Genomic DNA, 228,205 nt, shown 5'->3' with positions numbered 1-228,205 from the left:
CGCGTGCCGTGGACGTCGCTCCCCGCTGACGTCCGCGGTCGGCATGGCGGACGCGCAGGGAACGTCCAGGAGCCTCGACTATCCTCGACCCGTGGCACTCCTTCGCAACAAGCAGTCAGAGACCCCTGAGCCGACGCCGGGGCTCCTCCCCGGGACCGGCGACGGCAAGGGTCGCCCGACGCCCAAGCGCAAGGAGGCCGAGGCCGCCAACAAGCGCCCGCTCGTCCCGACGGACCGCAAGTCCGCGGGCCGCGACGCGAAGTCGCAGCAGCGCGAGGCGCGCGCCCGCCAGTACCAGGCCATGAAGGCCGGCGACGAGCGCTACCTGCCCGCCAAGGACAAGGGCCCGTCCCGCCGCTACGTGCGCGACTACGTGGACGCACGCTGGAACATCGCCGAGTTCTTCCTGCCGATCGCGCTCGTGTTCTTCGTCGTGATGATCGCGACGACCGGTCGAGCGGGAGCCGCGTCCTTCGTGATCCTCGCCGCGCTCTATCTGCTCGTGCTGATCGCCGTCGTGGACGCCGTGATCATGTGGTTCGGCCTCAAGAAGCGCCTGCGAGCCAAGTTCGGCGAGGTCCCCAAGGGCACGGCGTTCTACGCCGTCATGCGCGCCTTCCAGCTCCGCCGGTCGCGCATGCCGAAGCCCGCGCACGCCAAGCACGGCGTCTACCCGAAGTGATCCCGGGCCTCCCCGCGGCGTAGGACAGGCGCTCAGCCCACCCGCAGCGCCACCGCGGGCGCGGCGGCCTCGCCCTCGTGTAGGACCGTCGCGGTCGCCACGCCCTGAGCGGCGAGCGTCCGCCAGGTCTCCCCGAGCCACAGCTCGGCGTCGTACTGGTTGGTGAAGAGCGGCGTCGCGGGCTCCGCGAGCTCACGCCCCTCGCCGTCGGCGAAGCGCCACGTCCACTGCGGCCTGATCATCCCCGTGCTCCCCTCACTGTCCGGGCTCGGACGGCGCCGCCGTCGTGAGCGCACGGTTGATGCGCGAGGCCCAGAACGGGCCCTCGTAGATGAACGCCGTGTACCCCTGCAGCAGGTCCGCGCCCGCCTCGAGGTAGGCGCGGGCGTCGTCGACGGTCGTGATGCCGCCCACGCCGATGATGACGGGTCCGGTGCCGAGACGCTCGCGCAGGCGCCGCACGACGTCCAGCCCGCGCGGCAGCAGCGGCGGACCCGAGAGCCCTCCCGGGCCGAGGTCGTGGGCGATCGTCGTGTTGACCGCGACCACGCCGTCGAGGCCGAGCTCGAGCACCAGGTCCGCGACGGCGTCCACGTCGGCGTCCACGAGGTCGGGCGCGATCTTCACCAGGAGGGGGACGCGCGGCCCGCCCGAGCCGGCGGTGGCGGCGTCCGCGGCCTCCCGGACCGCGACGAGGATCGGCCGCAGGGACTCCACCGACTGCAGGTCCCGCAGACCGGGGGTGTTCGGCGACGACACGTTGACGACGAGGTAGTCGGCGTACGGGGCGAGCAGCCCGGCGCTGGTCGCGTAGTCCGCGGCCGCGTCCGCCGCAGGGGTCACCTTGGTCTTGCCGATGTTCGCCCCGACGACGACGGCCCGGCCCCCGACGTCCTCCGGAGCCGCTTCAGGCGCTCGGCCGCCGCCGCGGCACCCCGGTTGTTGAAGCCCATCCGGTTGCGGAGCGCCCGCTGGTCGAGCACGCGGAAGCTCCGGGGCTTGTCGTTGCCGGGCTGCGCGTGCGCCGTCACCGTGCCGACCTCGACGAACGCGAACCCGATCGTCGCGAGGCCGCGGACCGCGAGCGCGTCCTTGTCGAACCCTCCGGCGAGCCCGAGGGGCGCGGGGAACGACCGGCCGAGCGCCTGGACCGAGCCGGGGCCGCGCGTCGTGCTCTCGGCGAAGGGCGCGAGCGTGCGCCGCATGACCGTGCGCACGCCGGGCACCACCCCGACCGCCCGGATGACGGGGAACGCGAGGTGGTGCGCCCGCTCGGGGTCAAGGTGCCGGAAGAAGCCCCGGAACAGGGCGCCGTAGACCTTCACGCGGAGGTTCCTTCCTCGGCGGCGTGCGGCCGCGTGTGCCACAGCCACCACAGGCCGACGAACGGCAGGACGAGCGGGATGTAGCCGTACCCGGACCCGAAGCCCGACCACACGGTCGAGGCGGGGAACGCGTCGGCGTCGGCGAGCGAGGCGATCCCGACGGCGAGCACACCCACGAGCTCGACCGAGCACGACACCCAGGCGACCCCGCGCCAGGCCCCGCCGCGCCACAGCGCGACCGTCGCGAGGATGTACACCACGGCGGCCAGCAGGGACAGCAGGTACGCGAGCGGCGCGTCGGAGAACTTGGTCGCGAGCTCGTAGCTCGCACGACCCGTCGCCGCGAGCGCCAGGATCCCGTAGACGGCCACGAGCACGCGCCCGAACCCGGCTCGGGTGGGTGGCGTGTCGTCGTGCGGCGCCTCGGGCTGCTCGGCGGTCACGGCTGTCTCCTTGCTCTCGGTCGTCTCGGGGCGGGGCACGCTCAACCGGTCCAGACCTGGGTCATGCGCAGCTGCAGGAACGCGACCGTCACGGCCGCGAGCAGCAGCACCACGGAGCTCCAGCGGGTCCGCTCCGCGAACGCGACCGCGGCCGCGAACGGGAGCACGAGCAGCGAGGCCGCGACGTACCCCCAGAACAAGCCCGGGCTGCTGACGCTCTCCGAGCCGGCGAGCAGCACACCCGCGACCACGGCCTCGACGACGAGCAGCGCCTCCACGACGGACGCGCCCCAGAGCTGGCGCAGGATCACCGGCCGGTCCCGGTACACGAACCATCCCGCCCACGCGGCGAGCGCCAGGCTCGCGGCGACCACGAGCACGGTGAGAGGGACGGTCACGCCCCGAAGCCTACCGGGAGCGCCCGATCCGCCCGGTCCGGCCCGTGCACCGGCGTTAGCATCGCCGGGTGACAGACCTCACCGTGACCACCTCCTCCCCCGCCTCCCTCGACGTCGACGCACTGGTCGTCGGCGCCGTCCGCACCGAGCTCGGGCCGCGCGTCCTCGCGGACGCCCTGCCCGCGGCGGCCGCGACCCGGCTCGCCTCGCTCGCCCCTGCCCTCGGCATCACCGGCTCGCCCGACGACGTCCACCGCTTCCCCGCGCCCGACGGCGTCGCCGCCCGGGTCGTCGTCGTGACCGGCCTGGGATCCGACCCCGACGACGCCGAGGCCCTGCGCCGCGGTGCCGGCGCGGCGGTCCGCACGCTCGCGGGGACGTCGACGGTCGCCGTCGCGCTGCCGGTCGCGACGGACGACGCGGTCGCCGCCGTCCTCGAGGGCGCGGCGCTGGGCGCGTACGCGTTCGACCGCTACACGACCGACCCGGAGAAGCCCGCCGCCGTCGGCGCCGTCCAGGTCGTCGTGCCGGACGCGAAGGCGGCGCGGGACGCGGCCGAGCGCGCACGGGTCCTCGCGGCGTCGGTCCACCTGGTCCGCGACCTCGTGAACGCCGCCCCCAACGACCTGTACCCCGAGGCGTTCGCGAGCGCCGCCAAGGACGCCGCGAAGGGCACGGGCGTCAAGGTGACGGTGCTCGACGACAAGGCGCTCGCGTCGGGCGGGTACGGCGGCCTGGTGGCCGTCGGTCAGGGCTCGGTGCGCGGCCCGCGGCTGGTCAAGGTCGCCTGGGCCCCCTCCAAGCCGGCCGCGAAGGTCGCGCTCGTCGGGAAGGGCATCACGTTCGACTCGGGCGGCATCTCGCTGAAGCCGCCGACGTCGATGGTCGCGATGAAGTCCGACATGGCCGGCGCGGCCGCGGTGCTCGGGACCGTCCTCGCGGCGGCCCGGCTCAAGCTGCCCGTCGCGGTCACGGGCTGGCTGTGCCTCGCCGAGAACATGCCGTCGGGCACCGCGCAGCGCCCGAGCGACGTCATCACGATCCGCGGCGGCAAGACCGTCGAGGTCCTCAACACGGACGCCGAGGGACGTCTGGTCCTCGCCGACGGCCTCGTCGCGGCGATCGAGGAGGGCCCGGACGTGGTGCTCGACGTCGCGACCCTCACGGGTGCGCAGCTGGTCGCGCTCGGCGCGCGGGTGTCCGCCGTCATGGGGACCGACGCCGTGCGCGACGAGGTCGTGGCCGCCGCCGGCCGCGCGGGCGAGCAGTTCTGGCCCATGCCGCTGCCGGCCGAGCTGCGCGAGTCGCTGTCCTCGAAGGTCGCGGACATCGCCAACATCGGCGAGCGGCACGGCGGGATGCTCGTGGCGGGTCTGTTCCTCAAGGACTTCGTCGGGAGCACACCGTGGGCGCACCTCGACATCGCGGGCCCCGCGTTCAACGAGGCGTCGGCGTTCGGCTACACGCCGGTCGGCGGGACGGGCGTCGCCGTACGCACGCTCCTCGAGCTGGTCGAGTCGCGCGCGAACCGCTGACGGCCGCGGCGCAGGGCCGCCTCCTGCGCGGGGCGGCCCTGCGTCAGGCCTCGCCCCGCCGACGGCGCGTGTTCCACTCCCGCATCCGCTGCGGGTAGCCCGTGCGGCGCACGTCGTACAGGGGGATGCCGAGGTCGTCGGCGAGCCCGCGCGCGGCCTTCTCGTCGGGCACGCGACGGCGGGTCCACTCCCCGGTGGTCGCGATGAGGAGCAGCGTCGTCGGCATGTCGCCGGTCGCGGGCTCGAGGTACGCCTCCACGCCGACGCGCGTGGTCACGAACGTCCGGAAGTGCTCGGTGGTCGCGCGGCGCGCGTCGGCCTGCGAGAGCGGCGCGTCGGGCGCGGGGCCTGACGACGAGCCGGACGAGCGGGAGAACAGGCGGCGCAGCCGGGACATGCGCGTAGCGTAGCCGGGCCGCCGCGGTGGTCCGGGGCGCGGCTGCGGTGCGAGCACCGTCACACCCGCGCCGGGCCGCGCCGATTGGGGCCCGCGCGGCGATGGTGCCAAGATGAGGAGGTTGGTCTGGCGCCGTCGTGCCCGGACCGGACCCGTCGGAGCAGATCGCAGGAGGAGCACGTGGCCGAGACCCGCACGTTCGACGTCGTCGTGCTGGGCGGCGGGAGCGGCGGGTACGCGACGGCTCTGCGCGCGGCGCAGCTCGGGCTGACGGTCGCGCTCGTCGAGGAGGGCAAGCTCGGCGGCACCTGCCTGCACCGCGGCTGTATCCCCACCAAGGCGCTCCTGCACGCCGCCGAGGTCGCCGACGCCGCCCGCGAGTCGGAGACGTTCGGGGTGCGCGCCACGTTCGACGGCATCGACATGGCGGCGCTCGCCACGTACAAGGACGGCGTGGTCGCGGGCCTGTACAAGGGCCTCCAGGGCCTCATCTCGTCGCGCGGCATCACGCTCGTCGCGGGGCACGGGAAGCTCGTCTCCCCCGACACGGTCGACGTGGGCGGCGAGCGGTACACGGGGCGCAACGTCGTCCTCGCGACGGGCTCGTACTCGCGCACGCTGCCGGGCATCGAGATCGGCGGCCGCGTCATCACGTCCGAGCAGGCGCTCGAGCTCGACTACGTCCCCGCTCCGCGCTCGTGCTCGGCGGTGGTGTGATCGGTGTCGAGTTCGCGTCCGTGTGGCGGTCGTTCGGCGCGGACGTGCACGTCGTCGAGGCGCTCGACCACCTCGTGCCCGCCGAGGACCTCGCCGTCTCCAAGGCCCTCGAGCGCGCGTTCCGCAAGCGCGGCATCGGCTTCACGCTCGGCGACCGCTTCGCGTCCCTCTCCGAGACCGACTCCGGCGTCCGCATGACCCTCGAGTCCGGGAAGGCCCTCGACGCCGAGGTCCTCCTCGTCGCCGTCGGGCGCGGCCCCCGGACCGCCGGCCTCGGCTTCGAGGAGCAGGGCGTGCGGCTCGACCGCGGGTTCGTCGTCGTCGACGAACGCCTCCACACCGGCGTCGGGAACGTCTACGCGACCGGTGACATCGTGCCCGGCCTCCAGCTCGCGCACCGCGGGTTCGCGCAGGGCATCTACGTCGCCGAGCAGATCGCCGGGCTCGAGCCCGCGCCGATCGACGAGACCGGCATCCCCCGCGTCACCTACTCGGACCCGGAGGTCGCGTCCGTCGGCCTCACCGAGCAGGCCGCGCGCGAGCGCTTCGGCGCCGACGCGGTCGAGACGCTCGACTACAGCCTCGCCGGCAACGGCCGCAGCAAGATCCTCGCGACGCAGGGCTTCGTCAAGCTCGTGCGCCGCACGGACGGCCCGGTCGTCGGGGTCCACCTCGTCGGTGCCCGCGTCGGCGAGCTCGTCGGCGAGGCCCAGCTCATCGTGAACTGGGAGGCGCATCCCGAGGACGTCGCCGCCCTCGTCCACGCCCACCCCACGCAGAACGAAGCCCTGGGCGAGGCACACCTCGCCCTGGCCGGCAAGCCTCTGCACGCCCACAACTGACGACACAATCGAAGGAGACCCCCAGGTCATGTCCGAAAACGTGCAGATGCCGGCTCTCGGCGAGTCCGTCACCGAGGGCACCGTCACCCGCTGGCTCAAGCAGGTCGGCGACGACGTCGCCGTCGACGAGCCCCTGCTCGAGGTCTCGACCGACAAGGTCGACACCGAGATCCCGTCGCCCGTCGCGGGCAAGCTCGAGCAGATCCTCGTGCAGGAGGACGAGACCGTCGAGGTCGGCGCGGTCCTCGCTGTGATCGGCGACGGCTCCGGCGCCGGTGCTGCGGCCCCGGCCGCCGAGGAGGCGCCCGCCGCGGCCGCCGAGCCCGAGCCCGAGCCGGCCCCCGCCCAGCCCGAGGCCGCGCCGGCGCCGGCCGAGCCCGAGCCCGCTCCCGCAGCGGCCGAGGCCCCCGCCGCGCCGTCCCAGGGCGGCGGCGAGGAGATCACGCTCCCCGCGCTCGGCGAGTCGGTCACCGAGGGCACCGTGACCCGCTGGCTCAAGCAGGTCGGCGACGCGGTCGAGGTCGACGAGCCTCTCCTCGAGGTCTCGACCGACAAGGTCGACACCGAGATCCCGTCGCCCGTCGCGGGCACGCTCCAGCAGATCCTCGTCCAGGAGGACGAGACCGTCGAGGTCGGCGCCGTGCTCGCCGTCGTCGGCTCGGGTGCGGCCGCCCCGGCGGCTCCCGCTCCTGCCGCGGCTCCCGAGCCCGCCGCAGCGCCGGAGCCCGCCCCGGCTCCTGCCGCCGAGCCGGCGCCTGCTCCGGCACCCGCGCCCGAGCCCGCATCCGTCCAGGAGCCCGCCGCTCCCGCGGCGCCGGCACCCGCCGCCGCTCCGGCCCCGGCTCCCGCCGCGGCCCCCGCGACCGGCGGCAAGTCGTACCTGACGCCGCTGGTGCGCAAGCTCGCCGCGGACAAGGGCGTCGACCTGTCCACCGTGACCGGCACCGGCGTGGGTGGCCGCATCCGCAAGGAGGACGTCCTCGAGGCGGCCCGCAAGGCCGAGCAGGCCGCGGCCGCTCCGGCACCTGCGGCGGCCTCGTCCGCCCCGGCCGCCGCGCCGAAGGCCGCGCTCGAGACCTCGCCGCTGCGCGGGACCACCGAGAAGGCCACCCGGCTGCGCAAGATCATCGCCGAGCGCATGGTCGACGCCCTGCACTCGCAGGCGCAGCTCACGACGGTCGTCGAGGTCGACGTGACGAAGGTCGCGGCGCTGCGTGCCCGCGCGAAGGAGAGCTTCAAGGCGCGCGAGGGTGCGAACCTCACGTTCCTGCCGTTCTTCACGCTGGCCGCGATCGAGGCGCTCAAGGCGTTCCCGAAGGTCAACGCCTCGTTCGACGGCGAGACCATCACGTACCCGGCGCAGGAGAACGTGGGCATCGCGGTCGACACGCCGCGCGGTCTCGTCGTCCCCGTCATCAAGGATGCCGGGGACCTCAACCTCGGCGGCATCGCGCGCAAGATCGTCGACCTCGCCGGCCGCACGCGCGACAACAAGATCGGCCCCGACGAGCTCTCCGGCGGCACGTTCACCATCACGAACACCGGCTCGGGCGGCGCGCTCATCGACACGCCGATCGTCCCGGGCGGCACGTCCGCGATCCTCGGCACGGGCACGATCGTCAAGCGCCCCGCGGTGATCAAGGACGCGGACGGGAACGACGTGATCGGCATCCGGTCGCTCTGCTACATCTTCCTGTCGTACGACCACCGGCTCGTCGACGGTGCGGACGCTGCGCGGTTCCTCACCGCGATCAAGGCCCGCATCGAGGAGGGCGCGTTCGAGGCCGAGGTCGGCCTCTGACGGTCGCCCCTCTCGTCGTGACGCCCTGACCGGCGCGCGACAGCGGCACGCCTGACGGCGCTCTCGTCCACGGACGGGGGCGCCGTCGTCGTCCCCGGCTCCGACCTGTCAGAACCTCCTACCCGTCGACGGTGGCGAGGTTCTGACGACCCGCGGCGGGCGGGATGGTCTAGCGTCGGCGGGTATGGAGGAGGCGCGTGGCAGCACGGTCGTGGTCGCGGGGTCGGGCGGACTGATCGGCTCGGCGCTCGTGGCGTCGATGCGCGCCGACGGGGTACGGGTCCGGCGGCTCGTGCGGCCGGGGAGCGTTCGCCCCTCGGGCGCCGACGACGGCGTCACGTCGGTCCCGTGGGACCCCGACCGCGGCGTGCTGACGGCCGAGGCGCTCGACGGCGCGGACGTCGTCGTGAACCTGGGCGGCGTGGGCATCGGGGACCGTCGGTGGACGCGGCGCTACCGCGCCCTGCTGCGCAGCTCGCGCCTGGCCGGCACAGGTCTGCTCGCCCGCGAGCTGGCCCGCCACGGGGTGGACGCACCGGCCCTGGTCCAGGCGTCCGCGATGGGCGTGTACGGGGACCGTGGCGACGAGCCGCTACCGGAGACGGCGCGGCGCGGCGACGGCTTCCTGGCCGATCTCGTGACGGACTGGGAGGCCGCGACCGACCCGGCCCGGGACGCCGGCGTGCGGGTCGTCCTGCTGCGCACGTCCCTCGTCCTCACGCCCGACGGCGGCGCTCTCGGCCGCCTGCTCCCGCTCCTCCGGGCGGGCCTCGGCGGCCCGCTGGGCGACGGTCGCGAGATCTGGAGCTGGATCACGCTCGAGGACCACGTCCGCGCGATCCGGCACCTCGCGGCGTCGGGCGTGCACGGTCCGGTGAACCTCGCGTCGCCCGACCCGGTGCCGAACGCCGAGCTGACCCGCGCGCTCGGGCGCGCCCTGCACCGGCCCGCGGTGCTGCGGGTGCCCGCGCCGGCGCTCCGTCTCGCGCTCGGCGGTTTTGCGGGCGACATCCTCGCCTCGGCGCGGCTCGTGCCGCGCGTCCTCGATGCCGACGGGTTCCGGTGGTCCCAGCCGCGGCTGGCCGACGCCGTCGGCTGGCTCGTCCGCGAGCTCCGCACCGCGGCCGAGGAGCGCCCGAGCTAGCTGTGATGTCCAGGCAGGTTGTTGTCGATCCTGCTGATGGGTGGGGCTCCGATGGCGGAGTGGTGCCTGTGGTGATTGTAGAAGTGGAGCCAGCCGGGTAGCGCGGATCGGCGCTCGGATTCGGATCCGTAGAAGCGGGCGTAGGCCCAGCCGTCGGCGAGGGTGCGGTGGAAGCGCTCGATCTTCCCGTTGGTCTGCGGCCGGTAGGGGCGGGTCTTCTTCGCGGTGATCCCGAGCTGCGTGCAGGCGTCGCGCCAGGCGTGGGACTTGTAGGCAGACCCGTTGTCCGAGAGAACCCGCTCGACGGTGACGCCGCGGGCAGCGAACCAGGACACCGCGCGGCGCAGGACACCGATCGCGGTGTCTGCCTTCTCGTCGGCATGGATCTCTGCGTAGGCGACGCGGGAGTGGTCGTCGATCACGGTATGCACGAACGCAGTGCCGAGCTTGGGCTCGTGACGGTGGTTCCTGTTCTTCGTGCGGTTGGCGGTGGCTTCCCGGTTGCGCTCGCCTTGGACGCGTCCGACGAATCGCCAGCCGCCACCATCGGGGATGTTGCCGAACTTCGTGACGTCGACATGGATCAGCGAGCCGGGGTGGTCGTGCTCGTAACGGCGGATCGACTCACCGCTAACTCGGTCGATATGGCTGAGCCTGTTGATCCGGCAGCGCACCAGGACCGCGTGAACGGTCGATGCGGGCAGGCCGAGCTCGCCGGCGATCTGTATCGGTCCCAGTCGGCGTCGCCACCGCCTCTTCACGATCTGCTTAACCACGGGCAGTGGTGTCTTCGTCGGCATCGACCATGGTCGGCTCGAACGATCGGCCATCCCGGCGGGTCCCTCCGAACGCAGCCGGGCCGCCCACTTGCGGGCAGTGACGGGCGAGACCATGAACATCTTCGCTGCGACCTGCGGCGACCAGTGATCCTCGACGATCAAGCGCGCCAGCCGCAGCCGGGCACGCGGGGTCAGAGCAGCGTTAGCGTGGGACACGAGGGCCTCCCGGTTCGTGAAGCGGTTGAACTCAACAACTCCACTTCACAACCGGAGGCCCTCACCCTCAGCTCTTCACGGCCGTGTCGCCGAAACAACGTCCCTGGACATCACAGCTAGCCGGCCGCCACGGACCGCACGCGCCAGCCGTGGTCCGTCCAGGCGAGCTCGAGCCGGTCGGTGCGCTCGGCCGCCGCCGGGACCGACGACGTGGCACCATCCTTCGCGCGCAGGGTGTAAGCACCGATCGTGTACCGGACGTCGACGGTCGCCGCGTCGGCGCCCGACCTCACCACGCGCGTGGCCGCCACGTCGACCGGTGGTGCCGTGACGAGCGCGCCCCGCTGGGCGACCTGAGCGGCCAGTGAGTCGTCCGCGGCGCGCGCCGGCGAGCCCGCGACGGTCACGGCGTCCTCGGCGGTGGCGCCCGCGAGCATCGCACCGCGGCGCTGCGTGAGCTCGTGGGCCGCGCGGTCCGGGTGGTCGCGCTCGAGCGTCGCGTCGGTCGGGGCGGGTGCGGACGCCGCTGCCGACGCGCTGGGCGCCGCCTCGGCGGGCTGACCGCTCCCCACGGGCGCAGCACGACCAGCACCACGGCGCCGACGACGAGCGCGGCGACGGCGCCGGCCAGCGTGACGCTCCGGGCACGGCGGCGCCGCAGGCGCGCGGCCGACCGGGCCCGACGGCCCTCGGGCTCGTACGGCCCCTCCGGAGCCGCGAGCGCACGTGCCCGGACCAGCGTGTCCTCCAGGGGGTCCGCCGTCCGCGGCGGGACCACGCGCCGGCGCGGGACCTGCGAGACGGGGCGTCGGACGACCCCGGTGACGGGTCGCCCGGCCGACGCCGGTGGGACCGATCCGTCCGCCGGTGCGGCGGACCGTCCCATCGCCACGGCGGCGAGCGCCGCGAGGTCGGGGACGGAGACGGGCTCGGCGGCGACGGTCCGTGCGGCGCGGGTCGCGAGCTCGTCGGCGGTTCCCGCCTCGTGGGGGCCGGCGCCTCGCGCGGTGGAGTCGAGGATCGCAAGGAGCGCCGCGACCGCCGCGGCGTCGTCGGGGTCGGGGACGTGCGCCGGATCGGTCGCCGGGCCGTCGGCCGCGTCGGCGCCGTCCGCGACCGCATCGCGCGCGAGGGCCGCGAGCGCACGCACGTCCTCCGACGGCGACGCACCCGCGCCGGGCGGCACCACGTCGGGCTGCAGGTGGCAGCGCCCGTCGTCGTCGACGACGATCCGGTCGGCCGTGACCCCGCCCTGCGCGAGGCCCGCCGCGTGCAGGGCGGCGAGGGCGTGCCCGGCTCCTGTGACGATCGTCACGACCTCGCCCGCGCGTAGGGCGCCACGCCGCGCGAGGACGTCCCGCAGGGTCGTCCCGGTCCCGCCGCGGAGCACGACGGCGAGCTCTCCCCGGCCTCGACGACGGTCGCGACACGTGCCACGTGGGCGTGCTCGACGGTGCGCAGCCGTGCCACGCGCTCGTCGACGCCCGGTCCGAGCTCCGCCCGCCGCAGGACCTGCAGGGCGCAGGCTGCGCCATCGGGCGCGCGCACCGCCCAGGTGCCGCCCACGCGCGCGGCGCCGGTGTAGCCGGCGGCCTGGAGGGCTTCGCGGACCGGGCCGCCGGGGACGTCCAGGGCGGCGTTCTCGCCGGACGCCGCCGGCGGACGGGGCTCGCTCGGACCTGTCATGGGGACATCGAACAGGAAACCGGCCGACCGCACGTCGGTTGTCCACAGGCGCGGCGGACGGCTGCCCGAGCACCCGCCGAGCGGGTCTAGCCTGGGGTCCATGCGCTTCGCTCCGCTCGGGCTCGGCACGGTCCACTCGCCCTACCAGCCGACGTGGGAGCTGCAGCGCAGCATCCACGCCGAGGTCGCGGCGGGCGAACGCCAGGACACGGTGCTCCTCGTGGAGCACGAGCCCGTCTACACCGCCGGACGACGTACCCACCGCGACGAGCGGCCCGACGACGGCACGCCCGTCGTCGACGTCGACCGCGGCGGCAAGGTCACCTGGCACGGCCCGGGCCAGCTCGTCGCGTACCCGATCGTGCGGCTGCGCGCGCCGATCGACGTCGTCGCCTACGTGCGTTGCCTCGAGCAGGCCGTCATCGACGTGTGCGCGGCGCTCGGCCTCGAGACCATCCGCGTGGAGGGCCGATCGGGGGTGTGGTTCGCCGCCGACGGCGCGCGCCGCGAGCGCAAGGTCTGCGCGATCGGCGTCCGCGTCGCCAGGGGCGTGACGATGCACGGCCTCGCCCTCAACTGCAACCCGGACCTCGGGGAGTTCGGCCGGATCGTGCCGTGCGGCATCAGCGACGCGGACGTGACGTCGCTGACGGCCGAGCTCGGCCGGGCCGTGACGATCCAGGAGGTCCGTCCCCTGCTCGAGCGCGCGCTCACCGACGCGCTCGCCACCGTCGTCGCGGACCCGCCGACGACGTCCCCGACCAGCCCTGCGACGCCCGCGCTCCGCGGGTCCGGCGCTCCCGCGCTGCCGTAGGCTGGACGACGCCCGCACGCCGCCCCCGACCGGGGCCGGCGACCACCACCTGGGAGACAGCGTGACCATCGCACCCGAGGGCCGTCGCATGCTGCGCATCGAGGCCCGCAACGCGGCCACCCCCATCGAGAAGAAGCCGTCGTGGATCAAGACGCGCGCGACGATGGGCCCGGAGTACACCGAGCTGAAGAGCCTGGTGCGTTCCGAGGGACTGCACACGGTGTGCGAGGAAGCGGGCTGTCCCAACATCTTCGAGTGCTGGGAGGACCGCGAGGCGACGTTCCTCATCGGCGGCGACCAGTGCACGCGGCGCTGCGACTTCTGCCAGATCGACACGGGCAAGCCCGCCGACTTCGACGCGGACGAGCCGCGTCGCGTCGCCGAGTCGGTGCAGGCGATGGGCCTGCGCTACTCGACGGTCACGGGCGTCGCGCGCGACGACCTGGCCGACGGCGGCGCCTGGCTGTACGCGGAGACGGTCCGCCAGATCCACGCCATGAACCCGGGCACGGGCGTCGAGCTCCTCATCCCCGACTTCAACGCGATCCCCGAGCTGCTGGCCGAGGTCTTCGGCTCGCGCCCCGAGGTCCTCGCGCACAACCTCGAGACCGTCCCGCGCATCTTCAAGCAGATCCGCCCCGGGTTCCGGTACGAGCGGTCGCTGTCGGTGCTCACGCAGGCGCGCGAGGCCGGCCTGGTCACCAAGTCGAACCTCATCCTCGGCATGGGCGAGACCATCGACGAGGCCAAGTCGGCGCTGCAGGACCTGCACGACGCGGGCTGCGACCTCGTCACCATCACCCAGTACCTGCGCCCGTCGCTGCGGCACCACCCGATCGACCGGTGGGTCAAGCCCGAGGAGTTTGTCGAGCTGTCGGACGAGGCCGAGCGGATCGGGTTCCTCGGTGTCATGTCGGGGCCGCTGGTGCGGTCGTCGTACCGGGCCGGCCGCCTGTGGGGGCAGGCCATGACGCGCCGAGGCGAGACCATCCCCGACGCTCTCGCGCACCTCGCCCAGCCGACGACGTCGCGCCAGGAGGCCGCGTCCCTGCTCGCCCGCTGAGGGTGGGTCCGGACGGGCCGCGGGCGGCGCCCGGCCCGTCCGGCGCCCCGGTAGACTGCCGGATTATGGCCCGTAGCAAGGACACGTCGAAGGGCGCCGGCGCAGAGTCGTCGAGCGAGCCCAAGCAGAAGAAGCAGCGCTGGTACCACCAGGTGTGGTCCGCGTACACGATGACGCGCCGCAGCGATCCCGCGGTCACGTGGTGGGTCCTCGGCGTGTTCGTCGGGGTCGTCGTCGTGGCGACGCTCGTGGGCTTCCTGCTCGGCGGCCACTGGATCTCCGGCCTGATCGTCGGAGTGCCGTTCGGTCTGCTGGGCGGCATGTTCGTCCTGACGCGCCGCGCCGAGGCGGCGGCGTACCAGCAGATCGAGGGCAAGCCCGGCGCGACGCGCGCCGCGCTCGGCTCGGTCCGCCGCGGCGGCTGGACGTTCGAGGAGGAGCCGGTCGCGTTCGAGGCCCGCAGCCAGGACCTCGTGTTCCGCGGCGTCGGGCGCGCGGGCGTGCTCCTCGTCGGCGAGGCCCCCGCGGGACGCGCGACGCGTCTGCTCGAGGCCGAGAAGAAGCGCACGGCGCGCGTCGTCGCGGGCGTGCCGATCACGACGCTCGAGTGCGGCAACGGCGAGGGCCAGGTCCCGCTCCGCAAGCTCGTGAAGACCGTCCAGAAGATGAAGCCGACGCTGACCAAGGCGGAGGTCGCCGAGGTCTCCAAGCGCCTGCGCGCGCTGGGCGGCGCGAGGCTCCCGATCCCCAAGGGGATCGACCCCACGCGCGTGCGCCCGGACCGCAAGAGCCTGCGCGGCCGCTGACCGCGACACGATGAAGCCCCGTGCCCGACGTCGTCGGGCACGGGGCTTCGTGCTGTCCGGGCAGGTCTCGGTCGCTCGGGGCCCCGGTCGTCCGTCTCCCGGCACCTGACGGCTGCGCGCGGCGGGCACACGATCCCGGACCCGAACCGACCCGGGGAGCAGCTCAGCGGCGGACGATCGCCGTCCCCGCGGCGCGGTCGTGCAGGCCCCGACCGTCGCCGTCCCAGACGACGGCGGGGACGACGAGGCAGACCAGCACCGACCGCACGAGCGCGCGCAGCGGGCCGGGTGGCCCGTCGGGGGCGTCGGCGACGAGCCGGCGCACCCGGAGGCCGAGCACGCGGTGGCCGACGGTGAACCCGGCGGTCCCGACGAGGAGGACGTTCTCCCCGAGGAAGATCAGCAGCGTCGCCCAGGAGTTGCCGCCGAAGAACCCCAGGCTGACGGCCCAGCACAGCGCCCAGTCGATCAGCAGCGCGACGACGCGCCGTCCGACGGGCGCGAGCGACCCCGGCCCGTGCGGGGAGGCCGAGCCGCGCGCCGCGGGTGGACGGGCCACCGGGCGTGCCCTCGAGCCAGGAGCCGATCTCGTCGCGTGACACCACGGGTCCAGGGTACGGGGGCGACCTGGGCGACCGGACGCCGTCGGGCGGGGACCCGTCCCGTCCGTGAGACGAACTCGTCACACGGTGGCACCACGCGTAACGTGCCTGAAACACGACCTACACGGAGGCGAAACCGCCTCGCCCTAGGTTCGAGACGCCCCGAGAAGGGGCTCCACCGATCAAGGAGTTCATCGCATGTTCAAGAGCGCGGAAGAGGCGATCGCCTTCACGCGGGAGCAGGATGTCGAGTTCGTCGACGTGCGTTTCTGCGACCTGCCGGGCGTCCAGCAGCACTTCAACATCCCGATCTCGGAGTTCGAGGACGCCGCGTTCACGGACGGCATGATGTTCGACGGTTCGTCGATCCGTGGCTTCCAGGCGATCCACGAGTCGGACATGAAGCTCATCCCCGACGTCCAGACGGCGTTCGTCGACCCGTTCCGCAAGCACAAGACGCTCGTGGTGAACTTCTCGATCGTCGACCCGTTCACGGACGAGGCGTACTCGCGCGACCCGCGCAACATCGCGGCGAAGGCCGAGGCGTACCTCCGCTCGACCGGCATCGCGGACACGGCGTTCTTCGCGCCCGAGGCCGAGTTCTACATCTTCGACGACGTGAGGTTCTCGACGAACCAGCACGAGTCGTTCTACTCGCTCGACTCGAAGGAGGCCGCCTGGAACACCGGCCGCGACGAGGAGGGTGGCAACCTCGGCTACAAGACCCGCTACAAGGGCGGCTACTTCCCCGTCTCTCCCAACGACCAGATGGCCGACCTTCGTGACGACATGGTCGCGATGCTCACCCAGGTGGGCCTGCAGGTGGAGCGCGCGCACCACGAGGTGGGCACGGCCGGACAGCAGGAGATCAACTACCGCTTCAACACCCTGCAGCACGCAGCCGACGACCTGATGAAGTTCAAGTACGTCATCAAGAACGTTGCGTGGGGCGCCGGCAAGACGGTCACCTTCATGCCGAAGCCGCTGTTCGGCGACAACGGGTCGGGCATGCACTCGCACCAGTCGCTCTGGAAGGACGGCGAGCCCCTGTTCTTCGACGAGAAGGGCTACGGCGGCCTGTCGGACCTCGCGCGCTGGTACATCGGCGGCCTGCTCAAGCACGCCCCGTCGCTGCTCGCGTTCACGAACCCGTCGGTGAACTCCTACCGCCGCCTGGTCCCGGGCTACGAGGCCCCGGTCAACCTCGTGTACTCGGCGCGCAACCGCTCCGCGTGCATCCGCATCCCCGTGACGGGCTCCTCGCCCAAGGCGAAGCGCATCGAGTTCCGCGTCCCCGACCCGTCGAGCAACCCGTACCTGGCGTTCTCGGCGATGCTCATGGCCGGCATCGACGGCATCCAGAACCGGATCGAGCCGCCGGAGCCCGTCGACAAGGACCTGTACGAGCTGCCCCCGAGGAGCACGCGCAGATCCAGCAGGTCCCGGGCTCGCTCGACGCGGTGCTGGACCGGCTCGAGGCCGACCACGACTTCCTCACGCAGGGCGATGTGTTCACGCCGGACCTGATCGAGACCTGGATCGCCTACAAGCGTGAGAAGGAGATCGACCCCGTCCGCCTGCGTCCGACCCCGCACGAGTTCGAGCTGTACTACGACGTCTGATCGGTACGTCGCAGTACGAGTGCCGGCGGCGCTCTCCCCTCGGGGAGGGCGCCGCCGGTGCGTCCGGCCCCGGACGGCGACGTCGAGTACGAGGCTTTCCGCCGAGATCGAGGCCTATGACCTCGATCTCGGCGGAAAACCTCGATCTCGGCGTGCCGGGGTCTAGCCCTCGCCGTAGAACACGCGGTCGACGACGGCGCGTGCCCGGCGGGCGGTCCGCAGGAAGTGGTCCTCGAGGTCGCCGCCGGACCCGTCGAAGCGCAGCGCGGCGGCGAGGCCGGCGAGGTTGCGGCTCTCGTGCGGGAGCACGTCGACGGCCTGCCCGGTCGGCCGGCCGGACCAGAGCACGTTCGCGGCGCGCAGGCGCGACGCGAACAGCCAGGCGTCGAACAGCTCGTCGGCGTCGTCCGCGGCGAGGAGGCCTGCGGAGGCGGCGGCGCGAAGCGCAACCCCGGTCTCGGTCGTGCGCAGCTCCGGCACGTCGTGGGAGTGCTGGAGCTGCAGGAGCTGCGCGGTCCACTCGACGTCGGAGATGCCGCCGCGACCGAGCTTGAGGTGCCGGGTGGGCTCGACGCCGCGGGGCAGGCGCTCGGCCTCCACGCGTGCCTTGATCCGCCGGATCTCGCGCACCGTCGCGAGGTCGATGCCGCCGTCCGGGTAGCGCAGCGGGTCGATGAGCGCCACGAACCGGGCCGCGAGACCCTCGTCGCCGGCGACCGAGCGGGCCCGCAGGAGCGCCTGCGCCTCCCACGGCGAGGACCAGCGCTCGTAGTACTCGGCGTACGAATCGAGGGTCCGCACGAGCGGACCGTTGCGGCCCTCGGGGCGCAGGTCGGCGTCGATGGCGAGCGCGGGCTCGGCGCCGAGCGCGCCGCAGATCGTCCGGATGCGGGTGGCGACGGACAGCGCGAACGCCTGCGCGGCGCCGGGGTCGACGCCGGGCCGCGGGTCGTGGACGAACAGCACGTCGGCGTCCGAGCCGTAGCCCATCTCCCGGCCGCCGAGCCGCCCCATCCCGACGACCAGGAGGTTCGTCGGCGACTCGTCGGGGCTCGTGCCGTACCCGAGCTCGGCCCGCGCGTCGTAGGCCGCGATGCGCAGCGCCCCGACGAGCACCACGTCGGCCGCGGCGGAGATCGCCTCCATCGCGGGGACGGTGTCGGTCAGCCCGAGCAGCTCCGCTGCGGCGGTCCGGGCGAGCTCTCGACGACGCACGGCGCGCAGCGTCGTCGTGGCGGGCTGCGTCTGGTCGGCCCGGGTCAGGACGGCGTCGACCTCGGCGTCGAGGCGGGCGAGGTCACGCGGCGCGAGGTCGGCGTCGTCGTCGAGCCAGGCGACCGACTCGGGCGACCGCGCGAGCGCGTCGGCGACGTACTGCGAGTTCGCGAGCAGGGTCGCGAGGCGGCGGGCCGCGAACCCGGAGTCGCGCAGCAGCTTGAGGTACCAGGGCGTGGTGCCGAGCTCGTCGGACAGCTTGCGAAAGGCGAGCAGCCCGCGGTCGGGGTCGGCGCCGTCGGCGAACCAGCCGAGCATCACGGGCAGGAGCTGGCGCTGGATCGCGGCGCGGCGGCTCACCCCGTCGGTGAGCGCCTGGATGTGGCGCATCGCGCCGGCGGGGTCCCGGTAGCCGATGGCGGCCAGACGGGCGCGGGCTGCCTCGGGCGCGAGGCTCGCCTCCTCCTCGGAGAGCTGGGCCGTCGCGGGCAGCAGCGGGCGGTAGAACAGCTCCTCGTGCAGGGTGCGGACCTCGCGCCGGGTCGCCCGCCAGCGCTCGACCATCCCGTCGTCGCCCTCGGCGTGCATGCCGAGGGAGCGGGCGAGACGGCGCAGGTCGGCGTCGGCGGTGGGCATGAGGTGCGTGCGGCGCAGCCGGTAGAGCTGGATGCGGTGCTCGAGCGCGCGCAGGAACCGGTAGCAGACCGCGAGGCGCGCCGCGTGCGCCCGCCCGACGTACCCGGCGTCGGACAGGGCGGCGAGCGCGGTGAGCGTGTTGGGGCTGCGGATCGACTCGTCCGCACGCCCGTGCACGAGCTGGAGGAGCTGGACGGTGAACTCGACGTCGCGCAGGCCGCCCTTGCCGAGCTTGATCTGTCGGTGGGCCTCGGCAGCCGGGACGTGGTCCTCGACGCGCCGCCGCATCGCCTGCGAGTCCTCGACGAAGTTGTCGCGCTCGACGGCCCGCCAGACGAGCGGGTCCACGGCGTCGCGGTAGGCGCGGCCGAGCTCGGGGTCCCCCGCGACGGGGCGTGCCTTGAGCAGCGCCTGGAACTCCCAGGTCTTGGCCCAGCGCTCGTAGTAGGCGAGGTGGCTCGCGAGGGTCCGCACGAGCGGACCCTGCTTGCCCTCGGGGCGCAGGGCCGCGTCGACGGCCCACAACGGGGGCTCTCCCGACGGCGCGGCGCAGGCCCGCATGAGGCCGGTCGCGAGGCGGGTCCCGACTGCGGTGGCGTACTCCTCGTCGTACCCGGGCTCGGGCTCGACGACGTAGACGACGTCGACGTCGGACACGTAGTTGAGCTCGCGCCCCCGGTCTTGCCCATGCCGATGACGGCGAGGCGCACGCCCGCGCCGTGGTCGTCGAGCTCGGCGCGGGAGACGGCGAGCGCGGCCTCGAGCGCGGCGGCCGCGAGGTCGGCGAGCGCCGCGGCGACGCCGGGCAGCCGGGTCAGGGGTTCGCCGCAGCACAGGTCGGCGGCGGCGATCCGCAGGAGCCGCGCACGGTAGGTATGGCGGAGCGCGTCGACGCCCTCGCTCCCGGCGAGACGGGCCACGGGGACGTCCGCCCCCGGGTCGGCGCCGACGGCGGTCAGCAGCTCCGCCCGGACGGCCGCCACGGGCCGGCCGAGCGCGGGGTCGGGGTCGGTCAGCACCGCGAGCAGCTCGGGGTGCCGGACCAGCTCGTCGCCGAGCGCGGCCGACGCGCCGAGGACGGCCAGCAGCCGCTGCCGGACGACCTCCGGCGGTACCGGCGCGGGCGAACCCTCGACCTCCGCTCGAAGGTCAGCCCGGTGCTCGCCCGACGCCGACCCCTCACCCTCAGGTGCAGGTCGAGCCTCGGTGCGCCGGGGCGCGAGGGCGGGGGTGCCGCCGTCGCCGGTGCCGGGCGCGAGCACGTCGCGCAGGAGCGCGAGCGTCTCGCCGTCCCCGGCGGCGTCGCGACGCTGCGCCGACTCCGCCAGCCGCACGAGCGCGAGCAGCGCCAGGTCCGGGTCCGCGACCGCGCCCAGCGCGTCGAGCAGCGGTGACGTCGCGTCGACCGCCCCGACGACCGCCGCGAACGCGGGGTCCGCGACGAACGTCTCGGCACGGGCGACGGCCGTGAAGCCCAGGCGCGTCAGGCGCCCGGCGAGCGTCTGCGGGCGGCGGGTCACGGGCGGGGTCACAGGATCGAGAAGAAGCGCTCCAGCTCGAACGGCGTGACCTGCGTGCGGTACGCCGTCCACTCCTCGCGCTTGTTGCGGAGCACGTAGTCGAAGACGTGCTCGCCGAGGGTCTCGGCGACGAGCTCGGACCGCTCCATGATGCCGATGGCCTCGTCGAGGTCCTGCGGCAGGGGGCGGATGTCGAGCGCGCGGCGCTCGGTCGGGGTGAGCTCCCAGACGTCGTCGGACGTCTCCTCGGGCAGCTCGTAGCCCTCCTCGATCCCCTTGAGCCCGGCGGCGAGCAGGAGCGCGAACGAGAGGTACGGGTTGGCGGCGGAGTCGAGGGCGCGGTACTCGATGCGGCTCGAGTTGCCCTTGCCCGGCTTGTACATGGGCACGCGGACGAGCGCGGACCGGTTGTTGTGGCCCCAGCTCACGAAGCTCGGCGCCTCGGAGCCGCCCCACAGCCGCTTGTACGAGTTGACGTACTGGTTGGTGACGGCGGTGATCTCGGCGGCGTGGTGCAGCAGCCCTGCGATGAACTGCCGCGCGACCTTGCTCAGCTCGTATTGGGACCCGGGCTCGTGGAACGCGTTGCGGTCCCCCTCGAACAGGGACATGTGCGTGTGCATCCCGGAGCCGGGGTGCTCCGCGAGCGGCTTGGGCATGAAGGACGCGTAGACGCCCTGCTCGAGCGCGACCTCCTTGACGACCGTGCGGAACGTCATGAGGTTGTCGGCGGTCGTGAGCGCGTCCGCGTAGCGCAGGTCGATCTCGTTCTGGCCCGGCCCCGCCTCGTGGTGGGAGAACTCGACCGAGATGCCCATCGACTCGAGCATCGTGATCGCGGCACGCCGGAAGTCGTGCGCCGACCCGCGCGGGACGTGGTCGAAGTAGCCGCCCCGGTCGACGGGGACCAGACGCGGGACGGGCGCGTCGAGGTCGAGCGCCTGGAACAGGTAGAACTCGACCTCGGGGTGCGTGTAGAACGTGAACCCCTTGTCGCTGGCCTTCGCGAGCGCGCGCTTGAGCACGTACCGCGAGTCCGCGAGCGACGGCTCGCCGTCGGGCGTGAGGATGTCGCAGAACATGCGGGCGGTGCCCTGCTGCTCACCGCGCCACGGCAGGACCTGGAAGGTCGTCGGGTCGGGCTTCGCGATCATGTCGGCTTCGTACACGCGCGTGAAGCCCTCGATCGAGCTCCCGTCGAAGCCGATGCCCTCCGAGAACGCCGACTCGAGCTCGGCGGGCGCGACGGCGACCGACTTGAGCATGCCGAGCACGTCCGTGAACCAGAGCCGGATGAACCGGATGTCGCGCTCCTCGACGGTGCGCAGCACGAACTCCTGTTGCCTGTCCATGCCCCCATCCTGCCCGACGCGGCGCCCCGTTGTGGACACCCGCCGCGCGTCCGCCCGCGGGTCGCGTCGTCGGCGTGTCGCGGACCGCCCCACGGGACCTCTTAGGCTGACCCCATGGAGCCCACGACCCCGCCGTTGCGGATCGCGCTCGCCCAGGTGGACACGTGCGTCGGCGACGTCGCGGGCAACGCCGCGACCGTGCTGGAGTGGACGCGCAAGGCCGCCGACGCCGGTGCCCGTCTCGTCGCGTTCCCCGAGATGACCCTCACGGGCTACCCGATCGAGGACCTGGCGCTGCGGGCGTCGTTCCGCCGGGCCGCGTACCGGGCCGGCGACGACCTGGCCCGCACGCTCGCCGACGAGGGCCTCGGGGACGTGACCGTCGTCGTCGGGACAGTGGGGGCGCGGCCGATCAAGGAGCGGCCGATGGCCGCGCTGGGGTCGCCGTCGCGGCCCACGAACCGGGCGATCGCGCTGCGGGGCGGCCGCGTCGTCGCCTCGTACGACAAGCACCACCTGCCCAACTACGGCGTGTTCGACGAGTTCCGCGTCTTCACCCCCGGCGACTCGACGTGCGTGCTCGACGTCGACGGGCGCCGGCTCGGCCTGGTGATCTGCGAGGACATCTGGCAGGACGGCGGCCCCGTCGCCGCGCTCGCGGGCGAGGACGTCGACGCGCTGCTCGTGGTCAACGCCTCGCCGTTCGAGGAGGGCAAGGGGCACCAGCGCACCGAGCTCGCGGCGCGGCGCGCGTCCGAGGTCGGCGCCCCGCTGCTCTACGTCAACCAGGTCGGCGGCCAGGACGACCTCGTGTTCGACGGCGGCTCGTTCGTGGTCGCGCCGGGCTCGGACGCCCCGCTCGCGCGGGCGCCGCAGTTCGTGCCCGACCTGCTGGTCTGGGATCTGCCGGCGCGCGGCGAGACGTTCGCGCGCGGCACGGTCGCTCCCCCGCTCGAGGCGGACGAGGAGGTCTACCGCGCCTGCGTCGCCGGCCTCGCCGGGTACGTGCGCAAGAATGGGTTCCGGTCGGTCGTCCTCGGCCTGTCCGGGGGCATCGACTCGGCCCTGACCGCCGCGATCGCCGCGGACGCGATCGGTGGCGAGAACGTCGTCGGGGTCTCGATGCCGTCCGCGTACTCCTCGGAGCACAGCAAGGACGACGCCGCGGACCTCGCCGAGCGGCTGGGCGCGGACTACCGGGTCCAGCCCATCGCGCCGATGGTCGACGCGTTCCAGGGCGAGCTGCACCTCGACGGCGTCGCGGAGGAGAACCTGCAGGCCCGTGTCCGCGGCGTGCTCCTCATGGCCATCTCCAACCGCGAGGGCCACCTCGTCATCGCGCCCGGCAACAAGTCGGAGCTCGCGACGGGCTACGCGACCATCTACGACGCCGGCTCCATCGGCGGCTACGCCCCCATCAAGGACGTCGACAAGTCGCAGGTCTGGCGCCTCGCGCGCTGGCGCAACAACCACGCGCTCGACGCCGGCGAGATCCCCCGATCCCCGAGTCGTCCATCACCAAGCCACCGTCCGCGGAGCTGCGCCCCGGCCAGCTCGACCAGGACTCTTTGCCCCCTACGACGTGCTCGACGAGGTCCTCGACGCATACATCGAGCACGCGGAGGGGCGGGCCGAGCTGCTGGCCCGGGGCTTCGACCCCGAGGTCGTGGACAAGGTCGTCACCCTCGTCGACCGCGCCGAGTGGAAGCGGCGCCAGTACCCGCTCGGCACCAAGGTCACCGCCCTCGCGTTCGGCCGCGACCGGCGTCTGCCGATCACGTCCCGCTGGCGCGAGCCCCAGGAAGGAAACCCGTCATGACCCAGCCCGCAGCGCCCACCCCTCAGGCCGGCAACGCGCCCACCCGCAAGCGCGTGCGGGTGCAGCACCTCGCCGAGGCCAAGGCCCAGGGCCGCAAGCTCACGATGCTCACCGCGTACGACTCGGTCGTGGCGCGCATCTTCGACACCGCGGGCGTCGACATGCTGCTCGTCGGGGACTCGATCGGCGACAACATGCTCGCGCACCCGAACACCATCCCCGTGACGGTCGACGAGATGATCCCGCCGGCCCGCGCGGTCGCCCGCACCGCGAAGCACGCCATGGTCGTCGTGGACCTGCCGTTCGGGTCGTACGAGGACTCGCCGCAGCACGCGTTCGCGACCGCCGTGCGGATCATGAAGGAGACCGGCGCCCACGCCGTGAAGCTCGAGGGCGGGCGCCGCGTCGCCGCGCACGTCAAGCTCCTGACCGACTCTGGCATCCCGGTGATCGGGCACCTCGGCTTCACGCCGCAGTCCGAGAACATCCTGGGCGGTCACCGTGTCCAGGGCCGGGGCGACGAGGCCGCCGACGTCCTGTGCGACGACGCGCTCGCGCTCGCCGAGTCCGGGGCGAGCGCCGTCGTCCTCGAGATGGTGCCGGCACCCGTCGCCGCCCGCGTCACGGAGATCCTCGCGATCCCGACCATCGGCATCGGCGCCGGGCCCGACGTCGACGGCCAGGTGCTCGTGTGGACCGACATGGCGGGCATGGGCGACTGGTCGCCGCGCTTCGCGAAGCGGTTCGCGGAGATCGGGGCCGCGCTCACCGCCGCCGCGGAGTCGTACGTCGACGAGGTGACGTCGGGGGCCTTCCCCGGGCCGAGCACTCGTTCGAGAGCTGACCTCAGTCGTCCTCGTCGTCGAACGCGCCGGGCTGCTTGGCGTCCTGGCCGTCCCACGTCTCGTTGCGCTGCTCGGCGCGCTCGAGCGCGTGCGCGGCCTCCTCGCGCGTGGCGTACGGGCCCATCCGGTGCGTCCAGGACGACGGCTTGCCCTCCTCCACCTCGCCCGTCTTGGTGTTGAAGTAGTACTCCGCGTCCGTGCTCATGGGTGGATTCTGCCCTGCGTCGCCGCGGTCGGCACGCGAGCGCGGCCCAGGCGTCCGTAGACTCGGGGCCATGCCCGTCCCACCTGCCGCGACGTCCTCCGTCCCGCGCCCGACGACGGCGCGGGCCACCACCACCGCTCCCCTGACCCCGGGGACCGTCTCGCCGGTGCGGAGCGTGCCCGCCTCGATCGCCCGGCCCGAGTACGTGGGCAAGCCCGCCCCCGCTCCCTTCACCGGGAGCGAGGTCAAGACGCCCGAGACGATCGACCGGATCCGCACAGCGAGCCGGATCGCGGCCCGCGCTCTCGAGGAGGTCGGCCGCCACGTCGCGCCCGGCGTGACGACCGACGAGCTCGACCGCGTCGGCCACGAGTTCCTCCTAGACCACGGCGCCTACCCGTCGACCCTGGGCTACCGCGGCTTCCCGAAGTCGCTGTGCACGTCGGTCAACGAGGTCATCTGCCACGGCATCCCCGACACGACCGAGCTGCTCGACGGCGACATCGTCAACGTCGACATCACCGCGTTCGTCGGCGGGGTGCACGGGGACACCAACGCGACCTTCCTCGTCGGCGACGTCGACGAGGACTCCCGGCTGCTCGTCGAGCGCACGAGAGAGGCGCTCGCTCGCGGGATCAAGGCCGTCGCGCCGGGCCGCGAGGTCAACGTCATCGGGCGCGTGATCGAGAAGTACGCGGCCCGCTTCGGGTACGGCGTGGTCCGCGACTACACGGGCCATGGCGTCGGCGAGTCCTTCCACTCGGGCCTCGTCATCCCCCACTACGACGCCGCGCCCGCCTACTCGACCGTGATCGAGCCGGGCATGGTCTTCACCATCGAGCCGATGCTGACCCTCGGCACCTACGCCTGGGAGGCCTGGGACGACGGATGGACCGTCGTCACGGCCGACCGGTCGCGCACCGCGCAGTTCGAGCACACCCTCGTCGTCACCGAGACCGGAGCGGAGATCCTGACCCTGCCATGAGCTCACCGAAGAAGACTCCCGAGATCGCCATCGGCATCGACGTCGGCGGCACCGGCATCAAGGGTGCGCCCGTCGACCTCAAGACCGGCGAGTTCGCCGCGGAACGCGTGCGCATCCCGACCCCCGAGAACTCGACCCCTGGCGCCGTCGCCGAGATCGTCGCGAAGATCGTCGACTCCTTCGACCTGCCCGACGCGCCCGTCGGGGTCGCCTTCCCCGGGCCCATCAAGCACGGCGTCGTGACGTTCATCGCGAACCTCGACGAGTCGTGGACCGGGACCAACCTCGTGTCCGTCATGCACGAGGCGACCGGCCGCACCGTGGCCGCCGTCAACGACGCCGACGCCGCCGGGTACGGGGAGCTGCACTACGGCGCCGCCCGGAACACCGAGGGTGTCGTGCTGGTCGCGCCGCTCGGCACGGGTATCGGCTCCGCGCTGTTCGTCGACGGGATCCTCCTGCCGAACACCGAGCTCGGGCACCTCGAGATCGACGGGCACGACGCCGAGTCCAAGGCGTCGACGCTGGCCCGCGAGCGGGAGAACCTCAGCTACGAGGAGTGGGCGGTCCGGCTGCAGCGCTACTTCTCGGTCGTGGAGAACCTGCTGTCCCCCGACCTCATCGTCGTCGGGGGCGGGGTGTCGAAGAGCTGGGAGAAGTTCCTGCCCCTGCTGCACCTGCGCGCCCCGATCGTGCCGGCGGCCCTCCGCAACCGTGCCGGGATCGTGGGGGCCTCGTGGCTCGCCGCGCAGGAGGAGATCGCGACCAGCTGAAGGTGCGGGGTCGCGGGTCGGTACCGCGTCAGGCGGCGCCGCTCGCAGCCACCGCCGGCTCCGCAGCGGCGGGACGCACCAGCAGCTCACGCACGCCCAGCATGTCGAGCACCTCGACGATGATCTGGGGCGGGTCCAGCAGCATGACGTCGAGACCCTCGTCGTGACCGATGGTCACGAACTGCACGAGGAACGCGATCCCGGTCGAGTCCGCGAACGTCACCTCGGATGCGTCGATCACGACGGGAAGGTCGCGCTCGAGGGCGTTGGCGAGGGCCGCGCTCGCCTCGGCACGGAGCGCCACGTCGATCTCGCCCGTGAGGACGACGACCGTGCGGTCCTGCTCCTCGACGAGGGCGATCGTGCCCGTCGCCACCACACCATCCGTTCCGACCACGCTGACCCGACCTCGCTCCCTGTGCCTGACGCCTCGTTGCGTCCACCGGTGGTGGGTCCCCTGATCCCACACCCTGACCGGCGTGTGCGACGAGGCTAACCCAGACCCGCTCGGATGTGTAATCCCCGTGGCGGAGTCTTTACCGTCCCGACACACACGAGCGTCCTCGCGTCACATGAGGGCAACCTGACGCGAGCCTGGGAACACGCTGGCAACATTCGCGACCGGTGTGTGGCGCGCGCCCGACACCGGTGGGGCAGGATGTCCGCCGTGAGCATCTCGGTGCGACGGCAAGACGGCGCACGGTGGGCAGCAGTGGCCGACGGCGCGGCGCCCGGGACGCTCGAGGTTGCCGCGCGTGCCGCGCTCCGGGCGCAGCGAAGCCGACTGACGCATGTCGACGTCGACGTCCTCTCCGACGCCGAATGGCCGCCGGAAGTCCGACCGATCGTCCGCGAGGCGGAGCTCCGGCTCGCCGCGGGACGCCACCACCGGATCTCGCTCCCCTCGATCCGGCCGACGACGAGGACTTCGAGATCGCCCTCGGCCTCGCGCCGTTCAGCATCGGCTCCACCGGTCTCGGTGCCTCCGGGCGGATCATCTGGTCCGTGAACGACACGGGCACCAGCGCGTGCTTCCACCTCACGCCCCGCGAGGAGGCCGCCGTCCGGTCGGCCGTCACGATGGCCGGCGGCGCAGCCACGGACCTGGTGACCCTGGAAGCGGCCCAGCTCGCCCGACGCGATCGGAGCTACGACGTCGTGGGTGCGACGACGCCCGGAACGACGACGTGGCAGCCGCCAGACGGCTGGCGCGCGTACGAGCGGTCGGTGTGCCTGGGCTCCGGTCCGGAGCTCTGGCACCGAGCGTCGTCGGAAGTCCTTCGGTGGGGCGTCAAGACACGGAGCGGCTTCCTCGTCGCACCGGAGCTGGAACCCGGCACCGTCGCGCGCCGAGGTGACCGTCTCTGGCTCACGGCGCACATCGGTCCGCTCCGAGTCCGTGAGCCCGTCGAGGTCGTCGAGGTCGTCGAGACCAGCCACCGGACCGCCCTGGCCTACGGCACGCTCGTCGGGCATCCCGTGACGGATAAGGAGGCGTTCATCGTCGGCCGCGACAAGGACGGGAACGTGACGCTGACGCTCCGCTCGATCACGCACGCCGGCCGCGGCCGGTGGTGGGTGCTCTTCCCCGCAGCGCTCGTGGCGCAGCAGCTGTACCGCCGGCGGTATCTGCGCGCGCTCGCGGCACATTGACAGGGCGGACGAGTCGGTCTGTACGCCGGGTTCTGTCCCCGCGCGCGGTTGCCCCCGCGCGGGTGACGGCCATCCATCTAGGACGCGCGTTGCCACGCGTCTCGAGCGGTCTACCCGACTGTGCTTCTCGACAGAGAATCGGGCGGGCCGCCCTCAAACACAGTCTGTCTGACCTTGCTCCAGGTGGGGTTTACCGAGCCGTGCCGGTCACCCGGCACGCTGGTGGTCTCTTACACCACCGTTTCACCCTTACCACGCCCGGCCGAGGCCGTGCGTGGCGGTCTGTTCTCTGTGGCACTGTCCCGCGGGTCACCCCGGGTGGGCGTTACCCACCACCTTGCCCTTCGGAGCCCGGACGTTCCTCGGCACCGCCAGACGCCAGCCCGGCGATGACGCGGCCGTCCGACCGACTCGTCCGCGTGCCCAGCCTACCGGCCGGAATCGTTCCCGCAGGCCAGTCGTGTCAGACGTCGACGCGGTAGCTGAGCGCGAGCTCGTCGCCCGACCGGCCACGGATCCCCCAGTTCACCTGCGGCGCCTCGAGGATCACCACCTCGAGGTCGTCGGCGGGCAGGCCGAACCGCGGGGCGACGTCGTCGAACAGCGCCCGGACGAGCGCGCGCTTCGCGTCGTCGCTGCGACCGGTGAAGCACACGACCTCGACGACGAGGTACGCGGCACCGCGCGGGGCGACCAGGTCGGCGTCGTCGAGCCAGCAGAGCCGGTGGAACCGCCTCTCGGCCGGGAGCTGCCACGTGCGCACGAGCGCGTCGTGCAGCGCGTCCGACAGCTCGTCACGGCGGTCAGCCCACTGCGAGCGCCGCCCGTACACCTTCACCTGGGCCATCGCCCGACCGTAGCGTGCGCCACGTCACAGGACCTGCCGCCGTCCGGACCGCGGGACGGGCGGTTCGCACCGTGCACGGCCCGTAGGGTGGCGGCGTGCTCGTCCTGCTGCCGCCGTCCGAGGGGAAGACCGCGCCCGAGTCGGGCGACGCCGTCGACCTGACCGCCCTGACCTCCCCGGAGCTGACCGAGCACCGCGAGCGCGTGCTCGACGCGCTCGCCGCGGTGAGCGCGCGGCCCGATGCGCTCGAGGTCCTGCACGTCGGGGCGTCCCTGGGCGACGAGGTGCGCCGCAACGTGACGCTCCGCGAGCAGCCAGCAGCGGCCGCGGCGCACGTCTACACGGGCGTCCTCTACGCCGCCGCGGGGCTGGCTCCCGCGCACGACGACGGCGCAGCCCGCCTCCGTGCCCGGCTTGCCGACGTGCGGGTGGTGAGCGCGCTCTGGGGTGTCGTGACGCCGTCGGACCGGATCCCTGCGTACCGGCTGTCGATGGGCGTGGACCTGCCCGGCGTCGGGCCGCTCGCCCGGTCCTGGCGCGAGCCCTCGCGAAGGCCCTCGACGCGCGGGCCGAGGGTGACGTCGTCGTCGACTGCCGGTCCGCGACGTACGCCGCAGCGTGGAAGCCGCCCGCATCCGCGACGCACGTGCCCGTGACGGTGCTGCGCGAGCACGCCGGCCGGCGCTCGGTCGTGTCGCACCACGCGAAGCACACGCGCGGCGTCCTGGTGGGCCACCTGCTGCGCCGGGAGGGCGAGCCCCCGACGACGGCCGACGGCCTTCTCGCTGCCGCGCGCGAGCTCGTGGGCACCACCGTGGACCGGCGGCGGGTCGTCGCGGCCGAGCTGGTCGCCGGAGCCCGACGTGGGCAGACGCTCGAGCTCGTCGTCGTCGACGCCCCTGATCGCGAACCTGTCAGAACCAGGAGCACGTCGACGGGCACCATGTTCTGACAACGCGCTGAGCAAGGCTCATCACAGGTCCGGGGGCACCCCACGACGGTCGCCTCGGTCTCGTCGTCAGGCCACAGCCGCAGGATCGTGACGGACGCGGGCGTGATCCGGGTCTTGGTCCAGTGCGACGGCGGCGAGCCGAACGCCCGCCCGACGGCGGCGCGCACGGCCATGGCGTGCGTGACCACCACGACGGTCCGTCCGGTGCCCTCGTCACGCAACGCGCGGAGACCCTCCCACACGCGCTCGCCGACGTCGACGAGCGACTCGCCGCCCGGCGCCGCGACGTCGCCGCCCCGGTAGAACCGCTCGAGCCAGCCCGGGTCGCGCTCCTCGACGTCCGGGAACCGCAGGCCCTCGAACTCGCCGAAGTGGATCTCGGCGAACCGCGGGTCGGTCCGGACAGGGACGCCGAGCCGACGCCCGACGGCAGCGGCCGTCTCCTGCGTGCGCACGATCGGCGACGCGACGACGGCCGACGCGCGCGGCAGGTCCGCCCACGCCGTCCGACCGATCCGGTGCACCAGGTCCGCGGCCTGCGCGGCCTGGACCCGGCCCGCCGCCGTGAGCGACGGCCCCGGCTCGCCCGAGCCCGAGAAGGCGCCCGCGACCGTCATCTCGGTCACGCCGTGGCGCACGAGCGCGACGGTGAGCGGCTCGGCGTCGTCGAAGCGGACGGTCACCCCCGACGGGCGGCTCCCGCCGGTCACGCGGCCGGTCCGGCGGGCTCGACGCGCACCAGGATCCGGCCGCACTCCTCGCAGCGGACGATGTCGTCGGGGCCCTTCGCGGCGATGGCGCGCAGGTCCCCGGGGTTGAGCTCGAGGCGGCAGCCCTCGCAGCGACGCCCACGGAGGGCTGCCGCGCCGAGCCCGCCGGCCTGGGCCCGGACCTTGTCGTAGAGGGCGAGGAGACCGGCGTCGATCCCGTCGGCGGCCTTGAGCCGCTCCGCGGCGACCTCCGCGACGGTGCCGTCGATGTCCCCGAGCTCGGCGTCGCGCTCCGACTCCGCCGCCTCCTTCTCGGCGACGAGCTGCGCGTGCGCGGACTCCAGCTCGGCGAGCGCCGCCTCGTGCGCCTCGAGCCGCTCCATGACGTCGAGCTCGACCTCCTCGAGCGCCTCCTGGCGGCGGGCGAGGCTCGCGAGCTCGGCGACGAGCGCCTGCGCGTCCTTCGCGCCCACCGCCCCCGAGTCGAGGCGCTGCTGGTCGCGCGCGGCCCGGGTGCGGACCTGCTCGACGTCCTGCTCGGCCTTCGCGACCTCGCGCCGCAGGTCCTCCGCGGCCGTCCGGGACTGGACGAGCGACGTGTGGACGTCGGCGAGCCGGCCCTCGACCTCGGTGACCTTGGCGACGGAGGGCGACGCGGACCGACGGTGCGCGAGCTGCTGCAGCCGCGTGTCGAGGGCCTGGACGTCGAGGAGGCGGAGCTGGTCGGACGCAGGAGCAGTGGCCACAACGGTCCTTTCGGGACAGATCAGGGCGACGGGAACCGGGCGGTCCACGGGTCCGTCGGGCGCGTGCTGACGCGCACGTCCAACTTACCCGCGCGCGGGGCGTCCACGGTCTCGCCGAGCACGCGCACGAGGTCGCGCGACGCGTGCTCGAGCCACGGCCACTCGGAGGCGAAGTGCGCGACGTCGACGAGGAAGGGACGCGCGGTGCTCGCACCCGCGGCCCGCGCCTCATGCTCGGCGCGCTCGCGCAGCTCCGACGCGGGGTGGTGGCGCAGGTCCGCGGTCACGTAGACGTCCGCGCCCGACGAGCGGACGGCGTCGAACAGCGAGTCCCCCGCTCCCCCGACGACGGCGACCCGCTCGACGAGCGCGTCCAGGTCCCCCGCGACGCGCACGCCCTGCGCGGTGGCGGGCAGCACCGCCGCGACGCGCTCGGCGAACGCGCGCAGCGGGACGGGCTCGGCGAGCCTCCCGACGCGCCCGATCCCGATCGCGGGCAGCGTGTGGTCGCGGGTGTCCGCGGGGACGAGCGGCTCCGCGTCGACGACGCCGACCAGCTCCGCGAGCGCCTCCGCGACCCCGCCTCGCGCGGCGTCGGCGTTGGTGTGCGCCGTGTACACGGCGACGCCCGCGCGGATCGCCCGGTGCAGGAACGCGCCCTTGAACGTCGTCGCCGCGACCGAGTGCACGCCGCGCAGCAGGAGCGGGTGGTGGGTGACCAGCAGGTCGGCGCCCACCTCGCCGGCCTCGTCGAGGACCGTGTCCACCGGGTCGACCGCGAACAGCACGCGGCGGACGGGCTGGGACGGGTCACCCGCGACGAGCCCGACGGCGTCCCACGACTCCGCCGTGGACGGCGGGTAGAGCGCGTCGAGCACGCGGACGACGTCGGCGAGCCGGACGGGATCCGGTGCGGTGGGCGCGACGGTCATGTCGGCAGGCTACCGGCAGCCCGCCGCGCCCACCGGTCGTCAGCGGTACACGCGCACGTAGTCGACGACCATCTGTGCCGGGAACGGCGTCGTCGCGTCGACGTTGCCCGGCCAGTCACCCCCGACCGCGAGGTTGAGGATCACGTAGAACGGGTGGTCGTAGATCCACGGGCCGCGCGTCGCCTCGACGGTCGCCTTGTCGGCCGTGAAGACGAGCCGGTCGTCGAGGTAGTAGCGGATGCCGGTCTTGTCCCACTCGGCCGCCCACGTGTGGAAGCCGCCCGACAGCTTGCTGCCGTCCGGCAGACCGTACGACCCGCCGTACCCGCCCCCGCCGTTGTACGCGGGGGCGTGCAGGGTCGAGTACGACGTCGTGGTGTCCTTGCCGAGGACCTCCATGATGTCGACCTCACCGTTCTGCGGCCACGGCGTGCCCGTGAGGAAGTTCGAGCCCATCATCCAGAACGCCGGCCAGAAGCCCTGGCCCTCGGGGACCTTGATCCTGGCCTCGACGCGCCCGTACTGGAACATGAACGTGTTCGAGGTGTTGAGCCGCGCGGACGTGTAGTCGCGGCCGCCGGCGGACTCCTTGCGTGCCTCGATCACCAGGTGGCCCTGGCCGTCGAGCTTCGCGTTGCCGGACGGCGTGTAGTACTCCTGCTCACCGTTCTGGCCGGTGCCGGAGTCGATCGTCCACTTCGACGTGTCGGGCCCGCTCCCGTTCGCGCCGTCGAACTCGTCGCTCCATGCGAGGTGCGTGAAGTTCGGGTCGGGCACGTTCGACGTCGGCGGGGCGACCGGGTCGCCGCCCGTGCCGTACACGTCGAAGGTGTAGAGCGAGTAGCCGTAGGGGCCCGAGCGCTTGGTCAGGTTGAGCCGCACGTAGCGGCCGTCACCGGACACGTCGAGCTTCTCGGTCAGGCCCTTGCCCGTCGTCGTGGTGTAGATCGTCCGCCAGTTCTGGGCGTCGTCGGACACCTGCACCTGGTAGCCCGTCGCGTAGGCGGGGTCCCACTGCAGGACGACCTGGGAGACGTGCGCCGTCTTCGCGAGGTCGACCTGGATCCAGCCCGCGTCCGTCCAGCCGGTCGTGGCGTTCGTCGCCCACCGCGAGGCCGGGTCGGCGTCGAACGCCTTCGCGGGCGTGCAGCCCGGGCACTGGCCGTCGTCCTGGTACGTGGACGCCGTCGCCGGCTTGCCGTAGGACAGCAGCTTCGTGTCGCCCGACGGCGGGTCGGTCGGCGGCGTCGTGGAGCCGTCGCCCCCGTACACCTGGAACTCCCACAGCGACACCCCGTACTGGGTGGCGCGCGCGGTCGAGTACAGCCGCACGTAGCGCGCCGTCACGGACAGCGCCACGTCCTGCGGCGCGGACGACGAGGCCGTCCCCGTCGCCCGGGTGGTCCACGTCGAGCCGTTGTCGGACGTCTGGATCTGGTACTGCGTCGCGTACGCGGTCTCCCACACGAGGTGCACGCGCGACAGCGGCTGCGCCGAGCCGAGGTCGACGGCGAGCCACTGCGGGTCGGCGTAGGCGCTCGACCACCGCGTCCCCGTGTTCCCGTCGGTCGCGGCGCTCGCCGGCGTGCCGGCGTTCTCCACCGACGACGCGGTGGTCGCCTTGCCCTGCGAGAGCAGCGTGTCGCCGGCGGGCGGCGCCGCGTCCGCGCCCAGCACCTGGAACTCCCACAGGGACACGCCCCACTGGGTGGCCCGCGCCGTCGCGTACAGCCGGACGTACCGGGCCGTCGCGGTGACGGCGACGTCCTGCGCGGTCGACGACGACGCCGTCCCGGTCGCCTTCGTGGTCCAGGTCGAGCCGTCGTCCGAGGTCTGGATCTGGTACGCCGACGCGTACGCGGTCTCCCAGGCGAGGTGCACGCCCGTCACGGCCTTGGCCGCGCCGAGGTCCACGGCGATCCACTGCGGGTCCGCGGCCTGGCTCGACCAGCGCGTGCCGAGGTCGCCGTCGGTCGCGGAGCTCGCCGGGGTCGCGACGTTCTCGACCGACGACGCGGTCGTCGTCTTGCCCTGCGAGAGCACGACGGACGCCGCCTGCGCCGCGTGCCCGGGCAGAGCGAGCAGCGCGAGCGCGAGCACGAGCGCCGCGGCGAGCACGGCGGCGACGCGCCGTACGCCGGGGCCGGTGGGGTGGCCCGTGTCCGGGCCGACGGGATGGGACGTGGTGCTGCGAGATGGCGCGCCGAGGGCGCGCGAGGACGTCAGAGCCACTGCTGTCTCCTGGGTCGTCGTTGACGGGTGGGACTTGCGTGGGTGCGTCGTCCCCGACCTTGCCGGTGGCGCACCGCTCACGTCAAGCCCCGTCTCAGGATGTGTCCAGGACGGCGCTCAGCCCTTGGCGTCGCCGTACGCGCGATCGGTCCCGACGGAGACCGGGAAGTCGACCGGGAAGTCGCCGAACAGCAGCCGGCCCGACGCCGCAGCGGCCTCCCGGACCTCGGCGGCCACGGCGTCGGCGAGCGGCGCGGGCGTGTGCACGACGAGCTCGTCGTGCAAGAAGTACACGAGGTGCGGGCGTCCGGTGAACGGCGCGGGCACCCGGTCGCCCGGGACGTCGACCACGCCGAGGTCCCACAGCCGCCGACGCACCTCGGCGATCCAGCACAGCGCCCACTCCGCTGCCGTGCCCTGGACCACGAAGTTGCGCGTGAAGCGACCCCACGCGCGCGTCTGGGCGCGCGCCTTCGACTCGGCGCCGGCGTCCGCGTCGTCGCTCTGCGCGAGCACCTGGGTCTCGTGCCAGGACGCGCCCGGCCGCGGCGAGGTCCGCCCGAGCAGGGTCGTGACGACGTCGCCGCGCTCGCCCGTGCGGGCCGCGTCCTCGACGAGCGCGAGGGACGCCGGGAAGGCCCGCGCGAGCCGGGGCAGGACGGCGGCGCTCGATCCCGTCGTGCCGCCGTACATCGCGCCGAGCATCCCGACCTTGCCGTGCGCGCGCGAGTCGACGACCCCGGTGTCGACCATGCCCTGGTAGAGGTCCTTGCCACGGCCCGCGTCGGCCATGCGCTCGTCGTGCGCGAGGCCCGCGAGCACGCGCGGCTCGAGCTGCGCCGCGTCGGCGACGACGAACACCCAGCCCGGGTCGGCGCGGACCGCGGTCCGGACCTGCTGGGGGATCTGCAGCGCTCCCCCGCCGCTCGACGCCCACCGTCCGGTCACGACGCCCCCGACGACGTACTCGGGCCGGAACCGCCCGTCCTGGACCCACGCGTCGAGCCACGCCCAGCCGTTCGCGGAGAACAGGCGCGACAGCTTCTTGTACGTGAGCAGCGGCTCGATGGCCGGGTGGTCGACCTGCTGCAGCTCCCACGACCGCGTCGAGGTGACCGCGAGGCCGGTCCGGCGCAGGGCCCTTAGGACGTCGGGCAGCGAGTCGGGGTTGAGCGTCGGGGCGTCGAGCGCGTCCCGGACCTCGGCGGCGAGCCGTTCCATCCGGTCCGGACGAGCTCCGAGGACGGGCCGTGGGCCGAGCTGGTCGCGGAGCACCTCGTCGTGCCGCCCGGCGTCCCAGGGCAGGCCGGCCCGGTGCATCTCGGCCGCGGCGAGCGCGCCGGCGGACTCCGCCGCCAGGAGCAGCCGGAGGCGCCCCGGGACGCGGCTCGCGGCGACGGCGTCGAGCTGGGCGTCGAGCTCGGCGCGGCAGGCGCGCCCGTCGAGGGTCGTCCCCCGCCCGCCGTCGACGTGCGCGAGGTGGGCTCGAGGTCGAAGAGCGTCCCGCCGTCGTCGGGCGGAGGCTGAGTCCCGCCCGCGGGCACGGGCTGGAGGTCGTCCCACGCGGTCGCCGGGCCCTGGGCGAGGCGCGAGCCGGTCGTCCATGCCGACGTCCGGAGCACGCGGTGCGCGAGCCGCAGGTCGTGGCAGCGGTCGACGCGCACGCCCCCGCGCAGGAGCCCGGGGTACCAGAGGTTGGTGTCGGCCCACGTCCACCGCGGGCGGGTCGCCCGCGTGGCCTCCGCCGCCGTCACGCCGCCGACGTCGACGGCGGTGGCTGGGCCCGACGGCGGGGCCGCGACGACGACATGCACGCCTCAGTCTCCAACCGGCCGCCCACACGGACGCCGTCACGTGCACGGACCGCGGCTCGTCACCCTCGTGAAACGCCACCGCCACCGCGCGAGGGAGACGACCATGACCGAGCCGACGACCACCGCACCGACCACCACCGCGACCCTGGACGCGCTCCGGGACGGCGCCGCCATCGACGCGCTGCGCGCGGAGTTCACCGACGCGGTCATGGTCCACGACTTCGACCGGCTCGCGTCCCTCTTCACCGACGACGGCGCGGTCCGCATGCCCGACGTGCACGCGGTCGCGGAGGGCCGCGCCGCGATCCGGGCGTCCGTCGAGCGGATGCAGGGCAGCTGGGAGTTCTTCGTCCAGGTCTCGACCCCTGGCGCCGTCGTGCCCGACCCGGACGACCCCGACGCGGCAACCGGACGGACGTTCCTCGAGGAGCTCGGCCGGCTGCGCGACGGGACGTCGCACCGCAACCACGGCATCTATCACGACCGCTACCGCCGCACCGCGGACGGCTGGCGGTTCGCCGAGCGCGTCTACGAGCTGCGGTACGTCGACGACACGCCCCTTGCCGGGACGCCCGGTCTTCCGCCGTCGGCGCGCCCGCTCACGCCCGCCGGGTGACCGCGTGCCAGGCGTCGAGCGCGCGGATGCGCAGGATCCCGAGCTGCAGGCGCGTGGCCTGGACGCCGAGCAGCACCAGCAGCACCGCGAGCTCGGGGTCGACCAGGTAGGTCCAGGCCGCCGGGTCCATGAGCAACTCCGGCACGGACAGCAGGACGAGCGCGGTGGCGGCCCACAGGAGCCAGACACCCCGCGCATGGCCGCGCACGGGGACCGCGACCCAGCGCGAGAGCGCGGCGAACCGGGGTCGGGTCACGGGCCCTCCAGGAGACGACGGACGTCGCTCAGTATCCCGCGCGCCCCGGGTCGGGCGCGCCGACGAACCGGGCGGCGAGCGCCTCCGAGCCCCGCGCGAGGAGCGCGACGTCGGCCCCGACGAGGACGAACGACGCGCCGGCCTCGAGGTAGAAGTTCGCGACCGCCGGGTCGAACGCGTTGACCCCGACGGGCACGCCCTGGCCTCGGACGGCGTCGAACGCGCGCCGGACGGCCGCGACGACGTCGGGGTGCGTCTGCTGCCCGAGCAGCCCCATCGACGCGGCGAGGTCGGACGGTCCGACGAACACGCCGTCGACGCCGTCGACCGCGGCGATCTCCCCGGCCGCGTCGACCGCGGCCGCGGTCTCGACCTGGACGAACAGGGACACGTGCTCGTCGGCGTCCGCGAGGCACCCGTCGACCCGGTTCCAGCGGGCAGACCGGGCGAGCGCCGAGCCCACGCCGCGCCGGCCGCGCGGCGGATAGCGGACGGCCTCGACGACGGCCTCCGCCTCGGCCGCGGACGAGACCATGGGCACGAGGAGGTTCTGCGCCCCGAGGTCGAGCACCTGCTTGATCGTGACGGCGTCCCCCGCGGGGACCCGGACCACGGGGGTGACGGGGTACGCGGCGACGGCCTGGAGCTGGGCGAGGACCGACTCGAGCCCGTTGGGCCCGTGCTCCATGTCGACGAGCAGCCAGTCGAGCCCGCCGCCCGCGCAGATCTCCGCGACGACGGGGCTGCCGGTGCAGACCCACATCCCGGCGAGCGGGCGGTCGGCCGCCGCGAGCGCGGCGCGGAACGTCGGCGGCAGCGGGGTCACAGGAAGCGACATGTCAGGGTTCCCATCGGTCCGTAGTCGCACAGCACGCTGTCGCCCCGCTCGACCCAGACGGGCCGCGTGAACGAGCCCGCGAGGACGTCCTCCCCGGCCTCGAGGCGCGCGCCGTGCTGGTGGAGCTTGTTCGCGAGCCACGCGACACCCGTCGCGGGGTGTCCCAGGACGCCGGCCGCGACGCCGGTCTCCTCGATCGTCTCGTTGCGGTAGAGCAGCGCGGACACCCAGCGCAGGTCCACCCGGTCCGGCGCGGTCGGCACGCCGCCGAGGACCATGCCCCCGTACGCGGCGTTGTCGGCGATCGTGTCGACGATCGTCCGGCCCTCGAGCTCGATGTGGGAGTTGAGGATCTCGAGCGCGGGGGTCACGTACTCGGTCGCCCGCAGGACGTCGAACACCGTGCAGCGCGGGCCCTCGAGCGGCACCGACAGCACGAACGCGAGCTCCACCTCGATCCGGACGTTCGAGTAGGCGTCGAACGGGATCGTCGCGCCGCTCTCCCACACGGTGTCGTCGAACATCACGCCGTAGTCGGGCTCGGTGATGCCCGTGGCGGCCTGCATGGCCCGCGATGTCAGGCCGATCTTGCGGCCCACGAGGCGCCGTCCGGCGTCGAGCGCGCGGTCCCGCCACACGCCCTGGATCGCGTACGAGTCCTCGACCGTGGCCTGCGGGTAGCGCGCCGTGATGCGGGGCACGACGGCACGGTCCTGCTCGGCGGCCGCCAGCTCGTCGGCGATCGCGGCGATGGTCTCGGTGGGCAGCATCCGTCCTCCGGGTCGTGGGTCTGGGGTCTGGTCGGCGCAGGGGCTAGCCGTGCGCGGCCGCCGGGGCGACCTCGAGCCGGGCGGCCTCGCCCGGGTGCTCGTGGTGGAGGTACGCCTCGAGGGTGCCGCGGCGGTGGCTGCGGACGGCCTGCTCGATCTCGTCGAGCGGCGCGCCGCCCTCGACGAGCGCGAGGATCTGCTCGTGCTCGTGCACGGACTCGCGGGCGCGCTCGGGCACGAACGCGAAGATCGTGTCGCGCATGTGCCCGAGGCGGGCCCACTCGGTCTCGACCATCTCGAGCAGCCGCGGGTTGGCGCAGCGCGAGTACAGGATGTGATGGAACTCCTGGTTGAGCGCCGAGAACGCGCGCGGGTCGAACCGGGCGAGCGACGCCGTCATGACCTCGTTGAGGGCACGCGCGCGCCCGACGTCGGCGAGGGTCAGGTGCCGCGCCGAGAGGGCGGTCGCGGCGCTCTCGACGATCCCGATCGCCTGCATCGCGTACCGGTACTGGGTGTCGTCGACCATGGAGACGCGAGCCCCGACGTTGCGCTCGTACGTGACGAGCCCCTCGGCCTCGAGCTGCCGCACGGCCTCGCGGACCGGCACGACGCTCATGTCGAGCTCCTTGGCGATGGTCCCGAGCACGAGCCGGAAGCCGGGCGTGAACTCCTGGCTGGCGACCCGCTCCCGGACCCACTGGTAGGCGAGCTGGGACTTGCTCACGCCCTCGACGGCGGTCACCGTGCTGCCCGCCACGCCTCGTACCGCGCCCTCCACTCGGCGTTCATCGGGAACAGGCCCCGCACGGGGTGCCCCTCCGCGACGCGCGCGGCGATCCAGCCGTCCTCGTCCTCCTGCGCGAGCGCCGCGTCGACGACCTCCTCGACGAGCGCCGGCGGGACGACCACCACGCCGTCCGAGTCGCCGACGACGACGTCGCCCGGCTGGACCGTCGTCCCGCCGCACGCGACGGTCACGTCGGCCTCCCACGGCACGTGCTTGCGGCCGAGGACCGCGGGGTGCGCGCCGTTGCTGAAGACCGGGATCCCGACGGCGGCCACGGCGTCGGCGTCCCGGACCGCGCCGTCGGTGACGACCCCGGCCGCGCCGCGGGCGTGGGCGCGCAAGGCGAGGACGTCGCCGAGCGTCCCGGCGTCGGGGTCGCGGCCCGCCTCGACGACGAGCACCTCGCCCTCCCCGACGGCGTCGAACGCGCGCTTCTGGGCGTTGTAGCCGCCGCCGTGGCTCGTGAACAGGTCCTCGCGGCCGGGGACGAGGCGGAGCGTGCGGGCCGTCCCGACGAGCTTCGTGCCCGGCCGGAGGGGGCGCACGCCGTCGACGGTCACGGTGTTGAGCCCGCGCTTGCGGAGCCGGGACGACAGCCCGGCGACGGGCACGCGCTCGAGCTTCTCGCGGAGCGCCGGGGTGAGGGTCGGGGCGACGGCCGGCAGGCCCGCGGCCTCCCGCGACCCCCACGCCTCGGCCCGCTGGACGTCGTCGGCGGCGGGCAGGGAGCCGAGCGCGGAGTCGAAGGGGACCTCGCCCTGGGTGACGGTGGTGACGAGGCGCCCGGTGCTCGGCGCGCCGGGCGCGGTCGGGGCGTCGACCTCGATCTCCACGACGTCCCCGGGCCGCGCGACGCTCGACCCGGCGGGGGTGCCCGTGAGGATCACGTCGCCGGTCTCGAGCGTGAGGTGCTGGGAGAGGTCCGCGACGATCTGCGCGAGGGGGAACAGGAGGCCCGCGGTCGTGTCGTCCTGGACGAGCCGCCCGCAGAGCCAGGTGCGCACGCGCAGCGCGGCCGGGTCGACGGCGCGGGCGTCGAGGAGCGCGGGGCCGAGCGGCGTGAACCCGTCCCCGCCCTTGGAGCGCACGTTGGAGCCCTTGTCGACGGCGCGCAGGTCGTACAGGCCGAGGTCGTTCGCGGCGGTGACCCAGCCGACGTGGTCCCAGGCGGACGCGGCGTCGACCCGTCGCGCGTCCCGACCGGTCACCAGGGCGATCTCGCCCTCGAAGGCCAGGAGCTCGGTGCCTGCGGGCCGCTCGACCGTGCCGCCGGTCCCGGCCACCGAGCTCGAGGGCTTGAGGAAGTAGGAGGGCTGAGCGGGACGCCGTCCTCGCTGGTCAGCGCGGGAGGCGTAGCTCAGGTGGACCGCGATGATCTTGCCGGGTCGGCCGGGGAGCGCTGCGAAGCGCGGGTCGGAAGGTGCCGTCTCTGCCACGTCGAGAATCATATACGATCGCTGATGCCGGGGCAACGACCCCGCGACTCGGCCGAGAGGTCAGCGCCAGAACGCGCTCAGCCGGTCGGCCAGCGCCAGTTCCTGGTCGTGACCGGCGCGGGCCGCGGCCGGGCGCAGCGACAGGTCCATCGCGTTCGCGCCGAAGAGCTCGTCAGCGGCGCTCGCCCTCGCGGGCGAGGCGGCGGACGGGCGCCGGGCCGTCGAGCTCGCGCGGGCGCTGCACCCCGACGTCGCCCTCATGGACATCCGGATGCCCGGCACGGACGGCATCGCCGCCACGAGCGCCATCTGCGCCGACCCGGCGCTCGCGGCCGTGCGGGTCCTCGTGCTCACGACGTTCGAGGAGGACCACTACGTCGTCGGGGCCCTGCGCGCCGGGGCGAGCGGCTTCATCGGCAAGGGTGCCGAGCCGGACCAGATCCTCGCCGCGATCCGGGCCGTCCACGCCGGGGACGCGCTGCTCTCGCCGACGGCGACCCGCAGCCTGATCGACCGGTACGTCCGGACGGGGGCGTCCGGCACGGCCGTGGCTCCCCGGACCTCGGCGAGCTCACCGAGCGGGAGGTCGAGGTCCTCACGCTCGTCGGGTCCGGGCGGTCCAACACGGAGATCGCCGACGCGCTGGTGATCTCGCCGCACACGGCGAAGACGCACGTCGGACGGATCATGACGAAGCTCGGGGCCCACGACCGCGCCCAGCTCGTGATCGCGGCCTACGAGAACGGGCTCGTAACCCCCGGCTCACGCTGACCGGGCGGCGCCGGGCATCCCGGCGAGCAGCCCCGCGAACACCGCGGCGGCGTCGTCCTGGCGCGAGAGCCCGGCGGCCTGGCCCATCCAGAGCGACTGCAGGTCGCCGATCCCGCGCCGGCCGGCCTCGGCGCGGAACTGGCCGGTGAGCCAGTTCTGGGCGGGGAACAGGGCGATCGCGCCCGCGTCCTCGATGGTGCGCACCGCGCGGTTCGGCAGCCCGCGCGCGAGCCGGCCGCTCATGGCCCGGGTGAGCACGGTGTCGTCCGCGCCGGCCGACCTGATGGCCGCGCGGTACGCGTCGGTCGCCGCCGACTGGCGCGTCGCCAGGAACGCCGTCCCGACCTGGACGCCCGAGGCTCCGAGGGCGAACGCGGCCGCCACGCCACGCCGGTCCGCGATCCCGCCCGCCGCGACCACCGGCACGTCCACGGCGTCGACGACCTGCGGCACGAGCGCGAACGTCCCGACGAGCGACTCCGCCGCCGGGCGCAGGAACGAGCCCCGGTGCCCGGCGCCGTCGGCCCCGGTGGCGACGACGACGTCGACGCCACCGTCCGCGAGCGCCACCGCCTCGGCGACCGTCGTGGCCGTCCCGACGACGGCGATCCCGCGGGAGTGCGCCCGCTCGACGACGTCCGGGGCGGGCACCCCGAAGACGAGGCTCAGAGCGGCGGGGCGCGCGTCGAGGACCGCGTCGAGCTGGTCGTCGAAAGGCGGCAGGAACCGCTCGGGCGGCTGGGGCCGCTCGAGGCCGAGCTCGGCGAACAGCGGCGCGACGGCCGTCGTCGAGGAGGAGCACGCGAGGTCCACGTCGGCGGGCGTGACCTCGTTCCCCGTCGGCAGCCACAGGTTCAGGGCGAAGGGGCCCGGCGTCGCGGCACGCAGGGCCTCGACGGTCTCGCGGATGCGGTCGGGCCCGTAGCCGTACAGCCCGTACGAGCCGAGCCCGCCGAGGTCGGTGACCGCCGCGGTCAGCTCGACCGACGACATCCCGCCGAATGGTGCCAGCACGACCGGGTGCTCGATCCCCCACAGCTCTTGCAGCGCTCGTGCGCCCATCCCGTCCTCCGTCCGCGTGGTCGCCCGACCGTCCGGCCGAGCAGCCCCATCATGCGCGTCCGCGCGGCGTCGTCGTGACACGACCCTCTCGACATATCGATATTCGTTGTGCCAGGGTTCACCCTGAGGTGACGGCGACCGAGAGGAGACCGATGGCGACGACGTGGTCCGTCCGAGTCCTGTACACCGTCCTGGCGCTGGCGGCCGGCTGGGTGCTGGCGTTCAACGTGGTCCCGCCGCTCGCCGGACCGGACACGAACCTGGCCTACCTCCAGAACCGGCCGGTGCCCGACCTGGTCGTCGTGCGCGACACCGGATTCCGGGAGCGCATGGTGGCAAACGGGTACGACCTCGACGACGCCGATGCGACCATGCCCGTGATGTTCCCCTGGAAGGACACGTCGGACGGCACCCGTGACGCCGCAACGGGCCTCCCACCCGTGGAGCTCTCGTTCGGCAACACGATGCGACTGACCTTCTGGGGCACCGAGGGCAGCAGCCGGCTCATGTTCGCGCTCCCGCCGCTCGCGTGGGCGGCGCTGGCCCTCGCGGTCCTCGGACTGCTGTACAAGATCGCGCGCGGCGTCGCGCGCGGCGACGCGTTCAGCCCGGCCAACGCCAGGCCTGTCGCTGCGATCGCGGGGCTCATCGCCGTCGGAGGCACCACCGTCCAGCTGGGCACGTTCGCCCTCGACAAGCTCGGCATCGCGCACTCAGCCGCGGCCGGCATCGTGGACGTGCCGTTCCGACTCACCGTCGCCCCGCTGTGGATCGGTGCACTCGTCCTCCTCCTCGCCGAGGTGTTCCGCCAAGGTGCACGGCTGCGCACCGAGGTCGACGGGCTGGTCTGATGACGGACGATCCACAGCACCGGGTCGTCGTCCGTCTCGACCGGCTCCTCGCCCGGCGCGACATGACCCTCGTCGAGCTCTCGGAACGTGTCGGGGTGAGCGTGGTCAACCTGTCGGTCCTCAAGAACGGGCGCGCTCGCGCGATCCGGTTCTCGACGCTCACCGCCGTGTGCGACGCGCTCGGCTGCGAGGTCGGCGACCTCCTCGCGGTCGAGCCGCCATGACGTCGCAGCTCGGACCCAGTAGCGTGCCGATGACCGCACCGCGACGCCACGACAGGAGCCCAGCCCGATGCCCACGGACACCCCTGCAGCGCCCCAGGCCCGATTCGTCGTCATGTACGACGCGCCCACCGATGTCGAGGCGTTCGAGCGCCACTACCAGGAGGTCCACGTCCCGCTGGCGCGCCAGTACCCGGGCCTGCGGCGGATCACGCTGAGCCACGAGCCGAAGGCCCTGATCGGGCCCGCCCCTACCTCGTGGTGTCGATGGAGTGGGACGACATGGCCGCGCTCGAGGCCGCGTTGGACTCCGAGATCGGCCGCCGCATCGCCGACGACGCCACCACGAACCTGGGGTCGTTGGCGACCTTCCGCGGCCTGGCGCTGCAGCTCGACGACGCCTGAGCCACGCGGTTCCTCCCCGGAGAGCACAGACGCGGGACATCTATCAACGATGTCCCGCGTCATCACAGTGTGGACCTTCCCGGACGATTCTCAAACAGCAGTCCGGCCCTCCGGACCCTGATTCGCCGCGTTCTCAGGGGGTCTGAGGGGCGCGGCGCACGGTCGCGGGGGCCTGAGAGGCAGGATACGCGCGGCCCGGTGACGAAAAAACCCGGTGCAGTCTCAAACACGGTTGAGCCCTGCGAGGCGCGCCGAACTGCTGGCCGACTACGAGGCGGGGATGCCGGTTCGGGTGATCGCCACGAGATTCCGAGTGCATCGCGCCACGGTGTCTGAACTCGCTCGTCGTGCCGGCCTGCCCGTGCGCGAGCCGGGTTTGCCTGCGAAGGATCAGGGCCGTGCCGCCGCGCTCTACGAGGACGGTCTGACGCTGGCGCAGGTCGCGGAGCGGATGGCGGTGAGCATTGAGACGGTACGCGCCGCGGTGCTGGCCGAGGGCGGTCGGATTCGTCCGAGGGGCCGGGTGCCTCGTCAGCTCAGACGGGCCCCGGTCGGCTCGTGAGGATGTCGGCCAGGGTCGAGTGCTCCTGGATGTAGTCGTGGAGCTGAGGGTCGAGCAGAGCAGCGATGTGGAGCAGGTCGCCGTGCAGGTCGGCCGCGTCGATCCTGAGGAGGGGTTCGTGGTGGGCGACGCGGTTCCGCAGTTCGTGGAGTCGTCCGATGCGGGTATCGACGTCGGGCCGGCTGGTGCCTGGTGGGAAGGCGTGGTGCAGGGCAGGGCGCCACAGCGTCAGCTCGTGGGCGGAGGAGGTGAGGTAGCGCCAGAAGCCGAAGGTGAGCTGTGCGATGACCTTGCCGGGCGATGCTTTCCGGCCGCCGGCTTCGCGGATCGCCCGGTCGAGGGAGGCTCGGGGCTTGGCGTTGATGTCCACGGCGACCTTGCCGTGGCTGCCGCGCTTGCGGGTTCGCACGACCGGGGCGAACACGAGGTCGCCGGCGGCCGTCCAGTGCCGTGGCAGGTGCAGGTGCTCGGTCAGGGCGCGGTCATAGGCGTTGCGGAGCCCGATTTCCAGATGGGCGAGGTCGTGCCCGAACGCGGCTCCAAGCTTGGCGTTCCACTCGTAGAGTGCGAGGGCGTCGTCGGCGTCGCCGTCGGTGGCGTTCAGATAGACGCCGAGCCGGGGCGGGCTCAGCCAGCGGTCGACCCACTCCTGCGGTGCAGAGTCGGAGGGTTCGGGTGCTGGCATGGTCCCTCAGTATCGCGTATCATGGAAGGCAGAAAGCCCCGGTGGACCTCTGACCTTGGTCACGTCGCCGGGGCTCAGTCTTTCCCGGCGCCGTCTCTCGATCTTGGCTTACGGGCGTACCGGTCTAGCCTTGACATGACCACTTCGAGGTCCCCCCGCCATGTTGCCGAGCGGGTCCACGGTAACGGGAGTCTCTGATGCTCGACTACACCGCCATCGACTTCGAAACAGCAAACTCCTACCGAGGCTCGCCCTGCTCAGTCGGACTGGTCAAGGTCCGCGACGGACAGGTGGTGGACACCCGCCAGTGGCTGATCCGTCCGCCGGAGGCGGTGGACTTCTTCGACGGTTGGAACATTGCCATTCACGGCATCACGCCCGAGATGGTCTCCACCGCTCCAAGGTGGCGCGAAATCTTGCCCCACATCGTGGACTTCATCGGCAGTGACGTGCTGGTGACACACAACGCCGGGTTCGACATCGGGGTGATCCGCTACGCCTGTGCCGTGGACAATATCGAGTGGCCTGCCCTGCGCTTCCTTTGCACACTCGTGCTCTCGCGCCGGGCGCTGCGTCTGCCGACCTACCGACTGCCCTATGTCGCCGAGTCGCTCGGTTTCGTCGTGGACGACCACCACGACGCGCTGGCCGACGCCGAGGCTGTAGTGGAGATCGTGAGCCGTCTGGCGGCCCAGCTGGGGGCCTCGACTCTGGACGATCTTGCGGGCTCTGTCCATGTAGGCATCGGCCACATGAGCGCGGGAATATATAGGGGCTCCGTGGCCATCTCCTCGGGTGGCGGGTCCGACCTCGTGCAACCCGACCTCAACCCGGACGCCGACCGGAACGGCTATCTCTACGGCCGCGTGGTGGTGTTCACGGGCACCCTGATGTCCATGACCCGCCAGATTGCTTGGGAGGAGTGCGCCGGAGTTGGCGCCAGGGCCGAGAATAACGTGACCAAGAGGACCAACGTCCTCGTGGTCGGCGACATCAACCCGGCCGTGCTGCGCCCCGGCTCTGAGGTGACGGGCAAGGCCCGTAAGGCGTTTGAGGGCTCATGGGACATCGGGTGGGGGCGGCTCGCCGGTGAGCGTGGTGCTGGAGTGATGGGGTCGAGGTCCCCGAGGATCAGAGGCGACCAAGCTCTCTGCTCTTCTCGAGGACCTCGACGTTGTCCAACGCTACGGGGTGTGTCGGCGCACCCACCATCGAGCCGTGCCCGCGCTGTGATGCCCTGTTGGGTGTCGAGGGTGTTCATGTCGAGCGTGTCGAGCGTGGCCCGACGCGGTTGACGGTCACGGTCTCCACACCGTCACAGGTGATGGGCTGTCCGGCTTGCGGGGTCGTGGCCGAGGCGCGCGGTCGGCGGGTGCGGGTGCTGCACGACGTGCCCGGTGAACAGCCCGTGGTCGTGCGGTGGCGTCAGCGCACCTGGAGGTGCCCGGACCCGGGATGCGGCGTAGGGGCCTTCGTCGAGCAGCATCGCGCGCTGGTGCGCCCGCGCGGGTCGCTCACGCGCCGGGCGGTGATCTGGGCGATCGGGCAGCTGCGTCATGATCACGCGACGATCGCTGGTCTGGCCCGCCGCCTCGCAGTCGCGTGGAAGACGCTGTGGCGCGCGGTCAGGCCGGTCCTGGAGGACTTGGCGGGCGATGAGTCCCGGTTCGCCAGCGTGACGTCGCTGGGTGTGGACGAGCACGTGTGGCACCACGGTGACCGCCGCACCAAGGGCCCCAAGGAGCTGACTGGGATGGTCGACCTGACCCGCGACGGCGGGGGTCGGGTGCACGCCCGCCTGTTGGACCTGGTCCCGGGCAGATCGAAGAAGGCCTACGTCGACTGGCTCACCGAGCGCGGCGAAGGCTTCCGGGCCGGGATCGGCGTCGCCGCGCTCGACCCGTTCGGGGGCTACAAGTCCGCGATCGACGAGCAGCTCGAGGACGCGACCGCGGTCCTGGACGCGTTCCACGTCGTCAAGCTCGGCACCGCCGTGGTCGACGAGGTCCGACGCCGCGTCCAGCAGACCACGACCGGGCACCGCGGACGCAAGGGCGACCCGCTGCTGGGGATCCAGACCATCCTGCGTGCCGGGGCCGAGAACCTCACCGACAAGCAGTGGGCGCGCCTGACCCGTGCGATCGAAGCGAACGAGGCCCACGAAGAAGTGTTCGTCGCGTGGCAGTGTGCCCAGGACCTACGCGCCGCCTACCGCGCCGCGGACCTCGCCGAGGGCCGCAAGCGCGCCGAGAAGGTCCTGAACTCGTTCCACACCTGCCCGATCCCCGAAGTCGCACGCCTCGGCCGGACCCTGCGGCGCTGGTCCGGGGCATTCCTGGCCTACTTCACCACCGGCCGCCAGAACAACGGACCCACCGAAGCCATCAACGGGCTCATCGAACTCCACCGCCGCCTCGCCCGCGGCTACCGCAACCGCGACAACTACCGCCTCCGCATGCTCCTCGCCGCCGGCGGACTCGACCTCAAGCCCCCACCGGATGTCCCATGAGCCATCAAAGGCGTGCGCGAGTACCGGCCGATCATGCCGGATGGCTCCCGTTCCAAGACCTCACTGATGCAGGTTGAGGCGGTGTGGCCCGCGATCTTGGATGAGGACACCTGGCAGCAGGTCTCCGATGTCCTCGACGCACGGAAGAAGGCCCGGAACTTCCACACCCCCGGCAGTGGGGTCGCGAAGCGCTTGTATCCGTTCTCCGGTCTGATCCGTTGCTCGGATTGTGGGCGGGCGATGATCCATCGGGGCGGGGTGTATCAGTGCGTGCAGACGGTGCGGGGCGGTTGTACTCGTTCGATCCGCGCCACCGAGATACAGAACCTCGTGGAGGAAGCGGGGGACTGCTGCACGGATAGGTGACACCTCACTTGTGGTGCCGTGAGGCGTCACTGGAAGGATGTGCCTTGTGCCCGCACCCCATCCCAAGGAGTTCCGCGACGATGTCGTGGCTGTCGCCCGTCGCGGCGAGGCCCCGGTCAAGCAGATCGCGAAGGACTTCGGCATCTCCGAGTCGTGCCTGCGCAACTGGATGCACGCCGCTGACGTCGAGGACGGCGCCAAGCCCGGCGTGACCGCGTCCGAGTCGGCCGAGCTGCGCGAAGCACGTCGCCGGGTGCGTCTGCTCGAGCAGGAGAACGAGGTGCTCCGCCGGGCTGCGGCGTACTTCGCCCAGGCGCACCTGCCGGGAAAATGAGCTACCCGCTCGTCCGTGAGCTCGCCGGTGACGGGATCCCCGTCGCGGTGACGTGCCGGGTGCTCGAACTCGCTCGCCAGCCCTACTACCGGTGGCTCGCGCAGCCGGTGACCGACCGTGAGCTGGAGCAGGCCTACCTCGCCAACGCCCTGTTCGACGCCCACCGTGACGACCCGGAGTACGGGTACCGGCTGCTCGCGGACGAGGCCCGCGAGGCCGGGCACGAGGCGTGCGACCGAACCATGTGGCGTCGCTGCACGGAGAACTCGTGGTGGTGCGTGTTCGGGAAGAAGAAGGGCAAGGGCGGCAAGCGACCCGGGCCGCCCGCGCATGACGACCTCGTGAACCGGGACTTCACCGCCGAGGCACCGAACGAGCTGTGGCTGACGGATATCACCGAGCATCCCACCGGCGAGGGAAAGGTCTACCTGTGCGCTATCAAGGACGTGTACTCGAACCGGATCGTCGGGTACTCCATCAGCGACCGGATGAAGTCCTCCCTGGCCGTCCGGGCGCTCGAGAACGCCGTCGCCCGGCGGGCCGTGGACGGTGCCGACGTGGCCGGATGCATCGTCCACTCCGACAGGGGCAGCCAGTTTCGAAGCCGGAAATTCCTGGCCGCGATGCGACGTCATGACCTGGTCGGATCCATGGGCCAGGTCGCCTCCGCCGGTGACAACGCCGCGATGGAGTCGTTCTTCGCGCTCCTGCAGAAGAACGTCCTCGACCGGCGCAGGTGGGCCACCCGCCACGACCTGCGGATCGCGATCATCACCTGGATCGAACGCACCTACCACCGGCGCCGTCGCCAGCAGCGTCTGGGACGTTTGACCCCGATCGAGTTCGAGACCATCATCACCACTCAGGTCGCACTCGCCGCCTGAGATCACCTGTCACCCGTTCGTGCAGCAGTCCCCTATCTCATGCCGCCCACGACCTTGTCGGCGGGGTGCGACTCGTTCAAGAGCCGCCACGCGGTGTGTCGAACGGGATTGGCCCGCGGTTTACCCCGGCATCTTTTCTGGATGGGCCGAGAGGAACTTCAATCAGCGTGTACATTGCTCGCGGCCCCATACTTTTGAGCGAGGCGTTCGAGTGTTGCCGCTGACCGAGTAGTGACGGAGACCTTGAGCAGAGACTCGAGAAAACCCGTGACGTTGCCTGCGGTGTGCTTCGGCTTCCAACAGACGCTCCATGCGTGGGAGTCGTGCAAACCTCGAACTTCCACAAGACTGTCAGGGCTACGAAGAGGCACGGACACTTGCGGCTTGTCGGTGGCGTCGAAGAAGGATGCCATGAGCCGGTACACGTTCTCAGCAGGATCGATCTCCGGCGCGTCGTCCAGGAGATTTGCAATGTCCTCGACGGACCGTACGACGAAGCTCTGGCGGAATCCCGCCGCAGCCAGCCCCTGTCTGGCTTGGCTGATCGCCGCTGCGAGGTCGTCGGCATCGAAGACGACTGTTCCGTTGGTCTGGAAGCTGCTTGCGACGGACGGGCCTCCGAAAGCGTCGACGAGTGCCGCCCCGGTGGGGCTGCCGGGGTGCCCGAGGTTGAGATTCCGGAACAGCGCGACGTAGCTCATGGGTTCTCAACCACCTTGATGATCGCTCGTGCCACGTCCTCGGGTGCGGTGACCATCGGCCAATGAGAGCTATCGATCGTGCTCATGATCCACCCATCCGTGCTGTCCGTATCCGGTGCTACGGGTGGATTCGTGCGCAGGCACCTCACATAGTGGAGGCGCACGTTTGCTGCGAGAGTCTGGATGGGCTGCTCGATCGCGTGTTCGGCGTAGGTGCCGATCGGCTGTGAGGTCACATGCTCATGCAGCCAAGCGAGATCCTGATCGGTGATCCCGTTGTTCGGATACATCTGGTCAAGCTGGTCGCGCGTGAACCAGGGAGTTGCGCCGTCGCGAGCGACGCTTCGCATGAAGTCCTCTGTGCGGGAACCCATGACCTCGAACCAGGACGCGCTGGGCTGCGGGAGTACCGCGTCGAGAAAGATCACTGAGCGTAGATGCCCGGCAATTCGGTGCAATGCTCCGGCTGCAACGTATCCGGCGAAGGAGTGCGCCACGAGCGTGACGCCCTCCAGACGGCCCACCTCGGTGGCGAGGTCATCAATCCAGTCGGATAGCGCGATAGAAGAAGGGAGCGTTTCGTCATTGCCTGTCGCGCGCAGTTGTGGCGTAACAACGGTCAATCCATGCTGTTGCAGCAGCGGAGTGACCCGGTTCCAGGCCCAGGGGCCGAGTCCGCCGCCACCGACAAGAACGATGGGGCCAGGGGTAGTCATGAGTGTGCTCCTATCTGCTGCATGAAGTCGCTGAGGTCGTTCACTAGTTCTGTCGGCGCGTCGAGCGCGGCCATGTGCCCGCCTGTGTCGTGCTCGTACCATGCAACGAGGTTGTTGTGCCGTTCGGAGACGGTGCGGGAAGCAAAGTCGGCCAATCCGAATTTGCTCACGGCCGTAGCTGTGGGCGAGAAGGTGGGAGGCATGGCCGATCTGGTCGTCGCGTACAGCCGCATGCTGGTGGCAACACTGTTGGTGAGCGAATACAGGGTGGCGTTGGCGAAGATGAAGTCGTCTCCGATGCCGAAATCGCCTCCGAGGGTGCCCTGCCACAGGCTGTACTTGTCGAGTTGCCACGCGAGAAGTCCCACCGGCGAGTCGGCCAGGGCGAACGCGAGAGAGTCCGGCCGTTCTGCTTGGAGACGCAGGTAGGCGCTCCCATCCGTCGCATACTGCTTTAGGTCGCGCCATGCTTTGTCCTCGACCGTGCCATCTGCGATAAACCCGTGGAGTCCGGCGCTGACGTGCACGCCGGCGATCCGATCAGGATCAAGAGCACCCATGTCGCGGGCGACCGTGGAACCCCAATCCTCGCCGTGCACCGCGAAACGGCTGAATCCGAGCGCTTCCATCATCTTCAACAGCAGTTTGGAGGAGTCCAACGCAGACCAGGACGCTCGCGGTAGCGGGACGCGCCGAAGCCTGGCATCGAGACCAGCACCAGCTCAGAGCACGCTTTTCGCAGCTCACCGATGACGCGATGGAACAAGAGGAACGATGTCGGCCACCCATGAAGCAGCAGCAGAGGAAGAACGCCCTCACCCGGAAACCGCAAGACATGCAGGTCGATACCGTCAACTCGCACCATTGCGTGCGACTCGGCATCCGCATCGTTGTCGGCTGGTTCGAGCCAGTCGATCCACCGCGTCACTGCTTCGCTAACAACGAGGTGGCTCAGCCCGTAGTTGCCGTCGATCATGGCTGCGGTGGCCGGAAATCGTGCTGCGGGCAGGCGGTTTTGTAACTGGCCTGCTGCCGCATCCAAGTCGGGCAGCACGCCAAGCAAGAGTTGGTAGCATGCTGTCATATATCGAGGATACCGCAGAATGACAGGATGCTGTCAATCGGAGGAGCATGGAGCAGGTCATCGACGCAACGCTGCACGCCATATGGGAGGCCAATCGCTTACTCCGCGACGAAGGCGAACGCATGGCCGCATCTGTCGGGCAGACTCATGCGCGCCGCATGGTGCTTCAGGCGGCCGGGGACGGTGAACCGCACTGGCTCTGTTGGAGGCTCCAGCCCTTTGAAACGAGGATGGAGTTATGCCGAAGGAGCACAAGCCTGGGAAGCCGACGACGCGTCGGTACAGCCAGGAGGAGAAGGATGCTGCGGTCCGGATGGTCCGTACGCTGCGGGCTGAGCTTGGGGTCGAGCACGGCACGGTCCAGCGGGTCGCACAGCAGCTCGGCTACGGGGTGGAGTCGGTGCGCTCGTGGGTCAAGCAGGCCGACATCGACGCCGGTGTGAAGCCTGGCGTGAGCAGCGAAGCAGGCGATCGGATCGCGGCCTTGGAGCAGGAGAACCGCGAGCTGCGCCGGGCCAACGAGATCTTGAAGCGGGCCGCGTCTTTCTTCGGGGCGGAGCTCGACCGCCAGCACAAGAGGTAGTCGCGTTCATCGACGCGAACCGTCACGACGTTGTCGAAGGCACGGTGCTCGGAGTCGAGCCCATCTGCACGGTCCTACGCGCTGCGGGGATCCAGGTGGCTGCGAGCACCTACTACGCCACGAAGAGCAGGCCGCCTTCGGCCCGGGCGGTGCGTGACGCGAAGCTACGCCCGCTGCTGCGCCAGCTGTGGCACGACAACTTTCGGGTCTACGGGGCCAGGAAGCTGTGGAAGGCCGCCCGGCGTGCCGGCCACGATATCGGCCGTGACCAGGTCGCCCGGCTGATGCGGGCCGAGGGCATCGAAGGCGCTCGACGGACCAGGCGGGTCAAGACCACCCGGCCGGACCCGACCGCTGCCCGGCACCCGGATCTGGTCAAACGGGACTTCACCGCCACCGGCCCGAACCAGCTGTGGGTGACCGACCTGACCTATGTCCCGACGTTCGCCGGCATCGCCTATGTGTGCTTCATCATCGACGCCTACTCGCGGATGATCGTGGGCTGGCGGTGCGCCTCGACGATGCGGACCGAGACCGTGCTGGACGCGATCGAGATGGCCCGCTGGTCCCGCGGCACGAACCTGCCCGGGCTGCGGTGTCACAGCGACGCCGGGTCGCAGTTCACCTCGCTGCGCTACGGCGAGCGGCTGGCCGAGATCGGCGCGACGCCCTCGATCGGAACCGTGGGCGACAGCTACGACAATGCCCTGGCCGAGACCGTCAACGGCTACTACAAGGCTGAGCTGATCCGCGGCCCTGCTCGCACGGGGCCCTGGCGCACCGTCGAGGACGTCGAACTGGCGACCTTGTCCTGGGTCTACTGGCACAACAGCCAGCGGCTGCACGGCTACCTTGGCGACGTCCCGCCTACCGAGTTCGAGGAGGCGTTCTACGCTACCCAGCAGGGCCCCAACGCCCTGGCCGAAATCAAATAGATCGAGCCTCTACAGAAGCCAGTGCGGTTCACAGCGCAGAGCGCGACAAGCTCCGCGACGAACGCCGCAGTCTCCTCCACGCGCACCACGCCGGAGCCGTGCCCCTGGACCTGCTCAAAGAAGAACAGGACCGCATCGCCCGACGGCTCGCGTTCCTCGACTCTCGCATCGACGCCGGGCAGGTCGAGTACGACCAGGCCAAAGCCCACCTGGAGGACTGCCTGGCACTGGCGGGCAATGCCCACGCGATCTACATGAGCCTCGATGACTCGCTGCGCCGCATCTGCAACCAAGCCTTCTTCGAGCGCATCAACGTCTACGAGGTAGACGGCGCCGACATCGTGGCCGCGGAGCCCGGCGAGCCCTTCGACGTGCTGTTCGACGCTGAGCTCCACGCCGAAGCGTTGGCCTACGACGCCGCGCTACAAGCGGGATTGGATGCTCAACCCGCTCATGTCGCGGGTTTGAACATCCAACATTGGGTGGGCCCGGAGGGACTCGAACCCCCGACATCCACGGTGTAAGCGTGGCGCTCTAACCAGCTGAGCTACAGGCCCCGGAACGGCGTGGGACAGCGTACCGTCCGACGTCCGTCCCGACCGAACACGTCCGCGCTCACGCATGGGGCGACGGCGGCGCGGGCGGCTCGGTGCCCCGCATCTTGTGCTCCGCGGCGTCGTACAGCTCGCCCGCCTTGCGCTCGAGGGCGTCGTCGAGCTGGTCGTAGACGATCCACCCGACGAGCACGATGAGCGGCGGCACGAGCCAGCCCCACAGGAACCCCGACACGTGCATCCCGGAGAACACGACGGTCAGGATCCAGATGATCAGGGCCACGACGTAGCTCACCGCGTAGGTGAGCAGCTTGCCCTTGAGCCACGTGGCCCGCGTGTCCCGCAGCCGCTCGCCCTCGCTGAGCAGAACCCGGTGGAAGAAGGGCTTGAGGAACAGGGTCGCGACGGTGAACACGAGCGACGCCCACAGCACGGACCACACGCCGTGCACGGCCGGCACGAGCCACAGGATCACGAGCAGCACCAGCACGTTGAAGACGAACGCCGTGCCGACCCGCACGACCCAGCGCCTCATGGCTGACCGAGCCGCGCCAGCGCCTCCACGTAGCCCTCGAGGTCACGCCGCTCCCCGGCTGGTTCACGACGGTCCAGCGCACGACGCCGTCCGCGTCGAGCAGGAAGCTGCCGCGCACCGCGAGGCCCTTGGCGTCGTCGAACACGCCGTAGCGCGAGGCGACCTCGCCGTGCGGCCAGAAGTCGGACAGGAGCTCGAACCCGTAGCCCTCCTGCTCGCGGAAGGCACGGAGCGTGAACATCGGGTCGCAGGAGATGCCGAGCAGCGTGACCCCCGCGCGGTCGAACTGCGCGATGTTGTCGCGCAGCTCGCACAGCTCGCCCGTGCAGGTGCCCGAGAACGCGAACGGGTAGAAGACGAGGAGCACAGGCTTGCCGCGCAGGTCTGCGAGGTGGACCGGCGTGCCCTGCGTGTCGGACAGCGTGAAGTCGGGTGCCGGGTCGCCGACCCGGACGATCTCGTCGTACGTCATGGCACCATCCTGCCGTCCGGAGGACGCAGGTGGGGTCAGCGTCCGCGGCCGCGGTGCGAGAGCTGGGTCGCGGACCAGTCGGGCGCGACGGCCAACGTCGACATCGCGTGCAGCCCGGCCGTGGTCGCTGCCTCCTGGATCTCGGAGTGGCTGGCGTGCCCGTCCCGTCCGGGCTTGGGCGTCAGCAGCCAGATCAGTCCGCCGTCGTCGAGCACCGTCTGGACGTCGACGAGAAGGTCGGTAAGATCCCCGTCCCCGTCACGCCACCAGGCCACGACGCCGTCGGTGACGTCGTCGTAGTCCTCGTCGACGAGGTCGGTGCCGGTGATCTCCTCGATGGCGAGGCGCAGGTCCTCGTCCGAGTCGTCCCCCAGCCGAACTCCTGCACGACGTGCCCGGGCTGGAAACCCAGACGCTCCGCGGACACCGGGTCCGAAGACGCAACCACTCGCGACGATCCTTCCTGTCCGTGCTCTGGCCGACGTGACGCTGCACACGTTGTCAGGCGTGCGCCGCGCTCGTCGGTCCGGTCGTAGCGCGGGGTCGCGACGACCTCCGCTGGGCACAACGTAGCCCAGGACGTGCGACTCCACCACGCATCCGCGCTCCGAACGACGTCCCTTCACCCCTCCCGACGACGGCGCCCGCGCCCGCGCCGACCGCATCCGGCGGTCCGCCCGCCTGCCGGACGGTTCGACGCGGCACGTCCCGGAGCGACAGAATGAGTGGAAACTGCACCCGCTGCTCACACGACCGTCACGACCTGGCGGACGTGCGCGCGGCGTCGTGCCCGTGACAGCCCATCCACACGAGCACCCGGGGTCACCCCGATCCCCGCCGCGCTCACGAACCGATGTGAGGTTTTCAGTGGCTTCCGACGAGACACGCCCGCTGATCAACGGCCTGCTCAGCCAGGTGCCCGACATCGACCCCGCCGAGACGGACGAGTGGGTCGAGGCGCTGGACGGCCTGATCGACGACCGCGGCGGTCCGCGTGCGCGCTACATCATGCTCAACCTCCTCAAGCGGGCCCGGGAGCGCAACGTCGCCATCCCGTCCACGCTGACCACGCCGTACGTGAACACGATCGGCGTGCACGAGGAGCCGTACTTCCCCGGTGACGAGGCCGTCGAGCGCCGCTACCGTGGCTGGGTCCGCTGGAACGCCGCCGTCATGGTGACGCGCGCGCAGCGTGCCGGCCTGGGCGTCGGCGGGCACATCTCGTCCTACGCGTCGGTCGCGACCCTGTACGAGGTGGGCCTCAACCACTTCTTCCGCGGCAAGGACCACCCCGGCGGTGGCGACCAGGTGTACTTCCAGGGCCACGCCTCCCCGGCGTGTACGCGCGCGCCTTCCTCGAGGGTCGCCTGTCCGCCGAGCAGCTCGACGGCTTCCGCCAGGAGCACTCGCACCCGGGCGGCGGCCTGCCGTCGTACCCGCACCCGCGCCTCATGCCGGACTTCTGGGAGTTCCCCACCGTCTCCATGGGCCTCGGGCCGTCGTCGGCGATCTACCAGGCGTGGGTCAACAAGTACCTCGACCTGCGCGGCATCAAGGACACCAAGCAGCAGCACGTGTGGGCGTTCCTGGGCGACGGCGAGATGGACGAGCCCGAGTCGCGCGGCATGCTCCAGCTCGCGGCCCAGCAGCAGCTCGACAACCTGACGTTCGTCGTCAACGCGAACCTGCAGCGCCTCGACGGTCCGGTGCGCGGCAACGGCAAGATCATCCAGGAGCTCGAGGCGTTCTTCCGCGGCGCCGGGTGGAACGTCATCAAGGTCATCTGGGGCCGCGAGTGGGACGCCCTGCTCAACGCCGACAAGGACCGCGCGCTCGTGCACCTCATGAACGAGACGCCCGACGGCGACTACCAGACGTACCGCGCGGAGTCCGGCGCGTTCATCCGTGAGCACTTCTTCGGCCGCGACCCGCGCACCAAGGCGCTCGTCCAGAACATGACGGACGACGAGATCTGGGCCATGAAGCGCGGCGGCCACGACTACCGCAAGCTGTACGCGGCCTACGCGGCCGCCGCCGAGCACACGGGCCAGCCGACCGTGATCATCGCGCACACGGTCAAGGGCTACCAGCTCGGCCCGAAGTTCGCGGGCCGCAACGCCACGCACCAGATGAAGAAGGTCGGGCTCGAGGACCTCAAGGCCCTGCGCGACTCGCTGCACATCCCGATCACGGACGCCGAGCTCGAGGCCAACCCCTACGAGCCGCCGTACTACCACCCCGGGATGGACTCGCCCGAGATCAAGTACATGCTCGACCGTCGCAGCAAGCTCGGCGGGTTCGTGCCGGAGCGCCGCGGCAAGACGCAGCAGATCGAGCTTCCGGACGAGAAGACGTACGAGGGTCTCAAGCGTGGCTCCGGCCACCAGGAGGTCGCCTCGACCATGGCGTTCGTCCGCCTGCTGAAGGACCTCATCAAGGACAAGCAGATCGGCAAGCGCATCGTGCCGATCATCCCCGACGAAGCTCGCACGTTCGGCCTGGACGCGATCTTCCCGACGGCGAAGATCTTCAACACGCAGGGCCAGCACTACCTCGCGGTCGACCGCGACCTCATGCTGAGCTACAAGGAGTCCGAGCAGGGCCAGGTACTCCACACGGGCATCAACGAGGCCGGGTCGGCGTCGACGTTCCAGGCCGTGGGCACGTCGTACGCGACGCACGGCGAGACGCTCGTGCCGGTCTACATCTTCTACTCGATGTTCGGCTTCCAGCGCACCGGCGACCAGTTCTGGGCGGCCGGCGACCAGCTCGCGCGCGGCTTCATCGTCGGCGCGACCGCAGGGCGCACCACGCTGACCGGCGAGGGCCTGCAGCACGCCGACGGCCACTCGCCGATCCTTGCCGCGACCAACCGCGCGATGGTCAGCTACGACCCGGCGTACGGCTACGAGATCCGCCACATCGTGCGCGACGGCATCGAGCGCATGTACGGCGACGGCACCGACGGCCGCGACCAGAACGTCATGTACTACCTGACGGTATACAACGAGCCGATGGTCCAGCCCGCCGAGCCGGAGGACGTCGACGTCGAGGGCATCCTGCGCGGCATCCATCGCGTCGCCCCCGCAGCCGACGTGCCCGACGGCGCCCCGCGGGCCCAGCTCCTGGCGTCCGGCGTCGGCGTGCCGTGGGCGCTCGAGGCGCAGGAGCTCCTGCGCGAGGACTGGGGCGTGGCCGCGGACGTGTGGTCCGTGACGAGCTGGACGGAGCTGCGCCGTGACGCGCTCGACGCCGACCAGCAGGCCTTCCTCGACCCGTCGAGCGAGCGCCGCGTGCCCTACGTGACGCAGAAGCTCCAGGGCGCGCCCGGGCCGTTCGTCGCGACGAGCGACTACGACCACATGGTCCCCGACCAGATCCGCGCGTGGGTCCCCGGCGACTACGCGGTGCTCGGTGCCGACGGCTTCGGCTTCTCCGACACCCGCGCCGCCGCCCGCCGGTACTTCAAGATCGACGGCCCGTCCGTCGTCGTCCGGACGCTGTCCGAGCTCGCCCGTCGCGGCGAGGTCGACGGCGGCCTGGTCGCCAAGGCGATCGAGAAGTACCAGCTGCACGACGTCACGGCCGGCACGTCCGGCAACGCGGGCGGCGAGAGCTGACCGCTCCCCTCCCCGGCGCTCTCCCGCGCCGAACACGGGCTCGCCGCCCGTCCGCTCACGCGGACGGGCAGCGAGCCCGCTCTCGTGGGGCGGCGAACCCTGGGAAGGTGGTGCGATGGACCGGTCGTCGATCGTCGAGCTCGCGGAACGTCTGGCCGTGTCGTACGGCGACGTCGTCGGGGACGTCCACGCCACCCCTCACACCCGCTGGGCTCTGGTGCGGGCACGCTCGCAGCCCGACCCGGTGAAGGTGAGCGTCGACCTCGAGGGCCTCGAGCAGTACCTGACGACGGCGGTCGCGGGCGGTGGTGTCCGCGGCCTCTGGCCCGACGTCGACGACAGGACCGCCGCGTGGCGCCTCGCCTCGGTCCACCTGTGCGAGGAGATCGACTCCGCGAACGCCGTCGTCTACGAGGTCGGGCTCGATCGGCAGGGCCACACCTGGCGGCGCACCGGCGAGCCCATCGACCCGTTCGCCGACCTCCCGCCCGGCGACTACCGCTGGTCGGCCGGGGACTGCGCCCGCCACAGGACGCTGCACCGAGACGGGCGCAGCTGTTCTTCAGAGCCGGTCGGAAGAACAGGTGCGCCCGTCTCGGCGTGAGCAGAGCTCTACTGGTGGGAGAACGCCGCGTCGAAGGACACGGTCGGCTGCGGCCACAGGAGCGACCGGACGAACCCGACGGCCTGGGCGGCGCCGTGCAGGCGGTCCATCCCGGCGTCCTCCCACTCCACGGAGATCGGTCCGGTGTAGCCGATGGACTCGAGCGCGCGGAATGCGTCCTCCCACGGCACGTCGCCGTGGCCCGTGGACACGAAGTCCCAGCCGCGGCGCGGGTCGCCCCACGGCAGGTGCGAGCCGAGGACGCCGGCACGCCCGTTCGCGGGGCGCAGCCGGGTGTCCTTGCAGTCCACGTGGTAGATCCGGTCCGCGAACTCGACGATGAAGCCGACGGGGTCGATCTGCTGCCACATCATGTGCGACGGGTCCCAGTTGAACCCGAACGCCTCGCGGTGGTCGATCGCCTCGAGGGTCCGCACGCTCGACCAGTAGTCGTAGGCGATCTCGGACGGGTGCACCTCGTGCGCGAACCGCACGCCCTCGCCGTCGAACACGTCGAGGATCGGGTTCCACCGGGTCGCGAAGTCCTCGTACCCGGCGTCGATGACCGACGCGGGCACGGGCGGGAACTGGGCGACGTACGGCCAGATCTTCGACCCGGTGAACCCGACGACGACGTCCACGCCGAGCTTGCGGGCCACCCGCGCCGACCGCTTCATGTCCTCGGCGGCGCGCTGGCGCACGCCCTCGGGGTCCCCGTCGCCCCAGGTGGACGGCCGGACGATCGCCTGGTGACGGAAGTCGATCGGGTCGTCGCACACGGCCTGGCCGGTGAGGTGGTTGGAGATCGCGAAGACCTGCAGGCCGTACCGGTCGAGGATCTCGCGGCGGGAGGCCACGTACGCGTCGTCGGCGTCGGCGCGCTCGAGGTCGAGGTGGTCGCCCGACGCCGCGATCTCGAGGCCGTCGTAGCCCCACTCCGAGGCGAGCCGCGCGACCTCCTCGAACGGCAGGTCGGCCCACTGGCCGGTGAACAGGGTGACCGGGTGGGTGGGGGAAGGGGCTCAGGGTGGCTCATCGTTTTTCTCCAGACACGTCGATCCAGGTGCCGGTCTCGGCGGCGTCCATGACCGCCTCGGTGACGCGCGCGGCGCGCAGGCCGTCGGCAAAGCGTGGCAGCCCTTCGGGGTCGGCGCCCCGGACGGCCGCGTAGGTGTCGGCGACGAAGCCGTCGAACGCGTCCTGGTAGCCCTGCGGGTGTCCCGCGGGCGTGGTGACGAGCCGTGCGGCGTCGGGCGCGAGCTGGTCGGCGTCGCGCGGGACCAGCAGGGTCCCGGCCCGGCGTCCGACCCAGAGCGTCTCGGGCTGCTCCTGGTCGAACGCGAGCGACTCCCCGGTGCCCGCGATCTCGAGGTGCAGCCGGTTCTTGCGACCCGGCGCGACCTGGGACACGAGCAGCGTCCCGACGGCCCCGCCCTCGGTCTCGAGCGTCACCGCGACGGCGTCCTCCGTGCTCACCGCGGCGTGCCGCGCGCGCTCGGAGAAGAAGGTGCGCTTGGTCGCGGCGACCCGCCGCACCCGGTCGCCCGTGACGAACTCGAGGAGGTCCACGAGGTGCGAGCCGATGTCGGCGAAGGCCCGCGAGCGCCCGCCCGTCGCCGGGTCGACGCGCCAGTCGTCGTCGGCGGAGGTGAGCAGCCAGTCCTGCAGGTACGAGCCGTGCCACGTGAGCACGGTCCCGGCCTCGCCGGACCGGACGCGGGCGCGGGCCTCGCGCACCACCGGGTGGAAGCGGTACACGAACGGCACGGTCGCCGTCCGCCCGGCCGCCGCCCCGCCCGGGGCGACGAGCGCGGCGAGGCGCGCTGCGTCGTCGGGCGCGGTCGCGAGGGGCTTCTCGCAGACGACGTGCTTGCCCGCTGCGAGCGCGGCCTCGGCCTGGGCGGCGTGCAGCGCGTTGGGCGTCGTGACGTGCACGACGTCGACCGCGTCGTCGGCGAGGAGCTCGTCGAGCGAGGCGTAGGCCCGGTCGAAGCCGAGGCGCGCGGCCGCGTCGGCGGCGCGCTCCGGGGTCGAGGACGCGAGGCCGACGAGCCGTGCCCGGGCCGCGCGCGCGGCCCGGGAGTGCACGGTCGCCATGAACCCGCCGCCGACGACGGCGACCCCGGGCCGCTCGTCCGCGCCCGGCACCGAGGCCTGGGCCGGTTCGAGCGGGCTCATGCCTCGAGGGTCCGGGCCGTCGGGTCCCAGTCCTCGGGCAGCGCTGGCGCGAGCTCGACGGTGCTCGCGACCTCGACGACCGTCCCGGACGTCGCGGCCTCGATGATCGAGACCATGACGTCGAGCACGTGGAACGCCTGCTCGCCGCTCGCCCGCTCGGGGACACCGGCGCGCACGGCGCGGGCGAGCTCGAGGACGCCGATCCCGCGCGTGCGGGTCACGCCGGTGGCCGGGACGGACCGAGTGTCGGTACCGCCGTCGTGCACGACGAGCTCGCCGCCGAACGTGTTCGGGTCCGGTACGACGAGCGTCCCGGTGGACCCGGCGACCTCGAAGCTCGTGCGACCGAGCTTGGAGTCGAAGCTGAAGATGGACTGCGCGCTGCGGCCGCTCTCGAACTGGAACAGCGCGCCGACGTGGGTCGGGACGGTGACGTCGAACTGCTCGCCGACGCGCGGGCCGGAGCCGATGGTCCGCCGCTCGGCGGCCTTCGAGACCTGGGCGCTGACGGACGCGACCGGCCCGAAGAGCTGCACGAGCGCCGTCAGGTAGTACGGGCCGATGTCGAAGAGCGGGCCCGCACCCTCCTGGAACAGGAAGTCCGGGTTCGGGTGCCACGACTCGGGGCCGGGGCTCTGCATGAGCGTGAGAGCGGTGAGGGCCTCGCCGATCTCGCCCGACTCGACGAGCCGGCGCGCCGACTGGATCCCGGCCCCCAGGAAGGTGTCGGGCGCGGTCGCGACCCGCAGGCCGGCGTCGTGCGCGGCCTCGAGGAGCTGGCGTCCGCTCGCCCGGTCGAGCGCGAACGGCTTCTCGCTCCACACGTGCTTCCCGGCCGCGAGCGCCTGGAGCGCGACGTCGACGTGCACCGCGGGGATGGTGAGGTTGACGACGATCTCGACGTCGTCGTCGGCGAGGAGCTCGTCGACCGTGCCCGACGCCGGGACGCCGAACGCCGAAGCCTGCGCGCGGGCGCGCTCGGTGTCGAGGTCGGCGACGAAACGCACGTCGAGGTCGGAGAAGGCGGTCAGGTTCCCGAGGTACTCGGTGCTGATGACGCCCGCACCGATGACGCCGACGCCAACGCGTCCGGTGCGGCTCATGCGAGACCCTCCGCGACGAGGTAGGCGATCGAGTCGGCGACGGCCTGGAACCGGTCGCCGCGCGAGTCGTCGAGCTCGACGACCCGCAGGGCGTCGGGCCGGGCCGCGATGATGTCGCGGACGGGCAGGCTGCCCTGTCCGACGGCGACCTGGTCGAGCACGTCGGGCGTACCGGGGCCGTCCTTGACGTGGAGAGCGACGACGCGGTCGCCGAGGCGCTGCAGGAGGGCGACCGGGTCGGCGCCGCCGACCGTCACCCAGTAGGTGTCGACCTCGAGCGCGACGGCCTCGGGCAGGTGCGCGGCGAGGAGCTCGAGCGCGGTCTGCCCGTCGAGGACGCTCGCGATCTCGTGCGCGTGGTTGTGGTAGCCGACGCGCAGGTCGTACTCGGCCGCGACGTCGGACGCGGCGGCGAGCTCGTCGGCGATGCGCCGGACCTCGTCGGCGTCGTGCCAGCGCTCGGGCGTGGTGAAGGGGTCGACGATCGTGCGGATCCCGAGCTCGCGGGCGCGGTCGAACGCGGGGCGGGGGTCGGCACCGAGGAAGCTCTGGTGCGCGGTCGGGGCGGCGAGCCCGGCGGCGGCGAGGCCGTCCGCGAGGCCGTCGAAGCTCAGGATGCCGAAGGGCTCGACCTGCTCGAACCCGAGCTCGGCGACCCGCGCGAGCGTGCCGGGGAGGTCGGCCGTGAGCGCCTCGCGCACGGTGTAGAGCTGGACCGAGAGCAGGGGTGGCCCTGGCCGGTCGGTGCTGTCTGGGGTGCCTGCTGGTTCACGGGAGGCTTCGTCCTCTTCGTCGAGTGGGTGCTGCGGACCGACCGATGGTCGTGCGGACATTCCAGCACCACTTCTGACCGCCGTCAATCAAAAGTTCCTACGAATGCGTCAGAACTCGCGCACCGTGGTTGAATGTGCCGCGTGACAGGGCAGGAGACCGACGAGCCGCTCGTCGCGCCCGACGCCAGGGCGCTGCTCGCCGTCCTGCGCGACGCCGGCCCCCTCACGCGCGCCCAGCTCGCCGAGCGCACCGAGCTCGCCCGCACCACCCTCACCGCACGGCTCGAGACGCTCCTGGACGCCGGGCTCGTCGTGCCCGCCGGCGGCGCCGCCTCTCGCGGCGGCCGTCCACCCGGCCTGCTCGCCTTCCGCGCCGACGCACGCCTCGTCGTCGGCGTCGACCTCGGTGCCACGCACGCCGTCGTCGGGCTCGCCGACCTCGCGGGCGTCGTCGTGGCGTCCCGCGCCGAACGCCTCGCCGTCACGGACGGCCCCGACGCGGTCCTCGGCCGCGTGAGCATGCTCGCACGCGAGCTCGTCGAGGCGTCGGGCCGCCCGTGGACCGACGTCGTCGGCGTCGGCGTCGGGCTGCCCGGACCGGTCGAGCACTCCACGGGCCGCCCCGTGCGGCCCCCGATCATGCCGGGCTGGGACGGGTTCGACGTGCCCGCCCTGCTCCGCGAGCGACTCGGCGTCGCGCTCGTGCTCGTCGACAACGACGTCAACCTGCTCGCGCTCGGCGAGCACACCTCGGCCTGGTCCACGACGGACGACCTGCTGTTCGTCAAGGTCTCCACCGGGATCGGTGCGGGCATCGTCGCGGGCGGACGGCTGCAGCGCGGCGCCCAGGGCTCCGCCGGCGACCTCGGACACGTACGCGTCCCCTTCACGCGCGACACACCGCCCCACGGCGACGCCGACGCCGACCTCGAGGCCCTCGCGAGCGGCCCCGCCGTCGCCCGCGTCCTGCGCGACCAGGGCGTGCCCGCGCACGACGCGGACGACGTCGTCGAGCTCGCGCTACGTGGGCACCCGGCGGCCGTCCAGGCCCTGCGGCAGGCGGGGCGCGACCTCGGCGAGGTGCTCGCGACGGTCGTCAACCTGCTCAACCCGGGCGTCATCGTCGTCGGGGGACGCTCGCGCGCGCGGGAGAGCACCTGCTCGCCGGGGTGCGGGAGACGGTCTACGGACGCTCGACCGCGCTCGCGACGCGCGACCTCACGATCGTGCCCGCCACGTCGAGCGAGACGGGCGGCGTGCTCGGCGCCGCCGTGATGGTGAGCCAGCACGTGCTGGACGGCCCCGCCGAGCGCTGAGCGGCCCCCTCAGGCCCCGGCCGTCCGCTGCCGCGACTGCTCGATCCGGCTGTCGAGCTCGCCGGCGAACGCCCGGACCTCGGCCTTGTGCGGGGACGAGGCGACGAGGGCGTCGAGCTGGATCCGCGCGTCCAGCGGGCGCTCGGCGTCGAGGGCCGCGAGGACCACCTGCCGCCCCGCCTCGGCCACGTGCTCGCGCGGGCGCCAGTGTCCGACCCCGAGCCCCAGCGCGTCGACCGGCATGCCCGCCTCGCGCAGCAGCTCCAGCCCGTTCGCCAGCGCCTGGCCCGACGGGTCCCGCTCGGCGGCGGTCGCCAGACGGCGCAGCGTGCCCTCGTGGTCGTCGCCGATGGACAGCCGGGCCAGCTCGACGAGCGGGTACCAAGCCTTCGGGTTCCCGGCGAGCTCCTCGGCGAGCGCCCACTCGGCGAGGTCGGCCTCCCGGCGCCGGGTCGGGACCGCACCCTCCGCCGCGAGGGGTCCTCGTCGACGTGCGCCTGCGAGGCGTGGCGCCGCACGATCTCCGCGAGCGCCTGGAAAGCGCGCTCGTCGTTGGGGTTCTCGGACAGCACGGCCCGGAGCGCGTCCTCGTGGACCGTGTCGCCGCGGCGGCGCGACGAGCTCGGGCGCCGCGTGCCGACGGTCGACGCGGAGCCGGACCGTCGCAGCAGCTGACGCAGACGGGGCATGAGGGCCATACCTCCGACCCTAACCGCTTGAACGGCCCATGACCCGGCTGGGGTGCGAACCTGAAGACGCGGGCAACTTTCGAGCCGAGCACCAGGGTCGCCCGTTTGTGGACCGTCCACAATCGCATCCGTATGCTCTACCCGTGCCGACGACCGGGAACCCCGACAACCTGCAACGCGTCAAGGACGCCAGCGGCCTCCTCACGAGCGCGACCCTGCGGCGCATGGAGTCGGAGCTCGAGTGGTACCGCGGGCTCTCGGCGCAGGAGCGCTCCTGGGTCGGCCTGCTCGCCCAGTCGGCGATCACCGCGTTCACGCAGTGGTTCGCGGCACCCGACCGTCCCCGCACGGCGCCAACGAGATCTTCGCGGGCGCCCCGCCCGAGCTCGCGCGCTCGATCTCCCTGCAGCACACGCTCCAGCTCGTCCGCATCGGCGTCGAGGTCGTCGAGCAGTACTCGGACCAGCTCGCGATCCCGGGCACCGAGCGCGACCTGCGCGAGGCCGTCCTCCGCTACTCGCGCGAGGTCGCGTTCTCCGCCGCCGAGGTCTACGCGCGGGCAGCCGAGGTGCGCGGGGCGTGGGACGCCCGGCTCGAGGCGCTCGTCGTCGATGCGCTCCTGCGGGGCGAGAGCGAGGGCGGCGACCGGTCGCTGCGCTCCCGCCTGTCCGCCCTCGGCTGGAACGGGCGCGGCGCCGTCCTCGTCATGGTCGGCCCCGCCGTCGTCCCGCTCGACGAGGTGCGGACCGCCGACCTGCGGCGGGTCGCACGCCGTGCGGCCGGCGACGCGCTCGTCGGCATCCACGGCGACCGGCTCGTCGTCGTGCTGGGCGGACGCGAGGGCGACGGCGAGGGACTGGTCGCCGCCGCGACCGGGCTCCTGTCCCGCTTCGGCGACGGCCCCGTCGTGATCGGGCCCGTCGTCGACGGCGTGGACGACGCCGGGCGATCCGCCCAGGCCGCGCTCGCCGGCCTCGCCGCGGCGCCCGCGTGGCCCCAGGCGCCGCGGCCCGTCCTCGCCGACGACCTCCTCCCCGAGCGCGTGCTCACGGGCGACGCGAGCGCGCGCCGGACCCTCGTGGCCCAGGCCTACCGTCCCCTCGAGGAGGCCGGCGGCTCGGTGCTCGAGACGCTGTCCGCCTACCTCGGCACCGGTCGCTCGCTCGAGGCCGCCGCGCGCACCCTCTACGTCCACCCCAACACCGTCCGGTACCGGCTGCGCAAGGTCTCGGAGATCACCGGGTGGGACCCGCTCGACGCGCGCGAGTCGTTCGTCCTGCAGGTCGCGCTCGCGCTCGGCCAGGTCGAGGGTCCGCGCCGCGTCCGCTGACGGGATACCGCCGCGTTTGTAGGGTCGCCACAAGTCCCTTTCTCAAGGTTCGTGCGCGTCGCGACGGCGCTCCGGGCGTCCGGCGGGGCATGGTGGGGAGGTGCTCGCCGTCGTCTGCCCTGGACAGGGCTCCCAGACCCCGGAATGCTCGCCCCCTGGCTCGAGCAGCCCGGACTGAACGAACTCCTCGGCTCGTGGTCCGAGCTCGCGGGCGTCGACCTCGTCGCCCACGGCACGACCTCCGACGCCGACACGATCCGCGACACCGCGGTCGCCCAGCCGCTCATCGTCGGGGCGTCCCTGCTGTCCGCGCACGCGATCCTCGGCGACGACCTCGGCGCCGTCGACGTGACCGCCGGGCACTCGGTCGGCGAGTTCGCCGCCGCCGCGCTCGCGGGCGTACTCACCCCGGAGCAGGCCATCCGGCTCGTCGGGGTCCGCGGCGCCGCGATGGCCCGCGCCGCCGCGGCCGAGCCCACCGGCATGAGCGCCGTCCTCGGCGGCCAGGCCGACGAGGTCGCGGCGCGCCTCGACGAGCTCGGCCTCGTCGGAGCCAACGTCAACGGCGGCGGGCAGGTCGTCGCGGCCGGGTCGCTCGAGGCCCTCGCCGCCCTCGCGGCCGAGCCGCCCACCCGGGCCCGCGTCATCCCCCTCCAGGTCGCCGGCGCCTTCCACACCGAGACCATGCGGCCCGCCGTCGCCGAGCTCCAGGCGGCCGTCGACGCGCTGCCCGCCCCCGACGGCGGCGCCGCCCCTCAGGTCGCCCTCCTGTCCAACGCCGACGGCGCCGTCGTCACCGACCGGGACGACGCGCTCGCCCGCCTCGTCCGCCAGGTCGCCAACCCTGTGCGCTGGGACCTGTGCCAGGCCACGCTGGCCGAGCGCGGCGTCACCGGCCTGCTCGAGCTCGCGCCCGGCGGTGTCCTCACCGGCCTGGCACGGCGTACCCTGCCGGGGGTGGAGGCGTTCGCGGTGAAGTCCGCCGACGACGTCGACGCCGCCCGCGCGTTCGTCGCCCGCCACGCCGGCGCAGGCACGAGCAGCGACGCCTGACGCCCCGGCGGCAGACGCCGCACGGCGCGGACCACTTCCCGCACGACAGCAGTACCGGCTCACAGGCAGCCCGGCCGCCCGACCCGTCGGACAGCCGGACCTGCCGGCCCGGACCTCGGGTCGCCACCGACCGCACAACACAAGGAGAAGCACACGATGGCCTACACCGAAGAGGAAGTCCTCGCCGGCCTCGCCGAGATCGTCGCCGAGGAGTCCGGTCAGCCGGCCTCCGCCGTCGTCCCGAGCGCGTCGTTCACCGACGACCTCGACATCGACTCCCTGTCGATGATGACGATCATCACCCACGCCGAGGACAAGTTCGACGTCCGCATCCCCGACGAGGACGTCAAGAACCTGTCCACCGTCGGTGACGCCGTCTCGTACATCGCGAAGGCCCAGGCCTGACGCGAAGCACCACGGGGCACCCGCCCCACCCCGTCGCGGCGGGCGCGCACCCCGCGCCCGCCGCGACGTGTCCCGGACCGTGACACCCCAGGAGACCCGATGACCCCCGAACCGACGTCGTCGTCACCGGCCTCGGCGCCTTCACCTCGCTCGGCGAGGACGCGCCCAGCACCTGGCAGGCCGCCCTCGCAGGGACCTCCGGTGCCCGGACCCTCGACAACGACTGGGCCGAGACCTACGGCATCCCCGTGAACTTCGCGGCCACCGTCATCGGCGACGTCAGCGAGCGGCTCACGCGTCCCGAGACCAAGCGCATGGACCCGTCCGCGCAGTACGCCCTTGCCTCCGCGCGCGAGGCCTGGGCCGACGCCGGCAGCCCCGAGGTCGACCCCGAGCGGCTCGGGTCCGTCGTCTCGTCCGGCATCGGCGGCATCATCACGACCCTCGACGGCTGGGACACCCTCCGTGAGCGCGGCGCCCGGCGCATGCTGCCGACCACCGTCCCGATGCTCATGCCGAACTCTCCCACGGCGTACATCTCCCTCGACTTCAACGCCCAGGCCGGCGCCCACGCGCTCGTGTCCGCGTGCGCGTCCGGCGCCGAGGCCATCGGGTACGGCGTCGACATGATCCGTCTCGGACGCGCCGACGTCGTCATCGCCGGCGGCACCGAAGCCGTCATCCACCCGATGCCTCTGGCGTCGTTCGCTGCGTCACGCACGATCTCGCTTCGTAACGACGACCCGGCCGGCGCCTCCCGTCCCTACGACGTCGACCGTGATGGCTTCGTCATCGGTGAGGGTGCCGCGGTCGTCATCCTCGAGTCCGCCGAGCACGCCGCCGCCCGCGGGGCGCGCGTCTACGCGAAGATCGCCGGCGTCGGGATTTCTGCCGACGCGTACCACATCACATCCCCCGAGCCTGAGGGCCGCGGACAGATCCGGGCGATGCGCTTCGCCATGGAGGACGCGGGCATCAGTCCCCGCGACGTCGTGCACGTCAACGCACACGCCACCTCGACCAAGGTCGGCGACATGGTCGAGGCCCGCGCCATCCGGAACCTCTTCGCGTCCGAGGCCGACCACATCGCCCTGTCCGCGACCAAGTCCATGACTGGCCACCTCCTCGGGGGCGCCGGCGCCCTCGAGACCCTGTTCACCGTCAAGGCCGTCGCTGAGCGCAAGGCGCCGCCCACCATCAACGTCGACAACCCCGACCCGGAGCTCGACGTCCCACTCGTCCGCGACGCCCCGGCCGACCTGCCGGCCGGCGACATCGCCGCGGTCAACAACTCGTTCGGCTTCGGGGGCCACAACGTGGCGCTGGTCGTGACGAACGCCTGAGCTTCGCCGCTCGTACACACCCGCGGGGTCGCCTTTCCGAGCGAGCCCGCGGGTGTTTGCGCCGTCGAGTACGAGGGTTTTCGCCGAGAACGAGAGCATGACACTCGTTCTCGGCGAACAAACCTCGTTCTCGGTGAGCATCTGCCGAGGAGGCGCAGCGGAACGCGACCGCGGCTCCGAGGACGGTGGGGCGAGGTGTTCGCGCGCGGTCGTGGCCGGGACTGGCGGGAGCCGAGCGGGGAACGAGCGAGGCGGATGGCAGACCGCGCGCGAACACCCCGGCCCGCCGCCCGGACGGAACCGCGAACGACGAGCCGACGGCGAATCAGCCCACGCGGTGCAGCCAGCGCACCGGCGCGCCCGCCCCGGCGTACCGGAACGGCTCCAGCTCGTCGTCCCAGGCCTGACCCAGCGCCAGGTCCAGGGCGTCGCGGAGGGCCCGCTGGTCGTGGTGCTCGGTGAGGGCCGCACGGATCCGGTCCTCCGGCACGACGATGTTCCCGTGGGCGTCCGTCACGGCGTGGAAGATCCCCAACGACGGGGTGTGGGACCACCTGGCGCCGTCGGCGCCGGCGCTCGGCTCCTCGGTGACCTCGTAGCGCAGGCCCGCCCAGCCACGGAACGCGGAGGCAAGGCGCGCCCCGGTCCCCTGCGGCCCCTGCCAGGAGTGCTCGGCGCGCAGCAGCCCGGGTCCGGCCGGCTGCTCGATCCAGTCGAGGGCCACCCGGCCGCCCAGGACGTCGCTGGCGGCCCACTCCAGGTGCGGGCACAGGGCGCGGGGCGCTGAGTGCACGAAAAGGACACCGCGGGTGATGGCACCTGCCATGTCGTCCTCCCAGGGTCGAGGTTCGCCTTCCCCAACGGCCTCGCCCGGACTGCGTCACGGCAACGGGATCTGGGCCCGTGCACGGCGTTACGCGATCCAGTATGCCCGAGACGGCCTGCACGCGGGAAGTCCGGGCCCGCAAACGTCCGTGTCGCGTCGACACGACACGGCGCGGAGCGCGATTCCTCTCCAGGGCTGATGCTTATTTCACCCTCCAGTTGAACGTTTCCTGGGAGCGTGGGCCCCAATCTGGTGGTTCCCTGAGAGTGCCGGGGGCGAGTACATCCCACTTCAGCCTCCCAGCTGCCGGATCAAAGCTGATGCAGGTGAGGGGAAGAGCGAAGTGGATTCACAACGTAAGGCGAGCCATTGGCTCGCGGTCCGCACGACGCGGGCACGAACGGTCAGACGAGGCGTCGCACTCGCGGCGACGTCCGTCATCATCGGCGCCGTCTCCCTGACGGCCCTCCCCGCAACCGCGGCGCCCACTGACGTCAGCGAGGCGTACGGGCGGCTGCTTAGCGGTAGCGCGCTCACACTCGACCTCGACACGGTCGCGGCACTCGACGGGGCCACCGCCGAGAACCCGAGCGGTACCCATCCGACGGACGGACCGAGCAACCTCGACGCCTCCGCCGTCGCGGACCTGCTCACGCTGCAGACCAACGGGGTCAACCTCTTCGGGAACAACGGCATCGTCAAGCTGGGCGTCGGCGGCCAATACGCCGAGGCGAAGGACGACGGCTCGGCCTACGCGTCGTCCGGCGCCATCACAGACACCGGCGCCATCGCGGTAGGCGGGAGCGCTGCTCGCCCGTCAGACGCCACGATTACGCTCGACGCCCTCCTGAGCAACGTGCCGGTCGTCTCCACCGCACTCGACAAGCTGTCGGTGGACCTCGGCGCGATCAGCGCATCCGCGACAGCAACCCCGGGGCCGCCCCCGCCGGCGCATACCAGGTCGCCGACGGCAAGCTCACCGCTCACTCGACCCTGATCGCCGGACTGTACGACGCGATCGCCCAGGACGCGGTCGGCGGCATCACGACCGCGCTCAACGGACTCACCGGCGACGGCGGCCTCGCCGACGCGCTGGTCGGAGCCGTCACGGACAACCCGCTCCTGGATGCGGTACTCAACGTGCTCGGCACGGACCTGGACGCTACCGCGACGGTGAACTTCGACAGCGCGGCCGCGACATCCACGATCCATGACGTCCTCGGGCAGGACGTGACAACCAACGGCGTGACCCTCAACCTCGAGGCCGGAACGCTCAACGTCGACCTCGACACCCTGCTCGGGGCTCCCTCAACGGTCTGCCTGCGAACACACCCGTGTTGTCCGCCACGACGCTGAACAACATCGTCTCCGCGGTCGGCGCCGACCTCGACGTCTTGGTCGGACACGTGACCGACGCGGTCACGGACCTTCTCGAAGCCGCCACGGTGGATGTCGAGCTGCACGCCAGCCAGACGACTGGCGTCGGCCCTCTCGCTGTGAGGTCGTCGATCGACGCGGTCGTCAGCGGCACGGTGGGAGACTTCGCCGGCACCTCCGGAGACGACCCCACCGCCACGCTCTCGGCCGTCCTCGCGAACATTCCGGTGGCCAGCCTCGACGCCACCGCACTCATCGCACCGCTGCGTGCGCTCGTCGCGCCGCTCGTGACCGGCTCCGGCTCCGTCGTGAACACGCTGGGCACCACGGTTGCGGCCACCATCAAGACCGTGACGGACGCCCTCAATCCAGCTCTGCTGGCGATCAACCAGATCATCGGCCTGACGCTGAACGTCCAACAGCCCTCACCCGGCACCGCGGACGCCACCTTCACGGAACGAGCCATCCAGCTGCAGCTGCTCGCGGGTGACGTCGCGGAGCTCAACCTTGCCAGCGCGACCGTGCGGTCGAGTGAAGTCGAGGCGAGCAACCCGACGATCACGGTCGACCCGACCACTGCCGCACCCGGCGACTCCGTCACGGTGGACGGAACCGGGTTCCCGCCGGACACCGACGTCACCGTCCAGCTCAAGGATCCTGACGGCAACAACGTCGGAGACCCCGTCACAGCGCACACCGACGTCGACGGGAACTTCACCACGACCGTCGACGTTCCTTCCGATGCCGGCGACGGCACGTACACGGTCGACGCTTCCGACGCGGACGGCGACCACGCCACCGCACCGCTCGAGATCGCTGCGGACACCGGCGACCAGACGGGAACGCAGTCGGGTGACCAGACCGGCACCCCCGCAGGCGACCAGTCGGGCGATCAGTCCGGCGACCAGTCCGGCGACCAGACCGGAACCCCCGCAGGCGACCAGTCCGGTGACCAGACCGGGACCCCCGCGGGCGACCAGTCGGGCGACCAGACCGGCGACCAGTCCGGCGATCAGACCGGCACCCCCGCAGGCGACCAGTCCGGCGACCAGACAGGCACCCCCGCAGGCGACCAGTCCGGCGACCAGACAGGCACCCCCGCAGGCGACCAGTCCGGTGACCAGACCGGCGATCAGACCGGCACCCCCGCAGGCGACCAGTCCGGCGACCAGTCCGGCGACCAGACAGGCACCCCCGCAGGCGACCAGTCCGGAGACCAGTCGGGCGACCAGTCCGGCGACCAGACCGGCACCCCCGCAGGCGACCAGTCCGGCGACCAGACCGGCACCCCCGCAGGCGACCAGTCCGGTGACCAGACCGGCACCCCCGCGGGCGACCAGTCCGGTGACCAGACCGGGACCCCCGCGGGCGACCAGTCGGGCGACCAGACAGGCACCCCCGCAGGCGACCAGTCCGGTGACCAGACCGGCGATCAGACCGGCACCCCCGCAGGCGACCAGTCCGGCGACCAGTCCGGCGATCAGACCGGCACCCCCGCGGGTGATCAGTCCGGAGACCAGTCGGGCGACCAGTCCGGCGACCAGACCGGCACCCCCGCAGGCGACCAGTCCGGCGACCAGACCGGCACCCCCGCAGGCGACCAGTCGGGCGACCAGTCGGGCGACCAGACCGGCACCCCCGCAGGCGACCAGTCCGGCGACCAGACCGGGACCCCCGCGGGCGACCAGTCGGGCGACCAGACAGGCACCCCCGCAGGCGACCAGTCCGGTGACCAGACCGGCGATCAGACCGGCACCCCCGCAGGCGACCAGTCCGGCGACCAGTCCGGCGATCAGACCGGCACCCCCGCGGGTGATCAGTCCGGAGACCAGTCGGGCGACCAGTCCGGCGACCAGACCGGCACCCCCGCAGGCGACCAGTCCGGCGACCAGACCGGCACCCCCGCAGGCGACCAGTCGGGCGACCAGTCGGGCGACCAGACCGGCACCCCCGCAGGCGACCAGTCCGGCGACCAGACCGGCACCCCCGCAGGCGACCAGTCGGGCGACCAGTCGGGCGACCAGACCGGCGACCAGACCGGCGACCAGTCCGGCGACCAGACCGGCACCCCCGCGGGCGACCAGTCCGGTGACCAGACCGGGACCCCGCGGGCGACCAGTCGGGCGACCAGTCGGGCGACCAGACCGGCGACCAGTCCGGCGACCAGACCGGCACCCCCGCAGGCGACCAGTCCGGTGACCAGACCGGGACCCCCGCGGGCGACCAGTCGGGCGACCAGACCGGCGACCAGTCCGGCGACCAGACCGGCACCCCCGCAGGCGACCAGACCGGCGACCAGACCGGCGACCAGACCGGCGACCAGACCGGCGACCAGACCGGCACCCCCGCAGGCGACCAGTCCGGCGATCAGACCGGCACCCCCGCGGGTGATCAGTCCGGCGACCAGTCGGGCGACCAGACCGGCACCGCCGCGGGCGACCAGTCGGGTGATCAGTCCGGCAGCACTCGTGAAATCGAGGGAGCCGTGACGATTCCCCGTCTGCAGCGCGGAGAGCCAGAAACATTCAGTGCTTCCGGTTTCCAGCCCGGCGAGTCGGTACACGCGGTGATCCATTCCCCGCAGACGATCGAACTCGCGTCGAAGGCGGCCAACTCGGCTGGTGTCGTGAGCTGGACGTTCCTTGTTCCGGAGTCGTTCGATCTGGGGATGCACACGGCGATCGCAACGAGTGACTCGATCGGTGATTCGACTCGAGCTGTCTCATTCGAGGTGTACGCACTGACGCCCTCGGGCGGCGGGACGGCGCCCACCGGAACGGGCTCCGGACCTGTCGGTACCTCGTCAGGCGGGTCGACGTCGAGCGGTGGGCCGTCGACGCTCGCCGCGACCGGCGCGAACGCCATCGTCGTCGGATCCGCGACCGCTGCGCTCCTGCTGCTCGGGCTCGCGCTGAGGCTCGCGACCACGGTGCAACGCCGGAAGCTGCCGGTGCGTTGACCGGAGGCGGTGTGGCGTAGCACCGATACGCCTGCGTCCGTGTACGTTTCGTGCACGGACGCAGGCGTGTCGTCGAGGTAGACGCAGTCGGGGTGGACGCAGGGGAAGGGCGCGGTGATGGTGCCGGAGGGCATGAGCGACCAACGCGAGGGTCCAGACGCGACGCCGCCGCGCGTCGGGGCGCGCGTCCCCTTTGGCTGACTGCGCTGACGGTGGTGGCGTTGGCGGCAGTCGTCCTCCATCTCGGGGCGACCTATCTGTGGGTTCGGCCGTCGACGCCCGTGAGCTCCGCAGTGAACGCGCCGTTGCGCTCCTACATGCTCCCGCTGTTCCAGCAGAACTGGTCGCTGTTCGCGCCCAACCCTGTAGCGGACCAGTACCTGCTCGAGGTCCGGGGCGTCTCGAAGGACCTCACGACGACGCCGTGGTTGACACCGTCGGCCGACGAACTGGAAGGGCTCCGGCACTCCGTGCTCCCGGACCGCACGGTGCGCTTGACGTCCGAGCTGTCGAGGTCGGCAGCCCGAGCTATCAACGGACTCCCGGACGAGGCTGAGAAGTACGTCGGCTGGAACTACCACTACGACGCGTGGAACCGGCTCCGCGACGACATGGCGTCAACGAACCACGGCTCAGTCTCGACGGCGATAGACACTGCTCTGGGCTACGACGAGGTGCTGACGCTCTACGCGACCCAGTTCCTGGCCGCCACCCCACACGACGGGATCGATGTCACATACGTCCAGTACCGGATCGTGCGGGATCAGACGGAGAGCTACTACTCGACCGCACGTGGCACGACGAGCCGTACGACTGTCGTCACGTCAGGGCGCAGACCCCTCGAGACGCGCCCGGGGCAGGACCGCAAGGGATTTAGTGCCTTCGTAGACTCACAGGGGTCGCGATGACGTCCAAGATCATGCAGACGCCAGGTCGTGTAGTCACATGGATGACCGCGGCACGCCATGCGCAGAGAGGAGTCGCCGCCCTGCGTGCGGTCCTCGGTCTCGGCCTGTCCCTGTTTCTACTGGTCAACTTTCCTGCGAGGAACTACCTGTGGGGGCCGGCCTCGCGATGGACCGATCCGCTCAACACCCACATGGGCTTCGGCGGCGTCTTCCGCCTGTTCGCGCCGACCCACTCTCTCGGTGTCTTGACGATCTGGTACGTCCTTCTCCTCCTGGCTGCCGTCGCGCTCATGCTGGGGTGGCACGCTAGGGCCGTCACCCCCGTCGTGCTGGTGCTCTCGACCGGCCTCCTGTCCTCGCAGCCCTTCGGCTGGGACCAGGGTGACAACGTCCTACGCCTGCTTCTGTTCTATCTCGCCTTCGCCGACGCGGGGGTCGCTGGTCGTTGGATTCCGCTCGCGGCCACCGCGCCGCAACGCAAGCGCCTACGGACGCGGCTCCTGCCGCCGGGGGCCGGACCCCGTCGGCCCTCCGACGCGGCCTCCGGGACGCCGCGACCGTCCTTCACAACGCAGCAGTGGTGGCGATCGGCGCCCAGGTGTGCATCATCTACCTGATCTCCGGTCTCGCCAAGGCGCAAGGATCCAACTGGCAGCACGGCACGGGCGTCTACTACCCGCTCATCCTCGATCTCTACCGCCCGTGGCCATGGCTCGCCGACCTGCTCGTCTCGAACGGCTTGCTCGTCACGGTGGTGAGCACTGGAGCGATCTATTGCCAGGTGCTCTTTCCCGTGGCCCTCCTGCATCCGGTTGCGCGACGGCTCGCGGTCCTCGCCGTCCTCGGCATGCACGCCGGAATCGCCGTCGTCATGGGCCTGCCGTTTTTCTCCCTGTTCATGATGGCAGGCGACCTCGTCTTCGTGAGCGACCGTACCTATGCGTGGGCGAACGCATGGCTACGCCGTCGAGGCGACGCGCTGCGGCGACGTCTGAGTCGGCCGATGTCAGTTCGGGTCTGACCGCCCGCCTGGTCAGAGCTGCTCGCGCAATGCGCGCATCGCCTTCTTACGGACGGCGCGGTCGAGCCGGTCGAGGTAGAGCATCCCGTCGAGGTGGTCGGTCTCGTGCTGGAGGCAGCGGCCCATGAGCTCGGTTCCCTCGACGACGACCTTCTTGCCGTCGAGGTCGATGCCCTCGACGCGCGCGTACCAGGCGCGCCGGGTAGGGAACCACAGGCCGGGCACGGAGAGGCAGCCCTCGTCGCCGTCCTGGTACTCGTCCTCCGACAGCTCGACGATGCGCGGGTTGAGGACGTAGCCGATCTCGTCATCGATGTTCCACGAGAACGCCCGGAGGCTGACGCCGATCTGGTTGGCGGCAAGCCCCGCGCGGCCCTCGTCGTCGACCGTCTCGAGGAGGTCCTCCACGAGCGCGCGGACGCCGTCGTCGATGTCGGTGATCTCGGCGCACGGGGTGCGCAGGACGGGGTCCGGGAGGGTACGGATCTCGCGCATGGCCATGGCCCGCATTGTTTCACGAGCGAGGCCCCGCCCGAAGGTCACGACTCGGGCACGCCGCCCGGAGGGACTTGACGCCGGTCTTTGTTCGATGAATACTCCTAAACCATCGAAGCGCTTCGACGAAGCGCTTCGACACCAACCGGACTCGACGAGGAGGATGCATGGCCACCATGCAGGACGTCGCCCGCCACGCGGGCGTCTCCTCTCGACCGTGTCCTACGCCCTCAGCGGCGCCCGCCCGATCGGCACCGAGACCCGTGCCCGGGTCATGGCCGCGATCAAGGAGCTCGGCTTCGAGCGCAACGCCGCCGCCCGCAGCCTGGCCGCCCGCCGCAGCCACGTCCTCGCGCTCGTCCTGCCGACGGTCGCCGGCGGCCTGTCGGGCACGCTCGGCGAGTTCGCCCAGGCCGCGTCCCAGACCGCGCGCGACGCCGGCTACCACCTCGTGATCTGGCCGTTCGACCGCGAGGAGCACGCGGAGGTGCGCGACCTCGTCCGCCAGGGGCAGGCCGACGGCGTCCTCGTGATGGAGGTGTCGCTGCACGACGAGCGCATCGACGCGCTGCTCGCCTCGCAGGTGCCGTTCACGATGATCGGCCGCACCGCGGAGCTCGACGGCCGGTCCTGGGTCGACATCGACTTCGAGCGCACCCTCACGGACGCCGTGGACCACCTGGCGGATCTCGGGCACACCACGATCGCGTTCGTCAACCACTCGCAGCACTCGCTCGACACGGGCTACGGACCGACCGTCCGCGCGCGCGACGCGTTCCACGCGGCTGCCGTCGCGCGCGGCATCCACGCGACCGACGTCACGAGCGACGAGTCGCCGCTCGCCGGTCGGCTCACGACGAGCGCGATCCTCGACGAGCGCCCGGAGACCACCGCGTTCGTCACCATGAACGAGACCGCGACGTTCGGCGTCACGCAGGCGCTGCGCGACCGCCGGCTCCGCGTTCCCGACGACGTCTCGGTGCTCGCCGTCGTGACGTCGCCCGAGGTCGGCGCCATGTACCACCCGCCGCTGACCACCATGCGAGCCCCCGGGCACGAGCTCGGGCGCCGTTCGGTCGAGGAGCTCCTCGCCGCTCTCGAGGGCACCGCGCCACGCGAGGCTCCCCGCCTCGTCACCTGCGCGCTCTCCCCCGGCGCGTCCACGGGACCCGCGCCCAGACGCTGACGCCGCGGGCTCCGCGGCGACAGCACCCCACCCCACCCACCCTGCGACACCGACGTCCACAGCATCACCCCGCAACGACGCACCGCATCGACGCATCGCTGCAACGACGCACCCAACGGAAGGACACACCGTGAAGCGCAAGATCACGGCCGGCGCTCTGGCCGCCGCCCTGGCCCTGCCCCTGACCCTGACCGCCTGCTCCGGCGGCGACGGAGGCGGCGGCTCCGACGACGCCACCGCCAACGCGGACGGCAAGACCCTCACCATCTGGGACTACGAGTCCGACGACTCGGCGATGGGCCAGGCCTGGGCCAAGGCCATCGAGATCTTCAAGGAGAAGCACCCGGGCGTCACCGTGAAGACGGAGTCGCAGACGTTCGAGCAGATCCAGAAGAACGCCAAGATCATCCTCACCGGCGACGACGTGCCCGACGTCATGGAGTACAACAAGGGCAACGCGACGGCCGGGCAGCTCGCCTCCCAGGGCCTCCTCACCGACCTCAGCGACGTCGTGAAGGACCGCGGCTGGGACAAGAAGGTCACCGGCTCGATCGCCACGACCGCCCAGTACGACGAGAACGGGCTCATGGGCTCGGGCTCCTGGTACGGCATCCCGAACTACGGCGAGTACGTGACCGTCTACTACAACGCCGACATGTTCAAGAAGTACGACGTCGCCGTCCCGACGACGCTCGACGAGTTCACCGCCGCGCTCGCGAAGTTCAAGGCCGCCGGCGTCACGCCGCTCAACCCGGCCGGCGCCGAGTACCCGCTCGGCCAGCTCTGGTACCAGCTCGCGCTGACCAAGGCGGACCGGTCGTGGATCGACGCCTACCAGCTCTTCAAGACCGACGTCGACTGGCACGGTCAGCAGCTCACGTCCGCGACCGACACGATCAGCGACTGGACGAAGAAGGGCTACATCCCGAAGAACTCGGCCGGCCTGACCGCCGAGGACATGGGCACGTCCTTCATCTCGGGCAAGTACCCGATCATGGTCTCCGGCTCGTGGTGGTTCGGGCGCCTCGTGAACGAGGCGAAGTTCGACTGGAGCCAGTTCCAGTTCCCCGGCTCCGACTTCGCGCTCGGCTCGTCGGGCAACCTCTGGGTCGTGCCGCAGAACGCCAAGAACAAGGGCCTCGCCGAGGACTTCATCGACATCACCCTGAGCGACGAGGTCCAGAACGTCCTCGGCCAGAAGGGCGGCCTGCCGATCGCTGGTGACGCCTCGACCATCACCGACGCGAAGACCAAGACGTTCACCGAGCAGTTCCAGAAGCTCGTCTCGGGCGACTCGCTCGCGTTCTACCCCGACTGGCCGGTCGCGGGCTTCTACGACCAGATCGTCAGCGCCCTGCAGTCCGTCGTGAACGGATCGAAGTCGACCTCCGACGTGCTGAGCCAGCTCCAGAAGCAGTACGAGTCCGGCAAGGACGACCTCCTGGGCGGCTGACGCGGCCGGGCCCGGACGCCTCCGCGCGTCCGGGCCCGCCCCCGGCCCCCTGTCGCCCGAAGAGAGAGAACCCATGTCTTCCGCACCCGCCACCCTGCCCACGCAGGACTCCTCGGCGCCGCCCACGGCGCGACGCGCCCCCGGCGCGGCTCCGGTCGACGGCGCTGGGTGCCGTCGACGTACTGGCTCTACCTGATCCCTGGTCTCGCGGCGTTCGTCGCGATCATCGGGATCCCGTTCGTCCTCAACATCTGGTACTCGCTGCACAAGTGGCGCGGCGGCATCACCCAGATGACCTGGGTCGGCCTCGACAACTACGCCGACCTCATGCACGACGACCAGTTCTGGCAGTCGTTCCGCAACTCGGTGTGGATGATCATCGCGATGGTGATCATCCCGACGGTGATCGGCCTGCTCCTCGCGTCGCTGCTCTTCGACTACATCGGCAAGCACTTCAACGGACGCGTCGCGAGCGTGCTGCGCGCCACGTACTACCTGCCGCAGATCCTCCCCGTCGCCGTCGCGGGCATCCTGTGGAACTGGATCCTCAACGCCCAGACCGGCGCCCTCAACCAGATCCTCCACGGGATCGGGATCGAGAACCCGCCCGACTGGCTGGGCAACCCCTCGACCGCCCTGCCGTCCGTGATGCTCGTGCTGATCTGGATCCAGATCGGCTACCCGACCGTCATCTTCATGTCGGCGCTGCAGCGCGTGGACCCCGACCTGTACGAGGCCGCAGAACTCGACGGTGCGAACTGGTGGGCCCGGTTCCGCGCGATCACGCTGCCCCAGATCAAGCCGGAGACGTTCGTCATCACGCTGACCTGCACGATCGCGGCGCTCAAGGTGTTCGCACCGATCTACGTGCTGACGCGCGGCGGGCCCGAGGGCTCGACCCTCGTGCCGTCGTACTACTCGTACCTCAACTTCTTCGACAAGTCGAAGGTCGGCTACGGCGCCGCCGTGGCGACCGTCCTGACGGTGATCATCATCGTCGTCGCCTCCGTCATCCAGCTGCTGCAGAACCGCAGCGCCCGCAAGGAAGAGAGGGTGCGTGATGGCCGCCGTCACCGAGACCCTGCCCGGCGCCCCGACGACCGGCACCGGCGAGGGCGAGCGTCGCGGACGCGACCGGTTCCACCGGGGCGCGCTGCGATGGGTCCTGCTCGTCGTGTCCGCGATCGTCGCGCTGCTCATGATCGCCCCGTTCGTGATCATGCTGCTCAACACCTTCAAGTCGCCGGACGACTACTCGGCGCACGGGCCGCTGTCGTGGCCCCACGAGTTCTACACGCACGGCCTCAAGGTCTTCTGGGACCGGGTCGACTTCCCCGTCAAGCTGTGGAACTCGATCTGGACGTCCGGCCTCGTCGCGATCTTCGGCGTCGCGCTCTCGCTGCTGTCGGCGTTCGCGATCGGCATCGGCCGCGTCAGGGGCCGGCTCTGGATCGTCGGCGTGTTCCTGCTCGCGAACATGCTGCCGCAGGAGGTGCTGATCTACCCGTTGTTCCGCATGATGCAGGACATCGGGCTCAACAACTCGGGCTGGTCCATCGTCCTGATCTTCACGGTCATCCAGGCGGCGTTCGGCACCTACCTCCTGTCGTCGGTCCTCGGGACGTTCCCGCGCGCGCTGCTCGAGGCGGCCTCGCTGGACGGCGCGAACCGGTGGCAGATCCTGTGGCGCGTCGTCTTCCCCGTCGTGCGCCCGACGCTGTCCGTGCTGCTGATCTTCTTCTTCATCTGGACGTGGAACGAGTTCTTCATCCCGCTCGTCATGCTCACGACCAACGACACGCAGACCGTGCCGATCGCGCTCGCGTCCCTGCAGGGCGACCGCATGCTCGACGTCCCGACGCTCAACGCGGGCACGCTCGTCTCCCTGATCCCGACCCTGATCTTCTTCCTCTTCTTCCAGCGGACGCTGACCCGCGGGATCACCGCCGGCGCGGTCAAGTAAGGAGCCCCACCCCACCATGAAGTTCACCGACGGCTACTGGCAGCTGCGACCCGGCGTCGAGGTCCTCCACCCCGTCGAGGTCGACGACGTCAGCGCCGACCCCGAGACGGGCACCCTCACGGTCTGGGCCGCCACCAAGCACGTGCGCGGGCGGGGCGACACCCTGAACCAGCCCCTCGTGACGCTCACCTACTCGAGCCCCGCGGAGGGCGTCGTCAAGGTACGGGTCGAGCACTGGGCGGGGGCACGGCGTCGCCACCCGGAGTTCACTGTCCACGCGTCCGACGTCGCGGTCACCACCCACGTGGACGACGACGCGGCGGTCCTCACGACGGGCGACCTGTCGGTGCGGGTCCGCCGCACCGGACCGTGGCGCGTCGACTTCGAGTCGCGCGGCCGGGTCCTCACGTCGAGCCTCCCGAAGGGCGCGGGTGTCGCGACGACGCCGGAGGGCACGTTCGTCCACGAGCAGCTCGCGCTCGGCGTGGGCGAGAAGGTCTACGGCCTGGGCGAGCGGTTCGGACCGTTCGTCAAGAACGGCCAGACCGTCGACCTCTGGAACGCCGACGGCGGCACCTCCAGCGAGCAGGCGTACAAGAACGTCCCGTTCTACGTGACGAGCGCCGGCTACGGCGTGTTCGTCGCGCACCCGGAACTGGTGTCGTTCGAGGTCGCCTCGGAGATGGTCGAGCGCACGCAGTTCTCGGTCGCCGGCGAGCACCTCGAGTACTACGTGATCGACGGCCCGACACCCAAGGACGTCCTCGAGCGCTACACCGCGCTCACGGGGCGGCCCCTCAGGTGCCGGCGTGGTCGTACGGTCTGTGGCTCACCACGTCGTTCACCACGAGCTACGACGAGCGGACCGTGACGTCGTTCGTCGACGGCATGGCCGAGCGCGACATCCCGCTGTCGGTGTTCCACTTCGACTGCTTCTGGATGCGCGAGTACCAGTGGTGCGACTTCGAATGGGACCCCCGGACCTTCCCGGACCCCGAGGGCATGCTGGCCCGCTACAAGGACAAGGGTCTGCGCATCTGCGTGTGGATCAACTCCTACATCGGGCAGAAGTCGCCCCTGTTCGCGGAGGCCGCGGAGAAGGGGTACCTGCTGCGGACGGCGGACGGCGACGTCTGGCAGTGGGACCTCTGGCAGGCGGGCATGGGGCTGGTCGACTTCACCAACCCGGCCGCGGCCGCGTGGTACGCGAGCAAGCTCGAGGCCCTCCTCGACATGGGCGTCGACTGCTTCAAGACGGACTTCGGCGAGCGCATCCCCGTCGACGACGTCGTCTGGCACGACGGCTCCGACCCGCAGAAGATGCGGAACTACTACACGCACCTGTACAACCGGACGGTGTTCGAGTTGCTCGAGCGCAAGCGCGGCACGGGCCGGGCGGCGCTGTTCGCCCGGTCGGCCACCGCGGGCGGCCAGCAGTACCCCGTGCACTGGGGCGGCGACAACGACTCGACGTTCGTGTCGATGGCCGAGACCCTGCGTGGCGGGCTCTCGCTCGCCATGTCGGGCTTCGGCTACTGGAGCCACGACATCGGCGGCTTCGAGGGCGACCCCGACCCGGCGGTGTTCAAGCGCTGGCTCGCGTTCGGCCTGCTCTCGTCGCACTCGCGCCTGCACGGCTCCGGTTCGGTCCGGGTGCCGTGGGCGTTCGACGACGAGGCCGTCGACGTGACCCGCCGCTTCACCCGGCTCAAGCTCTCGCTCCTGCCCTACCTCGGCGCGGCCGCGCGCGACGTCGTCCGACACGGGACCCCGCTCATGCGGCCGATGGTGCTCGAGCTGCCCGAGGACCGCGGCGGCTGGGACGTCGACACGCAGTACCTGCTCGGTCCGGCGCTCCTCGTCGCGCCCGTGTTCAGCGCCGACGGCGACGTCGACATCTACGTGCCGGAGGGCACCTGGACGTCGCTGCTCGACGGGTCGACCGTCACCGGACCCCGCTGGGTGAGGCAGCGCCACGGCTTCGACTCCCTGCCGCTGCTCGTCCGGCCGGACACGGTCCTGCCGATCGGGGCCGAGGACGGCACGACCGACTACGACTGGGCCGACGGCGTCACGCTCCACCTCGTCGAGCTCGCGGACGGCCACGAGTCGACGCTCGTGGTCCCCGCCGCCGACGCCGGGGTCGGCGCCGCCGACGCCGAGTTCCACGTCCGGCGCACGGGCGACGAGGTCGTGGTCACGACGACGTCGACGAGCGCCTGGGCGCTGCGCCTCGGCGACCGCACGGTCCGGTTCGAGCCGGGGACGGTCGAGGGTCGGATCGGTTCGACGGATCTGGCACGATGAACGCAGCGCACCGGAACACCTTCTGGCTTCCTGGCCAGCCCCGCACCAGCACCCGAGGAGAAGCATGACCACGCCACGACGGTTCCCGGACGACTTCGTCTGGGGCTCCGCGACCGCCGCGTACCAGATCGAGGGCGCCGCCGACGAGGACGGCCGCGGGCCGTCGATCTGGGACACGTTCTCCCGCACGCCCGGCAAGGTGCTGAACGGTGACACGGGCGACGTCGCCGACGACCACTACCACCGCTGGGCCGAGGACGTGCAGCACATCCGCGACCTCGGGCTCGACGCCTACCGGCTGTCGATCTCGTGGCCGCGCGTGCAGCCGGGCGGGACGGGCGAGTTCAACGAGGCCGGCATCGCGTTCTACTCGCGCCTCGTCGACGCGCTCCGCGAGGCCGGCGTGAAGCCGGTCGTCACGCTCTACCACTGGGACCTCCCCCAGGAGCTCGAGGACGCCGGCGGCTGGACCAACCGCACCACCGCGTACGCGTTCGCGGAGTACGCCCGCCGCATGGCCGAGGAGCTCGGCGCCCGCGTCGACACCTGGACGACGCTCAACGAGCCCTGGTGCTCGGCGTACCTGGGCTACGCCTCCGGCGTGCACGCCCCCGGTCGCACGGAGGGTGAGGGCGCGCTGCGCGCCGTCCACCACCTCAACCTCGCCCACGGCCTGGCCGTCAAGGCGATCCGCGAGGTCCTTGGCGACGACGCGAAGACGTCCGTCACCCTCAACCTGCACGTCGTGCGCCCCGACACCGACAGCGCCGAGGACGCCGACGCCGTCCGCAAGATCGACGCGCTCGCCAACCGCGCGTTCCTGGGTCCGCTCCTCGACAGCGCCTACCCGGACGACCTCCTCGCGGACACCGCCCACGTGACGGACTGGTCGTTCGTCGAGGACGGCGACCTCGCGATCACCCGCCAGCCCCTCGACGTGCTGGGCGTCAACTACTACTCGACCGCGCGGGTCCGGCACTTCGCCGGCGACGGCGCGCCCGAGCAGAACGACGGCCACGCCGAGTCGGCCGCCACCCCGTGGGTCGGCGTCACCGACGTCGAGTTCCTGGAGCAGCCCGGCCCATACACCGCGATGGGCTGGAACATCGAGCCGCAGGGCATGACCGACCTGCTGCTCTCGCTGCACGCCACCTACCCGGACCAGCCGCTCATGGTCACGGAGAACGGCGCCGCGTTCGACGACGTCGTGTCCCCCGACGGCGCCGTCCACGACCCCGAGCGCGTCGCCTACCTGCACGACCACGTCGACGCCGTCGGCACGGCCGTCGACGCGGGCGCCGACGTGCGCGGGTACTTCGCGTGGTCGCTGCTCGACAACTTCGAGTGGAGCTACGGGTACTCCAAGCGGTTCGGGATCATCCGCGTCGACTACGACACGCTCGTGCGCACCTGGAAGGACTCGGCGCACTGGTACCGCCGCCTCGCGACCACGCGCACCCTGCCCGGCGTCGACGAGGTCTCCCCGCCTGACGGCGGCACCACGGTCCGACACGCCTCCCGGCCCGTCCCGCATCCGCACGAGGGTGCGGGACGGGCCGGTACGCTGTCGACGCGGGGCAGTAGCTCAGCCGGTCAGAGCAGCGGACTCATAATCCGTCGGTCGTGGGTTCAAGCCCCACCTGCCCTACTCGCACGTGCCGAGGCACGCCGCCCTTCGAGGACTCGATGACGCCCGCACCCCCTGCCGTGCCCGTCCGCACCGCCCGTCTGCCCGACGACGCGCACGACGTCGGGCGGCTCCTCGAGGACTACCTGCGACGCACCGAGCGCGAGAAGCACGAGCACCTCGGCCCTGAGGGTCCGGGCGCCGACGCCCCGCTGCACCCCCGCCACCTCCTCGAGGTGCACGCCCCGGCAGAGGCGTTCGAGGGAGCGCGGATCCTCCTGGCGGGTCCCGCCGGGGGCGCCATGGGCATCGTCGTGCTGACGCCACGACCCGACGGACTGACCGAGCTCAAACGGTTCTGGGTCGACCCGGCGCACCGACGAGCCGGGGTGGGCGGGGCCCTTCTCGACACCGCCATCGGGCTGGGCGGCGGCCACGTCAGGCTCTCGGTGTGGGAGTGGCGGACGGACGCGATCCGCTCGTACGCCCGTCGGGGGTTCGTACCCGTCGAGTCGTGGGAGCCGGACCGTCCACGCCTCGCGTGCCTGGAACGCCGCCCCTGAGACGACGCAGGAGCCCGCACCCTCCTGGGTGCGGGCTCCTCGTGCTTCTCGGCGACGACGGCGCGTCTCAGGCGCCGGGCGTGCCGTGCTCCTCCAGGTAGAACACCTGGTCCGGGCCGTCCCACGTCTCGATGGCGTCGCCGTCGGACCGGATCAGCGAGATCTCGCCCCGGAACGGGCCGATCTCGCCGGACTTGATCCGGGCTTTGACCGCGGCGATCGCGTCGTCGTCGTACTCGGCGCGGACCAGGGTGCCGCGGTGGTCCCCGTCGAGGTCACGGATCCAGTACTCGAACATCTCGCTGCCTCCGCGGTCGAGCGCTCAGGCGAGCGCTGCGGCCTTGAGCTTGTCGAACTCGGCCTGGTCGATGGCGCCGGAGTCGAGGAGCTCCTTGGCGGTCGCGATCTGGTCGGCGGGCGACGCACCGGCGACCTCACGGATGTAGCTGTCGGTCGCGGCCCTGGCCTGTTGCTGTGCCTGGACCTGCCGCGCGGCCATACCGTTGCCCCGCGCGATCACGTACACGAGGGCCGTGATCAACGGGAAGATGATGAGGCAGATCACCCACAGCGCCTTCCACCAGCCCGAGAGCTTGTGGTCGCGGAACAGGTCCGTGATGATCATGAACAGGACGACGAGGTACGCGAAGAAGAAGAAGATCTCGACGACGAGCCAGAAGTAGTTCCAGAAGCTCACGGTGTGCCTCCTCGGCAGGTGAAGATGTCCGGGTCGTGACGCAAGCGCCCGGGACGTCCGCCTCACGATGCTTCGGAAACTAGCACCGGTGTGTGCGTTTGGCGCGGGAAGAGCACGGCTCGTCCGATCAGTTCACCCGGAACGGATGACCACCTGCGATGGTCCGAAGCACCCTGTCCGGGCTGCTAGGCTTTACCCCGCGATCCTGCGTAGCTCAGTTGGCAGAGCATCCGACTGTTAATCGGACGGTCGCTGGTTCGAGTCCAGCCGCAGGAGCTCTACGACGGCGCGAAGGCCCGGAATCCCTTGGGATCCGGGCCTTCGGCCTGCTCGACTCGACACTGATCCTCCGACGCGTCGGGTCAGGCCACGGACTCCCGCAGCACGCGCCGCTGCTGCTCGATGGCGAGCAGCTCTTGGAACGTCCGGGCGTAGCCCTCCGCGTCGGCCGTCGGGTCGGTGCGTTGCAGGCGCCCGCGCAGGTCGGCGATCTGACGGGTGAGGCCCAGGTCCACGAGCGACCGGACGACGCCCTGTGCGTACGAGGCGAGGGCCTCGGACCGGTCCGCTGGTAGCGGCGTGACCGCGAGCTCGGTGATGAGCGGGCGGACCGGCTCGGGCGCCTGCTCCCCCACGAGCTCCACCCACGCGGACTCGGGCCGTGCTGCGGCCGCGGCCAGTCCGCCGGCGGCGCGGACGGCGTCGTGCACGGCACGCCACGCAGGGACCGCGAAAGTCTCGGGCCCGAGGGCGTCGAACATCGCGGCGTCGAGCGCGTGCGGGACCTGCAGCACGACCTCGAGCGCCTGCCGCTCGCGCGCGGCGACGGGGTCGCGCGGATTGGGCCGCACGAGCGTCGGTGCGGGCGGCGCCGCGCTCGGCTCCGCGCCCGACGGCGTCCTCCGGCTTCCAGGGTCCCGGCCGCCCTCGACCCGCTCGGGCGTGAGGCGAGGGGGCTTGGCCGAGGAGACGGCGCGGCGGACCGTGTCGGAGTCCATCCCGAGCCAGCCGGCGAGGAGCCGTGCGTACTCGGGGCGGAGGGCGGTGTCGCGGATGCCCGCGATGACGGGGGCGGCCTCGCGCAGCGCGCCCACCCGGCCCTCCGGGGTCGCGAGGTCGTAGCGCGCGATGGTCGAGCGGACGACGAACTCGAACAGGGGCAGACGGCCGTCCACGAGCGCACGGACCGCCTCGGGGCCGCCCGCGAGCCGCAGCTCGCACGGGTCCTTGCCGGTCGGCTCGACGGCCACGAACGTCTGGGCGTAGAAGCGCTGGTCTTCCCCGAACGCCCGCAGCGCGGCCTTCTGCCCGGCGGCGTCGCCGTCGAACGTGAAGATGACCTCGCCGCCCACGGACTGCCCGCTCGCGAGCTGCACCCCGCCTCCCGCGGACGTGTCGCCGAGCAGGCGCCGCACGATCCGGGCGTGGTCGGAGCCGAACGCCGTGCCGCAGGTCGCGACCGCGGTCGTCACGCCGGACAGGTGCGCGGCCATGACGTCGGTGTAGCCCTCGACGACGACCGCCCGGCGCTGCTTGGCGATCTCCGCTTCGCGAGGTCGATCCCGTAGAGGACCTGCGACTTCTTGTAGAGCGTCGTCTCGGGGGTGTTGAGGTATTTGGGGCCCTGGTCCTCGTCGAACAGGCGGCGCGCACCGAAGCCCACGACCTCCCCGGTGACGTCGCGGATCGGCCAGATCAGGCGCCCCCGGAACCGGTCGTACACGCCGCGCTGGCCCTGGGTGACGAGCCCGGCGGCGAGGAGCTCGGCGTCGGTGAAGCCCTTGGAACGCAGGTGGCGGTGCAGGTTGTCCCAGCCCTGGGGCGCGTACCCGACCCCGAACGTCTCGGCGTCCGCGCGCTCGAAGCTGCGCTCGGCCAGGAACGCGCGGCCCGCGGCCGCACCGGGACTGACGAGCTGCTCGGTGTAGTAGGCCGACGCCTGGCGGTTCGCGTCGAGCAGGCGCTGCCGGCGACCGGGCTCCTCGCGCGTGCGCGGCCCGCCGCCGTCCTCGTAGCGGAGCTGGATCCCGACCCGGCCGGCCAGGTACTCGACGGCCTCCGTGAAACCGAGCCCGTCGACCTTCTGCACGAACGAGATGACGTCGCCGCCCTCGCCGCAGCCGAAGCAGTGCCACCGCCCCACCTGGGGCCGCACGTGGAAGGACGGGGTGCGCTCGTCGTGGAAGGGGCACAGGCCCTTGAGTGAGCCCACGCCCGCGGGCCGCAGCGTGACGTGCTGGCCGACGATCTCCTCGATCCGCGTGCGGTCGCGGACGGCATCCACGTCCTCGCGTCGGATCCGGCCTGCCACGCCTCCCATCCTAGGTGCGCGCGGCGGTCCCCCGGGCGGCCCCACCCAGGGCGCGGCCCGTGCGCACGGGACCGCCGCCGTCGGCGACCCGTCCCGGGCCGAGCGCCGCGAGGCTCGCCGCGCACCGGCGCGCGTACGCGCCCGGCGTCGTCCCGGTCGCCGTGACGAAGTCGCGCGTGAAGTGCGCCTGGTCGTAGTAGCCGACGCCCTCCGCGAGCGCCGCGAGGTCCTGGGTCGGGTCGACGGCGAGGAGCTCGGCCGCGCGGTGCACGCGTTGGCGTTGCAGCACCCACTTGGGCCCGACCCCGACGATCCGCTCGAACGCGCGCTGCAGTCCCCGCACGGAGACCGCGAGGTGCCGCGCGAGCACGTCGACCGTCTCCCCGGACCGACGGCGTCGCGGGCCGCGTCGACCGCCGCGGTGACGAGCGCGAGGTCCCGCCAGGCCCGCTGCGCGTCGGGCGCCTGGCGGCGTGCGGCGACGAGCGGGCGCAGGAGCGCGTCGAGGTGCGCGACGGCGTCGTCGACCCGGCCGTCGAGACCGTCCTCGACCGCGAGGGCACCTGCCGTGGCGGCCGCGGAGCCGAAGAGGTCGGCCGCCGGCATGGTCCGGGGCGGGGCGCCCGGAGAGGGCCGCGCGGGCGGCGCGAGGGTCGCGCCGCGACTGAGGACGGCGAACGCGCCCGGGCGGAGCATCGCCGCCACGGCGACGCCGTGCCCGGTGAGGCGTCGCTCGTCGACGCCCGGGACGAAGCCGTGCGCCGCGAAGCCGTGCGGCTCGGCGACGACGTTCACCACCGGGTGCGCGATGACCGGCTGGACGTGGGACCGCGCGCCCAGGTTCCAGCGGCTCACCCAGTACCACCCGACGACGTCCGCGAGCTCGGGGCTCGGCGCCCTGCGGTCGAGCGTGAACCACGCCCGCGCGCCGGTAGGGTCGACGATCCCGTCGGTGGACCGTCCCGCCGCCTCGCGGGCCACGTGAGCCGACCGGACGTCGTCGAACACCTGTCGCATTCCTGCAAGACTGCCAGGTGGCGCCGACACGAGCATGGAGACGTACCGTTCCGACCACGCCGAGGAGACGACCATGCAGAACTCCACCTTGCACCCGAACCTGACCGTGACCGACGCCCGCGCGGCCATCGACTACTACGTGGCGGCGTTCGGCGCCGAGGTGATCGACGCGATCACCGCTGGCGAGGCGATCATCCACTCGGACCTGAGCCTCGGCGGCTCGACGTTCACGGTCGCGACGGCGTTCGCCGGTTCGTCGGTGGCGCCTGACCCGGCGGGCTTCGTGCCGGTGTCGTTCACCGTGAACCTGTCCAGCGCCGACGACGTCGACGCAACGTTCGCGCGTGCCGTCGCCGCAGGAGCGACGGCCGTGGCCGAGCCCGTCGACTGGTTCGAGGGCTTCCGGCAGTCCGAGCTGCGCTGCCCGTTCGGTCACCGCTGGTTCTTCGTCCACGTCGCACCCGAGATCACCGCCGCGGACGTCCAGCGGGCCTCCGACGCGTGGATGGCGACCGACGCGAGCTGAGCGTGAGCGGCCCCGTCGGCAGCGTGCAGCCCTGAGCGGCGCACGGGAGGTCACGAACGGCATCAGGGATCCGTCTCTCCTGCTGTCCTGGACCTCTCGTGTGGGTGTCGGGCGCGAGGATCGTCGCCCACCCCCACCGCCGTCGAAGGAGCACCCATGTGCGAGCACCCCCAGATCGAGCTGGAACCGCAGCGCCGCGACTTCGGCACCTTCGCCGCGGTCGTCTGGTGGTTCCGCTGCACGGCGTGCGAGGTCGAGGCGGCGTACGTCGAGTACGACGACACCCCGTCGCGGGCTTGACCTCGGTCCCGTCAGAGACGCTCTCAGGCAGTGGCGGCCCGGCGCGGCCACCACGGGACCAACATCGACGTCCGGCGCTGGTAGCCCGCGTACGCCGGGTACTTGGCCGCCGACAGCGACTCGGTGAACCGCGTCGACCCGACGAACAGGCCGGTGAGCGCGACGGCGCCCACGACGGTCCAGCCCCAGTCCTCACCGCGTGCGACGACGGCGAACAGCCACACCACCCACCACTGGGCCTGCTCGCAGAAGAAGTTGGGGTGGCGCGAGTACCGGAAGAGGCCCGTGTCGAGGAAGCCGGGCTCGACGGTCTCTCCCCGGGCGGCGGCGTCGTGCTTGCGGCGGTGGAAGACCCACTGCTGCTGGTCGGCCCACGTCTCGCCGGCGAGGAAGAGCACGAACAGCGCGACCAGGAGGACGTCCCACCCGCCGACGGGGTGCAGGTCGGCCGGCGTGACGGCGAAGGTCACGTGGTCGAGCGGCGCATACGAGATCCATCCGACGGCGGTGCCGGCGGGGACGCACCCCATGCTCCACACCGGGAGCGTGATGGCGACGAGCAGGGCGTTCTGGAACCCCGAGACGAACAGCGGGAGGAAAACCTGCCACTGCCACGGCTTCATCCGACGGCGCAGGATCGGCCACCGATAGTCCTCGGTCCCGCTGTAACCGCCCTTGCGTGCGAAGTTGAACGTGAGGCGCGCTCCCCAGCAGGTGATGAGCACCGACACGAGCACGGCCCGCGCGTCCCACCCACCCGTGCCGGTGAAGATCCAGGCGTAGGCGACGGGCACGATCGACCAGATCCGGTCGACCCACGAGGCGTCGCGTGTGACGACGGCGAGCAGCCAGGTGGCGAGCGTGACTCCGAGGGCGGTCCACAGGACGGCGTGCACAGGCTTCTCCTTGAGCGGCGGTCGCCGCGATCGTCAGGCGCGCACGAGTCGTGCGTGGAGCTGCATGGCTGACAGGTCGGTGAGGGCCGCGACCTGGTCGACGACGACGCGCAGCCGGGCCGCGTCGTCGGGGGCGGCCTCGAAGTCCTCGGCGAAGTGGGGTTCGAGCGCCGACGGCGCCCGGTCGAGCAGGACGCGCGCCAGGTCGGCGATGATCTCGCGCTGGCGCAGGTACAGCGGCTCGGCCTCGCGGGGCGCCATGACGTACGCGACGGCGACGCCCTTGAGCACGAGGATCTCCGCCGTCGTCTCGTCCGGGACCACGAGCCGCGCGGCGTAGCGGGTGAGGCGCCCGTCCCCGTAGGCCTCGCGGGTGGCGTGCTGCGCGGACCTGCTGAAGCGGCCGATGAGCTGGCTCGTCGCGTCCTTGAGGGTCGCGAGCGCGCGGCGGGAGCCGTCGAACCCGGTGACGAGGTCGCCGGTGGCGAGCAGGCGGTCGACGGCCGCCTCGAGCGCGGCAGCGTCGAGCTGGCGCCCGTACCAGGCGTGCACGGCCTCGACGACTCGCGCGCGCGACTCGTCCTCCGCCAGCACCGCGAGGTCGAGGCGCCCGCCGACGACGGCGTCCTCGACGTCGTGGACGCTGTAGGCGATGTCGTCGGCGAGGTCCATGACGTCGGCCTCGATGCAGCGCGCGTGGCTGTCCGGACCGCCGGGGACGCCCGCTCGGAGCCACGCAAAGACCTCGCGGTCGTCGTCGTACACGCCGAACTTGGGCGTCGGGGTGCCGTCGGCTCGCAGGGGCCCCTCCCCTGGTCCCCACGGGTACTTCGTCGCGGCGTCGAGGGTCGCGCGCGTCAGGTTGAGGCCCACCGACCGGCCGTCCGGCGCGACGCGCTTGGGCTCCAGCCGGGTGAGGAGGCGCAGCGTCTGCGCGTTGCCTTCGAACCCGCCGATGTCGGCGGCGACCTCGGCCAGCGCGCGTTCGCCGTTGTGCCCGAACGGCGGGTGACCGAGGTCGTGCGCGAGGCACGCGCTGTCGACGACGTCGGGGTCGCACCCGAGCGCCTTGCCGAGCTCGCGGCCCACCTGCGCGACCTCGAGCGTGTGGGTCAGGCGGGTGCGGACGAAGTCGTCGGTCCCCGGACCGAGCACCTGGGTCTTGGCGCCGAGCCGGCGCAGCGCGGACGAGTGGACGAGTCGCGCCCGGTCGCGCTCGAAGGCGGTCCGGGCGCTCGACTTGGGAGGCTCGGGGAGCCAGCGCTCCTCGGCGGCGTCGTCGTAGCCCGCCACGGGGGCCCCTGCGGCGGGACGCAGCGGGTTGGTGTGCACGGTCACACCTTAACGACGTCGCGGCCGTCGACCCCGTGCCGTGCGAGCAGGTCGAGGAGCGCGGCGTGCCCGTCGTCGACGGACCACCGGAACGCGACGAGGCCCGCGACGGCGGCGCCCTCGACGTTCGCGGCCGTGTCGTCGACGAACAGGATCTCGTGCGGCGCGGCGCCGATCCGGCGGGCCGCCTCGACGAAGAACGCCGGGTCGGGCTTGGCGATCCCGAGCTCGCACGAGTAGCAGCTCGTGTCGAAGAGGGTGTCGTACCCGAAGGCCGAACGCAGGTAGGCGGCGCGGCCCGCGTCCTGGTTGGTGCCGAGGTGGATCCCGTAGCCGTTCCTCCGCAGCGCCCGCGCGACGGCGAGCGTCTCGGGGACGACGTCGAGCCGGCACCAGGCCGCCGCGAACACCTCGTCGGCCGAGGCACGGACGCCGTACTCCTCGAGCAGGCCCGCGAGGAGGGGCAGGAGCGCTCCCTCACCCGCCAGGGTGGGACGTTCCAGCTTCCACGCCCGGTGGAGGAACTCGCGCGCCCGCTCGCCGACGTACGGCTCCACGAGCGCGTACCAGTCGCCGTCGGGCACGACCTGCAGCACGCCGTCGGCGTCGAACAGGACGTGCCGGACTGCGGAAGCCACCCCGGGTTCGGTCACCCGCCCATCATGCCGGAGCGAGGGCCTCGCTCGTCACGACGCGGGCCGCGCGCGAGGCGCCCGCGGCGAGCGCCTCGGGGACGTCGGCGCCGTCGAGCTGGGCGTCCAGGAACCCGGCGACGAACCCGTCGCCCGCCCCGTTCGTGTCGACGACCCGCTCGACGGGGACCGCGTCGACCTCGTGCCACCGGCCGGCGCCGTCGAGGGCCGTCGCTCCGGCGGCGCCGTGCGTGCACACGACGAGCCGCGCGCCCGCAGCGACCCGTTCGGTCATGAGCTCCCGGTACGCGGGCAGCCGCTCGGAGCTGAGGAACAGGTACGCGGCGGCGTCGACCCACGGCCGGTGGAACGGCGCGCGCCCGTCCCAGTCGTGGACGTCCGCCCACACCGGAACGCCGCGCCGGGCGGCCTCGGCGAGGAGCGGCTGCGCGTGCGGCGCCAGGTCGACGACGACGGCGCGCACCTCGTCGAGCGCGGCGAGCGTCCGGTCCCAGCCCGGGTCGCCCGTGGCGACGTCGGACGGCGCGTGCAGGTACACGGACAGGCGCTCCGACCCCGCGCCCATGAGGTTGAGGTGTCGTTCGGTGCGCCCGTCGGAGGCGGTCGCCGCGGCGAGCTCGAGCCCGGGAACGTCGAGCGCGGCGCGCACGGACCGCCCGGCGTCGTCGTCGCCGAGGACGGTCCGCAGCAGGACGCGGCGGCCGAGCGCGGCGAGGTTGAGCGCCTTGCCCGCCGACGTGCCGCCGACCGTGCAGTACGAGGCGTTCGCGAAGACCGTGTGCGGCGTGGCGTCGGGCAGCGCGTCGAGGTGGACGATCTCGTTCCACGACGCCGGCCCGGCGACGAGCAGCTCGGGAGCGGTCACACGAGCCGCCACACGGACGCAGCAGGCCCGTCGCCGGGCAGCGCGAGCACGCGGTCGGCGCCTCTGCCTGAGACCCGGAGCGGCGCGTCGCCGAGCAGAGTCTCGAGGGCGTCAGCACCGAGCAGGGTGCCCGCGGGCAGGTGGGCCCCCGGCCACGGTGCGCGCGCCACCAGGACGAGGACACGCTCGTCGACAGTCTCGCGGACGTAGGCGACGGCGTCGTCGTCGACCATGACCCAGCGCAGCCCGCCCTCGCGGAGCGCGCGGCTCGATCGCCGGAGGCGCGCGAGCGTCGCATAGTGCGCGAGCGTCGCCTCGTCGCGGTCGCCCGGCCGGTCCCACGGCATGGGGGTGCGCGACTCCTCGCCGTTGCGGCCCTCGAGCCCGAGCTCGTCTCCCGCGAACACGACCGGCGTGCCCGGGTAGGTGAAGAGCATCGTGGCTGCGGCCTGCGCGAGGTCGGCCGAACCGGCGATGGTCCTCAGGCGGGGCGTGTCGTGCGACGCGAGCATGTTCCACTGCGACCGCGTGACCGACCACGGCACCGCGGACGCGAACTCCCGCATGGTCGCGACGGTCGCGCAGCCGTCGCGTCGCGCGATCGGCCCGGGCAGCTCGAGCGAGCGCACCGCACCGTGCGGCACGAGCCACGACCACAGCGGGCGCGTGAACGCCGAGTAGTTCATGACGGCGTGCCAGCCGTCGCCCTGGGCGTCGGCGCCGGAGTCGTGGAAGTGCTCGCCGACGAGGAGCGCGTCGGGGCGCACCTGCGCCATCGTCGCCCGGATCTCGCGGGCCACCGCGTGCGCGCGGTCCGCGTCGCGGTACCGGCCCGTCATGTTGGCGACGTCGATCCGCCAGCCGTCGAGACCGGCGTCCGGATCGCCGTCGCCACCCGCGAGCCACCGCCCGACGACGGAGCCCGGGCCGCGGACCAGCCGGTCCGCGAGCCCCGGCGCACCGTGGTCGAGCTTCGGCAGGCTCGGGTGGCCGAGCCACCCGACGTGCCCGTCCGGGGTCCAGTAGTAGTAGTCGCGCTCGGGCGCGCTGGGCTCCGCGAGCGCGCGGCGGAACCATTCGTGCCCGACGCCCGTGTGGTTGGTCGTCAGGTCGCCCATGATCCGCATGCCCCGGGCGTGCACGGCGCGCGCCAGGGCGGCGAACGCCTCGTCGCCGCCCAGCAGCGGGTCGACCCGGTCGAACGTCGTGGCGTCGTAGCGGTGGTTGGACCGGCCCGGGAACGTCGGCGTCAGGTAGAGGACGTCGACGCCGAGCCGCTCGAGGTGGTCGAGGTGCTCCGCGATCCCCCACAGGTCGCCGCCGTAGAGCTGTCGTCCGGCGCCCGGCCCGAAGCCGTCGACGGGGTCGTTCCACGCCCTCGGCTCGGCCCACTCCGGCGCCTCGTGCGCGTCGGCGCGGGTCGAGCGCGCGAACCGGTCCGGAAAGACCTGGTAGACGAACGAGCCCGTCCCCCAGCCCGGCGCCGGCGCGTGGGTGCTGAGCCGGAAGTCGGATGCGTCGGGCACGTCGCGCGTCGCCACGCCCCGGCCCGTGAGCCACCGGTGGCCGCCGGGCCGGGTCGAAGGCCCCAGGAAGAACCGGTACGACGTCACCGGGTTGTGCGCGACGACGTCCGCGACGAACCACGTCTCGTGCTCGTCGCGGCGCTCCGGCCGCGCCTGGACGAGGAGCGGCTCGCCGTCCTGCACCACGCGGACCCACACGTCGTCGTCGCCGGGCCCGTCGGGGCCGTGGGGCACCCGGACGCGGACGGGGACGGCGTCGCCGAGCGCGGGCGTGCCGGTAGGGACGTACGACTCGGAGCCGTCGTGGTGCGGCAGGTCCGTCAGAAGGCGCGTCCGTCCGGCGTGGCCGCTGCCGACTCCCGTCGACGCGGCCACGCTCGTGGTCGGGGCCGTCATCCCTTGACCGACCCCGACGTCAGGCCCCCGACGATGTACTTCTGCAGGAAGAGGAACAGCAGGATCACCGGGATCGCCGCGAGCACCGCGCCCGCCGCGAACAGGCCCCACGGGGCATTGCGCTCGTCCGACGCCCACTGGTACAGGCCGATCGCGAGCGTGAACTTGGTGTTCGACTGCAGGATCGTGCTCGCGATGAAGAACTCGCCGTACGTGCTGATGAACGACAGCAGGCCCACCACGACGAGGATCGGCGTGACGAGCGGCATGATGATCGTCCAGAAGATCTGGGCGTGGCTGGCGCCGTCGATGCGCGCAGCCTCGTCGAGCTCCTTGGGCACGGTGTTGAAGAACCCGTACAGCAGGAACGTGTTCACGCCCAGGGCTCCGCCGAGATAGACGGCGATCAGGCCAGGGATCGAGTTGAGGCCGAGGACCGGGAACACGTCCTTGAGCTGCAGCAGCAGGAGGAACAGCGCGACCGCGGCGAGCATCTGCGGGAACATCTGGACGAGCAGCAGGCCCGTCAGGGTGCCGCGGCGCCCCCGGAACCGGTAGCGCGAGAACGCGTACGCGGCGGCCGCGCCCATGAGGACGGTGCCGATCGCCGTCACGACGCAGATCACGAGCGAGTTGACCGCCCACTGGCCGAACCCGCGGTGGAACAGCTCGGTGAAGTTGCCGAAGCTCACGGAGGAGAACAGGTCGTTCGACCCGGTGAGGCTGCCGTTCGGGTTGAGCGAGGCCGACAGCACGTACAGCAGCGGCAGCAGGCAGTAGACGATGACGACGACGCCCACGACGTGTCGCCAGCCCACCTCCTTCCACCAGCGTCCGCCGCGCAGGCGCGTGTCGTTGACGGGTCCGTCCGTCGGGGCGGCGTCGCCCGCGACGCGGGAGATCGGGGCGGTGAACGGGTCGTTCGCGGCCATGTCAGAGCTCCTCGAGGGTGCGCGTGCGCCGGAAGCCGATCCACGAGATCACGCCGACGACGATGAAGATGAGGATGGACACGGCGCTCGCGAGGCCGTAGTCGTTCGACCCGGTCCCGAAGGCGACCGAGTAGACCATCGAGATGAGGATGTCCGTGCTGCCGACCGGCACAGGTGCCCCGACGAAGTCCGGGCCGCCTCCGGTCAGCAGGTAGATGAGCGTGAAGTTGTTGAAGTTGAAGGCGAAGCTCGAGATGAGGAGCGGCGCGACCGTCACCATGAGCAGCGGCAGGGTGATCGACCGGAAGGCCCGCCAGGCGCCCGCGCCGTCCATGCGCGCCGACTCCATGACGTCACCGGGGATGGACTGCAGCGCGCCCGTGCAGATGAGGAACATGTAGGGGAAGCCGAGCCAGAGGTTGACGCCGAGCACCGAGAGCTTCGCGAGCCACGGGTCGCCCAGCCAGTCGATGTTCGCGCCCCCAGGAGAACCTGGTTGACGAACCCGAACTTCGAGTTGAGCATCCCGCTCCACACGAGGGCAGCGAGGAAGCCCGGGAACGCGTACGGGAGGATGAGGAGCGAGCGGTAGATCTTGCGCCCGCGGACGCGCGGGTCGTTGAACACGAGCGCGAGGAACAGACCGAAGAAGAAGGTCGTCGCGACCGAGAGGAACGCGAACGCGAACGTCCACAGCACGACCTTGAGGAAGATCCCGGACAGCCGCGAGTCCGTGAACATCTTCGTGAAGTTCTCCCAGCCGACGGTGACCCGCCAGCCCGGCTCGAGCTTCTCGCCCTTCGCGGAGACGAAGTTCCCGCGGTCGTTCGGGGTGTACGTCTCACCGGTCTTGGTGTTGGTGAACGTGTCGGTCTTCGCGTCGTACTGCAGCACCGGCGAGAAGACGTACGCGACCGACCCGTTCTGGGTGCGCAGGGTCCCGTCGGCGGCGTCGTCGGACACCGGCACCGAGAGCGCGGTCACGGCCTCGGCGCGCCCGGCGATGTCGGCGAACGAGAGTACGGTCCAGCCGGGCACCGCGGTGACCTTGCCGGCCTGCACGGTCGCGCCGTCGACCGGGGCCAACCGGTCGTCGGCCGTTCCCAGCTCGGCCTTCCCGTCCTGCACGACGGCGAAGCCCAGCTCGTCGCCCCGGCTCACCACCGCGACCGGGAAGGCCGCCGAGTCGGGGAGCCGCTCCTGGTTCTGGGTCTCGATCGCGGAGATGGCGTCGGACTTGGTCGAGTTGTGACCATCGCCGTAGTTCGTGAACGCGATGTACCCCGTGTACGCCATGACGAAGAGCTGGTACACGAGCAGGAAGAGCAGGCCCGGCACGAGATACTTCGCGGGCACCGCGCGCCGCGAGAAGTACACCCAGTTGACGACGACGAGCGCCGCCGCCAGGAAGGCGACGATCCACCAGCTCTGGACCCCCGCGGCCGCGATGATGCCATACACGCCGAGGGCGTCGACGAGCCCGACCAGGATCAGCTTGGCGATCCAGCCCGGGCTGAACCGGCGCGCGTGCGACTCGGGACGAGGGGGACGGTGGGTCGCGCGGCGGGGCCGTCGCTGCCGCCGTCGCCGGGTGCGACGTCCGGGGGTGGGGGCGAGCGTCTGCTCGGTCATCGTCGTCTCTTTCGTGCGATGCGTGAGGTCCGCTGCCGGACGGCGCACGGCTCGGCTGCGTCGCCGTCCCGTGCGCGCGGGCAGTGAGGGCGGAGCGAGGCCGGCCCGCCCCGACGGTGCGGGGGCGGGCCGGTCCGCCGGCGTCAGCCCTTCGACTTGTCGATGGCCGCCTGGATGTTCTTGATCATGGTGTCCCACGCGGCGTCGGGGTTCTTGGCCGAGCCCGAGATGATCTGCGCCTCGGTCGTGCCCCAGAAGGCCCACACGGAGTCCATGGCCGGGATCGACGGCATCGGCGTCGTGCCGGCGGCGGCGGTGAAGCCCTTGATGATCGGGTCGTCGACCTTGTCGGCCGCGGCCGTGAGGGCCGGCATGCGCTGACCTGCCGTGTAAAGCTCGGTCTGGACGGCCTCGGAGCCGAGGAAGTTCGTGACGAAGTCGTTGGCGACGATCGGGTTCTGCGCCTTGGCGCTGATGAACGCGCCCTGGACCCCGACGAACGGGTTCGACTTCTCGCCGCCCGCGCTCGGGACCGGCAGGACCGTGATGTCCAGGCCGGCCTTCTTGAACGCCGGCGTGTTCCACGGGCCCGTGATGATGTAGGGCGTCTGGCCCTTGGTGAAGGCGTCGGTGGCCTTCTGCGAGTCGATCGCGGTGTCGAGGGCGCCGTCCTTGCCGAGCTTCTGGAGGTACTCGGCGAACTTGTGCCCCTTGTCGCCACCCATGGCGATGGTGTCGGTGTACGACCCGTCGTCGTTCTGCTTGAAGACGGGGGCGCCGAACGACGTCTGCAGCGGGTACAGGTGGTACGGGTCGCCGTCCTTGCCCTGCTGGACGACGAACGGGTACTTGACCTTGGAGTCCTTGGCCTCGATCTGCTTGCCCTGGGTGATGAGGGCGTCGAGCGAGTCGGGCGTGCTGTCCGCGAGCTTGTTGTTGCGGACGAGCGCGATGTTCTCGATCGCGTAGGGAACGCCGTAGACCTGGCCGTCGTAGGTGAAGGCGGAGACGGTCACGGGCGAGAACTCGCTCGCCTTGTCGCCGAGCTCGATCGGCTGCACCGTGCCGTTGGTGACGAGCTGCCCGGTCCAGTCGTGGGCGCCGATGATGATGTCGGGTCCCTGGCCGGTCGGCTCCTGCTTGACGAAGTCGGCGCGGATGTCGGCCGACGCCTTCTGCACGACCGTGACCTTGACGCCCGACTGCTGCTGGTACTCCTGGCCCAGCTTCTTGAACACGTCGATGCGGGTCTCGTCGGTCCAGACCGTGAGGGTGCCCGTGAGCTTCGGCGCGTCGGTCGTGGTCGCGGCCGACGGCGTGGAGGGCTTGTCGCCGCTGCCCGAGTCGCCGGACGAGCAGGCGGTGAGCGCGAGGGCGGCGCCGAGGGCGACCGCCGTCGCCGAGAAGATGCTCCGTCGCATCGGTGTGTCTCCCAATCGAGGTCGGTGTGCGGCCGCTCGGCTGCACACGCCGCCGTCGGCCTCGGATGGCACGACCGTAGGGGAAGGTGGCCCCCTGTGCAACCGCTTGCAGCAACACGGTCGCCGTCGTTACAGTTTCGTTGCAGTCCAGCGGTCCGCCGACGGCGGCGAACCGTGTGCGCCGGTCGCAAGACCGGCCAGATCCCAGTGACAAGGAGGTCCTGTGCGCCGGACCACTACGCTCGTACCCGTGCGTACCCGTCTTGCAGACCTGGCCCAGCTCGCGGGCGTGAGCACCGCGACGGTCTCGCGCGTCCTCAACGGCAAGGCCAACGTCTCTCGCGAGACCCGCCAGGCCGTGCTCTCGGCGCTCGACCAGCTCGGCTATGAGCGCCCCGAGCGGCTCAAGCACCGGTCGGCCGGGCTCATCGGCCTCGTCGTGCCGGAGCTCGTCAACCCGGTCTTCCCCGCCTTCGCCCAGGTGATCGAGGACCACCTCTCCGACGCCGGCTACACGCCCGTGCTGTGCACGCAGTCCCCCGGCGGCACCACCGAGGACGAGTACGTCGAGATCCTCATGGAGCACGGGGTGGACGGGATCGTGTTCGTCTCGGGGCTCCACGCCGACACGCAGGCCGGCCGCGACCGCTACGTCCGGCTGCGCGAGCGCGGCATGCCGATCGTCCTCGTGGGCGGCTACGCCGAGGGCATCGACGCGCCGTTCGTCTCGGCCGACGACGCCCAGGCCGCCGAGCTCGCCGTGCGCCACCTCGTGAGCCTGGGGCACCGGCGGATCGGCCTCGCGGCCGGGCCCACGCGCTTCGTCCCCACGCAGCGCAAGCAGGACGGGTTCGTGCGGGCGCTCGTCCAGCACGGCCTGGCGGCCGACGAGGCGGACGCGCGCACGCACGTGGTCAACACGCTCTTCACGCTCGAGGGCGGTCAGGCCGCGGCCGAGGAGCTGCTCGCGAGCGGGCACACCGCGGTCGTGTGCGCGAGCGACCTCATGGCGCTCGGCGTCACGCGGGCGGTCCGCGCACGGGGGCTCGCGGTCCCGGCGGACATGTCCGTCGTCGGCTACGACGACTCGCCCCTCATCGCCTTCACGGACCCGCCCCTGACGACGGTGCGCCAGCCGGTCGCGGCCATGGGACGGGCCGCGGTGGCCGCGCTGCTGACCGAGATCTCCGGCGACCGGGCGCCGAGGAGCGAGCTGCTCTTCCAGCCCGAGCTCGTCGTGCGCGAGTCCACGGGCAGCGCCCCGGTACCCGCACCCGTCGCCTGAGAGGGCGACCCTCGCGTTCCGGTTGACGGGCGCGGGGCGAGTTGTGCAAGGATGCTGCAACGTACATCGCAGTCTTGCCGTGCTGATCACCCAGTGAGACGCCACTCTCCCCCGACGACGCGAGGACAGCCCCTCCCATGACCCGAATCGATTCGACGCCCGCACCCTCGACCGAGGCCGTCACCGTCCACGCGGCCAGCGCGACCGAGGGCAGCTGGTGGCGCGACGCGGTGATCTACCAGGTCTACCCGCGGTCGTTCGCCGACGCGAACGGCGACGGGGTCGGCGACCTGCCGGGCATCACCGCGCACCTCGACCACCTCGTCGAGCTCGGCGTCGACGCGCTCTGGCTCTCGCCGTTCTACCGCTCGCCGCAGAAGGACGCCGGCTACGACGTCGCCGACTACCGCGACGTCGACCCGCTGTTCGGCACGCTTGCGGACTTCGACGCGCTGCTCGAGGCCGCGCACGCACGCGGCGTGCGGGTCGTCGTCGACCTCGTGCCCAACCACACCTCCGACCAGCACGCCTGGTTCCAGGCCGCGCTCGCCGCGGGCGAGGGCTCGCCCGAGCGCGCGCGCTACCTGTTCCGCGAGGGCCGCGGCGCCGGCGGCGAGGAACCGCCGAACAACTGGCAGTCGATCTTCGGCGGGCCCGCCTGGACCCGCACCACGCGCCCCGGCGGCACACCCGGCCAGTGGTACCTGCACCTGTTCGACTCGTCACAGCCCGACCTCGACTGGTCCAACCCCGAGGTCCGCACCGAGTTCGAGGACGTGCTGCGGTTCTGGCTCGACCGGGGCGTCGACGGCTTCCGCGTCGACGTCGCGCACGGCATGGTCAAGGCCGACGGGCTGCCCGACTGGGACGGCCACGTCGCGATGGTCGACGGCACCGAGGCCGACGGGACGGACGCCGTAAACGGCTCCGGCAACTCCGGACCGATGTTCGACCAGGACGGCGTCCACGAGATCTACCGCGCCTGGCGCCGGATCCTCGACTCCTACGACGGCGACCGCGCTATGGTAGCCGAGGCGTGGGTCGAGCCGCTCTCGCGACTCGCGCGCTACGTGCGCCCCGACGAGATGCACCAGGCGTTCAACTTCTCGTTCCTCGTCGCCGGCTGGGACGCGGCCCGCCTGCGCGGCGTCGTCGAGTCGTCGTTCAAGGCCAACGACGCGGTCGGCGCGCCCGCCACCTGGGTGCTGTCCAACCACGATGTCGTCCGGCACGCGTCGCGCCTCGGCCTCGCCGAGCCGGAGAACCGGCCGAACGGCCTGTTCGCGACCGACCCGCAGCCCGACGCCGCGCTCGGCCTGCGGCGCGCCCGCGCGGCCAGCCTGCTCATGCTCGGCCTGCCAGGCTCGTCCTACGTGTACCAGGGCGAGGAGCTCGGCCTGCCCGAGCACACCAGCCTCGACGACGCCGTCCGCCAGGACCCCGCCTTCTTCCGCACCCGCGGCGCCGAGGCGGGCCGCGACGGCTGCCGCGTCCCGATGCCCTGGGAGGCGGGCGCCCCCGCCTACGGCTTCTCCCCCGACGGTGCGGCCTGGCTCCCGCAGCCGTCGTCGTACGCGGCGCACGCGGTCGACGTCGAGCGCACCACCCCGGGCTCCACCTTCGACCTGTACCGGACCGCGCTGGCGACCCGCAAGGCCGAGCACCTCGGCACGGGCGACCTGGCCTGGCTCGACGTGTTCGCGGACGACCCGCACGTCGTCGCGCTGCGCAACCGTGACGTCGTCGTGCTCGCGAACCTGGGCGGGGCCCCGGTCGCGCTCCCGACGGGCGCCGAGATCCTGGTCGCGTCGGGCGAGCTCACGGACGACGCGGACGCCGTCGCCGTCCCCTCGGACACGACGGTCTGGTACCGCGCCTGACCCACCGCGACGAAGTACGGCGGCGAGGTCGGGTCAGCCGCCGGAGACGCTGAGCTCCGCCTCGACGAGCTGCTGCCGGTGCTCCGGCGTGAGCTCACGCGAGTCCAACCACCCGTACGGCAGGTGCGCGGTCTTGGGGGTCCCGGAGCGGCCGCGCGGACCCTCGGCGCCCTCGCCCGGGTAGGGCTGGTCGAGGTCGAGCGCGTCGAGACGTTCGCGCAGCTCGGCGAGCGTCGACACGAGCGCGAGCGACGACCGTGCCTCACCGCCGACGGCGTACCCCTTGAGGTACCAGGCCATGTGCTTGCGCAGGTCACGCATGCCCTTGCCCTCGTCCTCCCAGTACTCGACCTGCAGCTCGCCGTGGCGGTAGATCGTGTCGGCGACCTCGCGCAGGCCGGGGCGGATCCGCGCGTCGGACCCGGCGAACGCGGCGGCGAGGTCCGCGAACAGCCACGGCCGTCCCTGGCACCCGCGCCCCACCACGACGCCGTCTGCGCCGGTGACCTGGACCATGCGGACGGCGTCCTCGGCGGACCAGATGTCGCCGTTGCCGAGCACGGGGATGCTGCGGACGGTCTCCTTGAGGGTCGCGATCGCAGCCCAGTCGGCGGTGCCCGAGTAGTGCTGCTCGACCGTGCGGGCGTGCAGCGCGATCGCCGCCGCCCCTTCCGCTCCGCGATGAGGCCGGCGTCGAGGTAGGTGAGGTGCTCGTCGTCGATGCCCTTGCGAGTCTTGACGGTGACAGGGACCCCGTAGGCGCCTCCCGCCTCGACGGCGCCCGCGACGATCCGGGTGAACAGCTCACGCTTCCACGGGAGCGCACCGCCACCGCCACGCTTGGTGACCTTGGGCACGGGGCAGCCGAAGTTGAGGTCGACGTGGTCGGCGAGGCCCTCGGTGGCCAGGAGCCGGACGGCGCCCGCGACCGTCGCCGGGTCGACGCCGTACACCTGGGCGGAGCGCGGCGACTCGCCCTCGTCGAACGTGACGATCCGCAGGGTGGCGGGGTGCCGCTCGACGAGCGCCCTGCTCGTGACCATCTCCGCGACGTACAGGCCCGCGCCGTGCTCGCGGCACAGCGTCCGGAACGCCTTGTTCGTCACGCCGGCCATGGGTGCGAGCACGACCGGCGTGTCGATCGTGTGCGGCCCGATGCGTAGCGGGGGCAGCAGCGTGCTGACGGCGGAGGTGGGGGTTGTCACGTCCCCATTCTCCCATCCGCCGCCGGCCACGCAGGCCCGCGTCAGAGCCAGCCGTTGTCCTGGGCGATCCGGACGGCCTCCGCGCGGGTCCGGGCACCCGTCTTTCCGATGGCCGACGACAGGTAGTTGCGCACCGTCCCCTCCGACAGGAACGCCGCCTTCGCGATCTCGGCGACCGTGCCGCCGTCGGCCGCGTGGAGGAGCACGTCGCGCTCGCGCTCGGTGAGCGGGCTCTCCCCCACCGTGAGCGACTCGACCGCGAGGTCCGGGTCGACGACGCGCAGGCCGGCGTGCACGCGGCGGACGGCGTCCGCGAGCTGCTCCGCGGGGGTGTCCTTGACGACGAACCCGCTCGCGCCCGCATCGAGCGCCCGGCGCAGGTAGCCCGGACGACCGAACGTCGTGACGATGAGCGAGCGGCAGTCGGGGTACGTCCGACGCAGCGCCGCCGCGGCGCCGATGCCGTCGAGGCCGGGCATCTCGACGTCGAGCAGGGCGACGTCGGCGCGCGCGTCGCGGGCCGACGCCACGACCTCGTCACCACGCCCCACCTGGGCGACCACCTCGAGGTCGGGCTCGAGGTCGAGCAGGGCGGCGAGCGCGCCACGGACCAGGGCCTGGTCGTCGGCGAGGAGGAGCCGGATCGTCACCGCCCGATCCTCGCACCTGTCGCGTCGCCCGAGCGACGACCCGCGCGCACGGCCAGGCGGAAACCTCCGAGCGGGCTCGGCCCCGTCTCGACGGTCGCGACCGCGGCGGCAGCACGCTCCCGGAGCCCGGCGAGACCGTGCCCGGGCGCGTCACCGGGAGAACCGGGTGCCGGCCGATGCCCGTCCCGGCCGTCGTCGTCGGGGCAGGTCTCCGCCCCTCGGCCGTCGTCCTCGACGACGATCCGGTCGGGGGCGAGCGTCACCACGACCCGGCCTGCGGCCGCGTGCCGCAGGACGTTGGTCGTGCCCTCGCGCACCGCCCACGCGAACAGCTCGCGCAGGTCCTCGGGGACCGCGTCGACCGCGCCCGGGAGCTGGGCCTCGATGCCCGCCGCGTCCAGGGCCCGCCGCGCCGCGGCGAGCTCGCCCGCGAGCGTGACGTGCCGCGTCGCCGCGACCATGCCGCGGACGTCCGCGAGCGCCGACCGGGCCAGGGACTGGATGTCGGCGACCTCGGCGGCCGCCCGGGCGGGATCGGCCTCGACGAGCCGCCCCGCGAGCTCGGACTTCACCGAGATCACGGTCAAGGAGTGCCCGAGCACGTCGTGCATGTCGCGGGCGATGCGCTCCCGCTCACGCGAGACGGCGAGCGCCGCCACCTCCTCCTGGGCGAGCTGGAGCTGGTGGTTGCGCTCGACGAGCTGGGCGAAGCCGTAGGTCGCGAGGGTCGCGAGGACGAGCGCCGCGACGTTGCCGTCCTCGGGCTCCCAGCCGGGGATGACGCGTGGCAGGACGAGCATGAAGATCGCGAGGGCGACCGTCACGAGGAGCGCACGGGGCGTACGGAGCAGGTAGACGGCCGAGACACTGATGAACACGGTGCCGACGAGCCCGTGCTCCTGGGCTGCGAGGCAGGCGAGGACGACGCCGACCACCTGGACGGCGACCGAGAGGATCGCCCACCGCCGGGCGATCCGGCCCTCCACCGCGAAGGTGCGGCGCAGGAGGAACACGGAGGTGACGAACCCGGCGGCGCTGAGCGCGACACCGACGATGCCGCACCAGCGGAGCACGGGGTCGGGGTTCGCCCACGACTCGCGGGCCGGCTCGCTGAGGAACACGACCCACACGGCGCCGAAGAGCGGGCCGATGAGCCTCCACACACGACGTTGACGATCCTGGGTGGCGTCCGGGCCCGCGATCGCCGCCGCCACGGCGTGACCCATGACGTGACGGTCGTCGACGTCGTCGGGCCCGGGGGCAGGAGGCACGCTCACGCGACCCACCGTAGTGGTGGGTCGCGTGCGCGCTCCGGAGAACGGGCTGGTCACACCCGCGCCGTGTCCTTGCGGAACCGCCAGGCGGCGCCGAGGGAGAACACCACGGCCCACGCGACGACGTTCACGACCGCCCAGCCCGAGAAGCCGTCGCCGAGCGGCGCGCGGGTCAGCTCGGCCAGCCCGTAGGTCGGCATGACCTTGGCGACGTCGGCGAACCAGCCGTCGCCGAGCGGGAAGAACAGCCCGCCGGCGAAGGACAGGAGCGCCAGGACCGGGCCGAGGATCTGCATGACGTTCTCGGACGGGAGCAGGTAGCCCATGAACAGGCCGAACGCCGCGAACACGATGGAGCCCGCCCAGGCGATCAGCGGCGCCAGGATCCACGCGTAGAACGGCATGTGCGCCTTGCCGAGCGCGAGGCCCACGCCGACGGTGATGAGCACCGACACGGCGCCGAGCGCCATCGTGGCGGTGATCTTGGTGACGACGTAGGCCCACGAGCGCAGGGGCGTGAGGCGCAGCTGGCGGGTCCAGCCCTGGGCCCGCTCGACCGAGACGCTCGCGCCGCCGGACGTCGCCGTGAGCAGCGCCCCGTAGAGCGCCATCGAGACGAGGATCCACGCGGTGACGTTGCCGTTGCCGGCCTTCTGCGTCGTGTAGTCCGACGCGGTCCCGAAGATCAGGAAGAACGCGGGCGGCATGACGAGCGAGAAGATCAGCGTGCGGCGGTTGCGGAAGAATCGGCGGAGCTCGAGCTTCAGGTACGTGGCACTCACGCCGCGGCCGACGGCGGGTGTGCCGATCCGTGCGCCGGTGGGCCGGGCCGCGGGGCTCGGGGCGGGGCTGGGGGCGAGCGTGCTCATCGGAGGGCTCCTTCGGTGGCGGTGACGGCGGCGGGCGCCGGGACGTCGGTGGCGGACGTCGGGTGGGCGGAGGTGAGGGCGACGAACGCCTCCTCGAGGTTCTCGGCGGTGACCTCGAGGTCGCGCGCCTTGGTGCGGGTGAGCAGGTAGCGGGCGACGGTGTCGGAGTCCGAGGTGCGGACGATGATCCGGTTCCCGCGCTCCTCGACCGTGTCGACGCCGTCGAGCGCGCGGATCGCGTCGAGCACCTGGCCGGGCTCGGCCTCCGCGTCGAGCAGGGCCGTGACGGTGCGGCCCGACGCGAGGTTCTTGATCTCCGCGGACGAGCCGTCGGCGACGATCCGACCCTGGCTCACGAGGACGATGCGGTCCGCGTACGCGTCCGCCTCCTCCAGGTAGTGGGTCGCGAAGACGATGGTCCGGCCGCGCGCGGCGTCCTGCCGGATCGCCGACCAGAACTCCCGGCGCCCCTCGACGTCCATCCCGGTCGTCGGCTCGTCGAGCAGCAGCAGGTCGGGCTCGGAGACGAGCGCCATCGCGAACCGGAGCCGCTGCTGCTGGCCGCCCGAGCACTTGCCCACCATCCGGTCGGCGATGTCGGCGATCCCGGCGCGCTCCAGGTACGGGGCGGCCGCGACCGAGCTGCCGAACAGGGACGCTGTGAGCTCGACGGTCTCCGCGACCGTGATGTCGCGGAGCAGCCCGCCGGTCTGCATGACGGCGGCCACGCGGCCGGCGGCGATCGCGTCCGCGGGGCTGTGCCCGAACACCTCGAGCGTGCCCGACGACGCCTGCGACAGACCGAGCACCATGTCGATGGTCGTGGTCTTACCGGCGCCGTTCGGGCCGAGGAACGCGACGACCTCGCCCGGCATGATCGTGAGGTCGATGCCGTTCACGGCACGGACCGTGCCCGACGGCGACGAGAACTGCTTGTGCAGCCCGTGCAGCGCGAGCGCGGGCGTCGTGGGGAGGCTCCGTGGCCCCTGCGGTGTGGTCATGACACCATCCTGGACGTCGGCGCAGGTCAGCGGCACCGACGGCTGTCACAGGTGCCTCATGACATCTGTCACCGTTTCCGCCGTGTGGGCATCCGGGGCGCCGGCGCAACCTTTCCGGGCCGTCGCACGTCTTCTACGGTGTGACCACCATGGCGACGCACACCCCGCCCTCAGGACGCCCACGCCGGCGGTCAGACGCTGCCGCCACCGGCAGCGTCGAGGTGGTCGTGCTCGACGACGCGGACGTCGACGAGCCCGACACACCCGACCGCCACGAGCGCGACACCGCGTTCACGGCCTTCGTGGAGCAGAGCTCGCCGGCCCTGCTGCGCACCGCATGGTTCCTGTGCGGGGACGCTCACCGGGCGGAGGAGCTCGTGCAGCACGCCCTCGTCCGGACGTACGCGGCGTGGTCGCGCGCGAGCCGGGGCGACCCGCTGGCCTACGCCCGCCGGGTGCTCGTGAACCTCCGGACGGACTCGTGGCGGCAGCGTCGTCGCGAGGTCCTGAGGGCGCCCGAGGACCTCCCGGACCCCGGCGGCGGGCCGGACGAGCACACGGTGACGCACGACCGCGACGAGCTCGTGCGCGCGCTGGCGCTGCTGACGCCGCGACAGCGCCGGATCGTGGTGCTCCGGCACCTCGTCGGGCTGCCCGAGTCCGAGGTCGCCGCGGCGCTCGGCGTCAGCGTCGGCACCGTGAAGTCGACGGCGCACCGGAGCCTGGCCACGCTCCGCGCAGCACTGTCCCAGCCCGAGCCGGAGGAGACCCGATGACCGCGCCCGGTCCCGACCCCGTCGCCGACGAGCTCCTCGCCCGCGCCGAGGCCGTCGTGCCCCCGATGTCGCTCGACCCCGCCGTGGTCCTGGAGCGCGGTCGCCGGCGCGTCCGACGACGCACGGTCACCACCGGCGCGGGCGGCCTGCTGGCCTGCGCCGCGGTCCTCGCGGTAGTGATGGGCGCCGTCGGACACGACGCTCCGAGCGGGTTCGACGCCGCCCGCGCCCCGTCACCCAGCGCGGCGACCGGGACGCCGTCGCCGACGAGCGCTGCGACGACCGTGCCGACGCCCCGCACGCTCGCGCCGGGCGTTGTCGCGCCGTCCGGGCGGCTCTCGGCCGACGAGCTCGGGCAGGTCGACCTCGGGACCTGGGAGGGCGTGCCCGTGTGGCTGGCGGACGGTGAGCTGCACGCCCAGACCGACTCGGACGGCGCTGTGAGCGCGAGCCGCAGCACTGACGACGCGCGGGCCGAGCTGCTGGCTCCCGGTCGCCCGAGCCGCGGCGTCTACGTGTGGGGGACTCCCCGCGCGACGACCCCGGAGCCGTTCCGTACCTGTGGACGACGGCGCAACCGACCGATTCAGCCGGCGAGGGACCGCTCGTCGTCCCGGTGCCGACGTTCGAGGTCGCCGGCGCCACCGGAAGCGGTCCGCAGTGGGCCGTCGGACTGTTCGGCACGGACGTGAACATCTCCGACACCGACCAGATCGGGGTCGTGTTCCGGAACGAGGACGGCACGCTCAGCACACCGGACTGCCCCGACCTCGCCGCCCGCACCTGCATGGACCCGCTTCCCCGGCCGTCGCCACGGCCGTCGCGACGTCGACCGGCTCGGCCGCTGCGCCGTCGTCGGGCACGGGGAACGGGCACACCGTCCCGGACGCCCAGGAACGAAAGATCCAGGTGCGTGCGAGCGTTCTCATGCAGACGGTGGCCGACGCGATCGGCGACGGCGACGACGGCCGGAACGACCCCGGTGTCGCCACGTACTGGCACGGGCTCGATGGCGTGCTGAACACGCTCGTTCACGACGCCGAGGCGCAGGGCTTCCCGCGCGGCGGCGACGGCGCACGTGTCGTCGAGCTGGGCTTCTTCACCTACCCCGGCTTCCTGCACGAGCGGTCGGCCGAGTGGATCGGCTGGATCGACGGAGAGCGCGTCACCGTCTCGTTCGAGGGCGGCTCGGGGAGGCTGCGCTACGTCGGACCGGGCGCGGGCGGCAAGCGGGTCGACGTGCTGCTGCCGTCCGACGGCGCCCGCCTGGTCGACGTCGTGACCCACGCGTACGACCGGCGTCTGGTGGGCACGGTGCTGGGCTTCACCGACGCGAAGGGCAGCGACCACCACCTCGACCTGCTCACGCGCACCTGGCTCGACTGAGCCGTGTGGGCATCCCAAACGGACGCCCACACGGCAGGGGTGGTCAGGCGCCGACGAGGTGCGTCGCCAGGTACGGGGTGACCTGGTCGAGCGCGACGCGCTCCTGCTTCATGGAGTCGCGGTGCCGGATTGTGACGGCCTGGTCGTCGAGCGTGTCGAAGTCGACCGTGATGCAGAACGGCGTGCCGATCTCGTCCTGGCGGCGGTAGCGGCGCCCGATCGCGCCGGCGTCGTCGAAGTCGACGTTCCACGCCTGGCGCAGCTCGGCGGCGAGGTCGCGCGCCTTCGGGGACAGCGCCTCGTTGCGCGACAGCGGCAGCACGGCGGCCTTGACGGGCGCGAGGCGCGGGTCGAGCCGGAGCACGGTGCGCTTGTCGACGCCGCCCTTGGCGTTGGGGGCCTCGTCCTCGGCGTACGCCTCGACGAGGAACGCCATGAGCGAACGGGTCAGGCCGGCCGCGGGCTCGATGACGTAGGGCACCCAGCGCTCGTTCTTCTCCTGGTCGAAGTACGACAGGTCCTTGCCCGAGTGCTCGGTGTGCGTCTTGAGGTCGAAGTCGGTGCGGTTGGCGATGCCCTCGAGCTCGCCCCACTCGGAGCCCTGGAAGCCGAAGCGGTACTCGATGTCGACGGTGCGCGTCGAGTAGTGCGAGAGCTTCTCCTTGGGGTGCTCGTAGCGGCGCAGGTTCTCGGGCGAGATGCCGAGGCCCGTGTACCAGGCGGTCCGCGTGTCGATCCAGTACTGGTGCCACTCGGCGTCGGTGCCGGGCTCGACGAAGAACTCCATCTCCATCTGCTCGAACTCGCGGGTCCGGAAGATGAAGTTCCCGGGCGTGATCTCGTTGCGGAACGACTTGCCGATCTGCGCGATGCCGAACGGCGGCTTCTTGCGCGCGGCCGACGACACGTTGCTGAAGTTCACGAAGATGCCCTGCGCGGTCTCGGGCCGCAGGTAGTGCAGGCCGGACTCGTCCTCGACGGGGCCGAGGTAAGTCTTGAGCATCATGTTGAAGTCGCGGGGCTCGGTCCACTGGCCACGCGTGCCGCAGTTCGGGCAGGCGATCTCGGCGAGGCCGCCCTCGGGCGCACGGCCCTTCTTCTCCTCGAACTCCTCGATCATCTGGTCCTCGCGGAACCGCTTGTGGCAGTGGAGGCACTCGGTGAGCGGGTCGGTGAAGACGCCGACGTGGCCGGAGGCCACCCACACCTGGCGGGGCAGGATGACCGCGGAGTCGAGGCCGACGATGTCGTCGCGGCTCGTGACCATCGCGCGCCACCACTGCCGCTTGATGTTCTCCTTGAGCTCCACACCGAGGGGTCCGTAGTCCCACGCGGAGCGGGTACCGCCGTAGATCTCGCCGGACGGGAAGACGAAGCCTCGCCGCTTGGCGAGCGAGACGACGGCGTCGAGACGGGAGACAGGGACCACGGGGCACTCCTCGAAGACGGCTGCCCGCATGGCGTGCGGGCAGGTGGGGGTCGTTCGGAGGTCCCAGCCTACCGGGCACCCTCGGGCAGCCCGGCGTCCTTTGACATCGCTCACACCGCTAGATGAGAATGAGAATCGACAAGGAGCACCCGCCGACCCCGCCGGAGACCAGCCGTGCAGCGCATCACCAAGCAGCGCGTCGCCGTCCAGCACGCCCTGGACGACCTGGACGACTTCCGCTCCGCGCAGCAGCTCCACGAGCTCCTGCGCTCCCAGGGCGACGGCGTCGGCCTCGCAACCGTGTACCGCGCGCTCCAGGCCCTCGCCGACGACGGCGCGGTCGACGTCCTGCGGACCGAGGGCGGGGAGAACGTCTACCGCCGGTGTGCCAAGCAGGAGCACCACCACCACCTCGTGTGCCGCACGTGCGGCCGGGCGGTCGAGATCGACGGCCCGAGCGTCGAGGCCTGGGCGGCCTCGGTCGGTGCGCAGCACGGCTTCACCGACATCCAGCACACGGTCGAGCTCTTCGGCACGTGCGCCGACTGCCGCGCCGCGACCGTCAGCTGAAGGCCGTCACGACGTCGTCCTCGGCGCCGACGCAGAACTGGTTGCCCTGCGGGTCCGCGAGCACCGTCCACCGGTAGCCCGGGATCGTGTGCTCGCCGACGACGACGGCGCCCGCCTCCACGAGTCGGGCGACCTCCGCTGCCCGGTCGTCCGCGCCGAGGTCGAGGTGCACCCGGTTCTTGCCCGGCGTCGGGTCCTCGACACGCTGGAACCCGAGGTTCGGCAGACCGTCGGGCGTCGCAACGACGAAGAACCAGCCGCCGGCATCGTCGTCGTCCAGCCGGCCCCCAGCGCGTCCACCCACCACTGCGCGAGCGGCGCCGGGTCCGACGAGTCGAACGTGACCATGCCGATCGTGAGGCTCATGGCTCGACGGTAGGTCCGGCTGCCTCGTCGCGCGCGTCCGGTGCGACCATCCCCGCCTCGCCGCCGACCAGGCGCTCGACGACATCCTCGGCGACCGTGCGGTCCGCGAACAGCAGCCGCACCGCGGACGGATCGGGGTTGCCGCGGTCGGGTCCGCGCCACGCGAGCGTCAGACCCGCACGCTCGACGACGGCGCGCGAGCGCACGTTGTGCTCGAGGAGGCTCGCGACGACGGGCCGCTCGGGGTCGACCCGATCCGCCCACTCGCGCGCGGCCCGCACGAGCTCGCTCGCGTACCCCTGCCCTTGCGACGCCGGGCGCAGCCGGTAGTACAGGTTCCAGGCGACGCCGTGCACGCCCGTGCACCCGCCCACACCCAGCAGGATGCGCGAGCCGGGTCGCGCAGCGCCCAGTAGCCCAGCCCGTCCCGCTGCCACGCCCACGCGCACAGCCCGACGAACTCCTCCGTCTGGGCCCGCTCGACGTGCCGCCCCGACGGGAAGTGCCACCAGACCGCGGGGTCCGTGTTGAGCGCGAAGAGGTCGTCGACGTCGCCGGGCCCGACCGCGCTGAGCAGCAGCCGGTCGGTGTGCACGACCCACGGCGGGTTCTGCGCTCCCCGTCCTGCGGCAGGCTCACGACGCGCCGCCGGTGCCCTGGGAGACCGCGTCGACCGCCCCGCCGTACCGGCGGTCGCGGCGCGCGTACTCCTCGACGGCGCGCCACAGGACGAGCCGGTCGACGTCGGGCCACAGCTCGGGCACGAACACCAGCTCCGCATAGGCGGACTGCCAGGGCAGGAAGTTCGACGTCCGCTGCTCGCCGGAAGACCGCAGGAACAGGTCGACGTCGGGCATGTCGGGGTCGTACAGGTGCTTCGCGATGGTCTTCTCGGTGATCCGCGACGGGTCGAGCCGCCCCGCCGCGACCTCCGCCGCGAGCGAGCGGACGGCGTCGGTGATCTCGAGGCGGCCGCCGTAGTTCACGCACAAGGTGAGGGTCAGCCCGTCGTTCCCGGCGGTCTGCCGCTCGGCGACCTGCAGCTCCTTGACGACGCTCCCCCAGAGCCGCGGCTGGCGCCCGGCCCACCGGATCCGGACACCCCACGAGTCCCACAGGTCCCGACGACGCCGGATCGTCTCCCGGTTGAACCCCATGAGGAAGCGCACCTCCTCGGGCGACCGCTTCCAGTTCTCGGTCGAGAACGCGTACGCCGAGACGTGCGAGATCCCGAGCTCGACAGCCCCCGCGACCACGTCGTTGAGCGCCACCTCACCCGCCTCGTGCCCGGCCGTCCGGGGCAGGTGGCGCGCGTTCGCCCAGCGCCCGTTGCCGTCCATGACGATCGCGACGTGCTGGGGCAGCACCTCGCGCGGGATGGCCGGCGGACGCGCGCCCGAGACATGCGGCGTCGGTGCGACGCGCTCGGGTCGGGCGGCCGGCGAGGTGCCGCGGCGGGATGCTCGTGCCATCACAGGAAGGTGGTCTCCGTCTCACGGGTCGTTTCCGGGGCTTCGGTGCGCTCGGGCTCGCGCTCGACGAGCCGCAGGGACCGCAGGCGTCGCTCGAGGTGGAACTGGGAGTACACCGCGACGAGGCCGCTCGCCTCGCTGCGGTGCCGGGGCGACGATGCGTCGGCCGTCGCCCAGTCGCCCGCGAGGAGCGCGGCAAGCAACGCGAAGGTCTCGGGGGCGGGCGCCGTCGAGCCGGGCGGACGGCACCGCGCGCACACCGCGCCTCCGGACGCGACGGAGAACGCGGTGTGTGGGCCCGGCTCGCCGCAGCGCGCGCAGTCGGTGAAGCTCGGCGCCCAGCCCGCCACGGACAGCGCCCGCAGCAGGTAGGAGTCGAGGACGAGCCCGGCGGCGTGGTGGTGCTCGGCGAGCGCGCGCAGCGCCCCGCCAGGAGCCAGAACTGCTGGACCGCGGGCTCCCCTCCTCGGTCAGCCGCTCGGCAGTCTCGAGCATCGCCGTGCCGGCCGTGTAGAGCGCGTAGTCGCGCGCGATCTCGCTCGCGTACGGGCCGACCGTCTCGACCTGGGTCACGACGTCGAGCGTCCGGCCCACGTAGAGCTGCGCGTCGACGAACATGAACGGCTCGAGGCGCGCACCCACGCGCGAGGACGTGCGCCGCACGCCCTTGCCGACCGCACGGACCTTCCCGTGCTCGCGCGTGAGCAGCGTGACGATGCGGTCGGCCTCGCCCAGCTTCTGGGCGCGCAGCACAAGCGCCTCGTCGCGGTAGACCGGCATGGGCACCATTGTCTCCCGCGCAGCCGACATCCGTGGTCAGAGCGACGCGAAGAACCCCGGACGTCCGCGACGACGAGGTCCGGGTCCGTCACGGCGGCGAAGTGCCCGCCCCGCGGCTGTTCCGTGAACCGGACAAGATTCGTCGACCGCTCGGCGCACGCCCGCAGCGTCCGGAAGTCCCACGGGAACACCGCCACCGCCGTCGGGACAGGGTTCGGCAGGTCCCGGTACCCGGCGCCGCTGCGGGCGTCCTCGAGGTACTGGCGTGCCGCTGACCCCGCGGTCCGCGTGAGCCAGTAGACCGTCACGTGCGCGAGGTACTCGTCGACGTCCACCGGCTGCTCGCCCCAGCCCGTCCACAGCTCGGCGTTCCATGCCAGGAGGCCCGCCGGAGAGTCCTCCAGCGCGAAGGCCAGCGTCTGCGGCCGCTTCTGCTGGATCGCCTGGTAGCCCGCCTTCGCCTGGAAGTCGGCCGTGGAGCCCGACGTCAGGCTGGCCCAGTCCTCGGGGCTCAGCCGCGCGTTCTCGTCCTCATCGCCCGACGGGAACGCGAAGATCTGCTGCACGTGCACGCCGACGAGCCCGTCCGGCGCGAGGATCCCGAGCTCGCGGCCGACCAGCGAGCCGACGTCGTTCCCCACGACGCCCCACCGCTCGTAGCCCAGGCCCGCCATGAGCGCGGCGAGCGCCCGGCGCTGCGCGCGCTGTCCCAGCCGGTCTGCGTCGTCGGGCCGGAGAAGCCGAAGCCCGGCAGCGACGGTACGACGACGTCGAACGCGGGGGCGTCCGGCGCGCCGTGCGCCACAGGGTCCGTGAGCGGGCCGACGACGCGCGCGTACTCCAGGAGCGTCGAGGGCCAGCCGTGGAGCAGGAGAAGTGCGGTCGCGGGAGAGCCGGACGGGCGGGCCGCGCGCACGTGCCAGAAGTGGACGCGCTGCCCGTCGATCACGGTCGTGAGCTGGGGGAACGCGTTGACGCGCGCAGCGACCGCGTCGAGGTCGAGCTCGCGCCACCGGTCCGCGAGGGCGCGGACGGTCGCGACGGGCATGCCCTGGTCCGCGCCGACGCTCGCGGGCTCGACCGGCCACGCGGTGCGCGCGAGCCGGTCGCGCAGGTCGACGGTCCGCTCCGGGTCGACGACGACGTCGAAGGGCTCGAAGACGCTCGGCGGGGCCACCGGGTTCGGCCGGCTCTGAAGGGGCTGCTCCTGGAAGGTCATGACGGGCTCCTCACGGCTGAGCCCCGGTGCGTCTCACCGGGTGCTGCTCGCAGCCTCCCGCCTCTTCAGGTCAACCTCTGTCCTGAATCGGCGAGACGATGGAGCGATGCAGGAGACCTCCGCACGACTGCTCGAGCTGCTCTCGCTGCTCCAGGCGCGCCGCGAGTGGACCGGCCGGGAGCTCGCGGCGCGGCTCGAGGTGGGCGAGCGCACCGTGCGCCGCGACGTCGAGCGCCTGCGCGCGCTCGGCTACCCCGTCGCCGCCACACGCGGCGTCGCCGGCGGCTACCGGCTCGAAGCCGGCGCCGCCATGCCTCCGCTCCTCCTGTCCGACGACGAGGCCGTCGCGATCGCTGTCGGCCTGCGTACCGCCGCCCGGCACCCGGTCCGGGGGATCGACGAGTCTGCCGCGCGCGCCATCGTGAAGCTCGAGCAGGTGCTCCCGCCCCGCCTGCGCGCCCGCGTCGTCGCCCTGGCGGGAGCGACCGTCGACGTCCCGCCGGACGCCCCGGCGCCCCTGGTCGACGCCGACACGATCGCCGCCTTCGCCGGAGCCGTGCGCGACCACGAGACCGTCCGCTTCGACTACACCCGCCACGACGGCACGGGCTCGCGCCGTCGCACGGAGCCGCACCGGCTCGTCGTGTGGGAGCGCCGCTGGTACCTGCTCGCGTGGGACCTCGACCGCGCGGACTGGCGTACCTTCCGGCTCGACCGCTGCGGCCTGCCGACACCGCCGCGAGGACCGCGGTTCGTGCCGCGCGAGCTGCCCGACGAGCCCGCGGACCTGGTCCGTCGCGGGGTGTCGGCGGCCGGGGCGCAGGTCCGTGCCCGGGTCGTGGTGCACGCCCCTGTCGCAGCGGTGCTCTCGCGCGTCAGTCCCGCAGTCGGCACGGTCACCGCCCGGGACGACGACACCTGTCTGCTCGACGCCGGCGCCGAGTCACCAGCGGTGCTCGCCCGCTACCTAGCCTGGCTCGACGCGGACTTCGAGGTCCTCGGGCCACCCGAGGTCCAGGCCGAGGTCCGCGCGCTCGCAGCCCGGTACGCCCGGGCGGATGCCGGACCCGACGGCGGCTCGTGATGTGATGGCCCGATGACCTCACTCCCGCAGCAGCCGTCGACAGCCGCCGACGACGACACCGCGGAAGCCGGGCACAACGCCCCCGCCGGGTCGTGGGAAGAGCGCATCGCCGCCGCCTGGTACCGCGCCCGCACCGAGGAGGTCCCGGACGCCGAGCTGCGCGACGCCGTCGCCGCCCTGGTCGCCGAGCTCCCCGACGACCACCCGGCCGCGCTCTACGAGATCGGCAGCGCCTGGGACTCCACGGGCGCGCCCGAGACCGCGATCGCCTTCTACCGCGCGGCCCTCGCCGCGGGGCTCCGTCCCGACCGGCGCCGGCAGGCCGTGATCCAGCTCGCGAGCTCGCTGCGCAACGTCGGACGCGCGGACGAGGCCGTGGAGATCCTCGAGGCCGAGCGGCGCGAACCGTCCGACAACCTCGACGCCCAGCTCGACGGCTTCCTCGCGCTCGCGCTCGCCGACTCGGGACGGGCCAACGAGGGTGTCGGCGTCGCTGTCGCCGCGCTGGGCAGCCTGGTCCAGCGTTACCACCGCTCGCTCGTCGCGTACGGCGACGACATGCGCTCGAACGAGCGCGACGTCAGGCCCGAGCGTTCCTGACGCAGCGGCCCGCAGGTGACTCCGGTCCGCCTCCGCCGACCATGCAGCAGCCACCATCCCCGCTTGACAGACATAGCGGGGTCCCATGGTCGGCGCCGACGATGGTGCGTCATCGCATGCTCGGCACACCCGGGCGGGGGCGAACACATAGTCGGCCCGCCCGACGGTGCCCCGGCCCCGGGTGCACCAGGTGTCGCCGAGTCAGCGCGTCTCCTCCGAGTCAGCGCGCACTCCCCGCTGACTCGGAGGAGACGCGCTGACTCGCGGCGAAGGTGGGCCGATGGCGGAGCGGGTGGGCGCGGGGAGGTGGTGAAGGGCGTCAAGGAGTGTGCACGGCCCCCGGGCCGAAGCACGACAGCCCGAACCAGCTCGCCGCGCCCGCCCGCGAACCCGACCACGCCCCTCTAACCCGACCCGCGACCCCACCGTCACCGCGGCGAACGGAACCGCCGGTGGACGGACCGCAGGCTCAGCGGCCGACGGTCGCCGGGTCGGCGGCGCGGCCCTCGACCTGCGCGCGCTCGTACCGATTGACGGCCGAGATGATGGCCTTGAGCGACGCCGTCGTGATGGACGGGTCGATGCCGACGCCCCAGAGGACGTCGTCGCCGACCGAGCACTCCACGTACGCGGCGGCCGCCGCATCGGAGCCCGCCGACAGCGCGTGCTCAGCGTAGTCCAGGACGAGCACGTCGTGCCCGACCTGACGCAGCACGTCGAGGAAGGCGTCGACCGGGCCGTTGCCGGTGCCCGTGACGGTCCGGAGCTGGCCGGCGTCCTCGAGCTCGACCTCGAGCGTGTCCGGCCCGTCCTCCGACGACGACGCCCGCGTCGAGACCAGGCGCAGGCGGCCCCAGGGCTCGAGGCCCGAGCCGGGCTCGGCGGGCAGGTACTCGTCGGAGAAGATCCGCCAGATGTCCTCGGCGTTGACCTCGATCCCGCGGGCGTCCGTGTGCTCCTGGACCGCCCGGGAGAACTCGATCTGCAGGCGGCGCGGCAGGTCGAGGTTCCGCTCGGACTTGAGCAGGTACGAGATCCCGCCCTTGCCGGACTGCGAGTTCACGCGGATCACGGCCTCGTAGCTGCGGCCGACGTCCTTGGGGTCGATCGGCAGGTACGGCACGCCCCAGACGATGTCGTCGACCGCGACCCCCTGCGCCTCGGCACGCGCGGCCATGGCCTCGAGGCCCTTCTTGATGGCGTCCTGGTGCGAGCCGGAGAACGCCGTGAAGACGAGGTCGCCCGCCCAGGGTGCCGCTCGCCCACGGGGAGCTGGTTGCACTGCTCGACGGTCCGGCGGATGCGGTCCATCTGCGAGAAGTCGATCTCGGGGTCGATGCCCTGGCTGAACAGGTTCATGCCGAGCGTGACGAGGTCGACGTTCCCGGTGCGCTCGCCGTTGCCGAACAGGCAGCCCTCGATACGGTCGGCGCCGGCCTGGTACCCGAGCTCGGCCGCAGCGACGGCCGTGCCGCGGTCGTTGTGCGGGTGCAGCGACAGGATGACGTGCTCGCGGTGGTCGAGGTGGCGGTTCATCCACTCGATCGAGTCGGCGTACACGTTCGGGGTCGCCATCTCGACCGTGGCGGGCAGGTTGACGATGACGGGCCGCTCGGCGGTCGGCTCGAAGACCTCGAGCACCTCGTTGCAGATCCGCGCCGCGAACTCGAGCTCGGTGCCTGTGTACGACTCGGGCGAGTACTCGTAGTAGATCCGCGTCTCGGGGATGGTCTCCTCGAACTTGCGGCACAGCTTGGCGCCCTCGAGGGCGATGTCGACGATGCCGTCCTCGTCGGTGCGGAAGACGACCTCGCGCTGGAGCACCGACGTCGAGTTGTACAGGTGGACGATCGCCTGCTTGGCCCCGCGCAGCGACTCGTAGGTGCGCGCGATGAGGTGCTCGCGCGACTGCGTCAGCACCTGGATGATCACGTCGTCCGGGATGAGGTCCTGCTCGATCAGCAGGCGCACGAAGTCGTAGTCCGTCTGCGACGCGGACGGGAACCCGACCTCGATCTCCTTGTAGCCCATGTCCACCAGCAGGCGGAACATCGCGAGCTTGCGCTCCGCGTTCATGGGCTCGATGAGCGCCTGGTTCCCGTCGCGCAGGTCGACCGCGCACCAGCGGGGCGCCGTGGTGATGCGCTTGTCGGGCCACGTGCGGTCCGGCAGCGACACGTCGAGCTGCGCGTGGAAGGGCTCGTACTTGTGGATCGGCATGCCCGACGGGCGCTGCTGGGCGTGGGCCCAGCGGGGATCCGGGGAGGTGGTGCGGGTGGGAGCGGCGCTGTTCGTCACGGGAAGTTCCTCACGGTCGTGCGGTCGGTTCGTCAGCCGGCACACCAACCACCGCGGCGAGGAACCGGCTCAGCGAGCCTCGCCGCGGCACCGAAGAAGGAGGCTGCCCGTCGCGACCGACGGGCGCATCTCGGGGGACGCACGTCGTCACTGTACTCCAACGAGGAGTCCCGACGACGGCGCGCGCTTCCCCGAGACGGATCCTGCTCAGCGGCGGCGGTCCGGCCGGGCCTGGAGCGCGGCGTCCACGGCAGGGTCGCCGAGCGCGCCGAGCCAGTCGAGCAGGGCCGTGTACGTCGACGGGTTCGAGGCGACGTACGGGCGCAGCGCCGGCGCGTGCTCGGCGATCTGGGCCAGGACCTCGAGCGGCGTGCTCGGGTCGGCCGCCTGCTCGGCCGTGTACCCCGCGACGGGCAGCACGGTCGTCGACTGGGCGTCGGCCGCGGCACGAGCGGGCTCGGGCTCCGGCTGGGACGCGTGGACAGGCTCGGGCTCGGGCTGCGGTTCCGACGCGGCGGCGGGCGCCTGTGCGGCAGCGGCCGGCTCGACCGGCTCCGGCTCGGACCACGCCGGCTCGGCGGCGGAGGACGGCTCCTCCGCGACCGGCCACGCGGCGACCGGCGCCTCGGTCGGGTGCGCGGGAGCGTCGACCGGTGCCACGGAGGTCTCGACCGGAGCATGCTCCTCGGCAGCGCGTGCCGGCACCGCTGCCTTCGCGGGCCGTGGCGCCCGGCGGGGGCGCGGCGTCCACTCGTACGCGGTGCTGGCACCGGTCGCCTCGACCCGGGTGCTGCTCCCCCACTCCTGGACCGACGGGCCGAGCAGCGCGAGCAGGAGCAGAGCCGGCAGACCGTACGCGACGAGCGCGAGCTCGACGGGCACACCGACGACCTTCCACGCGTCGACCGAGACCGCGACCGTGCCGAGCACGACGGCGGTCCCGACCACGAGCCACGCCAGGCCACGGCTGGCCGCGTCCTCACGACGGGAGCTCGCCCAGGCCAGCGCCGCGAGGACGGCGACGGCACCCGACGAGACGAGCGTCACGACGACGCTCGTCGCCGCGCGCGTGCCGTGCGCGTCGCCACCGAGCACGACGGCGTAGCCGATCGCGATGAGCGCTGCCACGAGCGTGAGGAGGAGCAGCGTGTCGCGCACGACGCCGTTCACGCCCGTCCGCGCGTCGTCGGCCGCGCCGTCCGCGAGGCCACGGCGGAACGCCGCGCCCGCGGCCACCGCGCCCAGCGCGGGCACGAGCACGAGCCCGAACCGGAGCGTGTGGAACGACTCGATGCGCAGGAGGTCCGGGGCGGAGCCGGCGCCGACGACGAACAGCACTGCGAGCGCGGCACCGACGCCCACGACCACGGTCGACCAGGCGCGATCCCCCGGAACGCGCCCCAGGCGGGCAGCGCGCCCGCCGCGAGGACGATGAGCGTGCCCGTGAGCGCGTAGACGAACTGCGTGGCCCCGGACCAGCGGTCCGAGGACAGGAAGATCACGAGCGCGACGACCGCGCCGACGGCGAGGACCGCGCCCAGCACGCCGAGGACGATCCGCCAGAACCGGCCGGTGCCCGCGTCCTCGTCGTCGGGACCGAGCTCCGAGGACCGCGGCTGCGCGACGAGGAGCGCACCCGCGAGACCCAGCCCGAGCCCGGTCCCGACACCCCGGTCCAGGTCGGAGCCGGCGAAGAGGTCGAGCAGCAGGTACACGACCGTGACCACGACGTATGGCGTCGCGGCCCACAGGCGGACGGTGCGCGTCGTGTGCACGCTCCAGCCGGTCGGCAGCACGCCCGCCCGGGCGAGGTAGGGCAGCGGGATCGCGGCGAGCGCGACGACGACGGACAGCACGACCTCGACGCGACCGGCGCCGGCGTCGCGCAGGGTCCAGGGCAGGGCGAGGGACGTCAGCAGCGCGACCGCCGCGACGACGTCGCGCACCACGTCGAGGACGGGCACGCGGCCCGAGGGCGTCGCGGGGGTGGACGGCGCGTCCTCGGTGGAGGCGCCGACGGCGGCCCCGGTGGCCGGCTCGGACGGCGTCTCGACCGCCGTCGTCGCCTGCTCGGTGCCGGGCGACGGGTCGGGGGTGCCGGGAGGTTCGGCGATGCTCACAGGGGCTCCTTCGGTCGGGCGAGCGCCGGTCGGGTCCTCGTCGGGTGCCGGGACCGCACGGGCGGCTCGTCTGCTACGTGGTCGTTTCTACCGGCCGGGACGGATCGGGACAACCGTGCCTCGCCGGGCGGACCGGATCAGATGCCGAGCTGGAAGACGCCCCAGTACGCCGTGGTCAGCAGGAGCGTGACGATCGCGAAGGTCAGCGCGGCGGCGAGCGCCCACCCTCCGATCCCGCGCGCGACGGGCTGACCCGCGCGCACGCCGGGGACGGCCGAGTGGCCGGTCGGCACGTCGCGCCCCACCCGCTCACGCAGCCACAGGAGCATGCTCCGCCGGGCCTCGCGGCGGTCCGAGAGACGGTTGACGACCACGGCCACCGGCACCAGCGAGGCGATGCCGATCGCGCGCACCCCGAGCCAGCCGCCCTGGACGATCAGCGCGTTCTGCGAGTAGTTGAGCGCGATCTTCGCGATCGCGACCAGGTACACGACGAGCGCGAGCATCGTCAGCACGGCGCCCAGGGACGCGAGCAGCATGGGCACACGCAGGTCGCGGGCCATCCCGCCCACGTGGCTGCGGGACCGCCACCGGCGGGTGCCGAACGACACGATCATCCACACGAGGGGCGCGCCGATCGCGAGCGAGACGGCGGCGATCGTGAAACCGAAGACGGCGTCGCCGTCGCCGTACCAACGGGGGCTCGGGACCGCCTCCGCGAGATAGGTCTGGTTGGGCTGCGCACCGGCGATCTGCGGCGCCGCGCCGGCCGTGCCGGGCAGCCCCGTGATCCAGTCAGCGAGGTCCTGCTGGAACGACGCGGACACCGCGCCGTCACCGCCGCCGAGGTGCAGCCCGTGGTCGGCGCCCTCGTAGTAGCGCACGGTCACGTCCCGGTTCCCGGCCTTCGACGCGTCGGCGAGGATCGCCTGCGCGCCCTGCTCGATCGGCATCGAGACGTCCTCGTCGCCGTACACGACGAGCGTCGGCCGGGTCAGCCGCTCGAGGTACGGGCGCACGTCGAAGTCGGCGTAGTCGAGTCCGCCGTCGGGCAGGTCCATGCCGACCGCGCGCGGGATCGCGCGGAACACGCCCTGCGGGACGCCCGTGTTGCGCAGGTAGTTGTCGACCGCGAACGCGGCCTGCTCGCGCGGCCGCACGACGGGCGCGGACACGAGGGCCGTGAACGCGATCGCCGGGTCCTCGGTCGCCATCACCGGCGCGATCCAGGTGCCCTCCGACTCCCCGTACACGCCCACCCGGGTGGGGTCGACGCCGGGCTCGGTACGCAGGAGCTGCACCGAGCGGTCGTAGTCGCCGGCCTCCTGCACGTAGTCACGGTGCTGCAGCGAGTACGTCGTGAGGTTCTTCGACGGGACCAGCGTCACCACGCCGGCGCTCGCCAGCGCCCAGGCCTGGGGGCGAACGCCGTCGTCGAGTCCCCGGTGCCCGCGCCGTGCACGAACACGACGCCGGGCAGGTCGTCGCCCGCTCCGACGGGCTGCCGGATCTGGCCGGTGACGACCGTGTTCTGGAGCTGGATCGTCACCTCCCGGGACACCACCGGGTAGGTCCCGACGGGGGTCGGGTCGTGCGTCCCCCGATCGTGGTGTCCGTGGTCTGGCTGCGGATGTGGTCCGTCACCGGCTGAGGGTCCCACTCGGGGCCGGCGAACGCGCCGACCGCCGCGAGACCGATCGCGAGGACCGCCGTGGTCGCAGCTGTCCTGAAGGTCACGCGACGATGCTACGTCGCGTGCCTGGTCAGAACCTGCAGGCGGGCCCCCGCGTCGTCCGGGGGACGTCCCGATCAGAACCCGAGTCGGCGGAGCTGCTTGGGGTCGCGCTGCCAGTCCTTCGCGACCTTGACGTGCAGGTCGAGGTACACGCGCGAGCCCAGGAGCGCCTCGATGCCGGCCCGAGCACGCGTGCCGACGTCGCGCAGCCGCGAGCCGCCACGGCCGATCACGATGGCCTTCTGCGAGTCGCGCTCGACGTACACGTCGACGCGGACGTCGAGCAGCTCGTCGCCCGCGGGGCGCGGGCTGCCGTCGGCGCGGGTGCGCGGGACGATCTCGTTCACGACGACCGCGAGCGAGTGCGGGAGCTCGTCGCGCACGCCCTCGAGCGCGGCCTCGCGCACCAGCTCCGCGACCATGACGGACTCGGGCTCGTCCGTGAGCTCGCCACCCGGGTAGAGCTCGGGGCCCTCGGGCAGGTGCCCGACGAGGACGTCGGTGAGGACGTCGACCTGCTGGCCGCGCACGGCCGAGACGGGCACGACGTCGGCCCAGTCGCCCAGGGCGGAGACCGCGAGGAGCTGCTCGGCGACCCGGTCGCGCGGCACGGTGTCGGTCTTCGTGACGGCGACGACCACGGGTGTGCCCCGCCGGCCGCGCATGAGGTCCGCGAGCTGCGACGCGATGTAGCGGTCGCCCGGCCCGACCTTCTGGTCGGCCGGGACGCAGAACACGATGACGTCGACCTCGGTCAGCGTGTCGCGCACGAGGTCGTTCAGCCTCTCGCCGAGGAGCGTGCGGGGGCGGTGCAGGCCCGGCGTGTCGACGAGCACGAGCTGCGCGTCGGGGCGGTTGACGATGCCACGGATGGTGTGGCGCGTCGTCTGCGGGCGGCCCGACGTGATCGCGACCTTCTCGCCGACGAGCGCGTTGGTGAGCGTCGACTTGCCCGCGTTGGGGCGCCCGACGAGGCAGGCGAAGCCGGAGCGGTGGACGTCAGCGGTGGTCATGGGTGTCCTCTCGTGGCGGCGTGCGCACGGGTTCCCCGGCGGCCGCGGTGTGGTCGTCTTCCTCGGCGCCCGCCGCCGACCTGGCCGGCCCGACGACGAGGGTCGCGAGACGGTGCCTGCGGCCCTCGACCCGGTCCGCGACCAGGTGGAGGCCCTGCGCGTCGGCGCTCGAGCCCGCGAGCGGGACCTTGCCGAGCGCCTTGGCGAGCAGCCCGGCGGCGGTGTCCACGTCGTCGTCGTCGACGCGGAGACCGAACAGGTCGCCCAGGTCGTCGAGGCCGAGCCGTGCGGGCACGCGGTAGCGGCCGTCCCCGAGGTCCTCGACCTCGGGGCCCGAGTGGTCGTGCTCGTCGGTCAGCTCGCCGACGATCTCCTCGAGCGCGTCCTCGATCGTGACGAGGCCCGCGATACCGCCGTACTCGTCGACGACGATCGCGATGTGGTTCGACGCGGCCTGCATCTCGCGGAGCAGGTCGTCGACCGGCTTCGACTCGGGTACGAACACGGCGGGCCGGGCCGCGTCGCGCGCGAGGCGCTGCGCCCCTCCGTTGCCGTCGGTCACGAGGCGCACGACGTCTTTGAAGTAGAGGACGCCGAGCAGGTCGTCGACCGACCGGCCGACCACCGGCACGCGCGAGTACCCCGAGCGCAGGAACAGGCGCAGGGCCTTGTCGAGCGCCGTCGTGCCGGCGACGGTGACCATGTCGGGGCGCGGGACCATGACCTCGCGGACCATGGTGTCGCCGAGCTCGAACACGGAGCGCAGGAGCTCGCGGTCGTCGTCCTCGAACGCGTCGGACTCGCCCGCCCGCCGCGCGAGCTCGCGCAGCTCCGCCGCCTCCTCCTCGGGCGTGGGCGGCGGCGGCCGGACGACGGGGCTCAACCAACGCGTCCCGCGCACCACGACCCACAGCAGCCCGGACAGGGCGCGCAGGACGGCGGGCGCGTGCGTGCGGCCCAGGCTGCGGGGGCTCAGGCGCACCAGGCCCACGGCGACGACGGCGCTGACGACGAGCGAGACGAGCAGCACCGCCCACCAGGCGTCGAGCCACGCGCCGACGGCGAGCGTGATGCACGCCGTCGCCGTCATCTCCGCCAGGACGCGCAGGAAGCTCGCCGACGCCGCGACTCCCCGGGCGTCGTCGAGCAGCGCCGTCACCCGGCGCGAGCGGACGTCGTCGGCGCCCTCGTCACGCCCGCCCGCGGCCTCGCGTGCGTGCACGGACCGCGAGCCCTGGCGCAGCACGGCCGTCTCGCCCGCGCTCAGAGCGGCCGCGAGAAGGATCCCGACGACGGCGATGAGGACGAGCAGCCAGACGGGCTCCCCGTTCATGCGGCCCTCGCTGCGCTCATCGGGAGGCGAGGAACGTGAGCAGGAGCTGGCGCTGGAGCGCGAACATCTCCTTCTCCTCCTCGGGCTCCGCGTGGTCGTAGCCGAGCAGGTGCAGGATGCCGTGCGTCGTCAGGAGCAGCATCTCCTCGACGGTCGAGTGCCCGGCTTTCACGGCCTGCTCGGCCGCCACCTCGGGGCACACGACGATGTCGCCCAGCAGCCCCGCGGGCGTGACGTCGCCCTCCCGCCCCGGGCGCAGCTCGTCCATGGGGAACGACAGGACGTCCGTCGGACCGGGCTCGTCCATCCACTTGACGTGCAGGTCCGTCATCGTCGCGGTGTCGACGAACAGGATCGACAGCTCGGTCTGCGGGTGCACGTGCATCTGGTCGAGCACGAAGCGCGCGAGCGCGGCGAACTCGGCCTCGTCGACCTCGTAGCCGGACTCGTTGTTGACCTCGATGCTCATGCGCGGGCTCCTCGGTTGTCCGGGCGGCGGTCGCCGCCGCGTCGGCCTTGCGTGCGGGACCCGGCCACGTCCCACCGCGCGTACGCGTCGATGATGTCGCTCACCAGGCGGTGCCGCACCACGTCCGACGACGTCAGGCGGCAGAACTCGACGTCCTCGACGCCGGTCAGCACGTCCTCGATGACCCGCAGGCCCGACGTCGTCCCGCCGGGCAGGTCGACCTGCGTCACGTCGCCCGTGATGACCATCTTGGAGCCGAACCCGAGGCGGGTGAGGAACATCTTCATCTGCTCGGCGGAGGTGTTCTGTGCTTCGTCAAGAATGACAAAAGCATCGTTCAAACTCCTACCGCGCATGTATGCCAGAGGGGCCACCTCGATGGTGCCGTTGTCGATCAGCTTGGGGATCGAGTCCGGGTCGACCATGTCGTGCAGCGCGTCATAGAGCGGCCGCAGGTACGGGTCGATCTTCTCGTTGAGCCCGCCCGGGAGAAACCCGAGCCGCTCGCCCGCCTCGACGGCCGGGCGCGTGAGCACGATCCGATTGACCTGCTTGGCCTGCAGCGCCTGCACGGCCTTCGCCATCGCGAGGTACGTCTTACCCGTGCCCGCGGGGCCGATACCGAACGTGATGGTGTTCGCGTCGATCGCGTCCACGTAACGCTTCTGGCCGACCGTCTTGGGGCGGATCTGGCGGCCACGGCTCGACAGGATGTTGAACGTCAGGACGTCCGCGGGACGGGTCGCCGTCGGCGCGGTCAGCATGCCGATCGAGCGGCGCACCACCTCAGGCGTGAGCGGGGTGCCCGACTCGGCGATCTCGACGAGCTCGTCGAGCAGGCGCGAGACGAGCGCGACCTCCCCGGGCGCGCCGGCGACGGCGATCTCGTTGCCGCGTGCGTGCACGTCGACGCTCGGGAAGCCGTCCTCCACGGCGCGCAGGACCGAGTCGCGGCTGCCGAGGACGGCGACCATGGGGACGCTCGGAGGGACGACGATGCGGTGCTCGATCCGGGGGCCGCCCACGGCGCCGGGCTGCGCGGCGGGTTCGGGGACCTCGGGACGGGTTGTCGATGTCATGAGCCGGCTGACGCCGTCGCGCTCCTTACTGGTCGATTCGTGGGACCACCATCCTATCGAGGGTCGTCCACCTGTATCTTGACGCCGCCGCCCGGTCTGCGCCGGGTCCCGCAGCTCGCAGCACCCCGAGAGGAACGCCCCGTCATGCCCGCCCTCGCGCACGCCGTCGCCCCGGTGCTCACGGCCACGTCGACGCCTCCCGTCCACGTCGACACGGGAGACACCGCCTGGGTGCTGGTGTGCACCGCGCTCGTGCTCCTCATGACGCCCGGCCTCGCGTTCTTCTACGCCGGCATGGTCCGCTCCAAGCACGTGCTCGCGATGATCATGCAGAGCTTCGCGTGCATCGCGATCGTGTCCGTGACCTGGGTGCTCGTCGGGTACTCGCTCGCGTTCGACGACGACGCGGGCGGGGGCCTCGTCGGCGGTCTGCACCTCGTGGGCCTCGCCCACGCGAGCGCCGGCGTCCCCGGCATCAACCTGACGATCCCCCCGCTCGTGTTCGTCCTGTTCCAGCTCCTGTTCGCCGTCCTGACGGCAGCCCTGCTCACCGGCGCGACGGCCGACCGGATGCGCTTCGAGTCGTTCGTCGTGCTGGTGGCCGTGTGGTCCGTGGTCGTCTACGCGCCCGTCGCCCACTGGGCGTTCTCGCCCGACGGCTGGCTGCACCGCCTCGGCCTGCTCGACTTCGCGGGCGGGACAGTCGTCGAGATGTGCTCGGGTGCGTCCGCGCTGGCCCTCGTCCTCGTGCTGGGCCCACGGCGGGGTTGGCCGCGCGAGATGATGGCGCCCCACAACCTCCCGCTCACGCTGCTCGGCGCGGGGCTGCTGTGGGTCGGCTGGATCGGCTTCAACGCCGGCTCCGCGCTCACGGCCGGGTCGCTCGCCGCGAGCGCCGCACTCGCGACGCACCTGTCCGGCGTCGGCGGCATGATCGGCTGGCTCGCCCTCGAGAAGAAGCTGACCGGGAAGGCGACCACCTTGGGCGCGGCGTCCGGCGCCGTCGCCGGTCTCGTGGCCATCACCCCCGCAGCCGGCTTCCTGCAGCCCCTGCCCGCGCTCGCCGTCGGCGTCGTCGCGGGAGTCGTGTGCCTGTTCGCGATCCGCCTCAAGTTCCGGTTCCGCTACGACGACTCGCTCGACGTTGTCGCCGTGCACTACGTGGGCGGCGTCGTCGGGACACTGTGCGTCGGGCTGTTCGCCGCCACCGTCGTCAACCCGGCCGTCACGCACCAGGGGCTCTTCCTCGGCGGGGGCCTCGAGCAGCTCGGGAAGCAGCTCGTCGGCGTGCTCGCCACGTCGGCGTTCGCGTTCGCCGCCACCTACGTGCTCGGGCGGGTGCTGCGCGCGACGATCGGGCTGCGCGTGACCGCCGACGACGAGCACGCCGGCCTCGACACCAGTCAGCACGCCGAGACCGCCTACGAGCTGACCACCACCTCCACCATCGGAAGGAGCCACGGATGAGGCTCGTCACCGCGATCCTGCGCCCGCACGCCGTCGACGACGTCCGGGCCGCGCTCGAACCGCTCGGCGTGCACGGCATGACCGTGTCCGACGTGCACGGCTACGGCCGGCAGGGCGGGCACACGGAGGTCTACCGGGGCGCCGAGTACCGGGTCGACCTCGTGCCGAAGATCCGCGTCGAGGTGCTCGTGGACGACGACGCGGCCGACGCCGTCGTGGGGGCGATCGTCGAGACCGCGCGGACCGGCCGTATCGGCGACGGCAAGGTCTGGGTGCAGGCCGTCGACGAGGTGGTGCGCGTACGCACCGGCGAGGTCGGCGCGGCCGCGATCTGACTCGGGCTGCGGCCCGACGAACGAGGGGTCAGGCCGGCGTCCAGCCGAGCCCCCGCGAGGACGTGGCCGTGCGTGTGGAAGACGCTCTGGCCCGACTTCGCGCCGGTGTTGAAGATCAGCCGGAACTCGCCTTCGTCGAGGTCGGACGCGACCTGCTGGCCGAGAGCGACGACGTCGGCGAGGAGCTGCGGGTCCGCCGCCGCGAGCGCCGCGACGTCGCGGTGGTGCTCGCGCGGGATCACGAGCACGTGCACCGGTGCCTTCGGGTCGATGTCCCGGAACGCGAGCGTACGGTCCGTGGACGCGACGACGTCGGCCGGGATCTCGCCGGCGACGATCTTGCAGAACAGGCAGTCGGTGTCGGTCATGTCGTCACGTTAGCGCCAGCGGCCCAGGCGCTCGCACAGGATCGTCAGCGCGACGGGTCCCGCGGTCGAGGTGCGCAGCACGTGCGGGCCGAGCCGCACCGGACGTCCACCGGCCTCGGTGAGGCGTTCGAGCTCGGCGTCCGAGATCCCGCCCTCCGGCCCGACGACGACGAGCACCTCGGGCACCTCGGCCCCCGGCTCGCCTGGCACGGGCAGCGGGAGCGTCCCGAGGGGCTCGGTGGCGTCCTCGTGCAGCGCGGCCACGACGCCGCCTGCCGTGACGGTGTCCTTGACCACGTCTGCGAGGACCGCCGTCGTGACATCCTGACGCACGTCCGGGACGCGGGCCCGGCGCGACTGCTTCGCCGCGGCCCGCACGGTCGCGAGCCAGCGCGCCCGGCTCCGGGCGGCACGTTCGCCGCGCCACACCACCACGGAGCGCTCGGCCTGCCACGGCAGGATCGCGTCGACGCCGACCTCGGTGGCCGCCTCGATGGCGAGCTCGTCCCGGTCGCCCTTGGCGAGCGCCTGCACGAGCACGAGCCGCACGGTGGGCGCCGGCTCCACCTCGACGGCCTCGACGCGCAGCTCGAGGGTGTCGCGGTCGGCCGACACGATGACCGTCCGCAGACGCGTCCCCTCGCCGTCGACGACGTCGACCCGCCCCCGCCCGGCGACGCTGGACGACGCCCGCATGACGCCCCTCCGCGCCGTCGAGCACGTACGCGTCCCCCGGCGCGAACCGGGTCAACGGGTCCGACGCGCCGCGCTCGGCGAGGAAGACGGGCGCGCTCACGCCGCGGTCACCGCCCGGAGAGCTTGTCGCGCAGCCGTGAGAACACGCCCGGGTGCGCCGCCGACAGCCGCGGCTCCGGGTGCTCCTCGCCCCGCAGCTTCGCGAGCGAGCGCAGCAGCTCGGCCTGCTCGTCGTCGAGGGTCGTGGGGACCTGGACCTCGACGTGGACCTGGAGGTCACCCCTACCCGAACCGTTGAGGTGCCCCACACCGAGTCCCCGGAGCGTGACGACCTGCGCGGGCTGGGTGCCGGGGCGCAGGTCCACCTCCTGCTCGCCGTCGAACGTGTCGAGCGTCAGGCTGGCGCCCAGCGCGGCCGCCGTCATCGGCACCTCGAGCGTGCAGTGCAGGTCGTCCCCGCGGCGCACGAACGTCTCGTGCTGGCGTTCGCGGATCTCGACGTACAGGTCGCCGGCGGGACCACCACCGGGGCCGACCTCGCCCTGCGACGTCAGGCGGATGCGCGTACCCGTCTCGACGCCCGCGGGGACGTTCACGGCGATGGTCCGGCGCTCGCGCACCCGGCCCTCGCCGCCGCAGTCGACGCACGGCTCGGGGATGACCGTGCCGAAGCCCTGGCACGCGGCGCACGGGGCGGTCGTCATGATCTGGCCGAGGAACGAGCGCTGGACGCGCTGCACGACGCCGCGGCCCTTGCAGACCTCGCACGTGTGCATCGTCGTGCCGGGGCGGCAGCAGGTGCCGCCGCACGTCCGGCAGACGACGGCCGTGTCGACCTGGAGCTCGCGCTTGGCCCCGAACACGGCCTCCTCGAGGTCCACGTCGAGGCGTACGAGCGCGTCCTGGCCGCGGCGCGAGCGCGGGACGGGACCCTGCTGGGCCTGGCCGCCGCCGAAGAACGTCTCGAAGATGTCCTGGAAGCCGAAGCCACCGGAGCCGCCCATGCCGCCGCCCGGGGCGGTGGGGTCGACGCCGAGGTCGTACTGCTGGCGCTTGTCCGGGTTCGACAGCACCTCGTAGGCGCGCGAGACGTCCTTGAAGCGGTCCTCCGCCTCGGGTCCCGCGACGTCGGGGTGCAGCTCGCGGGCGAGCTTGCGGTAGGCCTTCTTGATCTGGTCGGTGCTCGCGTCGCGCGGGACACCGAGGATCTCGTAGTAGTCGTTCACCAAGTCACTCTCAGGCACGGGTCCGGGTGGGTTCGGTCGGTTCGGGAAGGTCGGGGCGGGTTCGGACGCACGGTCAGTTCGCGAGGATCCGCGTCAGGTAGCGGGCGACGGCGCGCACCGACGCGATGGTCGCGGGGTAGTCCATGCGGGTCGGGCCGATCGAGCCGATCGCGGCGACGACCTCCCCTCCGAACCGTAGCCCGTGGTCACGACAGAGGTCTCGGAGAGTCCGTCGTACTGCGTCTCATGGCCGATCCGGACGCGGACGCCCGAACGGTCGGCGGCGTCCTCGGCCATCTCGGTGAGGAGACCCAGCAGGACGACCTGCTCCTCGAGGGCCTCGAGGACGGGACGCAGCGCGTGCTCGAACCGCATGCCGGTCCGGGCGAGGTTCGCGGTGCCCGTGAGCACGACACGCTCCTCGCCCTCCTCGGCCAGGGTCTGCACGACGACGTCGCCGACGCGGCGCGCGAGGTCCTGGTCGCCCGGCGGGAGCTGCTGGGCGACGGACTCGAGCTCGGTGGCCAGGCCGGGCAGCCGGCGCCCCACCGCGACCGCGTTGAGCCGCGCGCGCAGGACGGCGAGCGTGCCCTCGTCGGGCAGCGTGGCGACGTCGAGCATGCGCTGCTCGACGCGGCCGGTGTCCGTGATGATGACGACGAGCAGGCGTGCCTCGCCCACGGCCACGAGCTCGAGGTGGCGCAGGCCCGACCGCCGCAGCGACGGATACTGCACGACCGCGACCTGGCCCGTGAGCTCGGCGAGCAGACGGCCTGCACGCGCCACGACGTCGTCGAGGTCCACGGCACCGTCGAGGAACTGCTCGATCGCGTGCCGCTCCGGCTGGGACAGGGGCTTGACGGTCGCCAGGTGGTCGACGAAGAGCCGGTAGCCCTTGTCCGTCGGGATACGGCCGGCCGAGGTGTGGGGCTGCGCGATCAGGCCGGCGTCCTCGAGGGCGGCCATGTCGTTGCGGATCGTGGCGGGCGAGACGCCCAGGTTGTGCCGTTCGGTGAGCACACGGGACCCGACCGGCTCACGCGTGCGGACGTAGTCCTCCACGATCGCGCGCAGCACGTCGAGCCGTCGTTCCTCGCTCACACGTCCTCCTGTCGCAGCCGACCTCGTGCACCGGTGGCACTCTCACCCTCCGAGTGCCAATCCTACGCTGCTTCGTGGTCGGCCCGGGGAGCGCCGGCGTCCTGGTCGTGGCCCTCGGCTGCCCGACGGCGCGCGTCGAGCAGGGCCACGACCAGCGCGCACAGGACCAGGCCGATCGTGATGAGGAGCCCCCGTCCGACGGAGGTCGCGCCGCTCGCCCCACCCGCCCGTGACCCGTAGTACACCGACAGGACCGCCGAGATCCCGAGCGCCGAGCCCACGCGCTGGCCGACCTGAAGCATCGACCCGGCCACCCCGGCCTGCCGCACCGGCACCTCCTGGAGCGTGAGGGTCTGGTTGGGTGCGATCACCAGCCCCGACCCCGCCCCCGCGACGCACTGCGTCACCGCGACGACGCAGCACAAGAGCAACGTGCGGCCCTCCTCGTCGCCGATGATCCGGATCGCGAGGTCCGTGCCCGCGAGCCCGACGACGACCACCACCAGCGCGACGGCCACGACCGGACGGCCCCAGCGAGCGACCGCGCGCCCCGAGGCGAGCGCGGAGATGCCCGACGCGACGGCGAACGGCAGCCCCACCAGGCCCGCCTGCAGGGGGCTCAACCCCAGGTCGTTCTGCAGGAACAACGTCACCACGAGGAACACGCTCGTGAAGCCCGCGAAGTACGCGAGCCCGAGCAGCGCACCGAAGCGGAACGAGCGCAGCCCCAGCACCTCCGGTGACAGCACCGGGTCCTCGCCGCGACGCTCGAACCGCCGCTCCCACAGGATCGTCCCGGCACCGAGTGCGGCGGCGAGCGCCAGGAACCACCAGCGCGCCGGCGAGTCGCCCGAGCCCGTCGTCAGGACGAACGGCGTCATGAAGGCGACCGTCGTCGCCGCGACCCCGACGAGCCCGACGAGGTCGAGCGCCCGGCGCCGCCCCACGACGGGCCGCGGCATCGTCCGCACCCCGGCCACCAGCACGACCGCGACGATCGGGACGTTGATCCCGAACACCCACCGCCAGCCGTTCTCCTCACCGAAAGCCTGGATCAGCAGGCCGCCCAGCAGCGGGCCGATCGCCGTGGCGACGCCGACCACCGCACCGAACATCCCGAACGCCCGCGCCCGCTCGAAGCCCCGGAACTCCTGCTGGATGTAGCCCGTCACCTGCGGGCTCACGAGGCCCGCGCACCCGCCCTGGACGAGGCGAGCGGCCGCGAGCCACTCGTCGTTCGGCGCGAGCCCGGCGGCCAGGCTCGCCAGCGCGAACGCCACCAGGCCGACGAGGAACAGCCCGCGGCGGTGGCCCGCGTCGCCGAGCCGCCCCGCCGGGACCAGGACCAGCCCGAACGCCAGGGTGTACCCCGCGACGACGAGCTGCAGCGTGGTCGCCGACGCGTGCAGCGCCTGCTGGATCGACGGCATCGCCACGTTGACGATCGACACGTCCAGCAGGGTGATGAACCCCGCCGCCAGGCAGACCGCGAGCACCCGCCAGCGGTGCGGGTCGGTCTGCGGGTCGTCGTCCGCCATAGGACGGTGCTACCACGGGCCGGCCGCTTCCGCCGCAGGTGACGTGGCCGAGCTCGGCGTCACCGCCAGTCAGCGCGTTTCGTCCGAGTCAGCGGTGAGTTCGCGCTGACTGGGACGGTTCGCGCTGACTCGGCGATGCCCCGTGCCCTCCCGTCCGTCACCGTCGGCGCGGCGGGCGTCACCGTCGGCGCGCACTCCCTAGGGTGGCCCGGTGAGCTTCGACCGTTACGGCCCCGACGTCCTCGCCCCCGCCACACCCGGTTCACCTCCCGGCCCGACGCGCGGCTCGGCGCACCACCGCGCGCGCCCGACGACGCGGCCGGTCCCAGCCGAGCGCGGGCTGGTCGTCGAGGACGTCGAGTCGGGCTGGGTCGGGGCGGTGGTCCGCGTCGAGAAGTCGGGCGGCATGCACGTCGTCGTGCTCGAGGACCGGCGCGGGCGCACCCGCACCTTCACGCTCGGGCCGGGGTTCTGGGTCGACGGCGAACCGGTCGAGCTGGTGCCGCCCACCGCCCCGGCCGCACCCCGGGCGCCGGCGCGGACGGCGTCGGGGTCGCGCGCCGTCGTCGGGCAGCGGGCGAGGGTCGCGCGCGGGTCACGGATCTGGGTCGAGGGCAAGCACGACGCCGAGCTCGTCGAGAAGGTCTGGGGCGACGACCTGCGCGTCGAGGGGGTCGTCGTCGAGCTGCTCGACGGCGTCGACAACCTTGCCGACGCGCTCGCCGACTTCGCGCCCACGCGCGAGCGGCGCGTGGGCGTGCTCGTCGACCACCTCGTGCCCGGGTCCAAGGAGCGCCGCATCGCCGACGACGCGTTGCGGACCGTGCCGAACGGGACCGTGCTGGTGCTCGGGCACCCGTACGTCGACGTGTGGCAGGCGGTCCGCCCGCAGCGGATCGGGCTCGACGCCTGGCCGAGGATCGAGCGCGGCACCGAGTGGAAGCTCGGGATCCTGCGCGAGCTCGGCTGGCCCGCCGACGGCCCCGGGGCGACAGGACGCGCGTGGCAACGGATCCTCGCGAGCGTGCGCAGCTACGCGGATCTCGAGCCGAGCCTCCTCGGCCGGGTCGAGGAGCTCATCGACTTCGTCACCGTCGGCTGAGTCGCGCGAGAACGGACGAGGGCGCCCCGGCCGTCGGCCGGGGCGCCCTCGTCGTGCTGCGTCCGGGTCAGGCGGGGACCTGGCTGCCCGTCAGACGGCGGTAGGCGAACCCGACCGCGATGTACGAGACGGGGATCGTCACGAACAGGCCCAGGCCACAGACGATCGCACCCGCCACGTTGAGCAGGAACAGGAGCACCAGGAGCCCGAGGACGGACCCGAAGTTCTTCGCCACGAGGTTCCAGCTCGCGCGGATCGCGTCGAACGCGGCGAGGTCACGGTCGAGCACGAAGTAGTACGTGAACGCCGAGAAAAGCGCCACGGCGATGCCCGGCAGGATGCAGAGCACGAGCCCGATCCCGGTCAGCAGCCCGACGATCACCGCGGCGAGGACCACGTTGCCGAAGTTCCGGATCCGGAAGAAGTCGCCGACGGACGGCTTCTTGCCGGCGGACTCGTCGAGACCGCCCTTGGTGAGGAATGCCGTGATGAACGAGCTGATCACGAACCCGATGACGCTCATCACGATGCCGCCGAAGCCGAGCGAGACGCTCGCCGTGTTGGTGTTGCTGTCGAAGGCGTCACGGAAGCGGTCGTAGTCGCCCGAGACGAGGCCCCACACCAGGTTGATCCCCAGGAGGATCAGCGCGAGCAGGAGCCAGGCGCCGACGTTCTTGCCGAACCGGCGGAAGCCGAACGAGATCGCGTCGCCGACCTGGAACGGGGTCGCCGCACCGTACGTGCCGGCGGCCGTGGGCGGCGCCGTCGGGAAGCCACCGGGAGGGGCGAGTAGGCGCCGGGCGCCGGCTGCCCGTACGCGGGAGGCTGCTGGCCGTAGGGCTGCTGACCGTACGGCTGAGCCGGAGGCTGCTGACCGTAAGGCTGCTGGCCGTACGGCTGAGCCGGAGGCTGCTGACCCGGCTGCGGGTAGGCGCCCGGCTGCACGGGCGGCGCCGTCGGCGGCTGGGTCGGCTGAACGGGCTCAACCGGCTGAGCAGGCTCAGACTGGGCGGGCTGCGCCGGCTGCGCGGGCTCGTACGGCGAGCTCGGCTCGTTCGGGTCGGCGCCGGCGCCCTGGCCGGTGCCGTTCGGGTTGTCGCTCATGTCGTCCTCATCGTCGGTCGATGCGTGGGCTCCGTGAAGGTCGGGACATTCGCCCCGGGTGCCCCAGCATGGCGCAGGACGGCCGCCGTGTCACGGGTGGCGCGCGACCTCCCGCCGATCTAGCCCGGCTCCGCGAACGACGTCAGTCCGTGAGGTCGCGGACGACCGCGTCAGCGAGGAGGCGTCCTCGCAGCGTCAACGCGACCTGCCCGCGGACCGCGGCGCGGCCGTCGAGGAGGCCGTCGGCGACGAGCCCCGCGACGGCGGTGCGTGCCCGCGCCGACAGGTCGGTGACGGGCAGCCCGTCGTGCAGCCGGACGGCGAGCATGACGCGCTCCAGCCGCGCGTCGTCGGCGGTGAGGAGCTCGCGCCCCGCGGCCGGGCTGCGCCCCGCCTCGAGCGCGGCCGCGTAGGCACGCGGGTGCTTGACGTTCCACCAGCGCACGCCTGCGTGCTCCGGCTCGGGCTCGTACCCCGCGCCGGGAGCGCCGACGTACGAGTGGGCGCCGGGGCCGACGCCCCACCAGTCGTCACCGCGCCAGTAGCCGAGGTTGTGGCGGCTCGCGTGCGGACCGGTCTGCCCGCCGCGCGCCCAGTTGCTCACCTCGTACCACTCGAGCCCGGCCGCCGAGAGCAGCGCCTCGGCGAGCTCGTACTTCGCGGCCTGGTCGTCTTCGTCGGGCAGCATGAGCTCACCGCGCCTGACCTGGGCGAACATCCGCGTCCCCGGCTCGACGACGAGCGCGTACGCCGACACGTGGTCGACGTCCGTCGCGAGCGCCGCCTCGACGCTGGCCCGCCAGTCGGCCACGGACTCGCCGGGGGTGCCGTAGATGAGGTCGAGCGACACGTCGAGGCCGGCGTCTCGCGCCCACGCGACGACGTCGGGGATGCGGCGCGGGTCGTGCGTGCGGTCGAGGGTCGCGAGCACGTGCGGCACCGCCGACTGCATCCCGAAGCTCACGCGCGTGAACCCGGCGTCAGCCAGGGTGCGGAGCGAGTCCGGGGTCACCGAGTCCGGGTTCGCCTCGGTCGTCACCTCGGCGCCCTCCGCGAGGCCCCAGGCGTCGCGGACTCCCCGAGCAGGCGCGCCAAGTCGTCGGCGGGCAGCACGGTCGGGGTCCCGCCCCCGAAGAACACGGTGGACACGGGGCGCCCGCCCAGCCCGGCGTCGTCGAGCACGCGGGTCGCCAGGTCGATCTCACGCAGCGCCGTGTCCGCGTAGGCGACCTGCGACGCGCCGCCGCCCAGCTCGGACGACGTGTACGTGTTGAAGTCGCAGTACCCGCACCGCACCGTGCAGAACGGGACGTGCACGTAGACGCCGAACGCCCGCGCACCGTCTGCGCCGCCGTCGGGCGAGCCGGCCGCCCGCGCGACCGGACGCACCCAGCCCGGGAGCGCGCCGTCGTCGGGGACGGGCTCCCCTCGGGCAGGGCCGGGCTCACTTCTTCTTCGCGTCCTTCGCGTCCTTGCCGCCGCCGGCGGAGTCCGACGACAGCGCGGCGATGAACGCCTCCTGGGGCACGTCCACGCGACCGATGGTCTTCATGCGCTTCTTGCCCTCCTTCTGCTTCTCGAGCAGCTTGCGCTTGCGGGTGATGTCACCGCCGTAGCACTTCGCGAGGACGTCCTTGCGCATCGCGCGGATCGTCTCGCGCGCGATCACGCGCGACCCGACGGCCGCCTGGATCGGGACCTCGAACTGCTGGCGCGGGATGAGCTCCTTGAGCTTCGCCGTCATCATGACGCCGTACGCGTACGCCTTGTCCTTGTGCACGATCGCGCTGAACGCGTCGACCTGCTCGCCCTGGAGCAGGATGTCGACCTTCACGAGGTCGGCCACCTGCTCGTCGGTGGGCTCGTAGTCGAGGCTCGCGTACCCGCGCGTGCGGGACTTGAGCTGGTCGAAGAAGTCGAACACGATCTCCGCGAGCGGGAGCGTGTAGCGCATCTCGACCCGGTCCTCGGACAGGTAGTCCATGCCGAGCAGGTCCCCGCGCCGCGACTGCGAGAGCTCCATGACGGCGCCGATGAACTCGGCCGGCGTGAGGATCGTCGCGCGGACCACCGGCTCGCGGACCTCGCGGATCTTGCCCGCCGGGAACTCGCTCGGGTTCGTGACCGTGACCTCGGTGCGGTCCTCGAGCGTCACCGAGTAGATGACGTTCGGCGCCGTCGAGATGAGGTCGAGGTCGAACTCGCGCTCGAGGCGCTCCCGCACGATCTCGAGGTGCAGCAGACCCAGGAACCCGACGCGGAAACCGAACCCGAGCGCGACCGACGTCTCCGGCTCGTAGACCAGCGCAGCGTCGTTGAGCTTGAGCTTGTCGAGCGCGTCGCGCAGCAGCGGGTAGTCCGAGCCGTCGATCGGGTACAGACCCGAGAAGACCATGGGCTTGGGGTCCGAGTAGCCGCCGAGCGCCTCCGACGCCGGCTTGGCGGCGTTGGTCACCGTGTCGCCGACCTTCGACTGGCGCACGTCCTTGACGCCCGTGATGAGGTAGCCGACCTCGCCGACGCCCAGCCCCTTGGTGGGGATCGGCTCCGGCGAGATGACGCCGATCTCGAGCAGCTCGTGGTGGGCGCGCGTCGACATCATCACGATGCGCTCGCGGTGGTTCAGGCGCCCGTCGACGACGCGCACGTACGTCACGACACCACGGAACGTGTCGTAGACGGAGTCGAAGATCATGGCGCGCGCCGGCGCGTCCGCGTCGCCCACCGGGGGCGGGACGAGCTCGACGATGCGGTCGAGCAGCGCCGGGACGCCCTCACCCGTCTTGCCGGAGACCTTGAGGACGTCCTCCGGGTCGCCCCCGACCAGCCCAGCGAGCTCCTCGGCGTACTTCTCCGGCTGCGCCGCCGGGAGGTCGATCTTGTTGAGGACCGGGATGATCTCGAGGTCGTTCTCCATCGCCAGGTACATGTTGGCGAGCGTCTGCGCCTCGATCCCCTGGGCCGCGTCGACGAGCAGCACCGCGCCCTCGCACGCCGCGAGCGACCGCGACACCTCGTACGTGAAGTCGACGTGACCCGGCGTGTCGATCATGTTCAGGGCGTACGGGACGACCTTCTCGCCGGGGCCGGCGCCGCCGCCCAGGGCATCCGCACCGCCTGGGACTTGATGGTGATGCCACGTTCGCGCTCGATGTCCATCCGGTCGAGGTACTGGGCGCGAGCGGCGCGCTCGTCGACGACCCCCGTGAGCTGGAGCATGCGGTCGGCGAGCGTCGACTTGCCGTGGTCGATGTGCGCGATGATGCAGAAGTTGCGCAGCAGCTCGGGCGCCGTGGCGGCCGGTTGGATCCGCGCGGCGTCGGCCTGGGAAGGGATGGGGGACACGGTGCACCATTCTCCCATGACAGGAGACACCACCGGCGACCCGGTGTGCGTGCTCACCGCCGCACAGGAGTCGTTCCTCGACCTGCTCGGACGGGCGGACCCCGAGGCACCCGTCGCGACGTGCGGCGCGTGGCACGTCGCCGACCTCGCCCTGCACCTCGCCGGCATCCACTGGTGGGCGGCGGGGATGGCGCTCGGCGTCGACCTCGAGGGCGCCGACGCCTCGCAGCCGCGGGGCCGCGAGCGCCTCGTCGACGTGTACGCCTGGGCGTCCGCGCACCTGCGGGCCACCCTCACGGAGCGGCCGCTCGAGGCGCCGGCGCTCACGCTCGACGGTCCCGGTCCCGCCGGGTTCTGGTACCGCCGTCAGCTCCACGAGACGCTCGTCCACCTCGTCGACCTCCGGCTCGCGACCGGGTCGACCCCACGGTCCGCGACCGCTGCGGTCTGGGCTGCGGTCTGGGCGGACACGGTCGACGAGGTCGTCACCGTCCTGCACCCACGCCAGGTCCGGCTCGGACGCGCTCCCGCCCCGGCCGTCGCCGTCGACCTCGTCGCGACGGACGTGCACGGGCCGTCCGACGCGATCGTCCTCGCACCGCCCGTCGCCAGCTGGCGGATCGGGCGGTCCGACGCCGCCGCCGACGCACGGGTCGAGGGTCCGGCCTGGGCCCTCGCCCTCCTGCTGTGGGGCCGCCTCTCCCCCGACGACGACGCGCTCGCCGTCCGTGGTGACCCGGCGGCCCTGCAGGCGGTGCTCGGGCGCACGCTCGTGCCCTGAGGGGACGGCCCGTCAGCTGACCCGGGTGATCTCCACCCGTACGTCCAGCTCGCCGCGTCCTGCGCCGGCGTAGACGCCCTTGAGCGGCGAGACGTCGCGGTACTCGCGGCCACGCCCCAGCGCGACGTGGTCGGCGCGCACCTCCGTCCTGTTGGTCGGGTCGAAGGCGCGCCACCCGCCGGCCCACCACTCGACCCAGGCGTGCGACTCGCCCGTCACGGTCTCCCCGATCCCCGCCCCTGGCCGTGGGTGCAGATACCCCGACACGTATCGCGCGGGGATCCCGAGCCCACGCAACGCGCCGAGGACGAGATGACTCACGTCCTGGCAGACGCCCTTGCCGGCAGTCCACGCCTCGGCGGCCGTGGTGTGGACCGTCGTGACGCCCGGGACGTACTCCAGCCCGTCGCGCACCACCAGGGCCACCGCGCTGGCCGCCTCGTCCGGGGTCGCGGCGCGCGCCGACACCTCGCGTGCCAGCGCCATCAGGTCGTCCGGTGCGCGGGTGGTCGCCGAGTCGGCGAGGTACGCCGCCATGGTGTCCCGGAAGGCCGGGCCCGCCACGACGTCCCACACGTTACCGTCGCCGGGGGCGGACGGCGCTGCGTCGGGCAGCTCGACCCGCGACGCCGCGACGATCTCGAGCTGCTCGTGCTCGCGGAGCACCTCGAACGCCGTGACCGCGGTACCCCAGTAGTCGACGTAGTCGTGGGACCACGTACGGGGCTCGATGCTCAGGCGCGAGTCGAGGAGGCGCTGGCCGGGCCCCCGGCTCGGGGTCAGCCGGGCCTCGTTGTAGGAGGCCGAGACGGGCTCGGCGTAGACGAACGTGGTGCGGTGCTCCACACGCAGGACGGTCACAGCGCCTCCCCCACCCAGGTCGTCGCGAGCCCGGACGGGAAGTACCGGGACCGGATCGCGTCGCTCGCAGCGGCACAGCCGCGCTGCACGTCCTTCATGATCCGGGAAGGCTCTCGATGGTGTCGCCGAGCGGCGTGTACTCCAGGTCCGCGCGGATGCGCGCGAGCTCGCGGCGGGCGTCGTCGGCGACTCCGCGCCGGTCCGCGGCCGGGTCGAGCGCCCGCAGGCACTCCTCCGCCTGGTCGAGGGCGTGGACGACCGACCGTGGGAACAGGCGGTCCAGCAGCAGGAACTCGGCGGCCCGGTCGTCCGAGGCGAGCCCCCGGAAGGTACGCAGGAACGTCTCGTAGGCGCCGGTCGAGCGCAGCAACGTGTGCCAGCCGGGACCGGCCTCGCCCAGCTCGGCCTGCGTCTGGACCAGCCGGGCGGTCATGTCGGCGCGCTCGATCGAGCGACCGAGCACCATGAAGGACCACGTCTCGTCACGGCTCGTCGACGCGTCCACGATCCCGGTCACGACCGCCGCCCGCTCCCGGGCCCAGGCGAAGAAGTCGTGCGGACGGGCCAGCCGCAGCGGCCCCGAGACCTGGTGCCGCGTCGTGTTGAGGCACTCCCAGAGCTCGGAGGACAGGATCTCGCGCGCACGGCGGGCGTTCTCGCGAGCGGCGACGACGGCGCCCGCGATCGACGACGGGTTCCCCTGGTCGTGGGCGAGGGTTCGCAGCACCCGGACCCGGGTGACGAGCGTGTCGTCGTCGGGGACGGGATGGTCCATGACTGCCAGGAGCGCGCGGAGCGCGCGGTCCTCCGACGCCCACGGGTCCTCCGACAGCGACTGGAAGTGCACGTCGAGCATGCGCGCGGTGTCGTCCGCCCGCTCGACGTAGCGACCGATCCAGAACAGCGACTCCGCGATGCGACTCAGCATCCGGCCACCCCGCCCTCCGGCCCATGGGCCTGCTGCTGCTGCTCGGCCTGGGCGTGCAGCTCGTCGGACGGCCGGTCGCGGCGACCGGTGCCGTCAGGGTCCGTCCGAACGGACGGGTGCCCCCGACCGTGCGTCGTAGCGCCGCCGCCGTCCGGCCCGGACGCCGCCGGGCTCCCCACGAGCTCGACCACCGGTCCCGCCTCGGGGCCGGGGCCGGCGGCCGTACGCTCGAGCACCCAGGTGTCCTTCGATCCCCCGCCCTGCGAGCTGTTCACCACGAGCTGACCTTCGGGCAAGGCGACCCGTGTGAGCCCTCCCGGAAGCACCCAGACCTCCTCCCCGTCGTTGACGGCGAACGGCCGCAGGTCGATGTGCCGAGGCCGGAAGCGACCGTCGACGAACGTCGGCGACGTCGAGAGCTGGACGACGGGCTGGGCGATCCAGCCCCGCGGGTCCGCGACGACCGTGCGGCGCAGCTCCTCGAGCTCGGCCCGCGACGCGTCCGGGCCCACCACGATCCCTTTGCCGCCCGCGCCGTCGACCGGCTTGACGACGAGCTCGTCCATCCGGTCGAGGACCTCGGCCAGCGCCTCCGGGTCCTCGAGCCGCCACGTGTCGACGTTCGCCAGCACGGGCTCCTCACCGAGGTAGTAGCGGACCAGCGCGGGCACGTAGGTGTAGGTGAGCTTGTCGTCGGCGACGCCGTTGCCGACGGCGTTCGCGAGGGTCACGTTGCCGAGGCGGGCCACCGTGAGGAGCCCGGGGACGCCCAGCATCGAGTCGGCACGGAACTGGACCGGGTCGAGCCAGGCGTCGTCGACCCGGCGGTAGATCACGTCGACGCGGCGGCGACCCTCCGTCGTCCTCATCCACACCCGGCCGCCCGCGACGAACAGGTCGCGCCCCTCCACGAGCTCGACCCCCATGAGCCGCGCGAGCAGCGCGTGCTCGAAGTACGCCGAGTTGAACACGCCCGGGGTCAGGACGACCACCGTGGGCTCGGGCACGCCGTCGGGAGCAGCCGCGACGAGTGCCTCCAGCAGCCGGCGCGGGTACGCGCCGACGGGACGGATCTGGAGACGCTCGAACAGCTCGGGGAACGACTGGGCCATCGCGCGCCGGTTCGAGATGACGTAGCTCACGCCCGACGGGATGCGGACGTTGTCCTCGAGCACCCTGAACCGCCCGGCCTCGTCACGGACCAGGTCGATGCCCGACACGTGAGCGCGCACCCCGTTCGGCGGTCGGATCCCGAAGGCCTCACGCTGGAACTCCCGCGAGGACACGATCAGCGACTGCGGCACGACCCCGTCGGCGACGACCTGCTGGTCGCCGTAGACGTCGTCGAGGAACGCCTCGAGCGCCCGCACGCGCTGCGCGACGCCGACGCGCACCGTCTCCCACTCGTCCGCCTGGATGACGCGCGGCACGACGTCGAGCGGGAACGGCCGCTCCTCGCCCGCGAAGTCGAAGGTCACGCCCTGATGGAGGTAGGACCGCGCGAGCGCCTCGGCACGGGACGAGACCTCGGACGCGCTGAGTCCCCGCAGCGCGTCGACCACCGGGCCGTTGGGAGCGCGCACCTGCCGGTCCGGCGCGACCATCTCGTCCCAGGCGGGGAGCCTCGGGTAGTCGTCGAACGGGTCTGCCATGGCCGGACGCTAGCGGCCGCACGTCACGGCGACATGACGTCGGGGTTTCGGCGGCGATACCGCGGCGGCGCGCGTGTGACCGCTCGAGGTCGGGAGCGCCGTCCGGTCGGCTACGTTGGCTTCCGTGGCGAAGCGCTTCTGGTCCGACCTGCTCCGAACCCTCGGACGCACGCTGACGTCAGGCCCGTCCAGGCCGGGCACCGGAGGGCGCGGCGGCACCGCGACGCGCCCCCGGGTGAAGCCGGCGCCCGGTCGCACGGCCGGCCCCGGTGGCGGGGGTGCCTACCCCGGCGACTTCACCGGCGTGGTCCGGCCCGAGTACTCCCCGCGCTCGACGGCGACGCGGACCCCGGCGAGATCGTCTGGACCTGGGTGCCGTTCGAGGAGGACGCGAGCCAGGGCAAGGACCGGCCGGTGCTCGTCGTCGGGCGGGACGGACGGTGGCTGCTGGCGCTCATGCTCACCAGCAAGGAACACAGCCGGGACGCCGCGGACGAGGCCCGCTGGGGCCGCCGGTGGCTCGACATCGGGGCAGGCCCGTGGGACCGCCAAGGGCGGCCGTCCGAGGTACGGCTCGACCGGGTCCTGCGGATCGACCCGGCACGGGTCCGACGTGAGGGCGCGGTCATGGACCGCCGCACGTTCGACGTGGTCGTCGCCGGGCTCTGACCTGCACGGTCCGCGGTTTCGGGGCTGCGCCAGGCTTTGGTAGACTCTGAGGCTGCGTGTCCGCCTGGTTCCGGGCGTCGCGCCGGGCGGTCGCCCTCTAACGATCGCCGGGTGCAGACCGGGCCGAAGGTCGGCGGGCACAGCTCCGGAACCTCTCCACGGGTCCCCACCCCAGTCCCGGTACCGGAGTCGCCCTCTACGACCTGTCCCTTCGCCTCAGGCGAAACACACCAGAGAGTCCACACGTGGCAAACATCAAGTCCCAGCTCAAGCGCATCCGCACGAACGAGAAGGCCCGCCTTCGCAACAAGGCCGTGAAGTCGGAGCTCAAGACGTACGTGCGTCGGGTCCGCGAGGCCGTCGCCGCCGGCGACAAGGACGCCGCGACGACCGCGCTCGCGACCGCGTCGCGCAAGCTCGACAAGGCCGTCTCCAAGGGCGTCATCCACAAGAACCAGGCCGCGAACCGCAAGTCGGCGCTGGCCAAGTCCGTCGGCGCGCTCTGACACCTCGCGAGCCGCAGCGCCGGTAGGCGCCGCTCGCACCACCGAACGCCGCATCCCTTCCGGGGTGCGGCGTTCGTGCGTTCGAGAGGCACTCGCTGACCGGCCGCGCTCCCCACGCCTACCCCGCGCCGACCATGGTCATGCCCACCGACCCAGGCCTGAGACCGTGCACATCCCCATGGTCGGCGGACCGAGACGGGCCAAACCTCATCGGTCGGCGAGCGGGCTGGAGCGAGCCGGCGGGTGCGCGAAGGTGGCGAAGGACGTCACGGAGTCGGCACGGCCCCCAGGGCCGCGGGGCAACAGTCCGAGCCGCCTGGCCGCGCACGCCCGCGGGCGTGGCCGTCGACGACGCACGGGCGGATCAGCTGCGCCAGGCCTCCGGGACGCCGACGCGACGTCGTTCGACGTACGCGACGAGCCGGTCCGCAACGAGGAACGCGACGGCACCACCGACGGCGTCGAGCAGGTAGTGGTTCGCGGTCGCCAGGATCACCAGCAGCGTCATGAGCGGGTACAGGACGCCGACGACGCGCTGCCAGACCCGGCTCGCGCACCGCCAGAGCGTGGTGCCGCACCACAGGGACCAGCCGAAGTGCAGGGACGGCATGGCGGCGTACTGGTTGGAGACGCCCGTGTTGCTCGGGCCGCTCGAGTCCATGCCCCAGGTGTGGAAGTGGGGCACGGTGTCGACGAACCCGGCGCCGGGCAGCAGCCGCGGCGGCGCGAGCGGGTAGAGCCAGAAGCAGATCAGCCCGATGAGGGTCATCACGACGAGCGCGGTGCGATAGTGCGAGTACACCTGCGGCCGCCGCACCCACAGCCAGACGAGAGTCGCGATCACCGCGGGCAGGAACAGCGTCGCGTAGAAGTAGTTGGCCGGCACCGCGAGCCACGGGTGTGCGACGACGAAGTCGTTGATCCCGTGCTCGACGTCGATGCGGAGGCTCTCCTCCAGGCGGAGCCCGTTCCACGCGTTGTGCTCGGCGAGCGAGCTGCGCTGCGGAGCGAGGTTACGGATGACCGAGTAGACCGCGTACACCGCCACGACCAGCAGGGCCTCGCGGCCGAGCGCTCGTGCGGATCGCGGCCGGACGCGCACCACGTCACGGCCGAGCTGGGACATGCGCAGCCCCCTTCTTTCTGCGATGTTCCGCCGCGCGACCGCAGGCGGGGACCTGGGCGCACGTCCTCGATGCCCGAATATCCTAACCCCGGGTGTCCGACGGCCGACGGATGCCTTACCGGCCGGTGGCGCGCGCCACCGTGAGGACGGCCCGCTCGACCGAGTAGACCGGGTCGCGACCCCCGCCCTTGACCTCCTCGTCGGCCCGCGCGACGGCCGTGATCGCGGTCGCGAGACCCTCCGGCGTCCAGCGGACGAGCTCCTTGCGCGCGCGCTCGAGCTGCCAGGGTGCCAGCCCGAGGTCCTGGGGCCGGGGCCCGCCGGCGCTGCGCGTCGCGGCGACCTTGGCGAGCTGGCGCAGCTTGAGCGCGAGAGCCGCGACCACGACGACAGGGTCCACCCCGGAGGCGAGCGCGTGCCGCAGCAGCGTCACGGCGTCGGCGGAGCGCCCCGCTGCCGCGGCGTCGGCGACCCGGAACCCGGTGACCTCCATGCGGCCGCCGTAGTAGCGGTCCACGACGGCGGTCGTCACCGTGCCGGTCGTGTCCGCGACGAGCTGCGAGCACGCGGACGCGAGCTCGCGCAGGTCGCTGCCCAGCGCGGCGACGAGCCCCTGCACGGCCTCCGCGTCGATGCGCCGGCCTGCCGTGCGGAACTCGGCCCGGACGAAGTCCTCCTTGTCGGAGTCGCGCTTGAGCGCGTCGCACGCGACGACGGGCGCACCGGTCGCCTTGATCGCGTCGAGCATGCGCTTGCCACGCTGCCCGCCCCGGTGCACGACGACGAGCGTCACGTCCGGCTCGGGGGCACCGACGTACTCGACCACCTCGGTGACAAGGGCGTCGGTGCCGAGCTGCGCGTCGTCGACGACCACGACGCGCGGCTCCCCGAACAGCGACGGGCTCGTCGCGACGGCGAGCCTGCCCGTCTCGTAGGTCGGTCCGGCCACGTCGATGCGTTCCAGCCTCTCGGCTCCCGCGGCGTCACGGGCCAGCGCCACCGCGCGCTCGACGGCGCGCTCCGCGAGCAGCCCTTCGGGGCCGCTCACGAGGATCACGGGAGCGAGCTCGAGCTCCGCCGCGGTGAGGCCCGCGCGGGCGGGGCGGGCTCCGGTGGAGCGGCGGGCCGGTCGGGTCGCTGCAGGCATGCCCGTAGCGTGCCACGCACCGCCCACGACCACCCAGCGAGCGACGGCCTCGCTCCCGGCGCCCAGGGCACGCGCACTCCAGCGGCATCGGCGAGCCTCCGCCAGTTCCACAGCGCCGCTCCGGCCGCCGCCGTCGCGACCGCGAGCAGGACCGCCCCGACGGGGCCGCCCGTCCACGGCACGCTCGCGCCGGGGAGCCCGGCGGCGACGATCGCGACCCGCGCGATCCACCACGTGGCGCACCCAGCCACCCAGGCGAGCATGTGCGCCCCGCCGGGCCACACCGGAGCCAGGAGGGTCGCGAGCACGCCGAGCACGGTCGCGGGAGCGAGGGCCGGGTCCGCGACGAGGTTCGCGGGCACGGACCACAGGGACACGGCGGGCGCGAGCAGCACGAGCACCGGGCCGCAGGCCGCCTGCGCCGCGACCGGGACGGCGAGGACGAGTGCGAGGTGCCGTGGCAGCCAGGCCGACAGCCGCCGGGCGAGCGGGCCGGCGAGCAGCACGATGCCGGCGGTCGCCGCGACCGACAGGACGAAGCCGAAGGCCCGCGCGAGCCACGGGTCGGCGACCAGCAGCACGACCACGGAGGCCGCGAGCGCCGGGACGGCCCGCGCCGAGCGGCCGAGGGCGGTCCCGAGGAGGACGACCGCACACATCCCGGCCGACCGCACGACGCTCGGGTCGGGTCGCACGAGCAGGACGAAGCCCGCCGTCGCCGGAGCGAGCACCGCGAGCCGCGCCCACCGGCCGAGCCCCAGGAGGGCGCACAGGCCGCTCAGGGTCGCCACGACGATCGCGAAGTGCCCCCGGACACCGCCGTCACATGGGTGAGGCCCACCGTACGCATCGCGGTGTCGAGGTCGTCGGGCAGCCGCGTCACGTCGCCCACGGCCACACCGGGGACGAGCGCCCGGGCCTGCGGGGAGAGATCGTCCGTCACGTCCATGAGCGCGGACCGCAGGTCGTCGGCGCCGGCCACCGGGCCGTGCGGGGGCGCGCGGACGTCCGGCGCCCGCAGGGGCACGAGCTGCGCCACCTCGCGCTCCCCGGATCGGCGGGACGCAGGCGACCGGTCACGACGACGCGCGCTCCGACCGCGACGTCCGACCAGCCCGGGTCGCCGCGCACGAGCACGGGCGCGGCGGCCCGCCAGGCACGGGTGCCGTCGTCGACGGTGGTGACGTCGAGCGAGGCGAGCACGACACCCTCGCCCCAGGTCGAGCGCAGCGGCACGGGGTCGTCGCGGACGGTGGCCTCGACCGTGACCACGCGACCCGCCGCGGCGAGGTCGCCGAGGTCCGCCCGGTCGCGCACGGCGAGCTGGACCGCGCAGGCCGCGAGCGCCACGGCGGCCGCCCCGACGGCGAGCGCGGCGGGCGGCGCGAGGGCGGCGGGGCGTGGCCGGCGCGTGCGCCGACCCCGGCGGGCCGGGAGCAGCGGGATCGCGGCGACCAGTCCCACGACGACGGCGCCCGCGACGGGCGCGACGAGGGCTGCGAGCACGACCACGTGCGTCCCCGCGGCGACCGCCCACCAGCACACCAGCCACGTCGCGAGGGCGGCGGGCGCGAGCCGGAGGTCGACGGGCGCGCGGGCACCCGCGCTCACACGCGCACCAGGTCGCGCAGCCGCCCCATCAGCGCCGGGCCGATGCCGGAGACCTCGTCGAGCTGGTCGACGCTGGTGAAGGGGCCGTTCTGCGTCCGGTGGTCGACGATGCGCTGCGCGAGGACGGGTCCGATCCCGGGGAGCGCGTCGAGGGCTGCCGCGTCGGCGGTGTTGAGGTCGACCGGGGTGCCGGACGAGGCGGCGGGCGACGCATCGCCGTCACCCGTCGCGGACCCGTCCCCGCTCGCGCCGGACGCTGCCGCGGGCGCCGCCGTCTCTCCCTTCCGCGGGACGCGCACCTGCTGCCCGTCCGCGACGACGGACGCGAGGTTGACGGCGTCGAGCCGGGCCGACGACGTCGCGCCGCCGGCGGCCTCGACCGCATCCTCGAGCCGGGCGCCGGACGCGAGGTGCACCAGCCCGGGGTGGCGGACGGCCCCGACGACGTGCACGAGGATCGTCGCGCCGTCGCCCGTGCCCGACGGTGCGGCGGAGGCGTCCGCGGGCTCGGGCGTCGCGCTGGGCCGTGCGACGCCGCCCGACGCGCGCGGCGTCGAGACCTCGACGGCTACCCGCGCCGCGGGAGCGCCTGCACCTCGGGAGACCGCCACGGTGACGACGGCGGCGCCCACCGCGAGCACTACCGCGAGGACGAGCGCCGCGGTCCGGACGGTCACGGCCCATCGGCGCGGCCCGGCGGGCTCGTCGAGGTCGGCGCCCACGGGATGGCCGTGCGCGGTCGTGTAGGCGGACGCGACCGCGCCCATCGCGCCCGCGCGGAACCGCGCCGCGACGTCGTCGGCGTCGGTCTCCCCTGCGCCGGCGTCCGAGAGCCGACCCGCCCCGGCGCCGTCGGCCGGGGGATCCGGGGAGTCCGCGAACCGTGCCGGCGCTCGCGCCGGAAGGACCGGGCTCCACGGCGCTGCCGGCGGATGGAGCGACCCCGAGACGCGCTCGTCCTCGGGCGTCGCGACGGCGTGGTCCGGGTCGTCGACGGTGAGCGGGGCGACGAGGCGACGCGCACGGTCACGCGCGTCGGGCGGGGTGGGTCGGGGCACGCGCCGACGCTAGGCGCGGCGCACCAGCGGCCGGCGACGCGGGGACGCCGCCGGTGGACGTCCGGTCCCGTCCACAGGAGCGGCGTCGGGCGTCAGGCCTTGTCCCGCGCCGCACGCCGGGAGGACTCGGCCAGGTCCGAGACGACGACGGCGAGCGTCCCGGGTCCGGTGTGCGCGCCCAGGACGGCGCTCACGGGCGAGACGAGCACGGCGTGGCCCGTGCGCTCCTCGAGCTCGCGCGCGAGCTCGAAGGCGGGCTCGTGCACGCCGATGTAGTGGACGGCGATCGCGGGATCCGTGCGGCGCTCGACGGACGCGACGGCGACCTCGATCATCCGGTCGACGGCGGCGCGGCGCGTGCGGATCCGTTGGACCAGCTCGATCTTCCCGTCGCGCAGCGTCAGGAGGGGCGGACCCCGAATACGGTCCCGAGGGCGGCCGCGGGCGTCGAGAGCCGGCCCCCGCGGCGCAGGTGGTCGAGCGAGTCGACGAGGAAGACGGCGCGCGCGGTGCCCGCGACCTGCATCGCGCGGCGCGCGACCGCGTCGCCGGCCGCCCCGTCGCGCGCCGCTCGTGCGGCCTCGCGCACCGCGAAGCCGAGCGCCATCGCGGCGGACCGCGAGTCGACGACGCGGACCGGGAGCCGTGCGGTCGCCGCCGCGGCGGCCGCCTGGTGCACGGTGCCCGACAGCTCCCCCGACAGGTGGATCGAGACGACGCCCGACGCGCCCTCGGCAGCGGCCCGCTCGTACGCGGCCTCGAACGCGGCTCGCGACGGCTGGGACGTCGTCACCCGTGCACCGGACCCGAGGGCGCCGGCGATCTCGTCGGGCGTGATGTCCTCCCCTCGCGCGCGGCGACCCCGTCGATGACCACCGTGAGGGGCACGACGTCGACGAGGTCCTGCACCGGGTCCGGCGCGTCCGGAAGGGACGCCGTGGAGTCGGTGACGACACGGACGGGGCCGGGTGCACGGCGACGGAGCGGGCTCATCGCCTCCACCTTAGAGTTCGCGCGGGCAGTCCATGCCCGCGACGCAAGGGCAGCGCCTCCCCGCGCGAACTCCTATGATGCGAGACATGGCCGACGACGCTCCCGGTCCGGACGACATCGCTGCTCTTCGCGCCGCGGCGGCTCAGGCCGCGGCGGAGGCGGCCGAGGCGAAGGCTGCTGCGGCGCAGGCCGCGCTCGACGCCGCGATCGCACGGTCGCCCGGTGCGCCCCCTGCGGCGCCCGCCACCGACGCTCCGGCGAGCGACGCCCCGGGCGAGGCCGAGGACGCGGCGGACGCGCCGTCGTCGGGCAGGGAGAGCGAGCCGCCCGCGAAGGCGACCGAGAAGCCCGACCCGGCCGCGACGCACCCCGGCTCCGGCGGCTACCGCGACCAGGTGCGGACCGCCTACGCCTACCAGGGCGGCACGCTCCCCCTGGGGGCGCTGCTCGTCGCGGCGGACGGGAGCGACGGTGGCCAGGCGGACCCAGCCCCCGACGCCTCCGTGCAGGTCGGCTTCGCGCTGTCGATGCTCAACCGGCACGGGCTCGTGGCGGGCGCGACGGGCACCGGCAAGACGAAGACGCTCCAGGGCATGGCGGAGGGGCTGTCGGCGGCGGGCGTGCCCGTGTTCCTCGCGGACGTCAAGGGCGACCTGTCGGGCCTCGCGGTGGCGGGCAAGGACGATCCGAAGGTCGCGGAGCGGGCGGCGTCGATCGGGCAGGACTGGGCGCCCACGTCGTTCCCCACCGAGCTCTACGCGCTCGGCGGGCTCGGCACGGGCGTCCCCGTCCGGACGACGGTCACGGACTTCGGGCCGCTGCTGCTGTCGAAGGTGCTGGGCCTCAACGACACCCAGGAGTCGAGCCTCGGCCTGATCTTCCACTGGGCCGACACGCAGGGCCTCGCGCTGCTGGACCTCAAGGACCTGCAATCGACCATCGCGTACCTGACGTCCGACGACGGCAAGGCGGAGCTCAAGGGCATCGGCGGACTGTCGGCGGCGACCGCGGGCGTGATCCTGCGGGAGATCGTGGGGCTGCAGGCGCAGGGCGCGGACGTGTTCTTCGGGGAGCCCGCGTTCGACACGGCCGCGCTGCTGCGGACGGCGCCCGACGGCCGCGGGATGGTGTCGTGCCTCGAGCTGCCGACGGTGCAGGACCGGCCGGCGCTGTTCTCGACCTTCCTCATGTGGCTGCTCGCCGACCTCTACCACGACCTCCCGGAGGTCGGGGACCCGGACAAGCCCAAGCTGGTGTTCTTCTTCGACGAGGCGCACCTGCTGTTCAACGGGGCGTCGAAGGCCTTCCTCGAGCAGGTCGTGCAGACGGTCCGGCTCGTGCGGTCCAAGGGTGTCGGGGTCTTCTTCATCACCCAGAGCCCCAAGGACGTGCCCGCCGACGTCCTCGCCCAGCTCGGCAACCGGGTCCAGCACGCGCTCCGGGCCTTCACGCCCGACGACGCCACGGCCCTGCGCGCGGCCGTCCGGACGTTCCCGACCTCGCCGTACGAGCTGGAGCAGCTCCTGCAGTCGCTCGGCACCGGGGAGGCCGTCGTGACGGTGCTCACCGAGAAGGGCGCGCCCGCCCCCGTGGCATGGACCCGGGTGCGCGCGCCGCAGTCGTCGATGGACCCCGCACCCGAGGCGGCGCTCGCCGGGATCGTCGCCGCGTCGCCGCTGCAGGCACAGTACGGCACCGCGGTCGACAACGAGTCGGCGTACGAGCTGCTGGCGCAGCGGGTCGAGGCCCAGCAGGCGGCGGCCGACCAGGCCGCGGCGGCCGAGGCGGCGGCGAAGGAGCGGGCCGCCGCCGACAAGGAGGCCGAGAAGGCCGCCAAGAAGCAGGCCGACGACCTCGCGAAGATGCAGGCGAAGCTCGAGCGCGACGCCGCGAAGGCGCGCACCGGTTCCAGCTCGGGCTCCGGCGGGACGCGCCGGTCGACGCCGCAGAACCCGCTCGACAAGCTCCTCGGGTCGATGGCGACGACGCTGGGGCGCGAGATCACGCGCAGCGTGTTCGGCACGCGCCGGCGCTGACCGGGTCTCCGGAGAATCCCTACGTGACGTGCGCGATAACCGCTCGACGGTCGTCGGTCGAAACGATACGATGATGCCTGCGCGAACCGGTCACGACCGGTCGCCGTGCGCCCTCCCCGACTTCCCCGCCGACCCCGCCACGCCTCGTCGCGCCGTCGGCCCCTGCCCTGCCCCAGGAGCTCCGTCCTTCCATGGCCCACGCCCTCACGTCCGGCCGCCCGTGGCGCGTCGTCCTCGTCTTCGCGATCCCGCTGTTCGTCGGGAACGTCGTCCAGCAGCTCTACCAGGTGACCGACGCGTTCGTCGTCGGCCGCCACCTCGGCGTCGACGCGCTCGCCGCCGTCGGCTCGACCGGCAGCCTCCTGTTCCTGCTCCTCGGTTTCGCGTGGGGCATGACCTCGGGCTTCGCGATCCCGACGGCGCAGGCGTTCGGTGCGGGCGACCACGCGGCCGTCCGGCGCTCGGTCGCGGTGGGAACGATCCTCACCGCCGCGTCGAGCCTCGTGATCACGGTCGCGGCCGTCGGGCTCGCCCGCCCCGCGCTCGAGGCGCTGCGCACCCCCGCCGACCTCATCGACGACGCGACGACCTTCGCGACCGTGAGCTTCGCGGGCGCCGCCGCCACCATGTTCTTCAACTACCTCGCCGCGATCATCCGGGCCATCGGCGACTCGCGGACCCCGCTCGTGTTCCTCGTCGTGAGCTGCGTGCTCAACGGCGCGCTCGTCCTCGCGCTCGTCGGGGCCGCCGGGCTGGGCGTCGGTGGCGCCGCGCTCGCGACCATCGTGTCGCAGGCCGTCTCCGTCGTGCTCTGCCTGGTCCACGTCCGCCGCCGCGTGCCCGCGCTCCACATCGGACGGGCCGACCTGCGCGGCGCGCTGCGCGACCCCGCCGACCTCGGCCGCCACCTGCGGCTCGGCGTCCCCATGGGCCTGCAGGCGTCGATCATCGCGATCGGGACCCTCACCGTGCAGCTCAAGCTCAACGAGCTCGGCTCGACCGCCGTCGCCGCCTACACCGCGGCAGCCCGCGTCGACTCGCTCGCGGTCGCCCTGCTCGGCTCCCTCGGGCTCGCCGTGTCCACCTACGCGGCGCAGAATCACGGTGCCGGGCGTCCCGACCGGATCCGGTCCGGCGTCGTCCAGTCCGTCGCTGTCTCCGTCGTGGGCTCGCTCGCGCTCGGCGCGGTCCTCGTGGCGTTCGGCAGCGACCTCGTCGGGCTGTTCGTCGGCCCGAGCGAGACCGAGGTGACCTCGATGGCGGCGCACTTCCTGCGCGTCAACGGTGCCCTGTACGCGGCGCTCGGCGTGCTGTTCGTGCTGCGCGGCGCCCTCCAGGGGCTCGGCCGCACCCTCGTGCCGACCCTCTCCGGCCTCCTGGAGCTGGTCATGCGCGTCGGCGTCGCCCTGGTGCTCGGCGGCGCGTTCGGGTACGCGGGGATCGTCTGGAGCAACCCGCTCGCGTGGATCGGCTCCGTGCTGCTGCTCGTGCCCGCGTACGTCGTGTGCCACCGGGCGCTCGGACGGCTGGCACGGACAGCGGCGACCCTCCCCGGCTCTGAGCCCGACGATGCCCCCGTCGTCGTCCGGCGGCTCCACCGGGTGCGTACCCGGCGTGGGCCGCGCTCGCTGGTGCGCGGCCGGCGCAGCGCGTCGCGTCGCCCTGCACGGCGCCCCTCCCGGGCATAGACCGGCTCCGGGCGTCAGAAACCTCGACATCGGCGCCCGAGGGTGGGGTTGTTCCCCGGCCGACTCGGCGACCATGACGTCGTCCCCCGTGCGGAGCCGGATCGGGGCACGAGGTCACGCTCGAGCAAGGCCCGGTGGCCAGGCGCATGGTCGACGACGGCGCGAGCGCACCCGCCAATCCCTCACCCGCGTCGCGGAGTTCAGGCACGCTCGCCGCGAGGGATCGCGAGGTCGGCGACCGTCGCGAGCGGCACGACGCCCTCGGCGTCGGCCGCGAGCGCCACGTCCTCGGTGACGAGGGCGTCGGCCTGGAGGGTCGCCACCGCGAGCAGCTCCGCGCGCCGGACGTCGTCCCAGTCCCGTTCACGCGCGATGCGCCACGCCGTCGCACGGGAACCGCGGTCGCCGAGCAGCCGGATCCTCAGGCCCGCGACGCCCTCGAGCTGGTCGCGCGCTTCCCCGGGGTCGAGGGTCCCGGCCCGCGCCTCCCGGTAGAGGATCGCCATCGCCTCGGACCGCAGCGCGGCCGCGCCGACGAGCTGATGTCCGTGGGCGAGGGTGGCGGTGCCGCGCACGAGCCGGAGCGCGACGGGGGCGTCGATCGCGAAGCGGGTCATGCCCCGATGCTCGCACCGGACCCCGACGCCGGCCGCGCGGTCCGGGGGCTCACTCCCCCACGAGCGTGACGAGCCGGGACCTCCCGCCCGCGTCCTTGATCGCCTGGAGGACGACGTCGGCGTGGGGTTCGAGGGCGCTCACCTTGTCCAAGGGGGCGCCCACGACGAGCTGGAAGCCGAGGCCCCGCCACGCCCCGACCGCGCGCCCTGCGAACCGGGCGTCGGCCTTGATGAACGCCTCGTCGAGGAAGACCGGTGCGTACCGGGGCCGGGCGGCGCCCGCGTCGCCGAGCTGGTAGCGCAGGGCCGCGCCGACGATGAACGCCACGAGCTCCTGGGACTCCCCGCCGGACTTGCCGGCGATGTGGTCGTAGACGCTCACGTGGTTGCCCGCCAGGTCGACGCACTCGGCACTGATCCGCACGTGGTCGCGCACGTCCACGAGCCGGCGCCGCTCCGGGCTGTCGGACCGGATCCTGTCGATGAGTCGGGCCATCCGCGCGTAGCGGCGCTCGTGCTCGGCGAGCGGGACGTCGCCGGCGGGGGCGGTCGCGAGCTCACGCAGGAGACGCCGGAACGACGTGACGTCCTGGCCCTCCACGGGGGTCGCCGTGATGCGGAGCCGGTGCTCGTCGTCCCGGAACGGCAGCGTCGCGAGGATCGCGTTGACGGGCTCCATCCGGTCCCGGATCTCGGCGGCCGCCTGCGCGATGCCGTTGTTGAGCCGCGTGAGCTGGTCCCCGGACATCTGTCGCAGGTGGGCCGACCACTTCTCGCGCAGCCGGTAGAGCTGCTGGTACTCGAGCTCCTCGTAGACCCGCAGGAAGTCCGCGTACGCGGCGTCCGGGTCGGCGCTCCGGTTGGGGTCCGGCCACGTGTCCTCGAACCGTTCGAAGATCGCCGCGAGGGCCGCACGGGCCGCACGCTCCGACTCGGCCGCGACCTCGCTCTCGTGGCGCAGCTCCCGGGCGACCGCGGCGACGGCGGTCGTGAGGTCCACGAGCCCGCCGCCGGGTCCGCCGGCAGCGCCCGACCAGCCGACCTGCGCCATGAGCGTGTCGAGCCGCGCCGCCTGCTCCGCGGTGAGCGACACCCTCGTCGTCGGCACGCTCGACGGCGTCCGCGACCTGGTCGACCTGGTCGCTGAGCTGGGCCCACGCCTCGCCGAGAGCCTTCACCCGGTTCTGCGCGTCGGCCCGCTCGCGGTGGAGCTCCTCCAGGCGCGCGCGGAGCCGCTCCTCGTCGGCCTTGAGCGCGCGCAGCACGTCGGAGCCTGCCACGAGCGTCTCGAGCCGCTCGCGCCGCTCGGCGACGCGGGCCTCGGCCCCCGCCACGTCGACGTCGTCCCACGTGACCCGGAGCGCCTGGCTGAAGCCGAAGAAGTGGTCGGCCTCGGCCCGCTGGCGCAGCTTCGCGCCCGCGAGCGCCTCGTGCGCGAGCCGCAGCTCCTCCCGTGCCGTATCGAGCTGCGCGGCGAGCTGCTGCAGGCGCCGGTGGTTGCTGAACCCCAGCGGCGACGGGCGCCCCTGGCCGCCGTGCGCGCCGCGGCGCCGGGCGGCGGTCTGCCCGGTGCGGGTGAGCGCGCGGGCGTGGTGCGCCAGCTCGGAAGGGTCGTCCACGCACACGTACGCGAACTGGTCGGCGAGGCGGCCTGCGAGCCAGCCGCCGAACGGTCCCGCCTTGATCTCGAGCCGGCCGGGCAGCAGCGCGCGATCCTGCTCCTCGTGCAGGGGCAGCCCCACCCGCACGGCCTCGTACCGCACGCGCACCGGCGAGGGGACGGCGTCGATCGCCTGCCGGAACCCGTCGAGGCGTTCCTCGTCGACCAGGACCGTGACGGCGAAACCTCCGAGCGCGAGCCCGATCGCGTCGCGCCACGGCTCGTACTCGCTGCGCACCTCGAGCAGCTCGCCGACGAACGGCAGGTCCTCGGTGCGCAGGCCGGCGGCCCCTGCCCAGGCCTCGCGGGTCTCGTGCAGCTCGCGGGCGACGTTGCCGCGGCGGGCCTGCAGCGACGCCGCCTCGCGCTCGAGCTCGGCCACGGCCCGCTCGGCGTCCTTCTCGCGCGTGCTCGCGTCGCCGACGGCCTGCGAGAGCGCGTCCGTGTGCCGGTCGCGGTCGTCGAGGTAGGCACGCGCCTCGGTCTGGAGGCGGTCGAGGTCGCGTCGCGACCCGACCTCGCGCTCGAGCGGGGCCAGGTGCCCGGAGAGCTCGGCGCCCGCGCGCCGGACCTCGGCGAGCCGCTGCTCGGCCGCCCGGACGTCGCGCTCGGCCGCCTCGATGGCGTCGCCGCCGTTGCGGCGCTGGTCGGCACGCACCTGCTCGAGCTCCGCGTCCGCGGCGCCGATGCGCTGCGCGGCGGCAGCCTCGCGTTCGACGGCGGCCCGGTGCTGCGCCCGGTTCTCCGCCTCGGCCGCGCGCAGCAGGTCGAGCTGGGTGCGGTCGCGCCAGGCGGTGAACGGCGTGAGGGCGTCGTCGTCAGGCTCCGCGCCCAGCGCCTCGACGAGGGCGCGCGCGGCCGCGGCGGCGTCGATCGCCGCACGGTGCTCCAGCATCGGTCGCAGCACGTCCACCTGGCGCTGCGCGGTGTCCATCTCGGCGCGGACCTCGCTGAGCTCGTCGAAGTGCTCGACGGCGCGCTCGGCGACGCGGATGGTCTCGGGCTCCTCGAGCACCATCGCCTTGTACAGCGAGTCGACGGTCGTGATCTGCTGGCCGGCCTGGATGCGGCCCAGGAGCTGCATCGCCTTCTCGCCCTCGCCCGCGGCCCCGATGCCGAGCGCCGCATGAAGGCGCGCCGCGAACGCCTTGTCCGTGTCGAAGGCCGTGAGCCCGGCCGCGGTGAGGCCGGACCTCGCGAACCGCTGGGCGACGAGCGGTTCGAGGGCGCGCAGGTCCAGCTCGCGCTCGACGACGGCGCGCACCGCCACGGTCTCGTCGGCACGCTGCGCGGTGCGCGGGACGTACCACGCGCGCAGCGCCGTGAACCGCTCATTCGACTGCGACGTCCAGGTCGTCGCGATGGCCGACCACGTGTCCGACGTCTCGCCGCGCAGCACCCGGTCCTTGGCGGCCGCAGCCCCGGCGGCGCGCTGCTCGTCGAGCTTGCCGCGCGCGTACGAGACGACGTTGCGCTGCTCCTGCCCGCGGGCCCGCCCGCTCGTGGCCGTGTTCGAGGCGCCGTTGAACGGCGTCGTGTGGCTCATCATGAGCGCGATGTACGCGTCCAGAAGCGTCGACTTGCCGGAGCCGGACGCCCCGGTGAGCAACGTCGTCGTGCCCGCGAACCGCACCTCGTGGTGGCCGTGGTACCCGCCCCAGTTGACGAGCTGCATGGACATGGCCGTCCACTGCCGCCCGTCCGAGGCCGTGGGGATCAGCCCGAACAGCGACTGCTGCATGCGCGGCGCGTCCTGCGCCGTCTCGGTGCTCGTGAGGGTCACGCGACGACCTCCTCGTCCTCGTCCACGGCGTCGTCGTCGGTGTCGCCGGCCGCCGGGTCCGGCTCGTCGGCGGCCACGACCGCACCACCGCGCAGCCACTGGGTCAACGCGCGCAGCCGCTCGACGGGCAGCAGGACCTCGACGACGGGCTGCACCCGGTAGCGGCCGTCGGCGACCTCGTCGAGCACGTGCTCGCGCACGAGCGCACCGATCGCGTTGTCGATCTCCCGACGGCGCGCCGCCAGGTTGGTCTCGCCGACGGGCAGGAAGCCGAGCGCGTAGTCCACGAGCTCCTCGGCGTCGACGTGAGCCGCACGCTCGCCCGCACCCTGCTCCTGCCTGAACCGGTTGCGCACGAACAGCATCAGCAGGGTCTCCACCCGCTTGTACGGCTCGTCCTTGAGCAGGACGGGCACGTTCAGCCCCGGCTCGCGGACCTGCCGCTTGTACGCGATCTCGTAGTCACGGTCGACGACGAGCTCGACGAACATGTCGTGGCAACGTGACGCGAGGACGTTCTGGTGCGCCAGCAGAGCCTTCCACTCGGCGGGGTGCACCGCGGCCGACAGGTAGCGCCGCTGCAGCACGAGCGCGAGCGCGCGCCGTGCGTCGTAGGGCAGGACGCCCGTGTCGCCCGCGAAGAGCGCGGGGACGTCGTCCTCGATGTCCGTGGGCTCGACGAACACATCGGAAGCTGGTGCGACCTCGGTCATGCGGGCGTCTCCTCTCGTCGGTGTGCTCGTCGGGCACGGCGACCGCCACGGCCGGGACGACGATCGTGCGGGTGCTGCCGTCGGCCCGCTCCGTCACGACCCGCCGGAGCCGGGCCGCGGGCACGTCGGCGTCCACGAGCAGCGCCTCCAGCGCTCCGGGCGCCGCGAGCTCGAGGTAGCCGAGGAGCTCGACAGGGCGGCGCAGCTCGGGCGGCCCGGCCGCGAACACCTCGTCGACGGTCGCGCCCCCGCGCTCGCGCACGACGCGGGCCAGGTGCGCGGCCGTCTCCGCATAGCGCGGGCCTCCCATGCCGAGCAGCCCGTCGAGCAGCTCGGCAGCGCCGTCGAGGTCGGTCTCGTCGTCGCCCAGGTCGGTGAGCGCGTCGGGCGGGGTCTCGGGCCGCAGGTCGTGGAGCTGCGCGCGGAACCGCCCGAGACGGGCACGCTCCAACCAGCGCAGCGGCTCCACGCGAGCGGCCCGACCGGTGGACGGGAACCAGTCGGCCATCGCCGCGGTCGCCTCGCGCAGGGCGGCGTCGAGCTCGCGGTCACGGAGCGGATTGTGCACGGTGAGCTGCTGCGTGATGGTCCGGGAGGCCCGGGTCTGCGCGTCGAGCACCGCGTCGACGGCCGCGAGCAGGCGCGCGTGGAGTGTCCGCACCGCCTCACGCCGCTCCACGGGCACCGCGTCGGCGAAAGGGTGTGCGAGCACGGCACGCACCCGCTCGTCGAGCCGGCCGAGGAGCTGCGGGTCACGCAGCAGCTCCATCGCACCGGCGAACGCGCGCCCTCGGGCGTGCGCTGCATGAGCGTGTCCGACGCGTCGAGGTAGCTTCCGAGCACCTCGCCGGTGGGGCGGTCGTCCTGCCGCAGACCGGTGACGATGCTGCGCTGCAGCTCGGCGATCGACTCGGCGACCCGCGCGAAGTCCGCCGGGAGCTCGCGCACCAGGGCGGCCACGTTGTCGAACTGCTCGACGAGCCGGTCCTCCGGCGTCTCCACCACGGGCCCGCCGGCCTCGAGCCGCTGCAGCTCGGCCTCCGCCGTCGCGAGCTCGTCGCGCGACCGGGCGATCTGCTCGCGCAGAGCGCGCTGCTGCGACTCGCGGTCGGGCCGCGTGTCCCGGGCCAGCCCTTCCAGCGCCACGAGGAGCGTGCGGATGCGCGACTCGCTGACCAGCGCCCGGGCGCCCTGGGTCCGGTCGACGAACGCCAGCGCCTCCGCCGCGTGCGAGCTGACCCGGTACTGCTCGACGCCGTCGTCGTCGAGCGCGCGCACCAGCCACCGGTCCCGGACCCACCGCGAGCAGAGCGCGCGCGCGGCGTCACCCGGGACGTCGTCGTGGCCTGCGGCGCGCGCCTCCGCGAGCAGGTCCTCGACCTCGACGTGCATCTGCTCCGTCGGGACGGTGGCGCGACCCGGGCTGAAGATCAGCGACAGGAGCGCGACGACGAGCGGCCCCTCCTTGCGGTGCAGCAGCGCGAGCGCGGGCGTGCCGAACGCGCCCCGGCTGCGAGCCAGGGCGGCGTCGAGGCGCACGGTCCCCCGGGCACGGGTGGCAACGGCTCCGGCGGCCCGGCGTCAGGCCGGGACGACGTTGACGAGCTTCGGCGCGCGCACGATCACCGTGCGCACCCCGGCCGTCGAGGTTCCGCTGCACGTTCTCGTCGGCGAGCGCGAGCTCGCGCAGCGCGTCCTCGGCGATCGACGGCGGCACCTCGAGCCGGGCGCGGACCTTGCCCTGCACCTGCACCACGCACGTCACGGTCTCCTCGACGAGGTACGCCGGGTCGGCCACGGGGAACGGCTCGTGCGCCAGCGACGCGTCGTGGCCCAGCCGCTTCCACAGCTCCTCGGCGATGTGCGGCGCGATCGGCGCCGTCATGAGGACGAGCGGCTCGACGGCGGCGCGGGGCACGCTCGCCAGCCCGGTGAGGTGGTTGTTCAGGGTGATGAGCTTCGCGATCGCCGTGTTGGGCCGCATGTGCTCCATCTCGACGGTGACGTCCGCGATGGTGCGGTGCACGAGGCGCAGCGTCGCGTCGTCGGGCGCCTCGTCGACCACGACGACGTCGCCCGTCGCCTCGTCGACGACGTTGCGCCAGAGCCGCTGCAGGAAGCGCTGCGACCCGACGACGGCGCGCGTCTCCCACGGCCGGGACATGTCGAGCGGGCCCATGGACATCTCGTAGACGCGGAACGTGTCGGCGCCGTACTGCTCGTACATCTCGTCGGGCGTGACGACGTTCTTGAGCGACTTGCCCATCTTCCCGTACTCGCGGTTCACGGGCTCGCCGTGCCACGTGTACGTGGTCTCGCCCGAGTCGGAGACGTGCTCCTCGACCTCGGCCGCGGTCACGTACTGGCCGCGCGCGTCGGTGTAGGCGTACGCCTGGATGTAGCCCTGGTTGAACAGCGTGTGGAACGGCTCGAGCGCGCTCACGTGGCCCAGGTCGAACAGGACCTTGTGCCAGAACCGCGCGTACAGCAGGTGCAGCACGGCGTGCTCGACGCCGCCCACGTACAGGTCGACGCCACCCGCCTTCCCGGCGCCCGGGTTGTGCTCCGGGCCGAGCCAGTAGCGCTCGAGCTCGGGCGACACGGCCTCCTGCTGGTCCGCCGGGTCGAGGTAGCGCAGGTAGTACCAGCACGAGCCCGCCCAGTTGGGCATGGTGTTCGTCTCGCGGCGGTAGGTCTTCGGCCCGTCGCCCAGGTCGAGGGTGACGTTGACCCACTCCTCGTTGCGACCGAGCGGCGGCTCGGGCGCGGACGTGACGTCGTCGGGCGCGAACGTCCGCGGCGCGTAGTCCGGCACGTCCGGCAGCTCGACCGGCAGCAGCGAGTCGGGCAGCGCGACCGGCGCGCCGTCCTCGCCGTAGACGATGGGGAACGGCTCGCCCCAGTAGCGCTGGCGGCTGAACAGCCAGTCGCGCAGGCGGTAGGTCACGGTCCCCTGCCCGACGCCGTTCGCCTCGAGCCAGGCGGTGATGCGCGCCTTGGCCTCGGGCACGGTCAGCCCGTCGAGGAGAGCTCGTCGCCGGCGGTCGTCGTCGCGGTCGAGCGCTGCACCAGGCCGTCGCCCGTGTACGCGGCGTCGGGGGCCTCCTCGAAGCCGTCCGCGAAGCCGCCGTCGGGCGCGACCGTGAACACGACGGGCAGGTCGTAGGCGCGGGCGAAGTCGAAGTCACGCTGGTCGCCGCCGGGCACGGCCATGATCGCGCCCGTGCCGTAGCCCATGAGGACGTAGTCGGCGGTGAAGACGGGGACGAGCTCGCCGTTGACCGGGTTCGTCGCCAGGTGGCCGGTGAACACGCCGGACTTGCTGCGGGCGTCGGCCTGGCGCTCGACGGCCGTCTTGCTCGCGGCCATGGTCCGGTACGCGGAGACCGCGGCGACGGGGGTGTCGTGCCCGCCCGTCCACAGGTCCTTGGTGCCGTCGGGCCACGCGGCCGGGACCTCGTCGAGCAGCGGGTGCTCCGGCGCCACGACCATGAAGGTCGCGCCGAACAGCGTGTCCGGACGGGTCGTGAAGACCTCGACCTCGCGGGCGTTCGCGTCCCCCACCCCGCCGATCGCGAACGTCACGCGGGCGCCCTCGGATCGGCCGATCCAGTTCCGCTGCATCGACTTGACCTTCTCGGGCCAGTCGATCAGGTCGAGGTCGTCGGCCAGCCGGTCGGCGTACGCCGTGATCCGCATGTTCCACTGCCGCAGGCTGCGCTGGAACACCGGGAAGTTGCCGCGCTCGGAACGCCCGTCGCTCGTGACCTCCTCGTTCGCGAGGACCGTCCCGAGGCCCGGGCACCAGTTCACGGGCGCCTCGGACACGTACGCGAGGCGGTACTCGCCCAGCACGTCCTCGCGCTCCGCGGGGGTGAGCTCGGCCCAAGGCCGGCCGTCCGGCGTCGGGCGCGCACCCGACGCGAAGGACTCGACGAGCTCCGCGACGGGCCGGGCCGCGCCGCGGCCGCCGCCGGGACGCTCGGCGTCCGGGTCGTACCACGAGCTGAAGATCTGCAGGAAGATCCACTGCGTCCAGCGCACGTAGCCCGGGTCGATCGTCGCGAACGACCGGCGCTCGTCGTGCGCGAGCCCCAGGCGGCGGAGCTGGCGCTTCATCGTGGCCATGTTGGCCTCGGTCGTGGTGCGCGGGTGCTGCCCGGTCTGCACGGCGTACTGCTCGGCCGGCAGGCCGAACGCGTCGTAGCCCAGAGCGTGCAGCACGTTGTCGCCGCGCATCCGGCGGTACCGCCCGACGACGTCCGTGGCGATGTACCCCAGCGGGTGACCGACGTGCAGGCCCGCGCCCGAGGGGTACGGGAACATGTCCATGAGGAAGAACGGCTGGGCGCCGGAGGCCGCGTGACGGTCCTCGCCGTCGGTCAGCGCGCCCTCCGGGTTCGCGGCCCAGAACGTGCCGCGCTGCGCCCACTCGTCCTGCCAGGCAAGCTCGATGCGCTCCGCGAGCTGCGGGGTGTAGCGGAAGGGGAGCTCGTCGGATCCGGGCGCGGGAGAAGCGGGTGAGGTCACACCAGGAGTTTACCGGCGGGCGCGGACAGCCCGGGCGGGCCGTCCACCGGTATCGGCCCCGGTCAGAAGTAGGTCTGGGTGATCGGCTCGCGCAGGCCGATGAAGACCCACAGCAGCAGGGCGACGTAGAGCACGACCGTGCCGATGGTCCGGTTCCGCACGATCGCGCCCCGCCACTTCTCGGGCAGCGGGATCGCGCGCTCCTGGATCGCGTGCACGAGCTGGTACCAGAAGATCGGGATCATGCAGAGCCACACCACGCTGCACCACGGGCAGATCTTCCCGAGCCGGTAGACCGTGGTCCAGACGAAGAAGAAGACGTGCCCGAGGCCGATCGTGGTCGCGGCGAGCAGCGCGAGCCGGAACCAGCGCGGCGGCCGGAAGCCCGTGAGCATGACGACGCCGACCGTGACGACGATCCCGAACGCCACGATGCCGATGAAGGGGTTCGGGAAGCCGTAGAGCTTGCCCTGCCACGACTGCATCGCGGCCGTGCACGTGACGAAGACGTTGATCGAGCACGAGGGCTTGAAGTCGGGGTTGAGCGCCAGCTTCCAGTCGTCGCGCGTCAGCTGCCCCGCCGCGAGAAACGCGATCCCGCCGAAGACGGTCAGGATCCAGCCCAGCGTGCGGTCCCTCAGCGGGTGCGGGATCAGCGGTCGGGAGTAGTCGAGGTCGTCGTCGACGTCCGCGTCGTCGGGCTCGGCACTGACGTTCGGGGCCTGGCTCACCGCTGCTCCCTCGCTGGTGCGACGTCCCGTTCCACCGGGCGTCGGTGCTGGTCACGCCTCGCGTACGGAGGACGCGGCACACGCTACCGGCTGACCCTGGGAGGTGTCTCGATCCGTGGCGAACCCGACAGCGCCGACGGGGCGGGGTCCGGGCGCGCGCCGACCACCCGGCCGACCTCGTGTGCTCGCGGTGCAGGAGGTCATCGCCTGAGGCGCGGCGCCCCTCCGCGCTCGGCCCGCGTGCGCCCGACGACGAGGACGATCGCCAGGCCGGCGAGCGTGAGCAGGACGCCGGCCCACGCGGGCGCCCGGTAGCCCCACCCGGCGGAGATCACGAGGCCACCCACGAACGCGCCGTCGGCGTTGCCGACGTTGAGCGCGGAGTGCGCGAGGGCCGCGCCGAGCGAGGGCGCGGTCGGCGAGAGGTCCATGAGCCGGGTCTGCATCGCGACGCCGAGCACCTGGGACGTCGCGGCGAGCAGGAACAGCCCGACGAACGCCCCGACGGGCCACTGCAGGACGAGCGCGAGCACGGCGAGCGCCACCGCGGTGGCCGCGAAGCCCCACAGGACGGTGCGGAAGACGCTGCGGTCGACGAGCCGCCCGCCGAGCAGCGTGCCCACGGTCATCCCGACGCCGAAGACCGCGAGGACGACGGGTACGAGGTCGTCGGACAGGCCGGTCACGGTCGTGACGGTCGGCGCGACGTACGTGTAGACGGCGAAGAGGCCGCCGAACCCGACGGCCGCGGCGAGCACCGTGACCCACAGCGTGCCGTTGCGCAGGGCGCCGAGCTCGCCGCGCACGCTCGCGCCCGCGACGGCGTCGAAGTGCGGCACGAACCTGACGAGCCCCAGCAGCGTGAGCGCGCCGAGCACGCCCACGACGACGAATGCGAGCCGCCACCCGAGCTGCTGTCCGACGAACGTGGAGAGCGGCACCCCGACGATGTTCGCGATCGTGAGGCCGGCCATCATCGTGGCGACCGCGCGTCCGCGCCGCTCGGGCCCGACGACCGCGGTCCCCACGACCGCCCCCACACCGAAGAAGGCGCCGTGCGGCAGGCCTGCGACGAACCGGGCGACGAGCAGCCAGTCGAAGGTCGGCGCGAGGGCCGAGCCGAGGTTCGCGACCGTGTACCCGGCCATTAGCCAGATCAGGAGGGCCTTGCGCGGCAGGCGGGCGGCGAGCGCCGTGAGCAGGGGTGCCCCGACGACGACGCCGAGCGCGTAGGCAGTGATGACGTGCCCGGTCGCGGGGATGGAGACGTCGAGGTCCGAAGCGATGTCGGGGACGAGGCCCATCGACGCGAACTCGGTGGTGCCGATGGTGAAGCCGCCGACGGCCAGCGCGAGGAGCGCGAGCGTGGCGCGGCGGGACGCGTCCGGGCGGGTCGCGGCGCGCGTCGTGGGGGTGGCGGTCATCGCTGCCTCCGGGGCTCGGTCGACCAAGGTCGAAACGATTCGAGGAACGGTCGGCGGCGACCGGGGACGAGAGTGGTGCGGTGGTGGAAGCCTAGCGGGATCTACCGCTCGGCGCCGTCGCGCTCGACGGGCAGCACCCAGATCGCCTCCGCCGCAGGGAGCCCGAGCTGCAGGATCGGCGGGGCCGCGCTCGGCGTCGCGCCCGGGAGCGTGACCTCGAGGACCCCCGCGTACGTGCGCCGTCCGACGACGCGCAGCTCCGTGTCCAGGCGGATCCCGAGCTCGTCGAGGTAGCGCAGGACGTCGGGGTCGGCGTCGGAGATACGGGCGACCCGACCGTGGTCGCCGGCCGCGAGCTCCGGCAGGCTCACCGCGCCCGGACGCGGGACCGTCCCGTCGGCGCGCGGGATGGGGTCGCCGTGCGGGTCCCGCTCCGGGTGGCCCAGCAGCGCGTCGATCCGCTCGACCAGTCCGTCGGAGACCGCGTGCTCGAGGACCTCCGCCTCGTCGTGCACCTCGTCCCAGCCGTAGCCCAGCGTCTCGACGAGGAACGTCTCGATGAGGCGATGGCGGCGGACCATCGCGAGCGCGTGCCGCCGCCCCTCGGGCGTCAGCTCGATGGACCCGTAGCGCGCGTGCTCCACGAGGCCCTGCGACCCGAGCCGGCGCACCGTCTCCGAGACCGTCGACGCGCCGACGCCCATCCGGTCGGCGACGAGCTTCGTGGTGACCGGGTCCGCGCTCCACTCCTGCGCCGTCCAGATCACCTTGAGGTAGTCCTGGGCGACGGACGTCAGGTCCGTTGTCGACTCGCTCACATCGCCACCCTAGCGAGCGGGACCCCCGGGAGCCCGGGCCTACAATCGCCGGGTGCCTCGAGTAACCAGCGTCGACATCGCGCTCGTCGGTGGCGGGATCATGTCCGCCACCCTCGGGGCGTTCCTCAAGCTCCTCGAACCGTCGTGGACCATCGCGCTCTACGAGCGCCTGGACGACGTCGCCCAGGAGTCCTCCAACCCGTGGAACAACGCGGGCACCGGCCACGCGGCGCTGTGCGAGCTCAACTACACGCCCGAGAAGGCGGACGGCACGATCGACATCGCCAAGGCGATCTCGATCAACGAGCAGTTCGAGCTCTCGCACCAGTTCTGGAGCCACCTCGCCGACGCCGGGCTCATCCCGCCGCTGTCGACGTTCCTGTCGAACACCCCGCACATGACGTTCGTGCGCGGCGAGAAGAACGTGGACTACCTGCGCCGCCGTGTCGAGGCGCTGCGCACCAACCACCGCTTCGCGGGCATGGAGTTCACGACCGACCCGGCCGTGATCGGCTCGTGGGCGCCGAAGCTCACCGAGGGCCGCGACGCGTCCGAGCCGATCGCCGCGACGCGCGCCGACTGGGGCACCGACGTCGACTTCGGCGCCCTCACCCGGCACCTCGTCGCGTTCCTCCAGGACAACGGCGCCGACGTCGAGCTGCAGCACGAGGTCACGAACCTCGCCCGGCGCGGCGACGGCTGGCGCCTCACCATGAAGGACCGTTCCTGGAACGCCAAGGTCCGCACGCACACCGTCGACGCGAAGTTCGTGTTCGTCGGTGCGGGCGGCGGCGCGCTGCACCTCCTCCAGAAGGCGGGCATCCCGGAGATCAAGGGCTTCGGCGGCTTCCCCATCTCGGGTGAGTTCCTGCGTACGTCCAACCCCGAGATCGTCGCCGCGCACCGCGCGAAGGTCTACGGCAAGGCCGACGTCGGCGCTCCCCCGATGTCCGTGCCCCACCTCGACACCCGCGTCGTCGACGGCAAGTCCTACCTGATGTTCGGCCCGTACGCCGGGTTCAGCCCGAAGTTCCTCAAGAAGGGCTCCTGGTTCGACCTGCCCGGGTCCATGCGGCCCGGGAACGTCGGCCCGATGCTCGGGGTCGCCAAGGACAACTTCGACCTCGTCCAGTACCTCGTCGGGCAGCTCGCCGCGTCACGCGACAAGAAGTTCGAGGAGCTCCTCACCTTCATGCCGACGGCGAAGCCCTCCGACTGGGAGCTCATCACCGCCGGCCAGCGCGTCCAGGTGATGAAGAAGGGCGAGAACGGGCACGGCGTCCTGCAGATGGGGACCGAGCTCGTCACCGCCGCCGACGGGTCCATCGCCGGCCTCCTCGGCGCGTCGCCGGGCGCCTCGACCGCCGCGTCGGTCATGGTCAAGCTGCTCCGGCAGTGTTTCGGCGACCGCTCCGCGGCCTGGGAGCCCCGGCTCGGCGAGATCGTCCCGCAGCTCGCGCAGCCCTCGGCCGGGCGGCCGTCGCCGCCGAGCCTCAGGTCGGCGAGGAGCCGGTCGCGGCCGAGGCATGAGCGCCGTGCTGAGCCGCCCCCGTCCGGGCGTGCGGCCGCGCACGTCCGACGACGGCCCGCACCGCCAGCTCGACCAGCGCGCCACGCCTGCGCTGTGGGGTGAGCTGGTGGCGCGCGTGTTCGCGCTCGACGGCGTCGTCGAGGGTCACTCGCAGGTCTCCCCCGCGTCGTCGCGGGCCGTGTTCCTCACGGACCAGCGCGACGAGCGCGCGCCCGAGACGTCCCTGGCACCCGGCATGCGCCTCGAACCGGTGCACCTGCACGGCGTGGACGACACGAGCGTGCACCTGACCCTTCCCTCCGAGCGCGGCACCGAGCTCGTCGGACTCGGGTGGGCCGAGCCGCACCAGTACGCGGAGTTCGACACCGAGTTCATGGTCTACGGACCCCGCGACGAGGCCGAGCTCGACGACGTGCTCTCCGTGATCGCGGAGAGCCTCGCCTTCGCCCGCGGCTGACCGAGGCAACGGCGCACCGCACGCCGAGCACGGGATCTGCGACCCGCGAGCACGGGCTCCACGCCCGTCCGGTCGAGCGGACGGACGCGGAGCCCGTGCTCGGCCGGACGGGTGTGGGTCAGACCAGCGAGTCGCGCCAGGCCGCGTGTAGCGCGGCGAACCGTCCCTCCCCGCCGATCAGCTCCGCGGGCGTGCCGTCCTCGACGACGACGCCGTGCTCCATCACGAGCACGCGATCCGCGATCGCGACGGTCGAGAGCCGGTGCGCGATGATCAGCGCGGTCCGGTCGGCCAGCAGGGTCTGGAGCCCACGCTGGACGAGGCGCTCTCCGGGGATGTCGAGCGAGCTCGTCGCCTCGTCGAGGATCAACACGGCCGGGTCGGCGAGGAACGCCCGCGCGAACGACAGCAGCTGCCGCTGCCCGGCGGAGACGCGCCCGCCGCGCTTGTTGACGTCCGTGTCGTACCCGAGCGGGAGCTGCTCGATGAAGTCGTGGGCCCCGACGGCCCTGGCCGCGGCCTGGACCTCCTCGAGGCTCGCGCCCGGCTTGCCCATGGCGATGTTGTCACGCACGGACCCGCTGAACAGGTACGCCTCCTGCGTGACCATGACGACGGCGCGCCGCAGGTCCTTGCCCGACAGGTCCCGCACGTCGACGCCGTCGAGCTCGAGCGAGCCCGCGGTGACGTCGTAGAACCGCGACAGCAGCTTGGCGAGCGTCGACTTGCCGGCACCGGTCGCACCGACGAGCGCGACCGTCTGGCCCGCGGGCACGTCGAGGTCCGTCCGAGGCAGCACCGGGCGCCCCTGGACGTACGCGAACTCGACGCCGCGGAGCTGCACGTGGCCGCGTGCGTGCTCGAGCGGCACCGGACGCGCCGGCTCGACGACCGTCGGCTCCTCGACGAGCAGCCCCGAGATCTTCTCGAGGGCGGCGGACGCCGACTGGAACGAGTTGTAGAACATGCCGATCTCCTGGATCGGCCCGAAGAACCGCTTCACGTACAGCAGCACGGCGACGAGCACGCCGACGTCGAGGTCGCCGTGGAACACACGCAGCCCACCCACGAGCAGGGCGACCGCCACCGTGATGTTCCCGATCAGCACGAGCCCCGGCGAGTAGATGCCGTTGAGGCCCATGGCGCGCGCGTTCGCGGCCCGGTACTCCTCGGCGAACCCGCCGTACGTGACGTCGTTGGCGCGCTCGCGACGGAACGCCTGGACCGCACGAATGCCCGTCATGGTCTCGACGAAGTTCACGATCACGCGGGCCGACGCCGTCCGGGACTCGCGGTAGTACACCTGCGAGCGCGTCTGGAACCAGCGGGTCAGCGCGATCGCGGGGATGAGCGACGCGGCCAGGACGAGCCCGGTGCGCCAGTCGATCAGGAACAACGAGGCGCCCGTGAACAGCATCATGAGCACGCCCGACACGATGCTCGTGAGGCCCGAGTCGAGCAGGTCGCGCAGCGACTCGAGGTCGGAGGTCTGGCGCGAGATGATGCGGCCCGAGGTGTAGGACTCGTGGAACTCGAGGCTGAGCCGCTGGGTCTGGCGGAACACCCGTTGGCGCAGGTCGAGCAGGATGCCCTGCGAGACGCGCGCCGACGTCCGCACGTAGCCCGCGATGGACAGCCCGGCGACGGCGGCCGCGACCACGTAGAGACCGCCGACCATGAGCAGGGGCGCCCAGTCGTCGTGGTCGCGCAGGCGCGCGAGCGTCGTGTCGATCGCGGTCGCGATGAGCGCGGGCCCGGCGACCTGGGCGATCGTCGAGACGACGACGAGGATGCCCGCGACCCACAGGCCCTTGCGGTGCGGACTCATCAGGTCGCCGAGCAGGCGCAGCGACCGCTGCCGCACGGTCTTGGACTGGGCCCGGCTGAGGCGGGTCTCGTCCTCGCCCTCGGTGCCGGTGGTGCCGGCGGGTCCGGCTGTGGTCGCGCTCATCGCTCGCTCCCCTCGCTCGCCTGCCACGCGCCGATGGCGGTGGCCCCGTTCCGGCCGGCCGGTGTCGCGTCCCCGGAGTCCAGGGCCTCGTCGACGACGGCGCGGGCCTCGCCCCGGGCGACCTGCCGCGCCACCTCGACGTCGTCGGGTGGGGGCGGGGTGAACTCGCCCTCGAGGCTGGAGATGACGTACCGGTAGTGCTCGTTCGTGGCGAGCAGCTCGCTGTGCGGCCCGACGGCGGTGATCCGTCCGTCCTGGAGCACCGCGACGAGGTCCGCGAGTGCCACGGTCGAGGGCCGGTGGGCGACGATCAGGGTGGTGATCTCCTCGAGCTCGGTCGCGAGGCGCGCCTGGATGGCGGCTTCGGTGTCGACGTCGAGCGCAGACAGCGGGTCGTCGAGCACGAGCACGCGGGGCCGGGCGGCGATGGCGCGCGCGAGGGCGATGCGCTGTCGCTGCCCTCCGGACAGGCTCATGCCCTCTTCGCCGATCGTGGTCTCGACGCCCTCGGGGAGCTCGTGCGCGAACCCCGCCTGGGCGACGTCGAGGGCGCGTTCGAGGTCGGCATCGGTTCGGGCGTCGTCGGGCGCGCCGAGCAGGACGTTGTCCCGGACGGACGCGGAGAACAGGGTGGCGTCCTCGAACGCGACGCCGACGAGCGAGCGCAGGTGCTCGCGCGTCATGTCGCGGACGTCGACGCCGTCGACGGTGACGGAGCCTCCGGTGACCTCGTAGAGGCGGGGCACGAGCATCGCGAGCGTCGACTTGCCGGAGCCGGTGAGCCCCACGAGCGCGACGGTCTTGCCGGGCGGCAGGACCAGGTCGACGCCGTCGAGCACGTCGGCGCTGCCCGGGCCCTCGGTGGGCGCGTCGCCGTAGCGGAAGTGGACGCCGGTGAACGCGAGCTCGCCGTGCGGGTCGGTGACCTCCGCCGGGGCGGCAGGGTCGGGCAGCGTGTTGGGCGTGGTCATGACGTCGAAGTAGCGGTCGACGGCGGTGCGCGCGTTGAGCGTCATCGACAGCACCATGCCGAGGTCGATCACGGGCGAGTTCACCACGGCCGCGGTGGCGAAGAACGCCACCAGCGCGCCGACGGTGATCCGGCCCTCGGACACCATCCAGACGCCGACCACGAGAGAGACACCGAGCGTGAGCTCGGGTATCGCGGTCAACCAGGCTTGGAGGCCGGACATGATCTTGGCCTTGTCGAGCTCGGTGCCGCGCAGCTCGTCGGCCTGGCGGCCGAACGACTGGAGTGCGTCGCGGCCACGGCCGAATGCCTTGAGGACGCGGATGCCGTGCACGGACTCCTCGACGGCGGTCGCGAGGTCGCCGGCCTGGTCCTGGGACTTGCGGGACACGGCCCGGAATCGCCGCGAGAACGTGAACGCCATGACGGTCATGGGGATCGCACCGGCCAGGTAGATCAGGCCCAGCACGCCCCCGGTCGCGACGAGGATCCCGATCCCGACGACGATGGTCACGCTCGACACGACGAGCGTGAGCATGCCGAACGCGATCCAGCGTCGCAGCAGGCCGAGGTCGGACATGGACCGCGACAGGAGCTGACCGCCGGGCCAGCGGTCGTGGAACGAGACGGGGAGGTCCTGCAGGTGCGTGAACAGCTCGGTGCGCAGGCGAGCCTCGATGTTCGTACCGGGGATGAGGATCAGTGCTCGCCGGGCGGCGATGAGGCCGGCTTCGGCGACGCCGAGGAGCAGGACGAGGCCGACGCCCCACCACAGCCCGGACTCGTCGTGCGTCGCGAGACCGGTGGTGAGGGGCCCGTTGACGAGCCACTGCAGCACGCGCGGCACGGCGAGCGCCGCGAGGCTCGCGCCGAGCGCGCACAGCACGCCCGCGAGGATGCGGGGCAGGACGGGCCGGATGTACGGGACGAGGCGCCGCATGGATGCGACGGTGGACAGCGAGGCGCCCTGGGCCGCGCGGGCCCGGTCGTCGGTGGCGGGCTGGGTGTCGTCGGGGGCTGGTGTCGGGCGGGGACCGTCGGGGTGGTCGGCGGCTCTGGAGGGCATCAGGAGTGGGTCACCTTCCGGTTGCTCGGGGTGGACTCCGCAGACGACGGCCGCGGGGGCGCACGGCGGCTCGCCGCCCGGGCGTGAGAGGGATGCTTGCCATTGTCGCACCTGTCACAACGATTCGACCCGCCTTTTCGCGAACCGGCCTCGCGTGACGGTCAGGGGCCGACGCGCACGCGGCCCGTCGCCACGACGGCGAGGCACACCCCCGCGACGACGACGCCGGCCACGAACATTGCCGCGTACGACACGTGCACGGCGAGCACCGCGAGCACCACCGGGACGCAGAAGCCCACGTAAGTGAGGGCGTAGTAGACGGCCGTGAGCCCGGCGAGGTCGTCAGGCCCGGCGATCTTCTGCACCTCGGTGAGCCCCGCCACCAGCAGCAGCCCGTAGGCGCAGCCGAGCACGACGGCCGCGACCACGGCGATCACGAGGTGGGGACGCGCTACGGTCCATGCCGCGAGCGCCATCCCGCACGCGACCAGCACGAGCCCGGCCGCCGTGGCACGTCCGCTGCTTCGCGCGACGATGGGTCGGGCGACGATCTGCACCGCGGCACCGCAGCCCAGCCCTACCAGGCACAGCAGGCCCGAGTAGGCGACGGTCCACTGCGAGGCGAGCTGTGAGGTCTGGGTGGGCACGACGGCGTAGGCGCTCGCGGCGCAGCCGAAGACCCAAGGGGCCGCGGGCAGGACGACCCTCACGAAACGCCGGTGCCTCGATGCGGGGACACGCAGGTCGTCAACGAGGCGGGTCGTCGATCGCATCGCCGGCCGGGTCTCCGGGGCGCGCAGCGCGAGCACGCACGGGACGATCCCGAGCGCCACGTTCACGAGGAAGGGCGTCTCGCGGGGAGCCGGGCCCCACTGTGCGAGCGCGGCCGCGACCGCGGCCCCGAGCGCGAACCCTGCGGTCAGGCCGAGGGAGGCCCGGCGCGCACCGGCACCGGAGTCCGCACCAGGATCCCGCCGGGAGAGCTCGACGACCCAGCTCGACCCGACGGCCATCGTCAGCCCGAGCGCCAACCCGCACAGCACGCGACCGGCGAACAGGGCCCCCACCCATTCGTGCCCTCCGGCGAGGATCAGGGAGCCGGCGATCGCGAGAAAGGGCGCCGGCACGAAGAGCGGACGGCGGCCGTACCGGTCCGACAGCGGTCCGCCGAGGAGGAGGGCGGGGACGATCCCGAGGACGTACGCGGCCAGCAGCACGTCCACGGTGCCTGTTCCGTAGCCGTTGAGCTGCTTGTACAGGACCAGGAGCGGGGTGAACTCGTTGCCGGCCCACGCGACCGCGAACATCGCAGGGACGACGAGCCACCACGCCGACGCCGACTCCTGCGCCGGATCCCCCGGCTCGGCTGCGTTCGCGGCGGCGCTCACCGGTGCTCTCCGAACGCCGTCACGAAGTGCGCACGCAGGTGGGCGCTGAACGCCTCGAGGTCGCCGTGCTCGAGGTCGTCGGCGAGCGTGGCGTGCTCCTCGAGGATCGCGGACCCGACGGCGGGCACGGCCCGCAGGGATCCGCGCGTCATGCGCTCCTGCCGCTCCTCGAGCGTGAGGTAGAACGTCGCGAGCAGGTCGTTGCCGCCCGCCCGTACGAGCGTCTGGTGCAGCTCGGCGTCGAGGCGGGCGAACTCGGCCTCCGCTCCCGCCTGCCACGCCGTGCGCTGCCGGGCCAGGACCTCGCGCATCCCGTCGGCGGCCCGCGCAGCGCGCGCGGGTTCCGCGACGACGTGCGCCGCCGCGTGCTCCTCCACCAGCAGCCGTGCGTCGAGGACGGCGTGCTGCTCCCCGGGCGCCACGGGGACGACGAGCGCGCCCTTCTTGGGGAACAGGCGCATCCATCCCTCGGCCTCGAGCCGGAGGAACGCCTCCCGGACCGGCGTGCGGCTGACGCCGAGCTCGGTCGCGACCTCGCCCTCGCTGACGAGGGAGCCGCCGGCGAAGCGACCAGCGAGGATCGCGGACTTGGTGTGCGCGTAGGCGCGGGTGGCCGCGGACGGTCGACTGCTTGTCTCAGGCATACGCCCATCATAGATACAAGTTGCGTCCCTCATGCCCCGCTCATGTCCACCAAGGCACGATGGAGCGATGACCGCCCGAAACCTCGGAGCCCTCCGCGCCACCACCGTCGGCGCCGCCGGGGCTCTCACCGCCCTGGCCCTCGCGGCGTGCGGGAGCAGCTCGCCCTCACCCTCGCGCCCGGCGACGACCCCCACCGCCGCCGCACCGACGACCCCGACCCCGCCGAGCCCGACCGAGACTGCGCACGCGACACCGTCGGGCACGCCCACCACGCCCCCCACGGCGTCGCACGCCACGACCCCCGCCGCCGACCCGCTCGCGGGCATGAGCCTCGACCAGAAGGTCGGCCAGCTCTTCATGGTCGGCGCGACCGCCACCGGCCCGGAGGCGTCCACAGGGACCGCGATCACGCGCTACCACGTCGGGAACGTCATCCTCGTGGGCCGCTCCCAGCTCGGCGTCGCCCGGACCAAGGCGATCGTGGACGCGCTCCAGGACCGGGCGACGTCGGCGGCGACGCACGGCCTTCCGCTGCTCGTCGGCGTGGACCAGGAGGGCGGGAACATCCAGGTGCTGCGCGGCCCCGGCTTCGCGACCATGCCGACGGCGCTCACGCAGGGCAAGTCCTCACCGTCGGCCCTGCGCGGCGACGCCCGCACCTGGGGGCCGAGCTCGCCGAGGCGGGCGTCAACCTCAACCTCTCCCCCGTCATGGACACCGTCCCCAGCCCCTCGGACAACGCTTCCAACAAGCCCATCGGCTACTGGCACCGGCAGTTCGGGTACACCCCGGCGACCGTGTCGTCGCACGGCGTCGCGTTCCTGCAGGGCATGCACGACGCCGGCGTCGCGACGACGGTCAAGCACTTCCCCGGCCTCGGGCGCGTCCAGGGGAACACAGACTTCTCGGCGGGCGTCAAGGACACGGTAACCACGGCGGACGACCCGTACCTCGCGCCGTTCGAGGACGGGATAGCCGCCGGGACGGAGGCCGTCATGACGTCCACGGCGATCTATACCAAGATCGACCCGGCGGTCCCCGGCGCCTTCTCGCGGGCCGTCGTCACGGGCCTCCTCCGCGGCAAGCTCGGGTTCCACGGCGTCGTCGTCACCGACGACCTCTCGAGCGCGAAGCAGGTCGCCGCCTGGACGCCCGGTCAGCGCGCCGTCAAGGCGATCGCGGCCGGCAACGACATCGTGCTGGCCGGGGTTCCCGAGCAGATCCCGGCGATGACCGCGGCCGTGGTCGCACAAGCCAAGGCCGACCCGGCGTTCGCCAAGCAGGTCGACGCTGCGGCCACGCGCGTCGTGACCGCCAAGCAGCACCTCGCCGACTGACACCGGACGAGCACGAACGACTGACGGCGGCCGGCTCCCCGCTCCGGGAGTCGGCCGCCGTCGTCGGCGCGCGGGCGCGTCAGATGTTGATCATGTGCCCCACGAGACCGTGGAACGCCTCCTGCAGCGCCTCGGACAGCGTCGGGTGCGTGTGCACGTTGCGCGCGAGCTCGTTGGCGGTGAGGTCCCACTTCTGCGCGAGCGTGAGCTCGGGGAGCAGCTCGGAGACGTCGGGGCCGATGAGGTGCCCGCCGAGCAGCTCGCCGTACTCGGAGTCGGCGATGAGCTTGACGAACCCGACCGGGTCGCCGAGGCCGTGGGCCTTGCCGTTCGCCATGAACGGGAACTTGGCGACGGTGATCTCGCGGCCGTTCGCCTCCGCCTCGGCGCGGGCCTGCGCCTCGGTGAGCCCGAAGCTCGCGACCTGCGGCTGGCAGAACGTGGCGCGCGGCATCATGCGGTAGTCGCCGAGCGGCAACGTCTCGGCGCCGCCGATGGTCTCGGCCGCGACGACGCCCTGGGCCTCGGCCACGTGCGCGAGCTGGAGCTTCGCGGTGACGTCGCCGATCGCATAGATGCTGGGGACGTTGGTGCGCATCGAGTCGTCGATCGCGATCGCGCCACGCTCCGTGAGGGCGACGCCGGTGTTCTCGAGGCCGTAGCCCGTGACGTTCGGCGCGAAGCCGACCGACATGAGGACCTTGTCGGCGACGAGCTGGCCGGGCTTCCCGTCCTTGCCGGTGTACGTGACGGTGACCTCGGAGCCGCCGTCGACGACGGTCTCGACCTTGGTCGACGCGAGGATGTCGATGCCGAGCTTCTTGTACTGCTTGGTGATCTCCTTGGAGACCTCTTCGTCCTCGTTCGGCAGCGCACGGTCGAGGAACTCGACGATGGTGACCTCGACGCCGTAGTTGCGCAGCACGTACGCGAACTCCATGCCGATGGCGCCCGCGCCGACGATGACGATGGACTTCGGCAGGTCGCGCGTGAGGATCTGCTTCTCGAACGTGACGACGTTCTCGGACAGCTCGACGCCCGGGAGCAGGCGCACGGTCGAGCCCGTCGCGATGATCGCGTTGGCGAACGTGATCCGCTCCGAGGTGCCGTCGGCCTTGGTCACGTCGAGCGTGTTCGCGTCGACGAACGAGCCGCGGCCGTCGTACTCGGTGATCTTGTTCTTCCGCATGAGGAAGTGGACGCCCTTGACGCGACCGTCGGCGACCTCGCGGCTGCGGTCGAACGCCGCGCCGAAGTCGATCGTGGTCTCGCCGGTGATCCCGAAGAGCGCCTTCTCGTGGTTCAGCATGTGCGCGATCTCAGCGTTGCGCAGGAGCGCCTTGGACGGGATGCAGCCCACGTTGAGGCACACACCGCCCCAGTACTTCTCCTCCACGACGGCGGTGCGCAGGCCGAGCTGCGCTGCGCGGACAGCCGCGACGTACCCACCAGGTCCAGCACCGAGAACGACGACGTCGAAGTGTTCAGCCACGGCCCCGAGCCTAGGCCACGAAAGCACTTGGTCTCCAACCACGAGGGCCGATGGATGACGTGAGATCGCGGACATTCGGCCGCCGGCCGGCGCTCAGGCGCGGCGCGAGCCGTCCCGCACGAGGTCGACGCCCTTGTTCGCGAGCTGGTCGGCGCGCTCGTTGCCGGGGTCGCCGGCGTGGCCCTTGACCCACATCCAGCGCACCTGGTGGCGGGCGACCTCGGCGTCGAGCGCCTGCCACAGCTCGACGTTCTTCACGGGCTTCTTGTCCTTGGTACGCCAGCCGTTGCGCTTCCAGCCGGCGATCCACGACTTCATGCCGTTCATGACGTACGACGAGTCGACGTGCAGCGTCACGTCGCACGGCCGGTTGAGGGCACGCAGCCCCTCGATCACGGCGGTGAGCTCCATGCGGTTGTTCGTCGTGGTCGGGTCGCCGCCGAAGAGCTCCTTCTCGCGACCCTTGGACCGCATGAGCACACCCCACCCACCGGGCCCGGGGTTGCCCTTGCAGGCGCCGTCGGTCCACATCTCGACGACGGTCAGGTCGCCGCGGTCACCCGGCGCGACGGCGGACGGGTCGGGCGGGGTGACGAGCGTGGTCTCTTCGGGCACGGGCCCCACCCTAGAGCGCCGCGTCGGCTGCGAGCGCTGCCCGGAGCTCGCCGACGACGGCGCGGCCGAGCTCGACGAAGTCCCGCGTCTCCGCGGGGGCGACCCAGAGCTCGAAGGTGACCTGGAAGGCGGAGACGACTGTCCCCGCCGAGACGGCGGCGCGCACGTCGGACACCCCGCGCGCCCGGAACGCACCGGTGAGGGCGAGGGCGAGCTGGGCCATCTTGGCGCGCTCGCGCTCGACGAGCTCGGGGTTCGCGTCGATGACCTGCTGGCGCCGCCGGGAGACGGAGCGCTGGTCGTCGTCGAAGAACGTCGCCGCGCGGGCGAGGACCTCGCCTGCGACCTCGAGCGCACCGGTCCCGGGCGCGTCGGCGACTCCGGTGGCGAGCAGCTCGTTGAGCCAGTCCTGGCCGCGGAAGAGGACCTCGCGCTTGTCACCGTAGTGCCGGTAGAAGGTGCGTTCCGTGAGCTCGGCACGCTGCGCGATCTGTGCGACGGAGGTCTGCTCGAAGCCACGCTCCTCGAACAGGTCGAGCGCGGCGACGCGGAGTCGTTCGCCGGCGTCCGGCTGCCATCGGGCCATGACCCCATCGTAGATGATGTCAGGATCTGTCATCAGTGCTAGGTTGAGTGATGTCACATCCTGACATCACTCGGAAGGACCTCCCATGCGCATCTTCGTCACCGGAGCGACCGGCTGGATCGGCTCGGCCGTCACCGGAGAGCTCCTCGCCGCCGGGCACGACGTCGTCGGGCTCGCCCGGTCAGACGCGTCCGCCCAGGCGCTCACCGCGCGCGGCGCGACCCCTGCGCGGCACGCTCGACGACCTCGGCACCATCAAGGACGCCGCCGCCGGCGCGGACGGCGTGATCCACCTCGGCTTCGTCCACGACTTCGACCGGTTCGCCGAGTCGGGTCGGATCGAGCGTGCCGTCGTCGAGACGATCGGCGACACGCTCGCCGGCTCCGACCGGCCGTTCCTCCTCGCCGCCGGTGTCGCGGGGATCGCGCCGGGGCGCGTCGTGACCGAGGACGACCCGACGACCGCCGTCGGGCCCGACGCGCCCCGCGGCGGCAGCGAGGCGCTCGCACTCTCCTACGCCGACCGCGGCGTCCGGTCCGTGGCACTCCGGTTCGCCGCCAGCGTGCACGGCATCGGCGACCACGGGTTCGTCGCGACCCTCGCGCAGATCGCCCGCGATCGCGGCACCTCCGGCTACATCGGCGACGGCGCCAACCGGTGGCCCGCCGTCCACCGGTCCGACGCCGCCCGCCTGGTCGCGCTCGCCCTCGACGCCGCGCCCGCGGGCTCGGTCGTCCACGCCGTCGGCGAGGAGGGCGTCCCCACCCGCGACATCGCCGAGGCGCTCGGTCGGAGCCTCGGCCTCCCGACCGACTCCGTGGCCCCCGAGGACGCCGGGGACGCCTTCGGCTGGATGGCGCGGTTCTTCGGCCTCGACGCCCCCACGTCCAGCGTCCTCACCCAGGAGCGGTACGGCTGGACGCCGACCGGTCCCACGCTGCTCGACGACATCGCCGCGGGCGGCTACCTCCCGGGGCCTGACGGGCGCCGCCGGGCGAGGTCCCGTCGCCCCGGGCGAACCCGCCCGGGACGACGCACCTCGTCCGGCCGCGCGGGGCCGCGCGTGGTAGGCAGGAGGCATGAACGTCACCATCCTCGGGACCGGGATCATGGGCTCCGCCGTCGCCGGCACCCTCGTGCGCGCGGGGCACCACGTCACCGTGTGGAACCGCACCCCCGCCAAGGCTGCGCCGCTCGCTGACGACGGCGTGACGGTCGCGGCCACCCCCGCCGAGGCGGTAGCCGCTGCGGAGGTCGTCCTGTCGATCGTCTTCGACGCCGACGCCGTGCTCGACGTGCTCGACGACGCCGGCTCCGCACTGCCCGACGGCGCGCTCTGGGCGCAGGCCACCACGATCGGCGTCGACGGCACGCAGGAGGTCGCGGCCCGCGCCGCCGAGCTGGGAGTCCCCCTCGTCGAGGCGCAGATGCTGGGCACCCGCGGACCTGCGGCGCGCGGCGAGCTGACGATCCTCACGGCGGGCGACCCGGCGCTCGTCGGCCGCGCCCGGCCCGTGCTCGAGGCGATGTCGGCCAAGACGCTCCACGCAGGCGACGCCGTCGGCAGCGCGAGCGCGCTCAAGCTCGCGTGCAACGCCTGGCTCGCGACCATCACGGCCGGTGCCGCGCAGTCGCTCGCGCTCGCGACGGCGCAGGGTCTCGACCCCCAGCTCTTCCTCGACGCGATCAGCGGGACGGCGACCGACTGCCAGTACGCGCACCTCAAGGCCGACCACATGCTGTCGGAGGACCTCGCCCCGACCTTCACGGTCGACGCCCTGCGCAAGGACGTCGGGCTGATGATCCACACCGCGCGGGCCACCGGGACCACCGTGACCCTCCTCGACGCGCTCGACCGCGTCCTCGGCGTCGCCTCGATCGACGGCCACGGCAAGGAGGACGTCGCCGCGGTCTACGACGCGTTCACCACGGTCCCGCTCGGCAACGGCGACTGAACGGGTCGCGGAAACTCCGACACACCGCTGTCGTCCGGTGCGGCCACGCTCGGGGGCATGGACACGAACCAGCCCACCGCCACCTCGACCGCCCTGGACGCCCTGCACGGGTGGACCCGACTGTGGAACGGCGCGTACGACGTCGCTCCCGAGATCCTCACCCCGGACGCCCGAGTGACGTTCGGGGGCGTCGCGATCGGCGAGCGCGCCGACCCGCTGAGCGGTCCCGCCGCGATCGCCGGGCTGATCCGCGACTTCCGCGCCGGGCGGCCCGGCCTCGTCTACAGCGAGGTCGACGTCCGGGCGTGGGACGGGTTCGCCGTCGTGGCATGGGACGTCGACGGACCGGGCCTCCGCCGCGGCGGCATCGACACGTTCGTCCTCGACATCGAGGGTCGCATCGCCGCCGTCCGCTCGGTCACGGGCGAGCGTGGGTGGCCCCGTGCGACCATCGCCGCGTGAGACGGTCCGAACGGCATCACGCGCTCGTCGACCACCTGCGCGCGCGGGCGCCGCACCCGGTCTCGGCCGCGCGGCTGGCCCGTGAGCTCGAGGTCTCCACGCGGACGATCGAGCGGGACGTCGTCGCCCTCCAGGCCGCCGGCGTCCCGCTCTTCGCCGTCCCCGGGCGCACCGGCGGCTACTCGGTCGTGCCCGAGTACTCGCTGCCGCCCCTGCACCTGACGCCCGAGGAGGCGTTCGCGTGCGCCGTCGCGCTCGACCTTCTCGACGGGTCGCCGTTCGCGGCCGCGGCGCGACGCGCCCGCGACAAGGTCGGCGCCGGGCTCCCGGCCTCGACCCGCGAGACCCTCCGCCGCGTCGCGCCCGACGTGCGCTCGATCGCATCCGCGGAGGCCCGGCACGACGCGAGCGGCGTCGACGGGCTCGCACGTGCCGTCACCGAACGCCGCGTGCTCCGTCTCGAGTACCGCGACGGCGCGGGCGCGACGACGCAGCGCACCGTCGAGCCGCTGGCCCTCCTCGAGGCCGACGGCGCGTGGTACCTGGCGGGCTGGTGCCGCACGCGGGACGCGGTGCGGGGGTTTCGGACGGACCGCATCGTCTGCGTCGAGCGCACCGACGAGGTGCTGTCCGTGGAACGCGCGCGGGAGCTCGACGCCGACCTGGCGCGGTGGCGACCGCGCGCCGTCGGGCGGACGTAGGGCTACCCCAGGAGCCGGCGCAGCTCGCCCTCGGCGGACGCGACCCGCTCCGGATCGATCGTCGAGCCCTGGTCGTAGAGGTCGACCACGCGAGGGTCGACGTAGCTGCTGCGCGCGATCGCCGGCGTGTTCCCGAGGGCGGTCGCGGCGTCCCGCATGGCCTGCGCGACGGCGCGCTTGCGGGCCGTGACGGTCCGCTCCGGCCCGTGCGCAGCGAGCGAGACCGCCGCGGCGACCGTCCCGTGGAGGGTGCGAAAGTCCTTCGAGGAGAACGCGCCGCCGGTCCGCGCGCGCACGTCCTCGTTGATGGCCGCAGGGTCGAGCGGCACCCAGACCTCCGTGCCGCCGACGTCGACGGGCACCACGACGCCGTCGGGCTCGACGTCGTCGAGGCCGTCGGAGTCGTCCACGTCGTCGCGGGAGAAGCCGAGGAGGCGCGCGTCGGGGTCGTCGCCCGACCGCTCCGCGAGCACCCGGGCGAGCCGCACGTCGACGAGCTCGGACTCCCAGAGCTGGCCGGACTTGGCGGGGAACCTCAGGAGCACGTGGTCGTCGTCGACGGTGGCGTCGCGGACGCGGAGCGTCGCGATCCCGCGGCTCCCGTGTTGCGACGCGTACCGCTCGCTGCCGACGCGCAGGTGCGCGACGTCGAGCAGCCGGAACGCCGTCGCGAGCGCCCGACGGCGCGTGGGCGCGTCACCCTCGAGGTCCCGCGTGACCCACCCGCGGGCGCCGGGCAGCGCCTCGGCGAGCGCGAGCATGCGGTCGAACTTGGTGCGGTCCTGCCGGGCGCGCCACTGCGGGTGGTAGAGGTACTGGCGACGGCCCGCGGCGTCGACGCCGGTCGCGAGGACGTGGGCGTTGGGGTGCGGGGCGATCCAGACGTCCGTCCAGGCGGGCGGGATCGCGAGCGCCTCGAGCGCGCTGCGCTCGTCGGCGTCCACGAGGTCTCCAGCGGGGTCCCGGTAGCTGAAGCCCGACCCGGCTCGGACCCGCTGGTATCCGGGCCCCGACAGATTGGCGCGCCTGAGCCGCACGCTCACTCCCTCCTGACATCGGCGGGATCCTTGTCGGGCCGCCAGCCGCGCCACCGGGGCTGGCGGAGGCGCTGGTCGCCGGTCCATTCGGCGAACTCGACCTCGCCGACGAGCCGCGGGCTGACCCAGTGGGCGTCGCTCGCGTCGGCGCGGGGGACGTCGCTCAGGGGCGCCGTCTTGCGCGCGAGTCTCGCCAGCCGCTCGGTCGTGTCGCGGAGCGCCTTGTCGCTGAACCCGCTGCCGACGCGGCCGACGTAGCGCAGGTTCCCGTCGTCGTCGGGCACGCCCACGAGCAGGGACCCGACGAGCCCGGCGCGGTTGCCGTTGCCGGGCCGCCAGCCGCCGACGACGACCTCCTGGGTGCGCGCGTGCTTGACCTTGATCCACGCCCGGCTGCGTCGTCCTTGGGCGTACGTCGAGTCGACACGCTTGGCCACGACGCCTTCGAGGCCCAGCTCGGCGCTGGTCTGCCAGGCGCCGTCGAAGTCCCCTCGAAGGCGGGCGGCACCTTGACGACGTCGTTCTCGGTGACGAGCGCCTCGAGCCGTTCGCGCCGCTCGCTGTACGGCAGGTCGACGAGGGGCTCGCCGTCCTGCTCGAGCACGTCGAACAGGAAAAGCAGGGCGGGCACGTCCTTCGCGGCGGCCTCGATCTCGCGGGGGTCGGCGAGGTTCATGCGCCGCTGCAGCAGCCCGAAGCTCGGTCGGCCCCGCGCGTCCAGCGCGACGATCTCCCCGTCGACGACCGCCTCCCCACCGACGGCGCGCCCGAGCCCTTCCACGACGTCGGGATACCCGGGACCCTGGTCCTTCCCGTTCCTGCTGGTCATGGACACCCGGGCCCGCCCGAGCCCGCCCTCCTGCTCGACCCGCGCGATGGTCCGGATGCCGTCCCACTTCATCTCGAAGGCCCACTCCCCTTCCCCCGCCCCGCTCCCGACGACGTCGCCACGCTTCCCGAGCGTGGCGAGCATCGCGGTGTACGTGCGCCCCCGCGTGGAGCCCGACGCCGCCGCACCACGCGAACCCGACCCCCGCCCCCGCGCCCCCGAACCGGACGGAGAAGCGGCACCTGCGTCGTCGGACACGGAAGGCGAGCGAACCGCGGAGGCGTCCGAGGGGGATGATGCGCGGCGTCGTGGTTGGGCCTGGCGGGAGGCCGCGAGGGACGAGCGGCCGGATGGTAGACGCCGCGCATCATCCCCTCGGACGCCGAACCCGACCCCGCGGGCCCGTCACCGGACCCGGGCCCGACACCGTCCTGCGACTTCGTCCGGTGGATCAACCATTGGGACTTCGGCGCCCCGTGCGCGCCCTCGCCCTCGGCGGCCTTGGTGCGGATGAGGGCAAGTCTTCTGTCCCCGTGCTGCTCGCCGTGGAGCACGACGATGACTTCGTCGTCCCTCCACTTCTCGAGGTCGTAGGTGCCGGAGTCCCAGATGGTCACGGTCCCGCCGCCGTACTCGCCCTTGGCGATGGTGCCGGCGAAGGTGCCGTACTCGAGGGGGTGGTCTTCGGTCTGGACGGCGAGGTGGTTGGTGCCGGGGTCGGTGGGTTCGCCCTTGGGCAGGGCCCAGGAGACGAGGACGCCGTCGCGTTCGAGCCGGAAGTCCCAGTGGAGGCGGCGGGCGTGATGCTCCTGGATGACGAAGCTGTTGCCGCCGTCGCGGGGCGTGGGGGTCTCGGCGGGGACGGGTTCGGCGGTGCGGGCGGGGTCGCGCTTGGAGCGGTAGGTGGTGAGGCTGTCCCGCGGCGACGGCTGGTCTCCTCGGTCGCCGTCGTCGTCGGTGTCGTCGGTCTCGGGCAGGGCGGCGGCGTCGACGCGTCCGGGGGTGAGCGTGGTCATGGGGTCGCGGCGCCGTTTGATGCGGGCGAGGACCTCGGTGTGGTCGAGCTGGCGGACGTCGGCGGCACCGGACCGCGAGAGCTCGCGCCAGGCGCGGGGGCGGCGACCCACGGCTGGGGGCGGCCGCGCAGCGAGTAGGGCGCGACGGTGGTCTTGTTGCCGTTGTTCTGGGACCAGTCGACGAGGACCTTCCCGCCGCGCAGGGCCTTCTTCATGTCGGAGACGACGAGGTCGGGGTGGTCGGCCTCGAGGGCGCGGGCCAGCTCGTGGGCGACGTCGGTGACCTGGGCGCTGGTCTGGCGCTCGTCGAGCGCGGCGTAGAGGTGGATGCCCTTGGAGCCGGAGGTGACGGGCACGGTGTCGAGGCCCATCTCGTCGAGGATCTCCTTGGCGAGGTGCGCGACCTCGACGCACTCGGGCAGGCCGGCGCCCTCGCCGGGGTCGAGGTCGAGGACGAGCCGGTCGGGCTGGTGCACGCCCCCGCGGGGGCCGAACCGCCACTGCGGGACGTGGACCTCGAGCGACGCGATCTGCGCCAGCCAGACGAGCGTGGCGGCGTCGTTCGCGAGCGGGTAGGTGTTGGTGGAGTGCTTGTGCTCGATGGTGCGCCGCTGCACCCAGTCGGGGGTGCCGGCGCCGAGGTCCTTCTGGAAGAAGGGCTGCTCGTCGACGCCGTTGGGCCACCGCTTCCGGGTCACGGGCCGGTCCGTGACGTGCGGGAGCATGGTCGCGGCGACGGCCGCGTAGTACTCGATGACGTCCCGCTTGGTCGTGCCCGTGGCGGGGTACAGGACCTTGTCGAGATTGGTGAGCCGCACGTCGTGGCCGTCGACGGTCACGACCTCGGTCTGCTCGCCGGGCGTGGTCAGCATGTCTCTCATCGTCGGGCAGGTGGACGGCGTCCGCCCGCCCGGGTGCGCGGTGGGGCAGGCCGGGCGAGACTGGGCGCATGCGGGCGATCTGGTCGGGCGCGGTGGCGTTCGGTCTCGTGAACGTGCCGGTCAAGCTGTACAGCGCGACCGAGTCCCACGACGTGCCCCTGCACCAGGTGCACGACGCCGACGGCGGCCGGATCCGGTACGAGCGGCACTGCGAGAAGGACGGGAAGAAGATCCCGTACGAGCACATCGTGCGCGCCTACGACGACGGCACCCACACGGTCGTGCTGACGGACGACGACCTCAAGTCCCTGCCCGCGGAGCGGAGCCGGGAGATCGAGGTCGTCGAGTTCGTCCCGAGCGAGCAGGTGGACCCGATCCGGTTCGGGTCCACGTACTTCCTGGAGCCGAGCGACAAGTCCGCGAAGGCGTACGTGCTGCTGCGCGAGGCGCTGGAGTCGACGGAGCGGACGGCGATCGTGAAGTTCGCGTTGCGGCAGCGGACCCGGCTCGGCGCGCTCCGCGTGCACGGCGACACGCTCGTCCTGCAGGGGCTGCTGTGGGACGACGAGGTGCGCGAGGCGAGCTTCCCGGCTCTCGAGAACCCGGGCGACGTGACGAAGAAGGAGCTCGACCTCGCGAAGGTCGTCGTCGAGAGCCTCGAGGGCGACTTCGACCCCAGTGCGTACGTCGACGAGTACCAGGCGCAGCTCCGCCAGCTCATCGAGGACAAGCTCGAGCGGGGCGACGCCGTGGCTTCCGAACGGCCGGAGCCCGAGGGCGAGGAGGGCGGCGGCGAGGTCCTCGACCTCATGGAGGCGCTGCGCCGCAGCGTCGCGAAGAAGCGTGGCGCCGCCGACGACGGCGAGAAGAAGTCCGCGGGCGGGCGAAAGAAGGTGTCGGCGTCGTCGGCGGAGAAGCCGGCCCGCAAGCGCAAGACGTCCTGATTCCGCCGACCGCGCGCGGTACGAACTGACGATTGACAATTTCCGTCCATCGTCGCGCGGGCGGCGCGGCAGCGGCCGCATGATGAACGACATGACCGTGACGATCGACGTGAGCCGTGTGCCGCCGTCGGGCTTCCTGTTCGCCCCGTCGCCGCTCGCCGAGCTGGCGTCGGCCGTCCACCTGCTCGTCGAGCCGACCCACCATCCGGCCCAGAACGGCTGGGCCACGGCGGTCGCGGCGAACGTCGACCCCGGGCTGCTGGACCGGCTGATCGACGCCGACTACCTGTGGCGGACGTCCCGCGCCGACAGCCTGCTCCCCTCCGAGCCTCAGGACTCGCTGGCCGCAGAGCTCGACGAGATGGACCTCCTCGACGACGAGACGTGGGTCTCGGCTGCGCTCCTGACGAGCAGCTGCGGCACCGTCCCGCTCTACCGGAACCTCGGGTCGCCGCTCGTCGACCCGGAGGCGCGCGAGCTCGCCCGGACCCGGGCGGCGACGCGGGGCGAGCGTCAGTCGGCGTTCGTCGACCTCGTCCTGAAGGACCCGCCGGTGGTCCGGTCGTCGGTCCGCCGCATGCTGGAGGACTGCGACGAGGCGTTCTTCGCCGACGCCTGGTCGCGGGTCCGGCCCGCGCTCGTCGCCGACGCGCGGCGCAAGCGAGACGTGCTGGGAGTCTCCGGGCTGCGCGAGGCCGTTGCCTCGACGTCGGCGGCGATCACGGTCGACGACGACGCGGCGCGCCTCCGCGTCGACAAGCTGCAGGACAGCCTGACCACCGCGGACGAGCGCGGCATGACCTTCCTGCCGAGCGTCTTCGGGCACCCGCACCTCCTCGTCGTGCACGCGCCCGGGTGGCGGCCCGTCGTCCAGTACCCGGTCGCGGGCGGCGCGCCGTCCGCCCCGACGGTGAGCGTCGAGACCGTCCAGCAGCGCTTCCACGCGCTCGACAACCCGCTCCGCCTCCGCCTCGCGCGCAGCCTGCTCCGCGCCCCGCACACCACCGCCGACCTCGCGGAGGCCTGGGGCGTGAGCGCGTCCGAGGTGTCCCGGCACCTCGGCGTGCTCAAGGAGGCCGGGCTCGTGACGAGCGTCCGGCACGGCCGGCGCGTGCTCCACGAGCTCGACCTGACCGCGACGACCCGGATCGGGCAGGACCTCGTCCAGGCGCTGCTGCGCTGACGAGCCCGAGCGCCAGGCGACTCATCGAACTGACGCTGATGGTCGCTTCGGCGAGCTCACCACGACGATCTGCGTCAGTTCGACGCGTCGCGCCCGTCGTGGCCGAGGTCCTCGGGCCGTCAGCGCAGGGCGTCGACGAGCTCCGAGGTCATCGTCATGACGCGGTCGTCGTCGCGGGTGGGCGTGAATCCGAGCCGCGCGACCACGAGGTGCTGCGACGGGACCACCACGACGTACTGCCCGTCGTGGCCGTCCGCGTAGAAGGTGTCCGTGGGCAGGCGGGAGTCGATGACGGAACCGTCGGCGCGCGTGTTCGACCACCAGCCGGACGCGTAGCCGTCCGAACCCGGCTCGACCTTGGTATCGACCGCCTTCGTCGACTGCGCCATCCAGGCCGCGGGAAGCAGCCTCGTCCCGTTCCACACGCCGTCCTGCAAGGCGAGCTCGCCGACGCTCGCCCAGTCCCGTGGGGTGGCCCACATGTACGAGCCGCAGACGGGCGTGCCGACCCCGTCGACCTCGAGCACGGCGCTCGACAGGCCGAGCGGGGCGAACACCTCGCGACGAAGCGCGTCCGCACCACCGTCGTCCTTGGTCACGATCGAGCAGAGCAGCGTCGTGCTCCCGCTCGAGTACTGCAGGTAGCTGCCGGGCGTCTGCGCGAGCGACCGGGACGCGACATACCCGGCCATGTCCGGCTCGCGGTACAGCATCTGGGTGATCGGGGTCCCGAGGTCGTACGTCTCGTCCCACGACAGGCCGCTCGTCATCTGCATCAGCTCGCGGATCGTGATGTCCGCGCGACCGTCCGTCCACTCGGGACGCAGGTGGTCGTCGTCCAGGCTGACCTTCCCCTGCTGCACGAGCCGGCCCACCATGAGGTTGGTCACGCTCTTGGTCATGGACCACCCGAGCTGCGGCGTCGTGATCCCGAACCCGTCGGCGTAGCGCTCGGCGACGAGCTTGCCGTCCTTGAGGACCACGACGCCGCGGGTGCCGAGGTCCGCCTTGTCGTCCGCGCCGAGGTCGTCCCCGAAGCCGTCGGCGAGGGCCTTCGTGACCGCCGCGTCCGTGCTGATGGTCAGCGGGAGCGCGGCGTAGGGGTTGTTCGCGGCCGGGACGACGGTCGGCGAGGGCAGGCCCATCGGACGGCGCGACGCGACCGTGCAGCCGTAGCCCGGGGTGGCCCACGCCTTCTGCGGGGCGAGGACCCCGAGGATGCTGGCCTTCGCCGCCGTCCCGTCGTCCGTGATCGAGGTGCGCAGCACAGGAACGAGTGGGTTGGGCGGCAGGTCGTCCTTCGCGTCGTCGCGGTCCGCGATCGCGTGCAGGGCGCAGGCGTTGTGAGCCGCGTAGCCGGTCCCGGTCAGCAGCATCGGCCGCTCGTACCAGTAGGCGCCGACCGCACCGCCGCCGACGACGACCACGAGGACCAGCCCCGCCAGGAGGAACTTGCGCTTGCGTGTCACGGAGCCTTGTCACCTTCGTCGCGATCACGACCAGGCGCCCTCGCACCGGTCGAGCAAGTCCGTGCAGTCGGAGCCGGTCGAGCCGCCCGCAGACTACCCCGACACGGCGGCCGGTCACGGTCGTGCGCCAGGAGGGATCAGTCGCCGCGCGACTCCAGCAGGTCGTCGACGACGTCCTCGAGCACGTCGATCACGTCCAGCCGCCACCAGAAGTCGACGCGTTCGACCACCCCGACGACGATCTCGTCGACGGTGCCCTCGATCGGCGCGCCGTCGAGGTCGTCGAGGATCACCACCGCCTCCGGCTCGCCGCCGGGTGCGTTCGCGTCGAGCAGGGGGTAGACGGCCAGCTGGAGGCGTTCGAGCGTCGGCGCCAGGGCGGCGAGATCCTCCGACGACGCGCTCTTCAGCACGTCGGCGAGCCAGTCCGGGACGACGGACCACGGCTCCGGCAGCGCGACCGTCAGTGCCCGGCCGGTCTCGTCGATCCACATCAGCTCGTCCTCTCCCGTGCGTCGAGATGGTTCGCGGCCGCCACGCGGACTCGCTTGGTCGCGCCCCGCTCGGCGAGGGCCCGGTTGATCTCCGGTACGCCAAGCCGGACGAGGTGCTCTTGAAACCACCGCGACGTGGCGTCGATGTCCTCGGTCCGGAGGGACGACGGCGCGAGTGCCAGCTCGCGGAGCCGGGTGATGTCTCGGGAGCGTGCGATGAGGAACGTGTCGTCGGCCATGCCGGCCCGCTCGAGCAGATCGCGGTGCTGGGTGTGCGAACGAAACTCGGGCAGGAGCGCGAGAACGGTGCTCCTCAAGGAGAGGTCGGGCTCGGTGAGCACCGCGCGCTCGGCGAGGTGCAGCGTCGACACGTGCCAGGCGAGGTCGCGGTAGCCCGCCCAGCGGTCGACGTCGGACGTCGGGTCTTCGAGCGACCGCCCGACGGACCGGAGCGCGCGGTCGAGGGCGTCGATGGGCATGGCCGGACGCTACCCGGACGTGACGGCCTGCGTCGTCGGGTTATCGACGACGGCATGTCCGGGGGCCGCACCGAACTCACGCTGATCGATCCGAGGAGACGTACCGCTGCAGGAGTTCCTCAGGCTCGTCATCGGGACGAGGCGCTCTCCGCTGCAGCGACGGCAGCCCGCAGCCGACCGACCGCCGCACGTTGAGCGTCGTCGAGCGTGCTCTCGTGTTCACCAAGTCGTCGGACGGCATCCGCGAAGGCGAGCGACGCCGCGACACGAAACCCTCGGCTCCCGCGACTCGCGACGGCAGCGAGCATCTCGTCGACGACTGCGAAGACATCCCACTCGTCGTCGGGAGCGTCATCGGTGCGCATCGGGAAGAGGGCGTTCACCCCGCGCCATGCCGTATCCACCTCGCGGCTGGCCCGACGCCGTTCGCGCCAGGTCATGACAAGAGCGCGCGGACGTCGTCGGCCGTGATGCCCGACGCCGCGGACGTGCCGCCGTCGAGCACGCTCGCGAAGAGCCGCGACTTCGCGGCTTTGAGGGCCATGACCTTGTCCTCGATGGTGTCGGTCGCGACGAGCCGGTAGACCATGACCTGGCGGGTCTGGCCGATGCGGTGCGCGCGGTCGACGGCTTGCGCCTCGGCGGCGGGGTTCCACCAGGGGTCCAGGAGGATGCAGTAGTCGGCGGCGGTCAGGTTGAGGCCGAAGCCGCCGGCCTTGAGGCTCACGAGGAACAGCGGCACCTCGCCCGACGTGAACCGCTCGATCGCCTCCGCCCGCTTCCGGGTGCGCCCGTCGAGGTACGCGTACCCGGTCCCGGCCTCGTCGAGCCGGTCGCGCACGCGCCGCAGGAACCGGGTGAACTGGCTGAACACGAGCACGTTGTGCCCTTCGGCGAGGACGTCGTCGAGCATCTCGAAGAGCACGTCGAGCTTCGACGACGGCACGTCCGCCTGCTTCTCGTCCACGAGCGACACGTCGAGGCTGGCCTGGCGGAGCACGCTGAGCGACCGGAACACCTTGAACCGGTTGGAGTCGAGCTCGTCGACGAGCCCGAGGACGTTCTTGCGCTCGCGCTGCAGGTACTGGTCGTACACGCGCCGGTGCCGCGGGTTGAGCGTGACCTCGGTGACGAGCTCCTGGCGCGCGGGCAGCTCCTTGGCGACGTCCTCCTTGGTGCGGCGCAAGAGGAACGGCGCGACGCGCCGCCGCAGGAGGTCGAGCCGCGACTGGTGGCCCTCGCGCTCGATGGGCCCGGCGTAGTAGTCGGCGAACCGGCGCGGGTCGGGGAACAGCCCCGGGCTCGTGATCGACAGGATCGCCCACAGCTCCATGAGGTTGTTCTCGAGCGGCGTCCCGGTCAGCGCGAGCTTCACCGGCGCCCGGAGCGTGCGCGCGCACCGGTACGCGACGGACTGCCGGTTCTTGACGAACTGGGCCTCGTCGAGCACGAGCATCGACCAGTCGAGCGCCTGGTACTCGTCGGCGTCGAGCCGGAACAGCGCGTACGACGTCACGACGACGTCCGCCCCGTCGACCACTTCGGCGAGCTTCGCGCGGCGCTTCTTCGTGGTCTCGCTCACCGCCACCACGGTGAGGCCGGGCGTGAACCGCCGGGCCTCGGCCACCCAGTTCCCGACGACGCTCGTGGGTGCCACGACGAGCACCGGTGGCCCCGCACCGCGGTCCCGCTGGCGCTGCACCGCGGCGAGGGTCTGCAGCGTCTTGCCGAGACCCATGTCGTCGGCGAGCACCCCGCCCAGGTCGTGCTCGGCGAGGAACGCGAGCCACGCGAACCCCTCCCGCTGGTAGGGCCGCAGCTCCGCGTCCACCCCTGCCGGCACGTCGACCGGCTCGGGCTTCGCGCCGCCCGCGAGCGCCCCGAGCGCCGTCCGCCAGGCGGCGGACTGCGCGTCGACGAGGCCCAGCCGGTCGAGCTCGTCGAACAGGTCGACCTGGTAGCGGCTGACGGGCACGGACGGCTTGAGCGTGTCGCCGAGCGCGCCGGCCTCGTCGAGGATCTCGCGGAGCCGGTCGAACCGGCGGTCGAGCGTGAACCGCAGACCGTCGGGCAGGAGCACCTTGTCGCGGCCCTGCGCGAGGGCCGTGAAGACGGTCTGGAAGGGGATCGACCTGCCGTCCACCTGGACCACGACCCCGAGGTCGAACCAGTCGTGGCCCCCGGTGGGCGTGACCTCGACGCTCACGTCCACGACGACGCCGACCCGGTAGTCGAGGTCGGCGGGCGCGTCGGGGTGGACCATCACCTCGACGACGAACCCGTCGTCGGACGCGGCCAGCTCCTCGAGCCGCGGCAGCTCGTCGGTGAAGAAGGCCGCCGTCGACCAGCCCGAGAGCTCGTCGTCGTGCACGGGCACGCCGAGCCGGGGCTCGAGCCGCGCGAGCACCGCCGACTCCTCCTCCTCGTCGCGGACCGACGACGGCGCCCCGCGTGGTGCGGTCCGCCCCACCGGGAACGTGGCCACCGGCGCGTCGCCGGCCTCCGCGTCGACGTACCGCCACTGCCACACGACCCGCGCGCCGTGGTCGGCGAGCCGCGTGACCTGGAGCGCGAGCACGGGCCGGGGCGGGTCGGGCAGGTGGACGTCGTCGCCGAGCTCGACGTCCTCGAACAGGGCCGCGAGCGCCGGGAGCGCGCGTCGGAGGAACCGCGGCTCGTCGGACGTCGGGACCACCAGCGGCTCGCGCCGCGCCACGAGGTCGAGACCCGTCTCGTCGAGGGCTTCGCCAGCCGGGCGAGCACGAGCGGGGCCACCGCGCCGCCGGCGCTCCCGACCGGCGCGACGACGACGCCGCCCGCCGGCGAGCCGAGCGGCAGCGCCTCGCGCAGGGCGGGCTCCCGCAGCTCCGGCACGTCGTCGGGGACCTCGACCTCGATCCGGGCCTCGACGGCGAGCCCGTCGTCGACGCGTTCGACGTGCAGCACCGACCGGGCCCGCCCGTCGCGGACGGGGGTCTGGGCGCGGTCGGCGGCCACGACGGGCAACCCGACCCGCCGTGCGTCCGCCCACAGCGCCCAGAACGCCGACGCAGGCAGCTCGTCGGGGTGGATCCACGTCGGGTCGTCGAACGCGAAGCCCGTGGTCCGGGCAGCCGACGCCAGCCCCGACAGCGCGCGCAGGACGGGCAGGTGGCGTTCGTCCGCGGGCTCGCGCACGTACCGCAGCTCGCGCCACGAGACGCCCGTGCGCACCCAACGGTTCCGCGCGCCCAGCACGACCGGGCGCAGCCCGAACCGCGGCGCCCCGAAGCGCACCCGGCCGCCGCCGGTGGTGCCGCCGTCGACGAGGTCCGCCTGGAGCGCCACCGGCTGGGCCGGCCTCCCCCACGCGTCCCAGCCCCGGACCGGGGCGGTGCCCCGCGCGGGGGCGGGTGCGCCGTCGTCGTCCTCGTCACCGAGCAGCGGCGCGAGCGCGCGCTCCCACTCGGGCAGCTCGGGCCCCGGGGACGGCGCGCCCGACGGCGCGGCGACGGCCGGGCCGGAGACCTGCTGCGCCCGGTACGCGAGCAGGGTCGCGGCGACGTGCTTGCAGTTCAGCCCCACCGGGCACGAGCAGCGGCCCTCGCGCGGGACCTTGCCCGACGGCGACATCTCCACGACCGCGACGTACGGCGTCCCGGCGGTGCCCTGGACGTGCCCCACGATCCGCGAGCCGTCGCCGTTGCGCGCGACGCTCACGACCCGGCCGCGCTCCACGTAGTCCTCGGCGCGACCCATCGCGGGCGCGCCGACGAGCGCGGCGACGTCTGCGATGCTGAACACCGAACCATCCAAGCACCTGCGGCCCACGGAGCCCGACCCGGGTGAAATGTCGCCCACGTCCCGTCTCCACACCGCCTCGCTGCCTCCTGCACCGCTCCTCAACCTACGCGGGCGTAGGCTTGGGCGGTTGGGCCCACTCACGTCTTCAGGGAGACTCGTTGGACGGCAACGCCACCACCACGCACCGCAACGTCGCCCTCCTCTCGATCGCCAGCACCCTGGCGTCCCGGGTCACCACCTCGGAGGAGCTCGACGACCGCCTCGCCCCCGCGCTCAAGCGCCTGCGGCTCCCGCGTGGACTCCTCCAGCGCGTCGCCGGCGTGCTCGAACGCCGCAACTGGGGACCCGACCAGAGCTTCGACACCGCCGCCATCGACGCGGGGAAGCGCGCGCTCGCCGAGGCGGGCGTCGACGCCAGCGAGGTCGGCCTCCTCATCAACACGTCCGTGACGCGTCCCCACCTCGAGCCCTCCGTCGCGGTGCGCCTGCACCACGGGCTCGGACTGCCGTCGTCGGCCATCAACTTCGACATCGCGAACGCGTGCCTCGGGTTCGTCAACGCCATGAGCCTCGCGGGCACGATGATCGACTCCGGCCAGATCAAGTACGCGCTCATCATCGACGGCGAGGACGCCGACGAGGTCCAGGTCACCACCGTCAACCGCCTCCTCGGCGAGGGCGTCAAGCGCAAGGACTTCATGGCCGAGTTCGCGAGCCTGACCCTCGGGTCCGGCGCGGCCGCCGCCGTCCTCGGACCCGCGGACGCGCACCCCAAGGGCCACCGCCTCGTCGGCGGGATCACGCGCGCCGCGACCCAGTTCCACGACCTGTGCGTCGGCAGCGTCGAAGGCATGTTCACGGACGCCAAGGCCCTCCTCAAGAACGGGCTCGACCTCGTCCAGGCCGCCTGGCGCGACGCGCTCCCCCAGTGGAGCTGGAAGGACATGGACCGGTACATCACGCACCAGGTCTCCAAGGTCCACTCCGACTCGTTCGTGAAGTCCGTCGGGCTCGACCCGACCCGCGTCCCCGCCACCTTCCCCACGCTCGGCAACATCGGCCCCGCGTCCATCCCCATCACCCTCGACCAGGAGCAGAAGAACCTGCGCCCCGGCGACCGGGTGCTCCTCATGGGAGTCGGCTCGGGCATCAACACCGCGATGCTCGAGCTCGCCTGGTGACCGCCCCGGCCCGGCGGCTCCCCGCGGCCGCCGCCACCACCGCGCCCGCAACCCTCCCGCCCGCCGGCCTGCCGGGCCTCGACCCGGCCTGGTCGAGGCTCGTCGTCGTGCCCGCAGCGCCCGACGACGATGATCCCGGCGAGCGGACCTGGCACCTCCTCGACAACGCCCCCGCGCTCGACGACGGCGCACCCGTCCGCGGCACCATCCTCGCCGTCCACGGCAACCCCACCTGGTCCTACCTGTGGCGCCGCCTCCTCGACCCGGCCGCCCGGGCCGGGTGGCGCGTCGTCGCCGTCGACCAGCTCGACATGGGCTGGTCCGAGCGCACCGGCGTCGCCCGCACCCTTCCCCAGCGTGTCCGCGACCTCGGCCGCCTCACCGACACCCTCGGCCTCGACGGACCCGTCGTCACGCTCGGCCACGACTGGGGCGGCGTCGTCTCCCTCGGCTGGGCCGTCGACCACCCCGACCAGCTCGCCGGGATGACGCTGCTCAACACCGCGATCCACCAGCCCGACGACGCGGCGGTGCCCGCACCCCTGCGCCTCGCCCTCGCGTCCGGCGTCCTCGGACGCGGGACCGTCACCACCCCCGCGTTCCTCGAGACCACGCTCGCGCTCGGACACCCCGCCCTCCCCCGCGACGTCAAGGACGCCTACCGCGCGCCCTACCGCACCACCGAACGGCGCGGCGGGATCGGCGCCTTCGTCGCCGACATCCCCCTCGACCCCACCCACCCCTCGCACGCCGAGCTCGAGCGCATCGCCGACGGCGTCAGCCGCCTCGGGGACGACGGGGTGCCCGCACTCCTCCAGTGGGGACCGCGCGATCCGGTCTTCCGCGACCGCTACCTCCACGACCTCGCGCACCGGCTGCCGGGGGCGCAGGTGCACCGGTACGAAGCGGCGGGGCACCTCGTCGCGGAGGACGTGGACTTCGTGACGCCGCTGCTGTCGTGGCTGGACGCGTTTCTGCCTCGGCTCGGGGCGGTGGGGGCGCGGAGGTTCGACGCGTCTACCATCCGCGCTCCTCGTTCCTCGGAGCGCTCCCGCCAGACCCGCCACGACGCGGCGTCATCCCCCGCCCCCACCGCTGCTGGACCGTCACCGACGTCCGGGTCGCCTTCCGACCAACCCGCGGATTCCGGGGAGCGCTCGCCCCTGTGGGGGCAGCTCCAGGAGAGGCGCAAGGACCCCGAGGTGGCGCTCGTCGAGATGACCGCCAGGGCTGGTGGGGGCCGCGGGCCGTGAGCTGGCGGCTGCTGAGCCGGCGGGTCGAGGAGATCGCCGCCGGGCTGAACGCCTTCGGCGTGACGGCTGGGGACCGGGTCTCGTTGCTGGTGCCGCCCAGCGCCGACCTGACCGCCGTCCTGTACGCGTGTGTGCGTCTCGGAGCCGTGGTGGTCGTCGCCGATGCCGGACTCGGTGTGGGTGGTCTGACGCGGGCCGTGCGGGGGCGCAGGCCGACGTCGTCGTCGGGGCCATACCCGGGCTCGTCGCCGCGCGGGTGCTCGGATGGCCCGGGCGACGCGTGTCCGTGACGGACCTCGCCCCCGCGGCCGCGCGGGCCCTCAAGGTGGAGGCCAGCCTCGCCGACCTCGCGGAGGCTGGGCGCCGGGTGCTCGACGGTGGCGGTTCCCTGCCGCCCGAGCCCGCACCCGACACCGAGGCCGCCGTGCTCTTCACCTCCGGCTCCACCGGGCCCGCCAAGGGCGTCGTCTACACGCACGCCCAGCTCGAAGCCGTCGTCCGGACGCTCGGGACGCGGTACGACGTCGGGCCCGGGACCGGGCTCGTCGCCGGGTTCGCGCCGTTCGCGCTCCTCGGCCCCGCCCTCGGGGCACGCTCCGTGACCCCCGACATGGACGTGTCCGCGCCCCGGACGCTCAGCGCCCGAGCCGTGGCCGCCGCGGCGGCCGAGGTCGACGCGACCGTCGTCTTCCTGTCCCCCGCCGCGCTCACCAACGTCGTCGCGACGCAGGACCAGCTCACGCCCGCCGACCGCGACGCGCTCGAGCGGGTGCGGCTCTTCCTCTCGGCCGGCGCGCCCGTCGCACCGGCCCTGCTCGCGGGTGCGCAGCGGCTCATGCCGCGCGCGTCCGCCCACACGCCCTACGGCATGACCGAGGGCCTGCTCATGACGGACGTGACGCTCGAGCAGATCGAGGGCGAGGCACCGGGATCGGCCGCGGCCGGGCCCGGCGGGGTGCTCGTGGGCGAACCCGTCGAGTCGGTCACCGTGCGTATCAGCCCGCTCGACGCCGACGGCGCTGCCACTGGCGAGGCCGACGACGTCCGCGGGGTGACCGGCGAGGTCGTCGTGTCCGCGCCCCACCTGAAGGACCACTACGACCGTCTGTGGCTCACCGACCGGGCCGCCGTCCGCGACACCGGCGCCGACACGCCCGCCGCCCGCGGGACCGGCGAGCGCTGGCACCGCACGGGCGACGTCGGGCACCTCGACGACGACGGCCGGCTCTGGATCGAGGGCCGGCTCAGCCACGTGATCGTCACGGCCGACGGCGTCGTCACCCCCGTCGGCCCCGAGCAGCGGGTGGACGCGCTCGACGGCGTCCGGCGCTCCGGCGTCGTGGGCGTCGGGCCGCGCGGGACGCAGCAGCTCGTCGCGGTGGTCGAGCCCGAGGAGCCCCGATCTCGCGTGCGACGCGGCCCCCTCGCGCGGGCCCGGCTCGCCGACGCGGACCTCGCCGCGCGCGTGCGGGCCGCCGTCGGACGGCCCGTCGCCGCGGTTCTCGTCGTGCCCACGTTGCCCACGGACATCCGGCACAACTCCAAGGTCGACCGGGGCGCCCTCGCGACCTGGGCGGAGCGCGTGCTCGCCGGCGGCCGGATGGTGGCGCCGTGAGCGCCCGCGGGACCGTCCTCGTCACGGGCGCGAGCGGCTTCCTCGGGCGCGCGGTCGTCCGCGACCTCCAGGACGCCGGGTACGCGGTGCGGACGTTCCAGCGGCGGCCGTCGGGCGTGCCGGACGCGCAAGACCTGCTCGGCACGGTGACCGACCCCGCCGCCGTGCGCGGTGCCGTGGCCGGGGCGGACGCCGTCGTGCACCTGGCCGCCAAGGTGTCCCTCGCCGGGGACCCGGCGGACTTCGAGCGGGTCAACGTGGCCGGGACGGCCGACCTGCTCGACGCCGCGCACGCCGCCGGTGTGTCGAGGTTCGTCCACGTCTCCTCGCCGTCCGTCGCGCACGCGGGAACCTCGATCGTCGGCGACGACGCCGAGCCTGCCGACCCCGACCGGGCGCACGGCGAGTACGCGCGCACCAAGGCGCTCGGCGAACGGCTCGCGCTCGCCGCCGACTCCGCAGCCATGCCGCTCGTCGTCGTGCGACCGCACCTCGTCTGGGGTCCGGGCGACACGCAGCTCGTCGAGCGGGTCGTCGAACGCGCCCGAGCCGGGCGGCTTCCCCTGCTCGGCGCGGGGCAGGCGCTCATCGACACCACGTACGTCGACAACGCGACGTCGGCGATCGCGGCCGCGCTCGAGCGTGCGCCGGAGGTTCATGGCAACGCGTACGTCGTCACGAACGGCGAGCCGCGCACCGTCGCCGAGCTCCTCACGGGGATCTGCGAGGCCGCGGGCGTGCGCCCCCGGCGTGGTCGGTCCCGCCGTCGTTCGCCCGGTTCGCGGGGGCCTCGTCGAGCGGGTCTGGGCCGTGCGGCCCGGCGTGGACGAGCCGCCCATGACCCGGTTCCTCGCCGAGCAGCTCTCGACCGCACACTGGTTCGACCAACGCCGCACGCGCGCCGACCTGCGGTGGACCCCCGCCGTGACCCTCGACGAGGGCTTCGCCCGCCTGGCGGCGTCCTACCGCTGAGCTCTCCGGGCGCCCGCCAAGCAAGCGCGTCCCCCGTCCACCAAGCACGAGATCCCCGCTTGCTCGACGCGAGACACGCTTGCTCGGCGATGTGGCACGTTGCCCGGCTCAGCCCTGGGGCCAGGTCTCCGGCAGACCGAAGGCCGCGAACAGCGCCGTGTCGAAGTACGCGATGACGTGCGTGACGCCGTCGGGCCCGAGCTCGACCTGGTGGAGCTGGAAGGCGCGGTGGACGCCGTCGTCGGACCGCATGTACAGGCCGTACGCCGGGAGTCCGTTCGCGGTGCCCGCGGACACGAGACGCATGTCCCCCGGGCCCTGGGCCGGGCACCACGTGCCGATGAGCGTGCCGATCTGCGCCGGACCCTCGTACCACTCCGGGTAGGGCGGCATCTCCCAGACGACGTCGTCGGCCAGGAGCTTCACGATCCCGGGAACGTCATAGCTCTCGAACGCGGTGACGTACGCGGCGAGCCGCTCGCGGGTGCGCGGGTCGTCGAGGTCCGGGGAGGCGCCGTCGGCCCCGTCCTCCTCGAGGCGTGCCACCTGGGCCCGGGCACGCTGCAGCGTGGAGTTCACGCCGGCCACCGTGAGCCCGAGCGCCTCGGCGGTCTCCGCCGCGCTGCACTGGAGCACCTCGCGCAGCAGCAGGACGGCGCGCTGCTGGGCGGTCAGGTGCTGCAGCGCGGTGACGAACGCGAGCCGGACGTTGTCGCGGGTCACCGTCTCGGCGGCGGGGTCGACGGGCTCGGTGCCCCAGACCAGTGCGTCGGGCAGCGGCTCGAGCCAGGTGCGGTCACGGTCGGGCTGCGGCTCGCGCGCGGGGTCGGCCGCAGGCTGTCCGAGACCCGTGGGCAGGGGCCGCCTCTTGCGCGACTCGAGGTGCGTGAGGCACGTGTTCGTCGCGATCCGGTACAGCCACGTGCGCAGCGAGGACCGGTGCTCGAACGTGTGCATCGCACGCCAGGCCCGCAGGTACGTCTCCTGGACGAGGTCCTCGGCATCCTGGACCGAACCGGTCATCCGGTAGCAGTGCGCGAAGATCTCGCGGCGCAGCGGCGCGACGAGCTCCTCGAAGGTGGCGTCATCGACCGCGGGCGCGGCCTCACGTGCTGGCGTCGTCGTCATCCCTCGACGGTACGCGGGGCGACCGACACGGTCGACGACGGTCGGACCGGGCAACAGACGACGCCCGGTCCGCGATGAGTTCCGGGGGCGTGGTGGGTCTGCCCGGACGACACCCCCGAACCGGAGGACCCATGGACCGCATGATCTTCGTCAACCTGCCCGTCGCCGACCTGGGCGCCGCGAGCCGCTTCTACACGGGCCTCGGGTTCCGGCTCGACGAGCGCTTCACCGACGAGCACGCCGCCTGCGTCGTCGTGTCCGACACGATCTGCGTGATGCTGCTCGTGCCGCCGTTCTTCGCGCAGTTCGCCCCGACGCCGGTGAGCGACCCGCAGCGGACCACGCAAGTCGTGAACTGCCTGTCGGCGTCGACCCGCGACGAGGTCGACGACCTCGTCCGGCGCGCTGTCGCTGCGGGCGGCACCGAGTACCGCGAGCCCCAGGAGGACGGCGGGATGTACGGCCGGTCGTTCACCGACATCGACGGTCACGCCTGGGAGGTCATGCACATGGCCGCGTGAGCGGCCACGCGGCCACGCGGCCGCGTGCTGCCCCGTCAGCCCGAGCCGCTCGAACGCCGCCGCGAGCCCGTCGTCCTCGGGCCGCCCCGTGGTCCAGTCGGCCGCGGCGACCGCGTCCGGGTGCGCGCCGCCCATCGCGACGCCCACCCCGACGTAGCGGAGCATCTCGACGTCGTTGAGGCCGTCGCCCAGCCCGACCGCCGCCGAGCGCGGCACGCCGAGATGGGCCAGCACGACCTCCACCGCGACCCCCTTGTGGACGCCGCGCGTCTGGATCTCGGCGCTGCGCGCCCCGAGGCGGGCGGTCGACGAGCGCAGCACGGTCATCGTGTCCCCGACCACCGCACGGACGTCCTCGAGCGGGACGGGCGAGTCGAGCAGCAGCACCTTGTTGACGTCGTCGCGGCGGATCCCGACGCCGGTCCGGACCCGCGCGACGAGGTCGGTCAGGCCGGGGCCGAGGTCGACGTCCGGCTCGTCGCCCCGCAGGAGCCGCTCGAACGTCGCCGGGGCGTCCGGCGTCCCGTAGAGGCCCCCGTTGGTCTCGAGCAGGTACGCGGCGCCGAGCCCGTCCAGCAGGTCCAGCAGCCGACCGAGCACCGCCGGGTCGATCGTCTCGTGCCGCAGGACCGTGCCGTCCGCGAGCGCCGCGTACGCACCCGCCCCGGCGACGACGCCGTCGAACGACCCGTCGCCGAGGGACACGAGCTCCGAGGGCGACCGCCCCGTGCACAGGAACACCAGGTGCCCGGCGGCGCGGGCCTCCGCGACGGCGCGGCGCGCGCTGTCCGGTGCGACGCCGGTGTGGGTCAGATAGGTCCCGTCGACGTCGAGGAACACGACACGGCGCTCCGGTGTCGAGAAGCCCGTCGCCGGCACCTGCACGGTCATCACTCCTGTATGTCGCGTCGCACGGCACCCGTCGGCGCCGCGACCATCCTCCGGGCAGCGCGGGGCGGCAGTCAAAACCGCGCCGCCACCCTGCGTAGCGGTCCGACCGGTCGTAGCGTCGGAAGGGTCCGGGCGGGCCGGGGCGCCCGCCACCCCTGACGAGAGGAACAGAGCCATGGGACTCGAGGACAAGATCAAGAACGCGGCCGAGGACCTGGAGGGCAAGGCCAAGGAGGCCGCCGGCAGGCTCACGGGCGACCACAAGAAGGAGGCCGAGGGCAAGGCCGACCAGGCGAAGTCCGACGTCAAGCAGGCCGGCGAGAAGGTCAAGGACTCCTTCGACCACTGACCCCTCGCGCGAGGCACCCCTCCCGGAGGGCCACCTCGCGAGCTGCGCGCGGCCCGTGTCCCGTCAGGGGCGCGGGCCGCTGTCGTGCCCCGGGGCGCGGTGGCGGCCGACCGGCACCACCATGGGGTCGCCCGTGACGGGGTCGTCGACGACGACGCTGCGCAGCCCGAAGACGCGCTCCACGAGGTCGGCGGTCACGACGTCGCCCGGGGCGCCGGCGGCCACGATCTCCCCGGCACGCATCGCGACGAGGTGGTCGGCGTAGCGGACGGCCTGGTTGAGGTCGTGCAGGACCATGACCACGGTGGTGCCGCGGTCGGCGTTGAGCTCGGCGAGGAGGTCCATGACCTCGACCTGGTGGGCGATGTCGAGGTAGGTGGTGGGCTCGTCGAGGAGCAGCAGGTCGGTGCGCTGGGCGAGCGCCATCGCGATCCACACGCGCTGCCGCTGCCCGCCTGACAGCTCGGACAGCGGCCGGGCGGCGAGGTCCGTGACGCCCGTGGCCTCCATCGCCTCCGCGACGGCGAGGTCGTCGGCCGACGTCCACCGCCGCAGCCAGCCCTGGTGCGGGTAGCGGCCGCGTCCGACGAGGTCGGCGACCGTGATGCCCTCGGGCGCGACGGGGCTCTGCGGCAGCAGGCCGAGCACCTGCGCGACGCGACGCGTGCCGAGCGTGCGCACGTCCTCGCCGTCGAGCAGGACGCGGCCGGACTCGGGCGCGAGCAGGCGTGCGAGGCCGCGCAGCAGCGTGGACTTGCCGCACGCGTTGGGTCCCACGATGGCCGTCACCCGTCCGGGCGGCACGGTCAGACCGAGCTCGCGCACGACGACGCGCCCCTCGTAGCCGAGGGTGAGGTCCTCGGCCGCGAGGGTGTGCGTCGGGCGCTCGGGGGCGGCCGGCGCGGGACGGTCGGGCAGGGTCACGTCAGCCTCCTCGCCCGGCACGGTTCGTCCGGGTCAGCAGCCAGAGCAGGTAGGGGGCGCCCACGATGCCGGTCACGACGCCCACGGGGTAGGTCGTCCCGGGCACCGCGAACTGGGCGACGCCGTCGGCCACGACGACGACGAGCGCCCCGACCAGCGCGGAGCACACGAGCGCGGGCGCGCCGCTCGCGACGAGACGGCGGGCGATCGGTGCCGACACGAGCGCGACGAACGTCACCGGCCCGGCGGCCGCGACGGCGACCGCGGCGAGCGCCACCGCCGTCAGGACGGCGAGCCCCGGGTGCGCTCGACGCCCACCCCGAGCGCCGCGGCGGTGTCGTCGCCGAGCTCGAGCTGAGCGAGCCTCGGCCCCTGGAGCCAGGCGAGCGGCAGCAGCACGAGGGACGCGACGGCGAGGACCGAGAGCCGGTCTCCCCGGCGCCGTTGAGGCTCCCGGTGAGCCAGACGAGCGCCTCGCGCACGTCGGTCACGGCGCTGCGGGTCAGCACGTACGACACGATCGCGGACGCCACGGCCGCGACGCCGATCCCGACGAGCACGAACCGGTACCCCGACAGGCCGGCACGCCAGGCGAGCGCGTAGACGAGGAGCGCCGCGGCGAGCGCGCCCACGAGCACCAGGGCCGACAGCGCCACGCCGCTGAGCGAGAACCACACGATCCCGATCACGCCTGCCGCGCTCGCGGCACCCGTGATGCCGACGATGTCGGGGCTCGCGAGCGGGTTCCGCACCACGGACTGCAGGAGCCCCCGGACACCCCGAGGCACGCGCCGACCAGGAGCCCCGTCTCGAGCCGCGGGAGCCGCAGGTCGAAGATGACGAAGTGCGTCAGCTCGTCGGCCTGCCCGACGAGCGCGCGCAGCACGTCCGCGGGCGCGACCGCGGCTTCACCGAGGCACAGCGAGACTCCGCACGCCACCAGGACGAGCACCGCGAGCACGACGCCCACCCGCACCTGCCGGGCGCGCCGCGCCCGCCTGACGTGCGCCGTCGTGCCGGGGGCGACCGCCGTCGCCGCGCTCACAGGCCCACCGACCCGCGGCGACGCACGAGCACGATGAACACCGGCGCCCCGACGACGGCCGTGACGATCCCGACCTCGAGCTCGCCCGGGTACGCGACGACGCGCCCGATCACGTCGCACACGAGCAGCAGCGTCGGCGCGATCAGGGCGGAGAACGCGAGGATCCAGCGGTAGTCGTGCCCGACGAGGCGCCGCGCGGCGTGCGGGACGATGAGCCCGACGAACGCGATCGGCCCGGCGGCGGCGGTCGCGGCCCCGCACAGGAGCACCACGGCGACCGCGCTCGCGGCTCGCACGCGCCCGACGTGCTGACCGAGGGCCCGCGCGACGTCGTCGCCGAGCGCGAGCCCGTTGAGCGAACGACCGAGCGCGAGCGCGACCACGGCCCCGAGCGCGATGGGCGGCAGGACCTCCCACACGACGTCGTACCCGCGCCCCGCGAGCGCGCCCACCTGCCAGAACCGGAGCTGGTCGAGGGCTTCGTTGCTGGTCAGGAGGACGGCCGTCACGAGCGAGGTGAGCGCGGCGCTCACGGCGGCGCCCGCGAGCGCCAGCTTCACGGGCGTCGCCCCCTCGCGGCCGAGCGACCCGATCGTGTACACGACGACGGACGCGAGCGCGGCGCCGAGGAAGGCGAACGGCACGTACCCGGCCGTGGACGAGATCCCGGCCACGGAGATCGCGAGCACGACGGCGAGCGAGGCGCCCGCGTTGACGCCGAGCAGGCCGGGGTCGGCGAGGGGGTTGCGCGTGAGGCCCTGCATGACGGTGCCCGCGAGGCCCAGCGCGAGCCCCGCGAGCACGCCCACGAGCGTCCGGGGCAGGCGCTTGTCGACGACGATGAGCGACGCCTCGTCGTGCGGGTCGTAGTGCCGCAGGGCGCCCAGCACCGCGGACGGCGAGAGCGCGTTCGACCCGACCATGAGGCTCGCGAGCACCGCGGCGAGCAGCAGCACCGCGCACACCACGAGCCCGAGCACGAGCCGACGACGGCGCGCGGTCAGGCTCGCGGCCGACGACGGCGCCCCGCCGGGCGCGGAGCCGGGCGGGGCGGTCGTGGGACGTGTGGCAGGCACAGCGGGGACGCTACTACGACGCCGCTACTTGGCCTTCTCGGCGGCGGCCGCGAGCTGCGGCACGTACTGGTTGAGCATCCACGGGATCGACAGCACGGTCGGGGCGCTGGACGCCATCACGAACGACTCGCCGACGATCGGTGCGAACGCGCCGGACTTCACCGACGGCATGGCCGCGACCAGCGGGTCCTTCATGAAGGTGTCGGCGGCCTTCTGGTCGCCGAAGTACGCGACGAGGACGTCGGTGTCGATCTTCGACAGGTTCTCGTAGCTGACCTGGAAGAAGTAGCTGTCGTCCGGCTTGGTGTCGAGGGCCTTGACGCTCGGGCTGACGACCATGCCGAGCTGGACCAGGAGCTGGACGCGCGGGTCGGACGCCCGGTAGACGCTGAGCTTGTCGGCCTCGTTGGACGCTGCGTAGACGAACGTCTTGCCCTTGAGGACGGGGTACTTCGCGCCGAGCGCGGTGATGTCCGCGTTGGTCTTGCTCACGAGGTCGGCGGCCTGTGCCGAGCGCCCGAGCGCCTTGCCGATGATCGTGGTCTGGTCCTGCCAGCTCGTGGCCCACGGCTTGTCGGGGTAGGCGACGACGGGCGCGATCTTGCTCAGCGTGTCGAAGTCGTCCTGGGTGAGGCCGGAGTAGGGCGCGAGGATGACGTCGGGCTTGGCCTTGACGATCTCCTCGAACGGCACCTGGCCGGTGTCGCCGCCGGACAGGAGCTGCGGGGTGGTGCCGCCGAGCTCCTTGATGGCGTCGGCGTCCCACGGGAACACGCCGTCGGCGTTGCCGCCGTAGGTGTTCTTGGGCATCGCGACCGGCACGACGCCGAGCGCGAGGACCGCGTCCTGCGAGGACCAGCCCCACGTCACGACCCGCTTCGGCTCGGACTTGATCGTCGCGGTGCCGAGCGCGGACGTGACCGTCACGGGGAACGAGTCGGTAGCACCGGTCGCGGCCGCGGAGGACGCAGCGCCGCCCGTCGGGCTCGACGAGCCGCCGCCGTCGGACGACGAGCACCCGGCGAGCGCGAGCGCGCCCGCGACGAGGCCGGCCGCCACGACGGCGAGTCGGCCGCGGGCACGGCGGGACGAAGACAGAACGGACATGGAGGTGCTCCTCGGGACGGACTCACGGGGCCGGCGGCACCGTCGCGCGCCAGAGGTAAGCCTACCCTTATCCGACAGTCGGTCGGTCCGCCCCTCGCTGGTGGTGGCGGTCGGGTGCCCGCGGCTGGGTCGGGTGGGGCGGGCGGGGCCAGCCCACCTTCTCCGTGGTCGGGCACGACCCGCCCCGCCACGCCGACCATGCGAACAGCCCCCTCCTCGACGTCGAACGTGTGCGCCATCGCATGCTCGGCGTACGCGAGGGCGCACGATCGCATGGTCGGGACGCGGACCTGTACCGACGACGGCGTCACCCCGGCTCGAGAGGTCAGGACCGGCAGCGTCCGAGCGGGTTCAGTGCCGGTCGTGACCGGCTCACGTCCCGGCACCGCGCGCAGCAGACACCGCCGAGTCAGCGCGTTTCCTCCGAGTCAGCGCGAACTCCCCGCTGACTGGGAGGAAACGCGCTGACTCGCACCGAAGGCTGGACGACGACCGGGGGCCCCGGAACGCGGCGAAGGCGAGCGGACGGCGAAGCGGGTGGGTGCGGGGAGGTGGTGAAGGGCGTCAAGGAGTGCGCACGGCCCCCAGGGCCGCAGCACGACAGCCCGAACCACCCCGCACCCACCCGCGAACCCGACCACGGCACCATCGGCGAACACAGCGTCACGCTCGGCGAGCTCAGCGCGGGGCGCGCCAGCGCCACACCAGCAGCACGACCCCGACGAGCAGCGCCGCACCGGCGACGACGGCGACGGGCCGCAGGTGAGGAGCCTCACCGCCGGGTGCGAGTGTGAGAAGCACCACGGCTGCGAGCGCCTGCGCCGGCACCTGGATCGCGACGAGCCGTCGGACCGGTGCAGCGAGCACCCGCACCGCGACCTGCCCGCCGGACGGGAGTGCGAGCGAGAACGCCGCGACGACGTGCAGGACGTGCAGCCCGAGCAACAGCAGCGCGAACCGCCAGGTCCACCCGTCGTGCGGCAGCGTCAGCGCCGCGACGCCCAGGTAGACCATGAGTCCCCACGCGGCCAGGGTCCTCGGGGACGACGTCGCGACGACCGCGAGCACCACCGCGGCGAACAGCCAGAACCCGTGCGCGACGATCCCGGCCAGCCCGGCGCCCACCAGGAGCACGGCGGCGCGGGCCCACCAGCCGGGGAACGACGCGCCGATCTCGGGGGCAGGATCCGCGGCGCCTCGTCGACGCCGAGCGCGCCCGGCCCGCGGCTCATCGCGGTCCCCGTCCGGCTCGGGCGAGGGTGCGCAGCGCTGCGGCCCGCTCCCCCGCGCCGCCCGCCGGTTCCTGCCAGCGCAGCAGCTCGACGCCGGACGCCTGGAGGTTCCGCATGCGTTCCTCGCGCTCGAGCGCGACGAGCCGGAACGCGACCCGCTCGTGGGGTTGGAGGCCGCCGGTGCGCGGTGCCGGCAGGACGTCGACCGCGATCACCCGGTGCCCTCCCGCGCGCCAGAGCGTCGCCATGCGGGGCGCCTCGTCGTCGAGGAACGTCGAGAACACGTACACGAGTGCGCCGGCCGGCACGACGGGGGCCCGCAGCCGGGCGAAGCGGCTGCCGGCGGGGCGGCTGAGCGTGACGGCCCGGACCACGCGGTCGCGGTGCCGTGTCCCGCCGCCGGGCTGCAGGACGCGCACCTGCGACGCGAGGTCCTGCACGCCGACCCGGTCCCCAGCGGCGGCGTACGCGGTCGCGAGGGACGCCGCGGCCTCCCGGGCGAGGTCGAGCGAGGTCACGCCCTCGCCGTCGGCGGTGTGCCCGGTCCAGTCCTCGACGTTCTCGCCGACGTCGTCACGGGAGTCGAGGACGAGGACGACGGTCGCGTCCGCGAGCGCGGAGGTCCGGCGCACGAACAGCTCGTCGGCGAGCCGGGCACGCCGCGCGGTGGCCCGCCAGTCGATGCGGCGCAGCCGGTCGCCGGGGGCGAACGGGTGCACGTCGCGGAAGTCGCCGCCGTCGCCGGGGCGGGCCGACTGGTGGTTCCCGGTCATGCCCTGGAGCCGGTGCGGGAGCGGCAGGGACGCGACGGGCACGGCCCGGGGGTGACGACCTGCTCGACGTCGAGCTCGCGGACGGGCGCGGTGAACCAGGCGGCGTCCTGGCCGAGCAGGCGGTGCTGGAGCCGGAGCAGGAGCTGCGGGCCGGAGTGCAGGATCGGGACCTCGCCCGTGAGGTCGGCGGCGCGGTCCGGGATGACGACGAGGTCGTGCGGCCTCGTCCCGAGGACGCTGACGCGCACGTGGACGGCGTCGGTGCCGCCCGTGCCGTCGACGCCGATCCGGTACCGCACGAGCCTCGCGCCGGGGTCGGGCGCGACCCGGACGAGCAGGCCGGTGGTGGGGGCGCCGTCGGGCGTGGCGGGCGGTCGGGACACCCACGCCCAGGCCGAGGCCACGGCGAGCGGGAGCGCGAGGAGCACGAGGTCGGCGCGGGTGGCGACGACCCCGAGGACTGCGAGCAGCACGGCGACCACGGCACCCGCGAGCGCGGCGGCGCTGGTGAGCGGGACGACGCGCGTGCGCCCGGAGGCCCGCTCGGACGCGCGGTCCGGTACGACGGCGGTCGGTGTCGTCACAGCGTCACGCCCGTGCGGTCGGCAGGTCGCTCCCGGCCTCCCGGCCGACGGTCGGCGGCACGGGCACCCGCGCGACGACGGACTCGACGACGGACACCGGCTGCACGCCCGTCGCCCACGCCTGCGTGGTCAGCGAGATCCGGTGCGCGAGCACGGGCACGGCGACGGCCTTGACGTCCTCGGGGGTCACGAAGCCGCGTCCCGCCATGACGGCACGCGACCGGGCCACGAGCAGGAGCCCCTGCGACCCGCGCGGCGACGCCCCGACCTGCACGGCGTCGTGCGCGCGCGTGCCGGCGGCCAGGTCGACGCAGTAGCGCGCGACGTCGGCGTCGACGTGGACGGTCTCGACGCCTGCCTGCATGGCCCGCAGGGTCGCGGCATCGATGACGGGCTCGACGTGCGCGACCTCGGTGCGCCGCGCCACCCGGTTCAGGAGCACCTGCTCCTCGCCCTCGGCCGTGGGGTAGCCCACGGCGAGCCGGACCATGAACCGGTCGAGCTGTGCCTCGGGCAGCGCGTAGGTGCCCTCGAACTCGATCGGGTTGGACGTCGCGACGACGTGGAACGGCTCGGGCAGCGGGAACCTCCGGCCCTCGACCGTGACCTGGCCCTCGGCCATCGCCTCGAGGAGCGCGGACTGCGTCTTGGGGGCGGTGCGGTTGATCTCGTCCGCGAGGAACAGCCCGGTGAAGACCGGGCCGGGACGGAAGTCGAAGTCCGAGCGCGCCGGGTCCCACACGAACGAGCCCGTGATGTCCGAGGGCAGGAGGTCGGGCGTGCACTGCAGCCGCCGGAAGTCCAGCCCGAGCGCCGACGCGAGCGACCGCGCGGCCAGGGTCTTGCCGAGGCCCGGGACGTCCTCGAACAGGACGTGCCCGCCTGCGAGGATCGCCCCGAGCGCCAGCCCGACGGCGTCGTCCATCCCGACGACGACGGTCGCCACACGCTCGCGCACGAGGGCCGCGAGCCGGGCCACCTCCGCGACAGGGAGGGCGGTCGGTTCGGGGTCGGTCATGGCAGCTCCTTGGGCGGGGTGGTGCGGTCGAGTCGTTCGAGCGCGGTGAGGCAGGCGACGAAGTCGGTGCGGCGGGCCCGCGTGGTGCCGGCGCGCAGCAGGGTCGGGGCGGAGCCTCCGAGCAGGGCCACGACGCGGGGCGCGTCGGCCGGGTCGTCGAGGTCGACGCCGTGCCGGGCGAGCCGCACGCGCGCCACGGCCCGTAGTCGACGCAGCGCGGCCGCCCCTCGACGGTCCGGCCCCGTCCGACGGCGGCGGCGAGGCGCGAGACGTCGTCGCGCACGCCGGTCGCGGCGGGCCGTGCACCGGGGCGCCAGATCGCGTCGTCCCAGTCGGGTGCCCCGCGCCACAGCACGGCGACCGTGAGCGTCACCGCGCCGAAGGCGAGGGCGTGCCACGGGTCCACACCCAGGTACCAGGGCACGAGCGCGGCGAGGACGGGCAGGACGACCACCGTGACGACGCGGTGCTGACGCGGCCCGCCGACGACGCGTCGGACCGCGCGCCCGTCCGGACGACCGCCCGTCACCGCGACCACCGCCGCGCCTGGGCGTCCCAGCCCTGCGTGAGGCGCTCGAGGGCGGACCGTGCCGCGGCGACGTCGTCGGGCGTGGCCGTGTAGCCGCCGTAGCGGACGCGCAGGTACAGGTCGAGGAGCGCGTGGACGGCGTCGTCGTCGGAGGTCACGCGTCCGAGGATGCGCGTCGTGAGCTCGGACGCCGTCTCGGCGGGTCGGCGCGCCACGCCGGCGTCCTGTGCGGCCTCCTCGAGGCCGAGCCAGGCCGTGACGATCGCGTCGTGGGGCTCACGGCCCGAGTCGAGGACGTGGAAGGCGTGGTCGAACCCGCGCCGGAGCACCGGCAGGTCGGGCTCCTCGGCGACGGCCTCGGGCTCCGTCAGCGCGGCGTCGTGCACGCCGGGCGCCTCCGCGGGCTCGTCGTCGGGCGGGTGCCCGTCGTGGTGCCGTCGCCACCAGAACGCGAGCGCGATCGCGATCGCCACGACCACGACCGCGACGACCCCGACCCAGACCCACGGGCTGATGTGCCACCGGTCGGGTTTGCCCTGCAGGAGCGGCGGGGGCTCGGCATCGTCCGCGTGGGGGCGGCGGGCGTGTCGGGGGCGTCGTGCGCGCCGAGGTCGACGTGCGGCAGCCACCGGACGCCCTCCTGCGCGACGGGTCCCTGGAGCGCGACGGCGAGCACGACGAGCACCCCCAGACCCGCGACGACGCCGACGACGGCACGCGCGTTCGGGCGACGCTCCGGCGGCGTGCTCGGGTTCACCCGGACAACTTAGCGGCCCTAGGCTCGTCCGGTGCACTCCGACATCGCTGTCCGTCCGTCGGGGGCGTCCGCGCTCCCCTCCGCCGAGCCCTCCGCCACCGGCACCGACGCCGCCGGGATCCTCCGGTTCGTCCGGGCGCTCGAGGCCTCTCCCACGCAGGAGCCGCACGGTCTCGTCGTGCTCCGCCACGGCCGGGTCGTCGCGCAGGGCTGGTGGGCGCCGTACGCCCCGCAGCGCCGGCACCTGCTGTACTCGCTGAGCAAGAGCTTCACGTCCGCGGCGGCGGGGCTCGCGGTCGCCGAGGGGCTCCTCCGGCTCGACGACCCGGTCCTCGCGTACTTCCCCGAGCTCGACGACGAGATCACCGACGCGCGCACGCGCCGCATGCTGGTGCGGCATGTGGCGTCGATGGCGAGCGGGCACACGCGCGACACGTTCGACGAGGCGTTCGCCGACCCGAAGGTCGACCCGGTCCACGCGTTCCTGCGGATCCGCCCCGACGAGGAGCCGGGCAGCGTCTTCGCGTACAACCAGCCGGCGACGTACACGCTGGGCGCGATCGTGCAGCGGGTCACGGGCGGCTCGCTCCTCGAGTACCTCCGACCGCGCCTGCTCGACCCGCTCGGGATCGGCCCGCTCGGCTGGCAGCAGCGCGGCGGCCGGCAGATCGCCTTCACCGGGCTCTTCGCCCCGACGGACGCGATCGCACGCCTGGGCCAGCTCCTCCTCCGGCGGGGGCGCTGGGGCGACCGGCAGCTCCTGCCCGAGGAGTGGGTCGACGCCGCCACGTCCGTGCAGGTCCCGACGCCTCGCCCGTTCGGCGGCCCCGGCGAGGCCGAGGCGAACCCCGACGACTCCGACTGGCAGCAGGGCTACGGCTTCCAGCACTGGATGTCGCGGCACGGGTTCCGGGGCGACGGCGCCATCGGTCAGTTCTGCGTCGTGCTGCCCGAGCACGACGTCGTCGTCGCGATCACGGCCCAGTCCCCCGACATGCAGGAGACCCTCGACCTGGCGTGGGAGCACCTGCTGCCGGCCTTCGCGGGCCCGGGCACGCCCCAGGCGGACGCGGAACTCGCGGCACACCTGGAGGCGGCCTCGCTCCCGGCGCCCGAGCTGCCGGCCCTGCCCGACGACGGCGCCTGGGCCGGGACCGTGTTCCTGCCCGAAGGCGGGGCGTGCGCCGCGCAGCCGAGCCTGACGCAGGTCCGGCTGGACGACGGCCTGCGGTTGACGCTCGTCGACCGGGGCGGTGACGTCGAGGCGGCGTTCGCTCCGGGCACGCCGGGCTGGACCGTCACCGAGGGTGTCGTGCCGGTCGCGACGTCGGGCGGCGCCGAGGGCACGGACCGGCTCCGGGTCCAGGTCATGTTCCTCGAAGCGCCGCACCGGCTCGAGCTCGTGCTCGACCAGGCTTCGGGGACCTTCCGCGCGGCCTGGAGCGCCGAGCCCCTGCGCTTCGCGACCACGCCCCTGCGGACGCTCGCGACGCCGGCCGCGCTCGGGTAGGGGCAGCCGGGTGCGCCGTCAGGCGGCGACGTCGAAGTCGTCACCCCGGCGCACCCGGTGCCCGCGGACGACGGTGTCGTCGGCGAGGATGCTGTCGGGGACGACCCGTGCCCCGCGCCCGATCCGCACGCCCGTGCCGAGCCGGGAGCCGGCGCCGACGTGCGCGCCGTCGCGGATCGTCGAGCCGCGGCCGACGTGGACGCCCGTGCCGATCACCACGTCCTCGCCGACGGTCACGCCCTGGTCGATCCAGCTTCCTGCGCCCACGCTGGTGCGGGCGCCGACGCGGGCGCCCTCCTCGACGTAGGCCGTGCGGGCGATGCGCGCCGAGGTGTCCACGAACGCGCGTGGGGAGACGAGTCCTTCACCGTTGGGGTGCCGGACGTAGACCACCGTCTCGCCGAAGTCGTTCTCGAACTCGACCCGTCCTGCTCGCGTCATCGGTCCTCCTGCCGTCTGTCGCAACGTTCGCCTTTCGCAACGTTCGCATGACATAACGTCAGACCGTCGAGGCATGTTCCCCGCGCGCCAGGGCGGCGTCCACCAGCACCGCCGCCGCTTCCCGCGCCTGGGCGGCGGCGGCCGGGTCGCCCGAGATCGCCGCCGTCGTCTGCGCGCCCTCGGCGAGGATGGCGAGCTGCGCCGCCACGACGTCGGGCAGGCCCTCCTCGCGGACGAGCCCGAGGACGTACTCCTGGAACGCCGCCTTCTGGGCTCGGACCGCCTCGGCGACGGCCGGCGAGGTCGCCCCCAGCTCGCCGAACGAGTTGATGAACGCGCAGCCGCGGAAGTCGTCCTCGCGGAACCAGGCGTCGAGGAAGTCGAAGACGGCGAGCAGCCGGTCACGCGGCGTGGCGGCGGCGCGCACCGCGGCCTCGAGCCCGGTGGCCCATTGCTCGGTGCGGTGGTGCAGCACCGCGACGACGAGGTCGTCCTTGGACGGGAACAGGCTGTAGATCCGCTTGAGCGAGACCTGCGCCTCCGCTCGCACCGCGTCCATGCCGACCGCGTGCACGCCGTGCGCGTAGAAAAGCCTGTCGGCCGCGGTCACGACCTGGTCGCGTGCCGTCTCGTCGTCCATCACGTGTTCACCTTCCAGCCCTTGCACGGAGAACCATCGTTCTCTACTGTAGTGCCCACAGCGGAGAACGACCGTTCTCCCGCTCTCGGAAAGAGGCTGGTCATGGGACGCATCACCGTCGGACGCGAGAACACCACCGACATCGAGCTGTACTACGAGGACCACGGGACCGGCCAGCCGGTCGTCCTCATCCACGGCTACCCGCTCGACGGGAACAGCTGGGAGCTCCAGGCCCGCGAGCTCCTCGACGCCGGCTACCGGGTGCTCACCTACGACCGCCGCGGCTTCGGCGGGTCGAGCAAGGTCGGCACCGGGTACGACTACGACACCTTCGCCGCCGACCTCGACGCCCTCCTCGAGGCGCTCGACCTGCGCGACGTGATCCTCGTCGGCTTCTCGATGGGCACCGGCGAGCTCGCCCGGTACGTCAAGAACCACGGGCACGAGCGCGTCGCCAAGCTCGCGTTCCTGGCATCGCTCGAGCCGTTCCTGCTGCAGACGGACGACAACCCCGAGGGCGTCCCGCAGTCCGTCTTCGACGGCATCGAGCAGGCCGCCCGCGGCAACCGCTACGCCTGGTACACGCAGTTCTACGCCGACTTCTACAACCTCGACGAGAACCTCGGCTCGCGCATCAGCGAGGAGACCGTCCGGGCGAGCTGGACGACCGCGATCGGCTCCGCACCGGTCGCGGCCTACGCGGTCGTCCCGAGCTGGCTCGAGGACTTCCGGGCCGACGTCGAGGCCGTGCGTGAGGCCGGCAAGCCCACGCTGATCCTCCACGGCACCGCCGACCGGATCCTCCCGATCGACGCGACGGGCCGGCGCTTCCACGCGGCCCTGCCGGACGCGGAGTACGTCGAGGTCGAGGGCGCCCCGCACGGGCTGCTCGCCACGCACCCGGCCGAGGTCAACGAGGCGCTGCTCGCGTTCGTCCGCGGCTGACCTCCGGACCGGGGGCGGGCGGTCGCGCGGCGGCTCCCCACGCCGGGCCTCAGTCCGGCCAGCCCGCCACGACGACCTTGCCCGTCACGTGCCCCGTCTCCACGAGCCGGTGCGCCTCGCGCAGCGTGTCGACGGCCAGGGGGCCGAGCGTCGTCGTCACCGTGGGCCGCACGACGCCCGCGTCCACGAGGTCGGCGACGGCGTCGAGGATCGCGCCCTGCCTCGTCGAGCGGGGAGCGTGCAACGGGTCGGTGAACATGAACTCCCAGTGCCAGGCGATGCTGCGCTCCTTGAGAGGGGCCACGTCGCGGGGGCCGTCGTCGATCGCGACGACGGCCCCGAACGGCGCGACCACCCGCGCGTACGTCTCGACCTGGCCCGCCGAGTGCGACGTGAAGACCCAGCGCACGCCGTCGGGCGCGAGCGCGAGCACCTGCTCACCGAGGTCGCCCGACCGGTGGTCCACGGTCTCCGCCGCACCCAGCCCCCGGACCCAGCGGACGGCGTCGTCCCCCGACGCGGTCGCGATGGTCCGGACCCGCGGCGCCCGCGCGCGGACGAGCTGCAGCAGCACGGAGCCCACTCCCCGGTCGCGCCGACCACGAGCAGGTCGCCCTCGTCGTCCTCGCGCACGCCGAGGCGGTCGAACACCGCCTCCCAGGCCGTCAGCGCGGTGAGCGGCAGCGAGGCCGCCTCGGCGAAGCCGCACGTGCGCGGCTTGCGTCCCACGAGCCGGGCCTCGACCGCCTGGTAGCGCTGGTCGCTGCCCGGGCGCCCGACGCTCCCCGCATAGAAGACCTCGTCGCCCACCGCGTGGCCGACCGGGCCGGCCGGCCCGTCGGGACCGACGGCCACGACGGTCCCCGCGGCGTCGTACCCGAGCACCCGGAAGCCGTCCGGGTCCGCGTTCGCGCGCTGCTTCACGTCGACCGGGTTCACGGAGACGGCCTCGACGGCCACCACCACCTCCCCGGCCCCGGCTCGGGGACCGGGAGGACCCGTTCGACGAACGCTGCCGGGTCCGAGACCGGCCGGTTCGCCGTGTAGCCGAGGGCGACGTTCGCGTGCAGGCCCGACGCGGGCAGGGTGGCGCTCACCCGTCCAGCATCCCCCGACGGCGCGGCCACGCGACCCGGCGCGACCGGCGGCCGACGCGTGTCGATCCGGGCCGCGCCCGTTCGACCTGGGGATGAGAGGGTTGGCACGCAGCCCTCCACGACCCAGGGAGTGCACCACCATGGCCAAGTACATGCTGATCATGCGATCGGACGACGACGCTCTGGAGAAGTTCCAGGGCATCGGCTTCGACGAGATCCTCGACGGGATCGGCCGGTTCAACGACGAGCTCGTCCGCGCGGGCGTCCTGCTCGCGGCCGAGGGCCTCGACGACGCCGGCCAGGGCGTCGTCGTCGACTTCACGGGCGAGGAGCCCGTGGTCACCGACGGCCCCTACGGCGAGACCAAGGAGCTCTTCGGGGGTACTACATCCTCGACGTGCCTACGAAGGACGACGCCGTCGCCTGGGCCCGGCGGATGCCGTTCACCGACGGCACGAAGATCGAGGTCCGCCGCGTGACGCAGATCGACGAGTTCCCCCAGGACAACGAGTGGATCCGCAAGGAGCGCGCCTGGCGCGAGTCGACCGGGCAGCTGTGACCGAGGGCCCCGACCGGGCCGGGCGCGTCGTCGAGGCGGTCTGGCGGACCCAGTCCGCGCGCATCGTCGGCGCGCTCGCCCGGTACACGGGCGACCTCGCCCTGGCCGAGGACGTGGCCCAGGAGGCCGTGGCCGAGGCACTCGTGACCTGGGGCACGGCGGGCGTGCCCGGGGAGCCCGCGGGCTGGCTGCTCACGGTCGGCCGACGGCGCGCGATCGACGCGTTCCGGCGCCGGGCGGCCCGCGACGCCCGGTACGCCGCGCTCGCGCGCGAGCTCGACGACGCCGTCCCCGGACCCGACGTACTGTTCGACCCCGACGCCGTCGACGACGACGTCCTCGCGCTGATGTTCACGGCGTGCCACCCCGTGCTGTCCCCCGAGGCGCGCGTCGCGCTGACCCTGCGCGTCGTCGCAGGCTTGACGAGCGAGGAGATCGCCGCCGCCTTCCTCGTCCCCGTCCCCACGGTGCAGGCACGGATCACCCGCGCCAAGAAGACGCTCGCCGCGGCCCGCGTGCCGTTCGCGGTGCCCGACCCGGACGAGCGCGCCGCGAGGCTCGGCTCGGTGCTCAGCGTGGTCTACGTGATCTTCACCGAGGGCTCGTCGGCGACCGGCGGCGACGCCTGGATCCGCGCCGACCTCGCATCGGAGGCGGTGCGGCTCGCGCGGTCGCTCGCACGTCTCGTCCCGGAGCCCGAGCCGCTCGGCCTCCTCGCGCTGCTCGAGCTCACCGCCGCCCGCTTCCCCGCCCGGCTCGACGACGTCGGCCGTCCCGTGCTCCTCGAGGACCAGGACCGCCGGCGGTGGGACCGCGACGCGATCCGCCGCGGCAGGGCCGCGCTCGCCGCCGCCAGCGCGGCCGGACGCGGCCTCGGCCCGTACGGGCTCCAGGCGTCGATCGCCGAGTGTCACGCGGTCGCGCCGTCGGTCCCCGAGACGGACTGGGACCGGATCGTGCTGCTGTACGAGGCGCTCGGCCGGGTCGCGCCGTCGCCCGTGGTGGCGCTGAACCGGGCGGTCGCGGTCGCCATGGCGAGCGGCCCCGAGGCCGGCTTGCGGATCGTCGACGACCTCGCTGCCGCGGGAGCGCTGACCCGCTCCCACCTGCTGCCCGCCGTGCGGGGAGCTGCTCGCGCGGCTCGGCCGGCGCGCGGAGGCGCGGGGCGCCTACCTCGACGCCGCGGAGCGGTGCGGCAACGCGGCCGAGCGCGCCGTGCTGGAGGCCAAGGCCGCGCGGCTCGAGCACGCGTGACCGGGCTTCAGCCGAACGACTCCGCGCCCACGACCGCGAGCAGCCGCAGCTTCTCCTCGGCCTCGCTGCGCGGCTCGGCCGTCAGGACGAGCAGCGCCTGCGACTGGTCCTCGGTGAACAGCGCCTGGCAGTCGAGCTCGATCGGCCCCACCTCGGGGTGCACGATCACCTTGTGGTCGGCGAAGCGCTGGGCCACCTCCTGCCGGTCCCACAGCTCCGCGAACTCCGGGCTGCGCCGCTTCAGCTCGCGCACCATGCGGCCCGCCCGCGACGACCGGCCCATGCTCCCGTACGCCGCGCGCAGCGAGGCGACGAGCGCGCGCGACTGGCGCGGGCGGTCGTCGGCGGGGTAGACGAGCCGTGCCGTGTCCGTGGTGAACCAGCGGTAGATCTCGCTGCGCTCCAGGTCGCCCGTGCGCACCGGCTCCCCGTACAGCGCTGTCGCGAGCCGGTTCTGGACGAGCGTCTCCCCCAGGTTCGACAGGATCAGCGCGGGCGTGTCCGCGAGGCGGTCGAGCACGCGCAGGAGGGCGGGCGCGACGTGCTCGCCGCCCCGCAGGCGGTCGGGCGCGTCGTGGCCCGCGACGCGGTACAGGTAGTCGCGCTCGTCGGGCGTGAGGCGCAGCGCCCGCGCGAGCGACGCCAGCATCGGCGTGCTGGGCTGCGGGCCGCGCTGCTGCTCGAGCCGCGTGTAGTAGTCCGTCGACATGGTCGCGAGCTGCGCGACCTCCTCGCGCCGCAGCCCCGGTGCCCGACGGCGCAGCCCGGGCAGGAGACCCACGTCGGCCGGCTGCAGGCGCTCGCGGCGGCTGCGGAGGAACGCGGCGAGGGCGGCACGGTCGGGTCGGTCCATGTCCCCAGCATGGCGGGTGCCGCGGGGCCGAACCAGGGATCCGCGATCCCCCGCTCGACGGGCCCTGGTAGCCGCGCGCGGACCGGCCCAGGCTCGGAGCATGCAGATCACCGGAAACACCGTCTTCATCCCCGGCGCGACGAGCGGCATCGGCCTCGCCCTCGCGCTCCGCCTCCAGGCTGCGGGCAACACCGTGGTCGTGGGCGGGCGTCGCGCCGACCTCCTCGAGCGGATCGCCGCCGAGCACCCGGGCCTCGACACCGTCCAGGTCGACACCACCGACCCGGAGAGCGTCCAGGCCGCCGCCAAGCAGGTCCTCGCGAACCACCCGGACCTGAACGCGCTCGTGGCGATGGCCGGCATCATGCGCGTCGAGGACTGGCGCACACCCGCGGGCTTCCTCGACTCCGCCGAGGCGACCGTGACCACCAACGTCCTCGGGCCGGTCCGGCTGATCGCGGCGTTCGTCGAGCACCTGCAGACGCGGCCGGACGCGACGATCATGACCGTCTCGTCGGGGCTCGCGTTCGCGCCGCTCGCCGCGACGCCCAGCTACAACGCGTCCAAGGCCGCGATCCACATGCTCAGCGAGTCGCTCCGCCTCCAGCTCGCGGGCACGAGCGTGCGGGTCGTCGAGCTCGAGCCGCCGTCGGTCCGCACCGACCTGATGCCCGGCCAGGCGGAGAGCGAGTTCGCGATGCCGCTCGACGCGTTCGTCGACGAGGTGATGGAGCTCCTCGAGACGCAGCCCGACGCCACCGAGATCCAGGTCGAGAACGTGAAGTTCCTGCGCTACGGCGAGGCCCGCGGCGACTACGCGGACGTCGTCGCGACCCTCAACCGCCTGGACCCGCGCGGGCACTGACGCACGCCCGCCGAGACCGGTCAGGATTCGAGAAGCCGTGCCCGCGGCCCGCCGCCTAGCGTGGGACTCGTTCCCACGACCTCACGACGGAAGGACCGGCCATGGCCACCACGACGAAGACCACGAGCGGCTTCAGCGCCGCCGAGCGCGACGCGATGAAGGAGCGGGCCAAGGAGCTCAAGGCGTCGAACGACCGTGCCGAGGGCGAGGCCGCGGTCGCCGAGAAGATCGCCGGGCTGCCGGAGCCGGACCGCGCGCTCGCCCAGCGCATCCACGACATCGTCACCGAGGCCGCGCCCACGCTCGTCCCCCGCACCTACTACGGCATGCCCGCGTACGCGAAGGACGGCAAGGTGCTGTGCTTCTTCAAGCCGTCGTCGAAGTTCAAGATGCGCTACTCGACCTTCGGGTTCAACGACGTCGCGCAGCTCGACGACGGCAGCATGTGGGCCACCGAGTACGCGCTCACGGAGCTCACCGACGACGACGCGAAGCGGATCGCGGAGCTCGTCCGGCGCGCGGTCGGCTGACCCGGGAGCAGGTGCTCGCCCACCGCCGGGCTCATGAGCCGGGGCGCTCCTGCACGACGTTCAGGACCGTGCCGTCCGGGGCGCGCACGAAGAACCGGCTCACGCCCCACGCCTCGGTCGTCAGCGGGTGGACGATCTCGTAGCCACGCTCCCGGGCCTCGCGGAACGCGGCGTCGACGTCGTCGACCATGACCGAGACGAGCGGGTCCTCCGCCGCGGTCGCGTCACCGGTCAGCAGCTGCACGACCGCACCCGTGCTCGACGACGTACGCCGGGTCACCCAGCCGAGGTCGAACTCCTCGACGTCGAGGCCGAGGTAGTCCGCGTAGAAGCCGCGAGCGGCGTCGAGGTCGGGGACGCGGACGTCGGGGATGATCCTCGTGACCTTCATGCTGACGCACCTCCGTCGCGGGCCGCTCCACCCATGCTGCCAGGAAGGCGCACGCCGCGGGCGTCCCCTGAGTGTGTCCCCGTCCCGGACAGGCCTCGGCCGCCCCGGCCCGGTGGGGGCGAGACGGCCGGAGCAGGGCGACCGGCGCAGGGCGCGCCGCGCAGGTGTCACCCCTTGACGCCGGTGAGCGTCACCCCTTCGACGAACGCTCGCTGTGCGAAGAAGAAGAGCACCACGACCGGGACCATGACGAGCATCGTGAGCGCCATGGTCGTGGACCAGTCGACCGAGTGCGCGCCCTTGAACGTGGCCATGCCGAGCGCCACGGGCCAGTGGTCCGGGTCGGCCTCCGAGGTGTAGAGCAGCGGCCCGTAGTAGTCGTTCCACGAGTGGAAGAACAAGAACATCGCGGTCGCCGCGATGCCCGGCTTCGCCATCGGCAGGACGACCTTCCAGATCACCCGGAGCTCGCCGGCCCCGTCGATCCTGGCGGCCTCGGTGTACTCGTTCGGGATCGTGAGGAAGAACTGGCGCAGCAGGAAGATCGAGAACGCGTCCCCGAGCAGGTTCGGCAGGATCAGAGGCCACAGCGTGCCCGTCAGGTCCAGCTTCGTCCACATCACGTACTGCGGGATCGAGACCACCTGCGGCGGAAGCAGCATCGCGACGATGATCGCCGTGAACAGCAGGCCCGACCCGCGGAACTCGATCTTCGCGAGCGCGTAGGCGGCCGGGACCGACGAGACGAGCATGAACGCCGTGGCCAGCACCGCGTAGAGGGCGGAGTTGCCGAACCACGCGGCCAGGGGCGCGACCTGGAACACGTGCGCGTAGTTGCTCCACGCCCAGTGGTCGGGCCACAGGCTCGAGGTGAGCGCCTGGTCGTTGTTCATGACCGAGGTGAGGAAGACGAACACCACCGGCGCCACGAAGAGCACCGCGAGTGCCACGAGGACCACGTGCTCGGCGACCCAGAGGAGCACGGGCTGGCGCCGCCGGTGGGACGCGGGAGGCTGCGGGGTCCCGGCGGCGCCGGGGCCGACCGCGACGTCGAGGGTGGCGCCGAGCTGGGTCATGATCCGCTCCCGGTGAAGGACTTGGTGCGCCGCAGGAGGAAGACCACGAACGCGGCGGCGACGACGAAGAGGACGACGGCGAGCGCCGACGCGTAGCCCAGCGCGTAGTTGCTGAATCCCTCGACGTAGAGCCACTGGGGATACGTCAGCGTCGAGCCCTCGGGATAGCCGAGGCCCGACCCGGTGCCCTCCCCGACCAGCGCTTTGCCGGACGCGACGCCCGCTGCGACGGCCGCCTCGGTGAAGTACTGCAGCGCCGCGATGACCCCGGTGACGACCGAGAAGACGATCACCGGCCGCAGGTTCGGGACGGTGATGTACCAGGCCTTCTGGTAGCCCTTGGCGCCGTCGATCGACGCGGCCTCGTACTGGTCCCGCGGCACGTCGAGCAGCGCCGCGAGGATGATGATCATGACGTCGCCCATCATCCAGATCGCGAGCAGCAGCAGCGACGGCTTGGCCCAGTGCGGGTCGTTGAACCAGAGCGGCCCCTCGATCCCGAACACCTTGAGCACCCGGTTCACGGGGCCGAGTCCGGGGTTGAACAGGTACACGAACGCGAGCACCGAGGCGACCGGCGGTACGAGGGCCGGCAGGTAGAAGACCGTCCGGAAGACGCCGGTGGAGCGGCGTGGGCGCGTGAGCAGCGCCGCGACCGCGGCCGCGCACAGGATCCGGATCGGCACCATGAAGACGACGAACCAGAGGGTGTTGCGGGCGGCCTGGACGACGTTCGGGTCCTGCGTGAACAGGTACTTGTAGTTGGCCAGGCCGACCCAGCGCGGCGACGACACGAGGTCGTAGTGGGTGAACGAGTAGAACACCGTCGCGATCAGCGGGTAGACGAAGAAGATCAGCAGGCCGAGCAGCGCCGGGGTGACGAGCAGCAGCGCGACCCGCTGACGGTGCCGGCGCAGGCCGGAGCGACGGCGCGGTGCCGGCGCCCCGACCGGGGTGCGGGGCACCCCGGCCGGGCGGGTGTCGGACAGGGCGGTCATGGATGCTCCGAGCCCGTCAGGGGACCGAGTTGAGGGACGCGGCCGCGTTGATCTGGTCGTCGACCTTCTTCAGCTGGGCGTCGAGGTCGCTCGTGCCCGGTTGCGACTGGTACTTCTGCCACCAGTCACCGAAGGCCAGCTGGTACCCCGCGCCGTTCGGGCTGGGCGGCGTCGTGAGGCTGTGCGGGTCCTGCGCGATCTTCAGGAACGTCTCGAAGTGCGGGTCCCGCACGAGGTCCGGGAGTCGTAGGCCGACGTGATCGTCGGCACGTTCTGGAGGCCGTTGGCCAGCTTGACGACGGCGTCGGTGTCGACCGTGAGGTACTTGAGGAGCGCCCAGGCGAGCTCGGGGTTCTTGGAGCCCTTCGCGATGCCGCCGATGTTCCCCGTGAGGTACCCGCCGCCGTACAGGTCGGTGTGGTCCGACCCGGTCGGGAACGGAGCGGTGCCGTAGTCGACCTTCGGCGCCTGGTCCTTCATGAACGCGACGCGCCACTCACCGTCGAGGTTCATCGCGACGCGGCCGATCTCGAAGTCGTTCTGCGCGGAGAACTCGTCAGCGCTCGCGGCGGTGAACTTCTTGAGCTTGTCGGTGCCGATCTTCTCGGCGAACGCCTTCTGCCATTCGATCAGCTCCTTCCAGCCGGGGTCGGAGCCGACGAGGGACTTGCCGTCCTCGTCCAGCCACTTCGCGCCCGTGGCCGGGGCGAGGTGCGCGGGCGCCATCTCCTGGTAGCCCATCCACGGGTTGAAGCCGAGGGTCTTGATCGAGCCGTCGGCGTTGTAGGTGGTGAGCTTGAGCGCGTCGGCCTCGAGCTCGTCGAGGGTCTTGGGCGGCGTGGTGATCCCGGCCTTCGCGAGCAGCGACTTGTTGTAGTAGAGCCCGTACGCGTCGGCCAGCACCGGCATCGCGCACCGGGTCCCGTCGAACTCGGTGTAGCTGCGCACGGTCGGCAGCAGCTGGTCCAGGTCGACCTTGTCGCGCTGGAGGTACTGGGCGAGGTCCTGGAACGCACCGGACTGGCAGAAGTTGCCGACGATGTCCGTCGAGTAGGAGACCGCCACGTCGACGTCGTTGCCGGCCGCGATCGCCTTGCGGAGCTTCTCGTCGTCCTGGCCGGAGTGGACGACGACCTTGACGTCCGGGTTGGCCTTCTCGAAGTCGTCGACGACTCCCTGGATGACCTTGGCCTCACGGTCGGAGAAGAAGTGCCACAGGCTCACGGTGCCCGCCAGGTGGCTCGGTGCGGCCGAGGCGATCGGGGTCTGGGCGCCGCCGTCCCCGCCGCTGCCGCACCCGGAGAGTGCGAGCGCGGCGGCTCCCGCGACGACGGCGACCGCCGCGGCACGCGTACGGGCTCGAAGGGTGATTCTCACGGCTTCCTCCATGACGACGTCGTCCTTATGGACAGGATTCCTGACAGTGTGCACCCGGAAGTCTTCCGTGCCAAGACCAGGGATGTTACGAACTGGAGTCGATCGGGTCACGACCGCACGTGTCCTGTGGCACAGTAGGAGCCACACGCACAGACAGGACTCCTGCTAGCATCCGGGAGTCCTCCGCCTCCAACCCCTGCACGCGAGAGCGAGACGAGCGATGTCCGGAACGACCGGTCCCGCCCTGGTGGGAGCCCTCAACGACCGCCGGGTCGTCGAGCTCATGCTCGAGCACGGTCCGCTGACACGGGCACGGATCGGCACTCTCACCGGGCTCTCCAAGCAGACTGCCGCCCAAGCCGTTCAGCGCCTCGAGGGCAAGGGCCTCATCGGTTCCGTCGCACGGGTATCCACCAGCCGCGGGCCCGACGCCGCCGCATACGACGTCGTCGACACCGGGCACGTGGGCGTCGCGGTCGCGGCGGACCAGGACTCGATAACCGCGACCGTCGTCGACGTCAAGGGCCGCGAGCACGGCGCCGTCCGGCGCGCCCGCGACCCCGCTCCGGGATCGGCGAGGTCGCCGAGATCGTCTCCGAGTCGTGCCGGGCGGGCCACGTCGACCGCGCCGACCTCCGACTCGCCGTCGTCGGCGTGTCCGCGTCCGTCGACCCCGTCACCGACGCGCTGCGCTTCGCCGACGACTTCCCCGCTGGCCTTCCCACGGCGTCCGGACCGCGCTCGCCAACGCGCTCGGCTGCGAGGCGCAGCTCGACAACGACGTGAAGCTCGCCGCGGTCGCGGAGCGCGTGCACGGCGCGGGGCAGGGCACGCCCGGCTTCGTCGAGCTCTGGATGGGGCCTGGCGTCGGCCTCGCCGTCGACCTGGGGGGCGTCGTCGTGCAGGGAATCGCGGGCGCGGCCGGCGAGATCGGGTACCTGCCCGTCCCCGCGGACGTCCAGCTCACCGACCCGGTCGACCCGCCGACGATCCACCACCTCCTCAGCGTCGAGGCGGTGCTCGACCTCGCGCTCCGGGAGGCGGTCCCCGGCGCCGACCCGGACGACGCGGCAGCCACGCTCGACGCGATCGCCACCCACGACGAGACGCTCAACCGGGTCGCCCGGCGCATCGCGCTCTCGGTGGCGCCCGTGCTCGCAACCCTCGACCCCGGCCTGCTCGTGCTCGCCGGCCCGCCCGCCGGCGCCGGGGGCGACCGGCTCGCCGGGCTCGTCGCGCACTGGCTGTCCGCGTCGACGCCCTGGCACACGCGGGTCGCGGCGAGCCAGGTCGACGACGCCGTCCTGCGGGGGCGCGCGACGTGCTCGGCCGCGGGCTGCGCGACCGCCTGCTCGACGCCGCGGGGCAGATCGACTGAACCCCGAGCGGCACGTGGGACGGATCGCTCCCCTCGCCGCTCGACGACAACCGAGGACGACAGGACGAAGAGATGAAACTTGCGGTGGTAGGCGGCGGGTCGACGTACACGCCGGAGCTCGTGGACGGCTTCGGGCGGCTGCGCGACCAGCTCCCGATCGACGAGCTCGCGCTCGTGGACGTCGAGGAGCGACGGCTCGCGCTCGTCGGCGGGATGGCGCAGCGGATGTTCGCGCGGGTCGACCACCCGGGCAAGGTCACGCTGCACCGGGACGTCGCGGCCGGCGTCGCCGACGCGGACGTCGTGCTCCTCCAGCTCCGCGTGGGCGGTCAGGACGCCCGGCAGGGCGACGAGACCTTCCCGCACGAGGCCGGCGTGCTCGGCCAGGAGACCACCGGTCCGGGCGGCTTCGCCAAGGCCCTGCGCACCGTGCCGGTCGTCCTGGAGGTGGCCGAGCAGATCCGGCGTCATGCGAAGCCGGACGCCTGGATCGTCGACTTCACCAACCCCGTCGGCATCGTGACGCGCGCGCTGCTCGAAGCCGGGCACCGCGCCGTCGGGCTGTGCAACGTCGCGATCGGCTTCCAGCGCCGGTTCGCGAGGCTGCTCGATGTCGACCACCGCGACGTCCGGCTCGACCACGTCGGCCTCAACCACCTCACATGGGAGCTGGGGGTCCGCGTCGGAGAGCGCGAGGTCCTGGGCGACCTGCTCACCACGCACCTCGGCGCGCTCGCGTCCGAGGTCGAGCTCCCGGCGGAGCTGCTCACGATGCTGCGGTCCGTGCCCAGCTACTACCTGCGCTACTACTACGCGCACGACGAGGTGCTGCGCGAGCAGCTGCGTTCGGCCACGCGCGCCGAGGCGGTCCGCGAGGTCGAGCACAAGCTGCTCGAGCTGTACGCCGACCCGCACGTCGACACCAAGCCCGAGCTGCTCGAGAAGCGCGGCGGCGCGTACTACTCGGAGGCCGCGGTCGACCTCATCGCGTCACTCCTGTCCGACGCGCGCGACGTGCAGGTCGTGAACCTCCGCAACGACGGCTCCCTGCCGTTCCTGCCCGACGACCACGTCATCGAGGTCCCGGCGACCATCACCGCGGACGGCCCCGTCGCGATCGAGCTCCCGGCCCTCTCCCCGATCTCGCGGGCCTCGTCTCGCACGTCGCGGGCTACGAGCGACTCGCGCTCGACGCCGCCGTCCACGGCGGCCGCGACCGGGTGCTGCACGCCCTGCTCGCCCATCCGCTCGTCGGGCAGTGGGACGGCGCCGAGCAGCTCACCGACCTCCTCCTCGCCGGGAACAGGGAGCACCTCGCGTGGGCACGATGACGGCCGACGGCGCGCCCCGGGTGCACGCGGGTGACCCCCGCGCGCAGGTCGTGATCGCCCTCGACGGCGGGGGTCCAAGACCGACGCCGTGGCTGTCGACCTCGAGGGCACGGTCCTCGCGTTCGCGCGCGGCGGCGCGTCCAACGCCCAGACCCGGGGACTTGCCACAGCGGTCGGGGTCGTCGACGCGCTCGTGTCGCAGGTGCGCGCCGAGGCAGGGCTGCCCGTGGCCGCCGTCGGCGCCTACCTCGCGGGGCTCGACCTCCCGCAGGAGATCACGACGTTCCGCGCGGCCGTCGCCGACCTGGCGTGGGCGCGCGAGGCGCCCGTGCGCCTCGACAACGACATGTTCGCCCTGCTCCGTACGGGCACCGACGCCCCCGACGCCGTCGCCGTCGTGTGCGGCACGGGTATCAACTGCGTGGGCGTCCGGGCCGACGGGCGCGACGCCCGGTTCCCCGCGCTCGGCCCGATCTCGGGCGACTGGGGCGGCGGCTCGGGCATCGCGCAGGAGGCCCTCTGGTACGCGGCACGGGCCGAGGACGGGCGCGGCGACCCGACGGCGTTCACGACCCTCAT

At 73.0% G+C, this 228,205-nt stretch carries 194 protein-coding genes, 3 tRNA genes, 1 other RNA gene and 49 pseudogenes (2 of these 247 only partly in view); 95 read left to right on the top strand and 152 right to left on the bottom strand.

Annotated features, from left to right (window positions below; all coding sequences use genetic code 11):
- Positions 1–29: the final stretch of an acyl-CoA thioesterase gene (locus tag QQK45_RS16525; RefSeq protein WP_284294200.1), read on the top strand. It extends 508 nt beyond the left edge of the window; only the last 29 of its 537 coding nucleotides appear in the window; its start codon lies off the left edge, out of view; its stop codon occupies positions 27–29.
- Between the two features lie 62 nt (positions 30–91).
- Positions 92–682: a DUF3043 domain-containing protein gene (locus tag QQK45_RS16520; protein ID WP_284294199.1), complete on the top strand. Its 591-nt coding sequence runs from the start codon at positions 92–94 to the stop codon at positions 680–682.
- A gap of 32 nt (positions 683–714) precedes the next feature.
- On the opposite strand, the gene QQK45_RS16515 is transcribed toward QQK45_RS16520, so the two are convergent.
- The 4 genes and pseudogenes from QQK45_RS16515 to QQK45_RS16500 form a co-directional block, all read right to left on the bottom strand.
- Entirely contained in the window at positions 715–924 is a 210-nt protein-coding gene (locus QQK45_RS16515) for a hypothetical protein (protein WP_284294198.1), read from the bottom strand.
- Between the two features lie 13 nt (positions 925–937).
- Positions 938–2,007 (bottom strand): annotated as a pseudogene (locus tag QQK45_RS16510) (quinone-dependent dihydroorotate dehydrogenase).
- Positions 2,004–2,450, bottom strand: coding sequence for a hypothetical protein (locus tag QQK45_RS16505; protein WP_284294197.1), 447 nt, complete (start codon positions 2,448–2,450; stop codon positions 2,004–2,006). Before QQK45_RS16505 ends, QQK45_RS16510 begins: the two are co-directional and overlap by 4 nt.
- Before the next feature lie 41 nt (positions 2,451–2,491).
- Entirely contained in the window at positions 2,492–2,848 is a 357-nt protein-coding gene (locus QQK45_RS16500; RefSeq protein WP_284294196.1) for a hypothetical protein, read from the bottom strand.
- A gap of 68 nt (positions 2,849–2,916) precedes the next feature.
- Between QQK45_RS16500 and QQK45_RS16495 the strand changes: the two genes are divergently transcribed.
- Positions 2,917–4,383, top strand: a complete 1,467-nt coding sequence (locus tag QQK45_RS16495) for a leucyl aminopeptidase (RefSeq protein WP_284294195.1) — start codon at positions 2,917–2,919, stop codon at positions 4,381–4,383.
- Between the two features lie 43 nt (positions 4,384–4,426).
- On the opposite strand, the gene QQK45_RS16490 is transcribed toward QQK45_RS16495, so the two are convergent.
- The gene (locus QQK45_RS16490) at positions 4,427–4,780 is read right to left on the bottom strand and encodes an oxidoreductase (RefSeq protein WP_284294194.1); all 354 of its coding nucleotides are present in this window, start codon (positions 4,778–4,780) and stop codon (positions 4,427–4,429) included.
- A gap of 180 nt (positions 4,781–4,960) precedes the next feature.
- On the opposite strand from QQK45_RS16490, the pseudogene lpdA (QQK45_RS16485) reads away from it, so the two are divergent.
- The 3 genes and pseudogenes from lpdA (QQK45_RS16485) to QQK45_RS16475 all read left to right on the top strand — a co-directional run bounded on the left by lpdA (QQK45_RS16485) (position 4,961) and on the right by QQK45_RS16475 (position 9,284).
- Positions 4,961–6,339 (top strand): annotated as a pseudogene (gene lpdA, locus QQK45_RS16485) (dihydrolipoyl dehydrogenase).
- Positions 6,340–6,367: 28 nt separating this feature from the next.
- Positions 6,368–8,140 carry a 2-oxoglutarate dehydrogenase, E2 component, dihydrolipoamide succinyltransferase gene (gene sucB, locus QQK45_RS16480; protein WP_284294193.1) on the top strand — a complete coding sequence of 591 codons (1,773 nt, stop codon included), beginning with the start codon at positions 6,368–6,370 and terminating at the stop codon, positions 8,138–8,140.
- Between the two features lie 184 nt (positions 8,141–8,324).
- On the top strand, positions 8,325–9,284 hold the full coding sequence (locus QQK45_RS16475) for a TIGR01777 family oxidoreductase (protein ID WP_284294192.1): 960 nt from the start codon (positions 8,325–8,327) through the stop codon (positions 9,282–9,284).
- Here the strand turns inward: QQK45_RS16475 and QQK45_RS16470 are convergent.
- The 4 genes from QQK45_RS16470 to QQK45_RS16455 all read right to left on the bottom strand — a co-directional run bounded on the left by QQK45_RS16470 (position 9,281) and on the right by QQK45_RS16455 (position 11,965).
- Positions 9,281–10,279: an IS481 family transposase gene (locus QQK45_RS16470; protein ID WP_284294191.1), complete on the bottom strand. Its 999-nt coding sequence runs from the start codon at positions 10,277–10,279 to the stop codon at positions 9,281–9,283. The genes QQK45_RS16475 and QQK45_RS16470 overlap by 4 nt on opposite strands.
- 116 nt (positions 10,280–10,395) lie before the next feature.
- Entirely contained in the window at positions 10,396–10,716 is a 321-nt protein-coding gene (locus tag QQK45_RS16465) for a hypothetical protein (RefSeq protein ID WP_284294190.1), read from the bottom strand.
- Positions 10,683–11,594: a hypothetical protein gene (locus QQK45_RS16460; RefSeq protein WP_284294189.1), complete on the bottom strand. Its 912-nt coding sequence runs from the start codon at positions 11,592–11,594 to the stop codon at positions 10,683–10,685. Before QQK45_RS16460 ends, QQK45_RS16465 begins: the two co-directional genes overlap by 34 nt.
- Positions 11,591–11,965 carry a hypothetical protein gene (locus QQK45_RS16455; protein WP_284294188.1) on the bottom strand — a complete coding sequence of 125 codons (375 nt, stop codon included), beginning with the start codon at positions 11,963–11,965 and terminating at the stop codon, positions 11,591–11,593. The genes QQK45_RS16460 and QQK45_RS16455 overlap by 4 nt, the downstream gene beginning before the upstream one ends.
- Positions 11,966–12,065: 100 nt before the next feature.
- On the opposite strand from QQK45_RS16455, the gene lipB reads away from it, so the two are divergent.
- The 3 genes from lipB (at position 12,066) to QQK45_RS16440 (ending at position 14,648) form a co-directional block, all read left to right on the top strand.
- Complete coding sequence (lipB, locus tag QQK45_RS16450; RefSeq protein ID WP_284294187.1) at positions 12,066–12,779, top strand: lipoyl(octanoyl) transferase LipB; 714 nt, start codon at positions 12,066–12,068, stop codon at positions 12,777–12,779.
- 61 nt (positions 12,780–12,840) lie between these two features.
- A complete protein-coding gene (gene lipA / locus QQK45_RS16445; RefSeq protein WP_284294186.1) occupies positions 12,841–13,842 on the top strand; it encodes a lipoyl synthase in 1,002 nt (333 codons plus the stop codon).
- Between the two features lie 65 nt (positions 13,843–13,907).
- Positions 13,908–14,648, top strand: a complete 741-nt coding sequence (locus QQK45_RS16440) for a DUF4191 domain-containing protein (protein WP_284294185.1) — start codon at positions 13,908–13,910, stop codon at positions 14,646–14,648.
- A gap of 163 nt (positions 14,649–14,811) precedes the next feature.
- Here the strand turns inward: QQK45_RS16440 and QQK45_RS16435 are convergent, their stop codons facing one another.
- On the bottom strand, positions 14,812–15,207 hold the full coding sequence (locus tag QQK45_RS16435; RefSeq protein WP_348525261.1) for an RDD family protein: 396 nt from the start codon (positions 15,205–15,207) through the stop codon (positions 14,812–14,814).
- A gap of 241 nt (positions 15,208–15,448) precedes the next feature.
- On the opposite strand from QQK45_RS16435, the pseudogene glnA (QQK45_RS16430) reads away from it, so the two are divergent.
- Positions 15,449–16,872: pseudogene (glnA, locus tag QQK45_RS16430) on the top strand (type I glutamate--ammonia ligase).
- 162 nt (positions 16,873–17,034) lie between these two features.
- On the opposite strand, the pseudogene QQK45_RS16425 reads toward glnA (QQK45_RS16430), so the two are convergent.
- Both QQK45_RS16425 and glnA (QQK45_RS16420) read right to left on the bottom strand, forming a co-directional pair.
- A pseudogene (locus tag QQK45_RS16425) lies at positions 17,035–20,243 on the bottom strand (bifunctional [glutamine synthetase] adenylyltransferase/[glutamine synthetase]-adenylyl-L-tyrosine phosphorylase).
- A gap of 8 nt (positions 20,244–20,251) precedes the next feature.
- Positions 20,252–21,595, bottom strand: a complete 1,344-nt coding sequence (glnA, locus tag QQK45_RS16420; protein WP_284294184.1) for a type I glutamate--ammonia ligase — start codon at positions 21,593–21,595, stop codon at positions 20,252–20,254.
- Positions 21,596–21,709: 114 nt separating this feature from the next.
- Here glnA (QQK45_RS16420) and nadE point away from each other — a divergent pair.
- A pseudogene (gene nadE, locus QQK45_RS16415) lies at positions 21,710–23,032 on the top strand (NAD(+) synthase); the annotation flags it as partial.
- Between the two features lie 378 nt (positions 23,033–23,410).
- Positions 23,411–24,258: pseudogene (panB, locus tag QQK45_RS16410) on the top strand (3-methyl-2-oxobutanoate hydroxymethyltransferase).
- A 2-nt stretch (positions 24,259–24,260) separates the two neighbouring features.
- Here the strand turns inward: panB and QQK45_RS23370 are convergent.
- A complete protein-coding gene (locus QQK45_RS23370; protein ID WP_284294183.1) occupies positions 24,261–24,464 on the bottom strand; it encodes an SPOR domain-containing protein in 204 nt (67 codons plus the stop codon).
- Between the two features lie 70 nt (positions 24,465–24,534).
- On the opposite strand from QQK45_RS23370, the gene map reads away from it, so the two are divergent.
- Together map and ppgK are read left to right on the top strand one after the other, a co-directional pair.
- The gene (map, locus tag QQK45_RS16400) at positions 24,535–25,449 is read left to right on the top strand and encodes a type I methionyl aminopeptidase (protein ID WP_284294182.1); all 915 of its coding nucleotides are present in this window, start codon (positions 24,535–24,537) and stop codon (positions 25,447–25,449) included.
- Positions 25,446–26,222 (top strand): polyphosphate--glucose phosphotransferase, encoded by a 777-nt coding sequence (gene ppgK / locus QQK45_RS16395; protein ID WP_284294181.1) that lies wholly within the window; start codon positions 25,446–25,448, stop codon positions 26,220–26,222. The genes map and ppgK overlap by 4 nt, the downstream gene beginning before the upstream one ends.
- 28 nt (positions 26,223–26,250) lie before the next feature.
- On the opposite strand, the gene QQK45_RS16390 is transcribed toward ppgK, so the two are convergent.
- Positions 26,251–26,598 carry an STAS domain-containing protein gene (locus tag QQK45_RS16390; RefSeq protein WP_284294180.1) on the bottom strand — a complete coding sequence of 116 codons (348 nt, stop codon included), beginning with the start codon at positions 26,596–26,598 and terminating at the stop codon, positions 26,251–26,253.
- Between the two features lie 629 nt (positions 26,599–27,227).
- Between QQK45_RS16390 and QQK45_RS16385 the strand changes: the two genes are divergently transcribed.
- Entirely contained in the window at positions 27,228–27,875 is a 648-nt protein-coding gene (locus QQK45_RS16385; RefSeq protein ID WP_284294179.1) for a DUF1990 family protein, read from the top strand.
- Positions 27,876–27,880: 5 nt separating this feature from the next.
- Here QQK45_RS16385 and rnpB read toward each other — a convergent pair.
- Positions 27,881–28,289: RNase P RNA component class A (gene rnpB / locus QQK45_RS16380), an RNA gene on the bottom strand.
- 49 nt (positions 28,290–28,338) lie between these two features.
- Positions 28,339–28,722 carry a tautomerase family protein gene (locus QQK45_RS16375; protein ID WP_284294178.1) on the bottom strand — a complete coding sequence of 128 codons (384 nt, stop codon included), beginning with the start codon at positions 28,720–28,722 and terminating at the stop codon, positions 28,339–28,341.
- A gap of 95 nt (positions 28,723–28,817) precedes the next feature.
- On the opposite strand from QQK45_RS16375, the pseudogene QQK45_RS16370 reads away from it, so the two are divergent.
- Positions 28,818–29,674, top strand: a pseudogene (locus QQK45_RS16370) (YaaA family protein).
- Positions 29,675–29,748: 74 nt separating this feature from the next.
- Here QQK45_RS16370 and QQK45_RS16365 read toward each other — a convergent pair.
- The 5 genes and pseudogenes from QQK45_RS16365 to QQK45_RS16345 all read right to left on the bottom strand — a co-directional run.
- Positions 29,749–30,312, bottom strand: a pseudogene (locus QQK45_RS16365) (histidine phosphatase family protein); the annotation flags it as partial.
- Between the two features lie 68 nt (positions 30,313–30,380).
- The gene (locus QQK45_RS16360; RefSeq protein WP_284294177.1) at positions 30,381–31,130 is read right to left on the bottom strand and encodes a zinc ribbon domain-containing protein; all 750 of its coding nucleotides are present in this window, start codon (positions 31,128–31,130) and stop codon (positions 30,381–30,383) included.
- A 20-nt stretch (positions 31,131–31,150) separates the two neighbouring features.
- Entirely contained in the window at positions 31,151–32,062 is a 912-nt protein-coding gene (locus QQK45_RS16355; RefSeq protein ID WP_284294176.1) for a Nif3-like dinuclear metal center hexameric protein, read from the bottom strand.
- Positions 32,063–32,101: 39 nt separating this feature from the next.
- Positions 32,102–34,294 (bottom strand): discoidin domain-containing protein, encoded by a 2,193-nt coding sequence (locus QQK45_RS16350; RefSeq protein WP_284294175.1) that lies wholly within the window; start codon positions 34,292–34,294, stop codon positions 32,102–32,104.
- A 117-nt stretch (positions 34,295–34,411) separates the two neighbouring features.
- Positions 34,412–35,857: a bifunctional 3'-5' exonuclease/DNA polymerase gene (locus tag QQK45_RS16345; protein ID WP_284294174.1), complete on the bottom strand. Its 1,446-nt coding sequence runs from the start codon at positions 35,855–35,857 to the stop codon at positions 34,412–34,414.
- A 354-nt stretch (positions 35,858–36,211) separates the two neighbouring features.
- Between QQK45_RS16345 and QQK45_RS16340 the strand changes: the two genes are divergently transcribed.
- Positions 36,212–36,724, top strand: a complete 513-nt coding sequence (locus QQK45_RS16340; protein ID WP_284294173.1) for a YybH family protein — start codon at positions 36,212–36,214, stop codon at positions 36,722–36,724.
- Here the strand turns inward: QQK45_RS16340 and QQK45_RS16335 are convergent.
- The 6 genes and pseudogenes from QQK45_RS16335 to QQK45_RS16310 all read right to left on the bottom strand — a co-directional run.
- Positions 36,708–36,980, bottom strand: coding sequence for a hypothetical protein (locus QQK45_RS16335; protein ID WP_284294172.1), 273 nt, complete (start codon positions 36,978–36,980; stop codon positions 36,708–36,710). The two genes, QQK45_RS16340 and QQK45_RS16335, sit on opposite strands and share 17 nt — an antisense overlap.
- 28 nt (positions 36,981–37,008) lie before the next feature.
- Positions 37,009–37,806, bottom strand: coding sequence for an HpcH/HpaI aldolase family protein (locus QQK45_RS16330; RefSeq protein WP_431310292.1), 798 nt, complete (start codon positions 37,804–37,806; stop codon positions 37,009–37,011).
- Positions 37,803–38,588, bottom strand: a complete 786-nt coding sequence (locus QQK45_RS16325; protein ID WP_284294170.1) for a fumarylacetoacetate hydrolase family protein — start codon at positions 38,586–38,588, stop codon at positions 37,803–37,805. The genes QQK45_RS16330 and QQK45_RS16325 overlap by 4 nt, the downstream gene beginning before the upstream one ends.
- Positions 38,589–38,631: 43 nt before the next feature.
- On the bottom strand, positions 38,632–39,348 hold the full coding sequence (locus QQK45_RS16320; protein ID WP_284294169.1) for a GntR family transcriptional regulator: 717 nt from the start codon (positions 39,346–39,348) through the stop codon (positions 38,632–38,634).
- Positions 39,330–40,826, bottom strand: a complete 1,497-nt coding sequence (locus QQK45_RS16315) for a fumarylacetoacetate hydrolase family protein (RefSeq protein WP_284294168.1) — start codon at positions 40,824–40,826, stop codon at positions 39,330–39,332. The genes QQK45_RS16320 and QQK45_RS16315 overlap by 19 nt, the downstream gene beginning before the upstream one ends.
- A gap of 48 nt (positions 40,827–40,874) precedes the next feature.
- Positions 40,875–40,991: pseudogene (locus QQK45_RS16310) on the bottom strand (patatin-like phospholipase family protein); the annotation flags it as partial.
- Between QQK45_RS16310 and QQK45_RS16305 the strand changes: the two are divergent.
- Positions 40,963–41,463, top strand: a complete 501-nt coding sequence (locus tag QQK45_RS16305; RefSeq protein ID WP_348525370.1) for a response regulator — start codon at positions 40,963–40,965, stop codon at positions 41,461–41,463. The pseudogene QQK45_RS16310 and the gene QQK45_RS16305 overlap by 29 nt on opposite strands.
- Entirely contained in the window at positions 41,445–41,585 is a 141-nt protein-coding gene (locus tag QQK45_RS16300) for a response regulator transcription factor (RefSeq protein ID WP_284295081.1), read from the top strand. Before QQK45_RS16305 ends, QQK45_RS16300 begins: the two co-directional genes overlap by 19 nt.
- Here QQK45_RS16300 and QQK45_RS16295 read toward each other — a convergent pair.
- Positions 41,577–42,647 (bottom strand): NAD(P)H-dependent flavin oxidoreductase, encoded by a 1,071-nt coding sequence (locus QQK45_RS16295; RefSeq protein ID WP_284294167.1) that lies wholly within the window; start codon positions 42,645–42,647, stop codon positions 41,577–41,579. The two genes, QQK45_RS16300 and QQK45_RS16295, sit on opposite strands and share 9 nt — an antisense overlap.
- A gap of 152 nt (positions 42,648–42,799) precedes the next feature.
- Between QQK45_RS16295 and QQK45_RS16290 the strand changes: the two genes are divergently transcribed.
- The 5 genes and pseudogenes from QQK45_RS16290 to QQK45_RS16275 all read left to right on the top strand — a co-directional run bounded on the left by QQK45_RS16290 (position 42,800) and on the right by QQK45_RS16275 (position 44,686).
- Positions 42,800–43,498 carry a DUF2975 domain-containing protein gene (locus QQK45_RS16290; RefSeq protein ID WP_284294166.1) on the top strand — a complete coding sequence of 233 codons (699 nt, stop codon included), beginning with the start codon at positions 42,800–42,802 and terminating at the stop codon, positions 43,496–43,498.
- A complete protein-coding gene (locus QQK45_RS16285) occupies positions 43,498–43,722 on the top strand; it encodes a helix-turn-helix domain-containing protein (RefSeq protein WP_284294165.1) in 225 nt (74 codons plus the stop codon). Before QQK45_RS16290 ends, QQK45_RS16285 begins: the two co-directional genes overlap by 1 nt.
- A gap of 67 nt (positions 43,723–43,789) precedes the next feature.
- Positions 43,790–43,960, top strand: a pseudogene (locus QQK45_RS23365) (EthD family reductase); the annotation flags it as partial.
- Between the two features lie 26 nt (positions 43,961–43,986).
- Positions 43,987–44,124: a hypothetical protein gene (locus tag QQK45_RS16280; protein ID WP_284294164.1), complete on the top strand. Its 138-nt coding sequence runs from the start codon at positions 43,987–43,989 to the stop codon at positions 44,122–44,124.
- 214 nt (positions 44,125–44,338) lie between these two features.
- Complete coding sequence (locus tag QQK45_RS16275; RefSeq protein ID WP_284294163.1) at positions 44,339–44,686, top strand: helix-turn-helix domain-containing protein; 348 nt, start codon at positions 44,339–44,341, stop codon at positions 44,684–44,686.
- On the opposite strand, the gene QQK45_RS16270 is transcribed toward QQK45_RS16275, so the two are convergent.
- Entirely contained in the window at positions 44,661–45,371 is a 711-nt protein-coding gene (locus QQK45_RS16270) for a hypothetical protein (protein WP_284294162.1), read from the bottom strand. The genes QQK45_RS16275 and QQK45_RS16270 overlap by 26 nt on opposite strands.
- Positions 45,372–45,568: 197 nt before the next feature.
- On the opposite strand from QQK45_RS16270, the gene QQK45_RS16265 reads away from it, so the two are divergent.
- The 4 genes from QQK45_RS16265 to QQK45_RS16250 all read left to right on the top strand — a co-directional run bounded on the left by QQK45_RS16265 (position 45,569) and on the right by QQK45_RS16250 (position 49,464).
- Positions 45,569–46,666, top strand: a complete 1,098-nt coding sequence (locus tag QQK45_RS16265) for an exonuclease domain-containing protein (RefSeq protein WP_284294161.1) — start codon at positions 45,569–45,571, stop codon at positions 46,664–46,666.
- Positions 46,582–47,880 (top strand): ISL3 family transposase, encoded by a 1,299-nt coding sequence (locus QQK45_RS16260; protein WP_284295080.1) that lies wholly within the window; start codon positions 46,582–46,584, stop codon positions 47,878–47,880. The genes QQK45_RS16265 and QQK45_RS16260 overlap by 85 nt, the downstream gene beginning before the upstream one ends.
- Positions 47,881–47,892: 12 nt before the next feature.
- Entirely contained in the window at positions 47,893–48,246 is a 354-nt protein-coding gene (locus tag QQK45_RS16255) for a zinc ribbon domain-containing protein (RefSeq protein ID WP_284294160.1), read from the top strand.
- Between the two features lie 46 nt (positions 48,247–48,292).
- Positions 48,293–49,464 (top strand): IS3 family transposase gene (locus tag QQK45_RS16250; RefSeq protein WP_431310291.1). Its coding sequence is split into 2 segments (ribosomal slippage): positions 48,293–48,571 and positions 48,574–49,464, totalling 1,170 coding nucleotides; the frame shifts between segments, so codons are not numbered across the junction.
- 158 nt (positions 49,465–49,622) lie between these two features.
- Here the strand turns inward: QQK45_RS16250 and QQK45_RS16245 are convergent.
- The 4 genes from QQK45_RS16245 to QQK45_RS16230 are packed head-to-tail and all read right to left on the bottom strand — an operon-like array spanning position 49,623 to position 51,965.
- Positions 49,623–50,165: a DUF1697 domain-containing protein gene (locus tag QQK45_RS16245; protein WP_284294158.1), complete on the bottom strand. Its 543-nt coding sequence runs from the start codon at positions 50,163–50,165 to the stop codon at positions 49,623–49,625.
- A complete protein-coding gene (locus tag QQK45_RS16240) occupies positions 50,162–50,881 on the bottom strand; it encodes an alpha/beta fold hydrolase (protein ID WP_284294157.1) in 720 nt (239 codons plus the stop codon). The genes QQK45_RS16245 and QQK45_RS16240 overlap by 4 nt, the downstream gene beginning before the upstream one ends.
- Positions 50,878–51,513, bottom strand: coding sequence for an alpha/beta hydrolase (locus tag QQK45_RS16235; RefSeq protein WP_284294156.1), 636 nt, complete (start codon positions 51,511–51,513; stop codon positions 50,878–50,880). The genes QQK45_RS16240 and QQK45_RS16235 overlap by 4 nt, the downstream gene beginning before the upstream one ends.
- A gap of 2 nt (positions 51,514–51,515) precedes the next feature.
- Complete coding sequence (locus tag QQK45_RS16230; protein WP_284294155.1) at positions 51,516–51,965, bottom strand: epoxide hydrolase N-terminal domain-containing protein; 450 nt, start codon at positions 51,963–51,965, stop codon at positions 51,516–51,518.
- 238 nt (positions 51,966–52,203) lie between these two features.
- On the opposite strand from QQK45_RS16230, the gene QQK45_RS16225 reads away from it, so the two are divergent.
- Positions 52,204–53,483, top strand: a protein-coding gene (locus tag QQK45_RS16225; RefSeq protein WP_284292387.1) for an IS3 family transposase whose coding sequence is annotated in 2 segments (ribosomal slippage) — positions 52,204–52,507 and positions 52,507–53,483 — 1,281 coding nt in all. Because the reading frame shifts where the segments join, the coding sequence is not laid out codon by codon here.
- Here QQK45_RS16225 and QQK45_RS16220 read toward each other — a convergent pair.
- From QQK45_RS16220 to QQK45_RS16200, 5 genes and pseudogenes are all read right to left on the bottom strand, one after another.
- Entirely contained in the window at positions 53,438–53,878 is a 441-nt protein-coding gene (locus QQK45_RS16220) for a hypothetical protein (RefSeq protein ID WP_284294154.1), read from the bottom strand. The genes QQK45_RS16225 and QQK45_RS16220 overlap by 46 nt on opposite strands.
- An 88-nt stretch (positions 53,879–53,966) precedes the next feature.
- Positions 53,967–54,040, bottom strand: a tRNA-Val gene (locus QQK45_RS16215).
- Positions 54,041–54,098: 58 nt separating this feature from the next.
- Complete coding sequence (locus QQK45_RS16210; RefSeq protein WP_284294153.1) at positions 54,099–54,557, bottom strand: phage holin family protein; 459 nt, start codon at positions 54,555–54,557, stop codon at positions 54,099–54,101.
- A gap of 11 nt (positions 54,558–54,568) precedes the next feature.
- Positions 54,569–55,044, bottom strand: a pseudogene (locus tag QQK45_RS16205) (peroxiredoxin).
- A gap of 35 nt (positions 55,045–55,079) precedes the next feature.
- Positions 55,080–55,492, bottom strand: a pseudogene (locus tag QQK45_RS16200) (DUF3052 domain-containing protein).
- A 419-nt stretch (positions 55,493–55,911) separates the two neighbouring features.
- Here QQK45_RS16200 and aceE point away from each other — a divergent pair.
- Positions 55,912–58,664: pseudogene (gene aceE, locus QQK45_RS16195) on the top strand (pyruvate dehydrogenase (acetyl-transferring), homodimeric type).
- Positions 58,665–58,779: 115 nt separating this feature from the next.
- The gene (locus QQK45_RS16190) at positions 58,780–59,268 is read left to right on the top strand and encodes a hypothetical protein (RefSeq protein ID WP_284294152.1); all 489 of its coding nucleotides are present in this window, start codon (positions 58,780–58,782) and stop codon (positions 59,266–59,268) included.
- Between the two features lie 8 nt (positions 59,269–59,276).
- Here QQK45_RS16190 and QQK45_RS16185 read toward each other — a convergent pair whose 3' ends face one another.
- The 4 genes from QQK45_RS16185 to QQK45_RS16170 are packed head-to-tail and all read right to left on the bottom strand — an operon-like array spanning position 59,277 to position 63,250.
- On the bottom strand, positions 59,277–60,263 hold the full coding sequence (locus QQK45_RS16185) for a sugar phosphate isomerase/epimerase family protein (protein ID WP_284295079.1): 987 nt from the start codon (positions 60,261–60,263) through the stop codon (positions 59,277–59,279).
- Between the two features lie 37 nt (positions 60,264–60,300).
- Positions 60,301–61,446: a Gfo/Idh/MocA family protein gene (locus tag QQK45_RS16180; protein WP_284294151.1), complete on the bottom strand. Its 1,146-nt coding sequence runs from the start codon at positions 61,444–61,446 to the stop codon at positions 60,301–60,303.
- Positions 61,443–62,549: a Gfo/Idh/MocA family protein gene (locus QQK45_RS16175; protein ID WP_284294150.1), complete on the bottom strand. Its 1,107-nt coding sequence runs from the start codon at positions 62,547–62,549 to the stop codon at positions 61,443–61,445. Before QQK45_RS16175 ends, QQK45_RS16180 begins: the two co-directional genes overlap by 4 nt.
- Positions 62,546–63,250 (bottom strand): sugar phosphate isomerase/epimerase family protein, encoded by a 705-nt coding sequence (locus QQK45_RS16170; RefSeq protein ID WP_284294148.1) that lies wholly within the window; start codon positions 63,248–63,250, stop codon positions 62,546–62,548. The genes QQK45_RS16175 and QQK45_RS16170 overlap by 4 nt, the downstream gene beginning before the upstream one ends.
- A gap of 213 nt (positions 63,251–63,463) precedes the next feature.
- Here QQK45_RS16170 and QQK45_RS16165 point away from each other — a divergent pair, with 213 nt between their 5' ends.
- Positions 63,464–64,597, top strand: coding sequence for an ROK family transcriptional regulator (locus tag QQK45_RS16165; RefSeq protein WP_348525260.1), 1,134 nt, complete (start codon positions 63,464–63,466; stop codon positions 64,595–64,597).
- Positions 64,598–64,647: 50 nt separating this feature from the next.
- Here QQK45_RS16165 and QQK45_RS22470 read toward each other — a convergent pair whose 3' ends face one another.
- Positions 64,648–64,881 carry a hypothetical protein gene (locus QQK45_RS22470; protein ID WP_348525259.1) on the bottom strand — a complete coding sequence of 78 codons (234 nt, stop codon included), beginning with the start codon at positions 64,879–64,881 and terminating at the stop codon, positions 64,648–64,650.
- Positions 64,882–65,365: 484 nt separating this feature from the next.
- Between QQK45_RS22470 and QQK45_RS16155 the strand changes: the two are divergent.
- The 4 genes and pseudogenes from QQK45_RS16155 to QQK45_RS16140 form a co-directional block, all read left to right on the top strand.
- Positions 65,366–66,657 (top strand): annotated as a pseudogene (locus QQK45_RS16155) (PucR family transcriptional regulator).
- Between the two features lie 100 nt (positions 66,658–66,757).
- A pseudogene (locus QQK45_RS16150) lies at positions 66,758–67,710 on the top strand (ACP S-malonyltransferase).
- A gap of 156 nt (positions 67,711–67,866) precedes the next feature.
- Entirely contained in the window at positions 67,867–68,115 is a 249-nt protein-coding gene (locus QQK45_RS16145) for an acyl carrier protein (protein WP_284294147.1), read from the top strand.
- Between the two features lie 113 nt (positions 68,116–68,228).
- Positions 68,229–69,458 (top strand): annotated as a pseudogene (locus QQK45_RS16140) (beta-ketoacyl-[acyl-carrier-protein] synthase family protein); the annotation flags it as partial.
- Positions 69,459–69,783: 325 nt separating this feature from the next.
- On the opposite strand, the gene QQK45_RS16135 reads toward QQK45_RS16140, so the two are convergent.
- On the bottom strand, positions 69,784–70,284 hold the full coding sequence (locus QQK45_RS16135) for a DUF3145 domain-containing protein (protein ID WP_284294146.1): 501 nt from the start codon (positions 70,282–70,284) through the stop codon (positions 69,784–69,786).
- A 514-nt stretch (positions 70,285–70,798) separates the two neighbouring features.
- Between QQK45_RS16135 and QQK45_RS23615 the strand changes: the two are divergent.
- From QQK45_RS23615 to QQK45_RS16100, 6 genes and pseudogenes are all read left to right on the top strand, one after another.
- Positions 70,799–72,128 (top strand): annotated as a pseudogene (locus QQK45_RS23615) (choice-of-anchor G family protein); the annotation flags it as partial.
- A gap of 54 nt (positions 72,129–72,182) precedes the next feature.
- Positions 72,183–74,150 (top strand): beta strand repeat-containing protein, encoded by a 1,968-nt coding sequence (locus tag QQK45_RS16120; protein ID WP_488803264.1) that lies wholly within the window; start codon positions 72,183–72,185, stop codon positions 74,148–74,150.
- Complete coding sequence (locus QQK45_RS16115) at positions 74,147–74,620, top strand: hypothetical protein (protein WP_284294143.1); 474 nt, start codon at positions 74,147–74,149, stop codon at positions 74,618–74,620. Before QQK45_RS16120 ends, QQK45_RS16115 begins: the two co-directional genes overlap by 4 nt.
- A 50-nt stretch (positions 74,621–74,670) precedes the next feature.
- Positions 74,671–75,528 carry a DUF5819 family protein gene (locus QQK45_RS16110; protein ID WP_348525258.1) on the top strand — a complete coding sequence of 286 codons (858 nt, stop codon included), beginning with the start codon at positions 74,671–74,673 and terminating at the stop codon, positions 75,526–75,528.
- Between the two features lie 41 nt (positions 75,529–75,569).
- Positions 75,570–76,145: a hypothetical protein gene (locus QQK45_RS16105; protein WP_284294142.1), complete on the top strand. Its 576-nt coding sequence runs from the start codon at positions 75,570–75,572 to the stop codon at positions 76,143–76,145.
- Positions 76,106–76,549, top strand: coding sequence for an HTTM domain-containing protein (locus QQK45_RS16100; RefSeq protein ID WP_284294141.1), 444 nt, complete (start codon positions 76,106–76,108; stop codon positions 76,547–76,549). Before QQK45_RS16105 ends, QQK45_RS16100 begins: the two co-directional genes overlap by 40 nt.
- Positions 76,550–76,561: 12 nt before the next feature.
- Here QQK45_RS16100 and def read toward each other — a convergent pair whose 3' ends face one another.
- Positions 76,562–77,050, bottom strand: coding sequence for a peptide deformylase (gene def / locus QQK45_RS16095; RefSeq protein WP_036949716.1), 489 nt, complete (start codon positions 77,048–77,050; stop codon positions 76,562–76,564).
- A 211-nt stretch (positions 77,051–77,261) separates the two neighbouring features.
- Here def and QQK45_RS16090 point away from each other — a divergent pair, with 211 nt between their 5' ends.
- The 8 genes and pseudogenes from QQK45_RS16090 (at position 77,262) to QQK45_RS16055 (ending at position 86,143) form a co-directional block, all read left to right on the top strand.
- Entirely contained in the window at positions 77,262–78,230 is a 969-nt protein-coding gene (locus QQK45_RS16090; RefSeq protein ID WP_284294140.1) for a substrate-binding domain-containing protein, read from the top strand.
- A gap of 130 nt (positions 78,231–78,360) precedes the next feature.
- Entirely contained in the window at positions 78,361–79,683 is a 1,323-nt protein-coding gene (locus QQK45_RS16085; protein WP_284294139.1) for an ABC transporter substrate-binding protein, read from the top strand.
- Positions 79,684–79,974: 291 nt separating this feature from the next.
- A pseudogene (locus QQK45_RS16080) lies at positions 79,975–80,661 on the top strand (carbohydrate ABC transporter permease); the annotation flags it as partial.
- Positions 80,662–80,743: 82 nt separating this feature from the next.
- On the top strand, positions 80,744–81,646 hold the full coding sequence (locus QQK45_RS16075; RefSeq protein WP_284294138.1) for a carbohydrate ABC transporter permease: 903 nt from the start codon (positions 80,744–80,746) through the stop codon (positions 81,644–81,646).
- Between the two features lie 16 nt (positions 81,647–81,662).
- Positions 81,663–83,953: pseudogene (gene yicI, locus QQK45_RS16070) on the top strand (alpha-xylosidase).
- A gap of 64 nt (positions 83,954–84,017) precedes the next feature.
- Positions 84,018–85,430 (top strand): annotated as a pseudogene (locus QQK45_RS16065) (GH1 family beta-glucosidase); the annotation flags it as partial.
- A gap of 97 nt (positions 85,431–85,527) precedes the next feature.
- Positions 85,528–85,601: transfer RNA gene (locus QQK45_RS16060), tRNA-Ile, on the top strand.
- Between the two features lie 38 nt (positions 85,602–85,639).
- Positions 85,640–86,143: a GNAT family N-acetyltransferase gene (locus QQK45_RS16055; protein ID WP_284294137.1), complete on the top strand. Its 504-nt coding sequence runs from the start codon at positions 85,640–85,642 to the stop codon at positions 86,141–86,143.
- A 67-nt stretch (positions 86,144–86,210) separates the two neighbouring features.
- Here the strand turns inward: QQK45_RS16055 and QQK45_RS16050 are convergent, their stop codons facing one another.
- A complete protein-coding gene (locus QQK45_RS16050) occupies positions 86,211–86,441 on the bottom strand; it encodes a hypothetical protein (RefSeq protein ID WP_284294136.1) in 231 nt (76 codons plus the stop codon).
- 24 nt (positions 86,442–86,465) lie between these two features.
- On the bottom strand, positions 86,466–86,840 hold the full coding sequence (locus tag QQK45_RS16045) for an SHOCT domain-containing protein (protein ID WP_284294135.1): 375 nt from the start codon (positions 86,838–86,840) through the stop codon (positions 86,466–86,468).
- 203 nt (positions 86,841–87,043) lie between these two features.
- Here QQK45_RS16045 and QQK45_RS16040 point away from each other — a divergent pair.
- A tRNA-Asn gene (locus QQK45_RS16040) sits at positions 87,044–87,116 on the top strand.
- An 86-nt stretch (positions 87,117–87,202) separates the two neighbouring features.
- Here the strand turns inward: QQK45_RS16040 and dnaG are convergent.
- The 3 genes and pseudogenes from dnaG to QQK45_RS23355 form a co-directional block, all read right to left on the bottom strand.
- Positions 87,203–89,151, bottom strand: a pseudogene (dnaG, locus tag QQK45_RS16035) (DNA primase).
- Between the two features lie 10 nt (positions 89,152–89,161).
- Positions 89,162–89,521 (bottom strand): helix-turn-helix domain-containing protein, encoded by a 360-nt coding sequence (locus QQK45_RS16030; RefSeq protein WP_284294134.1) that lies wholly within the window; start codon positions 89,519–89,521, stop codon positions 89,162–89,164.
- A gap of 356 nt (positions 89,522–89,877) precedes the next feature.
- Positions 89,878–90,168, bottom strand: a pseudogene (locus QQK45_RS23355) (DUF6597 domain-containing transcriptional factor); the annotation flags it as partial.
- Between the two features lie 73 nt (positions 90,169–90,241).
- On the opposite strand from QQK45_RS23355, the gene QQK45_RS16020 reads away from it, so the two are divergent.
- Positions 90,242–90,694 carry a VOC family protein gene (locus tag QQK45_RS16020; protein ID WP_284294132.1) on the top strand — a complete coding sequence of 151 codons (453 nt, stop codon included), beginning with the start codon at positions 90,242–90,244 and terminating at the stop codon, positions 90,692–90,694.
- 156 nt (positions 90,695–90,850) lie between these two features.
- A complete protein-coding gene (locus QQK45_RS16015) occupies positions 90,851–90,994 on the top strand; it encodes a hypothetical protein (RefSeq protein ID WP_284294131.1) in 144 nt (47 codons plus the stop codon).
- Positions 90,995–91,017: 23 nt separating this feature from the next.
- Here QQK45_RS16015 and QQK45_RS16010 read toward each other — a convergent pair whose 3' ends face one another.
- The 9 genes and pseudogenes from QQK45_RS16010 to QQK45_RS15975 all read right to left on the bottom strand — a co-directional run bounded on the left by QQK45_RS16010 (position 91,018) and on the right by QQK45_RS15975 (position 100,647).
- The gene (locus QQK45_RS16010; protein ID WP_284294130.1) at positions 91,018–91,890 is read right to left on the bottom strand and encodes a DUF1295 domain-containing protein; all 873 of its coding nucleotides are present in this window, start codon (positions 91,888–91,890) and stop codon (positions 91,018–91,020) included.
- A 33-nt stretch (positions 91,891–91,923) separates the two neighbouring features.
- On the bottom strand, positions 91,924–93,222 hold the full coding sequence (locus QQK45_RS16005) for a deoxyguanosinetriphosphate triphosphohydrolase (protein WP_431310290.1): 1,299 nt from the start codon (positions 93,220–93,222) through the stop codon (positions 91,924–91,926).
- A gap of 2 nt (positions 93,223–93,224) precedes the next feature.
- Entirely contained in the window at positions 93,225–93,875 is a 651-nt protein-coding gene (locus QQK45_RS16000) for an HAD family hydrolase (protein ID WP_284294128.1), read from the bottom strand.
- A gap of 7 nt (positions 93,876–93,882) precedes the next feature.
- Positions 93,883–94,740 carry a carbohydrate kinase family protein gene (locus QQK45_RS15995; RefSeq protein WP_284294127.1) on the bottom strand — a complete coding sequence of 286 codons (858 nt, stop codon included), beginning with the start codon at positions 94,738–94,740 and terminating at the stop codon, positions 93,883–93,885.
- Positions 94,737–96,662 (bottom strand): glycoside hydrolase family 13 protein, encoded by a 1,926-nt coding sequence (locus QQK45_RS15990; protein ID WP_284294126.1) that lies wholly within the window; start codon positions 96,660–96,662, stop codon positions 94,737–94,739. The genes QQK45_RS15995 and QQK45_RS15990 overlap by 4 nt, the downstream gene beginning before the upstream one ends.
- Positions 96,659–97,594 (bottom strand): sugar ABC transporter permease, encoded by a 936-nt coding sequence (locus tag QQK45_RS15985; RefSeq protein ID WP_284294125.1) that lies wholly within the window; start codon positions 97,592–97,594, stop codon positions 96,659–96,661. Before QQK45_RS15985 ends, QQK45_RS15990 begins: the two co-directional genes overlap by 4 nt.
- 1 nt (position 97,595) lies before the next feature.
- Entirely contained in the window at positions 97,596–98,027 is a 432-nt protein-coding gene (locus QQK45_RS22465) for an ABC transporter permease subunit (RefSeq protein ID WP_348525257.1), read from the bottom strand.
- Positions 98,028–98,749: 722 nt separating this feature from the next.
- A pseudogene (locus tag QQK45_RS22460) lies at positions 98,750–98,890 on the bottom strand (hypothetical protein); the annotation flags it as partial.
- Between the two features lie 479 nt (positions 98,891–99,369).
- Positions 99,370–100,647, bottom strand: coding sequence for a sugar ABC transporter substrate-binding protein (locus tag QQK45_RS15975; RefSeq protein WP_284294124.1), 1,278 nt, complete (start codon positions 100,645–100,647; stop codon positions 99,370–99,372).
- Positions 100,648–100,897: 250 nt separating this feature from the next.
- Between QQK45_RS15975 and QQK45_RS15970 the strand changes: the two genes are divergently transcribed.
- Both QQK45_RS15970 and QQK45_RS15965 read left to right on the top strand, forming a co-directional pair.
- Positions 100,898–101,932: a LacI family DNA-binding transcriptional regulator gene (locus QQK45_RS15970; protein ID WP_284294123.1), complete on the top strand. Its 1,035-nt coding sequence runs from the start codon at positions 100,898–100,900 to the stop codon at positions 101,930–101,932.
- A 137-nt stretch (positions 101,933–102,069) separates the two neighbouring features.
- Positions 102,070–103,812 carry a glycoside hydrolase family 13 protein gene (locus QQK45_RS15965; protein ID WP_284294122.1) on the top strand — a complete coding sequence of 581 codons (1,743 nt, stop codon included), beginning with the start codon at positions 102,070–102,072 and terminating at the stop codon, positions 103,810–103,812.
- 33 nt (positions 103,813–103,845) lie between these two features.
- Here the strand turns inward: QQK45_RS15965 and dusB are convergent.
- From dusB to QQK45_RS15940, 5 genes and pseudogenes are all read right to left on the bottom strand, one after another.
- A pseudogene (gene dusB / locus QQK45_RS15960) lies at positions 103,846–104,927 on the bottom strand (tRNA dihydrouridine synthase DusB).
- Between the two features lie 131 nt (positions 104,928–105,058).
- Positions 105,059–105,667 carry a response regulator transcription factor gene (locus QQK45_RS15955; RefSeq protein ID WP_284294121.1) on the bottom strand — a complete coding sequence of 203 codons (609 nt, stop codon included), beginning with the start codon at positions 105,665–105,667 and terminating at the stop codon, positions 105,059–105,061.
- Positions 105,664–106,944, bottom strand: a complete 1,281-nt coding sequence (locus tag QQK45_RS15950) for a sensor histidine kinase (protein WP_284294120.1) — start codon at positions 106,942–106,944, stop codon at positions 105,664–105,666. The genes QQK45_RS15955 and QQK45_RS15950 overlap by 4 nt, the downstream gene beginning before the upstream one ends.
- A gap of 50 nt (positions 106,945–106,994) precedes the next feature.
- The gene (locus QQK45_RS15945; protein WP_284294119.1) at positions 106,995–107,810 is read right to left on the bottom strand and encodes an ABC transporter permease; all 816 of its coding nucleotides are present in this window, start codon (positions 107,808–107,810) and stop codon (positions 106,995–106,997) included.
- Positions 107,807–108,811 (bottom strand): ABC transporter ATP-binding protein, encoded by a 1,005-nt coding sequence (locus QQK45_RS15940; RefSeq protein ID WP_284294118.1) that lies wholly within the window; start codon positions 108,809–108,811, stop codon positions 107,807–107,809. The genes QQK45_RS15945 and QQK45_RS15940 overlap by 4 nt, the downstream gene beginning before the upstream one ends.
- A 227-nt stretch (positions 108,812–109,038) precedes the next feature.
- Between QQK45_RS15940 and QQK45_RS15935 the strand changes: the two genes are divergently transcribed.
- The 3 genes from QQK45_RS15935 to QQK45_RS15925 all read left to right on the top strand — a co-directional run bounded on the left by QQK45_RS15935 (position 109,039) and on the right by QQK45_RS15925 (position 110,973).
- Positions 109,039–109,587 carry a SigE family RNA polymerase sigma factor gene (locus QQK45_RS15935; protein WP_284294117.1) on the top strand — a complete coding sequence of 183 codons (549 nt, stop codon included), beginning with the start codon at positions 109,039–109,041 and terminating at the stop codon, positions 109,585–109,587.
- Positions 109,584–110,279, top strand: a complete 696-nt coding sequence (locus tag QQK45_RS15930) for a hypothetical protein (RefSeq protein WP_284294116.1) — start codon at positions 109,584–109,586, stop codon at positions 110,277–110,279. The genes QQK45_RS15935 and QQK45_RS15930 overlap by 4 nt, the downstream gene beginning before the upstream one ends.
- A 217-nt stretch (positions 110,280–110,496) precedes the next feature.
- Positions 110,497–110,973, top strand: coding sequence for a hypothetical protein (locus QQK45_RS15925; protein ID WP_284294115.1), 477 nt, complete (start codon positions 110,497–110,499; stop codon positions 110,971–110,973).
- Positions 110,974–111,016: 43 nt separating this feature from the next.
- Here QQK45_RS15925 and QQK45_RS15920 read toward each other — a convergent pair whose 3' ends face one another.
- Positions 111,017–112,432: a glycine--tRNA ligase gene (locus QQK45_RS15920; protein ID WP_284294114.1), complete on the bottom strand. Its 1,416-nt coding sequence runs from the start codon at positions 112,430–112,432 to the stop codon at positions 111,017–111,019.
- A gap of 144 nt (positions 112,433–112,576) precedes the next feature.
- Between QQK45_RS15920 and QQK45_RS15915 the strand changes: the two genes are divergently transcribed.
- A complete protein-coding gene (locus QQK45_RS15915; protein ID WP_284294113.1) occupies positions 112,577–112,972 on the top strand; it encodes a Fur family transcriptional regulator in 396 nt (131 codons plus the stop codon).
- On the opposite strand, the gene QQK45_RS15910 is transcribed toward QQK45_RS15915, so the two are convergent.
- From QQK45_RS15910 to QQK45_RS15890, 5 genes and pseudogenes are all read right to left on the bottom strand, one after another.
- Complete coding sequence (locus QQK45_RS15910) at positions 112,965–113,279, bottom strand: VOC family protein (RefSeq protein WP_284294112.1); 315 nt, start codon at positions 113,277–113,279, stop codon at positions 112,965–112,967. The two genes, QQK45_RS15915 and QQK45_RS15910, sit on opposite strands and share 8 nt — an antisense overlap.
- 55 nt (positions 113,280–113,334) lie before the next feature.
- Positions 113,335–113,712: a GNAT family N-acetyltransferase gene (locus QQK45_RS15905; protein WP_284294111.1), complete on the bottom strand. Its 378-nt coding sequence runs from the start codon at positions 113,710–113,712 to the stop codon at positions 113,335–113,337.
- Positions 113,713–113,973: 261 nt separating this feature from the next.
- Entirely contained in the window at positions 113,974–114,810 is an 837-nt protein-coding gene (locus QQK45_RS15900; RefSeq protein WP_284294110.1) for an isoprenyl transferase, read from the bottom strand.
- A pseudogene (gene recO, locus QQK45_RS15895) lies at positions 114,810–115,590 on the bottom strand (DNA repair protein RecO). The gene QQK45_RS15900 and the pseudogene recO overlap by 1 nt, the downstream one beginning before the upstream one ends.
- 511 nt (positions 115,591–116,101) lie before the next feature.
- Positions 116,102–116,809 (bottom strand): epoxide hydrolase N-terminal domain-containing protein, encoded by a 708-nt coding sequence (locus tag QQK45_RS15890; protein WP_284294109.1) that lies wholly within the window; start codon positions 116,807–116,809, stop codon positions 116,102–116,104.
- 106 nt (positions 116,810–116,915) lie between these two features.
- On the opposite strand from QQK45_RS15890, the gene QQK45_RS15885 reads away from it, so the two are divergent.
- Both QQK45_RS15885 and QQK45_RS15880 read left to right on the top strand, forming a co-directional pair.
- On the top strand, positions 116,916–117,893 hold the full coding sequence (locus QQK45_RS15885; protein WP_284294108.1) for a helix-turn-helix transcriptional regulator: 978 nt from the start codon (positions 116,916–116,918) through the stop codon (positions 117,891–117,893).
- A 12-nt stretch (positions 117,894–117,905) separates the two neighbouring features.
- Complete coding sequence (locus tag QQK45_RS15880; RefSeq protein WP_284294107.1) at positions 117,906–118,493, top strand: tetratricopeptide repeat protein; 588 nt, start codon at positions 117,906–117,908, stop codon at positions 118,491–118,493.
- Between the two features lie 469 nt (positions 118,494–118,962).
- Here the strand turns inward: QQK45_RS15880 and leuA are convergent.
- The 10 genes and pseudogenes from leuA to QQK45_RS15835 all read right to left on the bottom strand — a co-directional run bounded on the left by leuA (position 118,963) and on the right by QQK45_RS15835 (position 128,540).
- Positions 118,963–120,713, bottom strand: a pseudogene (leuA, locus tag QQK45_RS15875) (2-isopropylmalate synthase).
- Between the two features lie 285 nt (positions 120,714–120,998).
- Positions 120,999–121,211: a variant leucine-rich repeat-containing protein gene (locus QQK45_RS23610; RefSeq protein WP_488803263.1), complete on the bottom strand. Its 213-nt coding sequence runs from the start codon at positions 121,209–121,211 to the stop codon at positions 120,999–121,001.
- Between the two features lie 450 nt (positions 121,212–121,661).
- Positions 121,662–122,737, bottom strand: a pseudogene (locus QQK45_RS23605) (DUF7937 domain-containing protein); the annotation flags it as partial.
- Between the two features lie 311 nt (positions 122,738–123,048).
- Complete coding sequence (locus tag QQK45_RS15865) at positions 123,049–124,302, bottom strand: prolyl oligopeptidase family serine peptidase (RefSeq protein ID WP_284294105.1); 1,254 nt, start codon at positions 124,300–124,302, stop codon at positions 123,049–123,051.
- Positions 124,296–124,460 carry a hypothetical protein gene (locus QQK45_RS15860; protein WP_284294104.1) on the bottom strand — a complete coding sequence of 55 codons (165 nt, stop codon included), beginning with the start codon at positions 124,458–124,460 and terminating at the stop codon, positions 124,296–124,298. The genes QQK45_RS15865 and QQK45_RS15860 overlap by 7 nt, the downstream gene beginning before the upstream one ends.
- Complete coding sequence (locus tag QQK45_RS15855) at positions 124,457–124,648, bottom strand: hypothetical protein (RefSeq protein WP_284294103.1); 192 nt, start codon at positions 124,646–124,648, stop codon at positions 124,457–124,459. The genes QQK45_RS15860 and QQK45_RS15855 overlap by 4 nt, the downstream gene beginning before the upstream one ends.
- 72 nt (positions 124,649–124,720) lie before the next feature.
- Positions 124,721–125,659, bottom strand: a complete 939-nt coding sequence (gene era / locus QQK45_RS15850) for a GTPase Era (RefSeq protein WP_284294102.1) — start codon at positions 125,657–125,659, stop codon at positions 124,721–124,723.
- On the bottom strand, positions 125,646–126,992 hold the full coding sequence (locus QQK45_RS15845; RefSeq protein ID WP_284294101.1) for a hemolysin family protein: 1,347 nt from the start codon (positions 126,990–126,992) through the stop codon (positions 125,646–125,648). The genes era and QQK45_RS15845 overlap by 14 nt, the downstream gene beginning before the upstream one ends.
- Positions 126,993–127,008: 16 nt before the next feature.
- Positions 127,009–127,461, bottom strand: coding sequence for an rRNA maturation RNase YbeY (gene ybeY, locus QQK45_RS15840; RefSeq protein ID WP_284294100.1), 453 nt, complete (start codon positions 127,459–127,461; stop codon positions 127,009–127,011).
- Positions 127,458–128,540, bottom strand: a complete 1,083-nt coding sequence (locus tag QQK45_RS15835) for a PhoH family protein (protein WP_284294099.1) — start codon at positions 128,538–128,540, stop codon at positions 127,458–127,460. Before QQK45_RS15835 ends, ybeY begins: the two co-directional genes overlap by 4 nt.
- A gap of 144 nt (positions 128,541–128,684) precedes the next feature.
- Here QQK45_RS15835 and QQK45_RS15830 point away from each other — a divergent pair, with 144 nt between their 5' ends.
- Together QQK45_RS15830 and QQK45_RS15825 are read left to right on the top strand one after the other, a co-directional pair.
- Positions 128,685–130,007 (top strand): ammonium transporter, encoded by a 1,323-nt coding sequence (locus QQK45_RS15830; protein WP_284294098.1) that lies wholly within the window; start codon positions 128,685–128,687, stop codon positions 130,005–130,007.
- Entirely contained in the window at positions 130,004–130,342 is a 339-nt protein-coding gene (locus QQK45_RS15825; protein ID WP_284294097.1) for a P-II family nitrogen regulator, read from the top strand. Before QQK45_RS15830 ends, QQK45_RS15825 begins: the two co-directional genes overlap by 4 nt.
- Positions 130,343–130,401: 59 nt before the next feature.
- Here QQK45_RS15825 and QQK45_RS15820 read toward each other — a convergent pair.
- The 5 genes and pseudogenes from QQK45_RS15820 to QQK45_RS15800 all read right to left on the bottom strand — a co-directional run.
- Positions 130,402–130,710 (bottom strand): annotated as a pseudogene (locus tag QQK45_RS15820) (histidine triad nucleotide-binding protein); the annotation flags it as partial.
- A gap of 9 nt (positions 130,711–130,719) precedes the next feature.
- Positions 130,720–131,506 (bottom strand): annotated as a pseudogene (locus QQK45_RS15815) (16S rRNA (uracil(1498)-N(3))-methyltransferase).
- A gap of 7 nt (positions 131,507–131,513) precedes the next feature.
- Positions 131,514–132,632: a molecular chaperone DnaJ gene (gene dnaJ / locus QQK45_RS15810; protein WP_284294096.1), complete on the bottom strand. Its 1,119-nt coding sequence runs from the start codon at positions 132,630–132,632 to the stop codon at positions 131,514–131,516.
- A 73-nt stretch (positions 132,633–132,705) separates the two neighbouring features.
- Positions 132,706–133,733, bottom strand: a pseudogene (gene hrcA, locus QQK45_RS15805) (heat-inducible transcriptional repressor HrcA).
- 62 nt (positions 133,734–133,795) lie between these two features.
- Positions 133,796–135,271, bottom strand: a complete 1,476-nt coding sequence (locus QQK45_RS15800; RefSeq protein WP_284294095.1) for an MFS transporter — start codon at positions 135,269–135,271, stop codon at positions 133,796–133,798.
- A gap of 211 nt (positions 135,272–135,482) precedes the next feature.
- On the opposite strand from QQK45_RS15800, the gene QQK45_RS15795 reads away from it, so the two are divergent.
- Complete coding sequence (locus QQK45_RS15795) at positions 135,483–136,373, top strand: DUF3097 domain-containing protein (RefSeq protein WP_284294094.1); 891 nt, start codon at positions 135,483–135,485, stop codon at positions 136,371–136,373.
- 67 nt (positions 136,374–136,440) lie between these two features.
- Here QQK45_RS15795 and QQK45_RS15790 read toward each other — a convergent pair whose 3' ends face one another.
- The 3 genes and pseudogenes from QQK45_RS15790 to lepA all read right to left on the bottom strand — a co-directional run bounded on the left by QQK45_RS15790 (position 136,441) and on the right by lepA (position 140,840).
- Complete coding sequence (locus tag QQK45_RS15790; RefSeq protein WP_284294093.1) at positions 136,441–136,995, bottom strand: DUF7544 domain-containing protein; 555 nt, start codon at positions 136,993–136,995, stop codon at positions 136,441–136,443.
- A gap of 624 nt (positions 136,996–137,619) precedes the next feature.
- A pseudogene (hemW, locus tag QQK45_RS15785) lies at positions 137,620–138,925 on the bottom strand (radical SAM family heme chaperone HemW).
- A pseudogene (lepA, locus tag QQK45_RS15780) lies at positions 138,922–140,840 on the bottom strand (translation elongation factor 4). The pseudogenes hemW and lepA overlap by 4 nt, the downstream one beginning before the upstream one ends.
- On the opposite strand from lepA, the gene QQK45_RS15775 reads away from it, so the two are divergent.
- Complete coding sequence (locus QQK45_RS15775; RefSeq protein ID WP_284294092.1) at positions 140,839–141,603, top strand: maleylpyruvate isomerase N-terminal domain-containing protein; 765 nt, start codon at positions 140,839–140,841, stop codon at positions 141,601–141,603. The pseudogene lepA and the gene QQK45_RS15775 overlap by 2 nt on opposite strands.
- Positions 141,604–141,615: 12 nt before the next feature.
- Here QQK45_RS15775 and QQK45_RS15770 read toward each other — a convergent pair whose 3' ends face one another.
- From QQK45_RS15770 to QQK45_RS15760, 3 genes and pseudogenes are all read right to left on the bottom strand, one after another.
- A complete protein-coding gene (locus QQK45_RS15770) occupies positions 141,616–142,464 on the bottom strand; it encodes a transglutaminase family protein (protein ID WP_284294091.1) in 849 nt (282 codons plus the stop codon).
- Positions 142,461–143,392, bottom strand: a pseudogene (locus tag QQK45_RS15765) (alpha-E domain-containing protein). Before QQK45_RS15765 ends, QQK45_RS15770 begins: the two are co-directional and overlap by 4 nt.
- Positions 143,386–145,044 (bottom strand): circularly permuted type 2 ATP-grasp protein, encoded by a 1,659-nt coding sequence (locus tag QQK45_RS15760; RefSeq protein ID WP_431310289.1) that lies wholly within the window; start codon positions 145,042–145,044, stop codon positions 143,386–143,388. The pseudogene QQK45_RS15765 and the gene QQK45_RS15760 overlap by 7 nt, the downstream one beginning before the upstream one ends.
- A 372-nt stretch (positions 145,045–145,416) precedes the next feature.
- Between QQK45_RS15760 and QQK45_RS15755 the strand changes: the two genes are divergently transcribed.
- Together QQK45_RS15755 and rpsT are read left to right on the top strand one after the other, a co-directional pair.
- Positions 145,417–145,713, top strand: a complete 297-nt coding sequence (locus QQK45_RS15755; RefSeq protein WP_431310288.1) for a type II toxin-antitoxin system PemK/MazF family toxin — start codon at positions 145,417–145,419, stop codon at positions 145,711–145,713.
- 245 nt (positions 145,714–145,958) lie between these two features.
- The gene (gene rpsT / locus QQK45_RS15750; RefSeq protein WP_036949611.1) at positions 145,959–146,219 is read left to right on the top strand and encodes a 30S ribosomal protein S20; all 261 of its coding nucleotides are present in this window, start codon (positions 145,959–145,961) and stop codon (positions 146,217–146,219) included.
- A gap of 364 nt (positions 146,220–146,583) precedes the next feature.
- Here the strand turns inward: rpsT and QQK45_RS15745 are convergent, their stop codons facing one another.
- From QQK45_RS15745 to QQK45_RS15710, 8 genes and pseudogenes are all read right to left on the bottom strand, one after another.
- The gene (locus tag QQK45_RS15745; protein ID WP_284294090.1) at positions 146,584–147,345 is read right to left on the bottom strand and encodes a phosphatase PAP2 family protein; all 762 of its coding nucleotides are present in this window, start codon (positions 147,343–147,345) and stop codon (positions 146,584–146,586) included.
- Positions 147,346–147,460: 115 nt separating this feature from the next.
- On the bottom strand, positions 147,461–148,492 hold the full coding sequence (holA, locus tag QQK45_RS15740; protein ID WP_284294089.1) for a DNA polymerase III subunit delta: 1,032 nt from the start codon (positions 148,490–148,492) through the stop codon (positions 147,461–147,463).
- Positions 148,399–149,283, bottom strand: coding sequence for a ComEC/Rec2 family competence protein (locus QQK45_RS15735; protein ID WP_284294088.1), 885 nt, complete (start codon positions 149,281–149,283; stop codon positions 148,399–148,401). The genes holA and QQK45_RS15735 overlap by 94 nt, the downstream gene beginning before the upstream one ends.
- Positions 149,271–149,435, bottom strand: a complete 165-nt coding sequence (locus QQK45_RS15730; RefSeq protein WP_284294087.1) for a hypothetical protein — start codon at positions 149,433–149,435, stop codon at positions 149,271–149,273. Before QQK45_RS15730 ends, QQK45_RS15735 begins: the two co-directional genes overlap by 13 nt.
- Entirely contained in the window at positions 149,432–150,103 is a 672-nt protein-coding gene (locus tag QQK45_RS15725) for a hypothetical protein (RefSeq protein WP_284294086.1), read from the bottom strand. The genes QQK45_RS15730 and QQK45_RS15725 overlap by 4 nt, the downstream gene beginning before the upstream one ends.
- Positions 150,100–151,161, bottom strand: coding sequence for a helix-hairpin-helix domain-containing protein (locus tag QQK45_RS15720; RefSeq protein ID WP_284294085.1), 1,062 nt, complete (start codon positions 151,159–151,161; stop codon positions 150,100–150,102). The genes QQK45_RS15725 and QQK45_RS15720 overlap by 4 nt, the downstream gene beginning before the upstream one ends.
- Before the next feature lie 92 nt (positions 151,162–151,253).
- Positions 151,254–151,954: pseudogene (locus tag QQK45_RS15715) on the bottom strand (DegV family protein).
- Entirely contained in the window at positions 151,951–152,154 is a 204-nt protein-coding gene (locus tag QQK45_RS15710; RefSeq protein WP_284294084.1) for a hypothetical protein, read from the bottom strand. The pseudogene QQK45_RS15715 and the gene QQK45_RS15710 overlap by 4 nt, the downstream one beginning before the upstream one ends.
- An 86-nt stretch (positions 152,155–152,240) precedes the next feature.
- Between QQK45_RS15710 and QQK45_RS15705 the strand changes: the two genes are divergently transcribed.
- Positions 152,241–154,190: a helicase HerA-like domain-containing protein gene (locus tag QQK45_RS15705; RefSeq protein ID WP_284294083.1), complete on the top strand. Its 1,950-nt coding sequence runs from the start codon at positions 152,241–152,243 to the stop codon at positions 154,188–154,190.
- Positions 154,191–154,381: 191 nt separating this feature from the next.
- The gene (locus QQK45_RS15700; RefSeq protein WP_284294082.1) at positions 154,382–155,878 is read left to right on the top strand and encodes an MATE family efflux transporter; all 1,497 of its coding nucleotides are present in this window, start codon (positions 154,382–154,384) and stop codon (positions 155,876–155,878) included.
- Between the two features lie 200 nt (positions 155,879–156,078).
- Here the strand turns inward: QQK45_RS15700 and QQK45_RS15695 are convergent, their stop codons facing one another.
- The 9 genes and pseudogenes from QQK45_RS15695 to QQK45_RS15655 form a co-directional block, all read right to left on the bottom strand.
- Positions 156,079–156,495, bottom strand: coding sequence for a hypothetical protein (locus tag QQK45_RS15695; RefSeq protein ID WP_284294081.1), 417 nt, complete (start codon positions 156,493–156,495; stop codon positions 156,079–156,081).
- A gap of 49 nt (positions 156,496–156,544) precedes the next feature.
- Complete coding sequence (locus tag QQK45_RS15690) at positions 156,545–157,096, bottom strand: SbcC/MukB-like Walker B domain-containing protein (protein ID WP_284294080.1); 552 nt, start codon at positions 157,094–157,096, stop codon at positions 156,545–156,547.
- The gene (locus QQK45_RS15685; protein WP_284294079.1) at positions 157,053–159,938 is read right to left on the bottom strand and encodes an ATP-binding protein; all 2,886 of its coding nucleotides are present in this window, start codon (positions 159,936–159,938) and stop codon (positions 157,053–157,055) included. The genes QQK45_RS15690 and QQK45_RS15685 overlap by 44 nt, the downstream gene beginning before the upstream one ends.
- Positions 159,935–160,651, bottom strand: coding sequence for a DUF4194 domain-containing protein (locus QQK45_RS15680; RefSeq protein ID WP_284294078.1), 717 nt, complete (start codon positions 160,649–160,651; stop codon positions 159,935–159,937). Before QQK45_RS15680 ends, QQK45_RS15685 begins: the two co-directional genes overlap by 4 nt.
- A gap of 106 nt (positions 160,652–160,757) precedes the next feature.
- A pseudogene (locus QQK45_RS15675) lies at positions 160,758–162,190 on the bottom strand (DUF3375 family protein); the annotation flags it as partial.
- Positions 162,191–162,232: 42 nt separating this feature from the next.
- Positions 162,233–165,181 (bottom strand): annotated as a pseudogene (gene leuS / locus QQK45_RS15670) (leucine--tRNA ligase).
- Between the two features lie 62 nt (positions 165,182–165,243).
- Positions 165,244–165,912, bottom strand: a complete 669-nt coding sequence (locus QQK45_RS15665; protein ID WP_284294076.1) for a vitamin K epoxide reductase family protein — start codon at positions 165,910–165,912, stop codon at positions 165,244–165,246.
- A gap of 200 nt (positions 165,913–166,112) precedes the next feature.
- Positions 166,113–167,336, bottom strand: a complete 1,224-nt coding sequence (locus tag QQK45_RS15660; protein WP_284294075.1) for an MFS transporter — start codon at positions 167,334–167,336, stop codon at positions 166,113–166,115.
- A gap of 101 nt (positions 167,337–167,437) precedes the next feature.
- Positions 167,438–168,154, bottom strand: coding sequence for a metal-dependent transcriptional regulator (locus QQK45_RS15655; RefSeq protein WP_284294074.1), 717 nt, complete (start codon positions 168,152–168,154; stop codon positions 167,438–167,440).
- Between the two features lie 52 nt (positions 168,155–168,206).
- Between QQK45_RS15655 and mqo the strand changes: the two genes are divergently transcribed.
- Positions 168,207–169,787 carry a malate dehydrogenase (quinone) gene (gene mqo / locus QQK45_RS15650; protein WP_284294073.1) on the top strand — a complete coding sequence of 527 codons (1,581 nt, stop codon included), beginning with the start codon at positions 168,207–168,209 and terminating at the stop codon, positions 169,785–169,787.
- On the top strand, positions 169,714–170,142 hold the full coding sequence (locus QQK45_RS15645; protein WP_284294072.1) for a luciferase domain-containing protein: 429 nt from the start codon (positions 169,714–169,716) through the stop codon (positions 170,140–170,142). Before mqo ends, QQK45_RS15645 begins: the two co-directional genes overlap by 74 nt.
- A gap of 118 nt (positions 170,143–170,260) precedes the next feature.
- On the opposite strand, the gene QQK45_RS15640 is transcribed toward QQK45_RS15645, so the two are convergent.
- From QQK45_RS15640 to QQK45_RS15625, 4 genes are all read right to left on the bottom strand, one after another.
- Positions 170,261–172,093: an ABC transporter ATP-binding protein gene (locus QQK45_RS15640; RefSeq protein WP_284294071.1), complete on the bottom strand. Its 1,833-nt coding sequence runs from the start codon at positions 172,091–172,093 to the stop codon at positions 170,261–170,263.
- Positions 172,090–174,003 carry an ABC transporter ATP-binding protein gene (locus QQK45_RS15635; RefSeq protein WP_284295074.1) on the bottom strand — a complete coding sequence of 638 codons (1,914 nt, stop codon included), beginning with the start codon at positions 174,001–174,003 and terminating at the stop codon, positions 172,090–172,092. The genes QQK45_RS15640 and QQK45_RS15635 overlap by 4 nt, the downstream gene beginning before the upstream one ends.
- 287 nt (positions 174,004–174,290) lie before the next feature.
- Positions 174,291–175,517, bottom strand: a complete 1,227-nt coding sequence (locus QQK45_RS15630; protein ID WP_284294070.1) for an MFS transporter — start codon at positions 175,515–175,517, stop codon at positions 174,291–174,293.
- Complete coding sequence (locus QQK45_RS15625; RefSeq protein ID WP_284294069.1) at positions 175,514–176,161, bottom strand: GntR family transcriptional regulator; 648 nt, start codon at positions 176,159–176,161, stop codon at positions 175,514–175,516. The genes QQK45_RS15630 and QQK45_RS15625 overlap by 4 nt, the downstream gene beginning before the upstream one ends.
- 31 nt (positions 176,162–176,192) lie before the next feature.
- On the opposite strand from QQK45_RS15625, the pseudogene QQK45_RS22455 reads away from it, so the two are divergent.
- Both QQK45_RS22455 and QQK45_RS15615 read left to right on the top strand, forming a co-directional pair.
- Positions 176,193–176,717, top strand: a pseudogene (locus QQK45_RS22455) (glycoside hydrolase family 3 N-terminal domain-containing protein); the annotation flags it as partial.
- 155 nt (positions 176,718–176,872) lie between these two features.
- Positions 176,873–177,499 carry a glycoside hydrolase family 3 N-terminal domain-containing protein gene (locus QQK45_RS15615; RefSeq protein WP_284294068.1) on the top strand — a complete coding sequence of 209 codons (627 nt, stop codon included), beginning with the start codon at positions 176,873–176,875 and terminating at the stop codon, positions 177,497–177,499.
- Positions 177,500–177,578: 79 nt separating this feature from the next.
- Here QQK45_RS15615 and lpdA (QQK45_RS15610) read toward each other — a convergent pair whose 3' ends face one another.
- The 3 genes from lpdA (QQK45_RS15610) to QQK45_RS15600 all read right to left on the bottom strand — a co-directional run bounded on the left by lpdA (QQK45_RS15610) (position 177,579) and on the right by QQK45_RS15600 (position 180,192).
- Positions 177,579–178,991, bottom strand: coding sequence for a dihydrolipoyl dehydrogenase (lpdA, locus tag QQK45_RS15610; RefSeq protein ID WP_284294067.1), 1,413 nt, complete (start codon positions 178,989–178,991; stop codon positions 177,579–177,581).
- 93 nt (positions 178,992–179,084) lie between these two features.
- Positions 179,085–179,606, bottom strand: a complete 522-nt coding sequence (rnhA, locus tag QQK45_RS15605) for a ribonuclease HI (protein ID WP_431310287.1) — start codon at positions 179,604–179,606, stop codon at positions 179,085–179,087.
- Between the two features lie 10 nt (positions 179,607–179,616).
- A complete protein-coding gene (locus QQK45_RS15600) occupies positions 179,617–180,192 on the bottom strand; it encodes a TetR/AcrR family transcriptional regulator (RefSeq protein WP_284294066.1) in 576 nt (191 codons plus the stop codon).
- Positions 180,193–180,277: 85 nt separating this feature from the next.
- Here QQK45_RS15600 and QQK45_RS15595 point away from each other — a divergent pair, with 85 nt between their 5' ends.
- The 4 genes from QQK45_RS15595 to QQK45_RS15580 all read left to right on the top strand — a co-directional run bounded on the left by QQK45_RS15595 (position 180,278) and on the right by QQK45_RS15580 (position 183,311).
- Positions 180,278–181,174: an NAD-dependent epimerase/dehydratase family protein gene (locus tag QQK45_RS15595; protein WP_284295071.1), complete on the top strand. Its 897-nt coding sequence runs from the start codon at positions 180,278–180,280 to the stop codon at positions 181,172–181,174.
- A 98-nt stretch (positions 181,175–181,272) separates the two neighbouring features.
- The gene (locus QQK45_RS15590; RefSeq protein ID WP_284294065.1) at positions 181,273–182,148 is read left to right on the top strand and encodes an NAD(P)-dependent oxidoreductase; all 876 of its coding nucleotides are present in this window, start codon (positions 181,273–181,275) and stop codon (positions 182,146–182,148) included.
- 57 nt (positions 182,149–182,205) lie between these two features.
- Positions 182,206–182,610, top strand: a complete 405-nt coding sequence (locus tag QQK45_RS15585) for a hypothetical protein (RefSeq protein ID WP_284294064.1) — start codon at positions 182,206–182,208, stop codon at positions 182,608–182,610.
- A complete protein-coding gene (locus QQK45_RS15580; RefSeq protein WP_284294063.1) occupies positions 182,607–183,311 on the top strand; it encodes a helix-turn-helix transcriptional regulator in 705 nt (234 codons plus the stop codon). The genes QQK45_RS15585 and QQK45_RS15580 overlap by 4 nt, the downstream gene beginning before the upstream one ends.
- A 2-nt stretch (positions 183,312–183,313) precedes the next feature.
- Here QQK45_RS15580 and QQK45_RS15575 read toward each other — a convergent pair whose 3' ends face one another.
- From QQK45_RS15575 to ligD, 6 genes and pseudogenes are all read right to left on the bottom strand, one after another.
- Entirely contained in the window at positions 183,314–184,348 is a 1,035-nt protein-coding gene (locus tag QQK45_RS15575; RefSeq protein WP_284294062.1) for a DNA topoisomerase IB, read from the bottom strand.
- 2 nt (positions 184,349–184,350) lie between these two features.
- The gene (locus tag QQK45_RS15570; RefSeq protein WP_284295070.1) at positions 184,351–184,731 is read right to left on the bottom strand and encodes an ATP dependent DNA ligase; all 381 of its coding nucleotides are present in this window, start codon (positions 184,729–184,731) and stop codon (positions 184,351–184,353) included.
- Positions 184,732–184,818: pseudogene (locus QQK45_RS15565) on the bottom strand (hypothetical protein); the annotation flags it as partial.
- Between the two features lie 98 nt (positions 184,819–184,916).
- A pseudogene (locus QQK45_RS15560) lies at positions 184,917–185,249 on the bottom strand (ATP-dependent DNA ligase); the annotation flags it as partial.
- The gene (locus QQK45_RS23350) at positions 185,246–186,304 is read right to left on the bottom strand and encodes a DNA polymerase ligase N-terminal domain-containing protein (RefSeq protein WP_431310286.1); all 1,059 of its coding nucleotides are present in this window, start codon (positions 186,302–186,304) and stop codon (positions 185,246–185,248) included. The pseudogene QQK45_RS15560 and the gene QQK45_RS23350, both read right to left, overlap by 4 nt.
- Positions 186,190–187,065: a non-homologous end-joining DNA ligase gene (ligD, locus tag QQK45_RS23345; RefSeq protein WP_431310285.1), complete on the bottom strand. Its 876-nt coding sequence runs from the start codon at positions 187,063–187,065 to the stop codon at positions 186,190–186,192. Before ligD ends, QQK45_RS23350 begins: the two co-directional genes overlap by 115 nt.
- A gap of 77 nt (positions 187,066–187,142) precedes the next feature.
- On the opposite strand from ligD, the gene ku reads away from it, so the two are divergent.
- Both ku and QQK45_RS15545 read left to right on the top strand, forming a co-directional pair.
- Positions 187,143–188,018, top strand: coding sequence for a non-homologous end joining protein Ku (ku, locus tag QQK45_RS15550; RefSeq protein WP_284294061.1), 876 nt, complete (start codon positions 187,143–187,145; stop codon positions 188,016–188,018).
- Positions 188,019–188,109: 91 nt separating this feature from the next.
- Positions 188,110–189,201 carry a helix-turn-helix domain-containing protein gene (locus tag QQK45_RS15545; RefSeq protein ID WP_284294060.1) on the top strand — a complete coding sequence of 364 codons (1,092 nt, stop codon included), beginning with the start codon at positions 188,110–188,112 and terminating at the stop codon, positions 189,199–189,201.
- A 119-nt stretch (positions 189,202–189,320) separates the two neighbouring features.
- Here QQK45_RS15545 and QQK45_RS15540 read toward each other — a convergent pair whose 3' ends face one another.
- The 6 genes from QQK45_RS15540 to QQK45_RS15515 form a co-directional block, all read right to left on the bottom strand.
- On the bottom strand, positions 189,321–190,670 hold the full coding sequence (locus tag QQK45_RS15540) for a serine hydrolase domain-containing protein (RefSeq protein WP_284294059.1): 1,350 nt from the start codon (positions 190,668–190,670) through the stop codon (positions 189,321–189,323).
- A 137-nt stretch (positions 190,671–190,807) separates the two neighbouring features.
- Positions 190,808–191,164, bottom strand: coding sequence for a hypothetical protein (locus QQK45_RS15535; RefSeq protein WP_284294058.1), 357 nt, complete (start codon positions 191,162–191,164; stop codon positions 190,808–190,810).
- Complete coding sequence (locus tag QQK45_RS15530; RefSeq protein ID WP_284294057.1) at positions 191,164–191,643, bottom strand: hypothetical protein; 480 nt, start codon at positions 191,641–191,643, stop codon at positions 191,164–191,166. The genes QQK45_RS15535 and QQK45_RS15530 overlap by 1 nt, the downstream gene beginning before the upstream one ends.
- Positions 191,644–191,771: 128 nt before the next feature.
- Complete coding sequence (locus QQK45_RS15525) at positions 191,772–192,083, bottom strand: hypothetical protein (protein ID WP_284294056.1); 312 nt, start codon at positions 192,081–192,083, stop codon at positions 191,772–191,774.
- The gene (locus QQK45_RS15520) at positions 192,080–193,906 is read right to left on the bottom strand and encodes a DEAD/DEAH box helicase (RefSeq protein WP_284295069.1); all 1,827 of its coding nucleotides are present in this window, start codon (positions 193,904–193,906) and stop codon (positions 192,080–192,082) included. Before QQK45_RS15520 ends, QQK45_RS15525 begins: the two co-directional genes overlap by 4 nt.
- Positions 193,906–195,426 carry an SWIM zinc finger family protein gene (locus QQK45_RS15515; protein ID WP_284294055.1) on the bottom strand — a complete coding sequence of 507 codons (1,521 nt, stop codon included), beginning with the start codon at positions 195,424–195,426 and terminating at the stop codon, positions 193,906–193,908. Before QQK45_RS15515 ends, QQK45_RS15520 begins: the two co-directional genes overlap by 1 nt.
- Positions 195,427–195,584: 158 nt before the next feature.
- On the opposite strand from QQK45_RS15515, the gene QQK45_RS15510 reads away from it, so the two are divergent.
- The 3 genes and pseudogenes from QQK45_RS15510 (at position 195,585) to QQK45_RS15500 (ending at position 200,447) form a co-directional block, all read left to right on the top strand.
- Complete coding sequence (locus QQK45_RS15510) at positions 195,585–196,607, top strand: 3-oxoacyl-ACP synthase III (protein WP_284294054.1); 1,023 nt, start codon at positions 195,585–195,587, stop codon at positions 196,605–196,607.
- Positions 196,608–196,675: 68 nt separating this feature from the next.
- A pseudogene (locus QQK45_RS15505) lies at positions 196,676–199,475 on the top strand (alpha/beta fold hydrolase).
- Positions 199,430–200,447: pseudogene (locus QQK45_RS15500) on the top strand (NAD-dependent epimerase/dehydratase family protein). Before QQK45_RS15505 ends, QQK45_RS15500 begins: the two co-directional pseudogenes overlap by 46 nt.
- 108 nt (positions 200,448–200,555) lie before the next feature.
- Here QQK45_RS15500 and QQK45_RS15495 read toward each other — a convergent pair.
- A complete protein-coding gene (locus QQK45_RS15495) occupies positions 200,556–201,575 on the bottom strand; it encodes a sigma-70 family RNA polymerase sigma factor (protein ID WP_284294053.1) in 1,020 nt (339 codons plus the stop codon).
- 74 nt (positions 201,576–201,649) lie between these two features.
- Between QQK45_RS15495 and QQK45_RS15490 the strand changes: the two genes are divergently transcribed.
- Positions 201,650–202,096, top strand: a complete 447-nt coding sequence (locus QQK45_RS15490) for a VOC family protein (protein ID WP_348525369.1) — start codon at positions 201,650–201,652, stop codon at positions 202,094–202,096.
- Between the two features lie 66 nt (positions 202,097–202,162).
- Here QQK45_RS15490 and QQK45_RS15485 read toward each other — a convergent pair.
- A pseudogene (locus QQK45_RS15485) lies at positions 202,163–202,987 on the bottom strand (HAD hydrolase family protein); the annotation flags it as partial.
- 175 nt (positions 202,988–203,162) lie between these two features.
- Here QQK45_RS15485 and QQK45_RS15480 point away from each other — a divergent pair.
- A complete protein-coding gene (locus tag QQK45_RS15480) occupies positions 203,163–203,336 on the top strand; it encodes a CsbD family protein (RefSeq protein WP_284294052.1) in 174 nt (57 codons plus the stop codon).
- 63 nt (positions 203,337–203,399) lie between these two features.
- Here the strand turns inward: QQK45_RS15480 and QQK45_RS15475 are convergent, their stop codons facing one another.
- The 12 genes and pseudogenes from QQK45_RS15475 to QQK45_RS15420 all read right to left on the bottom strand — a co-directional run bounded on the left by QQK45_RS15475 (position 203,400) and on the right by QQK45_RS15420 (position 212,253).
- A complete protein-coding gene (locus tag QQK45_RS15475; protein WP_284294051.1) occupies positions 203,400–204,260 on the bottom strand; it encodes an ABC transporter ATP-binding protein in 861 nt (286 codons plus the stop codon).
- Between the two features lies 1 nt (position 204,261).
- Entirely contained in the window at positions 204,262–204,537 is a 276-nt protein-coding gene (locus QQK45_RS15470) for an iron chelate uptake ABC transporter family permease subunit (RefSeq protein WP_284294050.1), read from the bottom strand.
- Between the two features lie 217 nt (positions 204,538–204,754).
- Positions 204,755–205,012 (bottom strand): annotated as a pseudogene (locus QQK45_RS15465) (iron chelate uptake ABC transporter family permease subunit); the annotation flags it as partial.
- Entirely contained in the window at positions 204,946–205,305 is a 360-nt protein-coding gene (locus QQK45_RS15460) for an iron chelate uptake ABC transporter family permease subunit (RefSeq protein ID WP_284294049.1), read from the bottom strand. The pseudogene QQK45_RS15465 and the gene QQK45_RS15460, both read right to left, overlap by 67 nt.
- A complete protein-coding gene (locus QQK45_RS15455; RefSeq protein ID WP_284294048.1) occupies positions 205,302–206,381 on the bottom strand; it encodes a FecCD family ABC transporter permease in 1,080 nt (359 codons plus the stop codon). Before QQK45_RS15455 ends, QQK45_RS15460 begins: the two co-directional genes overlap by 4 nt.
- A 24-nt stretch (positions 206,382–206,405) precedes the next feature.
- Positions 206,406–207,488, bottom strand: a complete 1,083-nt coding sequence (locus QQK45_RS15450; protein WP_284294047.1) for an iron-siderophore ABC transporter substrate-binding protein — start codon at positions 207,486–207,488, stop codon at positions 206,406–206,408.
- 678 nt (positions 207,489–208,166) lie between these two features.
- Entirely contained in the window at positions 208,167–208,622 is a 456-nt protein-coding gene (locus QQK45_RS15445; protein WP_284294046.1) for a hypothetical protein, read from the bottom strand.
- Positions 208,623–208,716: 94 nt separating this feature from the next.
- Positions 208,717–209,535 (bottom strand): DUF58 domain-containing protein, encoded by an 819-nt coding sequence (locus QQK45_RS15440; protein WP_284294045.1) that lies wholly within the window; start codon positions 209,533–209,535, stop codon positions 208,717–208,719.
- Positions 209,490–210,077 carry a hypothetical protein gene (locus QQK45_RS15435; protein WP_284294044.1) on the bottom strand — a complete coding sequence of 196 codons (588 nt, stop codon included), beginning with the start codon at positions 210,075–210,077 and terminating at the stop codon, positions 209,490–209,492. The genes QQK45_RS15440 and QQK45_RS15435 overlap by 46 nt, the downstream gene beginning before the upstream one ends.
- A gap of 4 nt (positions 210,078–210,081) precedes the next feature.
- A complete protein-coding gene (locus QQK45_RS15430; protein WP_284294043.1) occupies positions 210,082–211,095 on the bottom strand; it encodes an AAA family ATPase in 1,014 nt (337 codons plus the stop codon).
- On the bottom strand, positions 211,092–211,292 hold the full coding sequence (locus QQK45_RS15425; protein WP_284294042.1) for a hypothetical protein: 201 nt from the start codon (positions 211,290–211,292) through the stop codon (positions 211,092–211,094). The genes QQK45_RS15430 and QQK45_RS15425 overlap by 4 nt, the downstream gene beginning before the upstream one ends.
- Before the next feature lie 328 nt (positions 211,293–211,620).
- Positions 211,621–212,253: a DUF4129 domain-containing protein gene (locus QQK45_RS15420; RefSeq protein ID WP_284294041.1), complete on the bottom strand. Its 633-nt coding sequence runs from the start codon at positions 212,251–212,253 to the stop codon at positions 211,621–211,623.
- Positions 212,254–212,412: 159 nt separating this feature from the next.
- Here QQK45_RS15420 and QQK45_RS15415 point away from each other — a divergent pair, with 159 nt between their 5' ends.
- Positions 212,413–213,891: a serine hydrolase domain-containing protein gene (locus QQK45_RS15415; RefSeq protein WP_284294040.1), complete on the top strand. Its 1,479-nt coding sequence runs from the start codon at positions 212,413–212,415 to the stop codon at positions 213,889–213,891.
- An 18-nt stretch (positions 213,892–213,909) separates the two neighbouring features.
- On the opposite strand, the gene QQK45_RS15410 is transcribed toward QQK45_RS15415, so the two are convergent.
- Complete coding sequence (locus QQK45_RS15410; RefSeq protein ID WP_284294039.1) at positions 213,910–214,332, bottom strand: DapH/DapD/GlmU-related protein; 423 nt, start codon at positions 214,330–214,332, stop codon at positions 213,910–213,912.
- Between the two features lie 58 nt (positions 214,333–214,390).
- Entirely contained in the window at positions 214,391–214,972 is a 582-nt protein-coding gene (locus QQK45_RS15405) for a TetR/AcrR family transcriptional regulator (protein WP_284295067.1), read from the bottom strand.
- A gap of 102 nt (positions 214,973–215,074) precedes the next feature.
- Here QQK45_RS15405 and QQK45_RS15400 point away from each other — a divergent pair, with 102 nt between their 5' ends.
- The gene (locus QQK45_RS15400) at positions 215,075–215,917 is read left to right on the top strand and encodes an alpha/beta fold hydrolase (protein WP_284294038.1); all 843 of its coding nucleotides are present in this window, start codon (positions 215,075–215,077) and stop codon (positions 215,915–215,917) included.
- A gap of 49 nt (positions 215,918–215,966) precedes the next feature.
- Here the strand turns inward: QQK45_RS15400 and QQK45_RS15395 are convergent, their stop codons facing one another.
- The 3 genes and pseudogenes from QQK45_RS15395 to QQK45_RS15390 all read right to left on the bottom strand — a co-directional run bounded on the left by QQK45_RS15395 (position 215,967) and on the right by QQK45_RS15390 (position 217,014).
- Positions 215,967–216,491 carry a zinc-binding dehydrogenase gene (locus QQK45_RS15395; RefSeq protein WP_284294037.1) on the bottom strand — a complete coding sequence of 175 codons (525 nt, stop codon included), beginning with the start codon at positions 216,489–216,491 and terminating at the stop codon, positions 215,967–215,969.
- Between the two features lie 164 nt (positions 216,492–216,655).
- Positions 216,656–216,841: pseudogene (locus tag QQK45_RS23340) on the bottom strand (zinc-binding alcohol dehydrogenase family protein); the annotation flags it as partial.
- Positions 216,842–216,852: 11 nt separating this feature from the next.
- Positions 216,853–217,014: a hypothetical protein gene (locus tag QQK45_RS15390; protein WP_284294036.1), complete on the bottom strand. Its 162-nt coding sequence runs from the start codon at positions 217,012–217,014 to the stop codon at positions 216,853–216,855.
- Between the two features lie 140 nt (positions 217,015–217,154).
- Between QQK45_RS15390 and QQK45_RS15385 the strand changes: the two are divergent.
- Positions 217,155–217,573 (top strand): annotated as a pseudogene (locus tag QQK45_RS15385) (YciI family protein).
- Positions 217,570–218,827: pseudogene (locus QQK45_RS15380) on the top strand (RNA polymerase sigma factor). Before QQK45_RS15385 ends, QQK45_RS15380 begins: the two co-directional pseudogenes overlap by 4 nt.
- Before the next feature lie 7 nt (positions 218,828–218,834).
- On the opposite strand, the gene QQK45_RS15375 reads toward QQK45_RS15380, so the two are convergent.
- Complete coding sequence (locus QQK45_RS15375; RefSeq protein WP_284294035.1) at positions 218,835–219,680, bottom strand: helix-turn-helix transcriptional regulator; 846 nt, start codon at positions 219,678–219,680, stop codon at positions 218,835–218,837.
- Between the two features lie 100 nt (positions 219,681–219,780).
- On the opposite strand from QQK45_RS15375, the gene QQK45_RS15370 reads away from it, so the two are divergent.
- Together QQK45_RS15370 and QQK45_RS15365 are read left to right on the top strand one after the other, a co-directional pair.
- Positions 219,781–220,545, top strand: coding sequence for an SDR family oxidoreductase (locus QQK45_RS15370; RefSeq protein ID WP_284294034.1), 765 nt, complete (start codon positions 219,781–219,783; stop codon positions 220,543–220,545).
- A gap of 101 nt (positions 220,546–220,646) precedes the next feature.
- Entirely contained in the window at positions 220,647–221,075 is a 429-nt protein-coding gene (locus QQK45_RS15365) for an iron chaperone (RefSeq protein ID WP_284294033.1), read from the top strand.
- A 31-nt stretch (positions 221,076–221,106) separates the two neighbouring features.
- Here the strand turns inward: QQK45_RS15365 and QQK45_RS15360 are convergent, their stop codons facing one another.
- The 5 genes from QQK45_RS15360 to QQK45_RS15340 form a co-directional block, all read right to left on the bottom strand.
- Positions 221,107–221,466, bottom strand: a complete 360-nt coding sequence (locus QQK45_RS15360; RefSeq protein WP_284294032.1) for a glyoxalase superfamily protein — start codon at positions 221,464–221,466, stop codon at positions 221,107–221,109.
- Positions 221,467–221,633: 167 nt separating this feature from the next.
- Positions 221,634–222,542, bottom strand: a complete 909-nt coding sequence (locus QQK45_RS15355; RefSeq protein ID WP_284294031.1) for a carbohydrate ABC transporter permease — start codon at positions 222,540–222,542, stop codon at positions 221,634–221,636.
- Positions 222,539–223,540 (bottom strand): carbohydrate ABC transporter permease, encoded by a 1,002-nt coding sequence (locus QQK45_RS15350; RefSeq protein WP_284294030.1) that lies wholly within the window; start codon positions 223,538–223,540, stop codon positions 222,539–222,541. Before QQK45_RS15350 ends, QQK45_RS15355 begins: the two co-directional genes overlap by 4 nt.
- Before the next feature lie 16 nt (positions 223,541–223,556).
- Positions 223,557–223,772: a hypothetical protein gene (locus tag QQK45_RS15345; RefSeq protein WP_284294029.1), complete on the bottom strand. Its 216-nt coding sequence runs from the start codon at positions 223,770–223,772 to the stop codon at positions 223,557–223,559.
- The gene (locus QQK45_RS15340; protein WP_284294028.1) at positions 223,742–224,917 is read right to left on the bottom strand and encodes an extracellular solute-binding protein; all 1,176 of its coding nucleotides are present in this window, start codon (positions 224,915–224,917) and stop codon (positions 223,742–223,744) included. Before QQK45_RS15340 ends, QQK45_RS15345 begins: the two co-directional genes overlap by 31 nt.
- Before the next feature lie 220 nt (positions 224,918–225,137).
- On the opposite strand from QQK45_RS15340, the pseudogene QQK45_RS23335 reads away from it, so the two are divergent.
- The 5 genes and pseudogenes from QQK45_RS23335 to QQK45_RS15320 form a co-directional block, all read left to right on the top strand.
- Positions 225,138–225,296: pseudogene (locus QQK45_RS23335) on the top strand (winged helix-turn-helix transcriptional regulator); the annotation flags it as partial.
- A gap of 223 nt (positions 225,297–225,519) precedes the next feature.
- Positions 225,520–226,371, top strand: coding sequence for an ROK family protein (locus tag QQK45_RS15335; RefSeq protein ID WP_284294027.1), 852 nt, complete (start codon positions 225,520–225,522; stop codon positions 226,369–226,371).
- Positions 226,368–227,387 (top strand): annotated as a pseudogene (locus QQK45_RS15330) (family 4 glycosyl hydrolase); the annotation flags it as partial. The gene QQK45_RS15335 and the pseudogene QQK45_RS15330, both read left to right, overlap by 4 nt.
- A gap of 107 nt (positions 227,388–227,494) precedes the next feature.
- Positions 227,495–227,626 (top strand): annotated as a pseudogene (locus tag QQK45_RS15325) (6-phospho-beta-glucosidase); the annotation flags it as partial.
- Positions 227,627–227,714: 88 nt separating this feature from the next.
- Positions 227,715–228,205, top strand: the 5' portion of a protein-coding gene (locus tag QQK45_RS15320; RefSeq protein ID WP_284294026.1) for an N-acetylglucosamine kinase. Its footprint extends 463 nt past the window's final position; only the first 491 of its 954 coding nucleotides appear in the window; it begins with the start codon at positions 227,715–227,717; its stop codon lies off the right edge, out of view.

The sequence above is a fragment of the Luteimicrobium album genome, assembly GCF_030161555.1.
In the GTDB taxonomy this organism is placed as follows: Bacteria; Actinomycetota; Actinomycetes; order Actinomycetales; family Cellulomonadaceae; genus Luteimicrobium; species Luteimicrobium album.
This window is presented reverse-complemented; position numbering and strand designations above follow the sequence as displayed.

Bases quoted from the DNA above. Each gene is read 5' to 3' on its own strand.
- QQK45_RS16515 (WP_284294198.1), bottom strand. From the start codon at position 924: ATGATCAGGCCGCAGTGGACGTGGCGCTTCGCCGACGGCGAGGGGCGT.
- QQK45_RS16490 (WP_284294194.1), bottom strand. From the start codon at position 4,780: ATGTCCCGGCTGCGCCGCCTGTTCTCCCGCTCGTCCGGCTCGTCGTCA.
- sucB (WP_284294193.1), top strand. From the start codon at position 6,368: ATGTCCGAAAACGTGCAGATGCCGGCTCTCGGCGAGTCCGTCACCGAG.
- QQK45_RS16475 (WP_284294192.1), top strand. From the start codon at position 8,325: ATGGAGGAGGCGCGTGGCAGCACGGTCGTGGTCGCGGGGTCGGGCGGA.
- QQK45_RS16465 (WP_284294190.1), bottom strand. From the start codon at position 10,716: ATGCTCGCGGGCGCCACCGCCGAGGACGCCGTGACCGTCGCGGGCTCG.
- QQK45_RS16455 (WP_284294188.1), bottom strand. From the start codon at position 11,965: ATGACAGGTCCGAGCGAGCCCCGTCCGCCGGCGGCGTCCGGCGAGAAC.
- lipB (WP_284294187.1), top strand. From the start codon at position 12,066: ATGCGCTTCGCTCCGCTCGGGCTCGGCACGGTCCACTCGCCCTACCAG.
- QQK45_RS16440 (WP_284294185.1), top strand. From the start codon at position 13,908: ATGGCCCGTAGCAAGGACACGTCGAAGGGCGCCGGCGCAGAGTCGTCG.
- glnA (WP_284294184.1), bottom strand. From the start codon at position 21,595: ATGGACAGGCAACAGGAGTTCGTGCTGCGCACCGTCGAGGAGCGCGAC.
- QQK45_RS23370 (WP_284294183.1), bottom strand. From the start codon at position 24,464: ATGAGCACGGACGCGGAGTACTACTTCAACACCAAGACGGGCGAGGTG.
- map (WP_284294182.1), top strand. From the start codon at position 24,535: ATGCCCGTCCCACCTGCCGCGACGTCCTCCGTCCCGCGCCCGACGACG.
- ppgK (WP_284294181.1), top strand. From the start codon at position 25,446: ATGAGCTCACCGAAGAAGACTCCCGAGATCGCCATCGGCATCGACGTC.
- QQK45_RS16375 (WP_284294178.1), bottom strand. From the start codon at position 28,722: ATGGCCCAGGTGAAGGTGTACGGGCGGCGCTCGCAGTGGGCTGACCGC.
- QQK45_RS16355 (WP_284294176.1), bottom strand. From the start codon at position 32,062: ATGACCGTCGCGCCCACCGCACCGGATCCCGTCCGGCTCGCCGACGTC.
- QQK45_RS16340 (WP_284294173.1), top strand. From the start codon at position 36,212: ATGACCGAGCCGACGACCACCGCACCGACCACCACCGCGACCCTGGAC.
- QQK45_RS16325 (WP_284294170.1), bottom strand. From the start codon at position 38,588: ATGCTGCCCACCGAGACCATCGCCGCGATCGCCGACGAGCTGGCGGCC.
- QQK45_RS16315 (WP_284294168.1), bottom strand. From the start codon at position 40,826: ATGATTCTCGACGTGGCAGAGACGGCACCTTCCGACCCGCGCTTCGCA.
- QQK45_RS16295 (WP_284294167.1), bottom strand. From the start codon at position 42,647: ATGGGCGCACGAGCGCTGCAAGAGCTGTGGGGGATCGAGCACCCGGTC.
- QQK45_RS16290 (WP_284294166.1), top strand. From the start codon at position 42,800: ATGGCGACGACGTGGTCCGTCCGAGTCCTGTACACCGTCCTGGCGCTG.
- QQK45_RS16285 (WP_284294165.1), top strand. From the start codon at position 43,498: ATGACGGACGATCCACAGCACCGGGTCGTCGTCCGTCTCGACCGGCTC.
- QQK45_RS16280 (WP_284294164.1), top strand. From the start codon at position 43,987: ATGGAGTGGGACGACATGGCCGCGCTCGAGGCCGCGTTGGACTCCGAG.
- QQK45_RS16270 (WP_284294162.1), bottom strand. From the start codon at position 45,371: ATGCCAGCACCCGAACCCTCCGACTCTGCACCGCAGGAGTGGGTCGAC.
- QQK45_RS16265 (WP_284294161.1), top strand. From the start codon at position 45,569: ATGCTCGACTACACCGCCATCGACTTCGAAACAGCAAACTCCTACCGA.
- QQK45_RS16245 (WP_284294158.1), bottom strand. From the start codon at position 50,165: ATGAGCTACGTCGCGCTGTTCCGGAATCTCAACCTCGGGCACCCCGGC.
- QQK45_RS16240 (WP_284294157.1), bottom strand. From the start codon at position 50,881: ATGACTACCCCTGGCCCCATCGTTCTTGTCGGTGGCGGCGGACTCGGC.
- QQK45_RS16235 (WP_284294156.1), bottom strand. From the start codon at position 51,513: ATGATGGAAGCGCTCGGATTCAGCCGTTTCGCGGTGCACGGCGAGGAT.
- QQK45_RS16230 (WP_284294155.1), bottom strand. From the start codon at position 51,965: ATGACAGCATGCTACCAACTCTTGCTTGGCGTGCTGCCCGACTTGGAT.
- QQK45_RS16190 (WP_284294152.1), top strand. From the start codon at position 58,780: ATGGACCGGTCGTCGATCGTCGAGCTCGCGGAACGTCTGGCCGTGTCG.
- QQK45_RS16180 (WP_284294151.1), bottom strand. From the start codon at position 61,446: ATGAGCCCGCTCGAACCGGCCCAGGCCTCGGTGCCGGGCGCGGACGAG.
- QQK45_RS16175 (WP_284294150.1), bottom strand. From the start codon at position 62,549: ATGAGCCGCACCGGACGCGTTGGCGTCGGCGTCATCGGTGCGGGCGTC.
- QQK45_RS22470 (WP_348525259.1), bottom strand. From the start codon at position 64,881: ATGCCGGTCGACGCGCTGGGGCTCGGGGTCGGACACTGGCGCCCGCGC.
- QQK45_RS16145 (WP_284294147.1), top strand. From the start codon at position 67,867: ATGGCCTACACCGAAGAGGAAGTCCTCGCCGGCCTCGCCGAGATCGTC.
- QQK45_RS16135 (WP_284294146.1), bottom strand. From the start codon at position 70,284: ATGGCAGGTGCCATCACCCGCGGTGTCCTTTTCGTGCACTCAGCGCCC.
- QQK45_RS16105 (WP_284294142.1), top strand. From the start codon at position 75,570: ATGACCGCGGCACGCCATGCGCAGAGAGGAGTCGCCGCCCTGCGTGCG.
- def (WP_036949716.1), bottom strand. From the start codon at position 77,050: ATGGCCATGCGCGAGATCCGTACCCTCCCGGACCCCGTCCTGCGCACC.
- QQK45_RS16075 (WP_284294138.1), top strand. From the start codon at position 80,744: ATGGCCGCCGTCACCGAGACCCTGCCCGGCGCCCCGACGACCGGCACC.
- QQK45_RS16055 (WP_284294137.1), top strand. From the start codon at position 85,640: ATGACGCCCGCACCCCCTGCCGTGCCCGTCCGCACCGCCCGTCTGCCC.
- QQK45_RS16050 (WP_284294136.1), bottom strand. From the start codon at position 86,441: ATGTTCGAGTACTGGATCCGTGACCTCGACGGGGACCACCGCGGCACC.
- QQK45_RS16020 (WP_284294132.1), top strand. From the start codon at position 90,242: ATGCAGAACTCCACCTTGCACCCGAACCTGACCGTGACCGACGCCCGC.
- QQK45_RS16015 (WP_284294131.1), top strand. From the start codon at position 90,851: ATGTGCGAGCACCCCCAGATCGAGCTGGAACCGCAGCGCCGCGACTTC.
- QQK45_RS15990 (WP_284294126.1), bottom strand. From the start codon at position 96,662: ATGACGGCCCCGACCACGAGCGTGGCCGCGTCGACGGGAGTCGGCAGC.
- QQK45_RS15985 (WP_284294125.1), bottom strand. From the start codon at position 97,594: ATGGCCGCGAACGACCCGTTCACCGCCCCGATCTCCCGCGTCGCGGGC.
- QQK45_RS15975 (WP_284294124.1), bottom strand. From the start codon at position 100,647: ATGCGACGGAGCATCTTCTCGGCGACGGCGGTCGCCCTCGGCGCCGCC.
- QQK45_RS15965 (WP_284294122.1), top strand. From the start codon at position 102,070: ATGACCCGAATCGATTCGACGCCCGCACCCTCGACCGAGGCCGTCACC.
- QQK45_RS15945 (WP_284294119.1), bottom strand. From the start codon at position 107,810: ATGAGCACGCTCGCCCCCAGCCCCGCCCCGAGCCCCGCGGCCCGGCCC.
- QQK45_RS15940 (WP_284294118.1), bottom strand. From the start codon at position 108,811: ATGACCACACCGCAGGGGCCACGGAGCCTCCCCACGACGCCCGCGCTC.
- QQK45_RS15930 (WP_284294116.1), top strand. From the start codon at position 109,584: ATGACCGCGCCCGGTCCCGACCCCGTCGCCGACGAGCTCCTCGCCCGC.
- QQK45_RS15920 (WP_284294114.1), bottom strand. From the start codon at position 112,432: ATGCGGGCAGCCGTCTTCGAGGAGTGCCCCGTGGTCCCTGTCTCCCGT.
- QQK45_RS15900 (WP_284294110.1), bottom strand. From the start codon at position 114,810: ATGGCACGAGCATCCCGCCGCGGCACCTCGCCGGCCGCCCGACCCGAG.
- QQK45_RS15890 (WP_284294109.1), bottom strand. From the start codon at position 116,809: ATGACCTTCCAGGAGCAGCCCCTTCAGAGCCGGCCGAACCCGGTGGCC.
- QQK45_RS15885 (WP_284294108.1), top strand. From the start codon at position 116,916: ATGCAGGAGACCTCCGCACGACTGCTCGAGCTGCTCTCGCTGCTCCAG.
- QQK45_RS15880 (WP_284294107.1), top strand. From the start codon at position 117,906: ATGACCTCACTCCCGCAGCAGCCGTCGACAGCCGCCGACGACGACACC.
- era (WP_284294102.1), bottom strand. From the start codon at position 125,659: ATGACCACCGCTGACGTCCACCGCTCCGGCTTCGCCTGCCTCGTCGGG.
- QQK45_RS15845 (WP_284294101.1), bottom strand. From the start codon at position 126,992: ATGAACGGGGAGCCCGTCTGGCTGCTCGTCCTCATCGCCGTCGTCGGG.
- ybeY (WP_284294100.1), bottom strand. From the start codon at position 127,461: ATGAGCATCGAGGTCAACAACGAGTCCGGCTACGAGGTCGACGAGGCC.
- QQK45_RS15835 (WP_284294099.1), bottom strand. From the start codon at position 128,540: ATGACATCGACAACCCGTCCCGAGGTCCCCGAACCCGCCGCGCAGCCC.
- QQK45_RS15830 (WP_284294098.1), top strand. From the start codon at position 128,685: ATGCCCGCCCTCGCGCACGCCGTCGCCCCGGTGCTCACGGCCACGTCG.
- QQK45_RS15825 (WP_284294097.1), top strand. From the start codon at position 130,004: ATGAGGCTCGTCACCGCGATCCTGCGCCCGCACGCCGTCGACGACGTC.
- QQK45_RS15800 (WP_284294095.1), bottom strand. From the start codon at position 135,271: ATGGCGGACGACGACCCGCAGACCGACCCGCACCGCTGGCGGGTGCTC.
- QQK45_RS15775 (WP_284294092.1), top strand. From the start codon at position 140,839: ATGACAGGAGACACCACCGGCGACCCGGTGTGCGTGCTCACCGCCGCA.
- QQK45_RS15760 (WP_431310289.1), bottom strand. From the start codon at position 145,044: ATGGCAGACCCGTTCGACGACTACCCGAGGCTCCCCGCCTGGGACGAG.
- QQK45_RS15745 (WP_284294090.1), bottom strand. From the start codon at position 147,345: ATGTCCCAGCTCGGCCGTGACGTGGTGCGCGTCCGGCCGCGATCCGCA.
- holA (WP_284294089.1), bottom strand. From the start codon at position 148,492: ATGCCTGCAGCGACCCGACCGGCCCGCCGCTCCACCGGAGCCCGCCCC.
- QQK45_RS15710 (WP_284294084.1), bottom strand. From the start codon at position 152,154: ATGAGCCCGCTCCGTCGCCGTGCACCCGGCCCCGTCCGTGTCGTCACC.
- QQK45_RS15705 (WP_284294083.1), top strand. From the start codon at position 152,241: ATGGCCGACGACGCTCCCGGTCCGGACGACATCGCTGCTCTTCGCGCC.
- QQK45_RS15700 (WP_284294082.1), top strand. From the start codon at position 154,382: ATGGCCCACGCCCTCACGTCCGGCCGCCCGTGGCGCGTCGTCCTCGTC.
- QQK45_RS15695 (WP_284294081.1), bottom strand. From the start codon at position 156,495: ATGACCCGCTTCGCGATCGACGCCCCCGTCGCGCTCCGGCTCGTGCGC.
- QQK45_RS15680 (WP_284294078.1), bottom strand. From the start codon at position 160,651: ATGACCGAGGTCGCACCAGCTTCCGATGTGTTCGTCGAGCCCACGGAC.
- QQK45_RS15660 (WP_284294075.1), bottom strand. From the start codon at position 167,336: ATGACCGCCACCCCCACGACGCGCGCCGCGACCCGCCCGGACGCGTCC.
- QQK45_RS15640 (WP_284294071.1), bottom strand. From the start codon at position 172,093: ATGAGCGCGACCACAGCCGGACCCGCCGGCACCACCGGCACCGAGGGC.
- QQK45_RS15635 (WP_284295074.1), bottom strand. From the start codon at position 174,003: ATGCGGCGCCTCGTCCCGTACATCCGGCCCGTCCTGCCCCGCATCCTC.
- QQK45_RS15625 (WP_284294069.1), bottom strand. From the start codon at position 176,161: ATGCCTGAGACAAGCAGTCGACCGTCCGCGGCCACCCGCGCCTACGCG.
- QQK45_RS15615 (WP_284294068.1), top strand. From the start codon at position 176,873: ATGGACACCGTCCCCAGCCCCTCGGACAACGCTTCCAACAAGCCCATC.
- QQK45_RS15600 (WP_284294066.1), bottom strand. From the start codon at position 180,192: ATGGCCCGATGGCAGCCGGACGCCGGCGAACGACTCCGCGTCGCCGCG.
- QQK45_RS15595 (WP_284295071.1), top strand. From the start codon at position 180,278: ATGCGCATCTTCGTCACCGGAGCGACCGGCTGGATCGGCTCGGCCGTC.
- QQK45_RS15590 (WP_284294065.1), top strand. From the start codon at position 181,273: ATGAACGTCACCATCCTCGGGACCGGGATCATGGGCTCCGCCGTCGCC.
- QQK45_RS15585 (WP_284294064.1), top strand. From the start codon at position 182,206: ATGGACACGAACCAGCCCACCGCCACCTCGACCGCCCTGGACGCCCTG.
- ligD (WP_431310285.1), bottom strand. From the start codon at position 187,065: ATGCTGACCACGCCCGGCGAGCAGACCGAGGTCGTGACCGTCGACGGC.
- ku (WP_284294061.1), top strand. From the start codon at position 187,143: ATGCGGGCGATCTGGTCGGGCGCGGTGGCGTTCGGTCTCGTGAACGTG.
- QQK45_RS15545 (WP_284294060.1), top strand. From the start codon at position 188,110: ATGACCGTGACGATCGACGTGAGCCGTGTGCCGCCGTCGGGCTTCCTG.
- QQK45_RS15535 (WP_284294058.1), bottom strand. From the start codon at position 191,164: ATGTGGATCGACGAGACCGGCCGGGCACTGACGGTCGCGCTGCCGGAG.
- QQK45_RS15530 (WP_284294057.1), bottom strand. From the start codon at position 191,643: ATGCCCATCGACGCCCTCGACCGCGCGCTCCGGTCCGTCGGGCGGTCG.
- QQK45_RS15525 (WP_284294056.1), bottom strand. From the start codon at position 192,083: ATGACCTGGCGCGAACGGCGTCGGGCCAGCCGCGAGGTGGATACGGCA.
- QQK45_RS15520 (WP_284295069.1), bottom strand. From the start codon at position 193,906: ATGGTCCACCCCGACGCGCCCGCCGACCTCGACTACCGGGTCGGCGTC.
- QQK45_RS15495 (WP_284294053.1), bottom strand. From the start codon at position 201,575: ATGACGACGACGCCAGCACGTGAGGCCGCGCCCGCGGTCGATGACGCC.
- QQK45_RS15490 (WP_348525369.1), top strand. From the start codon at position 201,650: ATGAGTTCCGGGGGCGTGGTGGGTCTGCCCGGACGACACCCCCGAACC.
- QQK45_RS15480 (WP_284294052.1), top strand. From the start codon at position 203,163: ATGGGACTCGAGGACAAGATCAAGAACGCGGCCGAGGACCTGGAGGGC.
- QQK45_RS15450 (WP_284294047.1), bottom strand. From the start codon at position 207,488: ATGTCCGTTCTGTCTTCGTCCCGCCGTGCCCGCGGCCGACTCGCCGTC.
- QQK45_RS15430 (WP_284294043.1), bottom strand. From the start codon at position 211,095: ATGACCGACCCCGAACCGACCGCCCTCCCTGTCGCGGAGGTGGCCCGG.
- QQK45_RS15410 (WP_284294039.1), bottom strand. From the start codon at position 214,332: ATGACGCGAGCAGGACGGGTCGAGTTCGAGAACGACTTCGGCGAGACG.
- QQK45_RS15405 (WP_284295067.1), bottom strand. From the start codon at position 214,972: ATGGACGACGAGACGGCACGCGACCAGGTCGTGACCGCGGCCGACAGG.
- QQK45_RS15400 (WP_284294038.1), top strand. From the start codon at position 215,075: ATGGGACGCATCACCGTCGGACGCGAGAACACCACCGACATCGAGCTG.
- QQK45_RS15375 (WP_284294035.1), bottom strand. From the start codon at position 219,680: ATGGACCGACCCGACCGTGCCGCCCTCGCCGCGTTCCTCCGCAGCCGC.
- QQK45_RS15370 (WP_284294034.1), top strand. From the start codon at position 219,781: ATGCAGATCACCGGAAACACCGTCTTCATCCCCGGCGCGACGAGCGGC.
- QQK45_RS15365 (WP_284294033.1), top strand. From the start codon at position 220,647: ATGGCCACCACGACGAAGACCACGAGCGGCTTCAGCGCCGCCGAGCGC.
- QQK45_RS15360 (WP_284294032.1), bottom strand. From the start codon at position 221,466: ATGAAGGTCACGAGGATCATCCCCGACGTCCGCGTCCCCGACCTCGAC.
- QQK45_RS15355 (WP_284294031.1), bottom strand. From the start codon at position 222,542: ATGACCCAGCTCGGCGCCACCCTCGACGTCGCGGTCGGCCCCGGCGCC.
- QQK45_RS15350 (WP_284294030.1), bottom strand. From the start codon at position 223,540: ATGACCGCCCTGTCCGACACCCGCCCGGCCGGGGTGCCCCGCACCCCG.